This window comes from Clostridium fallax (assembly GCF_900129365.1).
Classification (GTDB): domain Bacteria; phylum Bacillota; class Clostridia; order Clostridiales; family Clostridiaceae; genus Clostridium_AH; species Clostridium_AH fallax.
Map to the genome: position 1 here is coordinate 57,672 of NZ_FQVM01000001.1, position 230,686 is coordinate 288,357.

Here is a 230,686-nt window from a genome sequence, read left to right on the forward strand (position 1 = left end):
TAAAAGAACCCCCTTTTTATAAAAATTTTATTTTGTAAAATATATTTTTTTAATTTTATATTATATCTAATTAAATTTATATTTATCTGCCTTTTATATTCTGTTTAATTGAACTAAAGCACAATTTTCTATTGCTTCTAAATCATTCTCTTTACAATAAGATATTATCTCATCACTTTCTGCCCCAGGTTGTATTAGTATATTCTTTATACCAAGCTCTTTAGCTTCTTTTATAATTTCTAATCCAACTTTAGGATTTATACAAAGATCTATACATTCTATCTTAAATGGCACATCCTTAAGTCTTAAATATACTTCATTACCACCTTTAGGATTAACACCTGCAACATTGTAATTTTTCTCTTTAAATTTTTCTAAAATTCTATAAGCATATTTTTTGTTGTTATTAACATCTCCTACAACAACCCAATTTTTAAAATTTGATACCATAGTCTTTCCATCCATATAATATTCCTCCTAAAATTAGTTATAGTAATTTTATAATCTTATTATAACCAATTGATCTTTTAAATAACAAAACACTAATACCAAAATTTTTAATATCAGTGTTTTGTTAAAGTATTAATTTTTTATAAAAATCAATAAAATATATTCTATTATGTATTTTTTTAATTATTCCAATAGTAAAAATGAGTAGTTGAATTACTATCATATTTTTCTTCATATCCAGTTATAAGTCTTGGATGTAGCACTGACCCAAAAGTTCTCTTTTGATTATCTACAATATAAGCATAATTATTATCAATCCATCCCATAAATATATATGTATGAGCTTGTCCACTAAATAATATATCTCCCGGTTTCATTTTTGTAAAATCTGTACATCTTACCCATCCTCTTGATGAAATATATTTTTCTAAATTTAATACAGAAGCCATACTTCTAGGCACATTCACTCCAACTCTTCTTAAAGCTTCTGATACAAAATAAGTACAGTTATTATAAATTATCCCTCCATGAAGTTTTATAGAAGTTGCATGAACATCTTCTTCGTTGTTAGCATTTGTCATATACTTAAATAAATTATATTGAAGATTAGAATGTGATATATAACTATTAGCATCAACTACCGATCCATTAGGTCTTGCATATTTTGCTCCAAACCAAGTATTAGTAGCCATTGCTCCATTATCATATAAATAATATGTGTTACCATCTATACTATAAAAGTCACTGTGAAGTATTTTTCCTGAATTATCTAAGTAATACCAATGTAAACCATCAGATATCCATCCTGTTTTCATAGTTCCATTATGATTTAAATAATACCAATCACCATCTAAAGACTTCCAACCAGTTGCCATTGAACCATCATTATTTAAATAATACCAATTTGACCCATCAGAATTCCATCCTGTTTTCATGTCTCCATTAATAGAATTCAAAAAATACCAATTACCATTAATTCCATTCCATCCTCTAGCCATTTCTCCATTTTCCAAAAAATAATACCACTTATATCCATATGAATACCATCCAATTACCATAGCCCCAGTATTTTTATTTAAGAAATACCAGTTATCATTTATACTTTTCCACCCGGTACTCATTCCTCCCCAATCCTCTAAATAATACCAATTATCTCCTTGAAAATACCATCCAGTTATCATAGCACCATTATTATCTAAAAGATACCATGTTTGATTTACTTTTTGCCATCCCTTCGCCATTTGTCCATTATTTAAAAAATAGTACCAAACTCCATTTATTTTTTGCCATTCTTTAAGCATTACACCTTTTTCATTTAAATAATACCAATTTCCATTATCCTCAATCCAATTAATTCTCATCTCATTAGTATTTTTATCAAAAAAGTACCAATTATTATCTATAAAGGTCCATCCCTTAACTAATAATCCATTATTATCATAATAATAATTTTTATTATCTTTTTTTATCCATTTATTTTTTAATAATTCTATTGCATATTTTTTTTCTATAGAATTTTTACTATTATTAATTTTTTCATCGTCGTTGTTTTTAAAAGCCTTTTTGTTTTCATTTCCTTCAATACTATTTTTAACATCTTCTTTTTTTATATCTTTATCAACTTTAATTTCTTCATTTTTTTCTTCTACCTTAGAATCGATTTCACTTTTTACAACTTTATTATTCTTTTCATCTAATGTTTGTTTTTTTCCTTCTATATTATTTTTATTATTATTTATAATATTTTCTTTTTTAATCTCTTCTTGTTTCTCAATATTTATTGCATTATTTATCTTGTTATTTTCTAAGGCATTAGCTTTAAAAGAACCTATGAAATTAAACTTGTACAAATCATTATAGACCATATTAATTTTTTTAATTTTAATCTTTTCACCTTTTCTAGTCACTCCTTATAATCCTTATTCTTTAATAATATCGTAATTTAAAATATACTTTTTTGCAATTTTTTACATTAAAGAATATATTTATATAATATGACTATTTTTTATATAAAATTATCTATCATTAAGATATTAAACTAATATCCTTCAAATTTTTCTAAAAATTTAAAATAAAAAAAATTTTTATTGACTTATTTATTATATTATCCTATAATAAAAACATAGCTTAACAAGCAACAAATTAATATCGCGGGATGGAGCAGTTGGTAGCTCGTCGGGCTCATAACCCGAAGGTCGTAGGTTCAAGTCCTGCTCCCGCAACCATAAGAAGTTTTCTTTTTAAGAAAACTTCTTTTTTATTTTTTCAAATATATTAAACATTAAAAATAAAATATAAAATTATATGATTTCTTTTCATATTCTAAATCTTTTTTCTCTTATTTTTCTAAAAATAAAATATAATAATCGCTAATACCAAAGTAAATTTAATGTTAATAAAAAAGTAACTAAAAATATGATTTTTATTAACCTATACTTAATTTTTATTTACCTTCTATTAGTATACAATTAATATTAAAGATAACTTTAATATTAAAATTTAAATATTACAAATATAATACTTTTAATTATGCAAAATATATTTTAAGGAGGTTTAAAAGATATGGTTGATAAATGCTTGTATTGTCATAAAACTTTAAATAAAGATAGCTATTATGAAAATAAGGTAGGTAAATTTTGTTCAGAAGATCATTGGAATAAATATTATAATTCTCTTAGCAAAGAGGATTTAATTGAACTTCAAAATTCTTTTTGTGTATGTAGTGATGATTAATTATTTTTTTAAGGGAATTATATATTTATAACTAGAAATAATTTCATTTAAAATTTCTAATATAAAATTTATCAAAAGAGGTATTTTTATGGATAAAATAAATATTATTCGTGAAGAATTAGAAAAAGTATATGGTGAAATAAGCCCCTTTGAATTTAAAAATCAGCTTATAAATTTAGCAAAAGGACAAAAAAGGAAAAGTTCCCGTACATTATTAGATGCAGGAAGAGGTAATCCTAATTGGACTGCAGCTACTCCTAGAGAAGCCTTTTTTACCTTTGGTCAATTTGCAATTTCAGAATGTCGTAGAGTATGGAGCAAAGATTCCTTAGCTGGAATGCCTCATAAAGGGGGCATAACTAATAGATTAGCTAAATACATAACAAAAAATAATGATGCTCCTGGTGTAGAACTTATAAGAAAACTAATTAACTATGCTGCTATAGAACTTTCTTTTAATGTAGATGACTTTGTTTATGAACTTACAGATGGAATTATTGGTGACAATTATCCTTTTCCAGATAGGATTCTTCCTCATGTAGAAAAAGTAATTCATGATTATCTTATTTCTATACTAAATTATAAGGAGCAAAATGGAAAATTTAATATATTTGCCGTAGAAGGTGCAACAGCTGCTATGTGTTACATATTTAATTCTCTAAAGGAAAACTATCTTTTAAATAAAGGAGATAAAATAGCTATAATGACTCCTGTTTTTACTCCTTATCTTGAAATTCCAATACTTCCTACTTACGACCTTCAGGTTATAAAAATAAATGCTAATGAATTATCTAAAGATGGTAAACATACTTGGCAATATCCAATCTCTGAACTTGAAAAACTTAAAGATAAATCTATTAAGGCTTTATTTGTAGTAAATCCTAGCAATCCACCTTCTGTTGCAATAAGTGACGAATGTACTAATGAATTAATTAATATAATAAATACTTATAATCCAAATTTAATGATAATTTCTGATGATGTTTATGGAACTTTTGTAGATAATTTTAAATCCTTAGTAGCTTCTTTTCCATATAACTCAATTGGGGTATATTCCTTCTCTAAATATTTTGGGGTAACTGGATGGCGTTTAGGAACTATTGCCATTAACGAGAATAATATATTTGATAAATTATTAAGGGATTTACCTTTAGATAAAAAGCAAAGTTTAGATAAAAGATATAGTGATTTATCTATAAACCCTTATAATATTCCTTTTATAGATAGGATTGTAGCAGACAGTAGGCAAGTAGCACTTAATCACACTGCTGGTTTATCTACTCCTCAGCAAATACAAATGGCTTTTTTTTCCATATTTGATTTAATAGATAAAAATAAAGATTATAGAAATTTAACAAAATCTATTTGCCGTCGTCGTCAAAAATTATTATTTAAAGGATTAGGATTAAAACTAGATAATAATCCTTATGATGCTTCATATTATACAGAATTTGATTTATTGGAATGGGCTAAAGATAATTACGGAAAAGATTTTGCTATTTATTTAGAAAAAAACTCTAAACCAGTAGATATTCTATTTAAATTAGCCAAGGAATCTTCTATAGTTTTATTAAGTGGAGGTGGCTTTTCTGGTCCGGAATGGTCTATTAGAATATCCTTAGCAAACCTTAATGATGATGCTTACTCTAAAATAGGAAGCATTCTTCGTAAAATATTAAATCAGTATTTTTTAAGTTGGAAAGAAATTAATCATATATAAATATTTTTAATTAAATTGTACTTTTTTTATAGATAATTTATAGTATATTAAAAAAGAAATATGTTTTTTATTTTACATTTTCCTTCAAAAAATAATTTAATAATGCTGGAACCCTATTTAGTATTTTAATTCTAAATAGGGTTTTAAAATTTTATAAAAATTTTTAGAACTTTTACCTAGTTTTATAAATATACTAATAAAAATTTTATCTAGTCTATATTAAATCTCCATTATATTAATATTAGTTAATGAAGATAGTTTTATTTTAATGATTATATTGTTTATAATATATTTAGCTAATAGATTAAATAATCTTATATTTAGGAGGTTTATTATGACTATAAATCATGGAGCTAATTTATTTGATTTGGCCAATAAGTTAGGCTTTAAAGAAACAGAATTTATGGACTTTAGCTCTAATATTAATCCCTTTGGTTCATCAATAAAAGCTAAGAAAGCTGTTATTAATAATATAAATATGGTCTCTATTTATCCAGATCCAGAATATAAAAAACTAAAGGCTTCAATATCAGAGTATTGTATTTGCAAAAAGGAAAATATTATTTTAGGTAGTGGTGCTACAGAACTTATTTCTTCCTTTATAAAAACTATAAATCCTAAAAAAACTTTATTACTTTCACCGGCATATTCTGAATATGAACATGAGCTTAAAAAAATAAATTCTACAATAACTAAATATTTTTCTAATGAATTTGATAATTTTAAGATTAATATAAATGATATAAAAACCATACTAAAAAATGAAAACTATGATTTAATAATAATTTGTAATCCAAATAACCCTACAGGTTTTGCTTTTACTAAAGAAGAAATAAAATATTTATTAAAAGATAGCAATGCTTTTGTTATGATTGATGAAACTTATATAGAATTTACAAAGACTTCTGAATTTTCATCTACATCTTTAGTAGATAATTTTGAAAATCTATTTGTAATAAGAGGCACTTCTAAATTCTTTTCAACACCTGGCATTAGATTAGGTTATGGATTAATTTCTAATAAAAATATATTAAATAAAATTTATGAACATCTTGATTTATGGAATATAAATATATTTGCTTCTATAATGGGAGAAATTATGTTTAAAGATAAAGATTACATAAATCTAATTCAAAATAACATGGAAACTGAAAGAGAATACTTATTAAAAGAATTAAATGAAGTAAAAGGTTTAAAAGTTTTTCATAGTAATGGAAATTTTATATTATGTAAAATAGATAATGAATTCCTAACTGCTAAAAACTTATATAATAAACTTTTACATAAAAAAATAATTATAAGAGACTGTACCTCTTTTGAAGGTCTTGATAAATACTTCTTTAGAGTTTGCATCTTAAAACCTAATGAAAATAAACTTCTTATAAAAGAATTAAAAAATATTTTTAATGAAAACAAATAAATTGTTTTTTGATATAAAATATATTTTATATATGATTTTTGTATCTAAGTATTTATAACATTTTAATATTATGATTTATATTATTACCTCATAATATAAAGCTGTATCAAAAATTTTTATAAAATTATAAAAATTTAATTTCGATACAGCTTTTTATCTAATTATTAAATTAAACTCTATTTAAAAAACTTTTTAATAAATCTTTTAAATTTTAAAATCCTTTTTTCTTCGCAATTATTCCACTTTCATTAATTCCAGGTTCTTCAACAGTTGTATTAAAACTACTTTTAGCATATTGATTTTGAGTTTTTGTACCATTTTTTAGATAATTATCTTTTGAATACTCTTTTTTATTCCTATATTTCATAAGTAAGCACTCCTTTATAAACATATTTATATGTTAGTATGTTTTAAAAAGATTTATATATGTAATAAAATATATCTCAAAAAAGATAAAATAATTAAATTTATTTTCTTTTTAGATAAGTATCTATAAATTTACTTGGAAAATAATAGGCGAATTTAGTCCAAATAAACATGCTTCTTCCATATCTAGTTGTATTGTACTTACAACCTTTCAAATATTTTTTTACTTTAGAATTCTTCAAAACTTTTTTAATTTGATTTTTATTGTTTTTGTTTATAGATCCAAAAATTTGATACATTATATGCTCTGGAATAAATTCTCTTTTTATTATATCTTCTAACTTAGAATCTAAAGAATTGTCTAAAATAAAATTACATACATCTTCCATAGAATCTATTACTGTAATATTTTTTGTTATATCTGGGTTATTAGTAAGAGAATCTTTTCTTTGAAAATAATAGGATAATACATCTTCAATTGCAAAAATATTTTTTGCCTTAATTAATGACTTAAATATAAAATTTAAATCCTCTGCTCCATAAGCTCCTACTAAATATTTTATATTATTATTCTTTATGAACTCTTTTTTATATATTAGACTGGATGTCCATAATCTAAATTCATTATTTTTGTAGCTATAAAATATTTCTATGCCATTATTTATTTTTTTTAAATAATCAAATGATAGTTTTTTATTATTTATTATCTCTCCATTTTCCCTTACTCTTTTATAATCAAAAAGTAATATATCTGGATTAATTTCTTTTGTTATTTCCTTTGTTTTTTCTACTAATTTTTCATTTATAAAATCATCAGAATCTAAAAATAATATATACTGTCCCTTGGCTAACTCTAATCCTTTATTTCTTGCAAAACTTTGCCCTAAATTTTCTTCTTTTATAATATTATAGTTTAAATCAGTACTGCTTAGATAATTTTTAGCTACTTCATAAGAATTATCTAAAGAACCATCATCTATTAAAATCACCTCAAAATCTTTGCATTTTTGATTATTTAAGCTTTCTAAAGATTTCTTTATATAATTTTTCACATTATACATAGGCATTATTATAGTTAAAAATATATTATTCATTTTATTCTCCATTTCATATTAATCTAACTTTAGCTTAATATAATATTTTTTTAAAGTAAATAAATAAAATTTATTGCCTCAAAAAATTTTTTTATCTTGCAAATTTTTTCAATTTATTATACAATTAAAAACCCAACTATTATTTGGGGTAATAGTTGGGTTTATTATAACTTTTTATTTATTATTCATTATAATATAAACTTGCTGAAGGGTATTCAGGGTCACAAGTTATATCTATACCAAGCTTTCTAAAAGTTTGTTCGTCACTTCTACTTATTATAGCAGTTGAATGAGCTTGAGCGCCCTTTAGCATTGATAATTTTTCCATAGCTACTTGAGCCATTGGATTTGTAGCAGCACATATGCTAAGAGCCATTAAAATTTCTTCACAATTTAATGATGCATTTTTGCTACCTAATGTTTTTGATTTTAAATTTATAATTGGCTCAAGTATAACTGGAGAAATAAGATGCATTTCATCTGCAATTTTTGCAAAGTGTTTTATAGCATTTAATACTACTGCAGCTGTTCCTTCCATTAAATCTGAGCTCTTACCTGTTAGTATTGTTCCATCATTAAGCTCCATTGCAACTACTGGGCAGATATCATTTTTATCTGAATTTTCCTTTAGTTTGATTGAATATTCCCTGGCTGGAACAACGACTTTTCTATCATCTTGCTTTAAATCAAGACTTTCCATTATTATTTTAACTCTTTCAAAGGTTTCTTTATCTACATAACCTTTTTTGTACTCACAACTTGTTTTAAAGTATCTTCTTATTATTTCTTGTTTAGATGCTTCCTTAACAACTTCATCATCTATTATTCCAAATCCAACTCTATTAACACCCATGTCTGTTGGTGATTTATATATTGAATCTGTACCTGTTATCTTCTCTATTATTCTTTTTATTACAGGAAACATTTCAAGATCACGGTTATAGTTTACTGCCATTTTTCCATAAGCATCAAGATGGAATGAATCTATCATATTAACATCTTTAAGGTCTGCTGTTGCAGCTTCATAAGCTATATTTAAAGGATGCTTTAATGGTACGTTCCAAACTGGAAAAGTTTCAAACTTTGAATATCCTGCAAGTTTTCCCTGTCTAAATTCATGATAAAGTTGACTAAGACAAGTTGCAAGCTTTCCACTTCCAGGTCCTGGAGCAGTTACAACAACTATTGGCTTTGTTGTTTCTATATATGGATTCTTACCATATCCTTCATCACTTACTATAGTATCTACATCTGTTGGGTAGCCTGCAGTTGGTCTATGTTTGTATACCTTTATTCCTCTACGCTCAAGCTTATTTATAAATACTGTTGCTGCTGGTTGGTCTTCATATCTTGTTATTAAAACACTATTTACATCAAGATCATAAGATCTTAAATCATCAATAAGTCTTAAAACATCCATATCATAAGTGATGCCATAATCACCTCTTATTTTATTTCTTTCAATGTCACCTGCATAAACACAAATTACTATCTCAACTTTTTCTCTTAGTTTATGTAATAATTTTATTTTTGCATCTTCATCAAATCCTGGTAACACTCTTTTTGCATGAAGATCCCCTATAAGCTTTCCACCAAATTCTAGATATAACTTATCAAAGTTATTAACTCTTTCCAAAATATATTTTGATTGCTCTTCTAGGTATTTTTTGTCGTCAAATCCTTTTTTCATCTTCCACCTCGCCAAATAAAATAATCATTAGACTATTTGGTAAACTCATATAGTTTAATGATTAATATTAATAAGTTATTTTTTATTTTTATATTATTGCATAAATTTAATTGTTAGTAAAACATTATTATAAGCTATCTTTAAATTTAATAATATTATTAGCAACATATTTCTTTACAATACTAACTTTTACTAATTAAAAAGCATTAAAATAAATATTTATATATTAATATTTTTTTATTCTTTAATTTAACATTCTGCCTAATCAATATTTATACAAAAAATATTTATATCTTTTAAAAACATTTAATATTATAATAAATATTTTTATATTTTTAAAGAGAATTTAGTATTTCTTCTTCAACAGATTTAAGACCTATTCTTTCTATAACATCTGCAAATCTTTCATTTTTATTAGCCTGACTTTCAAAATATTTTATTATTTTATCTACAGCATTTATAATCTCTTCTCTTTTAAAACTTTTATTTATAGGTGTAGCTAGTCTAGCTTTTCTTCCTAATCTTCCTCCTAAGAAAATTAAAAACTCTATTTCTTCACCTTCTATAGCTTTTGTCGGACAAACCTTTATACATTTACCACAACTAATACATTTTTCATTACTTATAACTATCTTATTATTTTCTTTTTTCATTCCATCATATTTACAAAACTTTACACACTTATCACAAAGAATACAATTTTCTTCTAATATATGTACTTTCTTTATAGGTAAAATTCCTATATCATTTACTTGAGCTTTTCCATAACTATTATTACATCCTAAAACTGCTATTTTAAATTTGTGAGGTAATTTCTTTCCAAAAAATCTTTCTTCTATCTCTAAGGCTATGTGGTTTGTATCTATAAGTCCATGAGTACAAACTGTTCCTTTGCAAGTTAAAATAGCTCTTACAGTTGGACCACCGCCTCCAACTACTAACCCATTGCTTTTTGCCTCTTTTAATACTTTTTCCAAATTTTCATATTTTATATATGGAATTTCAATAGTTAATCTACTAGTTAATCCTATATTTCCATTACCATATTCTTTTGCTATATTAGTTAAAGCTGTCATCTCATCTGTATTAAAATATCCTGCTTTACTTATAAATCTAATTGCAAAATATCCCTCTTGCTTTTGAGGCAATATACCTCTACCTTTAAGCTCTAATTTTTCTTTATCTAAAATACACTTATTCAAACTAAACTCCCCCAAAAAATTATAATTAATCTCTCATATAAATTATATCTTATTAATTAAATACTTTAAATACTAAATCACATATATCTATATTCATGAAATACTTATACTAAATTATATAAAAAATTTAATTTCACCTTATATTTCTTAATTATTTTTAGATTATCTAGAATTATAAGATTTATAAAACTTTTTAAAGTTTATAGTCTATGCTAAACTAATTTGGGGTGATTGTATTATGAAGAAAAATATAAGAGTAGTAGGAGCTATAATAGAAAATTCTAATAATGAAATTTTATGCGCTTTACGTTCTCCTAAAATGACTTTACCAAACTCTTGGGAATTTCCAGGTGGTAAAATGGAAGAAGGTGAGGACTTTAAAGCTACTATAGAGAGAGAAATTTTTGAAGAACTTAAGTGTTCTGTTGAATTTAAAAGTATATTTAATGATAACTCCTATGATTATGGAAATTTTATAGTAAACTTAGTAACAGTAAAATGTAATCTTATAGAAGGAACTCCTAAAGCTCATGAACATTCTAAATTACTGTGGCTAAAAAGAGAAAACCTTCCATCACTAAAATGGGCTCCAGCAGATATGGCTGCTGTAGAACAATTAGTTAATGAAAAAGTATAGCTAAAAAGCTATACTTTTTCATTAAATTCAATATATAAGTCTTTAGGGACTTTATATTTAAGATTAAATATTATAGTTATTGGTTTTTCACCTTGAAAAGTTATTGTGTTTCCTGTTCCTATATAAACATAGGGCTGAGATACTCTATCAATTTCTTTATATTTTCTTACAAATAGATGTAAATTTATTTTTCTTTTTTCATTGTATATTATATTTTTACCTCTATTTGAAGATTGAGAAGTTAAATTAGGACTTTGCCATTGAAATTTATCCCTGCTTAAAAACTTATCTTTATAATTTATACTTTCTTTTATATCTGTCTCTTTGTGTAAATCTATAAATAAAAAATATTCATTTCCATTAGTTAATAGACCGCTTCCCCTAAAAGAACTATGTGTTTTTTTATAATTAGAAAGTAATGCTATATCTTTCATCTTATATTGTTCATATAGCTTTAAAAAAGGTGTGCCATAATTATTTCTTCCAAATTCCTTTTTATATCTAATTAAACCATAGTTTATTATATCTTCAATATAGATTTTATATTGTTTGTCACTTAAAATATCATTAAAAATATTATTTTTATATAAAGTTTTTTCATTATATAAAAATAATTTTATATTACTTATTTTTTCACTAGAATCATAAAAATCTCCATTTAAGCATCTTAAAGCATGCTCAATAGATTCTTCATCTACTGAATCCATATATTTTAAAGTTTCTTTTTTAACCTCTTCTATATTTATACAGTTTTTATATAATAAATATTTTAATATTATAAATTCATAAGGCCTTTTTATAGGCAAATATTTTGTTAGTAATGTAATTATTTTTACAAAGTTATCATTACATAAGATTTTATTTAACTTACTATCTTTTTCTATTCTTTGAATAAAATTAAGATAAGTTTTTTCTTTTACTAAAAACTTAATAGGATCCGGAGCTCCATCATATTTTAAATAATCTAATAATAAATAAGGAATTTCTCCTCCATTCATTTTTTTAAATTCTAAATATTGTTCCTTTAAATATTTAAAAGAGTTAAATTTTTCATTGTTAATCTGTTCTAATATTCTTTCCTTAGCTATTCTATCCATCTCTATATTAGTACACCCTGGTATATCTGAAAAGTTATTTGCCACTGCAACCTTTAAACTATCTTTATCATAATATCTTGATCCTTTTAATGCCATAGCAATTAAAAAGGCTTTATTATAATTTCCTATAAAGTCTAATACCGTTAAAAAAGTTTTATCTTTATATTTTCTAAGTCCTCTTCCTAATTGTTGTATAAAAACAATTGGTGAGTTTGTTGGTCTTAACATAAGAATTAAATTAATAGCTGGTATATCTACACCTTCATTAAAAATATCAACTGTAAATATTACCTCTAAATCATTTTCATCTGATTCTAGTTTTTCTATAACTTCACTTCTAAATTTAGGAGAATCATTTCCTGTTAGACAAGCACTTTTTATTCCCCTTTTGTTAAATTCTTCAGCCATATATTTAGCATGTTCTATATTTGCACAAAATCCTATACATTTTCTTTTAATACCATCAAATCCATAAAAACTCATTTTCTCAATAATAAAATCTACTCTTTTATTTATACTTAAAATCTTTGCAACCTTTGAAAGATCATCAATATTAACATCACTTAAATCAATATCTTTAATATCTGTAATACCAAAGTAGTGAAATGGTATTACTAAATTTAAATCTAAAGCTTCATGAAGTCTTACTTCTAACGCAATATTATTATCAAAAGCTTCAAAAATACTATCGCCATCAGCTCTTTCTGGAGTTGCTGTCATTCCAAGTAAAAATTTAGGTTTAAAATAATTCATAACTTTTTTATAGCTACTACTAGTACAATGATGAGCTTCATCAACTATAATATAATCAAATTCTTTCTTACTAAATCTCTCTAAATTTATATTCATAGATTGTATGCTTGAAAATATATATTGCCTATCTATTTCTTTTCTAGTTGATGTAAGTAATCCCATAGTATAATTTTTATTTTTTGATAGTCTTTTAAATGTCTTTTCTGCACTCCTTAAAATCTCTTCTCTATGAACCAAAAAAAGCATTTTCTTAGGTTTAAAATTTAATACATCAAAAGCTGCCATAAAGGTCTTTCCTGTACCTGTAGAAGAAATAACTAAAGCTTTGTTCTCACCGGCTTCTCTTAATTTATTTAAGTTTTCTAACGCTCTTTTTTGCATATCATTAGGTTTTATAATCTCATAATCTTTAAAATATAATTTTGTATTTTTTTCTGCAACTCTTATTTTTTTTATAAATTCTTCATATTCTTTTATAAAATCATCATCTATTTCTTTTGTTGAATTCCATAAATTTATATACTCTTCTAATACATCTTTTATAAATGTATTATCTTCCTTTGAAACTATCTTAACATTCCACTCTATATTATTTTTTAATGCATTTTGAGTAATATTTGAAGATCCTATAATAACTTTAAATTCTTTTTTATTTTCAAAAATATAAACTTTAGTATGAAATCCCTTTTCCCTTGTTGCTAAAAATACTTTTAACTTTATATTATTAAAGTTTTTTATTTTTTCTAAAGCTTTAGGTTCCGTAAAGTTAAGGTACGTTGAAGTTATTATTTCTCCTCTAACTCCCTTTTCTTCTAATTCCTTAAATGTATCTAATAAAAGTTGTAATCCACTAAAATTAATAAAAGCTACACTAAAATAAAATTTTTCACATTCTAATAAACATTCCTTTAATGTATCTAAAAGTTTTTCTTCTTTAGAATTAACTATTAATTTATTATCTAATAAGTATCCAGTATTTATTATTTCTTTATTCTGCAAAACTTCACTAGTATCTATAATATTTTTTTCTAAAACTCCATCCATTAATTTACTCCCCTTAAATATTTCACTTTAAGTAAATAATTAGTTTTTTAACTATATTATACCTAGTGAATGTAATAAACTAAAGATGGATACTAAAATATTAATTCTATTACTATAACTTATAATTTTATAATAATTATCTATATTTTAAATAAATATTATAAAAGCTTATAAAAACTAATGTAATAAATATTAGCAATTATTATATATAAAATAAATTAAATCTATTAATATTAAGTTCATATATTATGTTATAATTAAAACAAAGTGAATTTATTGATTATATTAATCTTTTACTTTAATATTTATCTTATAATATTTATTTCAACTTAATTTTATTAAGTTTATTTATGCAAACGAGTCATGTAAATATTTACTATTTTGAAATTAATAAAATTTATTATATAGTATAAATAAGTTATTTCTTAATTTATATAATTTTTTTAGCTACAAAGGAGGATAAATGAGAAACTTTGAAAGAAAACTAAAAAAAGCATTATCATGTTATGAACAAAACGATTATGAAACTGCGTTAAATATATGTGAAAAGATTTTAGAAAAAGATTATAATAACGAAGAAGCTCTATCTCTTGAAGGAAAATTATTATATCTTAAAGGAGAGTTAGAAGCTGCTAAAATAAGTTGGAAAATAAATTCTGACTATAATAATAATGAAGAAGCTAAAAATTATTTAAATAATATTGATAAATATTATAAAGAAAAAGAATTGTATGAAGAAGCTTTAGTATATATAAAGAATAACAACAAAAAAAAGGCGTTAGAAAAATTATATTTATGTTCTAAAGATGGCTTTAATAAGATAAATGTAATTAAAGCATTAAAAGATTGCGATTTATTTGGTACTTCTGAAATAGCTAATGAAAATAAAGATTTACCCTCTAAAAATAATTTAAATTCTAAAAAAGAAATATATTCTAATGAAAATAAAAAGGAAGATAAATTAAATAATAACAATAATAAAGACCTAGAAAGTTCTTCTAAAAATACAAAAGGACAATCTTTTAAAGAAAATATTAAATCAAAAAATTTAAAAAATAATAAAAAAGAAAAATCTAATAAACAAGATAAAAATGTAGAATCTAATATTAAAGGTTCTAATTCAAATAATAAAATTAGTGTAGATGATTTAAAGTTTACTAAAGATACAAGTAGTATTAATAGTAAAAATAGTAGCTCAAAAAAATTAATGAGAACACCTATTATAGTTCTTCTAGCAATAGTTATTATAGGAACTATAGCTTATATTTCTACAAAAAGCTTTAAAGATTCTAACCAACATAAGGAAACTTCAGCTACTAATTCTGAATCTAATGAAAAGACAAAAGCAGCTGATTTAAATAAAGAATTTAGTTCTGCCTTAAAAGAAGAAAATTCAAATAGACTTTATGAATTAATACTTCAAAATCCTAAAGATAAAATACCATCTGAAGATGTTGATATTTATAATAAGGCTGAAGAATTTTTAAAAACTAAAGGTGTAGTAAAATTTTATGAAGATGGCCTTTCTTTATTTAAAGAAAAAAAATATGAAGAGGCTCTTGCTTATTTTAAAAAGGCATTAGATTTTTCTGAAGATAGCTATTTAAATCCACATATAATTTATTTTATAGCTACTTCTAACGATAATTTAAAAAATACTGATGAATCTATAAAATATTATAAAATGTATTTGGATAAATATAAAAAAGATACTTATACTGCAGAATGTATATATAAGCTAGCCTTATTATATAAAGATAAAGATAAAGAATTAGCTAAAAAATATGCATCAAAAATAGAGGACGATTATAGTGATTCTATCTATTACAATGATAAAATTAAAGATATAATCTATAGCTAATTAAACCTATAAATTATTATATTAAACTATAATCTTTAAAACTTTTTATATACTTTAAGGATATAGTCATAGATTAATTCTTAGAAATAAAAGACAGTTTTGCCTTTGAACAAAACTGTCTTTTATTTTATTATTTTAAATATAAATAAACTTTACTATATTTTATTAGACATACTAATTAAAAAAAGATACCTCATTAAAGTTTAAACTCTTTAAAAAAGTATCTTTCTTTTTTATATATAAGTTACGTACAAACAAACTTTTTAATTCTTATAAAATTTTATATTAATTATATTTTTATTTATTATAAGAAATTACTAAATTCATTATGAAATTAAACCAATTTTATTTTTTAGTCTTCATTTAATTTTTCTTTTAAACCATAAACAGCGCCTAACATTCCAGCAAAATTTGTACACTTTGCTGTGGATATTTTTAAATCTTTTAAAAAGGATGGCATTACCATAGTTTTTAATTTGTTTTCTATTTTATATATAAGATTATCTCCCTGTTCACATACTCCTCCACCAATTACTATTAATGGTGGATTAAAAATATGAATCAAGTTTTTTAATCCTAAAGATACATCTTCACACCAGTTATCAACTACAGTTTTATATGGTTCTATATTTTCATTAGCTCTATCAAAAATAATTTTACCATTTAATTTTTCCTTATAATTTATTTCTTTTTCTGATCTTCTAACTAATGCTAATGTTGATGCATATTGTTCATAACATCCTCTATGTCCACAGCTACATTTCTCACCATTTTCATATAAGGTTATGTGGCCAAACTCTCCAGCTATATAATTATTACCTGTAAATAGATTTCCATTTATAACTATAGCTCCACCTATACCAGTACCTAAAGTTAAACAAAGAAAATTCCTTTGATTCTTTGCTGCACCAACCCACATCTCTCCTAGTGCTGCACAATTTACATCATTATTAACATAACAAGGATAATTAAAAGTTTCTTCTATTATTCTCCTTAGCTTAACTCCGGTCCAACCTGGAAATGTTTCTGTTGCAAAAATTATTTCTCCTTCTTCACTGTTAACTTGTCCGGCAGTACTTATTCCTATGCCCTTAATGTTATCATATTCCTTAATTAAATTTTCTATTATCTTTTTTATTTTTTGTATAATATAATCTGCACCTTTATATGCTTCAGTATCAGTAGAATTAGAGTTTTCTACATTTCCAAGTTCATCTACAATACCATATTTTATTTTTGTACCACCAATATCCAAAGCTAAATATTTCAAAATAATAACCTCCTAGTCAGCCTTAATAGCTTCTACAAAAGATTTAGTTATAAGTTGAGGACGAGTTATAGCACCTCCTGTTACTACTGCTAAAGCTCCTAATCCTAAACAATATTTTGCTTTTTCAGGTTTATCAACTTTCCCCTCTGCAATTACTGGAATATTTACATTGTCTAAAACCTTTTGTAAAAATTCAAATCCATTTTCTTGAATATCCATACCTTCTGTGTATTTTGTATAACCATGTAGAGTTGTTCCTACGAAGTCAAAGCCATATTTTTCAGCATTTTTTGCTTCTTCTACAGTTGATATATCTGCCATTAAAAGTTGATCTGGATATTTTTGTTTTACTTCTTTAATAAAATCTTTAAGATTCTTTTTATCTGGTCTTTCCCTTTTAGTTGCATCTATTGCTATAACATCTACTCCTTCTTTGTATAAAGCATCTACTTCTTCCATAGTTGGAGTTATATATACAGGACAATCTTCATATACTTTTTTTATTATTCCTATTATAGGAAGATCTACTTCTTTTTTAATTTCATGAATATCAGAAACCGTATTAGCTCTAATTCCAACAGCACCACCAATCTTAGCAGCTAAAGCCATTTTAGACATTATAAATGAACTATGTAAAGGCTCATCTTCTAAAGCTTGACAAGAAACTATAAGCCCATCTTTTACTTTTTCTATAAAATTATTTTTCATAAAAACACTTCCTTTAACTATTCCACTTTATATCTTACAAAATAGTATATTTTTGCTATAAGATTACTATTATTATCTGATTATTTTACATTGGAATTTTAAATATAACTTTTCTTATTGAAATATTATTATTAACCTTTATTCCAGGCATATGAACATCTTGAGGATAACATAAAGCAAAACTTTCTTCTTTAACAATTACCTCTCCTTGTGATTCTCCATCTAAGATATAACAATCTCCTGTTTCATCATAATCTTTAAGAATCTTCATATCATCAAAATTTCCATAATAAATCTTTTCATCGCCTTTTTTCATGTAATGAACATCTATATATTTTTTATGAGATTCCCAGAATCCATCTTCTAAATTTTTTGTATCATATTCTGCAATTACATAAAAGAAATCTTCTCCTTCTATTTTATGAACACCAGTAGAATCCTTAGAAAAATCATGAGTTTTCATAAACTCACAAGCTTTCTTCATAACTTCATTAGTACAATACATATTAAAATTTTCTATTTTATCTATAACCATCTCTATACCTCCATTTTTAAAAGAGTCAGGTGAATTAATGCACCTAACTCTTTTTTACACTATATATTTTATTTAAGAACACTAATATGGATATCTATAAATTTTAAATTTAAATCTATTGAATAAATATTAAATTGCTTCTTCTGTATCACAATTTTCATTATATTTTTTTATACCGTACATTGTTAATTCATCAATATTATCTTTTACTTTTGTTTTAAATATTAAGCTGAATATATATCCAAATAATATACATGCAACTATACTTATTATTGAATAAGCCCAAAAGTTAATCTTAGTAAAATACTTTATACCAATTGATACAGCCACTGCAAAAGCAAATCCTACTAATGCTCCATTTGAATTACCTTTTTTAGTAAATATACCTAGTCCAAATAATCCACCAACTAATCCTAGAACCATTCCTATAAATCCGTTAAACCATGAGAAAGCTGATTTTAGATCTGAATGAGCTAAGATTATTGATACAACTATTGATACTATACCAACTAATAATGAAAGAATCTTTGCATACTTAGTTGCAGCTTCATTATCCATTCCGCCTTTTAACACTTTATGTATATCTAAAGTCCAGCTTGTAGCAACACTGTTTAATCCTGATGAAAGTGTTGATTGACCTGCTGCAAATATACCAGCTAAAAGTAATCCTGAAACACCTACTGGTAATTGACTTACTATGTAACTTGCAAAAATTTAATCTTCTGCATGTGTTAATAATAATGTTGGGTTTTGTTTATAGAAAACATACATTCCAGTTCCTATAAAAAAGAACACTGTAGCTATTCCTATTGATAAGAAACCGTTTAAATAAGTCATTTTTTTCATTTCTTTTATACTTCTTGTTGTTGTGTATCTTTGAACCATATCTTGGCTTGATACATAAGAAGATAAAGTTGAAAGTCCTGCTCCTATTAATACTATAAAGAAGCTCTCTTTATATATGTTTATATCTAGCATATTTGCTATATCTAAAAATTTATTCTCAGCAACACCTACACGGATTACCTCTCCTAATCCTCCATGTATTTGATATCCTAAGAAGAATACAATAAATACAGCGCCTAAAGATAATACCAATCCTTGAATAAAGTCTGTCCATAAAACTGATTTTATTCCACCTACATATGAATATATAATTGCAACTGCACCCATTAGTACTATTAAAATATTTATATCTATTTTAGTAACTATTGCTAATGCTAATGCTGGTAGATACATAACTATTGACATTCTTCCTATTTGGAATATTACAAACATTAAACTTCCTAGTAATCTTAATCTTTTGTCAAATCTTTTTTCTAAGTATTCATAAGCAGTATCTATGTTTAACTTCTTATAAACCGGTAAGAAAAACATTATTGTTAGAGGAACTGCTATGAAAATTCCTAATTGTCCAACCCATGATGACCAATTAGTTAAAAATGAACGTCCTGCTAATGTTAAAAATGAAATTGGGCTTAACATTGTAGCAAATAAACTTACTGCTGTAACCCACCAAGGAATAGTTCCGTCACCTCTAAAGTACTCTTTTCCCTTCATTTCTTTTTTAGCAACCATAATACCAACTAAAAGCACAAATAAGGAATATCCTATTAATACAACATAATCCCAAAATTCAAAACTTGTTTTCAAAGTTATCACCCCATGCTATTCTCAATTACTTTTTCAAAGAGGTGATTACATAAAATTTAAAATAACCACCTCTTTAATCTTTAAATTACCATAATGTTATTGATATTACTTATTGTTAAAAGAACTTTTTGTGTAATTCTTTAGCAACCTTTACCTTATCTTCTGATAATCTCTTCATAGGTTTTCTGCAGTATCCTGCATCAACACCTTCTTCTTTAAGAATTTCTTTTATAGTTTGGTATAACCCATTATTTAAGATGCCTTCTATTAAGTCATTTGTTACATGTTGAATTTCATAAGCTTCTTTAATTTTACCTTCTTTTCCTAATTCAAAAATTTCTTTAGCTCTTTTACCATTTACATTATATGTACTTCCTATAGCTCCATCAACACCACAAACTACTGCTGGTAAAAGCATCTCATCAAATCCTGAGAATATTAGCTTATCAGGGAAAGCCTTTCTTAATCTTTCTAATAAATAGAAATCTCCTTGAGTAAATTTAACTCCTATTATTTTTTCATTTTCAAACAATTCTCCAAATTGGTTTAATGTTATATTTACTCCAGTTAAAAATGGTATTGAATATATTATCATATTATTTCCAGTTGCTTCAATTATTGTATTATAATAATCCTTAATTTCTTCAAAATCAAATTTGTAATAAAATGGTGTTACTGCTGATAATGAATCATACCCAAGTTCTGTTGCATATTTTCCAAGTTCAACAGCCTCTTTTAAGTTTATTGACCCTACTTGAGCTATTAATTTAACATCATTTTTTGCTTCATCTTTTACTATTTTAAATATTTTTTTCTTTTCATCTGTTGAAAGCATAAAGTTTTCTCCTGTGCTTCCCCCAACATAAAGTCCATCTACACCACAGTTATCAATATTATGACGAACTAATTGTCTTAATCCCTCTTCTTTTATGTTTCCATTCTCATCATATGGTACTAGTAAAGCTGAAAATATTCCTCTCATTTTTAGTCCTCCTAATAAATAGTATTATGTTCTCGTGAACATTTTGTTGTAAAAAAATTTACGTTTAAATAATTGCTATCAAGTAAACATTTACATGAATTATTAAAAAAATATTTTAATTTATTTGATGATTTAATTATAAATGTTCTCGCAAACATTTTCAAGTGTATTTTTTGTTTTTTTTATAAATTCTTAAAATTCTAACAATATCATAAAATTAAAGGAGCTATTCTTATAATATTTAAATATATTTTAATTTATAGCTCCTTTTTACTTATTTTTATTTAAATTTCACATTTTTTCTTGAAATTACTTCCTTAAACAATGAATATAATCCTCTACTTTGTCAGCATCTACTGTATATGACTGTCCTTTCGAACAAAATATAGATTTTGATGTATATTCACTATCTTTATTTTTATCATAATTAAATCTTTCTATAATTTCAGATTCATTATGACAATACTCATATCCATCAAAATTCAAAGTTATAATACCTTTTCCCTTTGTAAAAGATATTAATTCTACACTATAGTTCATAAAAGTAGCTACTGGTCCTCTTCCAATTACAATACAATTGTTCTCATTAATTTGTGGTGGATTAAATGTTCCATTTAATTTTTGTATATCAGATAATACTCTTCCTATATAATCTGATTGCACTTCTATTTTAAAATTATAATAAGGTTCAAGAAGTTTATTTTTTACCTTTTCTAAACCTTGCCTTAAAGCTCTATATGTCGCTTCTCTAAAATCTCCGCCACTAGTATGCTTTTTATGGTACCTTCCATCTAATAATGTTATTTTTAAATCTGTTATAGGAGAACCAGTTAATATTCCTTTATGATCTTTCTCGAAAATATGAGTTTTTACTAAGTTTTGACTTCCTATATCTAAATTATCTACATGACATTTACTTTCAAAGGATATTCCACTATTTCTATCCCCTGGTTCTATCTTTAAAGACACTTCTCCATAATGACCTAAAGGCTCAAAATGACCATATCCTAAAACCGATTCATTTATAGTTTCCTTATAAAGTATTTCGCAAGGTCCAAATTCTATTATAACTTTAAATCTATCTTCTAATATTTTCTTTAAAACCTCTAATTGTATAGTTCCCATAATATTTATATTAATTTCTTTATGGTATTCATCCCAAACTACATTCAAAGTAGGATCTTCCTCTTCTAAAATTTTAAAATATTTTAAAACATCTTTATAGTTTACCTCCTTACCAAAAATAACTTTAGACTTTAAAGTTGGTGTAGTATTAAAGTTAACCCTATCTTTTAAAGTTCCAACACCATCTCCAGCTAATCCTTTAGAAATTCCAACTGCTGCAAAAACTTCTCCAGCAGAAACCTCATCAACAGTTTTAAATTTTTCACCATTATAAATTCTTATTTCATTTATTTTTTCACAAAAATCATTTGATTTATCTCCATAGGATAAATCATCTTTAACTTTTAATTTTCCTTTTAAAGCTTTTATATATGTTATTCTTTTACCTTTATCATCATATCGAACCTTATATATCCTCCCTGAAAAATTCTCCTCTTTTATATAATTTGTATATGTAATTATATCCAATTTATATAAAAATTCATCTATTCCATCATCATAAAGAGCAGAACCTTTAAATACAGGAAATATAACTCTATTTTTTATCATATTTTTTATAGATTGTATCCAAAGTTCTTTATTATAATTACCTTCTAAATATCTTTCAAGAAGTTTCTCATCCTTATCTGCTATAAATTCTATTAAATCTTCACTAATTTTATTTTCATCAAAGTTATCATCTAAAACAAAACTGTTGTTTTTTGTAAGTTTTAAAGAAATCTCATCAAAAACCTTATTTATATCGGCATTTTCTCTATCAGTTTTATTGATGAAAAATAATGTAGGTATATTATATTTTTTAAGTAATGTAAAAACTTTTTCTGTATGAGCTTGAACTCCATCAACAGCACTTACTATAATTACAGCATAATCTAAGATATTTATAGTTCTCTCCATTTCTTGTGAGAAATCAATATGTCCTGGAGTATCTATTAAATAATAAGTTGAATTATTATATTCAAATATTCCTTGATCTGAAAATATAGTAATTCCTCTTTCTCTTTCTATACTATGACAATCTAAAAAAGAATTTTTATGATCTACCCTTCCTCTAGATCTTATACTATTTGTATGATAAAGTAATTGTTCTGCAAAAGTAGTTTTTCCTGCATCTACATGTGCCAGTATTCCAATTGTCTTATACATATTTAACATCCACCTTTTTATAACACTATGGTCATATTATATCAAAGTAGAAAATTTATTAGAATAACATTTCCTAAGAACTATTTTGTATAAATATCCTTTAAATAAAAAAAAACCAAAAGACTAGAATTTTTCTAATCTTTTGGTCTTCTCATAAAAAATATTAAAATATGTAGGTACTATTTGCTTAAACTATCTATCCATTTATCTATAAGTTGTTCTTCTTTATCTTCTAATTTATCAATCTTTTTTAAATCCTTAATTGTTTTTGAAACCTTATTTTTTAATTCTTTTTTATTTAAATAATCATCACAACAATGACTATAAATCTTATCAAATTCTTTAAATATTTTTTTAACTTCTTTCATTGCTTTCTTTTGATCTCTTTCAGTTTTAATTTTATCTAAATAATTTCTAATTTTAGATTTTTTAGTATCCAATTCTTCTTTATTCTCTGATTTTTCACTAACTTCTTCTATATGATTTATTATATCCTCTAATCTCTTTTCAGTATGGTCTATAGTAGTTTGTTCAACAGGATCTAAAACTCCCCAATCAGTCATGATTACTTCTAATTCCTCCATAAAATCTCACCTCTAAAATATATTTTAAGACATTTAGCTATACTAAACATCTTTCTTTAATTTAATTATATCATTATTAATAGATAATGATTATTATCTTTCTATAAACTATTTTAATAAACTTTATAGTCTTTAAACAAATTTAAAAATTAAATTAAATTATAATAATAAAGGATCCTAATATATTTTAATTTTTATATAAAGAATTCTACTACAGCTCCATTTTCATTATTATATATATGTATCTTCCCTTTATGTTTTTCTATTATTATTTTGCATATATATAATCCTAATCCTGAATTCCCACTATTCTTTTGGCGAGATTTATCTCCTCTATAAAATTTATTTAAAGCTAAATTTAAATCTTCCTTTGTAAAGCCTTTTCCTTCATCGTATATTATAAAATTTAATTTATTTTCTTTTATTAAAACCTTTAAAGTTATATTTCCTCCCTCTTTAGTATATCTAAGAGAATTCATAAAAATATTATCTAAAACTCTAGATATATTAAATTTATCAAAATTATAACTAAAATCTTTAGATATATTTTCTGTTTTTAAATTAATTTCTATATTATTTTGGTCTCCTAAAATTCTATATTCATCTATTTTACTTTTTAAAAAATCTTTTAAATTTACCTTTTTTAAATTTAATTTAAAATGAGGATTTTCTAATTTATTTAAAGTATTTAAATCCTCAACAAGAAGAATTGCTCTATCTGTAGATTTATTAATTATATTTAAATATTTTAATAATCTTTCTTCATTTTTATAAGCTCCATCTTCTAATAATTGAGCATTTCCTTTTATTAAAGTTAAAGGACTTCTTAAATCATGAGATAATGATGAAATCATGTCCCTTTTTTCTTCTTCTACATTCCACTGATTTTTTAAAGTTATTTTTAATTGCTTTCTCATTTCCTCAAAAGAATCAATAACACTTCCAAGTTCATTATCATATGAATAATTTAATGTAAAATCTAAATCATTTTCTTTTATCTTTTTAGAAGCTTCAATTAGTTCCTTTAAAGGCTTATTTATATTTTTAGATAATTTGGAACCAAAAATTATAGTATATAAAATTATAAATAGAAAGGGACATATTATAATAATATTAGTTAAAACTTTAAAAATACTCTTTGGAATTTGATTGGGTGTAACCTTTAAAATATATCTAAGCATTACAACTCCGGTTATAGATGCATTTTTATCTATAACTGGCAAATAATAATTTACTACATTTTTAGAATCAATATCCGTGGTATTTAGCCTTCTTAATATTTCTCCTTTATCTATAGTTATATTTTCTTTTAAAGTACCATACTCACTATTATTTTTAAAATCTATGACTTTATATAAAAATCCCTCACTAGGTATAACATCATCTAATTTATCTTTATAATTTTCATCTAAAACTTTATCGCTATTTTTATCTACAAAGGATTTAATTTTAGGAACCATATTTTCATAATGATTAGCTGGATTTATAACCTTTATATTCATAAGAAAAAAGTATAAACTAGTTAATATCAAAACACTTAAAATACTACTAACTATAATCAATATAAAAGTTAATACAAATTGTTTTTTTAAAGAATATTTCTTAAACATTTCTATTTTCCTTCTTTAAATCTTTATTCCACTTATATCCTATCCCCCATATGGTTTCTATATAATGAAAATCCCTATTTACATTTTGAAACTTTGCTCTTATTTTTTTTATATGTTCTGCCACTGTAGAAGAATCACCTTCAGCATCATAGCCCCAAATATTTTCATACATTCTTTCTCTTGAAAATACTTGTCCTTCATTTAAAGCTAAAAGTTCTATAATATCAAATTCCTTTCTAGTTAAAGATATCGCTTCATCAAAATACAGAATCTGTCTACTATTTAAGTTAATCTTTAAATTATCAAAAATCATATAGCTCTTATCTTCTAAAGAAACTCTCTTATCTCTTCTTAAGTGAGCTTTAACCCTTGCCCTTATCTCCTTAATACTAAAAGGCTTTGTAATATAATCATCTCCACCTAAAGCTAAACCTTTTATTATATCCTTTTCTTCAACTTTAGCAGTTAAAAATATTATTGGGCAAGAAATAATATCTCTAATTTCTTTACAAAAAGTAAAGCCATCTTTTTCTGGCATCATTACATCTAATAACATTATGTCTGGAGATACCTTTAACTTTTCTAAAGCTTCATCTCCACAAGAAGCCTTATATACTAAATAATCTTCATCTGTGAATGTATCATATAATAAATCTAAAATTTCTAAATCATCATCTACAATTAAAATTTTTTCTTTCATGTTTATCACACCTAGCTTAATAATTTAAATATCTAAAAATAATAATTATAATCTATAAAGTTTATATTTAAAGATATTATTATACAAAATTATACATCAATAAAACTAATATAAATAATCTTTTCTTTTAAAAATAATAACAGATGCTATTAAGGTTATAACAGCAATTAAAGTGCAGCTAATAATAAGTGTTGTATTTTTATTATTTAAAACATCAAAAATAAATTGTGAACTGAAAGCCATAAACCTAAATATCTGGGATAAATAAACTAACCCAACACATAAAGATAAACTTCCTAAATAAGCTATAACAGAATTAGGAGATAAAATTCCCACAATAGAACTTATTCCTAATAATGATAATAATATTATAAATTCAACTCCATAAAACTTTAAGTTGTATAAAAAAGCTCCAACTAAATTATAATTATTACCATCAAAAAACACTGTACTGCTAGTTTTATCTAAGAATAAATATCCAAATAAAATCCCTAAAATAGCTATACTAAATACAAATAATCCAGTAAATATAATTGAAGTTATTATTCTACTTATTATGAAATCTATTTTTTTATATGGTCTTAACATTATTAATCTATAACTTCCAGATACATCTTCATGATTAAAAATATCACTAAAAACTATTGGACAAAATATAAAGAATAAAAATAAATGAAACTCTCTTAAAATAAATGGTGCTCCATTTAAAGAATTTAATTCTATTGTTGTTAATGGATCATAAAAACCTAAATTAAAAATTCTTATATAAAATCCATTTAAAATAAATACTATATATGCTATTAAAAGTAAAATCTTATACTTTTTACTATGAATCATTCTGTAAAATTCGCTTATAACTAAATTTTTCAAAGTTATCCTCTCCTTTAAACTAATTTATCTGACTTTTTATATATAAAATAATTAATACTAAAAAATATAAAAATGTAACCTAAAATAATTAGAGATATATACCAAAACAAATTATTGCCACTTGGTATCATAGCTTGTATACCATTAATTTGAACTTCAGTTAATGATAAAAGTTTTATTTTTAAAGTTTTCAAAGTATCTTCTCTAAAAAATACACCTATAACTGTTGGATACATTAAAGAAAATAATAAGAATCCAATGCTAATTCCTGTAGCAATTACTGTGGATTTACTTATAATTGCTATAAAAAATATAACTTGAGAAAATGCTATTAAAGTTAAAAATAAAATTAAATAATATTTTAAAGAATATAAAAGCATTTCTATTCCATTAAGTGTATTAACATAATATAATAAACTAATCTTATTTATTTTAGGAAAAATAAAATATCCTGCTAAATAACTTCCAATAAAACAAATCATCAAAAATAAAAACATAAATGCTGCTATAACTAAAAATTTAGATAAAAATATATTTGCCATTTTTATAGGTCTTATTAGAACCATTCTTATAGTTCTATTTCTAAATTCTTCTGTAACAGATAGTATAATCAAGAATATTAAAATAATATTAAATACTAAAATAAACTTTTTTTGTAGAACTTCTAATGGAAATTTATAAAGACTAATATATTGTGGATCTGCTATATTTAATGATTTATTAAATTTTATAGAATCTATAACTGAAACTACTATTACTACAATTGATAATAAAAAACAAAGAACTGTAGTTTTTCTCTTCCAAAACCTTTGCCATTCACATAAAAAAAGATTTTTCATTTTTCATTTCTCCTTATTTCATTAAGTTTACAAATACTTCTTCTAGATTATTAGAATCTTTCATAGTATTTAATAAATCATTTTTGCTTCCACTCCAAACTAATTTTCCTTCCTTTATCATAACTAAGTTATTACAGATTTTTTGAAGCTCGTCTAATAAATGACTAGATATAAAAAATGTAATTCCTCTTTCTTTATTAAGGTTTAGTATAAGCTCTCTAAGATCTACGATTCCAATAGGGTCTAACCCATTAGTAGGTTCATCTAAAATTATTACTTTAGGATTATTTAAAAGAGCTTGAGCTATACCTAATCTTTGCTTCATTCCTAAAGAATAAGTAGAAACCTTATCTCCCTCTCTTCCTTCAAGTCTTACTATTTTTATTACCTCTTTTACCTTTTCCTCTCTTTCTTCTTTGGTCATTCCTTCATTTAAAATTGATAGATTTAATAAAGCCTCTTCTCCTGTAAGGTAAGGAAAAAATATAGGTTCTTCAACAATAGCCCCTAAATTTTCTAATGCTTTTTTTCTATCTTTTGTAACATCAACACCATTTAAATAAACTTCTCCTGAGGTTTTACCTATAAGTCCAGTTAAAATCCTTATCATAGTAGTTTTTCCAGCACCATTAGGACCTATAAATCCACAAATCTCTCCTTCATTAACTTTAAAATTCAAATTATCAATTATAATTCTTCTTCTAATCTTTTTAGTAAGATTATTTACTGAAATCATTTCTCTTGACATTTTCTTTTATCAATCCTTTCCCTTATATAAATTTTATTTATTTTTATGATAGATTTAAAATTAGAAAAATTTAAAATTTATTTTTTCTTCTCTTAAAGAGTAACTTGAATTTTTAAAGAAACTTTAAAGATTTTAGATTATATAAAAATATTTTTAGATTTAACTAAACATCATTTATAAAAAATAAATTAACTTTCTAATTTATTTTTTATTAGATTTATTTAACTCTATTAAAGCAAAAAAAAGCTGTATCAAAAGTCAAATCGCATACAATCTAGTTTATATAAAATACTAAACTATAGATTGTTATTGATAAGCTTTATGATACAGCTCATTTTCTTTTATTATAAAATATATTATTCTAATTCTAAATCTTCTTTAGATACTTTAGGTTTTACTACACCTATTATTAATGCTGATATTACTGATCCTATAGCAACTGCTGCTAAATATAATAATGGATTTCCATTAACTATTGGGAATACAAATATTCCACCGTGAGGAGCTGGAAGACCTATATTAAATAGCATTGTTAATGCCCCTGCTGTAGCTGATCCAATAACACAAGCTGGTATTACTCTAAATGGATCTGCTGCTGCAAAAGGTATAGCTCCTTCTGTTATAAATGTTAATCCCATTATGTAGTTTGTAAATCCTGCATCTCTTTCATCCTTAGAAAATTTATTTCTAAAGAAAGTAGTTGCTAAAGCTATCGCTAATGGTGGAACCATTCCACCTGCCATAACAGCTGCATGTGGATAGAAGTTTCCAGCATCTATCATTGCAATTCCAAAAGTAAATGCTGCTTTATTTATAGGACCACCCATATCTATAGCCATCATTCCACCTAACACTATTCCAAGAATAACCTTGTTACCAGTTCCCATTCCTGATAACCATCCTTGTAAAGCTAGGTTAGCTGATTTTACAGGTCCTACAACTACAAGGTACATTATTACACCAGTTATTAATATACCAAATAAAGGATATAAAAGTACAGGTTTAATTCCTTCTAATGAATTTGGTAATTTACTAAATACTTTCTTAAGTAATACAACTACATATCCACCTAAGAATCCGGCAATTAATCCACCTAGGAATCCAGCTCCACTATTTGCTGCAATTAATCCACCTACCATAGCTGGTGCAAAACCTGGTCTATCTGCAATACTTGATCCAATAAATCCAGCAAGTACTGGTATCATTAGTTTAAAGGCATTATCCCCACCTATATCATTTAAAAGCTTAGCTATTGGGTTAAAAGAGGGATCTCCAACCTTAGCTGAATGTATACCAAACATAAAAGATATAGCTATTAATATACCTCCGCCAACAACAAATGGTAACATATTTGATACACCACTCATTAAGTGCTTATAAAATCCTCTTCTTTCAGTTTTGCCTGTTGAAGCCTTTACTCCACCAGAATGACTATATACTGGAGCCTCTCCACTTATTGCTTCATTTATAAGTTCCTTTGGTCTTTTCATAGCTTGAACCACTGGAACTATAACAACTTTTTTTCCATTAAATCTTGCCATTTCAACTTGTTTATCCGCTGCAACTATTATTCCATCAGCTTTTTCTATATCTTCGTCTGTTAAAGCATTCTTAACACCAGTTGAACCATTAGTTTCAACCTTTATCTTAACGCCCATTTCTTTACCTATTTTATTTAAAGAATCCGCTGCCATATAAGTATGAGCAATACCTGTTGGGCAAGCTGTAACTGCTATTACATATTTTTCATCCTTTGAATTTTCATCTGATGAAGCTTCTCTACTTTCCTCTTCTTCATCATCTTCAAATTTATCTAAAAGATTTAATACTTCATCTCCACTTTTTGCTTCTAATAATCCATTTTTAAATTCTGGATTCATAAGAAGAACTGATAATCTAGAAAGAGTTTCTAAATGCTCATTATTAGCTCCTTCTGGTGCTGCAATCATAAAAACTATATTTACAGGCTCACCATCTAATGAGTCAAAATCTATTCCGTCTTTAAATACCCCTAAAGCTAAAGCTGCTTCTTTAACTGCTGAAGTTTTACCATGAGGAATTCCTATTCCTTCTCCAATTCCTGTGGAAGATTGGCTTTCTCTTTTTAATATTGCCTCTTTATAACCAGCTTTATCATTTAATTTTCCAGCATTATCTAATAAATCAATCAATTCATTTAAAGCATGATTTTTATCACCAGCTTTTAAATCAAGCTTTATTGTATTTCTACTTAATAATTGAGAAATTTTCATATTATATTCCTCCTTAATAATCTTTTATATTTATTATAGGTAATAACTTTTCTACATCTTCTTTTGTACACAAATCCATAGAAAAAGCACTAGCACTACCAGATGCTATTCCATTTTTAAAGGATTTTATTATATCCTTTGTCTCACTATATTTAGCTAAAAATCCTCCAACTAAAGAATCCCCAGCACCTACTGAATTTTTAACTTCACCTTTTGGAGCATTTCCTATAAATACACCTTCTGATGTTATAAGAAGAGCACCATCTCCAGCCATAGATATAATTACATTTTCCGCTCCCATATCTACAAGCTTCTTACCATATTGAACAAGTTCATCTAAAGTATTAATCTTTACATTAAATACCTCTTCAATTTCATGATTGTTAGGCTTAATTAAAAATGGTTTATTTTTAATAGCTTCTATTAAAGCTTCTCCAGAAGTATCAACCACTACCTTAACACCTTTTTTAGATACTTGCTTTTGTATTTTAAGATATAAATCCTTTGGAAGAGTTTTTTGAATACTTCCTGCAAGAACTAATATATCTCCTTCTTTTAAGGAATCAAATTTTAATAGCAGTTTATTTAAATCTTCTTTTGCTATCTCAGGACCAGCTCCATTTATTTCAGTTTCTTCATTAGATTTTAGTTTTACATTTATTCTTGTGTCTTGAGAAACTTTAATAAAATCTGTATTTATCCCCAAGTTTTTCAATGTATTTTCTATGTAGTCTCCAGTAAATCCTCCTATAAATCCAAGGGAAACATTAGAAACACCAAGATTACTTAATACTCTTGAAACATTGATTCCTTTTCCTCCTGGGAATTTTTCATCATGAGAAGTTCTATTAACTTTTCCTAATTCTAAATTATCTACATGAACTATATAATCTATAGATGGATTTAAAGTTAAAGTATAAATCATTAAATATTCGCCACCTTTATTTCAGTTATTTTATCGTAAGATTTATTTCTTGGTTTTTCGTTAGTTATTATAGTACAGTCACTTATTTCACCAAATTTTATAGATGATACTTCTCCAAACTTTGAGTCATCTACTATTACATAAGATTGTTTTGATAATCTTATTGCATCATTTTTTAATATGGCCTCTTCTGTATCTGGAGTAGTTAAACCAAATTGATCATCAATTCCATTTGCACCTAAAAAGCATTTGTCAAATCTAAATTTATCAAGACACCTTAAAGCATCTCCACCTACTACAGCTTTAGTAGTAAGTTTAACCTTTCCACCAATCATATAGCATGGTATATTATTTTCTATTAAAGCATCTATATGATTTAATCCATTAGTTACAACGAAAATATTTTTCCCATTTAAATGAGGAATTATTTCGTAAGTTGTAGTTCCTGCATCAATAAAAATACATTCATCATCATTAACTAATGAAGCTGAAAATATGCCTAATTTTTGCTTTTTTTCGATGTTTTTAGATGATTTTTCTTTAAAACTCAATTCCTTTAATCTTGCTTCTAAAGGTTTCGCTCCTCCATGAAATCTTTTTAAAAGTTTCTGAGACTCTAGGTAACTTAAATCTCTTCTAATAGTTGATTCAGAGCTTTTAGTCGCTTCCATTAATTCATGAATCTGAACAACACCTTTATTTTTCAATAATTCTAAAATAATTTCATATCTCTTTTCTGTTACCATAGCATCCTCCTGTAACTGTTTACGAGTTTATTATAATATATATTTCATTCAAAATCAATCATTTTAATCCAAAAACATTTAAAATAATTTATTAACGATTAAATTCATTCAAATTAATTTTGAGATTACTTATTTATTATACAAATAAAAACAGCAATAATACTTTTAAATATTATTGCTGTTTTATGGTACTATATTATTTTTTTACTATTAAACTAATGTTATTAACTCCTTTATATTTATGCTTTAAATAATTAATCCAACAATAGTTGCTGTTAACATACTTACTAATGTTGCACCATATAATAATTTTAATCCAAAACGTGCAACTACGTTTCCTTGCTCTTGATGAAGTCCTTTTACTGCTCCTGAAATAATTCCAATTGATGAAAAGTTTGCAAAAGAAATTAAGAATACGGAAACAATACCAATTGATCTTTGAGATAAATGCATACCACCACTTGCTAATAAATTCATTGCAACAAATTCATTAGATACTAATTTAGTCGCCATTACACTTGCAACCTGTATAGATTCATTTAAAGGCACTCCCATTAAAAATGCAAATGGAGAAAATGCGTATCCAAGAATATCTTGAAAAGTTATTCCAAAAATTCCTTTGAATAATATATTAATCATAGAAATTATTGCAACAAAGCCTACTAACATAGCAGCTACTATAACAGCTACTTTAAATCCATCTAAAATATATTCCCCAAGAACCTCAAAAAATGTTTGTTTCTTTTCTTCACGAACTACTAATATATCTTCTTCTTCTGTTACAGTATATGGATTTATAATTGATGCTATAATAAATCCTCCAAACAAATTTAAAACAAGTGCTGTTACAACATATCTAGGTTGCAAAAGAACCATATAAGAACCAACTATAGACATAGATACCGTTGACATTGCTGATGCACAAAGAGTATATAATCTATGCTTAGGTAATAACCCAAGTTGTTTTTTTACTGAAATAAACACTTCGGATTGGCCAAGTATAGCTGATGCTACTGCATTATAAGACTCTAATTTACCCATACCGTTAATTTTACTTAAAACTATACCTATGTATTTTACTACTACAGGAAGTATCTTTAAATATTGTAATATACCAATTAAAGCGGAAATAAAGATTATTGGTAGAAGAACGCTAATGAAAAATGAAAACTGATTATCATTAACTAACCCACCAAAGGCAAAATTTACTCCATCTCCAGCACATTTAAGTAAAACCTCAAAACCATTCGCTATGCCACCTACTAAATAATTTCCAAGCCCTGTATTTAATAAACCAAAGCCAAGTATAAATTGCAGAATAAGCATTATAATTATAGGTTTATATTTTATATTTTTCTTATCACTACTTACAATCCAAGCAAGTGCTAAAATAATAATTAACCCTATTATTCCAACAATATATTTCATTCTTATCCTCCTTTTTTAAATATCATAAGTTCAGTATTATTATGTTTCGTATATTATCTACTAAATACACCTTACTTTTAGTAAAGTAATTTTTATTTTTAAGAAATTTGAAATTATATTTTATTATTTGAAAATAATAAAATCATAAATAGACATTTTTCGCCATGATTATAAACATACTTATTATAAGTTTCTCATGAATATTTGTAAAGCATTGATTGAAATTTTGTTCAAATAATATTAAATATTGCTTGTAAAATAGTTAAACATTACTATTTTAATAAAAATTACATAAATCGCCTTTTAAATATTAAAAGCACCCTTTCTTAATTGTTTATACTAAACAATTAAGAAAGGGTGCTTTTATTTTAAAACTTTACATAAAAATATATTTCTTTTTATTTTAAATTAAAGTTTAATATTAATTATAGATAAATTTTATTTATATTTATTGTAAAAGTCTTTTTGCAGTATATTGATCAGTAATAAAAACATTTGCTATTTTCCCCCTTAAAGCACCTTTTATTGCTTTTATTTTATGTTCTCCACCAGCAACTAAAATAGACTTCTCCTTTTCTTTAAGAGAATCTAATGATACTGCTACAATTCGATTGTCAATATATTCACTACAAATATGACCATTTTCATCAAAAAAACGGCAACAGATATCTCCAATACCTTTTTCTCTTAGAATTAATTTATCTATTTCACTTAAATAATCTAACGAAGAAAGCAATACTCCATCTTCAATATTACCAACAGTAAAAAGAGCTATGTTAGCTTTTATCCCCATTTCTAATATATTTTTAATATGACTATCTTTCTCTACTATTTGTTTTATATTATTATTATCAAAAATTACTGGTAGTGGTAAATATTTTGGAATAGTTCTAAAAGCTTTAGCGATCATAGAAACTATTTCTGATTCATATTTATCCACTTTTAAATTAATGATAGAACCTTGTAACTGAACTACTTCTATATCTTTAATATTTTGAGGTGTAAGTTTTTTAGCAACTTTATAGATAGTTGTTCCTGCACTCACTCCAATAATATCTCCACTTTTTATATTCTGCTCTAAGTATTCTGCTGCCTTTTTACCAATATAATCTACAATAGAATCATATTCATCTTTTGGCGAAAGAGCAATTTGAACATCACTTAAACCATATCTTTCTTTTAGTTCATATGCTAGTTTATCTAAGTCAGCAAATGGATCTATAATGTTAATTGTAATATAACCTTTTTCTTTAGCATATTTAAGCAGTCTTGATATAGTTGGTCTTGATATTCCAAGTCTTGATGAAATCTGTTGTTGACTATAATTTAACTGATAATAAAGTCTCGCTACTTCAACACTCAATTCTTGTTTTCTATTATCAACCGGTTTCACTTTCTTCCCTCTTCCCCTATATGAAAATACATAACTTTATAACAATTTAAAATAATCGTTTTCATAAATTGATAATAGGTAATGTATTTATTTCTTTAGTAAATATATATCTTAAAATTCTTAATATTTCAATTGTTGATTTTTATTCAATTATACTAAAAACAAATACTCTTTTCAATATTTTACATAACTACATAAATTGTTCTATATTTTCCACTCTCTTATTCCTATATTTAATAAAAAATAAACAAGTGTTTTATTAATAGTAAAAATTATAATTTGAATAATTACTTGTTACATCTTAACATATTTTTCAAAATGATTAATTTTATTAGTTTAATAAAATTATAATTCTATAAAACTATCTATTTTATCATTAAATTTCACTATTTTATTTCTTCATAAACCAAATTTTCTTTATACTTTAATAAATTATTACTATAAATCACTCTTACGACTACTTACTTCAATTAACACTTCGTTTTCCACCTTCTTCTGTCTTCGTTTAAATGGACTTAAATTGATAAATAAGTCCTCTATGTTCTCCATCTTTTCAAAACTACTTCCTAGTGCATTTAGGAGTTCTTCTTGACGTGGTTCTCCTAAAGTAAGTCTGTATAAAGATAAAACTCTAATTAATCTATTATATTTAACTTGATCTTTGCTCATAGGATACATTGGAACTATTCTTTCAATTTTAATTGTATCATTATTAGTATTAGGTAAACTCCAATAAGGTACCAAATCTGAGTTATTGCCCTTTTCTTTCTTACTAGCCTCATTAAACATCTCCTCCCATATATCCTTTTTAAATTTTATACCCCCATAATTTTTAGCAATATTTTGCCTTATAGCTAAGCATTTAAATCTATTAATTCTTCCCTCTCTTTGTTCTAAATCTATAGGATTAGATGGTAAATTCCAGTGTATTATTTTTCTACAATTCAAATGAAAATCTAGACCTTCTTGTCCTATAGATGTAGTTGCAAGTACAAAAGGTCTAAATGGTGAATTAAAAGCCGTTCTGATATTTTCGGTACGTTGAATATTATCATCATCACTTTTTGAATTATAATATCCCACTGCAAAATGAGCTCTAAGCCCTGATTTTTTTCTTTTACCTATAAAGGAATCATAAGTATCTATTTCTGAAGTAGAAGTTTTAAGATTCATTCCCTCTGATATTTGGTCTAATAAATCTTCCCCTTTTACTCCTAAGGTATGTGCATATTCATCTAAAACAGCTTGTATGTTTCCATCTACTAAATAAGCTAATACATTTTTGTAATAGGTTGTTTCACTTCTTTTTCCATAAAATAAATCAATTGCTGCAATTGATTCTGGCTTATTAAACAAACTTATAAATAATTCTCCTAATTTTTCAGCCATATCCTTATCATTAAAAAGTCTCATACCACACACTGCTGGAGAACCAATTATCATATTAGTTATAATCTTAGCCGCATCCTTTGGAATATCTCCATGATGCTTATCTAATTTTTCTCCCTCCCATAATAAAGGAGCGTCAGTATACCAAGATACATCTCCCCTTTGACTTTCACCGATACCATACTCAGTCTTAATTTCATTTAATTTCTCATTCACTTTTTTCTCTATTTTTAATCTAATATCTTCTATATTTTTACCTATGTATTCTAATGGATTAAACATATCAGCTAGAACCTTTGAAGCTAGAGTTAATGTTTTAGTCCTTTCTTCTATAAGTCTTGGTCTAAGAAACTTTCTTTTAGCCTCTTCTGTAAAATACCCTTTACCTAGCTTTTCTTTTTCTCTGTTATATAACTTTCCAACTGTAAGCCTTTCAGCCTCATAAGATATCATTCCTGCAATCATCCTTGGCACCATTTCCCATGAAGAAAAAACTAAAATCTTAGATTCATTAGCATTTTTATCAAAGATACTATTAGTTATATAATAAGGTTTTGAAGCCGGTATCCATAATAATTTTTCGAAACACTTTCTCCTATTTTTGAATAACATTTCCTTTAAATATTCTAATCTAGCATTATTCATTGGAACTTCCTTATAATTTTGAATCTCATTCCTATTTAAAAATAAATCCTTTCTTTTATTTAATAATCTATAGTCATTATTTCTATTAAAGTAATTTACTATTTCTCTTTTTTGTTTATATTCATTCATGAATGATAATAGATATGGACAAGATTTAACATAGTCTATTGGTATGCTACTAGCTCCAATATCCTTCAATAAACTTTGTATTTTAACATAGGATAATATATCTCCTAATTTAATTTCTATCCCCATAACCTGACTATCATCTATCATTCCATTTTTATTTACATTAAAGCGTTCAGTCCTACACACTCCTTTATACATTGCTTCTTCTGCTTCGTCTTTGCATAATCTTAAGGCTTTATAATCCTTATCCTTAAATTCAACTAACTTGTTAGAATAGCTTCTCCAAAGCTCTCTAAACTCATTTCTTCTAACTTTATCTGTAAAAAGAAAATCCATAACCTGCATAAATTCTACATAATGCTCTTCATCATTATTTTCATTAATCTCTTCTATGGTAGAGTATGGCTTATACGGTGTAGCTGATAAGAGTAACACCTTTGTATTGTCATGTTTTAAAAACTTATCAACAATCATTCCTGTTTCGCTTTCTGCATTTAAAAGTTGTCTAAAGTTTTGAAATTCATCCATTATTACTAAATCCGGCTGTAATTTATCAAGACTTATCTTTGCAAAAATAGTTCTTAATTCAGTTAAAATATCAGTATTTTTATAGATTTTATAAAACTTTGCTAAATTACTTCTCTTCCTTATTTTATTTATAAATTCAGGTGAAATTTTCTTGTTTAAAGCTTCAATCATTTCTGAAATGTATCTATGACCACATATGTTATCACATTTAATAACCTGTTCTTCATAATACTCCATTGCCCAATCATAAAATGCCTTAGTATTATTACTCATAAACTCTTTGAAACCATTAATATCTTTAAAGAAATCCATTCTTCTAAGTAAAGCATACATAAGTGCTCGTTCCGATGCATTCCCAGGACTTTTACTAGTTGCAAAAGATGTTATTGGAGTTAATGGTATTAGCTGCATATAATCATGTTCTTCTTTTTCCTCCATATATATTTTTATATGTTGCATGGATAATCTTCCTTGAGACACTTCTATACAATTTTTCTTTGATATTCCTAACTTTCTACAATTTTGTTTAGCTATATTAGCATTAGAACAAATATAAACTACTTTGAAAAAATCATCATTTAAATCATACTTATGCCAATGTGCCAATTTGTCAATAACGGTTTTTGCTATTATAGTTTTTCCTAATCCAACTTCATCAGCTAGCAGAACTCTATTTTGATCTTCCTTTTTAAATACCTCAAAAATTCTTTGAGCTGTAGCCTCTTGAAAGTCCTTTGCCTTCATACTTATTTCACCTTCTTTGTAGCTAAAATAAATGTATTATACATTTTCTTAAAATCATTAGATACTATATCATTATCTAAATGTTTCATAATAGATTCTATATCTCTTAACTTATTAGGATTATCCATAATTATTTGAAGCATTTTTTCATAAATAATTACTGAATAATTATTTAACTTATATTCATCCTGAGACAGACTACTACTTTCAATATATTTTCTTAGTTCATAAGCTGACTCTGTATAATTATCTCCTAGTAAAAAGGAAACATAAGCATAAAAATCATCCTTACTCCTAATAATTGATTGATATATTTTATCATCCCTATTTTTGGGTATATCCTTAGTTTTTATTTTTATAACAACCTCCTTCTCTTCTACTTTTATTACATAAAATTCTGAAATCTGTGTAACTGTTAACTTTTCTAAAATAGTTAACTCCTCTATATCCCTGTAAGTATTCTTTCTCATTAATGGAGCTATTTTCCCTCTTATATGAGGATTAAGTTTTTTAAAATTTACTTCAATATCATAGTTTGTACCATTACTTATAACTCTTGCATCTTTTATTGCCCAAATAATATCTTTTAGTTGTTTTAAAGATAAATCATTATATTCCTTTTTATTAAAGTCTACATTTTTTACTAATTCAAAAGGATTATCCTCCTCTGGCAACAAATCACCAATAAACCTTTGATAACTCATTGTTCTTGGTTTAAACTTTAACTTAATTAAAAATTCAACATTATTGTAAAAAGCATTATGAGAAGCATTAGCTGAACCTAAATATAGAAAGTTTCCATTATAACCACCTTCAAAATATAATTTGCTGTGAATATCTTGTTTTTGCCATTCCTCTATGCTTTCCTCATCTCCACCATCTACTATTATATCTTTCATAGCATAAACACCATTATTAAATACATCTAGTGTTTTCTTAGTAATAGAGCTTTTTCTTGTTATTATCTTTCTTTTATATCTTGTACTTTTATCAAATCTTTCAATAATATCATCACTTAAAAATGGAGATACAACTAAAAGTTCATTATTAGTATCAAATAAATCTAAATCCTTTCCCATATACCCTGGAATTCCAATTGGTATAAATTCATAGCTTTCAAAAGGTGATTCTAATTCAAATTCCTTAACATCCAATATATTTTCTTGAAGCTGTGATATTTTATCTTTCTTCTCCTTACTTGCATACATTTTTACATATTGAAGCATATCCCTTAATGGAATATTCTCGTTTTTAGTTCTGCTTCGATGCCTTCCAACTTTTCCAGAAAAGGCAAATGAAATATCCCAACTTCTATCAAAAGTTAAATTTCTACTTAAAACAATTATCTTAATATAGGCCTTACCATGATCATTTGAATATTTAATAAACCACATCTTTGGATGGAAATTACTGATTTTATTATCTTTAACCTCAAAAACACTATTCTCTAATAAAGAATAAACACTTTGTATCTTTTGAGGTAGCTTTATTCCTCCTAGATTACAAAAAATGGCAATTTTATCACTACTTTTTCGAATTCCCTCTAATAAAAACATTGGTACATCCTTTAAATTTGAATCCATATCTTCAAGTAATCCTAATGATATTGGTATTCCTAATAAAGCCTCTAAATCTAAAGAGTACGTTAATGCAACTGCAAATTCAACATCATAACCTAAATCTGGTTGAAGTAAATTACCATAATCTAAACGATTTTCTGAAGGACTTAATAATGTTTTAGTCAAACTACTCACCTAACCCTTCTAAAATATCATTAATTATAGTGCGTGCTGAATAGTATCTGTAATTAATCTTATAGTTATGAATGGCCGTAGTATATTGATACTCCATAGGCTTACAAAGTTTCGCACGTTCACCCTTAACATCTTTCTCTCTGTTTATAATACATCTATCAATCGCCTTAATATCTTTATTCATTACTTCCTTAAGAAACTTCTTTAGAAAATCCTTAGTAGCACCCTTACAATTTATTCTCATCATTATTTCTTCAAACCTTAGATTTTCTGAATGAAAATTATCAATCCAATTATTCCAAGCTTCTATTTGTTCAATATCTAGCTTTTGAGAATATATAACGTTATATCTTATATGGGCTCCATATATAAAATCCGCTAATTCCTTTGCCAGCCTATAGTCATTTTTCATATTACTTGGCATAGGTAATGATTCTAGATCATCAAAATAAAAATTACTAATATCTATCTTATTTTTTATAATAAATGCCAATAGAGAATCTCTTGAATATATAGATGTAATAATATGACTACTAATATATAGAGCCTCTTCATTAGTTAATCTAATATCTATCTGTTTTTCAAAATCATAATTCGGTTTGATAGGTGAGAAAATTAAAATTTCGTCATTTGTTGTAGCTTCATAACCATATGATTCCTCACCTCTAACTATTTCAATATTCCTTTTCTTGATTTCTTTATTATAAATTAATGTTGCTGCTTGCTCCATAGAAATACGATTATTAAGTAATATTCCATAGGTACGCATTCCATTCCAATAAATAGATGAAGGTTTTCTTCTTACATGTCTACCCTTTTTTAATGCTCTACTTCCTATAATACCAGCATTATCCTCTTCACTATTCTCTACTAAAGTTGGAATTAAGTTATCCTCTATTTTATTAATCCAAGGTATAATCTCCTTTGCTCTTTTAAATTTTTTTGATTTAGCTAAATCAAAAATATATGGAATAATAACAAAATACTTAGCTCTTGTTTGGATTGTTGATATACCTGGAAATAGAATATCAGCATATCTATCTCTTAAAGTTCCTATTCCTAATTCATCTAATGCCATTGTAGCTGACAACAAATCAAGCGTTGCCATAACCTTATTCCGTTCCTCTCTTGAAAAATCTATCCATCCTAATTGCATAATGTATTACCAGCTTTCTCATATTTAATTTATATTAAAGGTCTAACTCATATCTCATATTTTCATTCATAATTTAATTGTAATATATTTCCCTAAAATATTCATTATTAGATATACTTTTTATTTATGTAAAATATTTAAATATATAAGAGTTTCAAAGACTAAGATTAATCAACTATCTTGATATTACCAATATAACGCTTACCATAAAATATCAAAAACCACCGATTAAAATAACCGGTGGCTTATTAAAATTAATGTAACTCTGAATAATCTGCTTTAAGATATATCTTATATTCGCTTAATTTTATATTATATTTATTTAATATTTTAATTAATAAGTTTCTAATCCCATTAGCACTAAGATTTGTTTCAACATAGATATTAGTCGACTTTATCTCTCTTGCAGCTCTCATTGTTGGTAGCTTAACTCTTGAAAAATAAATTACTTTTTTACCATTCATCTTAAAATCATCAGCACCCCCTAACAATCCTTATATCTTTTTTAGCTAAGTAATTTATAGTTTGCACTAAAACCCCCTTCCAATCTTTTATTTCAACTTTTGTATCTTCAATTTTAAAAGCACATGGTCTCTTATATGTTAAGTCTTCATATAAGTTATATTCAAATAATTAAATTTAAAATAGCGTAAAAATCTATTTTTAATCATAAAATTTTTGAGCTCTTTTTAAAAATAAAATGTTACAGTTCACCCTATTCACCAAAAAAATATTAATAATATTTAAAAATCTTTAAATTGCGATGTTGAAATAAGTAATGATTTTTACAGAAACTATAATTAATTACAAACATATTGGTAATAATTATACTTTATAAAATTATTTTAATGCGTTCTTAAATTATCATTTTCTTACAATATTATCTTATCATTTACATACTAAAAAAATATAAATTTATTTGATTAATATTATTCATTCTAAAATTAAACCAATAATAAAAAACCTCGATAATACATTTCTATATTATCGAGGTTTTCATGGTGGAGGCGAGGGGTATCGAACCCCTGTCCGAAAGTAGACCAGCCTGACTTTCTCCGAGTGCAGTCTATATTTTAATCATTCCCTCCACAAGTCGCCCATAGACAGGCTACTTGCTTTAGTAGCTTCATTTATTCCGTTTCTTGCTCAAAGCTTTGCAAGACTCGGTTCCCTACTAATCGACGCCCTATCCTAAGCCGTAGGACTCTTAGGTAGAACGAGCTGCATTAAGCAGCTAATGCAAAATTATCTTCTGCGTTTATATTTAGTGCATACTTGATTAAGGAGTACCCATGCTTCACTCCACTCGCTTATCAAACCCATCTTACCCCCGTCGAAGCCATAACGCCCCCATGTGTGTAATTTGAATTTTTTTAATTAAACGCATTTCTATATTTAATTTTCACTAATTTAGTATATTATATTAATTAAATTTTGTCAATTTTATAAAACTCTTAAACTATTAATATACTTCCTTAGTACACTTATAATACTACACCTTTTAATATACTCTTTCAATATATATTCTATTAACATAAGAACTATTATTTTCTATTAAAAATAAAATTATACTTATTAAGATAATATTTATTTTGAATATTATCTTTAAATCAAAATTATTAAATTAATAAAATTTATTTTGATTTATTCTAACATATATTTATCGCAAAATACTAATACTACTCTTATTAATAAAGATTATAAATAGGAGTTAGTTTTATGAGAAGAAAAAAAATTTTTAAAAAAATTCTTTGGTTATTATGTTTTTTATTATGCTTTTCATGCATTTTACCACTTTTTAATGGAATTCAAGCTAAAGGAGAAGAATTAAATTCTTCTTTTAATTTTGAAGAATATATAAATACTATATTTAGTGAAAGAAATAAAAAATTTTTAGCTGGAGATGTTAAAGACTTATTTAAATTTTATGATACATCTACAAATGGTGGAAAATATTCTTTAAATCATGAAATTAAAAGAATTTATTATCTTAGAGATTGGGCTTTAGAAAGGGGAATCAAATTTACATCTATAACTTCAAATAATACCTTCAAAAAAATATCTACTTCTGGTAATCATGCAAAAATAAGAGTTGATGAAGAATATAAATTTGATTATATATATGAGGGAGATTCTAACCCTACTGTTAATTCCTTTGGTATTACATTATTTCATATAATTAATTTATCAAATAAAAATAATAATTGGATAATATCTCAAGATTGGTATTTAGATTGTTTTGAAGATGGCCTAAAAAAATATCAATTGGATTTAAATAACCTAGGAAATTATACTCCTAAAGAGAAAACCTTCAACTTTTTAAATTTTAATACATTGCCTAATCAAATTGAACTTTTAGATAACTACGAAAATAAAAATTATAATAGAAAAAAAGCAGTAGAATATGCTGATAAGTATTGTGGAGTTATTTGGGGTAGTAATAATCCTACTAAATATAATAAAAAATATAAAAATTATACTGGCGGTGGCGGTAATTGTACAAATTATATCTCTCAGTGTCTTGGTGATACTGAAGGAGGGAATCTTAAACAAGGTCATGGTTGGTACTGTGTTTATAAAAATGGATTTTGTACTGATTCTTCTCCTAGTTGGGTTAATGCTGATGCCTTTAAAAACTTCTTATTATATAGTGGTAAAGGAAAGGTTATAAAAGCTGCAAGTTTTAAAGATTTATTATCACCTTTAGATGATTCTCCTCAAGGTTATATTGGTAAAATAAAATTAGGTGATGTTATATCCTATGGTAAAGGACTTTATGATATAGATCACTCAGCAATTGTAACTTCTTTTGACTCACATGGTTATCCCCTAATAAATTCTCATACTGTTGATAGGTATCATGTTCCCTTTGACTTAGGTTGGAGTGATAATAATATTGTTTTTTATCTTATATCTATTAATTAAAGATTTTTTTAATTATAAAATTAATACTAAAATTATATAACATTTTATTTAACTAAAGTGTAAATTTATCTACCTTTAGTAACCAATTAAATAAATATCTACTATACTTTATATATAAGTATATTTTAGGAGATATTATTAATGAGTAATAAATTTTTAAAAAAGTTATATAGACTTTCTATAAATATATCTTTAGGCAATGGTAATAATAAAAAAGGTTTAGAAAAATTAGAAAAATATAAAGAGTTCTTGCCTGTAGATTACTACTTTACAGAAAAGATATATATATATGTGAACATAGGAAATCTTAAGGAGGCTTTAAAATGTTGTAATGAAGCTTTAAGTGAATGTCAATGTTCTTCTAGCCTTTTAAATAACATAGCCTGGGCATATTATGAAAGTGAATTCTATGATAATTGTATTTATTATGCTGATAAAGCTTTAGAAATATCTCCTAATGATGAATATCCTTTAGTAAACAAAGGAAATGCTTTATTAAAAAAAGAAAATTACAAAGAAGCCTTAGATTTATTTAATAAAGCTCTTAAAATAAAGCCTAAGTTTTCTACTGCTATTTCAAGTAAAGCCATTGCTTTATTCTTTTTAGAGGATTACAATAATGCATTAAAATATTTTAAATTAGCCATTAAGTACGAAGGAAATACTATTCCTCTTATAAATTATGTAGGACAATGCTATTATCATTTAAAAGATTATAAGTCGGCCTTAAAACATTATGAAGAAATATTAAGATATTGTGATAATGATAATGTATTTCTTTTAGATTTATGCCAAATATATATATGTGTTAATGATTATGAAAAAGCCTTAGATTGTATAAATAAAATCATAAATACAGATCCATACTTTGGGAAAAATTACTACAACAAGGCCAAAATATTATGTGCCTTAAGAGATTGTAATGAAGCCTTAGATTCCTTAGAAAAAGCTATTGATTTAGATCCATCACTAAAAAAAGTTGCTTTAGAAGATGATAGTTTAGATATTTTAAAGGTTTATCCTAGCTTTAAAAATCTAATAAATTAGATCTATTAATCTTTAAATATAAAAATATTATATTTAATTATTTATTTTAATTTAATGATTTTATAAAAAAAGATGAGAATTAATATCTCATCTTTTCTTTTAATGTTCTTTCAATTTCTCTTTTATGTGCCTTTTCAATCATGGCATCTCTCTTATCGTAATTTTTCTTACCTCTACAAAGTCCTAAATTAACCTTAACTCTTCCATCCTTTAGATAAAGAGATAGAGGAATTAATGTATATCCTTCTTGCATTGTTAATCCTATTAATCTTCTTATTTCAGATTTATGTAGAAGTAATTTTCTATCTCTTAATGGTTCTACATTAAAGATATTTCCCTGCTCATAAGGGCTTATATGCATATTTTTCACAAAAACTTCTCCATTATTGATTTCAGCATAACTATCTTTAAGATTTACTCTTCCATTTCTTATAGATTTAACCTCTGTTCCAACAAGAGCAATGCCAGCTTCCATTCCCTCTTCTACAAAGTAATCATGTCTTGCTTTTCTATTTTCTGTTAAAGTTTTATTGTTTTTTATTCTAGCCATAAAATCACCTACTTATGGTATTATTTCTAAATTAATTATATTATAAAAATTATATAAAGTGAAATAAATTCATTTTAACGTAAAATATTAAAGATAAAGTCAACCTGTAATTTTTATAAATACAAGTTAACTTTATTATTTAAATTATTCTATTTCTTCATTAATATCTTCTGATAATTTTTCATCTACTATTTCTTCTATAATTTTTTCCTTGTCTTCTCCATCTATTTCTTCTTTATCTTTAGAGTATTCATCTTGAACTATAGAAAAATAGATTTCTCTATTATCTATGTCAACTTTATCACATCTAACTTTAAGTGAATCTCCAAGTCTATATATCTTTTTGGTTCTTTCACCTACTAGACATAAATGATTTTCGTCATATACATAATAGTCGTCATCTAAATCACTTATATGAACTAATCCCTCTATAGTATTTGCAAGTTCTACGAATAGTCCAAAGGATGTAACTGAAGATATTATACCATCAAATTCTTCTCCGATTCTATCAGCCATATATTCAGCTTTCTTAAGATCATCTACTTCTCTTTCTGCCTCTTGAGCTAATCTTTCCATTTCTGATGATTGCTTAGATGCATTATCAACTATAGGCATAAGCTTTTTTGATCTTTCATCTGTTATTTTACCATTAATAAATTCTTTTATTATTCTGTGTATTTGAAGATCTGGATATCTTCTAATAGGAGATGTAAAGTGGCAATAGTATCTTGCAGCTAAACCAAAGTGTCCTGTGCATTCTGGTGCATATCTAGCCTGCATCATACTTCTTAAAAGAAGAGTACTAACTACAGTTTCTTCCTTCTTTCCTTTTACCGTATCTAAAACATCTTGAAGATTTTTTGGATGAACTTCTTGAGACCACTTTACTCTATAACCTAAGTTATAAATAAATTCTTTAAACTTTTCTAATTTTTCACCATCTGGCTCTTCATGAATTCTATAAACAAATGGTAATTTGGTCGAGAACATATGCTCAGCTATAGTTTCATTACATACAAGCATAAATTCTTCAATCATTCTATTTGCTATTTCTCTCTCATAAGGTTTTATATCTACTGGTTTACCTTTTTCATCTAAAATTATCTTTGATTCTTCAAATTCAAAGTCAATAGCACCTCTATTTAATCTCTTTTTATTTAGGATTTTGCAAAGCTCTTCCATAGCTTTAAAATCATCTACTAAATAATCATATTTTTTTATTAATTCTTCGTCTTTATCCTTAAGAATTTTTGTAACATCTGTATAAGTCATTCTTTCTGATGTTTTTATGACAGATTCCATTATTTCATGATTTATAACTTTTCCACTATGGTCTATTGTCATAAAACATGTCATAGCTAATCTGTCTACCTTAGGGTTTAATGAACATATACCATTAGAAAGTTTTTTTGGAAGCATTGGAATAACTCTATCTATTAGATAAACTGATGTTGCTCTTTTTAATGCTTCTTTATCTAAAGGATTCTTTTCTCTAACATAGTGAGATACGTCTGCAATATGAACTCCTAATTTATAATTTCCATCAGATAATCTTTCTATAGAAACAGCATCATCTAAGTCCTTTGCATCTTCTCCATCAATAGTTACCATTCTTATATTTCTTAAATCTTTTCTTCTTTTGTATTCACTTTCTGGAATTTCTTCTTCTATTTTTTCTGCAAATCCTAAAACCTTATCTGGAAATTCTTCTGGTAACCCAAACTTTTTAATTATTGTCAAAATATCTAATCCTTTTTCACCTTTTTTACCTAATACTTCAACTATCTTTCCCTCTGGCTTTCTTTTACCATCTGGCCATTTAGTTATTTCAACTACAACTATATCTCCAGTTTTAGCATTTTTCTTATCCCTTTTTGGTATGAATATATCCTTTTGAAATCTTTTATCATCTACAATAACAAATCCAAAATTTTTACTATCTTCATACTCTCCAATAGCAGTTTTATTAGCTCTCTCTACTACACTTACTATCTCGCCTTCGCACTTTTTAGCGCCTTTATCTTCTCTTACAATTCTTACTACAACTATATCTCCATTCATTCCATCATGTATATAATTTTTAGGTATAAAAATATCATCTTTATCTTCATCTTCTAAAATAACAAATCCGTATCCTTTTTGATGAAGTTGTAATTTCCCTTGAGCTAGTGAGACTCTTTCTGGTATTCCAAATTTATCATCCTCAGTTCTAATTATCATTCCATCTTTTTCCATAGATTTTAAAACACCTTTGAATTCTCTCCACTCATTTCTTTTTATATCAAAAATAGCTCCTAGCTCATCTATAGTCATAGGTCTATAACCAGGTTCTTTCATAAACCTTAATAAAGTTTGCTTTATTCCCATATTTTATCCTCCATATTCATTAAGAATATCCTTATTAATTTGCCCATTTTCCCTGCTATTTATTAGGTATTAACAGAGAATTTTCATCTCTTAGATATATTATATAACACTACTTTAAATAAATATCTAATTCTTTGTTAAATATTGCTTTTTATAAAAAATTTAAAATTTATTAAAATCTTTTAAAATTATATTTTAAATCTTTTATTAATTATTAAATTCTTTTTTAATATAATATTTTATGTGATTTTTAAAATAAAATTTGTAAAATTTTAGAAATAAAAGGATGACGGCTTATGCCATCACCCTTTTATATCTTCTTTACTATTAATATAACTAAAATATACTATTTTCATTATACTCTATAAAACAATTAATTTCAATGAATACTACATGAAAATGTTAACTAATATTCCACCATATGCAGCTATTAATCCTGCAAATACAACTGAAACTATAGTCATTAATTTAATTAGTATATTCATGGCTGGACCTGCAGTATCCTTAAATGGATCTCCTACTGTATCTCCAACTACTCCTGCCTTATGAGAAAAGCTTCCCTTTCCTCCATATACTCCAGATTCTATATATTTTTTTGCATTATCCCAAGCACCACCAGCATTAGCCATCATTACCGCTAATAGTACACCTGATGCAACAGCACCTGCTATAAGTCCTGCTAAAGCTTGTTTACCAAAAAACAATCCCATAAGTATAGGAATTACTACAGCTAGTATTCCTGGAAGAACCATCTCTCTTAATGCAGCTTCTGTTGATATACTAACACAGCTTTTATAATCTGGTTTTTCAGTTCCTTCCATTATTCCTGGTTTTTCTTTAAATTGTCTTCTAACATCCTCAACCATTTTATTTGCAGCTCTTCCTACTGCTTGCATTGTTAAAGCACCAAATAAGAATGGTATCATAGCTCCTATTAATAATCCTATTAATGTTAAGGGATTTAATAAGTCTATTGTCTGTAGGTTAACTACTTGTGCATAAGATGCAAATAAAGCTAAAGCTGTAAGAGCTGCTGATCCTATAGCAAATCCCTTACCTATAGCTGCTGTAGTATTTCCTACTGAGTCTAATTTATCTGTTATTTCCCTTACCTCATGAGGAAGTGCAGCCATTTCAGCTATTCCACCTGCATTATCAGCTACTGGGCCATAAGCATCTACTGCTACTGTTATACCAGTAGTTGCAAGCATTCCTACTGCTGAAAGAGAAATACCATAAAGTCCAAATGATGGAACTTGAGCTCCTCCACATATAAAATATGAAACCAATATACCTATTGCTATAAATATTATTGGAAGTACTGTAGATTTCATTCCTACTGCTAATCCTGAAATTATATTAGTTGCAGGGCCTGATTGAGATTCCTTTGCAATTTCTTTAACATGTTTGTAGTCTGATGATGTATATATCTCTGTTATCTTACCTATTGCAAGACCTACTAAAATACCGGCTAAAACAGGTCCAAAGAACACAAATGTTCCAAACATAATATAAGAGAATATTGCAGATGCTAAAATCATAACCACTCCTGCTGTATATGTACCAATATTTAATGATTTTTGAGGATCGTCTCCTTTAATTGATCTTACAGTTAATACTCCTATTATTGATGCAATAATTCCAACAGTTGATACTACCATTGGGAAAATACTTGGTGTATTATCACCTGTTATATTAATAAATGCACCTAAAGTAATAGCAGATATCATAGAGCCTACATATGATTCAAAAAGGTCTGCTCCCATTCCTGCAACGTCACCAACATTATCACCAACATTGTCTGCAATTACTGCTGGATTTCTTGGGTCATCTTCTGGTATTCCAGCTTCAACCTTTCCTACTAAGTCTGCTCCTACATCTGCTGCCTTTGTATATATTCCACCACCAACTCTTGCAAATAATGCTATTGATGATGCTCCTAGTCCAAATCCTGTTACGTATTCTACATTTAAATGGAATATCATAGTAAGAGATGCAAGTCCTACTATACCTAACCCAACAACACACATACCCATTACAGAACCACCTGAAAATGCCACATCTAAAGCACTTTTTATATTTTCAGTTGCTGCTTGTGCTGTTCTAACATTAGCTTTTACAGCTACTTTCATACCAAAGTATCCTGCTAATATAGAGAAAATTGCTCCTATTATAAAGCATATAGCAGTACCTACGTGTATAAATATAGCTATTACTATTGCTACTACAATAATAAAAATTGTTAGATACTTGTACTCCCTATTTAAGAAGGCCATAGCACCTTCTTCAATATGACCTGAAATTTCTTTCATCTTTTCATTGCCTGGATCTTTTTTAACTATGTTTTGCCTTAAGTAATATGCAAAGCATAGTGCAATTAGACCTACTACAACGGCTAAAATTAAATAACTCATAAATCCACCTCCAATATAATTATATATTATCGTGTAAACATATTCCATATATGTCATATGTTTAAAATAATTTTTACTTTTATTTCACATTTAAAATCCTATGAAAATTTAAATATATTTCTATTTTTAGTAAAAATATTTATAAATTTAAAAATAAAAAACAGGTAATACTTACAAAAAAGTAAATACTACCTATTTTAAAATAATCTATTTAATTACTTATTTATTACTAAATTTAATAATATTGTGTTTAAAGCAAATAATATTGATGTTATTACTGTTATTTTAACAAGTAAAGCTTCCTTAGTTCTACCTTTGTTTCTGCTAAAGAAAGATTCACTGTTACCACCTTGAATAAGTCCACTTAAAGCATCTGCTTTTGATGGTTGTAATAATATAGCAATAACAATTATAATTCCTAAAACCGCTTCTAGTATTAGTAAGGCTGTTTTCATGTCGAGCCACCTCCCGAATTTGATCTTTTCATCTTACATAGCTTTATAAAGTTATCATATCATATCAAATTTTCTTTTACAATAGTAAGCTTTTTTTTGCTATAAAAATAACAAATTATTAAAATAAAAACTAAAATATTAAATATTAAATAGGTTATTAAAGCCCACTCCATAGATATTTTTGATGCTATACTTATTATAAAATTAATAAGGGATGCTATAATATTTTCTATCATAGAATAAATAGATAATATTGTAGCTCTATTTAAGGATTCTATACTTTTATTCTTTATTGTTTCTGTGATTGGTTGTGTAAGTGCATATCCTCCTTCTATTAAAAATATAATAAGAATTGTTAAATATGCTTCTCCACTAACTATTAAAATTAAATTACATAATATAATAATAAAAATTGATATTTTATATAAATTTTTTACTCCTATTATCATCTTTATTTTATATGATTTTAAAGAAATAAATGTTGCAACCTGCATAAATGCTGTTAGTATTCCAAACCATTTTAAACTTACTCCATTTTTTATATAAAGAGGTTGATTTAAAAATACACATATAGAATGGGTAGTTTCATTTAAAATTCCAATTGCAACTATAAATAAAAGTATATTTTTATCTTTTAAAACTATTTTAAAAGTATCTTTTAAATTTTCTTTTTTATTATTTCCATCTTTTTTACTCTTATGATTTTTTACATCCCTTAAAAACATAGCAAGTAAAAATGCTAATGTATATGGAAATATAGTTATAAAAGCTAATAAATCTATAGATATTTTTACAATTATGGAACCTGTAAGAGCTGCAACTAGAAAGCCTAAAGTTCCACAAAAACCATATATACCAAAAACCTTGTCACTTTCCTTTTCATCTATGGACGAGTATATTATGGCACTATCACAGCCTGAGATTCCTGATATAGCTAAAGATGATAATAATGCTTCCATAAAAAACCTAAAAATGAATAAGAAAAATAAAAAATTGTTTTAGATACTAAAAACAATCCATAGGATATAACTAAAGTTTTTTTGTATCCTATTTTATCTCCTATTATTCCCCAAGGAATTTCAAAAATCATAATAAATATGACAAAAATACCTTCTAATAAAAAAATATCATTTAAGCCTAAGCCTCTATTTTCTCTAAAAACTACAGAAAAAGCTCCATAAAATACTAATCCTTGTAAAAAGGAAATACCATATAATATATATTTATTATTCTTCATAATGGCTACCCTCCAAATTAATTACAAAACAAATAAGCCTACTTTAGGCCGAAAATTTATTTTTTGTTGCATAATCAATCCTTAAGCGCTGCCATTAGGCATTCCCCTTTCTTACGCTAATTTTATTTATAACATAAATTTAACATACTTAAGTATAAATGTTAATTATTACTTTCATAAATAATATATATAGTAATTGCGTTAATAATATATATAATATTTAAGTTATATTTCTATTATAATTATAAATCATAAAAATTTTTAATTTAACTTAAATGGTAAACATTATCTAGTTTATTAATTACTAAAAAATTTATAATAACTCTATTTATATATAAATAACATTATATTATTAAAATAAAATCTGCCTTAAAGATTAATCTTTAAGGCAGATTTAGTTATATAAAATTAGTTAAAAACTTTTTAGTTAATTATTTTCTTATATTAAAGAATGCTTTTAATCCTCTGTATTCTGCTACATCAGCAAGCTCTTCTTCTATTCTTATAAGTTGATTATATTTTGCAACTCTTTCTGATCTTGCAGGTGCACCAGTTTTTATTTGACCTGCATTTGTAGCTACAACTAAATCAGCTATAGTTGTATCTTCTGTTTCTCCTGATCTATGAGATACTACTGCAGTATAACCAGCTCTATTAGCCATTTCTATAGCATTTAATGTTTCTGTTAATGTACCTATTTGATTAAGCTTTATAAGTATTGAATTTGCTACACATTTTTTGATACCATCAGCTAATCTATCAGTGTTAGTTACAAATAAATCGTCACCAACTAATTGAACTTTATGTCCTAGTTTTTCAGTTAGTATTTTCCATCCTTCCCAATCCTCTTCAGCCATACCGTCTTCTATTGAGATTATTGGATATTTATTAACCCAATCTACAAAGAAATCTGCCATTTCTGCTGCTGATAAAGTTTTACCTTCATGCTCTAATACATATTTACCATCTTTATAATATTCTGATGATGCTGCATCAATTGCAATAAACATATCCTTACCAGCTTCATATCCAGCTTTCTTTATTGCATCTAGTATAACTTGTATCGCTTCTTCATTTGATTTTAAGTTTGGAGCAAATCCACCTTCATCACCAACTCCAGTAGCATATCCTTTATCATTAAGTATTTTCTTTAATGAATGATATACCTCTGCACACATTTGTAATGCTTCACTAAATGATTTTGCTCCTGCTGGCATTATCATAAACTCTTGTAAATCAACTGAGTTGTCAGCATGCTTTCCACCATTAATTATGTTCATCATAGGTACTGGTAAAACTTTAGCATTAACTCCACCTATATATTGATAAAGTGGTAATCCTAAATAATTAGCTGCTGCTTTTGCTACTGCTAATGAAACACCAAGTATTGCATTAGCACCTAATTTACCTTTATTAGGTGTTCCATCTAAATCTATAAGTAGCTTATCTATATAGGTTTGATCTAATACGTTAGAACCAATTAATTCTTCAGCAATAATGTTATTTACATTATCTACTGCTTTTTCAACGCTCTTTCCTTGATATTTTGACTTATCTCCATCTCTAAGTTCTACGGCTTCGTATATTCCTGTTGATGCTCCTGAAGGAACTGCTGCTCTACCTATAGTTCCATCTTCTAATATTACCTCAACTTCTACTGTTGGGAAGCATCTTGAATCTATTATTTGTCTTGCTATAATGTCTACAATTTCAACATATTGTTTCATTTATATTTCCTCCTTATGTTTAAAAGGTATTCTTTTTTCATCTTAACTATTTAAAGTTTGCACATTATCATTAATTTTTATGCTATGAACCTAACAAAAGTAAATTTATAACTACTTAATTAGATTAAACTTTTTTTATTTTCATACTATTTATATTCTTCTAAATTCTCCAAAACCCTTTATATTTTTTGATTATTTACATAGAATTTAAAAATATCAATCTTTATATAAAATTTTAACTCTTATATTATAATTTATTTAAATAATTTTACTTTAATTTACATTTATTGTATTATTTTAAAATTAATTTATGTATTAAGAAAATAGAGTGTTAAAACACTCTATTTTCTTATCTATATCCTAAAGCAAAACCAACTTGATATACTATTGTGGCTATTATTAAAGCTACTATGAAAGTATAAACTGCAGTAAATATTGTCCACTTCCAAGAGTTTGTTTCTCTTTTTACAGCACCTAACGCTGCAACACATGGAGTATATAGAAGTGACATTACCATAAATGAAAGTGCTGTTAATGGAGTAAATACTCCCTGAATTGCACTAATTAAAGCATCTCCCTCATCAACGCCTGCATAAACCATTCCCATAGTTGCTACAACTGATTCCTTAGCTATAATTCCTGCAAATAAACTTACTGCAGCTTGCCAATTACCAAAACCTGCTGGTGCAAATATTGGTGCTAAGAAATTACCAACTTTACCTAGAATTGATTCATCAGAATATTGTTCTACTCCAGCTGGTAATACTGAAAGAACCCATATTACAACTACTAGTGGTAATATTACTACTCCAGCTTTCTTTAAGAATGCACCAGCCTTTTCCCAAGTAAGCATTAATACATTTTTAATTGATGGTATTCTATATGGTGGTAATTCCATAACAAAATATGATGTTTCACCTTTAAATAAAGTTTTACTAAATATCTTACCAGATATCAAAGCTATTATAATTCCTAAAGCATATAAAGAAAATAATATTATTCCTGCCTTATTTGGGAAAAACGCTGCTACAAAAACCATGTATACTGGTAATCTAGCTCCACAAGAAACAAATGGGTTAATTAAAATAGCTATCATTCTATCTTTTTTATTTTCTAGTGTTCTAGTTGACATTATTCCCGGAACATTACATCCTGATCCAACTATCATAGATACAAAAGTTTTTCCATGTAAGCCTAAGCTTCTCATTAATCTATCCATTACATAAGCAGATCTTGCCATGTATCCACTGTCCTCTAATAATCCTATTAAAAAGTACATAACCATAATTAATGGTAAGAATGAAATTACTGAACCAAGTCCAGCTATTAATCCATCACTTACAAATCCACTTAAAAATTCTGGTGCTCCTGATGATGCCAACTTATCTGATATGATTCCACCAAAATCCCCTATAGCACCATCTAACCAATCTTGCATTCCAGCGCCTATAGTGAATGTTATTTGATATAAAAGAAACATAATTACTGCAAAAATAGGAATTCCTAAAAACTTATTTGTAACTACTTTATCTATTTTATCTGTTAACGTTTCTTTTCTTGTATTTTGTCTTCTAATAGCACTAGATGTTATTGATGATATGTATGTATACCTTTTATCAACTATTGCCATTTCAGCTTCAAATCCTATTTTATCTGATATAGTATTATTACTCTTTTCAAGTTGATTTAAAACATCCACAGCTCCAACTTCTGTAACTAAATTTTTCATATAGTTATCATTTTCTAGAAGTTTTAAAGCTGTCCATTTTATCATATAGTTTAATTTATCTTTATATGCTGATAACACACTTTCTAAATTCTTAATCTCTTCTTTTAATTCCTCACCATAGTCTACTAAAGTACCCTTACTAGCATTTTTTGTGGATATCGCTGCTTTTATAAGCTCATCAATTCCTTCCCTTTTTAGTGCAACAGTAGGAATTATAGGAACTCCTAATTCCTTTGAAAGTTTCTTTACATCTATATCAATTCCTTTATCTTTTGCACTATCCATCATATTTAAAGCTACAACTACATTTGCTCCCATTTCAATTAGTTGAGTTGTTAAATATAAATTTCTTTCTATATTAGTAGCATCTACAACATTTATTACTACATCTGGTTTATCTTGTATTATATAGTTTCTTGCAACAATCTCATCTTCTGAATAAGCGCCTAAACTATAAGTACCAGGTAAGTCTACAATAGTAAATTCTTCACCATTATATTTTAATTTTCCTTCTTTCTTTTCAACTGTAACCCCCGGCCAGTTACCTACATGTTGTCTTGATTTTGTTAGTATATTGAATATACTGGTTTTACCACAATTAGGATTACCAGCTAATGCTATAGTATTCATTTCACTCCCCCTTAAAAATAATAATCATTATCAATTTATACTTAAAAAAATTTAATTCTGTTGAACCATTATTTTTCTAGCCATACTCATATCTAAAGCAAGTCTACTTCCACTTACTCCTAGTATAACTGATACACCATCATTTTTTATTATATCTATACTTGATCCGTGAGCAATTCCCATCTCTCTTAATTTTTTTCCCATAGCTTCACTCATAATTATGTTATTTACAATTACACTTTTTCCTTCTTCAATAAAAGCTACTGGCATTATCATATAATCACCTCTATACTATTATTGCTTTCGCTTCATCTCTTCTTAATGTTAACTTATATCCTCTAATTAAAACCTCTATAGGATCTCCTAAAGGTGCTTTTCCTGTAATTTCAACTTCTACTCCTGGAGTTATTCCCATATCTAAAAGTCTTCTTCTTACAGAACTATCCTTTTCGATACCCTTTACTTTTGCTTTATCACCAATTTCCAATTTCTCTAATGTATTCATTTATATTAAGCCTCCTATAAATTATTCTTTTTTAAAGCATTTTTACTCTTTTCTGTCAATTCCCATTTAATAATGTCATTTAATGCCTTATTAGAACATCCACAATTACACTTAGAACACATCTCAGGTTTACAACCTTCTTCTCTTTTTATGTATTCTTGTTTTATTAATTGTTCTCTAAGCTGCTCCGCCATTATTTCACTTATTCCAAGTTCCTTAGAAATTGCCTTAGATGAAAATTCGCCTCCATTATTTATAAAATTTAATATTCTTATAATCATCTTATTATCTCCCATTGATACCTATTATCATTGGTTAAAGTATAATTTATATGATAATGATTTTCAATATATATTTAATACTGTATGATGTAATTATCTTCTATTAATTGATAATAACTTTCATTTGCTTTGATTTACTAAATATTTAACAAAATATTATATTTTCCCTGCATATGTTAATGTAAATGTTTATATACAAACTTTTTATTTATTATTATAAAAATTAGTATTATTCATAATAATTTCTATATAAATAATACTAATTTAATAATAAAAAAAGATTATCTTAAGATATATTTTTATAAACCTTAAGATAATCTATATTTTTTATTTAGTAATTAATCTAATAATATATAAATTAAAAACACATATTAAAGTTAGACTATTTTATTAAACATTCTCCAGTCATTTCTTCTGGAATTTCTAGTCCCATAACCTTAAGCATTGTTGGGGCTATGTCAGCTAATTTTCCACCATCTTTTAATGATTTACCTTCGGCATCCTTTGAAATCCATAGGAATGGTACTGGATTTGTTGTGTGTGAAGTCATTGGCTTACCATTTGAGAAATCTATCATAGTTTCAGCATTTCCGTGGTCAGCAGTTATAAATACAGTACCTTCCTTTTCTAATACCTTATTTACAACTTTTCCAAGACATTCATCTACTGTTTCTACAGCTTTTACAGCTGCATCAACTATTCCAGTATGTCCAACCATATCTGGGTTTGCATAGTTAAGTATTATCATATCATACTTATCTTGATCTAATCTCTTTAATAATTCATCTGTTACTTCATATGCACTCATTTCTGGTTTAAGATCATATGTGGCAACCTTTGGTGATGGTATTAAAGCTCTTTCTTCACCTGCATTTGGAGCCTCTACTCCACCATTAAAGAAGAATGTAACATGAGCATATTTTTCAGTTTCAGCTATTCTTAATTGGTTTAAACCTTTTTTACTTACATACTCTCCTAAAGTATTTGTATAACTTTGAGGCTTATAAGCTACCTCTACTCCTTCAATAGTTTTATCATATTGAGTCATAGATACAAAAGTTAAGTTTAATTTTTCTCTTTGGAATCCAGTAAAGTTTGGATCAACTAAAGCTCTAGTTATCTCTCTTGCTCTATCTGGTCTAAAGTTGAAGAATATTACTGAGTCTCCATTGCTTATTTTACCTGTTGGATGTCCGTCTTCTAAAATAACACATGGTAAAACAAATTCGTCTGTTTTATTATCATTATATGAATTTTCCATACATTCTACAGCACTATTTGCAAATTCACCTTTAGCATTTACCATGGCATCGTAAGCTAATTGAACTCTTTCCCATCTATTATCTCTATCCATAGCATAATATCTACCACTTATAGTAGCTATTTTACCAACACCTAGTTCTTTCATATAACTTTGTAATTGTTCTATGAATTCTTTTCCTGATGAAGGAGCAACGTCTCTACCATCCATAAATGCATGAACATACACCTTTTGTAATCCACTTTCTTTTGCAAGCTTTAAAAGATCTTTTAAATGATCTATGTGTGAGTGAACTCCACCATCTGAAAGAAGTCCCATTAAGTGTAGAGCTGAATCATTTTTCTTAGCATTATTTACAGCTAAATTTAAAGCTTCATTCTTAAAGAAGTTTCCTTCTTGTATTTCTTTTGTTATTCTTGTTAATTCTTGATAAACTATTCTTCCTGCACCTATATTTAAGTGACCAACTTCTGAATTACCCATTTGACCTTGTGGAAGTCCTACTTGTAATCCACTTGCTTGTAATTCAGTATGTGGATATTCTTTAAATAATTTATCATAGTTTGGCTTCTTTGCTGCAGTTACAGCATTACCATCAGCTGCTGGTGCATCTCCAAATCCATCTAATATCATTAACATTACTGGTTTTTTAGTCATAGTACCCTCCAAAATAAAGAATTATATATCTAATTATATTATTAGTATAAATTCTTTTGTTACTCTTTAATAAATTACAAAATTATTATAATATGGTCATAATAAAAAAACAACAGCAACAAACAATTGGTATCAGTTGCCTATTGCTATTGTTTAATATAATTTATTTTAAATTCTAGTAATTAACTATACCAGAAAAATCTGCAGCTACTAAGCTAGCTCCACCAACTAAAGCTCCATCAATATCTGACTTTGACATTTGTTCTTTTATTGTAGCTGGTTTAACTGATCCACCATATTGAATTCTTACTTTTTCAGCAACTTCTGGTCCAAACATATCTGAAACTTTATTTCTAATTGCAGCTATTGTTTCATTAGCTTGATCTGATGTAGCAGTTTTTCCAGTTCCTATAGCCCAGATTGGCTCATAAGCTATAACTATTTTCTCAACTTGCTCTTTAGTTAATCCTTCTAAATCAAGTTTAACTTGAGCTCCAATTATATCATTAGTTCTTCCTGATTCTCTTTCTTGTAATGTTTCACCAACACAAAGAATTGGAATTATATTATGAGCAAAAGCAGCTTTTAACTTCTTATTAACAGTTTCATCTGTTTCATTGAAGTATTGTCTTCTTTCACTGTGTCCAATTATTACATAATCTATGTTTAATGCTTCTAACATTCTTGGAGCTATTTCTCCTGTGAAAGCACCTTTTTCTTCAAAGTGCATGTTTTGAGCACCAACTTTTATGTTTGAACCTTTTACAGCTTTAGTTACTGCATCTAGGCAAACAAATGTAGGACAAACTACAACTTCACATTTAGCATCCTTTACTAATGGTTTTAATTCTTCTACTAGTTTAACTGCTTCATCAACAGTATAGTGCATTTTCCAGTTTCCTGCGATTATTGGCATTCTCATTAAAATCACCTCATAAAATTTTTAATATTTTTTGCGAAAACAAGGTCTTGGACCATATTCCAAAACCCTGTATAATTTTTTAATTAATACTACTTATCATTTAAAGCAGCTATTCCAGGTAATACTTTTCCTTCTAAGAATTCTAATGAAGCTCCACCACCTGTTGAGATGTGAGTCATTTTATCACCAAATCCTAAAATATTAACAGCAGCAGCTGAGTCTCCTCCACCGATTACTGTTGTAGCAGCAGCGTCAGCCATAGCTTTAGCAACAGCTATTGTTCCCTTATTAAAGTTTTCAAATTCGAATACTCCCATTGGTCCGTTCCATATTACAGTTTTAGCAACCTTTATAGCATCAGCATATAAAGTTTCTGTCTTAGGTCCGATATCTAATCCCATAAATCCTGCTGGTATATTTTGATCTTCTGTAACAACTGGCTCAACATCCTTAAATTCAGCAGCAACTCTATGATCTACTGGTAATAAGAATTTAACTCCCTTAGCAGCAGCTTTTTCTATCATTTCCTTAGCATATTCAACTCTATCTTCTTCAACTAGTGAACTTCCGATTCCGTATCCTTGTGCTTTTAAGAATGTATAAGCCATTCCACCACCGATTATTAATGTATCAACCTTATCTAAAAGATTGTTTATAACGTTAATCTTATCTGAAACTTTAGCTCCACCTAAAATAGCTACGAATGGTCTTTCTGGTGTTTCTACAGCATCACCTAAGAATTTAAGCTCTTTTTGGATTAAGTATCCACATACTGCTGTATCAAGATATTCAGTAACACCAACTGTTGAGCAGTGTGCTCTGTGTGCAGTTCCAAAAGCATCGTTAACGAATATTTCAGCTAATGAAGCTAATTCTTTTGAGAATTCTTCACCATTCTTAGTTTCTTCTTTTCTGTATCTAGTGTTTTCTAATAAAACGACATCTCCATCTTTCATGTTAGCAACTGCTTTTTTAGCATTTTCTCCAACAACGTTGTCATCTGCTGCAAAAACAACTTCTTTACCTAACATTTCACCTAATCTCTTAGCTACTGGTGCTAATGAAAGTTCTGGCTTTGGTTCTCCCTTTGGTTTTCCCATGTGTGAGCAAAGTATAACTTTAGCTCCATTGTCTACTAAATATTTTATTGTAGGAAGTGCTCCATTTAATCTGTTTTCATCAGTTATAACACCATCTTTTAGTGGTACATTGAAGTCACATCTTACTAATACTTTTTTACCTTTAACTTGAATATCTTCTATAGTTTTCTTATTGAAGTTCATTTTATTCACCTCTACATAGAATATTTTTTCCGTATATTAAATTGGTCTGGCCTCATAGCCTTAACTATAAAACCAGACCATATATGATTCTCTTATTAAATCACCAATTAACAGTTAGTTTAAATTACTTTGAAACTTCAACGAAGTATTTTAAAGTTCTTACTAATTGTGAAGTGTATGACATTTCATTGTCGTACCATGAAGCAACTTTAACTAATTGTTGTCCGTTAACTTCCATAATCTTAGTTTGAGTTGCATCGAATAATGAACCGAAGTTAATTCCGATTACGTCTGCTGATACGATTGGATCTTCAGTGTATCCGAATGATTCATTAGCAGCAGCTTTCATTGCAGCATTTATTTCTTCAACTGTAGTGTTTTTACCTAAAACACAAACTAACTCAGTTAATGAACCAGTTATTACTGGAACTCTTTGAGCATTTCCGTCTAATTTTCCAGCTAATTCTGGAATAACTAATCCGATTGCTTTAGCAGCACCAGTTGAGTTAGGGATTATACTTCCAGCAGCAGCTCTAGCTCTTCTTAAGTCTCCCTTTCTGTGTGGGCCATCTAAAGTATTTTGGTCATTAGTGTAAGCGTGGATTGTAGTCATGAATCCTTCTTTTAATCCAAAGCTGTCATTTAATACTTTAGCCATTGGAGCTAAGCAGTTAGTAGTACATGAAGCACCTGATATAACTGTTTCATCTCCCTTTAATATATTTTGGTTTACGTTAAATACAACTGTTGGAAGGTCGTTTCCAGCAGGAGCTGATATAACAACTTTCTTAGCACCAGCTTTTATGTGAGCTGAAGCCTTTTCCTTTGATGCGAAGAATCCAGTACACTCAAGAACTACGTCTACGTTTAATTCTCCCCATGGTAAGTTTTCTGGATTTGCTTCTGCAGTAACTTTTATTTCTTTTCCGTTAACTACGAAAGCTCCTTCTTTAACTTCGATATCTCCATCGAATCTTCCTTGAGCTGAATCATATTTAAATAAATGAGCTAACATTTTAGCGTCTGTTAAGTCATTGATTGCAACAACTTCAAATTCTGGGTTGTTGATCATTAATCTTAATGCTAATCTTCCTATTCTTCCAAAACCATTAATAGCTACTCTTGCCATTAGAAATACCTCCTAGATATTATAAATTAAATATTTTAAAATATTTTACTTATTTATATGTAAATGCGGAATCTTTAACTGGTCAATTGATGTCCCAGTTATTTTTTTTGTGTCCCACAATACATTTACTATTATAAAACAATTATGATAATTTTTAAATAGCATTTTAAAGAAAAATATATTTTTTTTGAAAAATGCATTTTTTTGTCTTATTTTAATATGACCATTATACTATTTAAATATACTTATATAATTGCCCTTTTAATATATTTTTTACTTTGTTTATAAAAATAAAATTAATCTATAATTAATGTTAATATTTATTATCTTTTGTTCTTTAAAATTTCCTTTATCTTTTCAGCAGCACCCTCATCGGTAACTAAAACTTTATTTGATCCTCTTAAGTCTACTGATAGTATAGATTCTCCTTTGTTACTACCTCCAGCCACAGCAATAAGTTTTGTCTTTTTATCAATTTCTTCCAAATTAATTCCTATTGTAGGACTTATATATACAACATTAGAGTCACTATTAAAATATGATCCTAAAGCCTCACCTATAGCGCCTAATTTTATAAGCTTTTCTATTTGATTTTCAGAAAGACCTCTTTTTCTTGCCATTTTTTCTGCACTACCTATGCCATAAATTATAACATTAGATTTATTAATGGAATCAAGTACATCTTTTATATCTTTTTGTTGAGCTAATGTTTCTAAAATTTCTTCACTTAAATTTTCCGGTACATGAAGCATTTTATAATTTCCATTTAATTTAGATGCTAATTTAGCCGCTAATGTATTAGCTTGATTTTCCACTTTTTTACCCATTCCACCTCTTGCCGGAAGTACTAATATATTATTAAGGTTATGAATTGTTGGAAAATGTTCTACCATTTCTCTAATAGTTCCCCCGCCAGTTAAAGCAACAATATCATTGCTTTTTATTATATTTTTTGTATAATTGGCGGCTGCTTTACCAAGTTCTTTTAGTATTGTAGCATCATATTGAACATCTCCAGGAACAATTATAACTTTTCCTATACCTAACTTTTCTTCTATTTCTTTTTCTAAATCTGATAACCCTTTTATTTCATGAATAAATTCATTTAAGTTTTCAAGTATATTTTCTCCTTCTTTGGTTACAGACATACCTGGAGTATTTATCTCTATTAAATTTTGATTTTTTAAAAAATTTATTTCTGTTCTTACTATTCTCTCACCTAAATTTAACTGATTTGCTAATATTCTTCTTCCTATAGGTTGATTGTAGTAAATAGTTCTAAGTATGTTATATCTTTTTTCTAGAACTTCTAAAAGTTCTGGTACTATATTCTTTTGCAGTTTAAGAATTTTCTGCAATCTAAACACTCCCTTTGGCCATATAAAGTCCCAGCTAAAACAAAATTGTCCCGCCTTTAATATTATAATTCATATTTATAGTTTTTAAAAGTAATTTTCAAATACTAATTACTTAATAATTATAAAAATTATTTATTTTAAAAAGACTGAACTTTTTTATTTGTTCAGCCTTTCATTTAAAACCTCTTCCTCTTACTAGAGGATTTTATTCCTAGTTCTTCTCTATATTTTGCTACAGTTCTTCTTGAAATATTCATATTTTCTTTATTTAAAAAATTACAAATAACTTGATCTGATAATGGTTTCTTTTTGTCTTCTTTTTCTATAATCGTTTTTATCATATTTTTAATATTTATAACTGCTATATCTTCTCCTGACTTTTCACTATTCGATATACCAGATACAAACAAATCCTTAATTTTTACAGTACCTCTACTTGTTAATATGTATTTATCCTTTATTGCCCTGCTTACTGTAGATTCATGTATATTTAAGCTTTCTGCCACATCTTTTAAAGTCATAGGCTTTAAATATTTTAATCCATTATCAAAATACTCCCTCTGTTTATATAAAATATCTTCTAAAACTTTATACAAAGTATTTTTTCTTTGCTCTATGCTTTTTATAAGAAATATAGCATTTCCCATTTTGTCTTTTACATATTCTAAAGCTTTTTTATCTTTTTCTTCATTTAATATTTGTTTATAAATTGGATTTATAGATAATCTAGGTAAAACATCATCATTCATTATTATAAAATATTCATTGTTTATTTTCTTTATTTCAGCATCTGGAATAATAAACTTAACCTCATCTCCTGTATAAAATCCTCTTGAAGGTTTAGGTTCTAATCTTTTTATAATATCACCATATTCCTGTGATTTTTTAACAGATATTTTAAGATTCTTAGATATATTAGAATATTTATTATCTGCAATATCCTCCAAATAATTTTCTATAATCTCATATAATATTTCATCTATTATTCCTTTTTTACTAAGCTGTATTTTAAGGCACTCCCTTAAATCTCTAGCTCCAACATCATCTGGTTCTAAACATTGTACAATATTTAATGCCTTTTTACAATCTTCTAAAGGAATATTAATTTCTTTACATATCTCTTCTAATTTTATTGGTAAATATCCTCTACTATCTATATTCTCTATTAAGTAGCAACAAATACTTTTTATGTATTTATTCTCCTTTGATTCCCCAATTTGTTCATGAAGATATTCTTTTAACGTTTTTTTTGATGCTATAAAAGCAAAAGGTGATACCTCTTCCTCATAATTACTATAATTTTGAGAACTATAATTATCAAATTCAAAATATTTTATCATTTCTTTATAGTCATATTTATCTTGAACTTTAAGTTCCTCTTTTTTTTCAAAATTAGCATCTAAAACTGGGTTTTGAGCAAACTCATCATTTATATATTCTAATAAATCTACATTTGACATCTGAAGCAATTTTATGGACAATTGCATTTTTTGAGTCATTATTAACTTTTGTTCCTGTGATAACTGCAATGAAAAATCCATATTCATAAATATTACCTCTTGAAATTCCATATTGTAAACGATTTATAATTTTGTTGTTTCGATTACTTATACTATATATTATACATAATTTATGAATAATTAAAAATTATTTTGAAAATTTGTTCTTTATAATAAATTTATCTTATTATATTTATATAACATATTCCTCTTCCCTTTAAATTTTAATTTTTAAAATAATATTTTTTATAGATAAGAAAATCCTAATTTTTTAATACTATATATTAAAATTGCAACTTGTTACAACGAACCTTATAACCTATATTTTTAATTTATTAAATGAAAAAACTATGAAATTAGATTTAAAATCTTATTTCATAGTTTTTATTTTAATAAAACTTAATAAACTAACTTCATAAATAAATTTTAATATTTCTTTAATTTACACATATATAATGTTTAATATTATATAATATTAAACATTATATACTTTATTCTAATTGGAACATATACCATTGTGTTTCATCATTTTCTTTTTTACCTGTAGTAATTATTTTTCTATGATCTGGACTTATATAGAAGACAGGTATTTGTGAACATACCCTTTCTTTGCTATCATATAAACTACCTTTTACTATAAATTTATTATCCTTAAGCATACCATAAAAGATAAAACCTTCTTCTGCCTCTAATTTATCATCTCCAGCAGTATATAAAACTAAATTTGTGTTAGTATCTATTTTTGCGATATTTAATGGCTTATCATAATAAAATTCTTCACATTTTGTTATTTCTTTATTATCAAAATTTATACTATAAAAATTACTTTTAAAGTTTTCCTCTTCATCTTTTTCAATTACCTCTGTTATAATAGAGGACTTATCTAAAACACTTCTAATTACATTTGGTCTCCTATTACCAATGTGAATAATATCTTTAAAACCATTTTCTATATTAATTCTGAATATGCTATCTCCCTCACTGACATATCCATATTTATTAGTAAGATCTAATCCATAAATAGCCATACCCTTAAATTCTTTTTTACTGTTATTTTTATAATCTATAATATATGTAGTTTTATAATCTTCATTTTCCATTTCCTTATGAACTATAAGTTCAATTAATCCATCCTTTATAAAAATACATTCACTTCTATTTTCTAATAAACCTTCATCTATTCCTAATTTTTTTTCATCTAATAGTTTCGTAATATCCTCTGTTGTGTTAGTTTTTGCATTATATACATAAAATCCATATTTATCTTTTAATAAAATTATTCCTCCTGTAAATGCTTCTCCAAAAGTTTTAGTATCATCTTTTTTTAATAACTCCTCATACTTATCTCCCTTGATATTATATTTATAAAATATTAAAGAGTTATCCTTCTCTTTTACGGCTAATAAATTTTCATTATCTATCCAGCATAATAAATCAAGATCTTTTAACCTTTTTAATTCTCCCTTTAAAACAAGTTCATTTTTAGGATTACTTGTTCCATCTAACTCTATGGCATCTTTTTTAGCATTTTCAGAAACAACTATTTCTTTTTTATTACTGCATCCAACTACATTAAAAATTAAAGTAAAGATAACTAACAAGCTATAAATTAATTTTTTTCTCATATCTTCTCTCCTATTCTCTTACTTTTAAGCTAATAATATAATTAACTTATTACAAAACTTAATATAGTTGTTACAATAATATTAAATATAAATTAAGTGTTACTTCATTTTCTATAATATCCATCTCTATTTTGCCATCTATTTCTTCTATTATATATTTACATATATAAAGTCCTAATCCATTGCCCTTATTTCCTTTACTATTATTTCCTCTTAAAAAAGGCTCAAAGGCTTTATATTTAAATTTATAATCTAGATTATTAGTAGTATTTTTAATCTCTAATAAATACTTATCATTTTCTTTGCGTCCATAAACTTTTATAAAAGTATTATCTACTGAATATTTAAAAGCATTTTCTAAAAGATTGATTATTACGCTTTTAAATTCTTTTAAAGGAGCTGAAATTATACCCTCTTCTAATTGCCATATAATATCTATATTTTTTCTTTCAATTCTTATATTCATTTCATCTATGATATTTTTAACTAACTTTTCTATATTTATTTTTTCTCTTTCATTAGAGATTATTTGTCCCCTTGAAACTTCTAGTATATTACAAATCATTTCATTAAGCTTATTGCTTTCCTTTATTATTGAAGCTATAGCCTTATCTCTTAATTTTTCATTATTATAATTAGTAAGTAACAGTTCTCCATACCCAGTTATTGATGTTAGTGGAGTTTTAAGCTCATGGGTAACATTACAAAAGAATTCTCTTCTATTTTTTTCAAGACTATGTATATCTTCTATTTGCTTTTTTATTCTTTTTCTCATATTATTATACTCTTTTATTAAATCATCAATTTCATCATTTTTAATATTTTCTTCCATCTCATAGTTATAGTTACCTTTAGATATTTCTTTCACACCTTTTTGTAGATTTTCTAAAGATTTAGTTGATTTTAATACTATAAAATATATAATCACTAAAATTATAGAAAAAAATATTATTTCTACTAATGTAAATATTAAATATATATTTTCATTATTAACTATAAGTTCGTTATAATCTTTTATTATCTCTACTATCCCTAAAAACTGACTTTTATCATATAATTGATAAGCATAATATGCTGTTCTGTCTTTATTATTTTTTACTAAATATATATATGATTTGTTATTCTTTGCCTTTTCTATATGATCTTTTATATTATCATCCTTTTGATTTTTTATACACTGATTCCCATATTCTCCATTAGTATTATAAATACCTATTGTGCAGTTATAATATTTTGATAATTTATTTGTTAACTTATATGAATTTTTTAAAATATTTATTTCATCTATTTCCTCATTATTAATTAAAAAATATTGCTTTATAAATTCACTAGAATTATTTTTAATCATTATCATATCATTTTTTATACTTTTATTAGAGTTATAATAAATTATGTATTTAAAGGATATATTTAATAAAACCCCTCCAAGTATTAATAAAATAGCAACTCCAAAAGTTATTTTATTTTTAAGCTTTTTTAAAAACTTAAAATTAAATAATTTATAAGTCCTTTGATTTATGTTTATCTTTTGTTTATTTTCTTTTTTAAGCTTTATAATCATTTCAATTTATATCCTATACCAAAAATTGTTTCTATATATTTGTTCTTATCATCTTCAAGTTTAGCTCTAATTCTTCTAATATGTACATCTACCGTTCTAAGCTCACCAAAATAATCATAACCCCAAATTTTATTTAAAAGTTGCTCTCTTGAAAATACTCTACCTTTATTAACCGCTAGTAAATATAAAAGATCATACTCTTTAGGCCTAAAGCTTATCTCCTTATTAAATTTAATCACCATCCTTCCAGCAGTATCTATATAAGTTTCCTCTCCAATTTTAATAAAATTCTCTTTCTTATCTTCTTTTAAAGTTTTATTTTGAATTTTTTCAACTCTCTCTAAAGATTTATTTACTCTTGCTATTACTTCTTTAACATGAAATGGTTTAGTTATATAGTCATCTGCTCCTATCTCTAGGCCTAAAACTTTATCTACAACATCATTTTTTGCTGTAACCATTATTATAGGTATATCCTTTTCTTCATGAATTATCTTACAAACCTTAAATCCATTTATATCTGGAAGCATCAAATCTAATAAAATTAAATTTGGTTTAAAATCTCTAAACTTAATAATCCCCTTCTCACCACAATCTACTGACTGCACTTTAAATCCTTCAATTTCTAAAGCAAATGTTATCATCTCTCTTATACTTTCATCATCTTCTATAACTAAAATTCTTTTATTCAAAAAAAACACCTCATAATATTAAAATTTATTACCATTTTATCATCAAGTTGTTACAATGTTATTTCCTATAAAATACTTATATTTATTCAAATTCATCTTTAGCTTTTTTTAGTATCATAGTAATAAATTTATCTTTTTCTTTTGTATATGTATTCCTATCATCTTTATATTTTATAGCTAAAGCTTTTTTTAATTTTGAATACTCTAAAATATATTCAGTGTGTATTCTAAGATAATTTCTAAAGTAAATATGATTTTTCCATATATCAGAATTAAAAACCTCTATATGTAAATAGTGAGTCCTTAAGTTTTCACTCCCTTTTGCAAAAAATAATCTACCTAAAACTCCTGCATTTTCTCTAAAGCTATATCCTATTTCCTCTAATAAATACTTAAAATTTTCTACATTTTCTAATGACTTAACTGCTATTGCTATATCTATAATATGCTTTGCATCTAGTCCTTCTATAGATGTACTCCCTACATGCTGAATATCTAAAACATATTTTCCTACTAAAGAATATAATAATTTTTCTTCCTTTATATACTCTTCCTTCCACTGATTATTATAAGGAACTATTTTAACTTTCTTTCTAGATAGTCCAATCATTTAGTTACTACCTCACATTCTTCATTTTATATTGCCTTAAATTATATAAAATTTTCAATTTATTCCATAATAATAACTTTAAACTAACTAAAATAAAAATTCATTAACTTTCTAATAAATTTAATTTCAAAAATAAAAAAAAGCCGGTTAAACCGACTTTCTTTATTTATATTAATAGATTGAAAGAGCTATCTTTGACCTTTTTCATAAGGCACTCCATCAGCTGCTGGTGCTTGTGTTTTCTTAACAAATCCAGCTAAAGCAACTAATGTTAATACATATGGTAATGCATAGAAAAATTCATTTGGCATATTCCACCCAAAACTTTGTGCTATTATTTGAAATGCATCTGCAAAGGCAAATAGAAGACAAGCTCCAAAGGCTCCAAAAGGTTTCCAATTTCCAAATATCATTGCCGCTAAAGCTATATATCCTCTACCATTTACCATACCTTCTCTAAATAAATTTAAGAATCCTATAGATAATGATGCTCCTCCAAGTCCTGCTAAAACACCAGAAGATATTACACATAAATATCTTATTCTATAAACATTAATACCTAAAGTATCTGCTGCTCTTGGATGTTCTCCTACAGCTCTTATTCTTAATCCTAGTGGAGTTTTAAATAATAAATAGCTTATTATTATTACTAGTATTATTGCAATAAAAACAAACCAATTTAATTCTCCTAAAAGGTTTCCTATAACAGGAATTTTTTGCATCATCGCCTTAGGATATGGTACTGCTGTAACCCCATCTGTTTGTCCTTGTCTTCCAAAAAGCTCTACTATAAGATAACTTGTAAGAGCTCCTGCAAAAAGATTTATAGCAACACCAGAAACAACTTGATCTGCTCTTAAGTTTACACTTAAAAATGCATGAACTAAAGCCATTACTCCACCTGCAACTACTGCACAAAGTACTCCAATCCAAGGATTTCCTGTTCTATCTGATCCATATACAGCAAAAAAGGCCCCCATGATCATCATACCTTCAAGTCCAATATTTACAACACCAGACCTTTCAGACATTACTCCTCCTAACGCTGAAAATATAAGAGGTGTAGCCATTCTTAAAGTTGAAGCAATTAAAGCAACTACAATTGAAATACCTGCTACATTATTCATTTACCTTTACCTCCCTTCTCTTTTTCATCTTGTCTCCTATAATTTTATAAATTCCGTCTCCTGCAACAAATAAAATAATTATAGCTTGAACAAGATAAACAATATCCTTCGGAACTCCATTCATTTGTAAAGTTAATGAACTTGAATCTAATGCTCCAAATAATATTGATGAGAATATTACTCCTATAGGATTCGATTTTGCAAGTAATGCTACTGCTATACCTGTAAATCCAAAGTTTGGGAATCCAAAAAGTTGTATAGATTTATATTGTATTCCTGCAACGTGAGTTGCCCCTCCTATGCCTGCAATGGCTCCTGAAATAACCATAGCTAATATTATATTTTTCTTTATACTAATTCCACCATATTCTGCCGCCAATGGACTTAGACCTACAGCTCTAAGTTCATATCCTGAAGTAGTTTTCCACATAAAAAAGTACATTACAAATACCAAAATAAGACCTAATATTAATGCACTACTTGTTCTATTTGTTTGTCCTAAAATTCTTGCTAGTTTTGCACTTTCTTGAATTTCTAATGATTGAGCTTGTCCTGAATCGTTTAAAGGAAACATAGTTAAATAATTTAATAAATACATGGCTATAAAGTTCATCATTATTGTAGAAACTACTTCATTAGTTCCTGATTTAGCTTTTAAAAACCCTGGAATACCAGCCCAGATACCACCACAAATTATTCCGCCTAATATAATCAAAATAACATGCAGTACATGTGGTATTCCTGGTATTAAACCAATAATTGCAGCTCCAGTCATTCCTGATATAAATTGACCTTCAACACCTATATTAAATAACCCAGTTTTAAATGCTACTGCGTTTGCTAATCCTGTAAATAATAATGGTGTTACGAATACTAAAGTTTCTGCTAAAGTATCTTTATCGCCAAAACTCCCTTCCCAAATAGATGTAAATAGTATTTTTGCTGATTCAAAAAATCCTGTTTTAGTAGATATCATAACAAATATAACTGCAAATAAAAGAGCTAAAACTATAGATATTAATGAGAATAAAATGCTTTTCATTGTTCTTATATAGCTTGTTTTATTATTATCATTTTTATCACTCATAATTTAACCTCCCACATTTATTTTTTTAATTGTCCACCAGCCATTAATATTCCTAGCTCCTGTTCTGTAGCAGATTTTCCATCTAATAGCCCAACTATTTCTCCATCATATATAACTGCTATTCTATCCGCTAAATTCATAACTTCATCTAATTCAAGGGATACTAATAAAACTCCCTTACCCTTATCTCTTTCCTCTATTAATCTTTTATGGATATACTCTATGGCTCCAACATCTAATCCTCTAGTAGGTTGAGATGCTATTAATAAATCTGGATTTTTACTAATTTCTCTGGCAGCTATAAGTTTTTGTTGGTTACCTCCAGATAGTCCTACTGCTAAAGCATCTATTCCAGGACATCTTACATCAAAATCTTCAATAATAGTTTTAGCATGTTTTCTTATCTCTTTATAATTCATAACAGTATTTTTAGAAAAAGGTTCTTCATCTTGTATTCCTAAAATACTATTTTCTACTAAAGAAAAATTAAGTACTAATCCTCTTTTATGTCTATCTTCCGGTATATGTCCTACTCCCTCTTTTATAATCTTCTTTGTTGTATTATTAGTTATATCCTTATCCTTAAACTGAACTTTACCTTCTGTTGCTTTTCTAAGCCCTGTAATAACTTCTACTAACTCCTTTTGACCATTTCCATCAACTCCAGCTATTCCTAATATTTCTCCTGATTTGACCTCTAGATTAATACCTTTTAATATAGGTAACTTTCTATGATCCAAAGCCTTTATATTAGATAGCTTTAATATAGTTTTTCCTGGATTATATTGTGATTTTTCTATAACTAACTTTACCTTTCTGCCTACCATCATCTCAGCTAATTCATCTATATTTGTATCCTTAGTATTTACTGTATTTATAATCTTTCCTCTTCTTAATATAGTTACTCTATCACTCATAGCCATTATTTCTTTTAATTTATGTGTTATTAGTATTATAGATTTTCCTTCCTTAACTAGATTTCTCAATATTTGTCCTAATTCATCTATTTCCTGTGGTGTTAAAACTGCTGTAGGTTCATCTAGTATTAAGATATTTGCACCTCTATATAAGGATTTTAATATTTCTACTTTTTGTTGTTGACCTACTGTAATATCTTCTATTACATCATTGGGACTTATTTTAAATCCATATTTTTTAGCTAAGTCATCAACATCTTTTATTGCTTTTGCCATATCTATGTTTATACCTTTTTTAGGTTCAGCTCCTAAAACTATGTTTTCAGCTATGGTAAAATTATTAACTAACATAAAGTGTTGATGCACCATTCCAATACCAAGTTTTATTGCATCTGATGGAGATTTTATATTAGAAATCTTCCCATCAATTAAAATTTCACCTTTTTCTGGTTGATATAGACCATATAAAACATTCATAAGAGTAGTTTTTCCTGCCCCATTTTCCCCTAAAAGAACATGTATTTCTCCTTTTTTTAAAGTGAAGTTAACGTCTTCATTAGCTATAACTCCAGGAAAAACTTTTGTTACACCCTTCATCTCCACAACATTTGGCATATTTTTTCCTCCCTTCTAGTAAAAAAAGCTAGATGAAATACCATCTAGCTTTTATATTTAAATTAAATTTGTGGTGCCTTAAATTCCTTAACTTCTTCAGGAGTATCTGGAACTTTTATTTTCCCGTCAATTATTGCTTGTTTATACTTTTCAGCTAGTTTAATCACATCTTCTGGAGTGTTATTTTTAGTTGTAAGAGCCATATCTACTCCGCCTTCTTTAAGTCCAAGAACCATCTCATTACCTTTTCCAGCCTTAAAAGTTCCTTCTATAACTTCTTTAGTTGCATCATAAGTTGCAACATCAACTTTTTTAATCATTGATGAAAGTATTACATCTTTATATTCTGGAACACTCTCTGCTTGATCTTGGTCAACTCCAATAGCCCAGTTTCCTGTTTCCTTTGCAGCTTTAAACATACCTAATCCAACTGCTCCTGCAGCATGGAAAATAACATCACAACCATCATTATATAAAGCCTTTGCTAATTCATAACCTTTGTTTGAATCTGTAAAGTTACCTGCATATTTAACTGTTGTGTCATTGATTAATCCCTCTGCTGCTGCTGGATTTACTGCCTTTACTCCTGCTGCATATCCTGCTTCAAATCTTTGAATAGTTGGTATATCCATTCCACCTATAAAACCTACTTTATTGGTTTTAGTCATACTACCTGCAATTACTCCCATTAAAAATGATCCTTCTTGCTCTTTAAATGTAAGAGATTTTATATTAGGTAAATCTGATACTTCATCTATTAAAGCAAAGTTTTTATCTGGCATATCCTTTGCAACCTTCTCGGCTGAGTCTTTCATCATAGCTCCAACTGCAAAAGTTATATCACAATCCTTCCCTAAATTCTTTAAATTAGGTTCATAATTTTCTTGTTGCTTTGATTGAAGTACTGTTGGTTTTATACCATACTCTTTTTGTATTTCTTGTAATCCCTCATAAGCTGAATCATTGAATGACTTATCACCTAAACCACCTTGGTCTGTAGCCATCCCAACTTTAATATCACTTGCCTTCTTATTACTGTCTTGCTTTTTATCCCCACTATCGCTGCTTCCTGTACATCCTGCAAACAATGTAGCAATAACTGCAACAGCTGATAATGCTGCTATAAGTCTTTTTTTATTCATGTAAGAATCCCCCTTAAAGATATTTAAAACATCTAGGATATATTTAATTGCCTAAAAGCAATATCCATCAAATTAAATTAATTAAACTTATAAATAGCAACATTTAATAACAATATCTTATTTTAAGACAACAGTTATATTTTTCTTCAGTTTTATGATATTGATTTATTAATTATTTGTAAAATATACGCTAAAAAGTAATTATTTTCTTAATAATTATAACATATATCAAATTTATTGCAATATATTGAATATTCTTATTTTTAAATAATTTTATATTTTTACCATTTTTTCATTATTTTACAGATATTTTTTTAAATTATATGTAATTTTTCTTTAAAATTTTTTAATCTTATAACAAAATTCTTCTTACTTTATATTAAAACCTTCATAATACTATGATTATTCCTATTATATTAATAAAAATACTAATATTGTTTAAGTCGAAAAAACACTTTATTTTGTTGTTAAAAAATAAAAAAACAGATGAATAATAATAATTCATCTGTCTTTTCTTAAAAGAAATATAAAATTATTTATAGCCTTCAGCTACTAATACTTTCATAGCTTCATCAATATCATCCTTAGAAACAAGTACTACAGGTCCTGTACATCCCATACCACTTTCAGAATAAATTGATTTCTTCCAAAGAGCCTTGCAAGCATCTTCAAGTTCTAATATATCTATACCTGCAATAGCCTCTGTTACCACTTTTTTAGGTGGCATTACTACCTCTTCATTATCTTTTTTCTTTTCAGTAGTAGCTTTTGCAATTATCTCTTCTAATTTAGCCTTTTTAGCTTTTTCAAATTCTATATTTGCTTTTTCTAAAACTTTATTTTGAGCACAGGTTGCACAATATCTTAAAGCTTCGCATATTAATGGAGCTCCGGATGCTCTTGAAACTATATTTACAAGATAATTATAATTTTCTCCTATACCAGGACCATATCCAGCTCCCATAGTTTCGTAATATCCACCAGTAGTAAATGATGAGAACATCTTTATTAATAAGTTTCCTGTTAAAGAATCACATATCATAACATCTGGTGTTCCTGCAAGTAAATCATTACCTCTCATAACAGCTCCACCATCTGCTCTTCCTGATTTTGCAAATTCTATATCATAACCATTATCTTTTAAATCATTTAAAAGATTTTCTACTTTTCTTGCACCTTCTATGTTAAGGATTCCAACCTTTGGATTTTCAATTCCTAAACTCTTTGCAACACTAATTCCACCAATAGTATTTAAAATCATACCTTCAACTCTATGTGGTGATGTAGTACCTGTTGTTGTTGCAATTAACATTTCTTTTCCTCTTCCAGGAGTTATAACCTTACCTATAGTTGAAACACCTATTGGAAAATCAAAATGTTGAGTTACACAACCACTTATATATCCACTTTCTAAAAGTTCAGTCATTTTTTTATGTCCTTCTTCAGGATCATTAGCTTCCACTACTTCAAAACCATCTATTTTATTTCCACCAATTAAAACTATATCAAAGTCTTTATATTTATCCCTTGCTAATTTAGCAGCTGTTACCATTTCTTCTAGACCATGCTCACTACCTAAAACAGTTAATCCAATTTTAACTTTGGGTCCAAAACTACCTGTAGCTATTCCATCAGCTATTTCATTGAATATCTCTCCGATAAGCTTTTTTGCATTATTATTTTCCATGATATCACGCTCCTTAATTTTCTTGCATTAAGTAAGCAGCAAAATCCTTCATAGCTTCTGCTACCATGGTCTTAACTTCTTCCTTAGTAACTTGACTTCCTTCATTTTTTAGACCTTCATTCTTCTCTACAACAATTGATACCCCATCAAATAGATTGGTCATTCTTCCTAAGAATAAGCTACCTTTACCTATTATCATGAAGTTATTTAATTCTCCACTTAATATCTTATCTCTTCCATGTCCAATTATTGGAACACCTGATGGAATATGTCCTTGTGTTGGTGCAAATCCTGGATATCCTTTTTCTTTTACAAAGCTAGGTAATCCTTTTCTATCTAATTGACCTTTTTTAACTGCTAATGCACCTATCATTTTATAGTTTTGAGTTGGAACATCTCCAGCACCAGCTGGTTCAGTTATATCTGGAGTTTGCATTTCTGGAGCGAACTTATCTATATCAGTTATTTTAAGTCCAGCACCATCTAATGGTTCTAAAACTAAAGCCTCTAATACAGCTTGTGGTGAAGCTCCATGTCCTATGGTATGTCTTCCTATTATATCTGTTCTAAGAACTGGATTTACTCCATCATTTTCACTTACTAAAACTGCAAATCCACCTATACAATCTTCTAATATTTTAATTCCTTTTTTAATGTGATCTTTACCATTCATTCCTAATTTTGCTGTACATCCACCAGCAACTACTGCTACATTTTTATATATACCTGATTTTACAAGAGCTGAAGCTGCTATTAACGCATGGCTTGGACCTGCACAGAATCCTCTCATATCTGTTCCTGTAGCATTCTTACAGCCTACTACTTCACCAACAGCTTTAGCAACATTACCTCCACCTCTTTGGTTCATATCTCCAATAGCTTCTTCTGAACATTCAATTATATATTCAATGTCATCTGGATTTGCTCCATTACCATCACATAGATGCATTAAAGCTAATGCTCCAGATGCTTTAACTACTAAGTTTTCTAATAATGTATGTGCATCAAGATTTTTATCAAATTCATGAGCTCTCTTAACGCAGCCTACTAATTTTCCATCTATATATAATCCTTCTGCAGTATGAGCCTCCACTAATTTTTCTATTTCTGCAATATCATCGCCTTCTTTAAGAAGATCTACTTTGTCCTTTAACATTGGATGATTAGAAAGTTTTGCTTTTATTTCTTCTACAAAAGATTTTTCTAATTTGATTAAATCAAAAGAATCTGATAACTTCATTAATCCATAGAATTCATCCTCCGGCATTATTTCGCCATATTTACCATACCTATTAGCTCCTTCTACTGGCTCATTATACCAAGGTCTCTTTCTTTCTGCTAATTGATCTGGAGTCATGTTTCCTATATATGTTTGGTTAGGAGCATACTCTACAACCTCTTTAAAAGTTCTTAAATGATTTTTAATTTCTTTTAAGTATTCTGAATCAGGGTTTGATTCCCTTTCTACAGTTTGAGTTGTACCATTATGAATAACCATATCTGGTGTATCAACTAAAATATAAGAACCTTTTTTTATTACTGGAAAATCCATTCTCATTCCCCCCTATATTTTTAAAAAAGGTGCCAGGAACCTCTCCTGGCACCTTCAAAATTTTACTCAAATAATGTTTGATCTTCTATCTCTGTTTGAAGTGCTTCTAAAGCCTTTTCTGTTAATTTATATCTTAACTCATACTCATCTTCCTTTGATAATGCTGGGTTACCAAGTGGATGAGGTATTGCTATTGTTGGAACTATTCTGTTAGCTCCAACAGTAAGTGAAATAGGAGTTACTGTACACATATGAACTACAGGTAATCCTGTTCTTTCAATTTCTTTAACAAGTGTTGCACCGCAACGTGTACAAGTTCCTCAAGTAGACGTTAATATAACTGCGTCCACTCCAGCATCAACTAACTTTTTACCTATTTCCTCACCAAATTTTTTTGATGATGCAACAGCTGTACCATTACCTACTGTTGAATAAAAATATCTATAAAGTGAACCTATTTTACCCTGTTTTTCCATGTCTCTTAAGACATCTACTGGAATTACTCTATCTGCATCTTGATTTGCATAAGTTGGATCATATCCACCATGAGCTGTTTCATAAGTTTCTTCTGTTAAATCATATACGCCTTCAATATCATATTCTCCATATTTTGAAGCTGATGATGATTCTATATGATCTGGGTTACCCTTTGGTACTATACCACCAGATGTAACTATTGCTATTTTAGCTTTAGTTATATCTTTAATAGCTGCACTTGGATCTACCCTATCAAAGTTTGGCATCTTAAACTCTGTTTGGAATTCTTCGCCATTTATCTTTTTAACAAGCATTTCAACAGCTCTCTTTGATCCTCTTTCCTTTGCAAAGTAATTTTTTCTTATTCCTCTTTCAATATAACCTTCTTCAGCTGGAGTTCCTATTTCTTCTCCCTTAGCTATGTTTAATGCAAGCTTAGCCATCTTAGGAAGAGCCTGTCTCATACCAACTGCACTATTTTTTGTTTCAACAATATATAAATATTTTTTGAACATATCTGCTCCAGGATTTTCTGGATACATTGCTGTCATTACCGGAATTCCTAATTTATCTTGTACTTCTTTACAAATACTACCACAAGCAACTCCATATCTACCAGCATTGAAAGCAGGTCCTGCTATAAATAAGTCTGCATCACATTTTTTAACCATATCTATGATTTCAGCCTTAGCTTCATCCATATTTTCATTAAAATATGAGTCACCACAAATAATCGTATTTACTATTTGAGCTTCTCCTTTAAATTGACCATTTAATCCCATTCCTGGGCCTACAAAACCTTCTCTTAGTTCTGGTTTATATTCTGCCTTCTCTTCGCCACCAATACCAGCATAGAATTGGTTTATATAGTGAACCACTCTAATCATTCATCTTCCCCCCTTGGTGATTATCACAATCTAATTATTTATTATATTGTGAAAATTCATCTCTTACTGTTTTAACTTCCTCACGAATTGCATCTACATCTAGAACCATTTCCATCATTCCACATTGTTCATCATAAACAGCTGCATCGCATTCATCTTTGATTTCTGGTTCTATAATATGATAAACACCTAATCCTAATGCAATTCCTGCTAAAGGACCTGCAAAAGTTGGGTCTCCTGCACAAACTGTTTCAGCTGAAAGTCCTGCTGATTCGGCCTCTGCTCCACCTAATATAACAATTACATTTTCTGCACCATATTTTTCAGTTAAATCTTTTACTCTTTGTTGGATCTCCAGATCCATAGCTCCTGCGGCTGTTCAAACAAAGCATTCTGTTGATGCAAAAATTACTTCAGCTCCAGCACTTTTAACACATTCTTCTATAGCTGGACCTGGAATACCATCTCTATCTCCAATAGCTATAATTTTTTTTCCTTCTAGCATTTTTCAATCTCCTTTCAATAAAAACAAATCTCAGTTAAATAAAATCATTTTTCATACTGTTTTATAAATTAATATCCTTTAGCTGATAAGTAGTTAAATCCAACTTCTGAAGTTGCTCCAGTAATAACTTGAATTTCTGCATTAATTGAGCCATCTTCTCTTAAACTTCCTACATAACCACCTGCTATGATGTTAGCAGCTTCTGGATGTCCTATTACTTTTTTCATTGGAGGTAATGTTATAACTTGGTTTGCATTTCCTCCTGTTACAACAGCATCACCCTTTGGAGTTGAGTCTGCTAAAGATTGTGATGAACCATCTTGTCCTGCATACTCATCTGTAACTAATACAGTTTTAACTCCCTTGTCTGTAATCTTATTACAGTTCATAACTAGGTCAGCATCTGGGTTACCAAATCCCTCTTCAGAAATTATAACTGCATCTGCTCCTAAGAACTCAACTAGTTTAGCTGTCATATCTGAACTTCTTTGCTTGTCTGCTAAATAAACATTTTCGTTTGTTATAACACAACCTAAGAAGTTTATATCTTTACCATGTCTTTCATATAAATCTTCAATAATTGGATGATTTAAATGAACATAACTTGGGTTTTTATCGCAAGCAGAAACACAGTTACCACTTACTATTGCTCCATCAAACACCTCTGTTGGGTAAATGAATGTTGGTATTATCTTTTTAGCATCTACTCCATATACATAAGTATCATGAAGTAATCCTTGAGTTTGTAGCATATATACATATACTACCTTTGGTAAATTTGGGTATTCTGCAACTTGCTCTAATAATGGCTTAGTTTCAAATGTTTTTATTTCATCTGGTTCTAGATCTTTAGCACATTTTCCTAAATAAGTTGCTGTTCTTAAGCCTATCATTCTTAAAGTTTCTTCATGATGGTGTTTTTCTAAACCATCAGTAACTTCACAAATTGCAACTAAGTTTACTGTCTTTGAAAATGGTGTATATTTTGCACCTTCTCCAGACATATCAATTATACCTTCTTGGAATCCAACTACGCTTCCTGTTGTTACAACAGCAGCACCCTTTAATACGTTTGTTCTTCCTGAACCTACAGTATCTACTTTGCTAATGAATCCTGGGAATATTCCCCCATTTCCACTAACCTTTACTCTTGGTTCTATTACGTCTTTTACAGGTATAATTCTTGTTTCATCACCTGGTCTTACAATATCATAATCAAGTGATTTAATTCTTTCATCTACATTAACTTCTTCTAGTAATTCTTTCTTATTTACATAAAGAACACCTTCTTTAACCTCTGTCTTCTCTCCAAATTGAATGTCCTTAATGAAAATATTACCTAATTCTAGACGCATTTTTTCACCCCCATATAATTTCTCAACTTATAAATTTATTGTAAAATTAAATTGTTAACTGCAAATTAAATAATTATAAAGTTTCATAGTATGATTTTATAAAGTTTTCTACATCATCTAATGAACTTATTTTATCTGGAGTAATAGTTTGTACTTTTTCTCCTCCATTGTAAATAATCATTGTAGGTAAACCTAAAACTTTTTGAGCTATAGCAAGTCTTCTAGCTGATGATATATTTAAGCTTGAAAACTTAATTTTGTCACCATACTTGTCTTCTAATCCATGAACTCCTGGCATTAATTCTTTACAAATTTCACATTTGTCTCCCCAGAAATCAACAAATACTGGTTTTTCTGATTTAATTACCTCTTGTTCAAAATTTTCTTTATTTAATTCTATCATGTTAAAATCTCCCTTCTATACTAATATGTTTTATTTTTTATTCACTTAAGTATGCTTCAGCAGCTGTAGCAGCTTGTGCTCCATCAGATGCAGCAGTAACTACTTGTCTTAATGTTTTTTTTCTAACATCACCGGCTGCAAATACTCCTGGAATATTTGTTCTCATATCTTCGTCAGTTACTATATCTCCTCTTTCAGTCATATCTATTTTTCCTTTAAATAATTCTGAAATTGGAAGGTATCCAACAAAAACGAAGCAACCATTTACTTCTAATTCACTTAATTCATTTGTTTTAACATTTTTTATAATTAATTTTTCTAAGATTTCATCTCCTACAGCTTCTTCTACTACAGAATCTAATATTAATTTAATCTTAGGATTTTCTTTTACTCTTTCTACTAATGATTTAGCACCTCTAAATTCATCTCTTCTATGAATTATAGTTACACTTTCACCGAATTTAGTTAGATATAAAGCTTCTGTTAATGCTGAATCTCCACCACCTACTACAGCAATGTCTAAATCAGTAAAGAAATCTGCATCACAAGTAGCACAATATGAAATTCCTTTTCCTCTTAATTCAATTTCATTCTTAAATCCGCCTAATCTTGGATATGCACCAGTAGCTATAATTACAGTTTTAGCTTGATACTCTCCCTTTTTGCCCTTAATTGTCTTTATTTCTCCTTCTAATTGGACATCTGTTATTTCATCTTTTTCAAATTTAGTACCAAAATCTTCTGCTTGTTCCTTCATTCTTGCTATTAATGCTGGTCCTGTACAATCAGTTATTGATCCTGGATAATTTTCTAAATCTGCTGTTGTTGCAACTTGTCCACCAAATTTAGCTCTTTCAATTAATAGAGTATCTAATTTTCCTCTTGATGCATATAGTGCTGCTGAAAGGCCAGCAGGACCTCCACCAATTATAACGGTATCGTATACATGACTCATATCCAATCCCCCTTATATCCTTTTATACTTTTATTTATTTATGACGTTATTAATAAGGTCATAATCAATAATCATAAAATCTTTTTTTATCCTTTCATTCCAATCTGGACAATTAAACATCTTCATAAACTTTAATAATGAAGCTATAGAATCTTCAATTATTTGTAATGATTCAAAGTCTACATTTTCATTTTTCTTATTTGATATTAAAATAGTCCTATATGGAGTTTCATTAGGTTTTACACTACTCATTAAAGGATGAGTTAGTAAAGTATGTCCTTTATGTACATAGTCCCTAACCCTTTTAAATACTTCCTCAACATCTCCGTCAATATATTCCAATTCAAAATATTCTGGAATTTTTTCTTTCGTCATAGGATTATTAGTTATTACTTTAACATCACTTAACATGTTTACCTCTCCTTTTAATAATAAAAAAAGGACAAAAATAAATAGCATAATTGTAGCCATTTACTCTGTCCTTAATACCTGAGAGATTTACTCCTTCGGTGCTTTCGCTTTCCAGAGGTGTGTCATTAATAGGTTCTTTCGCCTGAGAAATTCGCAATGAAAGGCATTCTTCATTGTTTATACCTTCGGCCATCATAAAAAAACACTTTTATAATAGTCTCCCTATTAAATCATCCACATTTATTATCTTTGATTTTATTATATCAAATTAATATAACAAAATCTATATTTTTACAATAATAGTTAATTTTAAATTTATAATATCATTTATAAGATTTTTCAATAGAGATTTATATACTTCTTATTAATAATTAATGATTGCTGATAAAAAATAATCCACAGGCTTTTGGTCCTGAATGTACCCCTACAGTACATCCTACCTCTGCATCTATATATTTAATGTTGTTATTTTCTAAATATTCCTTTAAAGGTTCATATATATCTTTATTTTCAATATGAAGAAGAACTACAGCTTCATCCTCTTTATGTCCCATTTTCTCAAAGTTTTCAATTATTTCCTTGACAGCTTTTTTACTACCTCTAACTTTTTCCTTAACTGCCATCTGTCCATCTTTAACTTCTAATATTAATCTAATTCCTAAAACACTTCCAATAACTCCAACAGTTTTTGAAAGTCTTCCACCTCTGATTAAGTGTTCTAAACTCTCAAAGCCTAAAGCACTTTTTACATAAGGTATAGATTCTAATATTTGTTTTTCTATTTCTTTTATAGATAATCCTTCATCTCTAAGTTTAATTGCCTTTAATACTAAAACTCCCAATCCTGAAGTTACATTTTGAGAATCTATTACTACAATATCTTCACTTTCCACCATTTTCTTTGCAATACATGCTGATTGATAAGTTCCACTCATCTTTGATGAAAGTGTTAAAACCAATATCTTATATCCCTCTTTTAAATATTTATCATAGCATTCACAGAATCTATTAGGAATTATTTGAGCCGTATTTGGTAACATATCTAGCTCTTGTACTTTATCTAACATTTCCTTTGTTGTAATATCTACTCCATCTAAATAACTTTCCTCCCCAAAATTAATTAGAAGTGGTAGTACCTCAACATCATGCTTTTTTAATATTTCCATAGGGATATCCACAGTACTATCTGTTACTATTTTTATTTTTTCCATAAGCCTACGTTCCCCTTTACTTCATATTTGGAAATCCTATTTGTCTTAATGCCTCATAAGCTACTATTGCAACTGTATTAGAAAGATTCAATGATCTTGTACTTGAACTTATCATAGGTATTCTAATTCCTTTTAAGTCTTTATGAACTGATTCTGGAACTCCTGCTGACTCTCTTCCAAACATTATAAAGTCGCCTTCTTTAAACTCAACTTCATCATAATATTTTTCAGCATGGGTTGATGATAAAAATATTCTTTTATCTCCATACTTTTTTATAAAGTCTTCATAGCTTTCATGAATTTCAATATCAAGATACTTCCAGTAATCTAAACCTGCTCTCTTTAAGTGTTTTTCATCAAGACTAAACCCTAAAGGTTTTATTAAATGTAGTTTACTATTTGTTAATACACAAGTTCTCGCTATATTTCCTGTATTTTGTGGTATTTCTGGTTGATATAAAACTATATTAATATTCACTTTTATTTTCCTCCGAAGCAAAGTAAAAAAATTAAGAAGGTGATTCATTTTAAATCACCTTTCTTTTTATATTACAATAATTTAATTTTTTAGTCAAAATCTTTAATGAAAGTATTTATAATTTTTAACATATTTTGTCATTTTTTTCATTGTGTTATATACTTTTAAATTTATATAACTATATTTACCTACATACTTAAGGTTTTTCTATTATTATAAAAATATTTAAATAATAAGTATAATGTTTGTAATTAATATTAGCTATTTAAAATAAACTTTTCAATTACCTTTGATACTCCATTTCTATTATTAGAATCTGTTATATAATCTGCTTTCTCCTTAAGCTCTTTTATTCCATTTCCCATAGCTACTCCAAGTCCTGCATATTCTATCATTGAAATATCATTTTCATTATCACCAATTGCAATTACTTCTTCTCTTTTTATTCCATAATATTCTGCTAAATATTTTACAGCCTTCCCCTTTGATATCCCTTTTTTATTTACTTCCAAATTATACCATCCAGAGCTTAAAACTTCTAAGTCATTAAGTTTTTCTAGATCCTTTCTTACTTTTTTTAATTTACTTTTATTTAAATCAACTATTATTGCTTTAATAATATCATCTTTATATTTTGTAAAAATTTCTTCCCATTGTTTTTTTGAATTTACTTTTACTATTTTTACTTTTCTATTTCGTGGTTTTCCAAAGGTCATAACTAATCTAAATAGTAAACTTTGAAGAAAGCTATTGTTAAATATATAATTTGCAGTATGAAAATGTATGCTTACTTTATTTTTCAAAGCTATTTCTAGTATATTTTTACATATATCTTCTGATATTTGATTTTTATAAATAACTTTATCATTATCTTTTTCCTTTATTATTCCACCATTAGCAGCGATAACTGCTGATTTAGCTCCTATTAAATCTGAATAATATGCTGCATTATTAAAAATTCTTCCTGTAGTTATAACTATTTTTACTCCTTTATCAAAAGCTTTTTTTAAGGCAACTTTATTTCCTTTTGAAACTCTCTTACTGCTATTAAGCAAAGTTCCATCTATATCTATACAGACTAGTTTATATTTCATATAGAATCTCCTTTCTTAAATTATAATAAATAGACTATCTTAAAATTTAAGATAGTCTATTTATTAATTGTCATTTAATTACTTTTTATCTTTTTGTTTAGGATTTTGATTATTACCAACACTTGGCTGTTGTTGATTTTCATTGTTTCCTTGAGTTTTATCTCCACCCTGATCATTATTAGAAGGTGGATTATTTGGTTTTTGATTATTTTCGTTATTGTTTTGTCCTTGATTTTGATCAACTGGCTGCTGTGGTGCTTGTGGTTGTTCTGGAGTTTGTGGTTGTTCTGGAGCTTGTGGCTGTTCTACTGGTGGTGCTTGTGGTTCTTCTTTCTTGGCTCCAACAAGCTTAACTCCATCTACCTTTCTATATATATCGGTAGCTATTGGCTCTTTAGATATCTCATTACCATTTTCATAAGTAATTAAATAAGATTGAGCTTTATATCCTTTAACCGGTGTTTTATCCCACTTCCATTGACCTTCCTTTAAACTTTGATCTGAAACTTCTTTTACAGCCGGTTCATAAGTTTCAACTACATTTCCAACAAGCTCATATGTCTTATCACCTTTATCATTTTTATTTCCATATATATTAAATATTATATTTTTATCTCCAGTTATTATCCCCTCTATATAAATTGGAGATTCATAAGGATTTTTAAATTTATAATCTAAAGATCCCCAAGCAACTGTTGCATCTAATCCTAAAGGTGAATAACTAGTAGGCATTGAATGGTTATGTCTTTCAGTGGATCTAATTCCAGCTCTCATTGCAGCTCTATATAAAGCAGTAGAAACTTGACATATTCCTCCACCTAATCCATCTTGTACTTCATCATTTACAAATATAGCAGCATCCTTAAATCCTCTTTCTCTAGTTCTTTCTCCGACTGTATCGTTATAACTAAATTCCTCACCAGGCATTAAAATGGTTCCATTAACTGCATTGGTAGCTAAAGAAATATTTTTTGATCTTCCTGGATTTGAAGAAGAGAAATCCGATTTAAAAGTACCTAAAACAGAATTTATATCTTTTAATTTATCTTTAGTAACTTTAGGTTCTATATCCTGAACAGCTATCTCTACTTCATTATTGTTATTTAAATCTCCATTTATATTTTCCTTTATAGCTTTAGTTAATTCTTCTTCATTTATTTTCTTTCCTGCTTGTCCATCAACAATAGAAACTGTTCCATTATCTACTGTAACTTTAGCATTTACTGGTTCCTTATTTACAGATTTTTTTATAGTATCTTCAAAGTTACTTATTTTACTATCATCATAGCTAAAGACTAAATCTATATTTTCATTGCAACCATTTTTTATTAAATTGTTTTCTTTAAATATACTTCCACTTTTACCTATTTTTAAAGCTTTATTTGCTGTTTCTTCAACATTTAATTTAGGATTTAAATCCTCATATTTAAGTTGAAATTTTTGATCTTCTACTTTAATAGTTAAGACCTTGTTTTGAACTGGATTATTAAAAGACTCCTGTAAAATCTTCATAGCTTCATCTTTTGTTTTTCCAGATAAATCTATACCATGAACTTTAACTCCTGGATAAACCTTGTTCCCCCAAAGACTTACTGTTTTTTTTGCTGAGGTTATATAAATACCTGAAAAAACAGCTATAGCAATTATAACTGCAGAAGTTCCAAGAATTATAGCTTTAGTCTTTTTATTTAACATTTTACTATTTTCCTTCATTTATTAAATTCCCCTCTCTTAACACTGCAAATTAATTATACTACATTAATATATAGATATAAATAAATTAAAATTTTAATTTATTTAATAAATGTTTCCTAACCCAACTATTTATTTAAACCCAATTATGTTAAAATTAGTATATAAATATAATGATTTTGGGGTGATAAAATGAATTATGATTTAAAAAAAATCGAAAAATACCTTAAAGATATTTTAACTATTCCTAGTGTTACAGGTTCTACTGAAAAAATAACTAAATATATACTATCAGAGTTAGATAAAAAAAAGGTTACATATTCATTAACAAATAAAGGAAATATATTAGTAACCTTACCTGGTGAAAATTCTAACTGCAATTATGAAAGAGTTTTTTCAGGACACGTTGATACCTTAGGTGCTATGGTAAAAGAAATTAAACCTTCTGGCACATTAGCATTAACACCTGTAGGCGGATTTATGATGAACTCTATAGAAGGTGAAAACTGTATTGTTGAAACATTAGATGAAAAAACTTATACTGGAACAATTCAAACTATAAAACCATCTGTACACATTAGTGGCGATGATGCAAAAACATTAAAAAGAGATCCTGAAAATATGGAAGTTGTTTTAGATGAAAAGGTATTCTCTAAAGAAGATGTTGAGAAGTTAGGTGTTAATGTAGGTGATTTTATATCCTTTGATACAAGGACATTAATTACAGAAAAAGGATTTGTTAAATCAAGACACTTAGATGATAAAGCTAGCGTTTCTGTTTTATTAGGATTTATAGATTACGTTGTAACTAATAACATTAAACTTCCTTATACAACTCATATCTATATAACTACTTACGAGGAAGTTGGACATGGTGCTAAAGCTTCTATTCCTGTTAATACAAAAGAATTTATTGCTGTAGATATGGGAGCCCCTGGTCCTGGACAAAATTCTTCTGAATACGCTGTTTGTATATGTGCTAAAGATTCATCTGGTCCATATGACCTATCTCTTAGAAAAAAACTAATAAATTTATGTAAAGAAAAAGATATTAATTATAGAATAGATATTTATCCTCATTACGGTTCTGATGCTTCTGCAGCCTTAGCTGCCGGTTGGGATTTAAAAACTGCATTAATTGGACCTGGAGTTTTTGCTTCTCATGCTTATGAGAGAACACATTTAGATGCTTTAGAAGCTACATTTAAATTAGTTTCAGAATATGCTCAATGTAAATAATAATAAAAAATGTGATATGACTTACAAAGCCATATCACATTTTTTATTATTATAAACTCTTCTTATAAATTACAAGATATTATTTTGTCTTTTAGGATTACTATTAAAATATACTATACAAAAAAATATTTTTATTATCTAACATTAAACTAATTATTATTTATTATATATAATAATTTAAAAATTTAAATAAATTCTACTAAATATATTTAACCCTTATTTTAGCTAAGTTCTAATTATTATATCACCTTTAATATAAAATTTATCTTCTTCTAATATAGGCTCTCCTCTACTTTGAGTTAAAGTAACTTTTGATCTATTTTTAGAAAATTCTCCTGAACTATCAAAAGCTTCAACACCTATTTCTATAGGTCTATTTATTGGAACAGAAATTGTACTTCTTGGTATTCTATAATAATTAACTCCTTTACCTAATGTTTTTATATAATTAGAATTTACATATATATTATATCCCATTAAATCCTTATCTCTATTTGCATTCCATGTTACATAAATATAATTTTTATCCATACTAGCAGATAAGCCGCTAACATTTGAAGGTGGTTTTAATTCATCTATACTATTTGGTCCCCAGTTTAAATCTACAGGTGGATCTACACCTTTAATATTTCCTTGTTCTGTAAATTGCCAAATAGTCCATCTTTTCCATCCACCTATATCTGGTGGGTATGGAGGATTACCTGGTATCTCTTTATACATAGCAATCCATAAAGGCATATTACTAAGTGGATAAGAATTATTTACTTTAAAATCATCATAGATTTTAATAAAAAATAATCCTGTATAAAGCATTAATCTTCTTCTTGTCTTTTGTTCAAATCTTTTTCTAAATCTATCTATCCATCTTACTAATTCTGCTGTAGTTATAGTTTTCTCTATAGGTGATTCTATATCTAAAGTAGGAAATATATCTCCATAGTCTCCCTGTCCAAATCCTTGCTGAAGTACATTTATAAAATCATCACATTGAGAATCCGCTGTACTTAAATCACTAGAAGGTACACCAAAATGATATGCCCCAACTGGAATACCATAGTTTCTACAGCCTCTAGCGTATTCAATAAATTTTTTATCCACTCTAAAACTCCCAGTACCAGAGCCGGATGATCTTAAGTAAATAAAGTCTACAGTGCTAGCTAAAACCCTAAAATCCACATTTTCTTTAAATTCATTTAAATCAGGACCAAAAGTACTTGAAGAGGTTTTATTTTGCATAAGTCCTCCATAATATAGTAATCTATTAATAGAATATTATATTCTTTGTAATTTGTTCCTTATTTTATTTCTTTTTTAATTTTACAAAAAATGAAATTGTATTTTCATGACATTCACCCCATATAGTACCACCATGAAGTTCTACAATATTTTTACATATTGCTAATCCTAAGCCTGTGCCCTGTGATTTTTGAGAACTTCTTGATTCATCCATCCTATAAAATCTATCAAAAAGCTTAGACATTTTTTCATTAGGAATATTATCTCCTTGGTTTTCCACTATAATTGTTATGAAGTCTTCTTCATTAACTAAAGAAATCTTTATTTCACTTGGTCTATATGCATACTTTATTGCATTTCCTAACAAATTTTCAAAAACTCTTAACATTTTTGAAGAGTCTAAATTTATTTCTATTTTATCTGTAGGAATATCTGTAGCTATACTTAAACTATTTTCATCAAAAACTGGCATAAGTTCTTCTATTAATTGATATAAAAATTCTCCTATATCTATATAAGATTTTTTTAAAATTATATTTCCATTAGAAAGTTTAGTATACTCAAATAAATCATCTATTAAACTTTTAAGTTTTTCTGACTTATTAAAGGCTATATTTAAATATTCTTTCATCTGCTCTTCACTTTCATATTTTCCTTCTTTAACCAGGCCTATATAACCCATAATTGAAGTTAATGGGGTTCTTAAATCATGTGATACATTAGTTATAAGCTCATTTTTTGTTCTTTCTGATTTTCTTTCTGCTTCGATTTTATTATTTATCTCCCATGCCATAAAATTAATATTTCCAGCCAAGTTTTTAAGTTCATCCTTTCCCTTTTCTGCTATTCTAAAAGATAAATCTCCTGATGCTATTCTTCTTAATCCATTAGATATAGTCTCTAAATATTTCATTTTTTGATTTGTTATATATAAAAAACTTACTATAAATATAAATATTGAAAAAAGAATTGCTAAAAATGAATTGTGAGTAGTAAATTGTTGATTTACTATCATTGATTTTGGTGTATCTAATATAAATAAATAACTTAATTTATCGCTTAAGTTCACAGGGAAAAAGTATATTATTTCCCTTCCTTCCTCTTCATTCATTCTATTATTATTCATATCTTCTATTATTTCGATAGAGTTTTCTATCATTGCTTGTAAATCTACTTTTCCTTGAATAAAATTATCTGTTTTATAAATAACATTACCATCTAAATCTGTAATAAATACTTTAGCTTTAGTATCTTTATTATATATACTTTTAACTATATCATTAAAGTTATTTATATTATTTATATTTATTTTTCCTTCTTTATTTTTAAGTCTATTTAACAACTCTGTCTTTCTCTCATTTGCTCCATAATAATCATATTTTATTTTTGAGTAGGAATGAGTCTTTGTTAAAGAACTATTTGATATTCCATAAGCCATTAACGCTATAACAAAACATATTCCAAAAACCACCACAAGTTCAAACCTTATACTTTTCTCCATTTTACTTAAAAATAATTTCCATAATGATTTTATAGGCCTAAATAGTTTCATATTACCTATTTTTTTTAAAGCCCTTATTAAAAAATTATTTTTCAATTTTATAACCAACTCCCCACACTGTTTTTATATATTTAGGCTTTCTTGGATTATCCTCTATCTTTTCTCTAATTTTTCTTATATGAACCATTACAGTATTATCTGAATGAATAAAAGATTCTCCCCATACACTTTCATAAATATTTTCTATAGAAAATACCTTTCCTTTATTTTTTGCTAATAATACTAATATATCAAACTCTATAGGAGTTAATTTGATTTCATTATCATTTAAAAATACTTGATGATTATCAATATCAATTTTCAACTCTTCTATTTCCATTACATTATTACTTATATTTTTAATATTTTTACAGTTGTTATTTAATTTTAAATATCTTCTAAGTTGAGATTTAACTCTAGCAATAAGTTCTAATGGATTAAATGGTTTAGTTAAATAATCATCTGCTCCTGTTGTAAGTCCTAAAATTTTATCCATATCCTCACTTTTTGCTGAAAGCATAATAATTGGAGTATTTTTTTCTTCCCTTATTTTCATACAAGCATCAATACCATTTAAATTTGGCATCATAATATCTAGTATTATTAAATCTACATTATTATCTTCTAGTAATTTTAAAGCTTCTACTCCATCACAAGCTTTTAAAGTTTTATATCCTTCATTTTTCAAGTAAATTTCTATTAAATCTCTTATTTCTTTCTCATCATCTACTATAAGTATATTTTCCTTTTCCAAAACCTTCCCTCATTTCTAAAATAATTAAATATAAGTTTTAAAACCTCTCTACTTAAACTATTACCATAATTTTAATATATTGTCATTAAGAAAAACTTCAATATATTCTTAATATATTCTTAATATTAAAAATAAAAAGACTCTATAAAGATTTATTTTTAGTATAAATCCTTTATAGAGTCTTTTATTATCCTCTTACCTTAAGTGAATTTTCTATAATTAAATCTAAAAGTTTTGTAAAGCTTATTCCTACACCAATTGCACTTCTTGGGAATAAGCTATTTTTTGTCATTCCTGATAAAGTATTAACTTCTAATACATAAGGAACTCCATTGCTTACTATCATATCTACTCTACCATATACACTACACTTTAAAGCCTTATAAGTTCTTATAGCTAAATCTTCAACTTCTTTATGAAGGTTTTCTTCTAATTCTACTATAAACTCATCTGCTCCTCCATCAGCATACTTTGAAGTATAATCAAAAAAGTCTGACTTTGGTTTTATAGCTAAAACTGGTAGCATTTTTCCATCTAAAATAGGGCAAGTTATTTCATCACCTTTTACATATTCTTCGATCATAACTTCATTATCCCATTTTAATCCCTCTGCTACAGCATTTTTTACTTCTTCTTTGTTTTTAATAATAAAAGTAGCAACACTTGATCCACCACTATTAGGCTTAATTACTACTGGATATCCTATTTCATCTATTTTTTCATAGTCTATTTCATCAACTGATGTTACATTATACCATTTAGCTGTTCTTATATCACAACTTTTTAATACCTTTTTTGTCATATCCTTATCCATGCATATTGCACTACTTAAAATACCACAACCAGAATAAGGAATGTCCATTGTTTGTAATACTGCTTGAACTGTTCCATCTTCTCCAAACTTACCATGTAATGCTAATAATGCAAAATCTATACCTTTTGCTTTTTCAATAATATCTTCTTTTTTATCAATTACTATAGGAATAACTTCATATTTTTCCTTATCTAATAGTTCTACTATAGACTGACCACTTTTTATAGATACTTCTCTTTCTGAAGATATTCCGCCCATTATTACTCCAACCTTCATGTTTATACCTCCAAGTTATACGTAATATTTAATTTTAGAACTTATAATATTCTTATTTTTTAATAAAATTATGCTTTAAAAACATTTGACTTTCTAAGTATATCACTTTAAATAAAAGTTTTAAAGTTCACTTTAATTTATTAACATATTAATAAATATTTTTAATATATATCTGATAATTCAATAAATATTTTTTCTTCACTTGTTTTTTTAGTCTCAGTTTCATCTATTTTATCTATTTTTTCTGGCTTAATATTAGGCATATAGATTGTAAATTCACTTCCTTTATTAAGCTCACTTTGAACTCTTATGCTTCCTCCATAAAATTCAATTAAAGATTTTACTAAAGATAGTCCTATTCCACTACCTTCATGATTTCTTGTAAAAGATTTATCAACCTGCCTAAATCTTTCAAATATAATTTTTTGGTTTTCTTTTGAAATACCTATACCTGTATCTTTTATTTTTATATATATTCCTTTATTATTGACTATTAAATCCACTAAAATTTCTCCCCCTCTAGGAGTAAATTTTATTGAATTAGATAATAAATTAAGAATTATTCTCTCCATACTATTTCTATCTACATACATGTAGTATTCTTCTTCATTAGTATCAAAGGTAAGAATTAATCCCTTATTTTCTGCATAAGGAACTACAGATAATGTAAGGTTTTCTATTATAGATACTACATTTTCATAGCTATAACTTTTATTTAAAAATCCTGCTTCTATTTTTGTTAAATCTATAATATTATTTATAAGTCTCACTAATCTATAACAATTACTTTTTATAACATTTAAATAATATGAACTTTTTTCATCCTTAAAATCATTTTTTAGCTCCATAAGTTGTATAGCAGAAAATACAACATTTACCGGTGTTTTAAGTTCATGAGATATGTTTGCAAAAAATTCTGTTTTTAATTTATCATAGGCTTTTGCATCTAATAGCTCTTGTTCCTTTTTTTCATTTTTTAAACTTAATTCTTTTATTTGCTTATTTATATTTAGATTTTTTGCTAAACATAATGCCATATTTAACTTCTTATCTTCATCATAAATAGGAACATAATGTGCTTCTAAATCAATATGCTCCCCTAAATAATTTGTAATTTGAAACTTTGCAGTTACCTTTTCTCCTCTAAGTAATTTTTTAGTAATATCTTTATGAAGTTTCTTTCCTTCTTCATCTAAAAAATTATATATTGTATATTTTTTTAATTGATCTATATTCATTTTAAAGGCATCAATCATAGCTGGATTTGCATCTATTAACTTCCTTGGCTTTAATCTTATAATATAAGTAAAATCAGAACACATATTAAAAAAGTTTCTATATTTTTTTTCACTAACTTTTAGTTCTTCTTCTGCTTTTATTCTTTTTGTTACATCTCTTCTATTTATTACCGCCCCAACTACCTTATCATCTTCAAATATAATACTCACTAAAGATTCAACCCAAATACTACATCCATTTTTATTTATAGCCTTATATTCTGTAGAAAAATTAGTCCCATTTTCTAAAGCTTTCTGTACTTTTTCTTTTATTTTTTCTCTATATTCTAGATGTATAACATCGAAGGGAGATTGCCCTATATGCTCTTCCTTAGTTCCTCCAAAAATATTGCAATAAGATGTTGTAACATAGTTTATTTTAAGTTCTTTATCTATAGATAAAACTGTATCTTCCATATTGTCTGTAATCTCTCTTAATTTCTTCTGTAATTTTTTAACTTCATTAACTTTATCATTTGCAAGTCTTAATTTAGCTAAAAATTCACTAAATATCCCTATAACAGGCATTATAAACATTAATATAGTAAGAAGACTAATGGCTGCAAAATATTCTTGCCTAGTTAATACATCTATTATAATAAAAACCTGTTTATATACACAAAAGAAGCAAGTACCTAATATATATTTAAAAAATGATTTATATTTTCCAAAATACTTTTTTAATATAAGTATTAATACTATAAGTTGTAATATTAATACTATAAGATTAATAAAAAACATATATGAATTGTGATCAATCTTATGATTTATAAATAAAGCATCTATTATCCCTATAAAAACCCCAAAGAAAAAATACATTAATGAATAAAAAATCAACTTTTTTCTTGATAAATTATAATATTTACTTTTACTTTTATATGTTATAAAAATCATAATAAATACTGTTATTGTTTTCGTTAAATTAATGTTATGATTCAAAAATCTGTACACTATAAATTGATTATTAGTTATTCTCTCCATTAAGTATACACATTCAAAAGTCTTCCACCCTACAAACATTGCTGAAAGCATAGATATTATAAATAATATATAATCCTTAACTCCTAAATAAAAATAAAAAACCGCTATGGCCGCCAATACCACAAAAAACCATTCAACACCTTCTTCAAGTACTCTAAAGCTCATACTACCGTCATTTAAATAGCACTTTTTTAAATAAGAGCTTAAAAATATTGCACTTATTCCTATAAAAAAATAAATTAATAATGTTTTCCATAATTGTTCATTACTTTCTTCCAAAGTTTTATTACACATAACTAATCATATCCTTTGCTTTATAAATACATCTTTAATTCATAACATCATAAATATCTGAAAATTCAATATTAATCTTCTCAATATTAGCTTGACTTCTATCTTGAAAGTTATTTTTATCTATTTCACAATCATTATTTAAGGGAAGACCTAAAGTAAACTTACTACCTCTTCCTAATGAACTTTTTATAGATATAGAACCTCCATGAAGTTCTGTTAATGATTTTACTAATGATAATCCTATTCCACTGCCTTCATTTTCTCTTGTAAAAGACTTGTCTACTTGTCTAAATCTTTCAAAAATTGAGTCTAATTTTTCTTCTGGAATACCTTTTCCATTATCCTCTACTACAACTAAAACTTTGTCTTCTTCTCTTTTTATATTTACTAATATTTTTCCTTTAGGATTAGTAAATTTTATAGAATTAGATAATAAATTTAATATTATCCTTTCTATTTTATCTGGATCACAATGAGTAAATATCTCCTCATCTTCTGTATCAAAAATCACAGTTATATTTTTATTTTCAGCATAGGTTACTACTGATTGAGTTATCTCTTCAATTACTTTTACTATATTATATTTTCCCATAGAAAGTTTGAAAAAACCTGCATCTATTTTAGTTATATCTATTAAATTACTTATAAGTCTTAATAGTCTATAACAATTTTGCCTCATAACTCTACTATACTTTTCATAAGGCATATTTTCTAAATTATTTTTATATAAATCTAAAAACTGTAATGCTGAAAATATAACATTTATAGGAGTCCTAAGTTCATGGGATATATTCGCAAAAAATTCTGTCTTTATCTTATCATATTCTAATGCCTCATTTAATTTTCTTCTATTTTTTTCATGTTCTTTTTTTAGCTTAATTAAATTTACTTTTTCTGTTATATCCCTAGAAAGACAAAGAACTCTTTTCAAAGTTCCTCCTTCTATTATAGGAGAATAATCAATTTCTAAATATTTTTTCTCACCATTATAAATAAAACTTATAGGATGATCTTTAACAATATATCCCTTACTTAAATATTCTAAAACAATATTTAATGATTGAGCTATATTTCCATCGATTAAATTATAGTAAGACTTTCCTATTAAAGATTCTCTATTTTCACTTATAAATTCGCAAGCAGCAGGATTTAAATCTAATATTGACTTATCATTAACATCTATTAAATAAATACTATCTGGACATATGTTAAAAATGTCACTATATTTCTTTTCACTTTTTATTAGATCTATTTCTATTTGTTTTTTAAATGTAATATCTTTAGAGCTAATTATAGCTCCTATAATGGTTTCATTCTCCACTAAAGGATTAATATAATACTCAACTATTATCTCTAGATTATTTTCTATTTTCATTAAACATTCATTAGAAACAACATCTTTATTAGAAAACGCTTCTTTTATATCATTTTTTACTTTTTCAACATCTTCACTGCAAATATTATGAGTCCACGGCTTTCCTTTATATTCTGTATATTTTCCACCTAAAGCATCTACATAAGATTTAGAGCAGTAGGTTATTTCTCCATTAACATCTATTTGACATATAAACTCACAAACATTTTCTATAACTTGTCTAAATTTTCTTTCACTTTTTTCTGCACTTTTTGTTGCTCTAATATTTTTAGTCTCATCTATAATTAAAATATTAAAATTATAATTGTTATTTACCTCTTCTTCGGTTTTTATAATGTACATTTTTATAAAAACATCTTCTTTATAAATATTTTTAAAAGAAAGATTTTCTTCTAAAATATTATTATCATTAAAATTATTTACTGAACTATAAATCTTATCTAATATATTATTAAAATCATAATTATAATCCGTTAAAAAATTTCCTGCTTCTATATCAATATTAAAATTATTTAAGAGAAAACTTTTAATTGATTTATTTATAAATTCAATTTTTAAATTATTATCTAAAATTAATATACTATTTGGATTTTCATTAGCTAAAGTAAAGAATTTTAAAAGCTTACTTTTTAATTTATTTGCTTCTTCACTTCTTTTATTAGCAAATTCCATAGCCTTTGTAAATTCAAGACAAATACCTATAAGTGGTAACATGCAGTATATTAAATTAAATATTTTTAATGTATGAAACTGAATATCACTTTTTAAGTAGAACAAAAAAAACAATTTACATATAAAATACATTAAATAGTTAATCATAATTGATAATGTAAAGATATCTTTATTTTCACAATATTTATTCCAAACAAAAATTGTTATTATGAAATCAACTAAAATATTTATTACATTTAATATATATATTAATTTTGTATTGAAACTACCATTTAAAATATTATATAAATATAAATTTATAAAACTATTTATAAATGCTAAAATAATTATTAACAAACAAATTTTTTTTATATATTTCTTCTTTAATATTTTATTATTAAACTTTTTTAGGCAACTTACTATTATAACTATAGATATAATAACGTCTGGTATTATACTTATACTTGTTAAAAAATTCATATAAACATCTTCGATTATATAATAATTTTTCAAACCTAAAATAGCATTAAATAAATGTAAAATTGTTAAGTAAAAATATCCAAAGGCAATTGTCCATAAATATAAATTATTTTTAATTTTTGCATATAAAAATGTTCCTAAGGTTAAAATTAAACCAAGTATTAAATCGACAGCAAAAATATTAAGTTGTCTTTGTCCATTAATAAAATACATTCTTTGAATTTCTAATAAAAATAAGGTTAAAAACAATAAAATTGCTCCACAAATTATAAATTCTTTATATTGTCTCACAACTTTTCCCACATTAATTCTCCTTTTTCTATAATTAGTGTAAAATACTCACTATTATATTTTACCTCATTTTTGGTTTTTTTACACTATTTAACATATATATTTTTTATCTTTATTGACCTTTTTTTATTTAATGTCTACAATTGTAGAGTATAAACAATTTAATTTAATAAAATATAAGGAGGTTTTCATGAACAACAAAACCAAAGCGATAATTTTTATAATAATTTCAGCCTTCGGCTTTGCAATTATGAGTACTTTTGTAAAACTATCAGGTAACCTACCTTCTATAGAAAAAAGTTTCTTTAGAAATTCTGTAAGTTGTGTTGTAGCATTTTATCTTATAAAGAAAAGTGGTGCTCCTCTTTTTGGTAAAAAAGAAAATAGAGTTCCTCTGCTTTTAAGATCCTTGTTTGGAACTCTTGGAATTATTGCTAACTACTATGCAATAGATCACTTAATTTTATCCGATGCATCTATGCTTAATAAATTAAGTCCTTTCTTTGTTATTATATTTTCATTTATATTTTTAAAGGAAGATTTAAAACTAATACAAGGAATTGCTTTAGTTGTAGCATTTTTAGGTAGTGTATTTATAATAAAACCATCTTTTAACTCAAATCTACTTCCTGCCCTAATTGGGGTTTTATCCGCTACCTGTGCTGGTGGTGCATATACTTTTGTAAGATATTTAGGTGGTAAAGAGAAAGGGCAAACTATTGTATTCTTTTTCTCCTTTTTCTCTATAGTTACTACATTACCTTTTGTAATATTACAATTTAAGCTATTTACACTTAATCAATTTATTTGTCTTCTAGGCGCTGGTGTCTTTGCCTCAGTAGCTCAATTTGCACTTACTGCTGCATATAAATATGCACCTGCAAGAGAAATTTCCATATATGACTATACCCAAATACTATTTACAGCATTAATTGCCTTTGTTATTTGGGGAGACATTCCAGATTACTTAAGTATTATAGGATATGTTTTAATTCTTTCCGCTTCAATAATTGTATTTATCTATAATAATAAAAAGGATGCACAAGCTTAAGCTTGTGCATCTTTAAATTCTATAATTTTAAGTTCTCCATTATCTAAAGTTATCATTCCCTTATTATACTCTCCGACTAAAACTCCCTTATATGGTATCTCTTCTTTAGTTTTTAAGTTAATAAGTTTATTTTGTGATTTATCATTTAAAAATATATTTCCATTAATATTAAAAACTATTTCTTTAATATCACATGGTTTTGGCATATCTAAAGTACTAAAAGTAATAGAATTTTGTTTTAATGATCCATATAATATTTTAACTACATTATCGCCATTTCTTTCTGCTAAATAAAGATTATCCTCTTTATCAATTCCTATTATATTTATATTTTTAGGGTTTTGTACCTTTATAATCTTGTCATCATCATTGTTTAGAATTTTTATATTATCTCTACTTTTATAAACTAGAGAAGTTCCATTTGGAGGTACTGCAATATTTCCTTTACATGATAAGTTAGACTTAACTAAAGATAGTTGATTCATAACATTAGACATATAAATATCACTTAAGTTATTTCCCCTACATACTTTAATATACATTATATTAGTATCAGAGCAAACTATATCTTCTATTTTATCTTCACTACTTTTAGCATCAATTTGGAACTTATTCATATTAAAATCTAATAATTCTCTTTTTTCGTCTTTTTTAGCATCATAAGAATAGAAAATAAATTGATCTTTTTTCTTTTCTACTAATATAAAAGATGTCTCATTTCCAACCCACTTATAAAATACAACTTTTGCATTTTCCTCTGATTTTATATCCTTAGTATCTCCATTTTCTACATTACATAATTTCAAGTCTCCACTTTCCATATAAGTCATAAATTTACCATTATAGGAGAACTTTAAATCCTCTGCATCATTACTTACTTTTATTTTAGGAGTTGGCCTATTCTTTTCTTTATCTTCTATCTTAACAGCAGTAACTTTAAGTTCATTTTTCTGATATTTCTTTTCAAAAAATACAAAAATACCATTCTGTATAACCAAAGCAACAACCACCCAAATAACTAGGTTTTTTAAAGCTTTCTTATCTATCTTCATATGTTGTTTCCTACCTTTCTACATAAAAGGCTGTGGCAACAGCTCTTTCACCGTTCCATGAATTAGGAGAATTTATAACCTCTCCATTATAATACATAGTTGATGAGTATCCTCCATCTAAATTACCTGCATTAACAGCTCCATAATCTAAAAGAACCTCTTGAACATCATAAAGAGTTGCTCCCATTTTAGTTATACTCTTTCTACCATCAATAACTAAAAATAAAACTGTTCCATCCTCTTTTTGTCCTATTGCTGTACGAGGATTTAATCCACCTTCGTACCTATCTTTAATTAAGCCTTTTCCATTCATAATTAAAGTTGGAGGTCTAAAACACATCGCTTCTTTAACATTTAGTTTTTCTAATTCACTTATACTTCTATCACCAACTATAAGTTTTCCTTCTTTAGTAAATGCTACTACATTTTCCTTTTCTTTTTTATCTATATTATCCTTAGGATAAACTACCTTTCCATCAGATATTACAAATCCTCCTGGCAAAGCACCAGTTCCAGCATACATTGTTCCATCTGAAGACTTGTCTACAAAAGCTCCTCCATTAATAGCTGCAACTGCATCTCTTTCTTCTGCCATTTCACTAGTTTTTTGTCCATTTTTTCCTAAATATTTTGTCATTGCTACTTTTATTTTTGTTGGATCCTTTATTTCTAATAAATATCCATCAAAAGTATCTGTTTGTATATTATATCTAGTAATTTCATTATCATTTTTATATTTAATTTGTACATTAGGGCCACTTCCTGTAACCTCTGTAGTATCTGTTTCCTTTTTTACGCCTAAAGCTTTATCTACCACACTTTGTGGTATATATTTATCAACTAAATATTTATGCCTTGTTTCTAATACCGTTGATATTGCCATTTTTCTTACATTTTCATAAGGTCCATATAAAAATAATATGGGTGTTGTTATTCCCAAAAATAATATTTCAAAAAGTATGAAAAATAGAAATGTTTTTATATGTTTTTTATTCAATTTCATAAAGTCTGCCTATATAATCTGGCAGTCGCCCCCTTTCAGACTTTTTTATTTTATTAGTGTACTTTCCCATAGATAATAAATAGTAAAATCTTTATAATTATATCAAAATTTCTTATTTTATGGTATAAAATTATATTTTCTTAACAAAAAAATATCCATATTACATTTTAATTATATTTATATAATTGTACAATATGAAAATTTCAATTTATAAGTAATAATTTAACTATTTTTGTATAAATAAGCAATACATTTTACAACTTATTTTTAATTATTCAGCTAATAACTTAGCAAATTTTATACATTGTAAATTTTCAGGTCATAAATTTAATAACTTTTATATATCACAAATTTTTTCTAGTTATCATATTTAAAATTATAGAACTCATATTAACATAAAAAGATACATGATTAAAATATAATCTTTTAATCATGTATCTTTTTTATAAAAAATATTTTATATTTTATTCTTATTTTCTTTAAAATAATCACAATAATCTCTTATAATACACTGACCACATTTGGGGTTTCTTGCTATGCAGCATCTTCTTCCATGAAAAATTATAAGGTGATGTGCTAAAGACCACTGATTTTTTGGTATAACTTTTTGCAGTTGCTTTTCTACATCTAAAACATTATCTCCCTTTGCTAAACCAATTCTATTTGCTACTCTAAAAACATGTGTATCCACTGCAATGGCAGGAATACCAAAAGCATTAGACATTACAACATTAGCTGTTTTTCTTCCTGCCCCTGCTAAAGATGTTATTCCTTCCATAGTCTTTGGAACTTCTCCATTAAAATTTTCTTTAAGTTGTCTACACATTAATAATAAATTTTTAGATTTATTTCTATATAATCCAATAGTTTTTATTTTATTTTCTAATTCCTCTTGAGATAATTTTAAAAAATCATCTACTGTTGGATATTCTTTAAATAATGTTTTTGTAACCTCATTTACTTTCTTATCTGTAGTTTGTGCTGATAAAATAGTAGCTACTAAAAGCTGAAAAGGAGATTCATAATTTAATTCACATTTAGCATCTGGATACTGTTTTTTTAATAATTCTAATACTTTTTCTGTTTTTTTATTCATAATTACCTCCCTTATTTATAATATCCTCTATATTGTTCTGGTAATAATTTGGCTATACTATACATTATGTAATTCATAGTTCTATCTTCATATTTATGTTTATCTTCTAACTTTTCCTTTTTTTCAATAGTTATTGGTTCTCCAAAGACTACGTTAACTTTAGCATTATGCCATTTTTCCGCGTCCATATTTCCTTCTAAATTTATAGGAAGTAATTCTTCTGTTCCCCAAATTCCTATTGGAATTATAGTTGCCCTTGTAAGCTTTGCAATTAGCAAAACTCCTTTTTTTCCTTGAAGCATTTCCTTTTTTCTACTTCTCGTTCCCTCTGGAAATATTACAAGATTTTCACCACTTTTAACGATTTTAATTATCTTTGATATAGCATCTTTATCTGCTGAATTAGGCTTTATTGGTATTGTCTTTACTATTTTAGTTCCTAACTTTGTTACTGGATCATTTGATAATTTTACTCCTGCAACAAAATAAGGATCGTATTTCCTAAGCACCTTATTTAAAACAAGACCATCTGAATTACTTAGATGATTTGATACAAATATTTTAGGACCTTTAACATTATCTATTCTTTCTATTCCTGTAATTTTTATATCTGCATATTTTTTTAAATCTTTTTTTACAAGCATATAACTTATTTCTCTTACCCACTTTTCAGGTAATTTATCAATTAAATAAGCTACCCATGATGGAATCATAACTATCACCCTTCCCTTTTTACCAAATAATAAAATTTTACTCTGTCTTAGATAAATCTAAAATCCTATTTTTATACTCCTCTAAATAAGATGATTGGAATTTCATATTATATATACCTTCTTCTATTTCTTCTTTACTTAAAGCATATTTTCTTATTATAGAATTTCTACTTAAAACATTTTTTCCTCTCCATCCACAAGAAGTTAATTTTATACTTTTATTAAAATCTCCCTTAGTTATGGTTATTAGTTTATCTGTAAGATTTTCATTCATAAAATCTAATGGATAAAATTCTTTTATACCACTATACTTTATATATTTATTAAAAGGACAAACTTTTTGACAAGTATCACATCCAAATATTCTCCCATTTAATATATTAAACCATTTATCATCTATATCCTTTTTTTGAGTTATAAAAGATAAGCATATATTACTATTTTTTTTGTTTTTATTTATTGATTTAGTTGGACAATTTTTATAGCATAAATCACAAATACCACATTCCTTAAATTTTAGTAAATCTTCTAAATGTTTTCCGTCATCATCATAACTTTCCATAACTAAATCAGTAATTATTTCTCCTAAAAATACATAAGAACCATATTGCTTAGTTATTAACATGTTGTTTTTACCAATAAATCCTATTCCAGATAAATAAGCTATATATCTTTCTGGTAAGGGATTACTATCTACAAATCTTTCTGCCTTTCCTCCTAGAGTTTCTATAAAACCACATATTTTTTCTAAGTAAGAATTTACTACCTTATGGTAATCTTCTCCTCTAGTATATACTGAAAAACCATTTTCTTTATATTCATAATTATGTAGATAAGGGAAAGCTATAGATATTATAGTTTTCCCTTCATTTAAATACTGTAACGGATTTATTCTTTTTTCTAAAATTTCTTCTTCAAAAGGATTTTCTAAATTTAATTTTTTTCTATCTAATAGAAAATCCCTTAGCTCAATAAATTCTCTACATCTTACAAAACCTATTAAATCTAATCCTAAGCCTCTGCAAAAATTTTCTATATTATTTCTAATCATTTTTATCTACCTTTATTTATATAATCATATTATTATATATTGTCTTCTTTTCACCAATATAATTCTCTATTTCAATTATAACAGAAGATTCTTTTCTTTCTATATTTTTTGCCGGAATTCCAACTGCTGTTGAATAGGCTGGTACATCTTTTACAACAACTGCATTAGCTCCAATTTTTGAATTATTCCCTATATTTATAGGACCTAATACTTTAGCACCAGAACCTATTATAACATTATCGCCTACTGTTGGATGTCTTTTTCCCTTATCTTTCCCTGTACCTCCTAAAGTCACTCCATGATAAATAGTTACATTATCTCCAACCTCTGCTGTTTCTCCAATTACTATTCCCATACCATGATCCATAAATAGTCCTCTTCCTATTTTTGCTCCAGGGTGAATCTCTATTCCAGTAAAAAATCTTCCTAATTGAGAAATAAGCCTTGCCATAAAAAACATCCTTTTACTATAAAACCAATGAGATAATCTATAGAAAATTAATGCATGAATAGAAGGATATAAGAAAAAAACTTCTAAAAAACTTCTGGCTGCCGGATCGTTTTTCATAATATTTTTTACATCATATTTTAAATTTTTAAACATAAAATCTCCCTTCCTTATCTTGATTACAGTAATAAAAATTCCTTTCATTCACTAATCATAAAGTCCCATAGATAAATACTTTTCTCCTCCATCTGGTGATATTGCTAATATTTTTTTATTAGGGCCTAATTCTTTTGCAACAGTTAAAGCTCCAAAAAGTGAAGCACCAGAAGATATTCCAATTAATATTCCTTCTTTTTCACTATATGATTTAGATATCTTAAAAGCATCTTCATCCCTTACTTTAATAATTCTATCTACTACGCTTTCATTATAAATATCAGGTATAAATCCAGCTCCTATGCCCTGAATTTTATGAGGACCTGCCTCTCCTCCTGATAGAACTGGTGAATTAAAAGGCTCAACAGCAATTATTAATATATCCTTTTTCTTTTCTTTAAGCTTTTTACCTATTCCAGATATAGTTCCACCAGTACCTACTCCAGCTATAAAAACATCAAGGTCAGGTATATCTTTTAATATTTCCTCTGCTGTAGTTTCATAATGCTTTTCTGCATTTGCTAAATTGTTAAATTGCTGCGGCATAAAGTATCCCCTGTTTTTTACTAATTCTTTCGCCTTTTCAATAGCGCCTTGCATTCCTTTGCTTCCATCTGTTAGTATAAGCTCTGCGCCATATGCCTTTATTATATCTCTTCTTTCTTTACTCATAGTTTCTGGCATAGTTATTATAACCTTATATCCCTTTAATCTTCCTATCATAGCTATACCAATACCAGTATTTCCACTTGTAGGCTCTACAATAATATCCCCTTTTTTAATTATCCCCATTTTCTCAGCTTTTTCTATCATTCCTAAAGCAGCTCTATCTTTTATACTCCCACCTGGATTAAATTTTTCAAGCTTTAAATAAACTTCTGAATCATTATTTCCTACTAAATTATTTACTTTAACTATAGGTGTATTTCCCACTAAATCTAAAACATTATTAACTAACATATTAAAACCTCCAAAAATATTATTATAAAATAATCTATATTAAATTTTACGTAAAATTTTTTATTTTAAATTTGTATACAAAAAAAGCCTCATCTCTATCTCTAGAGACGAAGCTATAACTCCGCGGTTCCACTCTAATTAACTTAAAAGTCCTCTTAAATCAAGCACAAATATGCTCTATTACTATAACGGGTAATCCCGGGATACCATACTAAAGTTTCAGGTTCCAACTCTATAGTGCACTTCACATAAATTCTAAGTAGAAGGCTTTCACCGTTCCTTCCTCTCTGTAACTATCCTCTACGCTACTTTACTACTTCATAGTCTTTTCCGAGTAATCTGATAAGAATTATATATTTTATTATATGCTAAAATTGTTAAATGTCAACCAACAATTTTATACATTTATTTTTCCTTTTTCTCTCTTTTCTTTTTCCAAGCTGGAAGAAGTATTTCATCTATTATATCATGCATTAAAACTACCCCTACAAGCTTATCTTCATTATCTAATACTGGTATAGAAAATAAATCATATTTAGTAATTAGCTCTACTGCTTCATCTATTTCTAAGTTATCCTTTAATACCGCATCAGATTTTTTCATAATTTCTTTCATATTTACATTATTATTAGCCATTACTAAATCTCTAATATCTACAACTCCCTGAAGTCTCTCTTCTTCATCTGTTATATAAATATAATACATAACTTCTTCTTCTGGTTCTGTTTCCTTTAATAAAGCTACAGTATCTCCTACTGTTAAATCCATATTAAAGGAAATAAAGTCCTTATTCATTATACTTCCAACAGACTCATCTCCATACCTTAAAAGCTCTTTGATTTCTTCAACGTCTTCATTTTCTAGATTAAATAAAATTCTTTCTCTTTCGTCCTCATCTAATTCCTCTAAAAACTCTGCAATTTCATCATTAGGCATGTTTTCTAAAACTTCTAAAGCCTTACTATCACTTAATTCTTTTATAAATTCACCTTTATATTCTGGCTCTATTTCCTCTAATGCATCAGCTACTAAGTCATCATCTAAAACTTCAAATATTCTTTTTCTTTGCTTATCATCAAGTTCTTCTAATATATCTGCAAGATCTGCTGGGTGAAGAGTTGATAACTTTTTATAAGGAACCTGAATTTGAAGAGCATCATTAACCATTTCTAATGATTCAACATCATCCCACATAAGAACTCTATCTTCAGTATCTTTTCCTAAAAGTTTAAGAATTATCTTTCCAAGTCTTTCTATTCCCTTTCTTCTAAATTTAACAAGATTACCTGTCTCAACAGCTACAACTCTATATTCACCAGCAATTTCTGCTATTCTTAAATCATTAACTCTAACTACTTTTTTACCATTTATATCAACTATTTTTTTATCTAACAAATGATGAGATAGAAGATAGCTATAATTTCTCGGAAGAATTTCTTTTCCTCCCTTACTCTGTATTCTTATTTTTCCATTTTCCTTCATATAAAATCCAATATACCTAAATTCATAATCAAATATAGAATTATCTATTTTTACCCTATATCCAATTATCCTAGGATATCCATCCTCTGTAGTAACATAAACGTCTTTTAATATTCCAAGCACATCATCAAATTCGTCATATATTTTTTTATTTAATATGTTACTAAATAGAAATACCGATAACTTCTTCATGTCCTCACCTCTTACCTATATAATTCTGTACTATTTTATATTATAACACTTATACTTTGCAACAATAGTAGTTATTAAATTAGTGTTTTGTTATTTTTTTATTTATAAATATCTATTTTATTGTAAAACTTACTAATCTCCTCTTACTTTATTTTTTATAATCCTTATGCTAATATTATTTAGTAATTTATAAAAGGAGTTTTGTATATGAAACTAGCAAAAAAATTTTTACCTATTTGCAAAGAAGATTTAAAAAAAGCTAATATAGATACACTAGATTTTATTATTGTAACAGGAGATGCTTATGTAGACCATCCATCTTTTGGTACTGCCATAATCGGAAGGACCTTAGAAGCTTGTGGATTTACAGTTGGAATAATAGCACAACCTAATTGGCATGATGCAGAAGATTTTAAAAAACTGGGAAAACCTAAATATGGATTTTTAGTTAACTCTGGAAATATAGACTCAATGGTAAATCATTATACTGCTGCCAAAAGAAGAAGACATGATGATTTATACTCCCCCGGTGGTAAATCAGGATTTAGACCAGATAGAGCAGTAATTGTATACTGTAATAGAGTACGTGAAGCTTTTAAAGATGTTCCTATTATAATTGGTGGAATTGAAGCTTCACTTAGAAGATTTGCCCATTATGATTATTGGGACAACAAAGTTAGAAGAAGTATTTTAGTAGACTCAAAAGCTGATTTGCTTATATATGGTATGGGTGAAAAAACAGTTACTCAGATAGCTAATCTTGTAACCTATGGAATGGACATAAAAAAAATAAATGATGTTAGAGGAACTTGTTATATGACAAATGATATTTCATCATTAAAAGATTATATAGAAGTTCCATCCTTTGAAGAGGTTTCAGAAAATAAAAAATCTTATGGAGAAGCGTATAAATTAGAATATTATGAACAAGATTCCGTTAGAGGAAAAACAATTGTACAAAAGCATGGAGACAGATATTTAGTTCAAAATTCTCCTCAACTTCCATTAACTGAAGAAGAGATGGACTTTACATACAATCTTCCATACATGAGAAGACCTCATACAATTTATGATTCTCAAGGAGGAATCCCTGCAATAAATGAAGTTAAATTTTCTATTACTAGCCATAGAGGTTGTTTTGGGTCCTGTTCTTTCTGTGCATTAACTTTTCATCAAGGAAGAATGATCCAAAACAGAAGTAGTGACTCTATTGTTGATGAAGCTAAACTTCTAACAACCTTTGATGATTTTAAGGGATACATTCATGATATAGGTGGTCCTACAGCAAACTTTAGACATAAAAGCTGTAAAAAGCAAGAAACCTATGGAACTTGTAAAACAAAGCAATGTATGTTCCCAAAACCATGTAAAAACTTAATTATAGATCATAAAGAATATTTAAGTGTTTTAAGAAAAGTTAGAAGTCTTCCTGGAATAAAAAAAGTATTTATTCGTTCTGGAATAAGATATGATTATTTAATTCATGATAAAAATAATGAATTCTTCACAGATTTATGTAAGTATCACATAAGTGGTCAATTAAAGGTAGCACCAGAACATGTAAGTGATAAGGTTCTTTCTCAAATGGGAAAACCTAATAGAGAAGTTTATGATAGATTTGTAAAAAAATATTTTGAAATAAATAAAAAAATAAATAAAAAGCAATTTCTTGTACCTTATTTAATGAGTTCTCACCCTGGAAGTGATTTAGATGCAGCTATAGAACTAGCATTATATATAAAAGAAATGGGTTATACCCCTGAACAGGTTCAAGATTTTTATCCTACACCTGGAAGTCTTTCTACCACTATATATTATACTGGAATAAATCCTTTAACAGGAGAGAAGGTATATACACCAAAAACTCAAGAGGAAAAAGACATGCAAAGAGCCTTAATGCAATTTACAGTTCCTAAAAACTACAATACTGTAAAGAAAGCATTAATAAAAGCAGGAAGAGAAGATTTAATAGGAAAAGGACCAAACTGTTTAATTGATTGGAACGGCCCTAAACATAACAGTAAACAAAATCAAAGAAAACATAAAAGCTCACAAAAAAATAATGATAAACCTTCTTTAAAAGGTAATAAAAGTTTTAAAAAATCAAAAAGAGATTTTCATTCTAATAAAAATAGAAATTAAATATTTTACACTAAACAATTTTTATAAAAATAACAGCTACAAGATAAAGTTTAACTTTTATCTTGTAGTTTTTTGTTAAATAGGATTAATATTTTAATAAAACTTATAAACTAATTTCAATATAAACTTTTCTAATTATTTTTTTTAAAACTATCATAAGAATATATAGATAACCATAATACAACTACAGTTCCTATAAGAGAATATGGAAATATTTCCACTTTTAAAATTTTTAAAATCATCTCAAAAATTATTATCATTATAGTTCCCATAGTATAGTTCATTCCTATTTTATTTATATAATTTTTATTGAAGTTAATTTTACAAACTAATAATAAAAATACTAATATTCCTATATAAATTAAATCCATTATTAATTGGTTATTCAATGATATTGAATAACCTATAACTTCAGATAAATTAATTTTTGTATCTGTTATTTTTAGTATTATAATATAAATTGTCCATATAACAGCCATTATCACATAACTAAAATTAAAGTTTACCTTAAAATTTCTCCAAAAAATATAAAAACAATTCCAAATCATTAAGGGAATATATATAAATCTTAAAAATACTAAATTTTTAAAATATATAACATTTATTTGTTTGCTTATTAAAGTTAATATTATCAATGAAATAGTCTCTATTATTATTAATGATATAATAATTTCAGTAAAAATTTTTATTTTTTTAGGAGCTTTTTTTAATGTTATCAATAATAAATTTAAGGATAAAAATAAAATAAGTAACAACATAAGAAAGTATAGAAAAATCCTTAGCATATTTCTCCTTCTCTTAAAGTATTGTTACTTATATTTATTAAAATATGTTTTATTTTATTCCTAAAACTTTTATGCCAGCTTTATGACACTTTATTTCTATTGGAAAATCCGGTCCCTTTTCTCCATCAATATCTGTTACTATGTCTTCATTAGATTCTATTTTTATTTCACTAGTTTTAAAATATAAAACTTTATCCTTTTCTTCTAAATGTTCTCCTTTTAAAACCTTTATAAATAACGGTAATAATTCTTTTATAGGAACTGCTTTAAATACAATAACATCTAATTTACCATCCATTGCATCTGCTTCCGTAGCAAGTTTAAAATTTCCAGCTGTTTGGCCATTAAATACAAGCATTAAATACATATATCCATCGAAGTTAACTTCTTTTGAAGTTATTTTAACTTTAAGACTTCTAAAATTAGGTAACTGTTCTATCCCTTTTAAATAATAAGCTAATTTTCCTATAGTGTTTTTTAAGTGATCATCAGTTTTTTGAGAAACATCTGTAAATAATCCAGTACTTGCTACATTAATAAAGTATTTATCATTAATACTACTTACATCTACACCTTTAGGTTCACTTTCTAAAATTTGTATACATGCCTTCTCTACATTATTAGGTATTCCTAAAAATTTAGAAAAATCATTAGCTGTTCCTACTGGTAAAATTCCTATAGGTATATCTAAATTTCTTTCTTTCATTTTGTTAACAACTGTATCTACTGTTCCATCTCCACCTGCAACAAGTACATAATCTACATGGATATTGTCATCAAAGGCTTCTCCTAAATCTTTTCCTCTTTCTATTCTATAAACTATAACTTGATATCCATATTTTTGATGAACTCTTATTACTGTGTCAATTTCATTTAGTATAAGATTTTCACCTGAATATGGATTATATATAAATTTCACCTTTTTCATACAAAATTACCTCCGTGAATCTAAAACCTAGTTGAATCTAAAAAACTTATTATGTATGTTAAAATTATGTAAATATCTCTATTAATTTATATAAAATTATACCATCTAAGATAAACACTGTCGAGTTAACAAAAATATACAAATTCATTGTAAACTTATTTAAAATCTTTTGTTAAGTAATTATTAAGTAATTGTTAAGCTAATATTAAGTAAATATTTCTCAAATTCCCCTTATACTTTTTATTTAATATGTTATAATTATAAATGGAATTATATTTAATTTTACTAGGAGTGATTTTATGAGGAAAAGTTGTTTACCAAATGTATTTACCTTTGCCAATTTATCTTGCGGTGTATTTTCACTATTATGTACAATACAAAAAAACTATCTTTGGGCATCTATATTTATAATTTTAGCTGCTCTTGTTGATAGATATGATGGAAGAATCGCTCGTTTCTTTCAAGTTTCTAGTGAACTTGGAAAAGAATTAGATTCTTTAGCTGATTTAGTATCCTTTGGTGTTGCTCCATCAATATTAATGTTTACTTTATATAGTTTAAATAATTTTGGTCCATATGGTATTTTAGGCTACATATTAGTTATAGCTTATCCTATATGTGGAGCATTTAGACTTGCAAGATATAATGTATCAAGTTTTGATGGTGTATTTACCGGAGTTCCTATAACTATAGCTGGTAGCATAATAGCTATTTTTGCTCTACTAACATTTAATAGAGTAAGTACTATGACTATGGTATTAGGAATAATATTTATTATTGCTTTCTCTTATTTAATGGTAAGTAATTTTAAATTAAAAAAAGTTTAATTTAAATTTAAGAGGATATCCAAAAAGGATATCCTTTTTATATTATTTAATCTATATCCTTTTTATTTATAAATTCATCAAGAGGTTCTTCCTGATAAGGCGGATCTACCGGCTCATTATCATTACATTCTCCATCACAAACATCACAATCTTTACATTCTTTATTAAACTCTTTTTCAAAATCCTTTTTAGTCTTTCTTCTTTTTCTCTTCTTTTTTTCTCTCTCATCATTATTCTTTTTAGCATTAAATTCTTCTCTTTTAGAGTTTTGAAATAGTAATTCATTATCTATTTCAGTAAGAATAAGCTTTTTTTCTGTTTTTAAAGCTATAATATCAGACTTTAATCTAATATAGTCTAAATAAGCACACTCTACACTCTCTAAAACATCTAATAAAACATCTATTATTTCACCTAATTGGTTTGCTCTCTCTATTGCATTTCTTACATCTTTTTTTCTAGCTAAAGCAATATTATTTAGCTCACCTGCTCCACCTATTAATAATCTATATGCATTAACATATTTAGCTAAAAGTTCAGTTAAATTATTTACTTCACAAAAATATGCATCAAACAATTCTTTATAGCTATCCATTTTATCACCTTTGCTTTGATTGCTATTACAATAAATATATTAGATTTACTTTACATTATTCTTTAAGTAAAAAATTTAAATTTATTTATGTATGAATAAATCTAAAAGAAAAAGCCTGCATTATATTATATGCAAGCTTTTTTTAATAATTAATAAAATCTATATTATTCTTATACCTAAATTTTCTACAAACTCCTCATCAATATCGTCAAAAATATTATTAAATGAAATATTTTCATCATACCGTCTTAAAAGATCAAAATCATGTAATATTTCACCATTTATATTAAAGTCTTCAGTATTTTTAATTAAAACAGGGAAAAAATATTCTTTAGGATATGAAAAATACATTTTTTATCCTCCTACTTTTTTTCACACTTACAATAAAGTTTAAAATATCCCCTTGGAAACTTGCATAAAGGACAAATTTCTGGAGCATTTTTTCCTATGTGTATATACCCACAATTTAAACACTTCCACATAGTATCTTCTTTATTAGAATTATAAAGATTTTTGTTTTTTAACCCTTCATATAGCATCATAAATCTTTCTTTATGACTTTCTTCAACTTCTCTTAATTCTTTAAAGAAGTCAGCAATATCATTAAACCCTTCCATTCTCGCTGTATTTTCAAAATCTTTATATATACTTTCTGCCTCTTCGTTTTCTCCCATTGCTGCACTTAAAAGATTTTGTTCTGTGGAATTTATCATTTTTAAGTATCTTTTAAAAACTTCTCTAGCATGAGCAAATTCATTTAAAGCAGTCTCATTAAAAACCTTTGCTATCCAATAATATCCTTCCTGATTTGCTTTTTCACTGTATAAATCATATCTATTTCTCGCTCTAGATTCCCCAGCAAAAGTTTTTAACAAATTTTTTTCTGTTTTTGTTCCACTTATATCCATTTAACTCTCCTAAGGATTGCTTACTGTATTAATTTATGCTATAAATTACTTTTTGTTACTTATCTAATTAATTAAAATCCTATTCTTATCATCGCAGGTAATATATATTTTTTCTCCATTTAAATTTTTTGTTATAAGTCTTACTTTATTCCCCCATAATCTTTGTATATATTTTAAAGTTTCTTTACAATAATTTATTTCTAGCTCTCGCCCATCAAATATATGCTCTAAAGTTAAAGTATTATTTTTTATATTTAAGTTTTCTACTCTAATATACGGAACAGCACTTATTCCACATTGTAAAATTAAATTATCTCTAATTTTTTTCCAACCAATTTCGTCAGCAATTTCTGCTACAACATAGTCATAAGTTTTTTTACCATATTGAAATAAATTTAATTCCCTACAAAGTTCTTCCGTTAAATATTTTCTAAGAAAAGAACTGTCTCTTTCCAGTGCTCTAACCTCTAGTGCTTTTTCTAATCCATATTTTTCATGAATATTTTCAAATATTTTAAATCCTAAATAATATGGATTTAAAGAACCTATTACCGGTGCTATTACATCATTGTGTCTTTTTAAAAACTCAAAATAAAGACCTTGAGAAAGCTCTAATTTTTTAAGTATATTATAATGACAGAAACTAGCCCATCCTTCATTCATAATCTTAGTTTCAATCTGCGGAATAAAATATAAGCTCTCTCTTCTAACTATTTTTAATACACTTTTTTCCCATTCTTCTAGATTTCCATAATCTATTAAAAATTGCATTAAATCATCATCAGGTTCTAGAGGAACCTTAGATAAATCTGGCTCTTTAATCAAATTTCCATAATCTAATATTCCTTTATTTTCTATAGATTTATTATAATCTTCTAAAATATTTTTTTTAATCTCTTCTTGAGATATTTTCTTCTCTCCTACAACCCTTGGTATCTGGAACCTAATTGTATGAGCTGCATCTAAAATCTTCTCTACTTTTTTATAACCTATATTAGGATCATTAATATATCCCTTTATAATTTCTCCATCTAATTTAAACATCTCTAATACCGTATCAGCTCTTGTTCCTTCTTTAAAAAGTCTATTATTTTTAAAGAAATCATTATGTCCATAAACATGGGCCATAGTTAAAATTTGTAATAAATCAGTGTTGTCCTTCATCAAATAAGCAATACAGGGATTTGAATTTATAACCATTTCATAAGGAAGTCCCGTTAAATTAACTGAATATAAAGCTCTATTTTTTTCATAAGCTTTTCCAAAACTCCAATGTGAATACCGAGAAGGCATTCCCAAATATGCTTCATATGCTAACATATCTTTATATGTTATAATTTCAAATTCTTGAGGATAATAGTCTAATCCAAAATCTTTAGCTACTTTTTCTATCTTATTATTCCATCTTTCTAAATCCTTTAAATTAAAATCCATTATTCCTCCTCCTTAAGTTCATAACTAAGCATATTTTTTATTGCTTTAAATAATTCTTTCTTATCCTCTATTGTTACTGATATAAAATTACTCTTTTTGATTTCCTTTTGAAATTTTTCATACATAGTAGAAGAATAAGTTGAAGGTAAAAGTTCTGCATATCCAAACATATTGCATATATCACAAAGTTTATTTACAGCATCTATTGCATTTTCATTATCCTCACTCCAGTTATCCCCATCAGATCCATACATAGGATATATATTCCAAAGTTTCGGTGGGTATTTACTATTTATTAAATCCAATGCTTTATTTAATCCTGAAGAAATATAAGTTCCTCCTGATTCTCCCTTATGAAAAAATTCATCTTCACTAACGATTTTTGCAGTAGTTGTATGAGATATAAACTCAAAGGCTATATTACTATATTTTCTTCTTAAAAATTTAGACATTATAAAAAAGAAAGATCTTGCTAAAAACTTTTTTGTATTATCCATAGAACCTGAAACATCCATTATAAATATCATTACAGCATTGCTTTCTCTTTTAGGTTTCTTTTTCACCTTATAATATCTTAAATCCTCTTCTCTAAAAGGAAATCTTTCAAAAGAATCCTTAATTCCTAATTCCCTTAAAGCTCTTTTTTTACACTGTTTTCTTGCAATCTTAGCCATAACTGTTTTTTTCTTTGCAAGTCTTGGCTTTATACCATATCTTTGATATCCTCTTTTTCTACTTGTAGATTCTACTAGTATATCTGAAAATTTCTTCTTATCTAAATTAGGAAGGTTTAATTCATCAACTATATACTCTAATAGCTCCTCTAGAGTTATTTCAGTTTCATAAATATCTTCTCCTTCTTTATTTCCAGCCTTACCCTTTGCTATTTCTTTATAAGATCCATCAATTAATCTATCATCTCTTTTTTCATCTCCTGTACCAGTTACAACACCTTTATTATTCTTTCCAAAAATAAATTGATATTCTTTTATGCCTCTTATTGGAATTTTAAATTTTTTATTTTTACTTTCTCCAACAATGCTTTCTTCTGATAAAATATCACCTAAATTTTCCTTTATAGAATCTTCTACTAATTGTCTATGTCTTCTTCTATCTTCTATTGTTCTATCATATTCTATAGGATTGTCGCTACTATCTCTAAAAAGTGCCATTTTATCAATCCTTCCAAAGATTATTAGCAGCATACTTTAATATAACATCACAGCAATGATTACAATATCCATTTTTCTTCATCTCATAAACCATTGCATTATATTTTTCTGCCTGCTCTTTATCTCTAACTCTAGATTTAGTTATTATTCTAGATAAATCTTTAACTGATGCTGTTAATTTCTTTTCTATAGCTTCTTTAAGAGGTTCATAAGAAGTATAGTCTACCTTTCCTCCATTTCTTATAATATAGAACATATATGAATTAACATCTGACCTAAAGCCTTTAGCGGAAGATTCTGATACTCCTATTTGTTCCTCTATACTTCTCATAAATTCTTCATCAGCATTAAGTTCTTCCCCTGTAGATTGATCCTTAAGTTTTGTTTTATTAACATAGGCTTCTGCATTGTCTAAATAATTATTAAAAAGACTTTCCGCCTGTTCCCTAAAAGAATGTATAAAGGCTTTAGTTATTTCCTTTTCTAAAATTTTGTTATATTCTTTTCTTATAACATCTTGAATATATGCTAAATACTTTTTCTTCTCTTCCTTTGCTATATCTAAATCTTTAATTGACTTAATTATACTTTCCATAATACTAAGTGGATTTATACAATTATATTCTGAATTGGATAATGCATTATCAATAGCTTTAACTATGAATCTTGTAGAAATACCTTTCATTCCCTCTGATGGACCAGCTTCCTCTTTAAGTTCCATAATATCAATTTTTTTAGTAGTTCCTTGATCTACAATATCCTCTCCATTATATATTTTAAGCTTAGTAATAGGATCAACCTTACTTGATGGCACTAGCCTTGAAAGTATTGCAAACATAGCAGCAATTTCCATAGTATGTGGACCTATGTGTGCTTTAAAGTTACTTTTATTTAATATTTTTTCATAGATTTTCTTTTCTTCATTTAATTCTAGACAGTATGGAACTTCTATTTTTACTATTCTATCTAGTATTGCTTCATTGGTATGATCTGATTTAAACTTATCCCACTCTGCTTCATTAGAATGAGCTATTATTAATCCATCAAAATAAATCATAGAACCTTTTCCTGGAGATGGAATAGATTTTTCTTGAGTAGCAGTTATTATAGTATGAAGATACTCAACATCATTTTTAAAAACCTCTATAAATTCTACTAACCCCCTATTTCCAATATTAAATGCTCCGTTTAAAGAAAAAATTCTAGGATCATCTTCAGAGTACATATCCATTTTTGATATATCAACAGATCCTGTTAAAATTGATGTATCTTGATTATTAGGGTCTACTGGTGGTACTACACCTATTCCTTTTCTTGATCTAATAGAAAAATTCTTAGTTTCTACCATCATGTCTTCATATCTACCATTATATTCATTTAATAATCTATACTTGCATATAGGACAAAGATCCCCTTCTATCTGAACTCCTAAAGCCTTCTCAAAATCTTTTCTTAGATGCTTAGGTATTAAATGTAATGGCTCTTCATGCATAGGACACCCTTTTATACAATAAATAGGTTCAGACTCTTCTAGTAAATTTTTTAATGATTCTACTAAAGAAGATTTTCCTGCCCCTACTGGTCCTACTAAATAAAGTACTTGTCTTGCTTCCTCACCTTTCATAGATGCTGAATAAAAATAATTAACAAGTTTCATCAAAACTTTATCTATTCCAAAAAAATCTTTTTCAAAAATCTTATATTTTTTTATAGATTCATTCCCAAATATCTTTTTTATTCTTGGATTTTCTTCTGGTTTTAAAACCTCAAAACCTTTTTCAAAAATAATATCATAAATTCTTTTATGAGATAATTTAGCTATATTAGGATTTTCTTTAACTATTTCTAAATATTCTAAAAAAGTTCCTTGAAACTTTTTATTTCCAATATTTTCTCTATCATTCTCAATAAACTCTTTAAAATTCATTTAAATCCCTCCTTTTCTTTAAATATATTCATTAAGATAAAGATTCTATGACAAGTTTTAAGTTGTAAAAATCATATATTTTATATGTTGTTTTTTAATTTAAAATAAAAAAATAGGATATAAATTTATATCCTATTTTGAAAATTATTTTGTTTGTTTTTTTATCATAATAAATTATTTACTTTTCTTTTTACTAATAATATAAAATATTATAGCAACTATTAAAGTTAATATTTCAGATATTGGAATTGTAAGCCATATTCCATCTATCCCCAAAAATTTTGGAAGTATAAATACTCCAATCATAACTAGTATAATCCCTCTTAAAAATGATAATGTAGTAGAAAATCTAGTTTTTTCAGTACATTGAAAATATGTTATTGCAACAATATTTAATCCTGAAAATATAAATGTCATAAAGTATAATTTTATTCCTGTAATAGTAAGTTTTAAAAGCTCTCCTCTATCATTTGTAAATATTGAAGTCAATTGCTTTGGAAAAATTAATCCTAATAAGAAACATAATACTCCAATTGCCAGAGCTATTTTATTTGCAAATTTGAAAGCTTTTAATACTCTTTTTTTGTTATCTGCTCCATAATTTATACTTATAATAGGTTGTATTGCCTGAGATACACCATAATAAATTGCTGTTACAATCATAGAAAGATTAGCTATAATGCTATAAGCTGCAATACCTAAATCTCCTTTTAATTTGAATACACTTAAATTAAATGTAAAAATTATAAGTCCTGCTGAAAGCTCCATTACTAAACTTGATGCACCATTTTTAAATATTTTAGGAGAATGTTCGAAGGTTAAATTTGTAAAGTTAATATGTATGCTATTATGGCTTCTTATAAAGTGTAAGCTTAATACTATTATAGAAATAGTAGGGGCAGTTATTGTAGCAATTGCTGCTCCTTTCATCCCTAAGTCTAACGGAAATATTAATATATAGTCTAAAATTATATTAGAAAAATTTCCTAATATAACAGCCCACATAGCTAATTTAGGAGCTTTATCATTCCTTACAAAAACGTTTAAAGTAATTGAAAGTATAAATAATATAGAAGCATATAATATTATACTTAGATAGTCAGTAACTAATGGTAATAATTCTTCTGAAGCTCCAAAAAATCTAGCTATAGGATTTATAAAAAATATTCCTCCTAAAGTAAATATTAAACCAATTATAAGAGAAAAAATTATAGAAACTGTAAATATAGAATGGGCCTTTTTGTGTTGCTTTCTTCCAATTGCAATAGACATTGTAGTAGCACCACCTACTCCTAAAAGATAACCAATACTATTATAAAAATTAAATATAGGTACCGCTATATTTAAAGCAGCTAATCCATTATCTCCAATACCTTTTCCAACAAATAAGGTATCAAAAAATATACAAGCAGATAATCCTAACATTCCAGCAACACTTGGAATCATATACTTTAATACTAGTGATTCTACATTATCATTTAATAAATCTGGTCTTTTCTTCATCTAATCACCTCTCATTATTAAATAATTATGAAATCTATATTTTAAGAATAATAAAGCTTCTTAAATTTTTAGGACACATAATATAATTGTAAAATATTATTAATTTATTAACAACCTTAGTATTTTACAAATATAACTAATTTATTTATGTTTTTATAATAACTTATATTAATAAAATAAGATTTGATGTTAAGTATATAATAATTAACATCAAATCTTATAGATTATAAAGAAAGCTCTATTTCTTTTATTAATTCATCCATTAACTCTTTTACAGTAATTATTTTATCTATTTTATATGCATTAGATCCACAAAAAATTAATCCTTCATTTATATTTCCTTTAACTGCATTTAAAAGTGCTTTACTTATGCAGTAAGGAGTTTCTTTAGGATTACAAGGTTCTAAGCAATTATAGCACTTTAAGATGTTTTCTCTATTATCTGTAATTCTCTTTACAAAAGGATTCATAATGGCTCTTCCTGGCATTCCTACTGGACTTTGTACAATTACTATATCTTCCTCTTTTGCATTAATATAAGCTTTTTTAAACTCTTCTGATGCATCACATTCCTCTGTTGCCACAAACCTTGTAGCCATTTGCACACCATCAGCGCCTAGCTTTAGATATTTTGCAATATCATTTCCATCAAATACTCCGCCAGCAACTACTACTGGTATATCTTTATTATATTTTTCTTCATATACTTTTACTTCTTTTATTATATTTAAAATTTCCTTATCAAAGTCTTTTATAGACTCTTCTATATTTTCTTTTTTAAATCCTAAATGTCCACCAGCTTTTGGACCTTCAATAACAATCATATCAGCAGTCCTTTTATGATGCCTATCCCAAAGTTTTAATAACACCTTTGCTCCTTTTGATGAAGATATTATAGGAGCTATTTTTATCTTACTTTTACCTATTAAGCTTGGTAAATTAGTTGGCATACCTGCTCCAGATATTATAATATCAGCCCCAGCTTCTATAGATGCCTTAACAAATTCACCATAATTTTTCATAGCCACCATTATGTTAACTCCAATAATTCCTAATTGAGCTTTTTCTTTTGCTTTTTTAATATGTTTTTTTAAGCCTCTTATATTAGCCTTTAATGTATTAGTTTCAAAATCTTCTTCTTCATAACCAATATTAGCAGCAGATATAACTCCTATTCCACCTTCTTTTGCTACTGCTGAAGCTAAATTTGATGATGAAACCCCTATACCCATACCACCTTGTATTATAGGCAACTTAGCCTCTAAATCTCCAATTTTTAATGGTTTTATATTCATTTAACAATTCACATCCTTTGATAATAAAATATTTTGAATATCAAAATAACTTGTTGTATAGTATTATAATTTAAAGTTTATAACTTAACAACTGATTTTTAAATTTCTTAACTATTTATTAATTTTTATCTAATAAAAAATCCCTATATAACTCTAATATGTTGATTAATTTTCTAAGTATTTTTAAAGTATAAAGTTTTATATCTAAGATATTAAGGGATTTATTTTAAAATAATTTCTTAATAAAAAAGCTATAAATCTAATTTAGACTTATAGCTTTTTACTTTTAACTTAAAATAATCTAAAAGGTTACTTGTATACTATTTTAATAGCTTATAACTTTTAGTTTATAAATTAAAATCCATTATTTCTAGTTACTTCTTTAAACCATTTACCACTTTTTTTAATAGTTCTTTCTTCTGTTTTAAGATTTAATGAATAAAATCCATATCTATTTTTATAAGCATTTAACCATGACCAATTATCTATAAAGGTCCATAAATGGTATCCTCTACAATTAGCACCTTCGCTTATTGCTTTGTAAAGCCATTTTAAATGATCTTTTATAAAGTCTATTCTATAATCATCTTGAATTATTCCATCTTTAATAAATCTTTCTTCACTTTCTACTCCCATGCCATTTTCAGAAATATAACTTTTTATATTTCCATAGTTTTCTTTAAGATTAATCATTATATCGTATATACCTTTTTCGTATATTTCCCATCCTCTATAAGGATTCATCTTTTTACCAGGCATATCATAGTTATCAAAAAAATCTGTTGGTAATATTTTATCTTTATTTTTCTTAGGTGTTTCCTTTGCTTTCACTCTTCTTGGTTGATAATAGTTAACACCTAATAAATCTACAGTATTTTTCTTTATAAGGTTTAAATCTCCTTCATAAGTTTCTGGCATTAAATTATTTTCTTTTATAAATTCAATTAATTCTTTTGGAAATTCTCCCTTAACAGAAGTATCTAAAAAACTTCTATTAAACATTAAATCACAAAGATTTGAAGCCTTCATATCCTCTTTACTATTACTTCTTGGATATGAAGGAGTTAAATTTAATATTATTCCTATTTCACTTTTTTTGCTTTTACTTTGTAATGTCTTAAATCTCTCTATAGCCTTACTACTAGCTATTACAGAGTTATAAGCCACCTGTACTGCCCTTTTCATATCTATTACACAGGGATAATGATATACATCTAAGTATCCAAATTCTACAGGTACTATAGGCTCATTGAAGGTAAACCACTTTTTCACTCTATCTCCAAATAACTTAAAACATATTTCTGCATAATCAGCATAAGCTTCTACAACTTCTCTATTTTCAAATCCACCTATTTTTTGAAGCTCCATTGGCATATCAAAATGATATAAATTATAAAAAGGCTCTATACCATTTTCTATCATTTCATCTATAACTGAATTATAATATTTAACAGCCTCTTCATTAACCTTACCTTTTCCCTTTGGTATTAATCTTGACCATGAAATAGAGGTTCTAAAACTATTAAAACCTAAGTTTTTCATTCTCTTTATATCTTCTTTATATTTATGATAAAAATCAGTAGTCTTTTCTGGGCCTACTTTATTAAAAAACTTTTCTGGCTCAATACTATACCAATAATCCCATATATTTTGTCCTTTACCATCTTCCTTAGATGCACCTTCCATTTGAGTTGCTGATGAAGCTGCTCCCCACCAAAAACCCCTAGGAAATTTATACTCTATACCCATCTATTTACTCCCCCTATGTAATAAAATTTAATTTATAAAGATTATTTTTGTTCATAACTTTTAAAAATTTATACACAGAATTACTTTTTCTTTTTAAATTTAGTCACAAAATTCACTTTAATTGTAAACATATTCACCGCCATATTCAACTAAATCTATTATTAACTATAAAAAGAGCAATTAAATCTATAATTTTTTCATTTTATTATTTTTTCCCCTTACATGATTATCAATTATTTTTAAACATAAAGATCCGTATTTATTCCACTTCTTTTCTCCTACTCCTTTTATGTTTAAAAATTCATCTTTATTTTTAGGTTTAATATTTGCCATCTCTATTAAACTAGAATCTGAAAATATTATATAAGGTTTAACATTTTCCCTTTGAGATATATCCTTTCTTAATATCCTTAACTTTTTAAATAATTCCTCATCTAAAATTTCATACTCTTGATTAGTCTTTAGTAATGTTATTACTTTTTCTTTTCCTTTTAATATATTTATGGATTTAGAATTCAATTTAACCATAGAGTAGGTTCCTTCTTTTCTATCTAAAAGCTTTTCTTCTATTAATGTATAAATTATATCCTTTATGAATCTTCCACTGTGATTTTTCATAATTCCAAAGGTAGATAAGCTATCATATTTATTAGCTATTATTTTAGGGCCTTTAAATCCTCTTAAAATATCTACTAAAACAGAAATACCTACTTTTTCTTTAGTTCTATAAATACAAGATAATATCTTTTGAGCATCTATAGTTATATCTATTAGATTGTCATTTTTTAAGCAATTAGAACAGCTATTACAATAGTTTTTGCTGTCCTTATCTCCAAAATAATTCAATATAAAACTTTTATAACATCCATGGTATTCACAATATTCAATCATACTTTGAAGCTTTCTAATTTCCAATTCTCTTCTAGAAATTTTTGAAGTAGTATTTATTATATATTCTTGTAATCTTATATCTTCCCTATTATATAATAAATGACAACTACATCTTTCTCCGTCTCTACCGCCTCTACCTATTTCTTGATAATAACTTTCTAGATTCTTAGGAATAGAAAAATGTATTATAGATCTTACATTAGATTTATCTATTCCCATTCCAAAAGCATTAGTTGCTATCATTACATTTATATTTTCTAGTAAAAATTCTTCTTGAAAATTTTTCTTTTCATAATCACTTAAACCACCATGATATTTAGCTAAAGAAAATCCTCTCTCTTTTAAATATTCATAAAGACCTTCAACCTCTCTCTTTGTTGAACAGTATATTATTAAAGATTCATCATTATCCCTTATATAATCTTTTATAAATTCTAATTTATCTATTTCTTTATGAATACTTAAATATAAATTATCTCTATTAATAGAACCAAAATAAACATATGGCTCTTTAAGCCCTAATAAATTTATAATATCTTTTTTTACAATTTCAGTTGCTGTTGCTGTAAAAGCTGTTACAACTGGCCTTTTTTCTAAACCATTTATAAAAGATTTAATATATTTATAACTAGGTCTAAAATCATGTCCCCATTGAGACACACAATGAGCTTCATCTATAGCTATTTGACTTATATTTAACCTTTTTAAAAAACTTTTAAAATAATCTAATTCAAGTCTTTCTGGTGCTATATATAAAAGTTTATACTCGCCTATAGCTATATCTTTTAATATTTCTATTATTTCATCTTTTTTTAAAGTGCTATTTATATATGCAGCTTTAATTCCTACATCATTAATATTATCTACCTGATCCTTCATAAGTGATATAAGAGGAGATATGACTAAAGTTACTCCTGAAAACAAAATAGAAGGTATTTGATAGCATATAGATTTTCCTCCACCAGTAGGCAAAATAGCAAAAGTATCTCTTTTAGATAAAATATTTCTTATTATTTCATATTGTCCTTCTTTAAAGTTTTTATATCCAAAATATTTATTTAAAATTCTATATGCTCTATCCATAAATACCTTCCTTTCTTAATGTTTTCTCATAATAAAATCTTACTTGAAATTATATCATATTAGATTATTATCTATAAAAAAACTTATTATAATTAATTTATAAATAAAAAAAACTATTTCAAGGAAAGAATTTATAAATTCAGCCTTAAAATAGTTTTTGTAGTGTTAGGAGTAATTATGAAATCTTTTCAGATACATAATTATAGTGTTTATATATATTTTTTATTTCATTTATAATTAATGAAATACTTTTATCTTCTAATACAGCTTTTGCTACTAATTCCTTACTTTTGTCATAAAGCTCAAATATTGACCTTGCCCTCTCATAATTTGAATATACTTTCCAGTATCCACAAAACAATATCTCCTTTTCCTTTTCCATAAAAGCAATTACATCTTCTAAAGGGATTCCTAAAAATATACCACTTTCATGAGGAAAAGATATATGTTCAAATTTATTTTTTAAACAACTTAAACAATGTTTAAGAGTTAATTTATTACCATAGCCTAAATTACATAGAAACTCTTTATTCTTATCGGCTAAAAGATGTTTTTCTAATATTTCTTCATTATATATTAATATAATTAATCCATTAGATAACTCTTTTAAAATCTCATATTTAAGACCTAATTTTTTTATAAAATTTTCTCCATATGAATTCCAAGAATCAAGTAAGTTATTATTATTATTTGTAAAAGTTATGGTAGAAGAAGGTTTTATCCCTGATAAAACTGGGGCTATTAAATAGGTAATAAAATGTTCCATATAGTTTTTCTTATTCATATTTTCAATTTTATAAAAAAAATCTAAAGCCTCTTTATTCATACTTCTACCACTCCTTGAAAAAATAATATTATTCTACTAATTTTTTACCATATTCAACACACGCATCTGCTTCTGGACCTTCTGGAAGTCCATTAGCTATTAAGCCTTCCTCTAAAACATCTGCTCCACAGCTCTCCATTCTTTCAACCCAATTTTCCATCCATTCTCCAGTTCCCCAACCATAAGAACCAAATAAACCTATCTTCTTACCATTTACAATTCCTTCTATTGATGAAACAAAAGGTTCCATTTCACATTCTTCAATAACTTCAACTCCCATTGAAGGTGAACCTAATGCTAATATCTCTGCATCTTTAACATCGTCTTCTGTAGCTTCGCAAACATTTAATAGTTTTACATCAGCACCAGATTCCTTAGCTCCACTTTCTATAAGTCTTGCCATAGTTTCAGTATTTCCTGTTCCACTCCAATATATGATTGTTAATTTTTTCATTTTTCCTTCCACCCTTCTTTATTTAATTCTTTAAAAATATTTTCATTTATGTTATTATAATCTTAATTGAAATTGATTATCATTTATAAATTAATTATATATTTTATTTCTTATTATTTTATAAATTTTTATCTACAAATTTATAAAATCTACTTATTGCGGAGGTATTTATGGAGATAGCAAATAAATATTTATATGAAGATAAAATAAAAACAAAAATATTATCTGATAGATTAGAAGATGTGATAAATGAATATAAAATCTTTTCGTCTTCATTTATACAAAACAATAATAATAATTTAAGGGTTAAAAAAAATCATTTAATAATTCTATTAGTTTCTTTAAGTAGAACTCTATGCTCTCAAGAATCTAATTGTATATGCCTTAAGACTATTTGTGATGAATTTATAGACAAAATAGAAAATTGTAATGGTATAAAAGAAATCACCCATTTAGGGGAAGAAGCAATTAAAAGCTATTATAAGTTTATAATTAATTGTTCTACTCGTAGAGAAAATATAATAATAAAAAACGCTATAAGATTTATAGAAAATAACTTATTTGAAAATTTAAGTTTAGAGCTTATAAGTAAAAATATTCATATATCAAAAAATTATTTATCAATTCTATTTAAACAAAATACAAACTATAAAATTTCTGAATTTATTAATATAAAAAGAATTGATAAAGCAAAGGAACTTTTAATTTGTTCTGATTTGCCTTTAAGTTATATTTCAGATGTATGCGGTTTTAAAAATCAAAGTTATTTTTCTACAGTATTTAGAAAAGTTGTTAAAGTCTCCCCATTTCACTATAGACATACCTACAAAAAATATTAAATTACTTTAACTAACATATAATCTATATTAACCAATTTTTAATCATCAATAAATAAAACTTTACATTAATTTATAAATTCCTTTTATTACCTATATTGATTTTTATTATGATAAAGATCATCTTAAAGTATTAATTTAACATTTCTATTAATAATACTTTATACTATAATATTCAAACTTAATATCAAATGACAGTTACTAAAAATACATAAAATAAACCTATTAGCTTTTTTATTAAAAGCTAATAGGTTTATTTTATTTAAGTTAATTTATATATTTTTTAATTTCTAGTTTACCTTTTAAAATATGATTTTAATTTAGTAACTGTAGCATTTATATCTAATGATTTTAAAATAACTGATACTACTGCTACCCCGTCTATATTATTTATTATATCTTTTGTTAAGTTACTATCTGTAATTCCACCTATTCCATAGACAGGTATATTTACAGATTTCTTAATTTCTCCTAACATTTCAGCTGTTACATAGTCTGCATCTTTTTTGGTGTTAGTTTCAAATAAAGCTCCCACCCCTAAATAATCTGCTCCTTCATTTACCGCTATTTTTGCCTCTTCTACATTTTTAGTACTTGCACCTATTATCTTATTTTCTCCTAATATTTTTCTTGCATCCTTAACTTTCATATCTTTTTGTCCTAGATGAACGCCATCAGCATCTACTACTAAAGCAATATCTACTCTATCATTTATTATAAAAATACAATTATATTTTTCACATATTTCCTTTAAAATCATAGCTTCATCACAAAGCTCCCTAGTATCTTTATTTTTTGCCCTATATTGGAGTATTGTAGTTCCACTTTTTAAAGCTTCTTCAACTTTTTCACATAATTCAGAAAAATTCATCTCATAATCAGAAACAAGATAAACCTCTTTATTTTTAAAATTCTTCACTTATCTTCTCTCCTTTTTTTATATTTTCTTCTGTTATAAGAGAAATATTGTCTAGCAATCTATGTTTAAAGGAAAATATTCCTTCATTTTTTTCTAAATTGCTTTCTGCTACTTCACCACAAAGTCCCCAAAATACCACAGAAGATAAGGAGGCATATAGCTGCTCTTCTTTATTTACCTTTTCTCTTTCACTAACCGATGCAACAAAAGCTGCTAATAATGCACCTAAAAAACATCCACTACCTGTAACCTTTCCCATTAAAGAAGATCCATTATCTACTACAAAAGTTTTTTCTCCTAATATAACTAAATCTCTTTTTCCAGAAACAACTATTATGATATTTCTTTCTTTTGAAAAATCCTTTGTTTTCTCTATTACATCACTACTTAAGCCTTCTTCTCCCTCTAAGCAATCTATGCCTTTGAAAGAACTATTCATTTTAACTATTGATTTTATTTCAGAAAGATTTCCTTTTATTACTGTAGGATTTCCTATAGATAATAATTCTTTTAAAAACTCTTTTCTATATTCTGTAGCATGAACTCCTACTGGATCTATAACTACAGGAATATTATTTTTTAATGCTGCCTTAAAAGCAGCTATCATTCCATCTTTTTGTAAGTCATCTAATGTTCCTATATTTAAAACTAATCCATCACTTATAGAAGTTATATCTCCAGATTCTTTAGAGCTATGAGCCATAAGAGGTCTAGCTCCTGCTGTTGTAAGTACCTGTGCCATATCACTAATAGTAACTAAATTTGTAATGCAATGTATTAAAGGTTCCTTATTTTCTAGGTTTTTTTTATATTTATAAACATTATAAAACTTCATAAAATTCCTCCTAAAATATTATGTAATTATAAAAATAAAGTCTTCTAATAACATCTTCTATACTGAAATATAACGTATTATTCTATTACTCCAGCATCCTTATAAAGTTTATAAAAATGATTTGTTGGTCCTACTCCTTTACCTAGTTTGAAACCATTTTTAATAGCAATAGTTATATAGTCTTTAGCCTTCTTTACAGCTATCTCTACAGAATCTCCCTTAGCTAAATTAGCAGCTATAGCTGATGATAAAGTACATCCTGTACCATGAGTATGTATTGTATTTATTCTTTCTCCAGTAAGTTCTATAAAGTTTTCTCCATCATATAATATATCCATTGCATCTTTTTCTAAATGTCCACCTTTTATAAGTACATATTTAGGTCCTAATTTTATTAATTTTTTAGCACTTTCTCTCATATCTTCTAAGGTTTCAATTTTTCTTTGTAATATTTCTTCTGCCTCTGGTAAATTTGGAGTTATAATTAGTGCTAAAGGAAACAACTCCTTTATAAGAGTATCTTTTGCATCTTTAGATAATAAATTAAATCCACTTTTAGAAACCATAACTGGATCTAACACTATAGGTGGTAATTTCTTTATTTTTCTAAGACTTTCTCCTATAGCTTTTATTGATTCTATTTTAGATACCATTCCAATTTTAATAGCATTTACATGTATATCATCAAAGATTACATTTATTTGTTTCTTTATTATTTCCGGTGAAATATCTTCAATTCCGAAAACTCCCTGTGTATTTTGAGCAGTAATTGCTGTAATCACACTCATTCCATAAACTCCATTTGCTGAAAAGGATTTCAAATCTGCTTGTATTCCAGCTCCTCCACAAGAATCTGATCCTGCTATTGTTAATGCATTTTTCATATTAACTAACCTCCATATTTTTTATTAATTCTTTTATCTGTGGTATATTTAAAAATAAAATGGCAAAGGCTGCTCCTCCTATACAACTTAATGAAAAGGGAAAAATAAAAGCAAATAAAGCTACTTCTTTTCCCATTACCATTTTTGCAATAGGATAAGCTACTAAAGCTCCTATAATGCCAGTTCCTATTACTTCTCCTAAAGCTGTCATATAAATCTTTTTAGATCTTTTATATATAATTCCAGCTACTAAAGCTCCTATCATACTTCCTGGAAAAGCGAGTAAAGAGCCTGTCCCTAATATATTTCTAATTAATGAAACACAAAAAGCATTTAAAACTGCATAAAATGGACCTAAAATAATTGCAGAAACTACATTTATAAAATGCTGTATTGGAAACATTTTTCCTCCAAGAATAGGAATATAAAATATAGATCCAAAAATTACTCCTAAGGCTATTAATATTCCACTAATTACAACCTTATAGGTTTTAATTTGATAAAAATTTTTTTGTGAAATTCTCTTTTTTCCCATAATAGTCCCTCCTCCAAAAAAAAATATATGTAGAGGAATATTAAAAATATATAATCTAAATCCTTAAGCTATTAATTAAAAAATTCAAATTTACTTTTAAAATTATCTTAAAAAATAATTAAAATATTTTTTTATTTAATATAATTTGAAAATAAAAAAAGTGTAGCCTAAGGCTACACTAATATTTCATAAATTAATGCTTCCCTACGCTGGTATTAACCAGATCAGGTGTTAAGAGTCAGAAAATATTGTTTTCAATCTCAGCTAGCATATACTAGCCCCTCTAGCACACAATACTATTATTTTTTATTCTTATTATATGTTAATTTAATAAAATTGTCATCTACTATAATTATTCTTTATCTTTACCAAAAACTTTTTTTCTAAGTTCCAATCCTGTTTTAGTTGTAGCAATTCCTCCCATTGCAGTTTCTCTTAGTGCAGAAGGTAAATTTCTTCCAACTCTATACATTGCTTCTACTGCATCATCAAAAGGAATTTTACTTTCAACTCCAGCCATAACTAAATCCGCAGTAGTTAAAGCACTAACTGCCCCTGCAAAATTTCTTTTCGCACAAGGAATTTCTACTAACCCAGCTACAGGATCACAGACTAATCCTAAAATATTTTGAAGAACAATAGCGCCTGCATCTAAACTCATTCTAGGAGTTCCACCCATCATTTCAACAACTGCAGCGGCACTCATAGCTGCTGCTGAACCACATTCTGCCTGACATCCACCTTCTGCTCCAGCTAAGGTAGCATTTTGCGCTATTATGATTCCAACTGCTGCTGCTGCAAATAATCCTTCAATTATTTCATCTTCAGTTTTATCTAAAGCTTCTCCAGCAGTAGTAATTACAGCCGGTAATATACCACAAGAACCTGCTGTAGGACAAGCAACTATTCTTCCCATTGAAGCATTTACTTCTGAACAAGATAACGCTCTTCCCATAGCCTTAACCATTACATCTCCAGTTAGTGACTTACCTTTCTTTAAATAATTATTAACCTTATATCCATCTCCACCAATAAGTCCACTGACAGAAAAAACTTCTTTTTCCGATCCTTCTTTTACTTCTTCTTTCATAACATAAAAGGTTTTTCTCATAGTTTCAAAAACTTCATCTTTAGAGCAACCTTTTTGCTCCATTTCACTTAAGATTGCAAATTCACTTAACTTTATTCCTTTTGAACTACATATGTAAAGAAGATCCTCACCATTTTTTGCAAACATAACCTTAAACTCCTTCCTTAACTGGATTAATTGTTATAACTTTTTTTACTGCACTAACCAGCTTTATTTTTTCCCTTATATCTGAAGGAAGTGTTGAATCTACTTCAAAAACCATAGTAGCTTCCTTTCCCTTTTCCTCTCTAAAAACTTTCATAAAAGCTATATTTATATTTATTTCAAATAGTATAGTAGTCACCATAGATACTGCTCCAGGAACATCTCTATGAGAAATTATTATTGTCGGATACTCTCCTGTAAATTCAACTTCTTGACCATTAACCTCTGTAATTATAATACTTCCTCCACCTATTGAACTTCCCATTACCTCACAAACTTCATCTTTAGAATTAGTTATTAAAAACTTAACAGTATTAGGATGCTGATCCCCTAGATCTGTTTCCTTAAAATTTATAATAATCCCCATTTCCTTAGCTATTTCTAAGGATTTTCTTAATCTAACATCACTAGGCTCCATTCCTAAAATTCCAGCCACTAAAGCTCTATCAGTTCCGTGACCTTTATATGTTTTTGCAAAAGATCCATGAAGCAAAAATTCAACTTTAACAATATCTTCTCCAGCAATAGCTCTAGCTACTTTTCCTAGCCTAGCTGCCCCTGCAGTATGAGAACTTGATGGGCCTATCATAACTGGTCCAATTAAATCAAAAACTCCGTACTTTTTCATCATACCTCTCCTTTTATATCATTAAATAAATTTGAAGGTTAAAATTATTTAGCTTACAGTATTATTATGCACTTTAAAGCATAAATCCTTCAAGAAAAATATTAATATTTAAAGTATAGGCCTAGAAATTTAACAAATAAGCCAAATCCTAGACTTATACTTTTTCACTTAAAGTTTATAAAATTATTTATATTTACCATAATAATTTTTTTATAAATAATATACATCTATTTAATACTTATAAAAACAACTACCACCTATAAATTCTCTTAATATAGAGTTTTCTGGTACCATATCTTTATTTACTTCCTCAAATAAATTTAAAAATGATTTTAACCTAAGAGCTTCATAATAAACATCGCTTGTTTTCTTTATTTTAGATAATTCTTTTATTGCATATTTTTTTAAAATAGCAAGTTCATAAACTAAAGTAGAGTTAAACATTACATCTGCCTGCTCTTGATAAACAAATATATTTTTTTCCTCACCTTTTTTAATATCTGGCCACATTCTTAATGTATCTTCTGCATCATATCCTCTAGATAAAGAATCTCTTACTATTCTCCTTATTTTTCTAACATCTGTAGTTGCTATTCTATTATGATTATCTACATTAAGTTGAGTTAAAGCACTTATATATATTTTAAATTTATTATATGCTGGTATTGATGATGTTAATTTATCATTTAATCCATGTATTCCTTCAATTATCAATACTCCATTTTGTGGTAACCTTATTATATTATTTTTCCATTCTCTTTTACCAGTTATAAAATTATATATAGGAATTTCTACATATTTTCCTTTTAATAGCTTACTCAGATGTTCATTAAAAAGATCTAAATCTAATGCATTTATAGATTCAAAGTCAGGTTTTCCATTTTCATCTAAAGGCGTTTTATTTCTATCAATAAAATAATCATCTAATGATATAGGAATAGGTATTAATCCATTTACTCTTAATTGTATTCCTAATCTTTTTGCAAAAGTTGTTTTACCAGAAGATGATGGTCCTGCAATTAAAACTATTTTTACCTCATTCTTTTCATTTACCATATCTGCTATATTTGCTATCTTCTTTTCATGTAAAGCTTCTGAAACTCTTATTACATCTCCAATATCTCCATTTTCTATTTTCTCATTTAAAAATCCTAAATTAGGCACCTCTAATATATTAAGCCAATTTTCAGTTTCATAAAATATTTCATTTAATTTAGGTTGTTCTATAAATTTAGGTATAACCTTAGGATTACTTGCATCTGGATATCTTATTATAAATCCTGGTTCATTATATTTTAATTCAAAATATTTTAATATTCCTGTAGAATATCCCATTGAGCCATAAAAGTAATCATATCTTCCATCTAACTCATAAAGTTTTATTTCATCACTTTTCACATACTTTAATAACTTAACTTTGTCATCCATTCCATAAGAAGCAAAAATTTCAATAGCTTTTAACCTACTCATTGAAACTTTTTTTATTTTTAAATCTTTTCTTATAATTTCATCCATTCTATTCTTTATAAGTTTAACTTCCTCTTCATCCAAGGCTGTTTCTTTATGAATTTCTCCGAAAATTCCCTTACTTATAGCATGTTCTATAGTTATCTTACTATCAGGAAATATATCTAAAACTGCCTTTATAAGAACGAATTGTAATGTTCTTATATAAGTTTTCATTCCCATTATACAATCTATTCTTACATCTTCAAGTACTCCATCTTCTTCTATTGGAGCTGTTAATTCATAATATTCATCATTTAGCTTTGCTAAAACTAAAGGTAATTCGTCTAAATAATAATCATCTTTAAGTAGTGAATAGAACTCAATACCCTTTTGGACATAAACTTCCTTTCCATTATTTAATTGAATTTTTATTTTTGTCACAACAATCACCTCTTATAAATAATTATACAACCTTTACATTTAAAATTATCATAATTTTTTGAATAATTTATACTTTCAAAAGTAATCATATTAAATAGAGGTGTTAATATGATTATTGTAATAATAAGAACTGTGCTTCTTTACTTTCTTGTTGTTTTAATTATGAGACTTATGGGGAAAAGGCAAATTGGAGAATTGCAGCCTTATGAACTAGTAATAACTATGATGATTTCCGATTTAGCTTCTTTACCTATGCAAGATACAAGACTTCCTCTTTTATTAGGAGTAATACCTATTGTTACATTACTAATATTAAAAACTGTGCTATCTGAACTTCAACTTAAAAGTTACTTTGCAAGAAAAGTTTTAGATGGAACTCCTTGTATCATTATAAAAAATGGAGAAATTAACTTTTCTGCTTTAAAAGACCAAAGAATAAATATTGACGATTTAATGGAAGGGTTAAGATTAAATGGATTTTTCGATGTCACTGATATACAATATGCTATTTTAGAAAATAATGGTCAATTATCTATAATTCCTAAAAATGATTCTTCTCCAGTTACTAAAGCTGATTTAAAAATTAAAGAAAAAGATGCCGAACTTCCTTTAGTTTTATTAATAGATGGAAGATTAAGTGAAACAGCATTAAAAAGTCTTGGTAAAAATCATAATTGGTTTAATAAACAGCTAAAGAAAAATAATATAAAAAGTAAAGATGATTTATTTATAGCTATGATAAATTCTAAAGGAGAATTTTATTTTCAAAAAAAAAATAATAAAAATTCTCAAAATAGCTAATACTTTAGGAGGTGATTATTTATAAAAAATCTAATAGTTTCTTTCATTATATTTTTTTCATTGTTAGGATTTATAATTTATTCACATATTAATTTAACTAATACTTGCAACAAAATAATAAATATATGTGATAATATAGAGGATGATATTCAACAAAATAAAAAATCAGATGGTATAAAAAATTCTATAGCCTTAAAAGATTATATTCAAAATTCTTATTCATTATTAACAGCATATTTAAATCATGCAGATTTAGATAATATTTTAATAGAAACAATAAAACTTTCAGAGTATATAGAATATGATAATGAATCAGATATCTTTGCAACTTTACATGCTATTAAGCATTCTACTTCAACTATAAGAAAACTACAAAAACCTACTTTAAATAACATTTTTTAAAAAACAATAAAAATATAATAGGTTTTATGTAGAAAATCTTTTAATATTAGTTTATAATGTGTACATAGGGATTAGTCCCAGCGGGACTAAATTAGACCCTTTACATAAGGTTAGTAGCTTTATTGAAAAATATGAAAGGTGGTATAAACATGGCATTAGTAACTACTAAAGAAATGTTTAAAAAAGCTTATGAAGGTGGATACTCAATAGGAGCCTTCAACATTAATAATATGGAAATAATCCAAGGAGTAATAGAAGGAGCAAAGGCTAAAAATTCACCTGTAATTCTTCAATGCTCAACTGGAGCTATAAAATATGCAGGAGCAAACTACTTAAAAGCAATGGTTGATGCTGCTGTAGCTGAATCAGGATTAGATGTAGCTCTTCACTTAGACCACGGTCCAAGTTTTGAAGCTGTTAAAGAAGTTATAGATGCTGGATTTACTTCAGTAATGTTCGATGGATCACACTTTGATTATGAAGAAAATGTAAAGAGAACTAAAGAAATAGTTGACTACGCTCACGCTAGAGGAGTTGTTGTTGAAGCTGAATTAGGAGTTCTAGCTGGAGTTGAAGATGACGTTGTTGCTGACGCTCACATCTACACTGATCCAGATCAAGCTGTTGACTTTGTTAACAGAACTGGTGTTGACTCATTAGCTATAGCTATAGGAACTTCACACGGAGCAGTTAAGTTCCCACCAGATGCTAAACCTGAATTAAGATTTGACATCTTAGAAGAAATCCAAAAGAAATTACCAGGATTCCCAATAGTTCTTCATGGAGCTTCAGCTGTAGATCCTGCAACTGTTGCAACTTGCAATGAGTTTGGTGGAAAAATAGCTAACGCTAAAGGAATTCCAGTAGATATGCTAAGAAAAGCATCATCAATGGCTGTATGTAAAATAAACATGGATACTGATATAAGATTAGCAATGACTGCTGCTATCAGAAAAACTTTTGGAGAACAACCAGAAGTATTTGATCCAAGAAAATATTTAGGAAATGCTAGAACTGCTATCAAAGACGTTGTTATAAGCAAAATAGACAACATCTTAGGTTCAGCTGATGCAATGAACAAATAGTATTTAAAATAATAAAGAGAATCTCAAAATGAATTTTCATTAAGAGATTCTCTCTTTTTATATCTATAAATATATATTTTTTTATAAAACTATGTAATATAATATTTATTTTTTATCAAAATAATCATCTATAATTTTTTCTGATATTCTTTTATATCCATTAGCCATATCTACAATTTCTAAAACAGAGACTAATTTCTCCTCATAGTTTAATTTTTTGTCACTTATTCTCTCTTTTATATCTTTTTTTATTTTTTCTTCATTATATTTTTTTCTTTTTAAAAACAAACTATATATTTTTTCTAAATCTATTTCCTTTCCTTCTTCTATTTTATTTACTATTGGATTTAATAATATTTTTATATCTCCTATACTCATAGATTGTTTTAAAAAATATATTAAAATCATAAGTAATATATGATTTTTAGTATACTTCTTTTTTAAAGCATTCATTAATAATTTATCTTTAGTATAATTATTTATCATAGTTTTAGTTAATAACTTATCATTTTCATTTCTTCTTGTATATCCTAAATTATCTTCAAATAGAGTAATAACTTGATCCATATAAAGATCTAAATTAGGTATTTGCTCTAATGTAACACTATTTCCTAAATTTACATAATTAAAGATTGAATCTATATCTATTATTATATCTGTATCATTTTTTGATTCTATTTTAATATCTTCCTTATTCAAATTTCTCCCTACTTTCTATTAATATTAATACATGTAGTTTCAAAAACTATATATATTAATATTAATAGAAATACTTAGTAAAATCAAGAAATTTATAGTTATTTCCTGTTTTTATTTATTTTTTAATTCTTTTTAAAACTTGTATAAATTAATAAACTAATCATATAATATAGCTATAACATAATGTAGTTTATATAACTACTTATCATTATCAGGAGGCGACGATATGATTAAACATTTCAGGGAACCAATAAATACCTTAACTCACCTAATAGGTGTCATTGCATCTTTAATAGGATTAATATTTATGATAACAAAGGTTTATACTGGCGAAAATTTCTTTACTCCTAAGATGGCTGGAGCTATTATTTTTGGACTATCTCTTATATTTTTGTATGCAGCCAGCTCTCTATATCACTTAGTTAAAGTTTCTGATAAAGCACTAACTATATTTAGAAAAGTGGACCATTCAATGATATTTATTCTAATAGCAGGTACTTATACGCCTATTTGCTTAATGATATTAAGTAACCCTATTAAAACAATTGTATTATCCATAGTTTGGTCATTAACAATTCTAGGTATACTATTAAAAGTATTTTGGTTTAATTGTCCAAGAGCTCTTTATACTTCTTTTTATATAATAATGGGTTGGATGGCTTTATTTTTAATTATTCCTATATATAAAACCTTACTTCTTAAAGGGTTATTATGGCTAATTGCAGGAGGAGTCCTATACACTATAGGTGGAATAATTTATGCTAAAAAGTCTCCTAATATATGCAGTAAATTTGGATTTCATGAATTATTCCATGTATTTGTTTTGTTAGGTAGTTGTGCTCATTTTTATTTAATTTATAATTTTGTTTTATAACCTATTTTATTTATAGTTTTATTCTATAACTTATTTAATTTATAAATTTTATAACTTTTTAATAGATTATTTTAAATACTATTATATATATTAAAATATTATTATATATTCTTTTCACTGTTATTGGTCCTATAAGTTTTAAAATTATAAACCTTTTAATAAATAAAAGTGGATGCATTAAAGTTTAATTTATACAATATATATACTTTAAGTAATAAAAATACTTAAATATATATTGCAATAATAACTTTTTTGTACATCCACTCTAATTATTTTCCCTATAAGAAATAATTATTTTTTAGTAATTTATAACTAAATCTATTTATAATTATTTTTCTATATAATTCATAATATGTTTTATAACCATATTAATACTTCCATCACCATTTCTTTGAATTTCAAATCTTAACGGATCATCATAAGCATCCTCTGTTATATATAAATCTATATCTTTATCTATTTTTAATCTAACTCTTTTTAATTTTTTTTCTACCCATTGCTTATCTACCATAAATTCTTCTTCTAATCCTTGAGAAGATGTAAACTCTTTAAAATTCTCTACTATATGAGGTTCTTCTTTAAATAGTTCCTCTGAAAGCTCATTTATATTTATTGTTTCATCTTCTTTTAATTTACTTTTTATTTTACTTCTTATTTGTTCTGCCTTATCTGCATCTTCACTTATGTTGTTTCTAGTCCAAGTTTCCGCAGCTTTTAAAAATGTTTTTGTCATATCTCTTTCATTGTTTATAATTGTACAACCTAAGAAATTATTTATAAAATAGTTAGCTCCATATTCATCTTCATCTTTTGATTTTTTTTGCTTATCGATAACCATAAGATCTATTCCATTATCTTCTCTTATAGGCTTTATAAAAGCACACTTTTGTATCCTTTGACTAGAAGCTGGAAGCCCTGCACTTTGAGGTACTATTCCTATACCTATTTTATCTTGTACAAAATCTACTTTATGAGTAAAATTTTTAACATAATCCATTTTTAAAATTCCAAGCATAGGACCTTGGTCTGTTGATAAAGAAAGAATTATAAGATCACAAGAAGGTATATTTCCATTTCCATTCATAACAGCAAACATTTGTCTTGCTAATTCCTTAGATACCTCTACTATATCGTTATTTATTCCATTTAAAAATTCCTGTGAAACCTCTTTAACTATATGTCTTTCTGGATTAAAAACTGCATACTTTAGTTCTTCATCTTTTAAAACTCTTTCAACATGTTTATATAAAAATTTATAGACATCCTCATTTAGATCCATTTTATATTCGTTTAATATAGGTTCATCGCTATTATTATCTAAAATATGAATGACACCTTCTAAGATATTTATATCATTTACGTATTCCATTAACTACTCACCATCCTGGATATAATAAAAATTAAAATTCCTTGAAATTTAAATTTCAAGGAACACTTAATATTATATATTACAAAATATATTTCTTAAACATTTATCTTTAATTTATACTATAAATTTTTCTTTATTGCTTTAGGATTAAATATAAAACATGCATCTATAAAAGCTTTATTGGGAACAAATTCTATTTGAGCTCTTGTCAATCCTTCCGTTAAAATAGCTACATAAACCCTTTCAGTGTTTCCTGTTGGAATCGATTTAATAATTTTTGTTGGTTTATTGGAAAAATCTCTATATGCATCACTATCTTTAGGTGCTAATAAAGCAACTTCTTTTAAATTAAAGGTAACTTGTCTCTTTCTTTTCTTCATTTCATATATGGCATCTATATCGATTTCTCCATTAGTTAAGGCATATTCATATTCAACATAAAAGTATCTTTTTAAATACCAAATCGCTCCAGACACCACAAAAAATACAATACTAAAAACAGCTCCTCCTAATACCAAAAAAAACATTGCTATAACAAAAAACACCATCATTAATGCTTTAGCCATATTGTATGGTGTCTTATTGCTTACTAAAACTAGTTGCTCCTTAAATTGATCCATTTTAGCCCTCCTCCTATTCTCTCATTATAACAAATTATACCATAACTCCTTAATAAATTCTTTAATTTAGGTTCCTTTTAGACTAAAATATATATGTAACTTTATAAAAACTTTTTAATAAAAATTTATAATTTATCACAAATATAGAAAGGAAGATTACATGACTGAACTAGAAACTAGAATAATAAATATAGATGTAGAGTTTATTAGAAATAAGATGAAAGAAATTAATGCTATTAATGTAAAAAAAGAAAATCAAATAAATAATATTTTTGATTTTGAAGACAGAAGACTATTAAATAATAAAGGATATGCTAGAATTAGAACTGTTGATGATTTAATTAATAATAAAACTATATATTTTATGACTACAAAAAAAATGCTTTCACAAGAAAAATTCAAAGTAATGGATGAAAAGGAAGTTATAATAAGTGATAGTAAAATTGGTGAAGGAATATTTAAATCTTTAGGATTAGTTTTAGTTGAATCCATAAAAAAGTATAGAGAAAGCTATAAATATAAAAATTCTCTTATAGAAATAGATATAAATGATCCTAGTTTTTGCCCTTTTCCATATATAGAAATTGAAACTACAAATGAAAATGAATTAGAAGAAATAGTAAATCTATTAGGATATGAAATGAAAGATACTACTTCTAAAACTATATATCAATTAATAGCTGAAAATAATCAAAAAGATATAGAAAATTACTCTAATTTAAAAGGAATTTAATCTACATAATAGTTTTTAATAATAACTTATCCCGTTAAATAGATTTTATAACTGTATCTACTTAACGGGACTTACTTTAAATTAACTTATAGTTTTTTATTTTAACTCTTCCAACTCTTTTTCAACATCTTCTTTACTTATAAATGTTATATAAGTAAACTTACATTCTAAGGCCTCTTTAAATTTTTCTTTAGCCTCTTCTATTTTCCCTAACTTTTTTAGCACTATTCCATAATTATAATATGCCTCAGGATAAGTAGGTTTTAAAGGCATTAGTTTTTCATAAAGTTCCTGACTTTTTTCTAAGTCGCCTTTATAATAATAGCTAAGTGCTAAATTATCAATTATTCCTCTATCATCTTTGCTATAATCATAAGCTTCTAAATTAAATTTTAATGCCTTATCATAATCTTCATCAAGTATATAAAAATATCCTAAATTTTGATATATTATAGTATTTTTATATTTATTATAAGTCTCTTCTAAAATTTCTATAGCATCTTTTATTTGTCCTTCTTTAACAAAAATAACCGCTTTTACATTTCCATAAGTTATTTTTTCATGATCCTTTAATTTTGATGTATTAACTGAATTTAAGATTTCTTTGCTCTTTTCTATTTGTTCCTCTTTTAATAAAAGAAATGAATAAGTAAGTTTAAGCCCATCATCTTTATTTCCTTTTATTAATTTGTCATATATTTCAAAGGACTCCTTTATATTTCCTTCATTATATAATTTAGCAGCCTTTACTTTACTAAAAAAAGAAAATATCATTTTAACTCCTCCTACTGCTGTATAATAAATAATTTATATCTAAAAAGTATTATATCACATAAAAAATATAAATTAATTATTCTTCTATAATTAATTCTTTACTCTTTTTCTTTAGAAAACTTAATTTAGTTTCTGATATTAAAATTGCTAAAAATATAAGTAGGCAACCTATTATTAGTTTAAAAGTTAATTGTTCATTCAGTATTATTATAGAAAATATACTGCCAAAAACTGCTTCCGTAGATAATATAATAGCAGCTTTAGTTTCTGTTGTATATTTTTGAGCTAAAGTTTGAATAAAAAAAGCTATTGTTGTACTAAAAATTCCAAGATATATAGCAGGCATAATAGCATTTATAGTAAAAGTAAAAGTATATTCTCTTCTAAAAATTAAAAATATTATCGAAAGTATACCTGCTGTTATCATTTCAATAGAGGTTATAAGACTTGGATCTTCTTTCTTAACAAATTCTCCTGTAAAGAATATATGAAAGGCAAAACATATAGAACAAGATAATGTTAAAACATCACCTTTATTAATATTAAATTCACTATCAAGGGTTAAAAAAGCTGCTCCTGTTAAAGCTATTATAGCCCCACATACCCCATACTTATCTACAGCTTTTTTAAATAGTAGTCCAATAAAAGGTACTATTACTACATTTGTGGCAGTTAAAAAAGCATTTTTTGATGCAGTTGTATATTGTAAGGCTACTGTTTGAAGTGTAAATGCAAAAAATAATAACACACCAAGTAAAAGTCCTCGATTAAAAGTTTTTCTTTTTATCTTTTTAAACTTCTTCATAAAGATAATTCCCATAATAATTGCAGCAATAGAAAACCTAAAAGTCATAACTTGTATAGGAGTCATATTGTTTAATGCTAAATCACTAGCTACAAAACCACTACCCCAAATTATTGCTACAATTATAAGCCCCAATTCACCTAAATATTTCTTCATAATAACCCCCTTTATATGTTTAAATAGTTTAAAATATATAAACTTAAATGTATTTTCCTAAATTAAATTATATTAAACAAAAACCATATATATACTATTTAAAATAAATATTTAGTTATATTTTTAAATTGACAGTATATTTAAATTTTTCTCCTTTTACAATAGCTGTTGTGTACTCTATTATTCTATTTCCTTCATAACTTATTCTTTCTACTTTCATACAAGCTACTTCCTCACTTAAATTTAATGATAAAAGTTTTTTTATTTTATCATTAGGTAAAATTGGATAAAAACTCTGCTCTGCATTAGAAAAAATAATATTATAATCCTCCTGAAAAATATCATATAAAGCTCTCTCATTTAAATCATAACGTTGAAAATTAAAAAATCTATCACTAGGTAAAAATGTGGTTTCAAATAAAATAGGTTCATTTTCAATTTTTCTTATTATTTCTATTTTATATACCATTAAAGAATCTTCTAATTTCATAATTTCTTTTATTTCTTTTGAAGGATAAATTTTTTTTAAACTTAACAATCTATACTTTGGTATTCTTCCAGATTTTTTTAGTTCACTTGAAAAACTATAAAATTTATTTAAATATTGATTAAGAGGTCTAATAGAAACAAAACTTCCTTTTCCCTTTTCTTTATATATAAGTCTATGCTTTTCTAACTCACCTAAAGCTTGCCTTATAGTTGATCTACTTACTTTAAAACTTCTACTCAATTCATTTTCAGATGGTAATTTACTGCCTTCTTGTAATATATTTTTTTCTATTTTTTCTTTTAAATAAGAATATATTTTTATATATAGTGGTTCAATTAAATTCCCTTGTAACATCTGAATCCTCCAATTATGTTATTTAATTTAATATAAATTATATAAATATTATTTGTTCTATATTAACAATTTAATAATAGTATAACAAAAAATATCCATTTATTAAAATAAAATGTAATTTATTACTAACAAGTTAATAATTAAAGATATTTCATTCTAATTAGGATTTATTGCAATTAACTTGGCATAAATCCTAAATTTAACTATTGACATATATACAAAATTAGGAGTAAGTTATAATAAAGTGGTAATTACAAGTTAATAGCAAAAATCTTTACTTTTAATAAATTTATTAAAGTTTCAGTTTGTTTTTATTTAAATATTATTTTATTTATTCTATATTTTTTTATAGAATTTTTTATAAAAACTTGTACGTACAGGATAAAAGAAAACGTTTAATACTGCATAATTTCAAAGGAGGACAAAAAATGGTATTAACTATTATTTCGTTTTTATTTTTTACTATCTTAGTAGCAGTAATATCTTATATTAAAACTAAGGGAACAGATACTTCTGCTAAAGGTTATTTTTTAGCAGGAAGGGGTTTATCTGCTTTTGTAATAGCCAGTTCCATGGTACTTACCAGTTTATCTACTGAACAACTAGTTGGTGTAAACGGTGCATCCTATGAATCTAACTTTTCAATAATGGCTTGGACAGTTACATCTATTGTTCCATTAATAGTTTTAGCAGTCTATTTACTTCCAAGATACTTAAAAGGTGGGTTTACAACTGTGCCCGAATTTTTCGAAGAAAGATACGATTCGGCAACAAGAAGATTAATGTCACTTTTATTCTTAGTTGGATATGCTTTCGTTTTAATTCCAGGTTCTTTATACTCTGGAGCAGTTGCATTTACACAAATTTTTGATATTCCAAATACATTCCACATAAGTTTTAACGCGTCCTTATGGATAATCATTTGGGCCACAGGAATCATAGGTGGCATTTATGCTATTTTTGGTGGATTAAAAGCCGTTGCCGTATCTGATACATTAATGGGTATTGGATTATTTGTTGGTGGTTCTTTAATACCTATATTTGGTTTAATAGCTTTAGGTCATGGAAACTTTATGAGTGGAGTTAATACAATAATAACTAATTATCCAGAAAAGCTAAATGCAATAGGTTCTGCCTCATCTTCTACTCCATGGCAAACAATTTTTACAGGTATTCTTATAATAAATTTCTTCTATTGGAGTACTAACCAAGCAATAGTTCAAAGATCCTTAGGAGCTAAAAATTTAGCAGAGGGTCAAAAAGGTATATTGATAGCAGGAGTTATGTTATTGCTACTTCCACTAATCCTAAACTTACCAGGTACTATTTCTTATGCAATGTTTGGAGATACTTTAAAAAAAGCAGATTTTGCCTATCCAGTTTTAGTTGCAAAGGTATTACCAAAACCTTTACTTGGATTTTTTACCGCAGCAGTTTTAGGGGCAATACTTAGTACCTTTAATGGATTTATAAATAGTGCTATAACACTTTTTTGTGTAGATATATACAAACCCAAATTTAGACCTAATGCATCTGATAAAGAAATTTTAAAGGTTGCTAAAATAACAGGAATAATTATTGCAATTACATCTATGTGTATAGCTCCATTAATTCAATATGGTTCAGAAGGAGTATTCTTACTTTTAAGAAGATTTGCCGGTTTCTTTAATATTCCAATTGTTGCCCTTGTCTGTATAGGATTTTTAAATAAAAGAGTTTCAGGAAAAGCGGCAAGAATAACTGTTTATGCCCATGTAGTTTTATATTTCTTACTGATTTGGATATTTAAAATAAATACAAACTTTGCAAATGTAATGGGGGGCTTATTTGTTTTTGATATATTATTAATGCTAATTTTAGGACTAAAACTTAAAAGGGATGTCCCTTATTCAATGAATAGTGAAAATAAATCTAATGTTAACTTATGTTATTGGAAATACTCCGCTTTAACAAGTTCATTATTAATAGCCTCATTAATATATTTATACGGCTTATTATCTCCTATAGGGATAGCAACTAAAAATAGTAATCCTAACTTCTTATTATACTCAATAATTTATTGGATTATATCTATAGTTATATCACTATTCTTACATAGCATTTTTATGAAAAAAGTTTTTAACAAAAACACTATTTTAATTGAAGAAACAAATTGCTAAAAATATAAAAAGGGGTATGAGAATATGAAAAAGAAAAATGTTCTTTTAATAACCAGTGATCAGCAACACTGGAATACAATAGGAGCCTTTAATAAAGAAATAAAAACTCCAAATCTTGATAGATTAGTTAAAGAAGGTACTACATTTTCTAGAGCTTATTGCCCTAATCCAACTTGTACACCAACTAGATGTAGCATGATAACAGGACTTTACCCTAGTCAACATGGAGGATGGTCTTTAGGTACAAAGATGCCTGAAGATGTTTTAACTATTGGAGATATTCTTCATGAAAACGATTATAAAGTTTCCCTTATAGGTAAAGCTCATTTTCAACATAATTTACAAAATGATAAATATTCTTCACTAGAAGCTATGCCTATTCTTCAAGACTTTGAATTTTGGAAAAACTTCAATGGTCCATTTTATGGATTTGACCATATAGAACTTACAAGAAATCACACTGTAGAATTTCTAGTAGGTCAGCATTATGTTCTTTGGATGGAAGAAAAGGGATTTAAAAATTGGAGAGATTTTTATCAGAAACCAATAGGTACTTTAGATTCTAATGAAAAAAGAGTCTGGCATATTCCAGAAGAGTATCATTATGATACATGGATTGCAGAAAGAACTAATGCCATGTTAGATGAATATAAAAAAAAGGATGAGAGTTTCTTCCTTTGGGCTAGTTTCTTTGATCCTCATCCACCATATTTTGTACCGGAACCTTGGGCCTCAATGTATGATCCAAAAGATATAAAGTTGCCTCATTTTAAAAAAGATGAACATCAAAATACTTCTCCATTATTAAAGAAAACTCAAGAAATAAATCCGGATTTTTCTGAATATTTTGAGCCAAAAGACAAAAACTGGTTACATGGTTGTCACTCTCATGTTCATACAGAAGAAGAATTAAGAAAAGATATTGCAATATACTATGGAATGATTAGTATGATGGATCATTATATAGGAAAAATTTTAGATAAATTAGATAGCCTTAGATTATACAATGACACAATGGTAATTTTCACAAGTGATCATGGTCACTTCTTTGGTCAACATGGCCTTATAGCTAAGGGTCCATTTCATTATGAAGATATGATTAAAGTACCTATGATAGTTAGAGATCCAGGCTCTGTTCCTTCAGGAAAAGTTAATAATTCTCTTCAATCATTGGTAGACTTAACTCCAACAATATTATCAAAACTTAATATTGAAGTTCCGAGAACTATGTCTGGTAAAGATGAAAGTAAAGTTTGGGATGGCAAAAAAGATAAGTTAAGAACTTACATTACTTGTGAAAATCAACATACAGAAAAAACCGTAAATTTAAGAACATTAGTTACTGATAGATATAAAATTACTGTTTATTATAATAGAAATCACGGAGAAATGTACGATCTTATAAAAGACCCTAAAGAATTTAATAATCTATGGGATAATCCAGATTATGCTGAACTTAAAACAAAATTACTTCTAGATTTTATGTCTGCTGAAATGGATAAGGTTCCACTTTGGATGCCAAGAGTAAGTTTAGCATAAAATCTATAATTAAATATTATAAATATGTTATAAAGTATTTTTAAGGAGGCATTATGTATTATTTAGGAGTTGATGGAGGAGGTACAAAAACAGCTTTCTCTTTAATAGATAATAAAGGAAATATAATAAAAACATTAGAAAAAGGAACTTGTCACTATATGCAAATAGGTTTAGATGGATTTAAAGATGTTATCGAAAATGGAATTAATGAAATTTGTACAAGTTCTAATATATCTATAAAAGATATTAAACATACTTTCTTAGGAATTCCAGGTTATGGCGAAGTGGAAAAATATAATGAAATTTCTCATGGAATACTTCTTGAAATATTTAAAAATTCCAATTTTACATTAGGAAATGATGTAGTTGCTGGCTGGGCTGGAAGTTTGGCCTGTAAATCTGGAATAAATTTAGTTGCTGGAACTGGAGCTATTGCCTTTGGTGTAAATGAAAATTTAAAAGATGCAAGAACCAGTGGTTGGGGCTGTTTCTGTGGTGATGAGGGCTCTGCTTATTGGATAGGAAAAAAAGCAATCGAACTATTTACTAAAGAATCTGATCATAGAATAGATAAAAGCATTATTTATAATATATTTAAGGAAGATTTAAATTTAAAAGAAGACTTTGATTTATTAACTATAATACAAGAAAAATATAAATATTCCAGAACAGAAATTGCTAAATTATCTATGATTGTTTATAAAGCTGCTAAAAATGGAGATGAAAAAGCTATAAAAATATTTGAAGATGCAGCTGAAGAGCTCTACTTAATGGTAAGGGGGATTATAAATCAATTAGAGTTTAAAAATACTACTTTAATTTCTTATAGCGGCGGTGTTTTTAAATCTGGTGATTTAATCTTAAATCCTTTAAAAGAAAAAATTAAAAATTTAAATTGTAAGTTAATAGAGCCTAAGTTATCCCCTGTTACAGGTTCTGCGCTTTACGCTTATAAACTTTCTGGAAATACTATTACTGAAGAAATAATAAATAATTTGATATCTCAAGAAAGCAAGTTAATTTAAATTATAATAGCTTTTTATGTAAACAACTTAATTTATAAAAAGTATACACAAAAGGACTTTTCAAAATAGAAAAGTCCTTTTGTAATCACTTAAATTCTTATATTTATTAATTTTAATTGATTTTATATTTTTCTTTTATTGTTTTTATTTGCTTTAAATTTTTTCCTATCTTTATTGAAACTCTAAATCCATGAATTCCAATAACTATTCCTAAAATTATAAGAAAAATTCCAGCACATAATAGTATTATACTAGATGAAAGTTTTATAATAGTACATCCTGCTATAACTAAACTAATAAAAGTCCTAAGATAAGATAAAAAAGTTCTTTCATTAGCTAATATAGTTCTATCTGCAGCTAAAAGATCTCTAAGAATCAAATCCTCTTTATCAAACTCATAGATTTTTTCAATCTTTTGCTTTTCTCTTTTTAAAAATTTCTCTTTGTTAATTTCTTTTTTATTTTCCAAAATAACTCCCCCTAAATTCTCTTTATACTATTAAATTTTTAAAATTTATTTTTATATCTATATAAAAATAAAGAATATTATTTTATTATTTATCTTATAAATAAATTGACAGTAAAAATCTATAATGATAAAATTTAATTAGTGGTACGTACAAGTTATTTTGCTATTTTATTTTTAAATTTATTCTTATATACATATCAGCTAATAATCAGCTTTTATATATATAAGTATTTTAAGTTTATTTTAAAACAAAACTATTTATTTTTCAACTGGTAATTACAACATTATATGTTTATGTAAAATTTGAAAGTAGGTGTTTTCATTGATAGGTGTAATTACATTAAACCCTTCAGTAGACAGGCGATATTTAATTGATAATTTAAAAGAAGGTACTGCTTATAGATGTGAAGATTATTCATTTACTGCTGGTGGTAAAGGTCTTAACGTAGCTAGAGTTATAAATCAATTAGGTGAAAAAGTTAAATGCCTAGGTTTTTTAGGAGGCTTTTCAGGAAAATTTATAAAATCTAAATTAGATTCTTTAAACATAGAAAATGATTTCTCTTTTATAAAGGAAGAAACTCGTACATGCTTAAGTTTACTATCAAAAGATGGCAATCAAACAGAAATATTAGAAAAAGGCCCTACTATTAGTTTAGATGAAATAAAAGATTTTAAAGAAAAATATATAAAACTTTTAGATCAAGTTGATGTTATAGTAGCCTCCGGTAGTTTACCTCAAGGATTAAATAAAGATTTTTATAAAGAATTAATAACATTAGCTAATAATAAACATATTAAATTTATTTTAGATACAAGTGGTTCTTCTTTAATTGAAGGCATAAAAGCTAAACCTTTTTTAATAAAACCAAATCAAGACGAACTTTCAGCTATAACAAGAAAACCTATTAATAATATAGATGAAATAATAGCTGCTAGTTCTCATTTAATAAATTTAGGTGCTAAAAATATAGCTGTATCATTAGGTAAAGATGGAATGATTTTTATTTCTGGGGAAAAAATCTATAAGGTATCTGTTCCAAAAATTCAAGCTGTAAATGCTGTAGGTTCAGGTGATAGCACTGTTGCAGGATTTAGTTTTGGTATCTCTAAAAAATATAATATTTTTGATGTATTAAGATTATCCAATGGCTGTGGAGTTTCTAATACTCTTCAAAAAGAAACAGGTTTTATATCTTTAAATGATTTAAATAATATAATCAATAGTATTACCATTAAATATATAAAATAGCTATTTATAAAAGTTTATTTATTAGTCATAATAATATTATAAAACTTTAAAATAAAATGGACTTTTAAGAGGTGAAAAAATGATAACAACTATACAAAATGAGTTTTTATCTGCATCAATAAAAAGCTTTGGCGCTGAATTGTGCAGCTTAAAGCTCTTAGAAAACAATAAAGAATTTATATGGCAAGGTGATCCAAAATACTGGGCAAAGCACTCTCCTATATTATTCCCTATATTAGGAGGTACTAATAGCAATAATTTTATTTATGAAAACTTTGAATTTTCTTTAAGTAAACATGGTTTCGCTAGGGATTTAGATTTTGAAATTGTAAATAAGCAATCAGATTCTATAAAATATTTACTTAAGTATAACCCTAAGACTTTAAGATTATATCCATTTAAATTTGAATTATATATAACTTACAAATTAACAGGAAAATCCTTAAATATTTCTTATGAAGTAAAAAATATTGATAATAAAAAAATTTATTTTTCAATAGGTGGACATCCTGCTTTTAATTGTCCAATTGACTTAGAAAATGAATTTATTGAATTTGAGAAAGCCGAAAGCTTAGAAACATTTTCATTAGATTTAGATAAAGGATTATTAAAAAATAGTAAGGACATCATAAAAAATAATTGTAAAGAGCTTAATTTAGATTATAATTTATTTTCTCCACAAGATACTCTAATATTTGAAAATTTAAATTCTAAGTTTTTAGTATTAGGAAATAAAAATGAAAATGAGAAAATTAAAATTTCTTTTGGTGATTTTCCTTACCTAGCACTATGGTTTAAAAAAGCCCCTTTTATTTGTATAGAACCATGGTTTGGACTACCTGATTTTATAGATTCAAATAAAGTTTTTAAAGATAAAATAGGCTTAACTATCTTAGATGCTAAAAATACTTTTAATTGTTCTTACGATATAGAAATTATATAAATCCTTCCACACTTTATTTAAATTATATAAAAACTCTATAATTTATTATATTAAAATTAGAAAATAAAAAAGCTAGTCTAAAAAATTTTTAGACTAGCTACTTTTCTATTTATTTTTGAAAATGTCTATCTAATAATCCTTTAAATGCTTTTCCATGTCTAGCTTCATCTTTACACATTTCATGAACTGTATCATGGATTGCATCTAAGTTTAATTGTTTTGCAAGTGTTGCTAATTCTTTCTTACCCTTACAAGCACCATATTCTGCATCTACTCTCTTTTGTAGATTCATCTTAGTATCAGAATCTACAACTTCTCCTAACATTTCAGCAAATTTAGCTGCATGCTCTGCTTCTTCAAAAGCTATTCTTTTGTAAGCTTCAGCTACTTCTGGATATCCTTCTCTATCAGCTTGTCTTGACATTGCAAGATACATTCCAACTTCTGTACATTCTCCATTAAAGTTAGCTCTTAAACCTTCTATTACTCTTTCATCAATTCCCTTGGCAACGCCTATTCTGTGTTCATCAGCCCATTGCACTTCACCTTTTTGCTCTACAAACTTATCCGCTGGAGCTCCACAGATTGGACATTTTTCTGGAGGAGTCTCTCCTTCATAAACATAACCACATACTGAACAAACAAATTTCTTCATTTTTAATACCTCCCATAAAAAAAGAATTATATATCAATTAAAAAAACTTTTATGTACTAGTTTATAAAATTTAAAGTTTTTCTAATTAATTGCAACACTAAAATCTAAACTTATTATTTAATCTCCATTGGAAATCACCATCAGTAAAACTTTGTGGGACAACAGATCTTCTTAATTCAAAGAAATTATCTAAATTAGGACTAGTCCATCCTTGTACAGTTGTTACTGCTGTTTTAAATCCTAATTCCCTTAATGAATCTATAGAATCTTGATTATAATCTCCATAAGGATAACAAAAATGCTCTACAGGCTTTCCAGTTATCTTCTCTAGCATATCTTTAGACTCTAACATTTCATTCCTTTGTTCCTCTTTACTTAGTTTAGATAAATGAGGATGAGTTACTGTATGAGATCCTATAAGTATTCCATAATCACTCATTTCTTTTATTTGCTCTGAGTTTAAATATGCTGGATTTTTATCTACATGTGATGTAGCAACATATATAGTAGCTGTAAAATTATACTTTTTAAGTAATGGAAATAAATTAGTATAGTTATTAGAGTATCCGTCATCAAAAGTTAACATAACAGATTTCTTTGGAAGAGGCTTATTACTTTTAACATAATTATAATACTCCTCCATAGTTAATGTATTATATCCATGCTTTTTAAGATATAAGAATTGTTTATCTAATTTTTTTGGTGGCATAGAACCATCATTTTTTCCATCTTCTACTGAGTGATAAAATAAGATTAAAACCTCTTTTTCACTTAATTCATTTCCAAAATTTAATGGCATTTCAGCTTTCTTGTCATTGGTGTCTTTACTTTCATCATTTACTTTTGCTACTACTCTTTCAGTTTTATTTTTAATACGATGTGAAACTATTTTAGTTCCTACCAAAACTACTATTAGTATACAAAATAGCAAAAATATTATAGTTTTTTTCCTCAAAGTTTTATCCCCCTAAAGATTTATTAAATTTTTAAATTACATCCTTACCAAAAGGCATTAGTGATAGTTTAGCCATTTTAATGCATTGTCCTGCAAAAGGTATTCCTACTATAGTAATAGCTAATAAAAGAGCACTAAGTAAGTTAGATAATGCCAAAGCAAATCCTCCAAATATTAACCATAAGATATTTAAAATGAAACTTACTCCATTATCATTAGTTGTTACAATTTCCTTGCCAAAAGGAGCTAACTGTAATCTTGCCATTTTAAAGCATTGTGTTCCTATAGGTATACCTATTATAGTTATACACCAAACAATACCTATAAAAAACCAACCCAAAGCATTAAAAAAGCCTCCAAATATAAACCAAAGAATATTACCTAAACAAGACATATATTAACTGCCTCCTTCTATCATCTTTTTTTATAATAACACATATAATAAACATATTTATTAAAAATTAGTAAACTTACTTTTAATTAAGTTTATTGTAATATTTTATTAAGGTAAATTTTATATATTTGATATAAATCTCTTATAACTATATTGAAGTTTTTGTAAAAGTTATTAATCTATTGCTTTTATATATGTTCTATTATATAATAAGTACTAAAATCGATAATTAAAAAAGCAGTGATTAGGAGTAGTAATATAACTAATAGTCTTAAGAGAGCTACTGGTTGGTGTAAAGTAGTGATATTAAATATGAACTTACCTATAAGCTTACTTGATAAAAGCAAGTACGTATTTCTACGTTACAGATTAAAGTGAAAATAATTTTAATTATTTTAACAAGAGTGGTACCGCGGAATTTACCTTTCGTCTCTTTATTTATAGAGATGGAGGGTTTTTTTATTGTAAATTTATTCATAATAAAACTATATAAAGTATATTAAAATTTTATATTTTTATTATAAGGAGGATGTAAAATGAGTAAATATGGAACTGCCATAGATAAAAAGTGGCAAAAAATCTGGGAAGAAAATGAATTATATAAGTTTGACAATAAAAATTTAGATAAAAAACTATATGTTTTAGAAATGTTTTCATATCCTTCCGGAGCAAAACTTCACGCTGGACATTGGTTTAACTATGGTCCTGTAGATTCTTGGGCAAGATTTAAGAGAATGCAAGGTTATAATGTATTTCAACCTATGGGTTTTGATGCTTTTGGATTACCAGCTGAAAACTATGCTATAAAAACTGGAATACACCCTCAAGATTCTACAGAGAAAAACATTGAAACTATGGAAGAACAGCTAAAAGCTATGGGTGCAATGTTTAATTGGGAAAATGAAATTGTAACTTGTAGACCTGATTACTATAAATGGACTCAATGGCTATTCTTAAAATTATATGAAAAAGGATTAGCATATAGAAAAAAAGCTCCAGTAAACTGGTGTCCATCATGTAATACTGTACTTGCTAATGAGCAAGTATTAGATGGCGAATGTGAAAGATGTGGAACAGAGGTTATTAAGAAAGATCTTACTCAATGGTTCTTAAAAATCACTGATTATGCTGATGAATTACTTGAAAAACTTGATACATTAGACTGGCCAGAAAAAACTGTATCAATGCAAAAGCATTGGATAGGAAAATCATCTGGAGCAGAAGTTACTTTTAAAGTTAAAGATCAAGATATAACTTTTGATGTATTTACTACAAGGGTTGATACGTTATTTGGAGTAAGCTATGTTGTGTTAGCTCCTGAAAATCCTTTAGTTGATAAATTAACTAAGGATCAATATAAAGATCAAATAGAAAACTATAAATCAGATACTCAAAAACAATCTGATATTGAAAGACAATCAATAACTAGAGAAAAAACTGGAGTGTTTACTGGTAGCTATGCAATAAATCCTATAAACGGAAGAGAGGTTCCTATTTGGATAGGTGATTATGTTCTTGCGAGTTATGGAACTGGTGCTGTTATGGCTGTTCCAGCTCATGATGAAAGAGACTTTGCTTTTGCAACAAAATACAATCTTCCAATAGAGAGAGTAATCAAGGCTAAAAACAATAAAGAAACTGAACTTCCATTCTGTGAATATGGCATTATGATAAATAGTGGTGAATTTGATGGATTAACTTCTGAAGAAGGAAGAAAGAAAGTCGCTGAAAAATTAGCATCAATGAATCTTGGAGATGAAAAAGTAAACTTTAGACTAAGAGATTGGTTGGTTTCAAGACAAAGATACTGGGGTGCCCCAATTCCAATAGTATACTGTGAAAAATGTGGAACAGTAGCTGTACCTGAAGAACAACTTCCAGTTAAACTTCCATACAATGTAGAATTTACTCCAGATGGAAAATCTCCACTTGCAAAATGTGACGATTTTATAAATACTACATGCCCTCATTGCGGCGGCCCAGCTAAGAGAGAAGCTGATACACTAGATACTTTTGTTTGTTCATCATGGTATTATTTAAGATACCCAGATGCTCATGATTCTGAAAAACCATTTGATAGTAAATTAATAAATAAAATGCTTCCTGTTGATAAATATGTAGGAGGTCCTGAACATGCTTGTATGCACCTTCTATATGCTAGATTTATAACTAAAGCACTAAGAGATATGGGATATTTAAACTTTGATGAACCATTTAAATCTCTTACTCACCAAGGATTAATTCTTGGTCCAGATGGATTAAAAATGAGTAAATCAAAAGGAAATACTATAGCTCCAGATGATTATATATCACAATATGGTGCTGATGTGTTTAGAATGTACTTAATGTTTGGATTTGCATACACTGAAGGTGGTGCTTGGAGTGATGACGGAATAAAATCTGTATCTAGATTTGTTGAAAGAATAGAAAGAATTATAGATTCATCTAGAGAAGCTATTAAAAAAGGTGAAAATAATAAAACTTCTATAGATAAAGCTGAAAAAGAATTAAACTTCTGGAGACATAATAGCATTAAGAGTGTAACAGAAGATACTGATAAACTTCAATTTAATACTGCCATTGCTAGAATGATGGAATTTATAAATGCTTTATCAAAGTATACTCAAGAAAAGACTATGAATCTTTCATTCTTAAAAGAAGCTATCGAAGATTATTTAAGATTATTATCACCTTTTGCTCCTCACTTTAGTGAAGAACAATGGAACTTATTAGGCCATAGCACATCTATCTTTAATGAATCATGGCCAACATTTGATCCAAAAGCATTAGTTAAAGATGAAATAGAAATTGCTATTCAAGTTAACGGAAAAATAAAGGCTAAAATAAATGTTCCATCAGACTTAGATGAAGAAGGAATAAAATCTTTAGCTTTAGAAAATGAATCAATTAAATCTGCTACAGATGGTAAAAATATAGTTAAGGTAATAGTTATAAAAGGAAGACTTGTTAATATAGTTGCAAAATAATCTGTACTATAAATTTTTAAAAATATAGTTAAATATTTATGATTATATAAAAAGGTATGAAGAAATTATTCTTCATACCTTTTATTTTATATAAATAAAAATTACTATATATATCTAGCACCTTCGCCTTAAGATATTTTAGTTAAAAAGTTTAACTATTATAGAAAAAGCTATATAAATTATAATAATTTATATAGCAAAATATATTATTCATTATTTAATACTTTTTTAAACATTAATAAAATATCTCTGACCTCATTTTCATCTAATCTTACAAAATCATCTATTTTATTATGATCACTTAATCTGTTAAATAAATCTTGAGCCATATGAATCCAATTTTCTGGTATATATATCATCAATAAGTCTTCTATTGCACAACTTAATAAAAAATGTTCCATTCCCCAAAAACTATATTCATCAATACTATGAATTTTATTGAATTTTATATAATCTTCCACTACATTTTTTGTTAATTTATATTGATATATATCTGAATAAAAGCAATTAAAACTTTCTCTTTTAGCTTTAAAAGCATCTCCTTTTATTATCCTAAGCTTGTTATTTTTAGAGAAGTTTTCCCTGTATAAGTTTATTATATCTTCACTTATTTCATAAACTACAACTTCTTCCACATCATCTTTTTTTAATATTTCTTGAACAACATACCCAAGTCCTAAGCCAACTATACCAACTTTTCCATAAGCCCACTTTATAGCTTCAAAACTTCCTTGAATTTCATAAGGAGATATACTCATCATTATATTTTCATTTTCTCTTAATTCTATAATACTAACCTTTGAATCATTTAAATCTTTATATAAATATTTCTTTGGATTTTTAATATTTGTTTTTAGAATTGAATATTTATTTAATTTTTTTTCTTTTATTTTATTTTCATAATCTTTTATCTTTTGTATATAATAACTCTTCTCAAAAGGTATCATAAAAATTCCTCTCTTTAAATATAATAGCTTTTTATCAATTCTTAAATATTTAATATGGTAACTCCTTAATATGGTAATTGCTCTCTTTAAAATTTTCAATATATTTATTTATTATATCTTTTTTTAGCTTTAAAAATTCCTCATAATTATCTTCTGTTATTTCTTCTCCTATTTTTTCAAAAGCATCCTTTGTAGCTAATTTATCTGAAAGTTCATTCCAAAACATATTTTCATTATAACTTTCAATATATTCCTCTTTAAGATCTATGTCTCTTAAAAGGATATTATTTATCTCATTAAAAGTTATATAACAATTATCTTTATAATCTGAATTACTCCTCTTATCAGATAATATATACTTTAGCACTTTAAAATATTTATCTTTCTCCTCGCAATCTGATTTTTCAATTATATAAGCCCCTAATAATAATAATTCTAGCCATAATTTATACTCTTTGCTTGTTAAAGAAATATTCATAATCTCCCCACCTTGTATCATACAATGCTATTTTATCATTTTTGTATATTTTTGGAAACTACTAATTTCTTTTATTATTGATTTAATCTATAGATAATAGTATTATTATTATTAAAGTGAATAAACTAATATAAAATAAACCCTTAAGGAGGAAAATTTGATGTCAGCAGTAAAGATGAGTGACGCTGCTTATAAAGAATTTAAGCAGTTTTTAGATGAAAATGATATAAAAGACTTTAACATCAGAATTAATTTAGCAGGTATGGGCTGAGGCGGTCCAATGTTTAATATTGTTCTGGATGAACAAAGAGAAAATGATGTTGTAAGTAAAATAAATGAAGTAAACTTTTATGTAGATAAAGATTTAGTTTCTGATTATGAAGGATTTGTCATACTATCTACTGAAGAGAATGATGGTAGAGGTCTTTCTTTAAAACCTTTAGTTCAATCTGAAGGTGGATGCTCAACTTGTTCAAGTTGTCATTAACAGAATTTAAATTTTATATTTAAAATGATAAATAAAATTTTAATATATTACTTATAAAGCTAAAGCATTGTTGTTAAAAAATATCAACAATGCTTTTATTTTTGAATTACTAAATTTTTTATTTGTTTTTAAATCTAATTAATTATATTAACTATCTGAAAAATCTAGATTTTTATATTTATCATTTATTTTATTTATTGATTGCAAAACATCTACCCAAAAATCATCTTTTAAAACCTTTTTCCTAAACTCTTCATAATCATTATCTTTAGATGTGCTTCCTATAATTTCATCAAAATAATTTTTCACATTATTAGATATAGTTAGCATTATTTTTAAATTATTTTTATCACTTTCTTTAAGTTCTAAGTATTCTCCACATTCATAAAGACCTTTTTGTATTATTTGATCCATATAACTTAATATTTGATTATATATATCATTTTCAACTATTTCTCCCGTATCAACTTTTTTACTTAAGAAAACTATATTAGAACTTTGATAAAAATTATATTCATCTAACAATTGAAGAATATTATCATGAAGTTCTTCATAATTATAGTTCATCTCTATTAATTCCTTTTTGTTTATTTTATTATCACCATTCCAAAGTTCTAAGGATTTTAATATTTTTTCATTGTTATTTTTGGCTAATAAAATTTCATTATATATTTTTTTACCTGTTCTATTTTTATAAACTTCTTTTAAAGTTAGCAAATAAATATTTAGGCAAAAACTTACAAATAATATAATTACTATAGCTAGCACATATATATTTTTGCTACCTTTCTTCATAATACATCCCCCTATAATGTTTATGTAATTAATTAATTTTATCACAAAAATACTTGTTAAATCCACCAGCCTTTAAAACATTATATTATAATATCTAAAGTTTATTCTCTTAATTTACATTTTATCTTGCCCAATCATGAATAGCTTGTCTTATAGCTTCTAATCCATAGGTATTACCATAATTTTCTTTTTTTATTCTTTCTAATCTTTTCACTTCTCCATAAGGATTTTTTAAAGATAATTCATTATTATCATCAGTTAAAACCCATAATATTCTTTTATTTATAGGTCTTATTGGTAATTCTTTTTCTCCTAACCCATCTGTAAAATAAACTAATATATTATTTTTTAAATTATTTTCATTTATATATTTAAAAACAGGAGTAAACTCAGTAGCTCCATTTTTTTTACTTCTTGGTTTTATATCCTTTATAGATTTTAGTTTATATACTCTTCTTATTTCATTATCACACTCTATGACTGATATTTTAGCTTCTTTTTGCTTACATATTGCAACTATCTCTATCATTATTTTATTAAATTCATCATCACTCATAGATGCACTTATATCAATTGCTACAATTATATTAGAAACTGTTAAAGGTAGTTTTCCCATTAATTCTAATCTGTTAGGTTGTCTTCTATCTCTTCTAGTTATTGTTCTTCTATACCCATTTCTTACAGAAGGTATAAGTCTTTTTAAGTACTCATTCCATTTTATTTGAGGTCTATCACTTAAATCTTTTAAAATATTATCTATTACATTAGGTGCTTTCCCTTTATAAGCATTAAAAGCAGCTTTCTTTTTTATCTCTTTTAAACTTTCTAAAGATATATTTTCACTCTCCCACATTTCATGACAATTATCATAGTCTATTTCTTTTACTATGGAATTTTTATCTTTAATATCTTTAACTTCTTTCTTTTTTAATCCATAACTTATTTCTTCTGTATATTTTTCTAAGGTCATATCCGCCTTTAAATCAATGTTAAACTCTCTTGAAACACCATCTAATCTTTTGCACCAAGAAGGTAAAACCTTTATATATTGATTTACCACTATATCCATAGCTATATTTACTGCCATAGAAGGATATTTCATTTTTAATGCCTTTTCTCTTTCATAGTGTCCAAGAATTATATGATATATTTCATGCTTTAAGAGGCCTTCCATTTCTTTTCTGTTACATTCTAAAAATATCAATGGATTAAAAGACATTCTAAATCCCTCTATATTTATTATTGTCACTATAGGCCAAGTTATATTAAGCTTTATATCTCTTTTTACTTGAATCATAAAGCTTCCAAAAAATTCTTCATCTTTTTCTAGCATATTAACTATAACTTTTTCTATAAGATTAAAGAATTTTCTTTTATAATCTTCAGTTATATCATTTTCTTTTTGCCAAGTTAAAGCTTCCTTTAAAAGATTTTTTCTATCATCTTCAAAACTCATTTTTTTCTCCTAAACATATATTTCAAAGAAAGTCTCTATAAACTCATCATTATTTAACATAAAATCATATAATCTTTTACTATGTTCTGCTTTTATTTCCTTCATTATTGATAAAGCTAAATCCTTTGGATAATCTCTAAGTAATGTGGCAAATATATTTATATCATTTTCCTTTATTTCCTTCTCTTCTTCTAAATAATTCAAAGCACTTTTTGCAGTAATATACAAACGAGAATGACTTTCTTTTCTTATTTTTTCTCTTATATCATAAGATATAATCTCATCCTTAAATAAGTCTTTACCCTTTATTATAGGATTCTTTAAACTCTTTAAAAATCCTATAAAGTCTTGAGCAATATTGCTTCCCACATTCCCCTTTACCAAATTATAAAATATATCCAAAGAAAATTTATCTTTATTGTTTTTATAAACTTTAAATCCCTTAGATATTCTCTCCCAACTTCTTGGTGTAGCTTTTATAGTTTCTAAAGAATTAGGTGTATGAAGATGCTCTGGAAATGTAGATATAAATTCTATAACCTCTTCTGCAACTTCTCCTTTTGTCATAGCCCATCTAATCCATTCCTTAACATCTGAATCTAACTCTATCCAAATAAATCTATCTTCTTGGGCAGGATCCATATCAATTACTTCATAATTACTTTGTTCAAAATTATCATATTTATTTGATGGATTCATAGCCGCAATAATTTTTACCTTTTCGGATAATTTGTATCCATTTATCTCCCTATTTAAAATCAAATTCATAAGTTCTTGCTGAACTGCATGTTCGCATCTATTTAACTCATCAATAAAAAGCAATACTTCTTTTCCCTGAGATATAGCCTCATCTATTTCTACTAATTTACTATGAGTTGCATATATTGTTGCTCTACTTTTAAATTTTTTTCCTTCTCTCTCATAAGTTCTATCCTCTATAGTTGGAAGACCTCCTATTTCTCCTTCTTTTAAAAGATTTCCATCTATAGTTACTAAATAATAATTTTTTTCTTCACTTAATTCCTTTGCTAAAGACGTCTTACCTATTCCACTTTCTCCTATTATTAAAGGAACTGCTCCTGATAAAAGGACTAGTTCTGTTGTCTTTATACATTTATCAAAATTCACTTTTATATTCCTCCAATATTATTAACTATAGACTTAACTTATAATCTATAGTAAACTTTTTAGCTTTCTTACTTCCATATTCCTTTATAAAAGCCATCTTATCCATCTCTAAAATTTCTAACTCTAGATAATCCTTAACGTATTTATAATCTATATTTTCATTGCTTAACTTTTCCTTTAAAATATCTAAGACCATATCTATATTAATTTCTTCATAAACATATTTAATAATATTTATATTATCCTTTATAAATAATCCTAAATCATCATAGCTATAATTATTCATATAATTTATACTTTCCTCATTCTCATTTATAGCTAATCTTTTACTTTTTATAGTAGGATTTTTGATAAACTTTATAGCTCCCCAGTAATTTTTTATAGCCTTTATTTGAACCTTCTCTGATGGATCCTTTATATATTTTATTGCATCAAAATCTTTTTCTACTGCTAAAAGCTGTAATTCTTCTGATGGATTTTCTACATATTGAATTGCCCAACCTTTAGTTTTTATAGCCTCCTTAACTATTTTTTCTGTTTTATTTTCTATAAGTTTTAATACATTCCACTGACTTTTTACTGCTAATATACAAAGTTCTTCTGAAGGATCTTTTATGTATTCAATTGCTAAAACATTAGATTTTATTGCTTCAAGTTTAACTTCATCACTTGGATTTTCTATATATTGTATAACAAAGCCATTTTTCTTTACAGCTTCTAATTCCATCTCTAAAGTTTTATTTTTTATATTTTTTATAAATAAAGGATTTTCCTTTATCATATTTAATTCTCTATTTTCCATTATATTTTTACCTCTCGTTAAAATAGAATAAAATCACCATTTCAATTTTATATTACTTAATAATTATTATCAATATAAATGATAATTTATTTTATTCTTCTTAAAATAATTATAAAAGGTGTAATATACCTTTATGAAAAGTTCTATTACACCTTTTATTATAAACTTTAAAATTAAATTTTTAATTTAAACCTTTAATTAAATTTTATAGCTCTAGCTATATTTTTCAATCTCTCTTTGTATTGAATGAAGAAGGTTATTAAATTCCCAAACTTCTCCCTCCTCAATTAACTTATTTAAAGAAATTTGATATCTTGAAGCCTCTGCTATCCTACCTAAAGATATTAAAGTTATTATATTATTCATTATAGTTGATATTACATCTGATTTTACTTCAAATAATTTTTGAGCATCTTTTATCTCATCTTTTATTTCAAGCATCTCTCTATCTAGATTAAAAGCTGCATCTGCTGCATTTTTAAGCTTTTGCTTTATTTCCTTAGGAATTTTTTGCTTATACTTATAATTAAGAGAATGCTCTGCTGTAGCCCAAAAATTCATAGCTAAAGTCCTTATTTGAAATTCTGCTAATATTTCCTTTTGCTCTTCCGCCATATTAACTGGATACTTAATTATTATATGATAACTTCTATAACCACTTTCCTTAACATTATTAACATAATCTTTTTCATAAAGTATTTGCATATCTTTACGTTCTCTTAATATTTCAACAACTCTTTGTATGTCATCAACAAATTGACACATAACCCTTATGCCTGCTATATCCTCCATTTCATATTGTAGTCTATCTATTGGTATTTCAAATTTATTAGCTTTTTCTAATATGCTAGCAACTTCTTTAACCCTTCCAGTAACAAATTCTATTGGAGAATATTCATTTTTTCGTCTATATTCTTTTCTTATACTTCTTAATTTTACCTTTAGCTCTTCAACAGCCTGTTCATAAGGCATCAGAAAAGTCTTCCATTCTTTTATTGCCATACCTTATCACCTTTAATTGTTTTGTACAAAATAATTATATCAAAAAAGCAATACAAAAGGTAATATAATTTACCATTACATTTTTCTGTCATAATGTGCTATAATATTCTAAAAATATAAATTGGAGGCAATATGTTATGGGACTTTTCTTTAACAAAAATAAATATCCATCTTCTAACGAAGAAATAATTGTAGAAAAAGATGAAAATTTATCTGATATACCACCTAAAGTAAGCTCTGAAAAAATTAATAATCTAAAAGATGTAGTAGAAACTCTTTATACTGATTTTGATAACACTTCAAATAACTTTGAATATTTAAATAATACAATTTCTTCTATATCATCTACATTTGAAAATGAAAATAATGAGTTAACTTCCGCTAATAATCTACTTAAAGATTTTAGAAATACTATGGAAGATTTAGCCTTAAACATAACTAACGTTCATATAAATATGTTAGATACAGATAAAGTAGTAAATAATGGAATAAGCACTATAAACTCTTTAGATAAATCATTAAGTGAACTTAATGAAGCATTTAAAACTTCTTATTCTACTGTAAACGAATTAGTTGAAAAGTTAGAATCTGTAAACCTAATCACCTCTGCTATAAGCGAAATAGCATCACAAACTAACCTTTTAGCTTTAAACGCTGCTATAGAAGCTGCAAGAGCTGGCGAAGCAGGAAAAGGATTTTCAGTTGTTGCTGGTGAAGTAAAAAAACTTGCAGAAAACTCAAAATCCGCAGTACAAAGCATAACAAATATACTTGATGAGATAAAAAAGGATATTCTAAAGGCTTCTTCTGCTATGAAAGATGGAAATACCGCTCTTACAACTCAACACTCTTCCATAACTGATACTAAAGAAACTTTTAATGATATTAAATCCTACATAGATGCAGGAACTGATGAAATAAATAATTCTATTATTAATTTAACATCTGCATCACAACATAAAGATAACGTACTAAATTTTGTTGAACATGCTAAGGAATTATCTTTAGAAAAATCTTCATTAATAGACGAATTCTCTATGGACTTTAAAAATAATTATTCTAAAATATCTTCATTTAATAATTCAGTTAAAAATTTAAAAGATTCTATTTCTGATTTATAAAATAATTTATTTTAAATGATAAATTAAAAGAATCCTCTTATATTAATATTAAAAAGAGGATTCTTTTAATTTTTCAATAAAATATTTTTTATTAAAAAATCATATTTTAATTAGCCTTATCTTCTAAGTACTTTTCCTTTATTTTATTATTAATTTTCTTATTATTTATCTGTTTTTCATAACATATACTATTTTTTATTTCACTGTTATATAACTCTTTTCTAAAGGCTATCATTGTAAATAACATTATTACACCAAAAGGTAAAGCCATAAGTATAGATGCATTTTGTACCATAGATAAACCTCCTGCAAAAAGTAAAGCTAATGTTAATGCTGATTGTATTATACCTAATATTATTTTTCTTGAATTTTTAGGATTATTATTTCCATTAGATGCTATCATAGCTAAAACATATGTTGCTGAATCTGCACTAGTTATAAAGAATGTAAATAATAATATTATTGCTAATATTGAAATTGCTAATCCCATTGGATAATTTTCAAATATAACAAAAAATGTGGTTTCAACTTTTTCTATGGCTTTTTCAGCTACATTATGAGGTACATTCATTCCTATTGTTCCAAATACAGCAAACCAAATTAAACAAAATCCTGCTGGAACACATAAAACTCCACCAATAAATTCTTTGATAGTTCTTCCTTTTGAGACTCTTGCTATAAATATAGCCACAAATGGAGCCCAAGCAATCCACCATCCCCAATAAAATAAAGTCCATTGTTTATACCAATTTCCACTTTGAAATATATTATTATTTTCTCCAACTAAAGCTATAGCATAATGTTTTATTCCTACAAATAGATTATATACCATCTCATTAAAAGGTCCCACAATCATAGCTGCTATTAAAAGCATTACAGCTAAAAGCATATTTAAATTAGATAAATATTTAATTCCCTTTTTTACACCTGTACAAGCTGATATTAAAAATAGGCAGGTTATTATTACTATTATTGAGGTTTGAATTAATTTATTTTCTGGTATACCAAATAAATAATTTAATCCACTATTTATCTGTAAGGTTCCCATACCTAGTGAAGTTACTATTCCTGCAATAGTTGCAAAGATAGTTAATATATCAACTGTTTTACCAATAGCTCCTGTAGCTCCCTTATCTCCTATTAAAGGTATAAGTAAGCTACTTATAAGGGCAGGTTTCTTCTTTCTAAAATGCATATAAGCTAAAGCTAAAGCTAATATTGAATAACAAGCCCATGCTGATATTCCCCAATGTAAAAATACTTTCTTAAATGCAAATACTTTAGCTCCTTCTGTCAACCCTTCCATACCTTCTGGCTTAATATAATGTGTTAATGGTTCTGCAACTCCCCAAAATACTAATCCAATTCCTATTCCAGCACTAAATAGCATAGCAAACCATGTTATGTTCGAAAATTCTGGTTTAGAATCATCATCTCCAAGTTTTATATTTCTAAACTTACTAAAAGCAAGCCATATACAAAATATAAAGAAAGATATCATCAATGCTGAATAAAACCAAGAAACATTATTAGAAATCCACTCTAAAAAATTATTCACCATAAACTCAAAACCCTCTTTAAAAAATACAGCCCAAATAAATATAAGAAGTGATGCTATTAAACAACTTTTATAAATAAAATTATCTTTACCTTTTTTCAAAAAAATTCCTCCTTTTTAACTACTTGTAATTGTTAACAAGTTGTCAGTTTGTATTTTAAAAAAATAGCAACTTTTAAACTAATATAAGTTGCTAGTTATAACAACTTAATTTTAACATACAAGTTGTCACTTTTCAAATTATTGGATATAAAGGGCAATTTTAAAGGCTTTAATATGTTTTACATTTTATTAATACAGTGATAAAATCTTATTGTTAAAGGAGTGTTATTTAATATGCTAAAAAAATCTAAAACCCCAAATTATATAAAAATAGCTGTGGATATTGCACACAGGATTATAAATAATGAGTTTATAGAAGGTAGTAAAATCACCGGTAGAACAACCTTAGTAAGTATATATAAGGTTTCTCCAGAAACAATAAGAAGATCAATTGCTTTACTAACAGATATGAATGTAGTTAAAGTAAATGATAAAAGCGGCATAATAATAAACAGCAGAGATTCTGCTAAAGTATTTTTAAATAAATTTAAAACTCAATCTGACTTTTCATCAATAAATAATGAAACTTATCAATTACTAGCTCAAAAAAAGATAATTGATGAAAAAATAGATAATAATATAAAATCTATTATTCAATTTGCAACTCAACTTAGAAATGTGGGAACTATAATTCCCTTTGAAAGTGTAGTAGAAAAAAATAGTATAGCTGTTGGTAAAAGTATTGGTGAATTAAATTTTTGGCATAATACCAAAGCTACCATAGTAGGAGTTAAAAGAAATGGAGAAATATTTTTGTCTCCAGGACCATACTTTACCCTTTTAGAAAATGATATATTAGTATATGTTGGTGAAGATGAAGTTTTTCAAAATATAATTAATTATATAAAAGCTCCTAAATAAAACTATAAAATAAAAATTATTATTTTATTACCATATTGCAAAAAAACTCCTTCTTGTTAAATATAATCCTAATTATTTTTACAAGGGAGTTTATTTTTTCAGTTTACAAAAGTTTTTAAAAAAAACTTTATTTTAACTTCCATAGAAAAAAATAAGAAATATCTTTTGATATTTCTTATTTTTTCTTTTGCTTTTTGTAAATTAAATTTAATCTAATATTTTTAATGGATTAAAATTTAAATAATCAGAGGATGTGATTATATATTCAACATTGTTTTTAGTTCCATTTACAACCTTACTAAGTCCGTGACCATGCAAATGTCCATATATAACTTTTTTTACACCATAACTTTCAAATATTTCTGTAAAAGCTGAATCTCCAAGGGATTCATTGCTTGGTGGATAATGTATCATACATATTATATTTTTATATCCAGCCTTTTTTGCCTCATCTAAAGATAACTTTAATCTTATTTGTTCTCTATCATAAATTTTTTTATCTTTCTCTGTGAATTTATCATTTTCAGGACAAATCCATCCCCTAGTACCGCAAATGGCCCAATCTTTATAAGAAAAAAAATTATTTTGTATAAATTTCATGTTATCATACATTTTATTTAGTTTTGATATACTCCCCCACCAATAATCATGGTTTCCTCTTATAAGAAACTTTGTTCCTGGTAATTTATGAATCCACTCTAAATCATCTTTGCTATCTTGAGCTTTCATTCCCCAAGAAATATCTCCACCTATAAGAACATAATCCTCTTCTTTTATTTTATTTATCCAATTTTCTTTTATCTTTGCATCATGATTAGCCCAATTATCTCCAAAAATATCCATAGGCTTATTAGTATTTAAAGATAAATGAAGATCTGAAATAGCGTATAATGCCATATAAAAATTCACCTTTCATCAAATAGTTTATCTACATCTGTAATGTAGGCTATTATATGTGCCACTCCTTCATATAATTCCGGTGGAATCGCATCTCCTACATCCACATTACATAGTAAATCTGCTAATTCTTTATTATACACTACTGGAACATTATTTTCCTCTGCTTTTTCAATAATTTTATCAGCTATAACTCCCATGCCTGCTGCTGTTACCGTTGGTGCATCAAAGTTTTGTTCATATTTTAAAGCTGCCGCTTTACTTCTATCTTTCATATTTACCTCCTAAACCCTAATGTCAATAGCTGAAATACTTCCATCATTAAAAAATTCTCTACAGTTAGTTAAAGTAGCATCTTCCATTCTTCTACTAACTATTACATTAACATTATAACCTATATCTTTTAATAGATTGCATAATTTTTCTTTTCCTAAATCTAAAGGTTTTACCCAATATTCATCACACTTTAAATCTACATTAAAGTTTTTATCTTTTATTTTTATATATCCATCTATAGTCCCCATATTTATAGTTTTTACTGTAACTACTAACTTAACATCCTTAGAATCTATTTTTTTGCCACTTTTTCTATCATCTTTTATCATAAGTTTACATTCATATTCTTTTTCCTTAAAATTTATAGGAACATCTAACATGTAATAATTATCACTTAAGCTATTAAAAATTTTTAAACTATTTATCATATCCTTAGATAAATTTAAGGTGTTTAATCCATCTTTATGTGCAATATCTTCAATTATTTTTTTTATTAACTGACCCTTTTCCTTAAGCTCTTGTTCTATAATATTAGAAGATTTACTAGTTACTCCATCCTCTAATATCTTTCCATCTCTTAAAGGCTTAATGTCTTTTAATAAATTTTTAAGTTCTTCCTCTTTTATTGAATTTACTAAGCTCTCCTTATTTCCCTCTATACCTATATTATTTTCACTTAATATACTTTGTAATTCTTTTCCTACAGAACTATCTTCTAAAATAAATTTATTTAATATACTATTAAGCTCATTATTTTCTTTTCCATTATTTCTTATAATATTTATTATACTTTGCTTAGTGGCTTCTTTTATTGAATTTAACTCACTTTTATTTATATCTATATTTTTATTTGTTAAATCTTTTATTATTTCCTTAAAGTCTTTATCATTAAGTTTGCTTAATGTTGTATTACTTTCCTTTGCTTTAGTTAATATATTTTTTACTATATCTTCTTCTGATAAATTCTTAATAGTTGAAATTAAACTATTACTTTCCTCTTTTCCTAAAGATTCCACAGTTTTATTTAAAATTATATTCTTTAATGTATTTTTAACTCCACTATTATCATCTTTAATTAATGTTTTAAGTATGTTTAGTACATCTATCTTACTATTTTTGTTTTCATAAGCTTTTTTCAATGCATCATTTAAATTGATATCTTTATCCCCATTAGAAAGATTTAACCCTTTATTATTTTCTTTAATTAATTTTTCTAAATCTAAATTATTAGGATTTTTATTTCCATTAGCTTTCATATCTTTATCAAAAGAAGATTCTAATTCTTTATCTATATTCTTTAAAAACTCTAAATCTTCATCATTTATAAAACTATTTATATTTTCACCCTTCAATTCACCATCTTCTAAATTTTCGCTAATCTTTTCTAAAAGATTGAATATATCCTCTCTACTTTTAGATAATTTAAGAAAACTTTTTATATTATCACTTGTAAGATCTATATTATTTTCTAACATCATAAATAAGTCTTCATTAGATAGATTTTCTAAGGAAGAAAAGAAATTTTTTAATATATTAATTACTTTTTGTCCTTCTACAGATGCCTTTTCTATTCCTTTACTAGCTAAAAAGGAATTAATAAACTTTTCTATTTCCTCAGGATTTTCCTTTATATCAGCCTTAAACTTCATTAAAGTTTTAGCCTTTATTACATTCTCTTTAGAAATATTCATATTATGTTTTATCATCATTTTTATTACTTCTGTATCATCATCTTTAAGTCCTTCACTTTTTAATAAAGAATCAATCATTTTATCCTCTTTATTATCTTGTGATTCACTTTCTTTTATAACTTTAAGTTTTAATTTTCCATTTTCAAATCCATCAACCTCAAATTTAACTATTCCTTCTTGATAACTCTTTGAATCTCCTTCTATCTCTGCAGCAAACTGCCACCCATCAAGAAGTTTTACCACTGATTCTTCTCCATTTTTTCCTTTAACAATTCTGCCTGAAAATTTTTCTCCTACTTCAAAAGTTAATTTACTAGAAATCTTTTTATTATTTGAGACAACTGCATTTGAAACGTTTATAATTGATGGCATTTGCTTCCCTCCAAATCTTAAAATTTATATTAAACCTTTTACTTATCTTTATTATCGAAGTTTTTTATTTTTTATTCAGAAAAAAATAACTTGCATAAATTAAGGAAAATCCATTAATATTATGCAAGTTAATATTACATACTCTATAAAAATAATCTAAAAGTTTTTAATTAATATATTATTGATTACTGAACAACTATTTTATTATAATTTTTCTTTCCTCTTTTAACCAAAGCACTACCATCTTCAATGTCACTTTCTTCTAAAGTCTTTTTAAAATCAGTAACCTTTTCTCCATTTAATGATAATCCACCCTGTTGAATTAATCTCTTAGCCTCTGCTTTTGATGGCATAATTTTAGTTTCTACTATTATATCTATTAAATTATTTCCTAACATATCTTTTGAGATAGTTACAGTAGGTACATTAGTCATATCATTACCACCTGCAAAAAGAGCCTCTGCAGCTTTTTGAGCTTTTTCAGCTTCTTCTTCACCATGAACAAGCTTAGTTACCTCAAAGGCAAGAACCTTCTTAGCTTCATTTATTGCGGCTCCTTCTAAAGCTCCAAGTCTTCTTACTTCATCCATTGGAAGGAATGTTAATAGAGCTAAACATTTTTGAACATCTGCATCATTAACATTTCTCCAGTATTGGTAGAATTCATATGGTGTAGTTTTTTCAGGATTTAACCATAATGCACCATTTACTGTCTTACCCATTTTTTGTCCCTCACTATTTGTAAGTAAAGTACAAGTCATGGCATAAGCTTCTCCTTGAGTTTTTCTTCTTATAAGCTCAACACCTGCAATCATATTTGACCATTGGTCATCTCCACCTAATTCCATTTTACAATTATATTTTTGATTTAATAAGTAAAAATCATATGCTTGCATTAACATATAGTTAAACTCAAGGAAAGATAATCCTTTTTCTAATCTTTGCTTAAAACATTCAGCTGTAAGCATTCTATTTACTGAAAAATGAGTTCCTACTTCTCTTAAAAATTCTACGTAGTTTTGATTTAAAAGCCAATCTCCGTTATTTACAAGTATAGCTTTATCATCAGAAAAATCTATAAATTTTTCCATTTGTTTTTTTATTGATGCAACATTATGCTCGATTTGCTCTTTAGTTAACATCTTTCTCATATCAGTTTTACCGCTTGGATCTCCTATCATAGCAGTACCCCCACCAAGTAAAGCTATTGGTCTATGTCCTGCTCTTTGCATATGAGCCATAAACATCATAGCTATAAAGTGTCCTACGTGTAAACTATCTGCAGTTGGATCAAAACCTATATAAAAAGTTACTTTTTCCTTTTCTAATAATTCCCTTGTTTCATTTTCATGAGTAAATTGTTTTATATACCCACGTTCAATTAATTCGTCTAATACATTTGCCATACCTTTTTCCTCCTATACAAAAATTCAAATTTTTATATTTAGATTTTAATTTTTATAATTTTATTTTTAAGATAATTTATTTAAATATATAAAAAAACTCTCGTTCTCTGAAAATATTCAGAGGACGAGAGATTAATCACGTGGTACCACCTCAATTTATCTCACATAAATTATGTAAGACCTTAAAAGATGCATCTTAACATCTTTGTTCTTTTAACGGGAACTTCCGATATCAGCCTACTAACTACTAAATAGCTTTCGGTGAATGACTCTAAGATGTATTCAAAGTATTTATCTTTGCACCTCTCACCAACCGGTAACTCTCTGTTAAGTATCAATACCTTTACTCCTTCTTTTCATAGTCTTTTCTTATTCATTAATTTATTAACTAGTATAGTTAAACTTTAATGAAATTATACTTAATTTTAAATATTATGTCAAACTAATATATTAAATATGAGCTATAACTTCTATTTCTAAAACTGCATCCTTTGGAAGTTTTCCTACTTGGAAACAAGATCTAGCTGGTGGTAATTCCTTAAAGTACTCACCATAAACTTCATTTACAGCTGCAAAATCATTTAAATCCTTTAAGAATACTGTTGTTTTTACAACTTTGTCTAAAGATGATCCCACATCTTCTAAAATTGCTTTAACGTTTTCTAAAGAAGTTTTTGTAGCTTCTTTAACATCACTTATAAGTTCCCCCGTTTTTGGATTTATTGGTAATTGACCTGATGTAAAAATAAAATCTCCAATTTTTATTCCTTGTGAATATGGACCTATTGCACCTGGTGCATCTTTTGTTGATATAACTTCTCTATTCATTAATAACGCCTCCTAAATTCTTCGATTTGATTTTATTTTACCTCCTTTTATTATTTTTTTCCACCTTTAAATTTAATTAACATAAAAGAGCCACTAAAAACTAGTAGCTCTCATTATATTAATTTATATATTTTCTATTTTATTTTTTATGAAGCGTATTTTTTTATAAACTCAGGAATTTCATTCTCTCCATTCACATTTATATAAACGTTTACTCCAAATTTTTCTGTTAAATCATCTAGCTTAAAAAATAAATGTGCCGCATTTTCTATATCTGATTCTACAATATTAGAAAGTCCATCAATATAGATATTCTCAATATCATAATCTCTAGATATTATGCCACACAAAAGTCCATATAATGACTCAAAGTCACTTAACGAAAAGTCATTTGTAGATATAAATCTAATATTTCTATTAAGTTCAATTCTTGGTCTTGAATCATCGTCAATATATACAGCGTTTCCTTTTTGACTTAAAATATTTGAGTTAGCCAAATTAATAAGTTCTTTTGTTTTACCTGAACCTCTTTCATTGCAAAACACCTGAATCATCAGAACCACCCCTCACAAATTATATTTGCTTAAATATATAAATATATTTCTTTACTAATAGTATATAATATTCTGAAAATTTATTCAATTATTCCTTATTTTTAATTATTAACAATTAGTTAACAATTTAAGATAACTTTATAAACTTATAATTTTAAAATAAAATATTATTTTTTAACAAAAAATACACTATTACAAGCATATTATTTTATAATGCTTTAATAGTGTATTTTATTTATAGTAAATTTTTTTATTAATAAACTTATAAAAATTTTTATTGAGTCTTTTATCTTTAATAATTATTTTAATTATTTTTTTATTTTACTATTTAATAACTGTCTCTCATTTCACTAGATCCTTCTATATTAACATCAACAGTTAATATTAAATCTGTTTTTCCAATTATACTACCTTCTATTGATTCTTTAGGATAATACATATTAAAGTATCTTCCTGCTTCAAATATATCTACTTCTTTTTTTCTAAAGAAATCAAATGTGCTAGATATATATTGACTTATATCTTTCTTTTCAGTTTCTTCAAGTTTTTTTAATGATGTATCATTAATTATAAATCTATCCTGGACCTCTGCTATAGAACAATTTATAGTAATATATTTATATAGTTTTATTCTATCTCCATCATATTTTATTTTTGTTTCTGTTTTACTATTATTTATTTCTAAGGTAATATACGTTTTTGGATCTTGTGGATTACTTACCTCTAAAACACCATTATCTACATTATCATTTAAAAAGCTATACGCTAGAGTTTGCTTTTCTGTAAGTCTTTCTACTAAAATATCATTATTTAAAATAGCTCCTCCGCTTAAAGAAAGCTTATTATCCTCAGAATTATTAACTATTTCTAGTGCTGATATAACCGTATTAGTTCTTCCAGATGATCTTTCTGTAAAGAAATCATTTATATTTGTGGAGATAACCTTAGGATTTTCCTTAACTTTTATAGCTAAATCATTTAAAAATATTCCTAAGTATTCTTCATTCTCATTAGCAGTTTCAAATAATTTTTTTACATCTCCAAAATATACAAAAAGATATGGCTTAACTAATAATTCTTGGTCTCTTCTTAATAGATCTAAATATTTTTCTAATCCTGATTTAGCAGCATTCTCTGAAAAAATATAAGCTTTACATTGAGTAAAATTTATTTTGTATGAAGATGCTAAATTTATATCTCTTATTCCTTCTAAAATAGTTTTAGACTTTCCTTTATAAAGTATCCTTTTACCTTTATCGGAACTATCATTTGCATCTCTAAAAGGTTTTACACAATCTAAATATATAGCCACATCTCCATCTTCATTGTCAAAAAAGCAAGTAGTTACAAAAACTACTTTGTTTATATCCTTGTAATTATAACAGCCTATAAATGTAGTTAAGATTATAATTCCTAATATTAATGATATAACTCTCTTATAATTTCTTCTCATCAATATCATCCTCTTCTATAACTTTTTTAGATATATTATCTAGATTCCCTCTAAATACCAAGTCCTTAAATTTATATTCTTTTGCTGTTCCAATAGGAAATAAATAAGAATATCCAGATGATTTTAAGTTAGCTAAATGAGTTACTAATAAAAGTGTTGCTGCAAAAAATCCTGGAAGTCCTAAAAATGCTGAAAATAATACAATTATTATAGACCATATAGACATAGCACCATAAGATTTTGGTATTAAAAAGTAAGATAATGCACTTATGGCTATTACCAATATTGTTATTCTAGAGGCTAATCCAGCTCCTACTGCAGCATCTCCTAAAATAAGAGCTGCTACAATAGACATTGCGGTTCCTATTGGTTGTGGAAGCCTTAGTCCAGCCTCCTTTATAAGTTGGAAAAAAGTCATCATTATAAGAACTTCAATTATAGTTGGAAAAGGTACTCCTGCCCTAGATACAGCCAATCTAAAAACAAAAAGAGATGGTATCATTGAGTAATGATAGCATATAGTTGCAACATAAATTCCTGGCATAAATGTAGCTATAAAAAAAGCAATCCATCTTAAAGTTCTTGTAAAATTAACAAAATACTTATTTAAATAATAATCATCTGGCATATGAAAGTTTTCTAAGAAGAAAAAGGGTGTTGTAATTACAAAAGGAGTTCCATCAACAATAACTCCAACTCTTCCTTCCATAAGCTTTGCTACTGTTTCATCAGGTTTTTCAGTATATCCTACTGTATCAAAAACTGTATTTTTATATCGTAACTTATCTTCTATGTAATTAGTATCAAGAATAAATTGATAATCTAATTCTTTAATTTTACTTCTAACATAATCAATAAGTTCTTTAGGTGCTAAACCTTGTATATAAGTTACACAAACTACAGTTTTAGATTTTTCGCCTACATAAATAGCTTCAAATTTTAAATCAGAATTTTTTACCCTCTTTCTAATTAAAGCTACATTATCTACAAAAAGTTCTGTAAACCCTTCTCTTGGTCCTTTAAGAACTGATTCAGTAACAGGTATTCCTACTCCTCTACTTGCAATATTTTTTGCTTCACAATAAATCATACCTTTTTCATTTTCAAAAATAATAATAACATCACCAGATAAAATATGAAGAAGTGCATCTTCATCATCCTTTGGATACCCTACTGTATTGATACTTAAAACCTTGCAGCATATATCCTTTAAAGTAAATACATGTTCCTTTTCTAAAACCAAAGGTTTAACTATATACTCACTTACAAAAGATGTTCCGCATAGTACATCAATAAAAATACAAGTAGCTTTTCCTAATGCAGTATCTACTTCTCTGTACTTAACATCAAAGCTGTCTTTTAATCTGTCTTTAAAAAACTTTAATTTTTTTTCCATAATCATCACCTAGAAATATTGTTTTCATAAAAAATGTTTAATATTCATTTTTTAGAGAATACTAACTAAAGGATTTTTTAGGTAATTTATTATTTTAAATATAGGAATTTTATTATTTATAAGAAAGGTAGGTGAAAACCGTTATATTATTTCCTATAACGGTAACAATATTGGAAAAATTAACTTCTAAACATTTTTTATTTTTTATAGTCCCTATTGTAATGATGTCTATACAAGCATATACTTCTCTTTTTATTAGAGAGAGCAGAACAGATACATGGATATGTACAATAGCTGCCGCTTTAATTTTTTTAATATTTATATTTTATATATTTAATATTTGTGAAAAAACAAATGGCTATGATTTTAAAGATGTAATATTAAAAGCTTTAGGAAAACCTTTAGGAAATGCTTATATTTTTCTATTTGGATTAGCTTTAATATTATCAATAATAGAAAGTGCCATAATCGAAAGTGGTTCTATTCATCATACTTTTTTCTTAGAAACACCTACTTGGTATTTAATTTTATTTTTTATATTACCAGCTATATATTGTATAAATAAGCCTCTAGATACAATAATTATTGTAGTATTAGTATTTGTACCATTAATAATTCTTACAGAAACTACCTTAGAAATATTGGTACATAAGTATAAAGATTTTAGGTATTTATTTCCCGTTTTGCAATTTGGAGTCACAAAGCAAATGATTTTATCAACTTTAAAGCAAATAGGATCTTTAAGTAATTTTATATTACTATTCCCATTGCTTTATAAAATCTCAGATAAAACAAATATAAAAAAACGCTCTATAATAACTTTATCTCTAGTATGCTTATCCTTAATATTTTTAATGATAGGTACTATTTCATTTTTTGGAACTACTAGAGCTTCAAACATATACTTCACTAGATTTTTAAAATCTCAAAGAATATATTATGGAGGTTTCATAGAGAATGGAGAGGCCCATGCACTTTTACAAGTAGTTTTAGGTTGGTTTTTAAAGTATATAATATGTTTCTATGTTCTTTTAGATGTTTTTAAGGAAAAAATTAAAAATCGAAAAATTTTTATAATAGCTTTAACTACTATTATTTTTATTTTTTCTTACTTTTTATCAAGTAGTATATTTAGACTTTTTGAATTCTTAAAATACTTTCAGTACTTTAATTTTATAGTTTTATTTATTTTTCCTTTAATAATATATGCTATATATTCAATAAAATATAAGAAAAATAAATCTAACTTTCCTTCCCCAAATTAAATTTAATCATAATTATGATTAAATTTAATAAATTTAAAATTTTTTTAATTTAATCACAATTTTATATTGTTTTACATAGTATATATGATATAATTATTAATGAAAATCATATTAAATTTTATAGGTCACTTTAGTTAGATAATTTTTCTTCCTTTAATACTCATTCCAAAAATTGACGGTTAATTAGGAAGTATAAATATCACCTAATAACCTATGAATTTAGAGGAGGTCTATTAAATGGAAGATAAAAAAATAACATGTAAAGATTGTGGTAAAGAGTTCATCTTTACAGTAGGAGAACAAGAATTTTTTAAAGAAAAAGGATTCGAAAATGATTCTGTAAGATGCCCTGATTGCAGAAGAGCTAGAAAAGCTCAAAAAATGAATAGATAATATTTGTTTTTTTAATTGAAATTAAACCCTGTATATACAGGGTTTTTTATTTTATAACTTTAATTTTATTAGTTTTTCATTTTATAATCTACTAATTATTCCTTAATAGAATTAATTTTAGAAGCTTCAATCATAACAAATATTGCCGTAAGTATATGCATTATCCAACCAAATAAAGGAATCCATCCTAAGGCAGATCCTACTATACCTAATATATTTCCTGCAATAGGAAGTTTCTCATTCCTACTCATAACAAGTATAGTTATATGAAACATAAGCATGATAAGAAGAGGAATCCACAAAAGTCTTAGTATAAAAAGCCCACCAAAAATAGGAACAGCTAAAAAGGCTTCAATACCTCCTGCGAACCATTTAAGAATTTTAATATTCTCTCTCATACATTAACCTCTAAAAAGTATTTTTAATATAATATGCATAGAAATAATAAAATATTAAACTTCTTAAAAAATAAAACTCCAATTTTTTATCTAAGTAATAATTAGATAAACGCTGCCTAATATAGTAATTAAATCTCCATTTTAAAAATATTATCTTTTATAAAAAATAAATATAATATATAATTACATGAAAAAAGAAATTTTTTAAAACTCGTTTCAAAAAATTTCTTTTATTAGAATATTTTATTTTTAAACTAATTAAATACTTTTTTTCTTGCTCTAAGCATAACATTTGCCAATGGTAAGGCTATAACTATTCCTGTTACTACTTGTATTATATTGCCTGGTATATCTTTAGCAGCATAAACTAAAGCTGCAGTTATCCCATTTACTTTTCCTGTTAATAAAGATGCCATTAAAGCTCCAGCGAATAAGTATCCAATGACCATAAATACTCCAGCTGTAATAAAACTTATAAGATATGTTTTAAATGTTTTTTCTTTAAATTTTTCTAAAATATCGCCTGCTATATAAGCCATAACTCCTTTAATTATAAAAGTAAAAGGTGCCCACAAAAAATACCCCCCATAAATATCTACTAGTGCCATACCTACCGCGGCTGCTAAGGCCCCTCTTTTTTTTCCTAATAGTACTGCTGATAAAAGAACCATACAATCTCCAACATGCACAAATCCCCCTATTGTAGGAATTTTTATTACATTGCCAGCTAAAAATACTAAAGCTATCATAAGTGCTGTTAAAATCCAATTAAGCAGACTATAAGACTCATTTCTCTCCATATAATCCTCTCCTTCATTTTTATTAAAAAGCACATTTTCACTTTAAAAGAAATTATATAATTATTATAATATTGCAGTTTATAAAAAGCATCAAATGTATGGGTACAATTATTTTAAACTTTATCTAAATAAATTATTAATGATTAATATAAATTTATGTATTTCATATACCTTTACCGGTATGATTTTTTATTTTAATAATTAAATTTTTGTTGACAAAAATAATATAGAAGAATAATATAGTTAGTAAGAATTTTATTAATATTATAACCTTTGATAAGAAGTAGTAGGCTTAAACCCAAATTTACAGCGAGTTGTATAAGGTGAGAGTACAACAATTATGATTAAGTTAAATGGATCTTTGAGGTTCTTAAAGGAAATTATAGTATTTTAAGACGTAATTCCTACGTTATAGGGATAGGATATAATTGTATCTGAAAAAGATGAGATTTTTCTCTAAAACTTAGGTGGCACCGCGTAATATCGCCCTATGAATTAATTCATAGGGTTTTTTTGTATACTTTTATATATAAGTAAATTATAAAAACAAATTTTAAGTTTTTATTTATCATAGAAAGGAGCTTATTTATGGAAAATAAAAAAGAAATAATTTTTAGTGGAATTAAACCTTCTGGAGATTTAACTTTAGGCAACTACTTAGGAGCTATAAAAAACTGGGTTAAATTACAGGATGAATATGATTGCTTGTTTTGCGTAGTAGATTTACATGCAATAACAGTTAAACAAATTCCTGCTGATTTAAGAAGGAGAACTCTTGAAGTTCTATCTATTTATATAGCTTCTGGTATTGATCCAGAAAAAAATACATTATTTATTCAATCACATGTGCCTGCGCATTCTGAAGCATCATGGTTATTAACATGTAACTCATATATGGGTGAATTAAGCAGAATGACTCAATATAAAGATAAATCACAAAAAATGGGTGAATCAATAGGAGCCGGTTTATTTAATTATCCTATATTAATGGCTGCAGATATACTTATATATAATACTAACTTAGTTCCTGTAGGAACAGATCAAAAGCAGCATCTTGAACTTGCAAGAGATTTAGGAATTAGATTTAATAATACTTATAGTGAAACCTTTGTAATCCCAGAAGCCTATATTCCAAAGGCTGGAGCAAAAATTATGGATCTTCAAGATTCTTCAAAGAAAATGTCTAAATCAGATACTAATCCTAATGGATTTATATTAATAATGGATCCGCCGGAAGTAATAAGAAAAAAAATTAGTAGGGCTGTAACAGATAATATAGGGGTTGTAAATTATTCAGATGATCAGCCTGGAGTTAAAAATCTTATAAATATTCTATGTGCAATTAAAGGCATAACTCCTGAAGAAGTTGTTAAAAACTTTGAAGGAAAAGGATATGCTGAATTTAAAAATGTAGTTGCAGATGCCATAGTAGAAGAACTTACTCCAGTTCAAGAAAAGGTTAAATCTCTACTTAAGGATAAAACTTATCTTGAAAGTATCTATGGAAAGGGCGCCGAAAAAGCAAGTTATTTAGCAAACAAAACATTAAGAAAAATGAAAAAGAAAATAGGATTAATTCCTGAAGCAAAAAAATAATTATATAAAAAGCAGATAAATTATTTTTAATTTATCTGCTAATATTTTTATTATTTACTTTTATAAAAATCTAATGTTTCTTTTAATCCTTTTTCTAATGAGTATTCTGGTTTCCATCCACAAGCATTTTTAATCTTATCGTAAGTCATATAACTATATTTTATATCTCCAGGTCTTTCTTCTTTATAAACTGGAGTTAAGTTATTATCTGTTAAATCATTGAAAGTTTTAAATAAATCATTAACTGAAATTTCATAGTCTGTTGCAACATTAAATAATTCATTATCTAAGTCATTTAATGCTATAGCATTTGCTTTTGCTACATCTTTAACATAAACGAAATCTCTTGTTTGCTTTCCATCACCAAATATACATGGCGCTTTACCTTCTAAGAACATTTCACTAAATATAGCTACAACTCCACCTTCTCCTGTTGAGTCCTGTCTAGGTCCATAAACATTAGAATATCTAAATGAAGTATATTTCATTCCGTATAATTTATAATAAACATATAAATAATGCTCTATTGTATGTTTAGTTACACCATATCCACATTGCATATTTAATGGATGATTTTCATCTACTGGTAGATAAACTGGCTCTCCGAAAATAGCTGCTGAAGCTGGATATATTATCTTTTTAACTCCATGCTTTCTTGCACATTCTAATATATTTAAACTTCCATTTATATTTATATCTGCATCCTCAAAAGGATTTTCTACAGAATTTGGTACACTAATTTGAGCTGCATGATGTGAAACTACATCAAATTTTTCCTTTTGAAAGACTTCTTCTACTTTTTTATCTCTTATATCCATTTTATATAATTTAGCTTTTTTATTTACATTCTCTTCTTTACCATGAGTCATATTGTCAATTATGCAAACATCATGGCCAAGTTTTATATATTCATCAACAATATGTGATCCAATAAAACCTGCACCGCCTGTAACTAAAATTTTCATAGTTTTGCACCTCTTACTTTAATAAATTTATAACCAATTGTATATATAACTATTATAAATTTATTAATTAATTATTCAATAGTATTTTGTTATTAAAATCAAATTTAACATATGTATTTAATAATTTTTAAGGTTTAAATCTAAATATTACTAAAAATTTAAAAGTTATTTTATATTTTTCCAAGGTTCTGTTTTTAAATACTTTATGAATGGTTCTCTAAGATCATTCTTTCTTAAAGCATATTCTACAGTAGCTTGAAGAAATCCAAGTTTATCTCCTACATCATATCTTCTACCTTCAAAACTATAAGCATACATAGCTTCTTCTTGAATTAATGTTTTTAAGGCATCTGTAAGCTGAATTTCTCCACCCTTTCCTGGCTTTGTATTTTCAAGAATTTCAAAAATTCTTGGTGTTATTATATATCTACCTAATATGGCAACATTACTTGGAGCCTCTTCTAATGATGGCTTCTCAACTAAATCCTTTACTTTATATACTCTATCTTCTATATATATTCCATTAACTATACCATATTTACTAACATCTTCTTTAGGAACTTCTTGAACTCCTAAGATTGTAGTTTTATACTCATCATAACAATCCAATAATTGTTTTAAGCATGGTTCATCACTATGAACAACATCATCACCAAGTAAAACAGCAAAAGGCTCATTTCCAACAAAAGTCTTAGCACAATATATTGCATGACCTAATCCTCTTGGCTCCTTTTGTCTTACATAATGTATATCTACTAAATCTGTAATATCTCTTACTAATTCTAAAAGTTCACTTTTCCCACTTTTTTCTAATTCTATTTCTAATTCTACTGATTTATCAAAATGATCCTCTATACATTTTTTATTTCTTCCGGTTATTATTAGTATTTCTTCTATTCCTGAGTTTACTGCTTCTTCTATTATATATTGTATAGTTGGTTTATCTACTATTGGTAACATTTCCTTTGGCTGAGCTTTAGTGGCTGGTAAAAATCTTGTACCTAGTCCAGCTGCTGGAATTATGGCTTTTTTTACCTTCATTATATAATCCCCCGTTCATTTACATCTAATTTTACATTTAATTTTACCATAATTATTATCTTAAATAAATATATTTAAAGAAACCGTTTCCAGATTCTCTATAATTTTAACTTATTTAAATATAATTAAAGAATTTTTTCAGTAAATAAAAAATTTATTAATTTTACTTTTATTTCTTTAGGCTATACAATTAACTTATAATTATAATTTTTATTGTATATATATTTTATATAGAGAATTTAATTATATATAATATTAATAAAAAATTTTTAATGTTTCTTCTTTATTTCAACCATCTATAACTTAGTTATTAATCCTTTCCTTTATGGAATTTTATTATTGATATCTTCAATATAATTGTTTTCTTCTTAATTTTACTTAAATAATAAAAACAACTAAATAATAATTTCTTATATATAAATTTTAATATTTAAAGGAGGCTATATTATGTTAAATTTTACTTATTGTAATCCTACTAAAATTATTTTTGGTAAAGGTACAATAGAAAAATTGGGTATGGAATTAAAAAATAATTCAATAAAAAAAGTTCTTTTTCTTTATGGCAAATCATCAATTTTAAGAAATGGAGTACATGAACAAGTAGTAAATTCTTTAAAAGAAAATAATATAGAATTTATAGAATTATCTGGTGTAAAGCCAAATCCTGTACTATCAAAGGTAAGAGAAGGCATAGAAATAGTAAAGAAAAATCAAATTGATGGTATTGTTGCTGTAGGTGGCGGAAGTGTTATAGATTCTGCTAAAGCTATCTCTGCTGGTTCTCTTTATAATGGAGATGTTTGGAACTTCTTTGAAGATACAGATGAAGTAACTAATGCATTACCAATATTCACTGTACTTACAATATCCGCAACTGGTTCAGAGATGAATTGTGGTGGAGTTATAACTAATGAGAAGGAATGTAAAAAATGGTCATTTGGCTCTCCTTTACTTTATCCTAAAGTTTCTATATTAGATCCATCAGTTCAAAGTACCTTACCTCCTATACAAACTGTAAATGGTGCCATCGATGCTATAAGTCATGTTTTTGAACTTTACTTTGGAGGAACTAAAAATACAGATATGCTAGACGAACTTTCTGAAGGTATTATAAGAAATATAATGAAGCATACAAAAATTTTATTAAGAGATAACTCAAACTATGAATCAAGATGCGAATTAGTATGGTCTGCTACCCTAGCTCTTAATGGAATTAATGGTACTGGAAGGGCTGGAGATTGGTCTAGTCATCAAATAGAACATTCTCTTAGTGTATTTAATGATATTTCTCATGGTTCTGGTTTAGCTATTATAATGCCAGCTTGGATGGAATATGTAAAAAATAAAGCTATAAATAAATTTGCTAGATTAGGTGAAAAAGTTTTTAATATTACAGAAGGTTCTAATGAAGAAAAAGCATCTGAAGCTATAAATTCTTTAAGATTATTTTATAAAGAAATTGGAGCTCCTACTACTCTAAAGGAGATCGGAATAACTAAAGAAGATTTAATAACAATTGCAGTAAATGCTGGAAGACTTGCACCAATTGGTACATTAACTCCTTTAAAAGAAGATGATATCCTTAAAATATTAGAATTAGCCTTTGAATAAATTTATTAGTTTTAAATTTAAAGTAATATTCTAATTAATTTTTTAATATTACTGGAAATAAAAATTCCAGTAATATTTTTTTACCCATGGAATTATAACTCTCCTCTTAATCTAATTGTATTTCCATTTAAAAATTTAGCTTCTTCTTCATCATGAGTTACCATGATTACTGTTTTTTTCTCTTCTTTCCAAAGGGTTAAAAAATCCCTCATAATATCATATTTTAATTCCTTATCTAATCCCTTAAAAGGCTCATCCATAAGAAGTAAATTAGAATCATAAGAAAAAGCTCTAGCCAGTGCCACCCTCCTTCTCATTCCCCCACTTAATTCCTTTGGAAATTTATACTTTACATCTTGAAGTTTAACTAAACCTAAATATTTGTTTATTTTATCTTCAATACTCTTTTTGTCTAAGTATGATTTTAAAACAAAAGATATATTATCATATATATTAAACCAAGGAATTAATCTATCCTCTTGAAAAACATAAGATATAAGATTTTCCTCCACAGTAATAAATCCCCTATCTGGATTCATATCTCCACTTATTAAGTTAAGCAAAGTAGTTTTCCCTATACCTGATGGTCCTAAAATACAAGTAATTTTATTTTTTTCAAAGTTTAAAGTTAAATCCTTAAAAACTATTTTGTCCTTAAATCTTTTTTGTAAATTTCTAATTTTTACTCCATAGCTTACTTCACCATTCATAAAGCACCTCAAAATACCTTTATAATTTTTGATATTATATTTGAAATGAAAAATTATATTAATCAACTAATTAAATATATAAATAAAATAACTATAAAATCATTATTAATTTTATAGTTATTTTACTTTAACTTTTTCCATTTAAAAAGATAAGTTTTAAATAATATTTCAAATATATAACTTAATATTATTACTACAATAGTCCAAGCAAATAAATCATTAGTTTCTATTAAAGATTTAGCATTTAAAAGATTTATTCCTATAGAGTACTTTGGAGTACTTAAGACCTCAGATGCTACAGCAACTTTCCATCCTAATCCTAAACACATTAATATTCCAGATACTATATAAGATTTTATCCATGGAATATATATATCTTTTAAAACATATATCTTTTTTACCTTAAACACCCTAGCCATATCTAATAAATCTTTATCTACAGTTTTAATTCCCTCTAAAACATTAGTATATATTATAGGAAAACAAACTAATATAGTTGTAAAAATTGATACATTTCCCGACTTAAACCAAAGAAGGGCTATTATTATTATAGACATAACAGGTGTAGCTTTTACTATCACTATAAAGGGAGATAAAATCTCTTCTATAATTTTATTTAATCCACTTAATACACCTATACTAACTCCTAAAATAATAGAGAAAAGAATAGCTATTATAACTCTCATTATACTTGCCATTACACTTTGCCAAAAGTACATACTAAAAGATAAATTAATTAGTGACTTAAATACTCCAAAAGGTGTTGGAAACAATAAATTATTATTAATAAAAAGGGAGCTTAGCTCCCACATAAAAATCCAAAATATTAAAATAAAAATTTTTTTACTTGCCTTCATAATAGAAGTCTTCATTTGGTAAAGCTCCTCCAATAGATTTAGGATTACTTTCTTCTAATACCTTTAAGAATCCTTCCATTGCTTCCTTTCCTTCTTTTCCATCAATAAATACTATATTACATTTTGGAATGGCTTTCTCTGCAATTTTAGCATTAGGTATTATTCCATTTTCTTCTGCAATTTGACCTGTCTCTTCTAAATTATTATTAACAAAATTTATTGATTCCTCATATTTTTTTAGGAAAGTATGTAAATCATTCTTTCTATTTTCTATAAAGTCTTTTCTAAATATCAAAGTACCCATAACTAGTTTACTTTCACCATTTGAAACCTTATCCCACTCTTCAGTTAAATTTATAGGTATATTTAAATCCTTATCCTTTGACTGAACTATTGTAACAAAAGGTTGTGGAAGCATTGCAAGATTAACTTCTTTTGAAGCTATTGCTGTAGCAAGATCTTGATGTGACATTTTATAATCAATAGTTAAATCTTTTTCAGGATTTAGTCCATTTTTGTTTAATATATAATTTAAAGCATATTCTGGCACAGCACCCTTTCCTGTAGCATATAAAGTTTTTCCTTTTAAGTCTTTTATAGACTTAATTGTATCTCCATTTTCTACTATATACAAAACACCTAATGTATTAATAGCTACAAACTCTACTTTTCCTTTTGTTTTGTTATATAAAATTGATGCCATATTTGATGGAACCATAGCTCCATCTACTTCTCCATTAACAATTTTACCAATCAATTGATCTGGTGAATCATATATAGATATATCATATTCTTTTTTATCATCCTTTAATAATTTTAAGGCACCTAAAGCTGTAGGTCCCTTTAAAGCAGCTATTTTTATTGGCTCACTATTTTTAGTTTCTTTAGGTGATTCATTCTTAGAACTTCCACCACATCCTATTGTAAAAATCGACATAGTTAAAACAATAAATGTTATTAATAAAGCATTAAACTTTTTACCCACATAATCACTCCTTAATTTTAATATATAATTGATAATTATTTTCCATTACCTATTATATAGCAAATTATTACTTTTTTCATTATCTAAGCATAACTTTTTATTTTATAAAAATCTAAATATTACTCAATGACTTATATTTTAAGTTTATTTAATACTTTTTATCTCTTAATATAATAAAAACTCCCTCTATAGTATCAGGTTTTATTATATTAACCTTATACTATAAATGGAGTATGTTATTTTAAGATAAAAATTGTTATATTAATTTAATTAATCACTATGTTTTTAATAAGATATTTTAATAAACCATTTATGATTTTTCAGTTACACTTTTTATATATTCTAAATCTATATTTTTTCCTGGGCATGATGTTTGATAAACATCATTATGTCCTATAATATCGTTTATATTATATTTTTTAGTAAGATATTTTAATAAATTTATTAATGAGTTCTGTTGATCATTACTTATTGTTTCATTTTGAAAATTTCCTTCTAAACATATTCCTAAAGAAATAGCATTATATCCTATTGTGTGAGCTCCTATAGCTTTTTCAGGCCTTCCCCTATGAATTGTTCCATCTTTATTTATAAAGAAGTGATATCCGATTCCACTCCACCCTTTTCTTATATGTCCTTCATGTATAGCCTCGCAATCAGCTTCTGTAGTAGATGAATGATGTATTATTATACTTTTAACATTTAAATTATAATTTAATTCTTCTTTCCATTCATATTGTTCATCTACTATATTTAAATCTTCCTTTAAAATTTCTAATTTTTTATTTTTACCTAATAATTTATAAAAAATATTTGATTCATTACCTAATGTGTTATTTTTTATATGTATTTCTCTACTTATATTAGAAATATATATAAAAAAACTTATTAATATTAAAACAAGGCAATATCTTAAATAAAATTTTCTATATATAATTAATATTTTTCTTATAGTAACTCTCTTTTTATCTTCTTTATTCAATTTAGAGAATCACCTCTCTATAATAAATTAATCTAGCTTACCAACTATTTTAGTTCCATGAAACTCCTCAGCTCCAACATATTTACCAAAAGCCTCATAATTATTTTTAGTTATATCTCCTCCAGGTAATATTATTATTTTCCCATTAGATTTTTTTATTAAATTCTTTATTATCTCTTTTCCATCTGTAGCGCTAGCAGCTCCCCCTTTAGTAAGAACTCTATCTACACCAATTTTTATAAGTTGTTCTAAAGCTTTTTCTTTATCATAAACTTCATCAAATGCCATATTAAATGTAACCTGCATTGGCTTGGCTAGATCTACAAGATCTTTTGTCCTTTTAACATCTATGTTTTTATCCTCATTTAATATTCCAAAAACAACTCCATATATACCTAGACTTTTACATAACTCAATTTCCTTTTTCATTATTTCAAATTCTACATCTGAATAAAGGAAATCTCCTCCCCTAGGTCTTACTATAACCATAATAGGAATATTTAATTTTTGCTTTGCCATTATAATAGTTCCATAGCTAGGGGTTGTCCCACCTTCTGATAAGTTATCGCAAAGTTCAATTCTATTGGCTCCAAGCTTCTCAGCCTTTAATGCTTCCTTTAAATTTTTAACACAAGCTTCAAATGTAAACATTTTAACACTGCTCCTTCAACCTTTAATTAATTATATATTACCATTATTTAACATTTTTTAACAGATAATATTTTTATTTTTATATAAAAATTTAAAAAATTTTTACGTATTTATATATAAATATGGTAAAATAATTTTTATTTATAATACACTTATATTTTAATCTAAAGAAGTAAAAAACTATCCTAAAGTTTAATTTTAATACTTTAGGATAGCCTATATATAAATCCATAACATACAATTTTATTTGGATAAATTCTCATATCCATAATTCATGTAATTTATTTACCTAAACAACATTTCTTATACTTTTTACCACTTCCACATGGACAAAGATCATTTCTTCCAACCTTTTTGTTATTTTCTTTATCTTTATTTTTTCTTGATAAAGCATTCATAATCATTCTCATATTTTCTACTTTTTGCATTTCATTTATTTGATTTGTAATATTTATTAATTCTTTATCAATCTCTAATTGTTCATCAGCTTTTACTTCTTCATTAGTTACTATACTTGAATCTTTTTTACACTCTTCATTACATTCTACTAATAAACCTACTAAAATATTTTTTACCTCTTCTGTAATGATTAAAGTCTCTTTATTTTCTATTTTTCCTGTAAATAAAATTGCCTTATTTCTTAACTCTATAACATCATCTATATTTATATTTTCATTAAAATCTAAAATTCCTGATGCATTTATGATGTTTTTAATTAAGTTTTTATTGTCATCACTTATAGTTTCTAAAGTAGTAGATATTTTATTAAGTATATTTACTATTATAGTTTCTATTAGTTCATCCTTTTTTAACTTACTAACTCCCTTTATTTCATAAGATTTTACTATTTCTTTTAAATCATCTTTAGTTAATCTTCCTAATTGATATCTTAAAGAAAAATCCTTATCCATATCCTTCCACATCTTTACTGTTTGTCCCTTTATTTCATTAGCCATTCATTTTTCTCCTTTCTTACTCCCTAAATAATACAATAATTTCTCCGACCATCTCTACACTTAAAATCCTCAATTACAAATTTACCCATAAACTATTTCACGCAAAAAGAAACTCAACTTTTTAGTTAAGTTTCTTAAGACTTCCTATTGTAATCTTTAAAAGCTAGAAATCACTAATCCACTATAATATATTATAATAAAATCAAAAATTTTGCACCTAATACTGTTTTTTTACTTAATTTAAACTATAATTACTTAAAGCAAAATAGTATACTCTATAAAAATTCCGCTATATATGAATAAAATATTTTCTAAAAATATTAAATAATTAATAACTTCTTTTCACTTTATTTATACTAAATCATAGAAAGTCAATTATTTTCTCTCATAAACATACCATATTTATTGAAATCCTTCAATTTTTCTATTTATAAGATTAATATTTTTTCATTTTCTATAAATTTAAATTAATTAAATTTTAAACTTTTACTCGGAAGATTATATACAAGTTATAATATACGCTTTTTATTTTCTCTTAATAATGTAATTAAGTCAATATATTATATTAAACCTTTAAATTTCTTGATGTAATTGATATTTTAAATAATAATTTATAAAAATAGGTATTTTTATTAGAATCATCTTTGTTATTTTTAGGTTTTTTTAATTATTTTTAAATCTTTTATAGTTTTCTATAAATACCTTTAACGCTTCTTGCCATTCTCTCATATTATCTCCAATTGTACATCTTAACATCATATTATCTAAAGATGAAAACTCAGGTCTTTTTGCTGGTCTTTTAAATTCATCAGAACTACATGGTGAAACCTTACAATCTATTTTTGCATATTCTATTATCTTACAAGCAAAATCATACCAAGTACACTCTCCATTTCCTGTACAATGATATATACCATATTCTTCAGTATTAGCAAGTTTTAAGATATGATAAGCTAAATCTTCTGCATTAGTAGGATTTCCTTTTTGATCATCTACAACTTTAAGTTTTCCCTTTTCTTCTCCTGCTTTCATTATAGTATATACAAAATTATTTCCATAATATCCATAAAGCCAAGCTGTTCTAACTATAAAATATTTTGTACTAAAATCTCTAATAAAATCTTCTCCCATAAGTTTAGTTTTTCCATATACACTTACAGGACCAGTTAAATCATATTCTTTTAAAGGCTTGTCTCCCATACCTTTAAAAATTTCTCCTTCTCCATTAAAAACATAGTCTGTTGAAATATGTATTATCTTAGCCCCTATTTTTTCTGCTGCCTTAGCTAAGTTTCTAGCTCCTAAGGCATTAACTTTAAAAGCTATATCTTCATTTGATTCACATTTATCTACATTAGTATATGCAGCACAATTTATAACTACATCCGGTTTTATTTCATTAAAAGTCTTTATAACATTATCCATTATAGAAATATCAAGTTCCTTAGATGAAAGTCCTACAGTATCTTCAATTTTAATTTCACTAGGTATATTACCAAGATCACATTTTCTATTTTCAATTATTTTCATTATAGCAGTACCAAGCTGTCCATTAGCTCCTGTAATTAATATTTTCATAACACATCCACCTTTCTTAAATTTTAACTTTTACCTATATTCTATAAATTACTTAGTTATACTAATTGTATACTTTCATACAAGTTTTAATCAACTTATTAAGAGTGAATTTAAGGATTAGGCAAAAATGTTTACTTAATTTTATATTAAATACATTTATTGCAAAAACACTCCCTTTAAATTAACGAATTTAATATCTTCGTAAAAATTTAAAAGGAGTGTTATTAACTATCTTATTAAATTTAATTCTTAAATTATAAAATACTCATTAATCTAAATATAGATACTAAGTTTTAAAACTAAAACATATTTTGCACTTCATTTGCAATTATTTTAGCTTTTTTACTTTGATCTCCACTATCTGAACATTCTATAGCTTCTTCTGAGTTTGTGATAAATCCTAACTCTATTAAAACTGAAGGCATCTTTGTTTTTGCTGTAACTGATAAACTTCTATCATGGAAACCTCTATTAAAAAGACCTGTTCCTCTTGATAATGAATTTATAACATTTTGTGCAAATCTTTCACTCTTTGTTCCTGCCTCTGTTTTAACATCTGGTAACATAACATCATACCATTCATATCCATGAGGGTCTTTTCCCCAATGATAGCCATTTCCTGTTGGATCTAATGGAATTTTATATGAACTATAATATGATGTAGTTCCATGAGCACTAGGCGTTCCACTATCATGGTGTAAACTTATAAATAAATCTGCATTTAAATTATTTGCTAAGTCTGCTCTTCTTTGAAGAGAAGTTTTTGAATCTTCATATAACATATCCCAAGGTTGTCTTGTCATAGCAACTTTATAACCTTTGTTTAAAAGTTCTGTTTGAAGCTTTACAGCAACTTGCATATTTAAATCTCTTTCAGAATATCTTACTCCATTAATATTTGAATACGCACCATCATCTCCACCATGATTATGGCCTGCATCAACTACTATAAGTTTTTGATTCTTTGTAGCTACTCCATTTTCATCTATATTCCATCCATCAACAGTATCATTAGTTACCATTGATCCATTACTTCTAAAATAGTACCAATTAGAACCTATAAATAGCCATCCTCTAGTCATTTGTCCATTAGAATTTAAATAATATTTAATTCCACCATCTACAAGCCATCCTGTTTGCATAATTCCATCAGAATTCATATAGTACCAATATCCATCAATTGATTGCCATCCTGTAGTCTTAACTCCTTGTTCATTATAATAATATAAATTATTATTTTCTTTTACCCATCCATTTTTAACAGATGGTTTTTCTAACGTTGCCACACCATTAGTTGCTATTGTCCAACCATCTATTACAGTATCTCTAGCCATAGATCCATTGCTATATAAATAGTATCTCTGATTATTATCTGTTATCCAACCAGTTTGCATTGCACCATTAGAGTTCATATAATACCAATATCCGTCTATTGACTGCCAACCAGTTTGCATAATTCCATCAGAATTCATATAGTACCAAGCACCACCTACAAATTGCCATCCAGTAGTCTTAGAACCATTTTCATTATAGTAATACCATTTATCATTATCTTTTATCCAACCGCTTTTAGGTTGTTCTACTTTTTTAGGTGTTGCTATTCCATTGTTATCTATACTCCAGCCATCTACTACAGTATTTGTAGCCATAGCACCATTACTTTGGAAGTAATACCAATTATTATCGATAAATAACCATCCTATAGTCATTTGGCCATTATAATTTAAGTAATATTTGTTTCCTTGATCTAAAAGCCATCCTGTTTCCATAACTCCATTTGAGTTCATGTAATACCAGTATCTTCCTATAGATTGCCATCCTGTAGTTTTGTTTCCATTATTGAAATAATACCAATTGTTATTTTCTCTTATCCAACCATTCTTTGATGGATCTATTATTTCAGGAGTAGCAATTCCATTGCTATCTATTTTCCATCCATCTACTACAGTATTAGTTGCCATAGAGCCATTACTATTTAGGTAGTACCATTGGTTATTATAAGAAAGCCAACCTATTTTCATAGCACCATTTTGCTCTAAATAATATTTATTTCCTTGATCTAAAAGCCATCCTGTTTGCATGATTCCATTAGAATCTAAGTAATACCAATGTCCACCATTTGATAACCATCCTGTAGCTTTTGATCCATCATTATTTATATAATACCAATGTCCATCTTTTGATAACCATCCTTCTTTAACAGTATTAATAGTATTATTAGAAGATGAATTAGTATTTGTTATAGATGTACCATTGATTCTATCATACATTTCTAAAACTTCAATTCCATACTTAGGATTCGGTGCCCATTTTCCACCTAAAGCACTAACTGTTTTTGCCACTCCAGCTATAGTAGAAAAATGTCTTGGATCTAGTGTATTTTGTCTTGGATATCCTTTAGCTCCAGCATATAAAGCTAAATGATCTAAGTGAGCTTGTACACCCTCATCCCAAGTTTTAAATCTGTGGTGAGCATTAGGGTCGGTATCATCTCCACCTGATGTATTTTTTAACCCACAAGGATTATGATAAGATTCATCTAATACTCCTCCAAATCTTCCATAACCAGTTTCTTTTGCTGCTTGTACATATGCAATTGCTGGGTTAACATTTCCATGATCTTTAGAATATTTCCAGTATAAATCCGCTAAAGATATAAAAGTATCAGTAGCTCCATACTTTTTTGCCCATTGTTTAATTTTTTCCTTTGTTATTGATGTAGAGGAAATTATATTTATATCTCCATCTACATAATTAGCATTCTGTACCTTTAATGTATCTAGTCCTACACTAGTATCAATCATTTCCGTAATTCCATTAGCTGCTTTTATATTATCTTGATATTTACCATTATTTTGACCATTTACAGTTACTGCATTAGCTGTTGTACCAAAATAAAAAGTACAATTTGCAGAAAGCACAAAGGCTATGCTCATTGACAGTGCCTTTCTTTTATTTCCCAACATTGTATCTCCTCTCCGTTTTATAAACTAATTCTATGTATAATTTTACTATATTTTTAACTAATTTGTAAACTAAAAACAAGCAATCTATTATATTATTAAATTATCGTTATGTACTATTTTTTATTTATTATAAAACAAAAAATTTACAGTCTAATAACTATATTATTTATAATAAAAATATAAAATATTTTATACTTTTATTACTTAACATTATAAATAATATAGTTATTATAAAAATTAGATTATTATTTTGATAAATAAATTTAATAACATATTATTTAAATAATATCATCTTGGTATAAATCAATAGATATTATTTTTATATTATGAACTACTCTTTCTTCTTCTGGCGGTAACTCCATATAGTTTTCTCCATAAAGATTAATAAGATAATCCCTATAAAGATTAGGAACATTAACTACTATATCTTCAAAAACTCTTTTCTTTAAAGGAAAGACTTCATCATATTTAAATTTATTATCCCAAAATAAAACTTCTTGTCCATACCCTAATATGTTACTAGTATTTTTCAACTTTTTGATTTTTCTTCCTTTTACAATTCTTTTATCTGTAGATAATATGTTGCCTCTGTCTAACCCCTTTAATATTTTTCTTATAATATCTTTTTTAAATCCTTTTTTTTTACACTCTTCTTTAAAACAAGAAAGCTTAAAAAGTTTTTGATTTTTCATCTGAATGAATTCTCTTTTAAAATAATTTTCACTATAATAATCTATAGGAAATATATCGATAAAAGCGCCCTGATGATATTCAGCATCTTCATTCTCAACTAAAATAAATTTCTTACTTCTAAGTTTTACCCAATTATATTTTACTTCTTCTTCTGTTTTATAGGACTGAACAAATATATTTCCATTAAATTCCTTGTTTGCAATTTCTAAGAATTTATTGTAATCTTCTCTTACCATACAAACATCAATATCATCATCCCAAGGAATAAAACCCTTATGCCTTATTGTTCCAAGTAAAGTACCACCTTCTACCCAATAATTTAAATTATACTTTTCACATACCTTTATAAACTCAGAAAGTATGTTCTTTAGTACTTTTTGAACTTGTCCTAACTCATTACTACAATTCATATATTCCCCCCGAAAATTAACGTACTTAACAAGTTTTTATAAATTTATAACTTTTATCAGTTAAAGTGTTACTTTATTTTAAAAAATTATCACAAGAAGATATTTAAAATATATTCTTGTGATAAAGCTTAGAAAAATATAAACTTAAATTTCATACATCTTTTCATAATATTTTTTATATTCACCAGAAGTTATATTTTCCATCCACTTTTTATTATCTAAATACCATTTTATAGTCTTTTTTATTCCAAATTCAAAAGAAGTTTCAGGATACCATCCAAGTTCATCTTTTATTTTACTTGGATCTATTCCATATCTCCTATCATGACCTTTTCTATCTTCAACAAATTTAATTAGATTTTCAGTTACTTCTTTATCTACATTTTCCTGTATATAACTTATAACTGTTTTAACTATTTGAATATTAGTTCTTTCATTATGTCCACCTATATTATAAACTTCACCAACTCTACCATTTGTAATTACCATATCTATTGCCTTACAATGATCTTCTACAAAAAGCCAATCCCTAACATTTAATCCATCACCATATATAGGTAAGTTTTTATGATTTAAACAATTATTTATTAAAAGTGGTATAAGTTTTTCTGGAAATTGATATGGTCCATAATTATTTGAACATCTAGTTATATTTATTGGCATTTTATATGTATCTCCATAAGATTTAACTAAAAAATCTGCTGAAGCCTTACTTGCTGAATATGGACTATGAGGATCTAATGGAGTTGTTTCCATAAAGAAGCCTGTATCACCTAATGATCCATAAACCTCATCTGTAGATACTTGTAAAAATTTAACTCCATCTTTCCATCCATCTTCTTTTTGCCAAGCATTTTTAGCACAATTAAGCATATTAACTGTACCTAAAATATTAGTTTTAACAAATATTTCTGGGTCTTTTATACTTCTATCTACATGAGACTCTGCTGCAAAGTTAACTACATAATCTATATCAAATTTTTTAAATAATCCATCAACTAATTCTTGGTCACATATGTCCCCTTGAATAAATACGTGATTTTTATTATTCTCAAGACTCTTTAAGTTCTCTAAATTACCTGCATATGTTAATTTATCTAAATTAATTATTCTTATATCATCATACTTATTAAGCATATACAAAACAAAATTTGAACCTATAAACCCTGCTCCACCAGTTACTAAATAAGTTTTCATATAAAATCTCCTTTATTATAAAATATTTTCTTTATTTATACACAAAAGGAATATTTAATTCTTTTAATGTTTTTTGGTTTTTATCCTTTTCAGATAAAAGTATTTCTTCTATTCCATCTATTGGCCATTCAATACCTATATCTGGATCATTCCATAAAACACCACCATCATATTCTGGTGCATAAAAATCAGTACATTTATAATTAAATATAGCCTCTTCAGATAATACTAAAAATCCATGAGCAAATCCTTCTGGTACATAGAATTGTCTTTTATTTTCCTCTGAAAGCAAAACACCTTCCCACATTCCAAAAGTTTCTGATCCTTTTCTTAAATCTACAGCTACATCATAAACAGACCCTTTTACTACCCTTACTAGTTTTCCTTGAGTATGCTTACTTTGAAAGTGAAGTCCTCTTAAAACTCCCTTTCTTGATTTTGATTCATTATCTTGTACAAATTCCATAGTTAAACCTGCATCAAAAAAATCTTTTTTGCTGTAAGTTTCCATAAAATATCCTCTTTCATCTCCAAAAACTGTAGGCTCTATTATGTATAAATCTTTTATTTTCGTTTCTATAAACTTAAATTTACTCATTACAAATCACCTTTCTTATGAAATAATTGATTAATGTGATTTTAATTAATGTTTAATATTAAGTTAAAGTCTATTAATGTAAAACTTTAAACAACCATTAATAATAAGTAAACTATAATCTTGTTACAGCTACTTCTTTATTTAATCTTTTCATTTCTTTTTCTTCAAATTCATTAACTATATCTACTAAATATTTTCCATAGCCTGTTTTCATTAATGGTGCTGCAAGTTCTCTAACCTTGTCAGCAGATATCCATCCCTTTCTAAAGGCTATTTCTTCTAAACAAGCTATATATGTACCTTGAGTGTTTTGAACAGCTTCAACAAAATTAGATGCCTGTAACATTGAAGCATGAGTACCTGTATCAAGCCAAGCCATTCCTCTTCCTAAAAGATTAACACTTAAAGTTTTTTCCTTCATATAAAGTTTATTTAAGTCAGTTATTTCAAGCTCACCTCTTTTTGAAGGTTTTAAACTTTTTGCTTTTTCTATAACAGTATTATCATAAAAATATAGTCCTGGAACTGCATATCTTGATTTTGGTACTTCTGGCTTTTCCTCTAATGATAATACCTTTCCATCATCGTCAAATTCTACAACTCCAAAAGCTTTAGGATTTTGTACATAATATCCAAATATACAAGCTCCCTTATCCAATTTAGCTGCATTTTGTAGGTGATTTGAGAAGCTTTGACCATAAAATATATTATCTCCTAATATCATGGCAACTTTATCATCACCTATAAAATCTTCTCCTATTATAAATGCTTCTGCAAGACCATTAGGATTTTCTTGTATTGCATATTCTATATTTAATCCTAAATCAGTACCTTTTCCAAATAACTCTTTAAAATTCACAATATCTCTAGGTGTTGAAATTATAAGTATATCTTTAATACCAGCTAACATAAGAACTGACATTGGATAATATATCATTGGTTTATCGTAAATAGGAACCATTTGTTTTGACATTGCCTTTGTTACTGGGTATAGTCTAGTACCTGATCCACCTGCTAGTATAATTCCTTTCATAATTGCCCATTCTCCTTTAAAATAAAAAAATTAGCTTGCATGCTCATCTCCAAATAAAACAAAAAAGGTTTTAAAGATAAGTTTTATATCAAGCCACGTACTTCTATCTTCTACATACTTAACGTCTAACTTCATCCATTCCTCGAAATCTATATCATTTCTTCCTTCAACTTGCCAATAACAAGTTAATCCTGGCTTCACTTCTAATCGTTTATTCATCCAATCTTCAAATTGTGCCACTTCTTTTTCTAAGCTTGGTCTAGGTCCTACTAAACTCATTTCACCTTTCAAAACATTTACAAGTTGTGGTAATTCATCTATGCTAGTTTTTCTTATGAACTTTCCTATCTTAGTAACTCTAGGATCATCTTTAATCTTAAACATAGGTCCTGACATTTCATTTTTATCTTCAAGTTTTGATTTTAGTTCTTCAGCGTTATTAACCATTGATCTAAACTTGTACATTTTAAAAGTTTTGCCATTTTTCCCAACTCTGACTTGTTTAAATATTATAGGTCCTTTAGATTCTGTTTTTATTAATATTGATATTATTATCATTAAAGGACTTAATAGTAATAAACCCACAAAGGATCCCATAATATCTATAATTCTCTTAGTAAAATTATAAAAAAACCTAGTATCTTTTCCTCGTTCCTTTTTAAGGTCTTCTACATGACCTTTTACTATATTAGTATTATTCATACTCTACCAACTTACCCCCTACGATATTATTCCATACATAGCAAATAAATTATATCATACATATTCAAATTTAGACAACTTATTCCAAAACCTTCTAAATTACTATTTTACTATTAAATTAAAGGACAATTTAATCACTTTAACTCGAAAATTTATCTTAAAGGAGATTTATTAAATTATACTTATATTTTATCTTAAATTTTTATAATTTTATAGTCCCTATTATACTAACTATAGAAAAGTTTAATCTATATTCTTGTAAATTTATGTTTAAATTAGGATAATATAAAATAAAGCTTAGTAAATCGACCTTAATGTCAGATTTACTAAGCTTTTTATATTTTTTCTCTTTATTTTTATATACTCTTAAAAATTTAAAACTGATTTTAATTTATTTTAAAGTTTAAAATAATAAATATCTTTTTAAAAATTTTTATATTAATAATATTAATTGCTAACTATAAATTTTCCTCTTTCCCTCTGATAAAACCAATGCTAATGTAATATAGAATATATATAAGAATTCACAATCCATCACATTGTCAAACATAGCGCCTAATATTATTGCAATAAATCCAAATAAATAAATCTTATCCTTTTTCTTTCCTAAAAGTATTAAGAAATAAATAAGTACTATTCCATATAGTATAGCTCCTGCAACTCCATTTAAAATAGCTTCATTAAAGAATATATTATGTCCATTCGTAAATTTAACATAATCTTGAAACTTTTCAGTTCTAATCCAAGGATCATCTGGCATTTTTATTATTCCTTCTGGATGTTTACCAATTTCTCTTAAAGTTGCCTTCCATATATCTGTTCTATGTCCTATTGTTAAAACATCTCTTTTTTCTCCTAGATATTTTACAAATCCAAAGGATCCTAAAGCTATTATTCCACAGACAATTATAGCTAAAATTATCTTAGATATAGGGTTCTTAAATATATAAGAAAATCTTTCTTTTATATTTTCCCTTTTACTATATATTAAATATAATACTGTCATAACTACAAACACTGCTAAATATGTCATTGAATTAGCTAAATATAGATCTATAAGATTTATAATAATTCCAAAATACTTTATTATATTTGGCATTAACTTATCTTTATAAATTATAATAATTCCTATAATACAAAATGCTGCATATCTTGATTTATGTGTAAGTATCCAAAATAATCTCTTTTCTCCAAAAGAGTTTAAAGTTTCTTGTTTTGAAACTAATCTAACTACAGTATGTAAACTTAAACCTGCTCCACAATATCCTAAAGCATACATTATAAAAGCTAATATACCAGCTATTACAAAAATATATGCTATAAAATTTAAAACCTTATCTAAGTAATCACATTCCATAAGATATGGATATAAAAATATAAATAATATTAAAGGTAATATTTTCATAAATGTTTGAAAAGCAAAATCAGGATTAATAACAAACGGTAATATCATAGAATACACAATATATATAAAGATTATTAAAAATCCTATCTTTCTATCCATCCAAAATTCAATATAATTTCTTAAATATCTTATATTAAAAATTATAAAAACCAATAAAAACACACCTGTCGCAAGCATAGGAGTATTTATTTGGTAGATAGCTCCTTTAATATGTACAGTCTTTGCAAATATAAGACCATATGTAAAAAACATTAGAAACATAACTAAATAATAATTTAATTTTTCTTTTCTCACTTAAACTCCTCCAATCTTATCTTCAAATAAATTTTTCCATATTCCAGCTATATTTCCTAGGGAATATTTTTCAACATTTTTCTTCGCATTTAAAGAGAATTCTTTTAGTTTATTTTCATCATTAATAATTTTCTCTAATGATTCTACATATTTTTCTTCATTAAAAGGCTCTATTAAAAATCCATTTTCATTGTTTTTTATCATATCTTCAAAACAATCCTTTATATTAAAAGCTATACAAGGTAGCCCCTCTGCCATAGCTTCTAATAATACCATAGGAAACCCTTCTGAAATTGATGACATTGCAAATATAGACGCTCTTTTATAATACTTTTTAATATTAGTATCAAAAGGTACTAATTTAACTCTATCTTCTAATCCGTAGTCTTTCACCATTTTAGATATATCTGCTTTTAATTCACCATCTCCAACAATTTTTAAAGTCCAATGTGAATTTCTTTTTGATAATTTATAAAATATATCTATAAGCTTATGAAAGGCTTTTTCTTCACAATATCTACCTACAGAAATAATTTCTTTTTCTCTTTTAATATCCTCTTTAAAATCATTATCTATTTCAATTCCATTAGGAATTGAAATTACATTTTTCAAATTACTATTTTCCTTAAAAAGTTTAACCTCTTCATTGGATAAAAAAACTGTTTTATAAGCCCTTTTATAAAAATACTTAGTTAACTTTCTCCAAAAGTTTTTTATGCTATCATATTTTCCATGTTCGCATGCAATAACCTTTGAATTTATATATTTATCATTCTTTAAAATATATATATTGAAAAAAGGATTCGTACTTATTATATAATCATAATCTTTATTCTCAAAAAGCTCTCTAACTTTTTTTATTCTTTTAGTATGAAGAGTTATCTTATTACAATTTTCATCTTTATAATTACAATATATTAATTTTACTTTGTCATTAAACTTAAAGGCAGGAGTTTCTCTCTCACAAGGAAAAAAAGAAATAACATCTACATCATAATTATAAACATCACAAAAGTAATTAGATAAATTGCAAATTACTCTTTCAACTCCACCGATTTCGTTAATATGATTTGTGAAAAAAGCTATTTTCATATTATCTCCTCAATCTTATTTATTTTTAATCTCTTTTATTCTTATAAGTAATGGTAAAATTTTAAATTTTAATAAAAGAAACTTAATCTTTTCTCCATTGCCACTACATTTATTAGATAAAGCTGCTAAAAGACCTAATTTGTTATATAAGGTAAAGATATTATTATCCCTTAAATTATAAAAACTCTTTTTTAAGTATTTAGTATATAAAAAATAACTATAGTTACAAGCAAAGATATTATAAGAATCTATCTCTTCTTTAAAAGCTTGTACCTTTTCTTTTTCATCTATAAATTCATTAACTTTAATCACTGTATCATTAAAGTCATCTATCATTTTTTTATTATAAACCTTTGTAATAGCTCCTGCTCTTTGTCTATAATAATAAAACTCACTATTTAAAGTAGTAATTTTATTTGCATAAAATAATAATCTTACTGTAGCTTCCATATCTTCATAATATTTTCCCTCAGGGTATCTTATATTATTATCTATGAATAAACTTTTTTTATATATTTTATCTACTGCAAATCCTTCTATAATCTTCTTTTGAAGAAATAATTTTAAAGCTTCCTCACTGTTATAAACCTTATACTCCTTAGAAGTTTTTGATTTTATTATATCTCCATCATAAAATCTTATATTTCCACAAGTAACTATATCAGAACTTTCCCTTTTGGCTAAATTATACATATCTTTAAACATATTAATATTTACAAAATCATCACTATCAATAAAAGCAACATATTCTCCAGTAGCATAATTTAATCCTGTATTTCTTGCAGCACCTAATCCTTCATTTTCTTTATTTATAAGTTTAACATTACTTTTATTTTTTATTAAATCTTCTATAATGGTTAAACTATTATCTTTAGATCCATCATTTACAATTATTATTTCTAGTTCCTCTAAAGTTTGAGAAAATAAACTATCCAAACATTCTTTTATATAATTCTCAACATTATAAACTGGAACTATTACTGAAATCTTATAGTTCATCTGTTCCTCCTACTAAAATACCTCTTTTCTTTCTTATAACTAGTACTTTTAAACTTATAACCATAATAGCTTGTATTGCTATTGCAAGTATAACACCAGTTAAGCCTAAATATTTAACTAAAGCAAAGAAATATAAAAGGTATAATATATTGCTAATAGCAATTATAGGTACATTGTACTTTATAAATCCTAAAGATATAAAAAGAGGATGTAATCCCATAAAGGAATGTATTATAACATTAATTCCTAAATAAAATATAAGAAGTCCTACATATCCTTTAGGATCAGGTATAAGTAGCCATAACCATAATTTATTTGTAAATAGTACAAATACTATTGTTGCAATGCCTATACTAAATATATAAATAAACATCTTCTTGCATAATTTTATTGCACCTTTATAGTTTTTCTTTGAAGTCATTTTACAAAACTCTGGATAAACTACTTGAGTTATAGGTGCAGAAATTTTTTGAAGTATTCCACCAATCTTTTGGAATACCTTATAAATTGAGTTATCTGCAAATCCTAAGTATCTATTAATTAAGAATGTAGTAATATGATTTACTGGTAAATCTAATGTTACTATAATATTATTATAAAAATTAAATACAAAAAACTCTTTGTCTAAAGTGAATTTTTCTTTATAGAATTTATGCACATTATAAGATTTTAATATTCTATATGCTGCTATAAGATTAAATACATTTCTAAGCACTTCCCCTAAAGTTTCTATAATTAGAAAATCAAATAAAGGACTTTTTTTAAAGAAACAAATACAATAGAAAATAAATTTAATAAATCCAATTGCAACATTTATATATGAAACTAAATTAAACCTACCATATATTCTTAAAATTCCTATGGCTGTTCCTTGTAAATTCATAAGGACAGTTATAAGATAAATTCTAATATACAAAATAATAGAAGAATCCCAATGCATAAATTTAGCTACAAAGGGCAAACAAATCCATCCCATTAAAGTAGCAATAATTGCCGTTACTACATCTAAGGAGAAGGATTGATATATATACTCTTTTATTTTTTTTAAATCATTATTATCTATTGCATAAGGTAAATATTTAATAATCGCATTAAAGGATTGAAAATTAAATATATCATTAAATAATAAACAATATGTTTGTACCATAATAAGTACACCATTTTGGTCTAATCCTACTGTACGAATAAGCATAGATAAACATACTAAAGTTAACACAGTGGATACTGAATCTCCAGACAAAATAACAATAATATTTTTAAATATATTATTTTTAAACATATTCTTTAGGAACGACAACTTATCACCTCATCTATAAATAAAAAATATAAATGAATACTATCTTAGTTATCTAGAAATAATTTTTCATATTTCTTAACTATATAATCCCAAGAATATTCCTTATTTATTCTATCTTTTGCTTTTTCAGATAGCTCTTTTATCTGAGCTTGAGAATAACCTTCAACGTCAAATATTAAGTTTTTTAAGCTATTTTCTGTTTTGTCAAAGTAAACAGCACCATCTTTTCCTACTTCTTTATTAAAAACTACATTTAATAATATATTAAGTCTTGTAGTTGCTAGAGCTTCTAAAAGTGATGGATTAGTACCACCAACTTCATGACCATGAAGATAAGCAAATGCATTTCTTCTGATTTCTACTAACATTTCTTGATCATAAACTGTTCCTACAAACTTTATTCTTCTATCCTTTTCAAAGCCACTTTCTTTAAGCTTATCATAGAAGCTATTTTGCTCTACATTAGTTATAATAACTAAGTCTTCTTTAGAATCAGATTTCATAAATTCTTTAATCATAAGTTCATAGTTATTCTCTGGAACAAATCTTCCCACTATTAGATAGTAACCATTTTTACTTATATTAAACTTTTTATACCAAGCTTCTAGCTTTTCATAAGCTTCATTTGAAATAGCATTTTCATTCACATCTGCTCCATAAGCTATAAAAGTAGTTTTTGGTGAGTATATTTTATACTCATCATTTATATATTTTTCTATACCTATAGAATCACAAACTATGTAATCACCATTTTTTATCATTAATTTCTCTGAATACTTCCAATAAGCTTTAATAGCATCATTCCATTTGCTTCTTTTCCATTCATGACCATCTGGATTTATAAAAACTTTAATTCCTAACTTTTTTAACTTGTTTTTATATATATTTAAAAATGGTCCTATTCTACAAGCTAAAATATACAAAATACTATCTTGTATATTATTTTTCTTAACATATTTCATAACTTTTTTCATAGCTGCTATATCATAATAAACAGCTTTTGCAGGACCTATATTGGGAGTTTTAACATTAAAACAACGAGCTCCATTAAATTCAAATTCATTATCATTGTCGCTCATACAAGCTACATGGTATTTTATATCATCACTTTTTTTATATTCAGTAAGCTTATGAACAAAAGTTTCAAAGCCACCATAATTTGCAGGTATCCCCTTTGATCCTATAATAAAAACGTTCTTCATAAAATCTTCTCCCTATTTTTTGTCATATAATTTTTCAAAATTTTTAACATAACTTACTAAAGAAAAATCTTTTCTTTGTCTTGAAGCAGAATTTTTTCCCATCTTTTTTCTAAGATCAGAGTCTTTAAGTAACACTTCTATTTGAGAAGCTAAGTCCTCTGGATTATTAACATCTGCAAAAAAACCATTAAAGTTTTCTTTAACCATTTCTGTAACTCCACCATGTTTGTATCCAACTACTGGTTTTCCTGACGCCATAGCTTCTAAGACAACTGTAGGAAGAGGATCTGGTGATGTAGATGGTAATACAAATACATCAAATAAACAATGAAGATTTTTACTATCTTTTCTATAATCATCTACTATAATTCTATCTTTACAAGGACTTTCATTAACAGCTTTTTTAAGATTTTCCATTCTCCACTCTTCACCTTCAAAGACTCCACCTACCATCATAGCTTTAACCTTTGGATATTTAGGGAGAATCTTATTTACAGCTTCTAAAAAACTTCCTTGACCTTTCCATGAATTAACTCTTCCAATCATTCCAACAACTATTTCATCATCTTTTATATTATAATATTCTCTAAGATACTCTGTTTCATTATTCTCATTAAAAACAGTATTATCTACTCCGTTATATATAACATCTACTGGAGTTTTTTTAAAATAGCCTGTATTTAATAAGTGATTTCTAACAGCATTAGAAACTGCAACTACTCTATCAGCTCTTTTAGAAATTATATTGCATAAAACCTTATTTACAAATTTAGGCTTTGTAATTATTTCATGTATATGCCAAACGTTAAATATATTTAATTTCTTTTTTAAATATCCACCTTCTAAAACCGCCATAGTATTAGAATGTATTATTTCTATATTATTATCCCTACAGTATTTCAATAGTATTTTATTTTTTTCTCTATATTCTTTAGCATATTGAAAAATACCTTTAGGATTAAAATACTTTCTTCTTAATATAGGATAAGGAAGAACCTTAACCTTTGCTCCTATTTCTTTCATCTTATCTACTAAAGGTCCATCACAAGGAAGAATTATATGAAGTTTGTATTTAGATTTATCTAAATTTTTCATAAGTTGTAAAAGCACTATATCAGCTCCATACAGTTCCGCACCTGCATGTAAATATAAAATATTTTTCATCACAAAAAACTCCTTCAATTTAAAATTAAAATTCTATACTGTGAAACTACTCATTTTTAATTCTAATATTAGAAAAATATTTTACTATATCAAACTTAATATTATCTATAGTTTCAAAGAAAAGCTCTGACCCTTCTAATTGATAAGAACTAACAGGATCTTGTTGTTTGTAGCTTCTTAAAACAATATATTGTTTTAAATTTTCCATTCTATCTAAATGATTTATCCAATTACTATCAACAACTTTAAGCATTACGTTCTTAACTAAATCATTAAATCCTTCTCCTAAAATTTCTTTCTTCTCATCTACACTTTTTAGGAATTCCTTTTTATATTCTTCTATGACATCTTCTCTTGCCATATTTTTTAAATCCTTTATATCAACATCTAAATTTAATAAGAACATATTTTGGAAATACTCTATCATTTTATTTAAAACTTTAGTGTATTCTTCTTCATTATAATCATAAACTGAATCATCTAAATGCTTAATAACAGAAGTTTCTATTACACCATCTGCCATTTGAATTAGTTGATCATAACCATCTATTCCCTCTAATATTCTGTCTCTTTGGCTATAAATTACTTCCCTTTGCCTATTTATTACATTATCAAATTTTATAAGATTTTTTCTTGCTTCAAGATTATCTACCTCTACATTACTCTGTGCAATTCTTGCAACCTTTTTTGCAAAGTTTTCATTTACAGGTTTATCTTCTTCACCTTCATATTTTTCAATTAAATTCTTATATTTTTCTGGTGCATGAAGCTGAACTATCTCATCTTCTAATGAAACATAAAAAACAGACTCGCCTACATCCCCTTGACGTCCTGAACGACCTCTTAACTGATTATCAATTCTTACAGAGTCATGTCTATCAGTACCTATAACTTTAAGTCCACCTAGCTTTTTAACTCCTTCACCTAAAATTATATCTGTACCTCTACCTGCCATATTAGTAGCTATTGTAACTGCACCTTTTTGTCCTGCCCTAGCAACAATTTCAGCTTCCTTTGCATGATGCTTAGCATTTAATACTTGGTGAGTTATTCCTTCCCTTTTTAACATAAATGATAATGTTTCTGATTTTTCTACTGAAGATGTACCTACTAAAACTGGTTGTCCTTTTTTATTTGTTTCTATTATATCTTTAACTACTGCATTAAACTTTTCATATTCTGTTTGATAAACTATATCATCTCTATCTATTCTTGCAATAGGTTTATTTGTTGGAATTACCACAACATCTACATCATAAATATCTCTAAATTCTTTTTCTTCTGAATAACCAGTACCAGTCATTCCAGACATCTTATTATACATTTTAAAGAAATTTTGATAAGTTATAGTTGCCATAGTTTGGTTTTGACCTTCAATTTTAACTCCTTCTTTAGCTTCAATAGCTTCATGAAGTCCATCTGAAAATCTTCTACCATCCATTACTCTACCAGTAAACTCGTCAACTATAAAAACTTTACCTTCCTTTATTATATAATCTTTTTCACGTCTCATTACATAATTAGCCTTAAGGGCTTGGAAAGTATAATGCTGTATATCAAAGTTTTCTAAGTCAGAATAATTTTCTATTTTATAATATTTTTCTGCTTTCTCAACGCCTTGTTCTGTTAACAGACAAACCTTAGCCTTTTCATCAATTGTAAAATCCTCTTCTTCCCTTAATCCTTTTACAAAATAATCTGCTATATTATAAAGCTTTGAAACTTGCTTTCCAGCACCTGATATTATAAGAGGAGTTCTAGCTTCATCTATAAGTATTGAATCAACTTCATCTATAACACAAAAATTAAGTCCCCTTTGGACTTTTTCTTCCATACTTTGAACCATATTATCTCTTAAATAGTCAAATCCGAATTCTGAATTAGTTCCGTAAGTTATATCACAATTATAATTATCTCTTCTTTCACCAGGCTCCATACCTTGAAGTATAACACCAGAAGTTAATCCTAAAAATTCATATACTTTATTCATTTGATTTCTATCTCTTTCAGCTAGATAGTCATTAACAGTTATTACATGTGAACCCTTTCCTGTTAATCCATTTAAATATGTTGGTAATGTAGCTACTAAAGTTTTTCCCTCACCAGTTTTCATTTCCGCTATTCTTCCTTGGTGAAGTACAATCCCTCCTATTAGCTGAACCTTATAATGTTTCATTCCTAATACTCTAAAAGAAGCTTCTCTTAAAACCGCATAAGCTTCAACTAAAATATCTTCTAAAGTTTCTCCATTTTTAAGTCTATTTTTAAATTCATCAGTTTTACCTCTAAGTTCCTCATCAGATAAAACAGAAATCTTTTCATCTAAGGCTATTATTTTGTCTGCTATTTTTTCTACTTTTTTAACTTCTTTCTTACTGTAGTCTCCAAAAATCTTATCTACTAGACTCACTCTTTTCACTCCTACTCATTAATTTATAATAAAAATCGTGTATTCTTTCTTTAAATATTTGTGAAGTAAAATTGTCAGTTACAACCTTATAAGCCGCTTCACCCATATTTTTTCGAAGATCATCATTAGTTACTAACTTATATATATAATTTGCAAGGTCATCTTTATCTCCAAACTCTGCAAAGTATCCAGTTTTACCATGAGTTATCATCTCTGTAACTCCTCCGCTTTTAAAGGATACCACAGGATTTTTAGAAGCCATTGCTTCTAAAACTACTGTAGGAAAAGAATCATAAGATATAGATGAAAGTACAAATACATCTAAAAGACAATGAATATTTGCATTATCTGTTCTAAAAGACGAATAAATAAATCTATCTTTAAATTCGCTATTATTTATCTTTTCTTTTAAATCCTTAACTCTCCATTCTTGCCCTTCAAAAGCATCCCCTACAATTAATGCTTTTACATTATATGTATTTCTCATAACCTCTTCCATTGCTTTAAAGAAAACCTCTTGACCCTTTATAGCATTTATCCTACCTATAAATCCTACAACTTTTTCATTATCCTTTATTTTAAATTCTTTTTTTAGATAATTGATATCGTTATTAGGATTAAATTTATTTAAATCAATTCCGTTATGTATAACTTCAAAAATTTCGTCTTTAAAATATCCTGTCTTTTCCCAATGATTTTTAACTGCATTGGATACTACCAACACCTTATCACATCTTTTTGACATTATCTTGCCTAAAGCTTTATATATAATTTTAGGTTTATCTAACATTTCATGAACATGCCAAATATGTTTTATTTTTAACTTTTTCCATAAAGAAGCTCCTTCAAGTACAGCAACAGTATTGCTATGAATTAAATTTATATTCTTTTCCTTGCAAAATTTTTCTAGCTTCTTTATAGAAGACCTAAACTCTCTCATATACTGAAATATACCCTTTAAGTTAAAATATTGCCTTCTTAATATAGGATAATTAATAATAGAAACATCTATCCCATTTTCTCTCATTTTAACAGCTAAAGGGCCATCACAAGGAAGTACTACATAAGGTTTATATTTAGTTTTGTCTAGATTCTTAACAAGCTCTAAAAGAATAACATCAGCACCATATAATTCAGCGCCTACATGTAGATATAATATGTTAATCAAAATTTACCTTCCTTCCTTAACCTTTGTGAATAGATTTATGTAACTATTTTTAACTATATTCCAGTCGTATTTTTTACCAGCCTTTAAACATTCATTAATCATTATACTATATTTATCTTTATTTCTGTATATTTCTTGTAATAAATTTATAATATCTACAAAGTTTTCAGAAGTAATATCTGAAGATTTTAATATACAACCTAAATTATTATCTTTTATAACATCGCAAGCTCCAATATTGTCAGAAATAATTACTGGTGTTCCAGAAGATACACTCTCTAAAACAGTCATATTATAACTATCAAAGTTGGATAAAGCCACTAAAAAATCATAATCTTTATATAAGGAATTAATTATCTCTTTAGGTACCTCTCCTTTATAGTTTATATAACTATTTTTATCTATAGAGTTTAATATATCTTTATAGTAAGCCTCATCATCATATCCACCATAAATATCTAATATAGCTATAAATTCATTTTGAGAAGAATTTATAGCTTTTATCATATTTATAGCTTTATCTATTCCTTTTACCTTTTTTATTCCACCAGAAATTATAAATTTAAATTCTTTAGTTAATTTAATATCATGATTATCCTCTAAAGATTTTTTATCTATAGAACTATAATTTACTCCACTATTTATTACATATGTCTTCTTACTTCTTTTGCATCTTGAAATAATTAAATTCCTTAAGAATGAAGACACACAAATAATATTTGGAAAATTTTTCAATATATTTCTTTCTAAATAATAATATTTAGGTGATGATATACCACTATATTTATCCTCTTCCTCCCTTAGTCCATGATACATTAAGAAGTATTCATGTTTTCTAAAAATTTTAGAAAATAAAAGCATAAAAAAAGGCAATTTTAAACCTTCTCCATTTACCACAAAAATAGATTTATCTTTTTTAGGTAAATATTTAAAAAATATCTCCTTAATCAAGTCATTAAAACTACCATTAAAAGTTTCAGGACAAAGAATTTCTATATCTTTGTCCTTTTCTAAATTCTTAGTTAAATTATTAAAAATTTGAGTAGGGCCATAATTTCCTTTGTGATTATTATGCCAATTTAAAAAATATATCTTACTCATTAAAACACCCCGTTTGCTCTATTAAAAAATATGTAATCCAAAACATAAGTGCAATTTTAGGATACTCCATATAATTATCTAAGCTTAAAGTTATAGCAAAATAAATTAATGTTAGTCCGTTATATCTATTACTCTTAAATAAAAGTAATATTAAAGCTACTGCAAAAAGTATAACTCCTATATATCCAAACTCTCCCATAATAGATATATACTGAGAAGTTGGTTGATCTACTATAGAAAGTCCCATTCTTTGATATATTCTAGGTCTTATATATTTTCTAGCATATTTATTAACGTATGTAGGAAACCTGTCCTTATTATACCAAGTAGTGTAATATCCACTAACTGTTAATGCAGATCTTGATGAATAATATCCTGCTCCAACTCCTATAGCTGCTGCCTTTAGGTCTTTTTGAGGAAGCTTAATATATGTATCTTCATAAGTTTTTAATTTCTTTATTCTTTCATTTCTAAATTCTGAATTAAAAAGTGTGTCTTTCATCTGTTCTCTAACCCAAGGGTGAGAAGTAAACCAAAAGGTTCCAACTAATGCTACTATTATTCCTAAAAATAAAATTTTAAATTTAGGTGATGAAATAAATAATATAACATATATACCTAAAGCTAAAAAGAATAACATAGTATTAGCTAAAGTTACTGTACTTAAAGAAAAAAGTACACAGATTATAAACCCTCCAAGATATTTTTTTTCTTTAGTTTTATTAAAATATGCAAAAAACTTAATAGATCCAAAAATAAATAAATTGAAAAGTTGAACTCCTTGGCTAACTCCTAAAGTTCCTATAGACCAATCTCCGAAGAGATTAGATAAAACTACACCAAAATTTAAAATTACAACTAAAACTACTGCTATCATTTGAGAAATTAGTGCTGTATTAATAGTTTTATCTATTGTTTTATAACAGTCTACATCTAAAAATTTAAACATTACTGGTATAGCCATAAAAACTATATTATACATAAAAAATAAAATTACATTAGGAAGAGGAACTCTGTTAACTATAATATTAAAAACCAAATAAATTCCTAATATAATTATCATTCTAGTAAAGGTTTTATCTTTAAAATCTAATTTTCTCTTTTTCAATATTATTTGTATAAAATAATAAATTCCTAAAAGTCCTACAAAACCAATTATAATAAAGTTGTCACTTATAAGTATAGAATAAATAGCCATAACTATTAAAAGTTCCTCTATACTTATAGACTTTTTATAACAAAGATATATGTTCTTTAAAAGTATTATAAAAAAGGGTATGTAAAAAAACTTATAGTTTTCCATTAAAGTTAAAGGAAACAAAAAAGGAATCATAATAAGTAAATCCCACTTATTAAACTTCATAATTACTCTCCTTATTATTTGTATTTTCTTTATATTTTTATAAAAAATCTATATTTATTTTATCATATATTGTTTTTTTTTAGAAATAATATTAATTTAATCTATAAGTAAATTTATAAAATCCATATTTTTTAAACTATATAAGCAAAAATTAAAGATAATAGTCTTTTATAGATATAAAGGTTATATTATGATAAAATCAGAAGTATTTGAAGAAAAGGAGTGATTTTATTGACTTTAAACTCTATGATGTTTTTTACTATATTCTTCACGTTTTTTCCTTTATATTATATAAGTAAAAAATGGAAATGGGTATTATTACTTTTATTTAACTATTATTTTTATATAATTGCTATGCCAAGTCATGTGTTAACAATACTTATTACATCTATTAGTACATATATAGCAGCAATAATTATAGAAAAAATCAAAAATCCTAAATATAAAAAAATATTTACTGGTATAAGTATTTTATCATTTTTATTTGTTCTTATTTATTTTAAATACTCAAACTTTCTTTTAAAAAGCTTAGGATTTACTATAGATAATAAAATAAAAACATTAATAGCACCTATAGGTATAAGTTTTTATACTCTTCAAGTTATATCTTATTTGGTAGATGTTTATAAGGGGAAATTAAAGGCCGAAAAGCACCTAGGCCATCTTCTTATTTTCGTAAGCTTTTTTGGAACTATTCTTTCTGGTCCTATAGAAAGAGCTATAGATTTTCTTCCCCAATTAAAAAAGAAAATCACTTTAAATTTTGATTTAGTTTTTGATGGGCTAAAGCTAGTTATAGAAGGTTTATTTTTAAAAGTTGCAGTAGCAGATAAATTTGGCGTTTTTGTAGATGCTATTTATAATAATCCTTCCCAATATAAAGGTTATCCATTAATCTTGGCTACATTATTATTTGGACTTCAGCTTTATACAGATTTTAATGGATATAGCTTAATGGCAAAGGGCTTCTCTCAAATGCTTGGATTAAAAATTATGGACAACTTTAATAATCCTTATTTTTCAAAAAGCATAAGAGAATTTTGGAGAAGATGGCATATATCTTTATCCTTTTGGTTTAGAGATTATGTATATATTCCTTTAGGAGGAAAAAAAGTTTCTACTTTAAGAGGATGTTTTAATAGACTTGTTGTATTTACCGTTAGTGGTCTATGGCACGGAGCCAACTGGACCTTTATTCTTTGGGGATTTTTACATGGATTTTATCAAAGCTTTTCTTTAGTGATTCATAAACTTTTTCCGAATAAAAAATCAGCTCCAAAATTAATACAAATAATAATTACTTATTTATTAGCAAACTTTGCATGGATTTTCTTTAGAGCAAATACTATGAGTGATGGTTTATATATTTGTAAAAATCTTTTTAGACATATAAAACCATTAAATTTACATTACTTATTAAATATAATAACTTCAAAACAACTGATAACATTTTTTATACTTATAATATTTATATTTATACTTGATTATATAAAAGAAAAATCTATAAAGCTTCCACTAATAGTAAATATAATTATTTATACAATTATGTTATTAGGAATATTATGTTTAGGAAATCCAAGTGAAAGTAGCTTTATATACTTTAACTTCTAAGGAGGGGAAAAAATGAAAAGTATATTAAAAAAATTAATAATTTCCTCATTAGTAGTTGTATTTTCATTCATATTTATATGTGTTCATTTTAAAGATTTTGGAAGGCACTTTCTAAGTGCATCTTTTTCAAACTACTATCATGGAGATTTATATGGATTTAGTAAATTGGATAATTTTAAAGAAAATATCTCCCTTACACCTATAAAACCAGAAACAAACTCCTTAGGAGATGCAAAACTTATAACAATGGGTGATTCTTTCTTTACAGCTAATTATGATAGCCCTATATTTCCAGACCTTTTAGAGGAAAAATCAAAAGAGAGTCTATATAATTTAAATAGACAAGTTTTTCAAACTTATAATGATAATCCACTTCAATATTTTGAAGAAACAAATTACATAAAAGGGAAAGAAAAAATACTAATCTTAGAATCTGTAGAAAGATATGTTATAGAAAGAAGTGTTCGTTATACTGAAGACTTTACAAATGTTAAAGAAAAAATTGTTCCTAATGATACTAATATACCAATAAATAAAGAAGATCCTTTAAATATAAAATTAGCAAAATTTTTAAATCCAGTAAGAGAATTTTTACCTCAAAGTAATTTAGAGTACTTTGCATATAATTCTGTTTTCACTGAGCCATTTTATAAATTAGGAAAAACTTTTAGATTTTCTTTATACGATGAATTAGATTCAAGAATAGGTACATATTCAAATAATCCAAAAAATCTTTACTATTATGAAGAAACTAATTTTGCAAAAAAGCAAAAAGATGATGCTCTTATAAATGAAGTAGCAAATAATATAAATTACTTAAAAAATCAATTAAAAGAAAAATATAATATAGATTTAATTTTCTTAATAATTCCAAATAAATATTCTTTATATTGTGAAAATGCTATGTATCCTATGCAATATGATAATTTTATTCCAAGGCTTACCAAGGCTTTAAATGAAAAAGGGGTAAAAGCTCCTGATATATATAGCCTATATAAAGAAGAATTAAAGAAAAATCCAAGTGCTAAGTTATATTATTCTTCTGATACTCACTATGCTCCTTTAGCTAAGGATATAGCTGTTAATGCTACATTAAGGGAACTTATTAAAAATTAAATTTTAAATAAAAAGAGTTATCTCAAAGTTGAGATAACTCCTTTTTTTAATTAGAATTTAAAGCTATATTGTGCATATTTACCATCATTCATTGACTTTATTCCTAATGATACTCTTAAATTTAATTCTCTTGCAATTTTACCTGATTCATTAATAAGTTCTTGTTGACTCATATTCATTCCTACTTGTTTAATACTTAAAGTCCCTTTTCTAGAATTTAAAGCTTCTCTTAAAAGATTGTCTAGTTCTTCTAAAGATTTTACAGCTTTAAATACATTTCCCTCATCATCTTTTTCTTCTATATTTTCTATCATATTTGTAAATGAATATTTAGTTCCTGTAGCACTTGGATATGTAACTCCAGGTTCTGCTTCTATTCTATGATCTTTTCCCATTTCTGCATCTGTTAAGTTAAAGTATTTATGTGATATTGGTAACATTGGTTTTGTATGACCTGAGTAAATTGGATCATCCCAAGTAACATCTACACAGTACCATTCACCATCAAGTTTAACCATTGACCATCCATGTCTTTCTCCTGTACCATCACCATGAGATCCATATCCTGTAACATATTTATTTTCTATTCTTGCTTTATTTAATAATAAAGAAAATGCTTTTGCATAACTTTCACATACACCAGTTTTTTCTACCAAAATTCCATATGGATTATGATCTTCTGGACGAACTGGCTTATCATTTACATGAGCTGTATCATATTCTGCACTTTCAACTAAATAATCGTGTAATGCTAATTCCTTTTGAAAATCATTCATACCTGGCTTTATTACTTTTGCAATAACTCTATCCGCTTCTGCCTCTGCCTCTCTTTTATGTCTAATCATTGTATCTTTATCTTTAGCATATTTTACACTTATAGTTAATGTTTGTTCTGCGCTACCTGGATAACCTTGTATACTAGCACTACATCCATTGTATCCATAAGATATTGTTGGATTTTCTATAAGTATCTTATTTATAATATTTAAATCGTATGTTTTAGAATTATAATTAGTAACTTTTAATATTATTTTATCATCAAATCTTTCTAATCCTTCTTTTAAAGCATTATAAAATTCTGATTCTGAATTTATAACTATAGGTCCATTTGGAGTTTTAGCTTTTACTGTAACTTTTATTTCTTTTGTTACTATTGCTCCCTTGCTATCCTTTACTTCATAAACGACCTTATAAACTCCAGCTTTTTTTGCATTTACTGTATTTTCTTTAACTGTTACTTTAGATGTTAGGTCCTTATCTTCTTTATCTGTTGCACTTATTAGTCCAGCCTTTTCATCAAAAGCATCTCCTTCTTTTATTTCTACATCTTTAGCCTCAATCACTGGAACTTCATTTTTTGCATTTACTGTAACTTTTATTTCCTTTGTCACTGTTGCTCCATTACTATCTTTTACTTCGTAAACAACCTTATAAACTCCAGCCTCTTTTGAATTTACTGTATTTTCTTTAACTGTTACTTTAGATGTTAAGTCCTTATCTTCTTTATCTGTTGCACTTATTAGTCCAGATTTTTCATTGAAGTTATCTCCTTGTTCTATTTCTACATCCTTAGCTTCAATTACTGGCACTTCATTTAATAATGTTGGTTTTACTACAGCCTTTACTGTAACCTTTATTTCCTTTGTTACTGCTGCTCCTTTGCTATCTTTTACTTCGTAAACAACCTTATAAACTCCAGCTTTTTTTGCATTTACTGTGTTTTCTTTAACTGTTACTTTAGATGTTAAATCCTTATCTTCTTTATCTGTAGCTTTTATTAATCCAGACTTTTCATCAAAAGTATCTCCTTCTTTTATTTCTACATCTTTAGCTTCAATTACTGGAACTTCATTTAATACTGAAGGAATTACTTCATCCTTTTTAGGTTCTACAGTATCTGGCTTTTCTTCCTTTTTATCTTCTATACTAGTATCCTTACCATCTTCAGTTTTTATCTTATCTTTGTCTGAAGGAGTTGAAGAAACATCTTCTTTTTCTTTATCCTTTTCTGGTGATACTGGATTAGTTTCAGAAGAAACCTTATCCTTTTCTTTAACTGAATCTTCTGGCTCTACTGATGGCTTAGTTTTATTTAAATCATCTTCTTTTGAAGTATCACTATCTTTTTTATCAGTTATATCTAATGAAGTATCTTTATCTTCTTTTTTAGGAGCTTCTTTTACTGTAACTTTTATTTCTTTGGTTACTGCTGCTCCCTTGCTATCTTTTACTTCATAAACAACTTTATAAACTCCAGCTTTTTTTGCATTTACTGTATTTTCTTTAACTGTTACCTTAGATGTTAAATCCTTATCTTCTTTATCTATAGCTTTTATTAATCCAGACTTTTCGTTAAATATATCGCCTTCATTTATTTCCACATCTTTAGCTTCAATTACAGGCACTTCATTTAATACTGATGGTTCTGTATTCTTCTTTTCACCTTCAGATTCTTGTGGTTTTTCTGATGGCTTAGGTTTATTTGAGTCTACCTTTTCATCTTCCTTTGTTTTTGGATTTTCTGGTTTTACCACAGGATCTTCTTTTGGTTTAACTTCTTCAGGCTTTACAACTGGTTTAGGTTCATCTTTTGGTTTTACTACTGGATTTTCCTTTGGTTTTTCGTCCTTTTTAACTTCATCCTTCTTTTCTTCAACTTTTTCTGGATTTGGCTTAGGTTCTACTTTGTCTTTTGATGAACTACCATTATGTTTCCTATTAGGTTCAACTTTTGACGGTTCTTTTTTATTTTCTTCCTTTTTAGCATCTTCTAATTTTTTTATTTCTTTAGCTTGTTCGTTATTAACTCCTTCTTTTACTGTAACCTTATCAATAACTTTTGCTAAATCTTTAGTATTATTAGAATCTCCAGTTTTTAATTTCACATCATTATTATTTATAACTAAATCTTTAACTTTAGATGTTTTTTGTATATTAACTATAGTTTCACTATTAACTTCTACATAATTGAAATTTCCATTTATATTTAAAGAACTTGCATTAATTATAGTAACTTTAGTTAGTGAAAAGTTACCATACATATCTACAGATTTTTTGATTGAAGTTGTTTCTCTTATATTAACATTTAAATTTTTTATATTTACAGTTTCGTTCACAATACTTGTCTTAATTCTAGTAGCACTACTAATATCAACTATATCAATAGCAGTTCTAGTTCCCTCAAAAGAAACTGTTGGTTCATATTTTATGTAATCTATATTTAAATATTTTATTATGTTATTACTTAAGTATATTTCTGGTTCTATATTTAAGAAATTTCCACGAACTAAAGGATATTTACCATTCTCCTTATCACCAGACACTTTATCTGTTAATGTAACATTTCCTAAATTACAGTTAGATATTTTAAAACTTTTACCACAATTCTTTATTAAAACATCGCCCTTTACAGTTACACCATCTAAGTTGACTTCTTTTTCTGCACCAGTACCTTCAATTATTAAATTTCCATCTACATTTGTTCCATTTAAATGAACATCGTGACCTTTAGTATATATAATAAGATCTTTTTTATATGTATTCTTTCCTAAAGTTACATCTTTTTCATCTATGTTATCTATATTTTCAGTTTCTTCTACAACTTGTACTTCTTTTTCACTATCAGACTCTTTAATAGTCTTAATTTTTTCTAATTCCCCTTGTAGATATTCTTTATTTAAAGGATTCTTTATCATTTCTATAAGATCACTTGTAGCTTTTATATCCTTTTCTGATTTGCTTTTCCATGTAACAAGTAATGAGTCTAGGGCAATTCTATAATCCTCTGTCCAAATAAGCTTTCTTCCCCAAGTACAAAGCTCATTTAGAAGATATTGCTTATCTACATTATTTAATGATGAGTTATTTATTTTTGCTTCTAATTCATCATAAAGCTTAGCACTTTTATTTTTGCTTAATTTATCTAGTTCACTTACAAAATATCCTATTTCATCAGACCATACATCCTTTACTGCTGGAGCTAACTCACAAAGATACTTGTCCCTTTCACTGATATTATCAACTTTTAATATAGCAGCATAAGCCATATTATAATGATAAAAAGTCTTTTGCGTTAATGCAGAATGAATCCAATCCTCTACATTATTTTTACTTGCAGCTTTTACTGTAGGTGTACTTATTAAAAAGTTTGCCGCTATGGAAAAGGCTGTAATCATAGTTATTAATTTTCTAGCACTTTTACTCATTTTAATCCTCCTTAAATTTATATTAAATATCCTAAAAACTATAAAAAATAATCTTTAATTGATATTTTTATACTATTATCCAATATATTATTTTTCTAAATTTTATATAATTTTTTTAAAATTCAATTTAATTTATTTGAAGTTTACTATGTTAATGTTAAGATTACCTATGTTATTTTTTAAATTCGATTTCTCATTACTTATCGTAAATAAATACATATTTCTTCAATTATTTTTGTTATATTTAAATAAATATTACTTGTTAAATTCTATATAAAATAAAAAACTATCTTTAATTACAGAAATTATTTCTATAGTTAAAGATAGCCTTATTATTTAATAGTTTATTATTTATTTAGTCTTCATCATAATGACGATTGTTTTCTAAAATATTTTTAGCTTGAGATGCAGAATCATTTACAATTCCTTCTTTAATGAAAATATCTTTAACATTATTTGTTAAAAAGCTTACTATATCTCCATTATCTGATTTTAAATCTACACCTTCACTGTCTATATCTAAGATATCAAAAGAAGAAGGTGATTTTATATCTACTATAGTCTTTTCAGATACTTTTAGTATTCCAAAAATACCTTCTAAGGATAATTTATCTACTCTATATGTTTGAAGCATTGAATGATTAACATCCCCTTTTATCTCTACATTTTTTTCTCTTTTTACATTTTTATTTATATCAACTTGTATCTCTCTTATAAAGCCTTCATTAATATTTGATTGTATTTTAGCTGGACTAAATATACCTAAAGCTTCAATATCATTATTATCTCCTCCAAGGGTAACATTAGGTTGTCCATCTTCAAATATTAATTCTAAAGTTCTACAATAAATATTATTTATATTTATATTAGAATCTATATTAGTACTTCTATTACTTAAAATTAAGCTACTTACTTCTAAATTTTCACCATTAAAACTAGCGCCACAATTTCTAACACGAACACATCCATTGCTTTTTATATTAGATAATGTTATTTGTTCATTTCCTCCGTTAGCTTCTATAATAAGATCGCCATTTACCCTAACTCCATCTAAATTGACATTATGTCCTTTAGAATGTATAGTAAGACTTCCTTTATAATCTTTTTTATTTATGGTTATATCTTGATTTTCATCATTAACTATAAAAGTATCTTCACCTTTTTTATTGCCATAATAATAGTCTTCGAAACGCTCTTCATTAACTTCTTTTTCTTCCTCTAATTCATCATCTTGAGCTTTGTGTTCTTCTTCTATTTGGGCTTTATCATCAATTGGATTTTCTATATTTCTTTCATCCTCTACTTGATTGTCTTTTACCTTCTCTACTTCCTTTTCCTCTTCTTTTTCTTTCTTTTCTAAAACATCTATAGGTTCTTTATCTTCATTAGAATCATGTTTATCTTCATGTATTCTATTTTCATTTATGTTATTTTCTTTTTTTATTTCTTTTTTAGGTTCTTCTTTTTTGTCTTGTAAACCTATTTGTGACCCTTTATTATTTTCTACTATACCTTTGTTTAAGTCTTTTCTTTTTGATTCTTCTTTATCCTGTTTATCTTTATTTAAATCTTTTTCTTTTATTTCTTCTTTCTTCTCTACTAAATCTTTTTTATTATTCTCTTCTATTAAATCTAAATTTTCTTTAGGTTTAACTTTATTTTCTTCAACTTCTTTAGCATCTACATATGCTATATTCTTTATTTTTTGTAGCTCATCTTTTAAGTATTCCTTATTTAAAGGATTTTCTATATTTTCTATAAGTTTATCAGCATTTTCTATATCAATATTTGATTTACTTTGCCAAGCTAAAAGTAATGAATCTAATGCTAATCTATAATCATCACTCCAAATAAGTTTTCTTCCCCATGTACAAAGTTCATTTAAAAGATATTGTTTATCTACATTATTTAATGTAGACTTATTCATTCTCGCTTCTAAATCATCATAAAGTCTTGCACTTTTACTCTTTGTAAGCTCTTCTAAATCCTTAACAAAAACCCCAATTTCATTATTCCATACATCATTAACAACTGGAATAAGTTTGTTTAAATATTGATCCCTCTTATATGGATCTTCAATTTTTAGTGCCTTAGCATAAGCCATATTATAATGGTAAAAAGTCTTCTGAGTTACTGCAGAGTTTATCCAATCCTCCACATCATTACTTGCTGCTTTAGCAATAGAAGAACCTACCAAAAAATTAGCTACTATAGCAAAAGCCGATACCATCGTTATAATTTTTTTTACTTTTTTACTCATGTTTCCCCCTAATAATATGTAATTTTAAAAATGTACTATAAAATTACAAAAATGATAACATTCGATTCATTATTACATTTTAATGTAATTTATTTTGAATTTTTTAAGTACATTGCATAATTTTATTATAATTATATACTTTTTTTAGTAATTTGTACACAGTTAAATATATTTTTATAATATTTTCGACATAAATTTTAAGTTATTATTATTTTAATATCTTTTTGCAATTAGATTTTTAAAATATTAAGGATTTTTTTAGATTTAATACTATTTTTGTAAAAAAAATTATAATTAAGGATATAAGAAAACATAAAATAAATCTAAAAGATATGTTAAAAAATATATTATTTATAATTATGTATTTATCTATCACATATAAAATAAGTGGATGTATTAAATATATACCAAAAGATTCCTTAGATATAAAATTAATAAACTTATTATATTTAATATTTACATCTTTAAAAGTAATATAAAATAAAATAGATGCTAATATAGTAAAAGGACTTAAGTAATTAAAAAAGCATAACTTATAATTTGTATTGCAAGTTTTATATGTTAAATAAGCAGTAACTATAGATAGTAAAAAGTATCCTAAAAAGCATATATATCTTTTTAATTTTATTATTTTAATATCTTTAAGAGTATAGCCTAATATATAATATCCAATATAATAACTAAACTGAAAACACCATAAAACTTCTATCTTTAAAAAACATTGTATAATTCCAATTGATAAAGAAATAATACTAATTATATTTAGATACCTCTTTCCCTTATCTCTAAAAAACCATATAGCTGGAGTAACTAAATACAAAACAGTTATCATATATAGATACCACATTTGATAATAGGTATCCCCTTTAAAAATATCCTTAATCAATCTATTAATATCTCTAAACATATAGTAATTAAGAAAAGCATATATTATAGTAAAAAATATAAAAGCTGGACCAATCCTTTTCATTCTCTTTTTATAAAAATCTTTTATCCTTTCCTTCTTTCCTACTAAGTATCTTCCACTTATAAATAAAAATATAGGGACAGATACTCTTGAAAAGCTATCCAATATATCAACTAATATAAATCTATTACCTAATATATTGATATTTTTATAAAATATAGGAGCAGCTACATGTATAACAACTACCATAATTATAGAAATAACTCTTAAAAACTCCATATTATCCTCCTAAATAGATATTTAAGTAATTTTGAATATTTATATAAATAGTATAAACAAAGCTAATATCTAAAGCCAAATATAATTTATCTTTAAATGTTCTTATATTTAAGAACACTTTTAACTAAATAGAAACATACAAAATATTAACAATAAATTATTATTAAAATTATTTATTTTATAAAAGGCAAATTAATTATTCTTTTAAAATATTATCAAATCAAAAGATTTTTCTTTAATATTAGAAATTTAATAGCTTTATGATATAATAATCATTATAAAAGTGAAACTGAAAGGAGTTTAGTTATGAGTCATAAATTTAATTTACATATAAGTGATGAATTTAAATTTAGTAAGATGCAAGCTAAAATAATAGAAAAAGAACTTAAAAAACTTCCTGATATGAAACCAAATACATTAAAAATAAATCCTATATATTTATATAAACATGAAGACTGTTATGAAGCTTGTGTTATTATAAGAAGTACAGTTAAATTACCAGTAAACCTAACAAATATACCAATAGCCTTAACTTCTAAGGGAGAAGTTAAATCAAAAATTCAACCTGATTTAAATAAGTTAGGATTAATAAAAGATCATGAAGCTATTCCAATAATATTAAAGTTTCCAATGACAGAAGAATTAGCAAAAGAAACTATAAGAGGATATAGCATAATCTTCTTAGATAACATAAAAGCTATAGAAACTTCAAAACCATCTTTGAAAAAAGTAGATAATTCCTTTAATGATTTTGAAAGAAAAGTTATTGAAGAATATGTAGAAAAAACATCTCCTTTAGAAAAAGATACCTTCACTATAGAGGCTGGAAATTTGTTTGAAAGAGAAGACAAAGGAATTATTCCAATGTACATATTCAACACAACAAGTAAGCCAAGAGAATTAAATAAAATAGAGCTTGTTATGACACCTCAAGGAATCGGAGCTGCAAGACTTGTCAAAATGATAGACAAGATTCAAGGAGAAGAAAATGGAGTAACAGTAGTTCCTATAGAAATAACTAAAAAAGATACTCCAGCTACTTTAGAAGAACTTAGAAATTGTAAAATAACAATTAGCTTAAAAGATCAACAATAATATTATTTAATATAAAAATAAATTACAATATATTTTAATGAATATGTAATATTATATAATAAAATTAGAATTTAAAGATGATAAATAATTCTATTTTAGATTAAACATTAAAAGAAAATTTTAATAATATAATATCTTATTATCTATATAAATAAAGTGCAGATAACCTTAAATTTAATAGAAGTTATCTGCACTTTTTAATTTATAAAATTAATTTTTTAAAACCTTTCCTTCTAACTTTCCTGAAGTTATAGCTGCTATATTTCCAGCTCTATCTTTTATATATATTTCTTCATTTTTATTACCTATAGGCACAATAGATACTATTCCATTTTGATTTACAGAAATATTTTCATTAAGAGTGATTTCTAAAAAATTATCACCTATAATTTCATCATCAATACTATTAATAGTAAGATTAGAACCATTAATTTGAACATTTAAATCATCTTTTAAACTATTTTGCAAATTCTCTAGGTAATTGTTATCTTTATTATTCATAGAATTTATATTATTAGTTAAATCTTTAAGATTTTCATCAAATTCTACTTTAATTTTATTAGAGGTTTTATCATTTAAATTATTAACTAAATACTTAGCAGAAACTATTGAAGGTTTTTTATTGTCTGTTAAAGTTATTACCTTAGTATAATTTCTGTTGTCACTTAAAGCACCAACCACTGAACTTCCATCTTTAGTTTTTACTTTATCATTTATTTCTAAAAGATAAGAACCAGTATTTTTTATAAAACCTTCTGGAACAGTTATTATAACTTTTTTATCATAATTATCCATAGATATAGTAGTTCCTTCTGGAAAACTATTTCCTTCTAAACTATAATTAAATAAGTCACAGGCTGATTTATCCATCTCATATTTGTAATCTATAGTTATCTTATTAACCACACTACCGTTTATTATACTAGGTTTTTCATAATCAGTATAAATATCAGAAACTCCAAGTACCACTGGAGATATATACTTATACTTATCTATTATAATTGTTTCTTCATTATTTAAAATATGTTCTATAAAACTAGAAGCCTTAACTGCACCTCTTTTAAAAATAATCTTATAAGGAGCCTTATCTTGATATTCTTTAAAGATACTTTTACCTTCAAAACCCTCAAGATTAATAAATAAAGATCTGTTTTTTTCATAACCTTTGTTATCATATGAATCATCTATTATTTTAGTGTTTTTATAATCTATAGCCCTATGTATACCATCTTTATCTGTGACCATAATTTTAGAAGGATCTAAATCCTTTATATCTTTATTAAACTCTATTATTATACCTTCATCACACAACCCACAATTTTTAAAATTTATCCTTGGAGTTGCGGTATTTTTTGATAAAGTTACTTCTCCTTCATAATATCTTCCTAAAACCCCTTCTATATTATAATAATTTCCTAATTTTACTGAAAGTTTTATAGTATTTTCATAATCATCAAAAAGCTTATATGGAAGATTATAATCACTTAAAAATTCTACAGTAAATTCTTTAGAATAATCCTTATTATACCCATTAATATCTTCATCTAAATCTCTTACTGAGGTTATAGTAAATTTAGGTGTACCATTTTCTCCATCAAGTTTTAAATAATTCTTCTCTATCTTTAAATTATTCTTAATAGTATTTATATCTATATTATCACTAAATATTATATTAAATGCTCTCTCATTATCATTTGAAGGTTTTAATTCTTTAACAAAGGGGATTTCATCATTTTTAATTTCATATTCTACATTTAAAATATTAGATATATTAGCTAATGGGTAGACCTCATCAGAAACCTTATAAAGAGTTACGTTATGAATTCCCTTTTTTATTAAATCATATATAAGCTTTCCTTCCTTAAAAGCATCATTATCTGTAGATCCATATTGAACTATTACAGAATAATCTCCTGCTTTTTCTATATATTTAAGCTTTGTATCTATATTTTTATTAGAAGAATCATATAAGGTAATTCCATCTACTTTTATAGCATCAATAGATTTAATAGGTTTATTAAATGAAATCTTAAGCTCTTTATCTCTATTAGCATTATAACTTGTGGTAAGTTTTGAAGATAATACCTTTGGTTTTTCAGTATCTATAAACTGCTGCTCTTCCCCCTTATACATATTAACTCTTTTACTTTTATCTAAAGAATAAATTCCATTTTTTACATCTACAATATATTTTGAACCATTACGTAGCATACTATTAGAATTTTTATCTTTATATAAAGGAAATATTATATAATTATCATCATTATTAAAGGTTATATTATTGTAATCTATTAAATCTTCTATATTTCCATTTTCACTACTATATGTATTACCATCTATTGTAAATATATAGTTAGTTAAATCTAAGGCAGATTCTTTATCCACTGAATCATCAAAAGATACTTTTATCTCTCTAGAATTTAAAGCTTTTATTTCAATAACTTCTAAAGGAGTAATTTTTTCTACTTCATTTATTTTACTCTCTATTGGAAATAAGGTATCTTTTTTTAAATATTCTCTATTTAAATAATTTAAGTTATTTTCTCCATATAAAAGATCATGAGCTTTATTTATAAGTTTTCTTGCTTCCCTAACTTTTCCTTCCTCTAAAAATGATGAAGCCTCCATTGCCCAATCTATAATTAATGGCAAATGAGATTGCTTTTGAAATATAGGAGATCTTGTCCAATAGTCAAGCTCAGCATCTAAATATTCTTTATCTACCATAGAAATTTTATCTTCGTTATAAAGTGCCCTAACCTTTAAAACCACAGAATTATACTGCTCTATAGATTCATTTTTTTGAACCACATCTTGAATCTCCGCTATAATATCCATCATTGAAGAAAATCCTAAAATCTCATCTCTTAAAGGAGCAAGAAGGGAAAGCCTTTCATAATACTTAGGATTATTAGGCTCCGCCATAATAGAAGCATAAGCCTTATTATAATGATATAAATCCTTAGAATTTCTTGCAAATTCTATAAGCTCCTCTGGAGAAAAGTTCTCCTTTTCTAAAGCAAAGACTAAAGGGGATGGAAAACATAGAGTAATTGCAGACATAGAAATTAAAGTATTTTTAAATTTTCTTTTGTACATAAAAAAATCCTCCTAAAATATACTACCAAAATTATTTTTATACTTGGTTATTATTTTAGAGGAATTTTTTAATTATGAAAATATAAATTATAAAAAGAGAAGAATACATATGTATTCTTCTCTTATAAATTCAATCTAATTTAATTTTACAAACTAACTAGCTACAGTTACTGGTACTTTAGCTATAGTTGTAGTTCCTTCTGTCTTATCTGCACCCTTTGTTAATGTTACTTTATAATTGTTATCATCAACTTTTTCAGCTTTTACTGTTATATCTTTATCAGTAAGTTTTGCTTTAATAGCATTTTCAACATCTGTCTTTTTATCTTCAGTTAACTTAGAACCTTTTGTTAATTCTATATTTTTAACTTCACTTTTTGCATCATCTACAGACTTTTGATTTGCTTTTTTAGCAGCTTCTTGTTTTGCAGCTTCCTCTTTTGCTGCTGCTTTTGCTTGTGATGCAGGAACCTCAACTGTTATTTCTTGAGTATCAGCTTCAGCCTTTGTAGCAGTATTAGTAACTGTAAATACTAATTTTACTGAAGTTGCATCATCTGGTGGAGTTATTGTTCCATTTTTAGCTATAACACCCTCATTACTTGATGATTTTATTGCTATTGTATATCCATCTGGAACATTTGGCATTTTTAGCTTATTTGCATCAACAGCTGGAGCGTCCACTTTAGTTATAGCACTTGCTATAGCATTAACTTTCACTTGAGCTGCTGCTTTAGCTTCTACTTCTTGTTGTGCTTTTATTGCTGCAATTTCAGAAGCATTTCCTTGTTCAGTTCCTGAAACTTTTACATCATCTCCATTTTGTGCTAATGTATTTCCAGCTTCATCTGAGATAAACATAGCAGCATTATCATCAGTACCTACAGGTACTACTGATATTACTGAATTTGAATCTATTTTTACTTCATTAGATAATACTATATCTAATGTATTAGCATTATTATCAAATCTACCTATTGTAGCTATTGTTTGATCATTATTATTTACCTTTATTTTGAAATTAGTTATAGCTTTAGCAATGTTCGCCTTAGCTGCTTCTGCTGTAACATTTTTACCATCTAATTCTTTTCCGTTTTCTTGTAAGTTATTTAGTAAGTTTTCACTAAATTTAACTCTAATCATATTTGTAGCTTTATCATTTGCATTATCAATAAGAACATATTCTGCACTCTCTAAAGTTGGTTTTACACTATCTTTAAGCTCTATTGCTTTATTGAATGCTTGATGATTAGTTAGTTTTCCAACAACTACGCTTCCTTCTACAGTTTTAACATTCTTGCTTATAACAAACATATTAGTTGCATTTTCGCTTATGCTACCTTCTGGAAGAGTTATTGTAACAGTTTTATTGTCAGCTCCCATTGAAATTTTAGTTCCTTTTGGTAAAGCTTGACCATCTAATGTATAGTTATTTAAGTCAACAGCTGTTGCTGACATTTCTTTTCTGTAGTTAATTGTTATAATATTAGTTACTATACCATCAACTGTATTTATGTGAGAATCTACATCATTTTCATTTAAAAGTAATTCTGGAGTAACAGTGCTCTCATCATATACTGTTACTTGTTGCTCTGAATTGTATACTGGTGATTCTACTGCACCTGCTACATACTTTTGAACAGCTCCATCTTCAAATGTAACTGTGAATGGTGCTTTATTAGAATAATCATTTGATGTAAAATCAGCTAATTTAATTGTAACAGTATCTGTATTATTAGATGTAGCAGTTTTAACTGTTCTTGTTATACCATTTTTATCTGTAACATTGATTTTTGATGGTTGAACATTAGTAACAGCCTTATTAAATACTACATTTATTCCTTCATATTTAGCTGCTTCATTTGGCTTAGCTGTATTATTTAATTCACATTGGTCAAGTTTAATTTGTGGACCTGCTGCATCTTTTGATAAAGTAACATTTCCTTTAAACTTGTCTCCTATATATCCTGCTGATGTTTTATAATTTTCTAATTTTACTGAAAGATTTACTGATTTTTCATCATCTTTATAAAGTTTATAATCATCAGTATCTGCACCAATTGTAACTTTTATAGCTTTTACATTTGTTTTACCAACAGCAGTAGCTACATTGTTATCCATATCCCATCCTTCAACAGTTATTGTTGGAGTTGTAGCTTGATTATACTTAACATCTCCCTTTTTAACAGTTAAATTTCCTGGTTGAACAGTATTTATATCTATATCTTTATTAAATTCAATATAGAACTCTCTATCATTATCTTCATCAGCTTTTACATTTGTAACTTCTGGAGTTAATGCATTAACTGTTACATCATATTGTGTAGTTAATGTAACTGCTGTATTTTGCATTGATGCACATGTATCTGCTACATTATAAGCAATAACATTATGATTTCCTAATGCAGTTATTTTATTTATTGTATCTTTACTCATAGTTTCTGGTAAAGTTACTTTTACTTTATAATTTCCTGCTTCATTTGTTATTGTAACATTATCAACTGCTCCATCTTCATTTGTTATAGTGTTATCTTTATAATTTATATTTATTGCTTTTTTAATAACTGTTTTTCCATCTATTTTAAGTCCGCCTATTGAACTAACTGGTTCATTAAATACAAGATCTATAGTGTTATCTTTTTCTACATCTTGATTAGCTGAAACTAATGTTGGAGCTTGAGTATCATTAAATTGTTGCTCAGTTCCTTGTGTTAAAGCAACCTTTTTATCTTTAGCCACTGAATAAATTCCATTGCTAATACTTATAGAATATTTAGTTCCATTTGACATTGCTTGATTTAAACGGAATATAACAGCTGTTCCATCAGCATTTAATTTTGTATTTATTATTTTATAATCAGCTGTTTTATCTGTAACTGAATTTCCATTAATTGATATTTGATAATTACTTTAATCTATAGCTGTATCTCTATCAACTGGAGCATCAAATTTAACTTCAAATTCCATTGGATTTATAGCTGTAGCTGAAACTAATTCTATTGGTAATTTAGCAACTGCATCAGCAACATTTTGTGCTACTGGAGCTACTGTATTATTTTGTAAATAAGTTTCATTAGCTTGATTTATGTTATTTTGTCCTGCTAATACAGCTTGTGCAGCTTCTATAGCTGTTTGAGCTTCTCTAGCTTTTCCATCTGCTAATAACTTTGCAGCTTCATTTGTTTTATCTATAACTGTTTTAAGATCTGATTGAGTTGTGAATATTGGTGTTCTTGTCCAATAAACTAATTCAGCATCTAAATATTCTTTATCTGTTTTGCATATTGAACCATTATCAAATAATGATTGAACTTTTGCAACTACTGCGTTGTATTGTTCAATGCTTTGGTTCTTTTGAACTTCATCTTGGATTTCAGCAATGATTTTCATCATTTCATCGTATCCTTTTATTTCTTTAGCTACTGGAGCTAATTCACCTAACCAAGTATTGAAATTTGCATTATCCTTGTCTGCCATTATTGCAGCATATGCTTGGTTATAGTGGTAAAGATCCTTTGCGTTTTTAGCATATGTAATAAGATCTTCTACTGTGTTCTTATTTTCTTCTGCAGCAAATGCTGTCATTGATGGTGCCATAACACCAGCCATTGAGCTCATTGCTAAGAATGCACTTAATGCTTTTTTATTCATATTAATTCCTCCTGATAAAAAAATATTTAATTTAAATAATACTTTTAAACCTTTATTTTAAGTGATTTCTCACTGGTTCACTTTTTAAATCTCTATTAATTTCTAATATAATTTCATATAATCATTTATTTGTAATTTTATACATATTTCATAAGTTTATATAAAAACAAAAAATTACAAATATTTCTATCCATCTATATGTATTTTTGTATTTTATAAAAATACAAAATTGTAAACTGTTTCTTTAAATCTTATTTAACAATTAGTAAATTTGTTGAAATTAATAGTATCATTAGTTTAATTAGAATATTTTGTTTTATTTACTAAGTTATATTATAGTCTTCTTGTCCAATTTTTTCAACTATAAATAAAGTTTATATTCTAATTTACAGAAGTTTTAACATATTTTATTTAAAAAATTTGTCTATACATACTTTACATGTATATATTTTGCATTAATTAGTACAAACTGTCAAGATGATTAACTATAATTTTTAATTGGTTATTAGTGATGATTTTACCACTATATATCTCATATTCCTTTATTTATTTTATATTTTTAAATTTGTTTCATTTTTTTACCATGAGATTGTTAATTATTAAATTAATGTTTTTTTATATCCTTAATCTGTAAAGCTACTGTTTTTCTATATTACTTTATAATTTGTAATATTTTAGTTTTATTAATAACCTT

General features: G+C 26.4%; 191 protein-coding genes, 1 tRNA gene, 1 other RNA gene, 2 pseudogenes, 2 riboswitches and 4 other annotated features (1 of these 201 running past the window's edge). Of the genes and pseudogenes, 34 read left to right on the forward strand and 161 right to left on the reverse strand.

The genetic code is table 11. The features are described 5' to 3' along the window. The 3 genes from BUA70_RS00260 to BUA70_RS00270 form a co-directional block, all read right to left on the reverse strand. Nucleotide 1 carries a 1-nt sliver of a M42 family metallopeptidase gene (locus BUA70_RS00260; protein WP_072892226.1) on the reverse strand. 1,040 nt of this gene lie to the left of the window's left edge, so a 1-nt sliver of its 1,041-nt coding sequence is all that appears in the window; only part of the start codon is in view: it crosses the left edge, with 1 base visible at nt 1; the stop codon falls past the left edge of the window. Nucleotides 2-93: 92 nt separating this feature from the next. Beyond that, a complete protein-coding gene (locus tag BUA70_RS00265) occupies nt 94-465 on the reverse strand; it encodes a CoA-binding protein (protein WP_111944842.1) in 372 nt (123 codons plus the stop codon). A gap of 164 nt (nt 466-629) precedes the next feature. Then, entirely contained in the window at nt 630-2,357 is a 1,728-nt protein-coding gene (locus BUA70_RS00270) for a hypothetical protein (RefSeq protein ID WP_072892227.1), read from the reverse strand. Between the two features lie 242 nt (nt 2,358-2,599). Between BUA70_RS00270 and BUA70_RS00275 the strand changes: the two genes are divergently transcribed. The 4 genes from BUA70_RS00275 (at nt 2,600) to BUA70_RS00285 (ending at nt 6,323) form a co-directional block, all read left to right on the forward strand. After that, nucleotides 2,600-2,675: transfer RNA gene (locus tag BUA70_RS00275), tRNA-Met, on the forward strand. 337 nt (nt 2,676-3,012) lie between these two features. Further along, complete coding sequence (locus BUA70_RS13105) at nt 3,013-3,183, forward strand: hypothetical protein (RefSeq protein WP_172607487.1); 171 nt, start codon at nt 3,013-3,015, stop codon at nt 3,181-3,183. 88 nt (nt 3,184-3,271) lie between these two features. Further along, nucleotides 3,272-4,903: an aspartate 4-decarboxylase gene (gene aspD / locus BUA70_RS00280; RefSeq protein ID WP_072892228.1), complete on the forward strand. Its 1,632-nt coding sequence runs from the start codon at nt 3,272-3,274 to the stop codon at nt 4,901-4,903. A gap of 334 nt (nt 4,904-5,237) precedes the next feature. Beyond that, entirely contained in the window at nt 5,238-6,323 is a 1,086-nt protein-coding gene (locus BUA70_RS00285) for a pyridoxal phosphate-dependent aminotransferase (protein ID WP_072892229.1), read from the forward strand. Nucleotides 6,324-6,534: 211 nt separating this feature from the next. Here the strand turns inward: BUA70_RS00285 and BUA70_RS13110 are convergent, their stop codons facing one another. From BUA70_RS13110 to BUA70_RS00300, 4 genes are all read right to left on the reverse strand, one after another. Beyond that, nucleotides 6,535-6,690: a hypothetical protein gene (locus BUA70_RS13110; RefSeq protein ID WP_172607488.1), complete on the reverse strand. Its 156-nt coding sequence runs from the start codon at nt 6,688-6,690 to the stop codon at nt 6,535-6,537. Between the two features lie 100 nt (nt 6,691-6,790). Continuing rightward, entirely contained in the window at nt 6,791-7,783 is a 993-nt protein-coding gene (locus BUA70_RS00290; RefSeq protein ID WP_072892230.1) for a glycosyltransferase family 2 protein, read from the reverse strand. A 181-nt stretch (nt 7,784-7,964) separates the two neighbouring features. Then, nucleotides 7,965-9,473, reverse strand: a complete 1,509-nt coding sequence (locus BUA70_RS00295) for a DUF1846 domain-containing protein (protein ID WP_072892231.1) — start codon at nt 9,471-9,473, stop codon at nt 7,965-7,967. A 335-nt stretch (nt 9,474-9,808) separates the two neighbouring features. Next, a complete protein-coding gene (locus BUA70_RS00300) occupies nt 9,809-10,675 on the reverse strand; it encodes a 4Fe-4S binding protein (protein WP_083573407.1) in 867 nt (288 codons plus the stop codon). 238 nt (nt 10,676-10,913) lie between these two features. Between BUA70_RS00300 and BUA70_RS00305 the strand changes: the two genes are divergently transcribed. Beyond that, nucleotides 10,914-11,312: a (deoxy)nucleoside triphosphate pyrophosphohydrolase gene (locus BUA70_RS00305; RefSeq protein ID WP_072892232.1), complete on the forward strand. Its 399-nt coding sequence runs from the start codon at nt 10,914-10,916 to the stop codon at nt 11,310-11,312. 8 nt (nt 11,313-11,320) lie between these two features. Here the strand turns inward: BUA70_RS00305 and BUA70_RS00310 are convergent, their stop codons facing one another. Beyond that, nucleotides 11,321-14,206 carry a DEAD/DEAH box helicase gene (locus BUA70_RS00310; protein ID WP_072892233.1) on the reverse strand — a complete coding sequence of 962 codons (2,886 nt, stop codon included), beginning with the start codon at nt 14,204-14,206 and terminating at the stop codon, nt 11,321-11,323. A 463-nt stretch (nt 14,207-14,669) separates the two neighbouring features. Here BUA70_RS00310 and BUA70_RS00315 point away from each other — a divergent pair, with 463 nt between their 5' ends. Further along, nucleotides 14,670-16,067 carry a tetratricopeptide repeat protein gene (locus BUA70_RS00315; RefSeq protein ID WP_072892234.1) on the forward strand — a complete coding sequence of 466 codons (1,398 nt, stop codon included), beginning with the start codon at nt 14,670-14,672 and terminating at the stop codon, nt 16,065-16,067. A 352-nt stretch (nt 16,068-16,419) separates the two neighbouring features. Here BUA70_RS00315 and BUA70_RS00320 read toward each other — a convergent pair whose 3' ends face one another. The 22 genes and pseudogenes from BUA70_RS00320 to ssrA all read right to left on the reverse strand — a co-directional run bounded on the left by BUA70_RS00320 (nt 16,420) and on the right by ssrA (nt 43,278). Continuing rightward, a complete protein-coding gene (locus tag BUA70_RS00320; RefSeq protein ID WP_072892235.1) occupies nt 16,420-17,337 on the reverse strand; it encodes an ROK family protein in 918 nt (305 codons plus the stop codon). Between the two features lie 12 nt (nt 17,338-17,349). Next, complete coding sequence (locus BUA70_RS00325; RefSeq protein ID WP_072892236.1) at nt 17,350-18,045, reverse strand: N-acetylmannosamine-6-phosphate 2-epimerase; 696 nt, start codon at nt 18,043-18,045, stop codon at nt 17,350-17,352. An 85-nt stretch (nt 18,046-18,130) separates the two neighbouring features. After that, complete coding sequence (locus tag BUA70_RS00330) at nt 18,131-18,580, reverse strand: NanQ anomerase/TabA/YiaL family protein (protein ID WP_072892237.1); 450 nt, start codon at nt 18,578-18,580, stop codon at nt 18,131-18,133. 129 nt (nt 18,581-18,709) lie between these two features. Continuing rightward, nucleotides 18,710-20,233: pseudogene (locus tag BUA70_RS00335) on the reverse strand (sodium:solute symporter family protein). Between the two features lie 115 nt (nt 20,234-20,348). After that, nucleotides 20,349-21,215: an N-acetylneuraminate lyase gene (locus BUA70_RS00340; RefSeq protein WP_072892238.1), complete on the reverse strand. Its 867-nt coding sequence runs from the start codon at nt 21,213-21,215 to the stop codon at nt 20,349-20,351. A 309-nt stretch (nt 21,216-21,524) separates the two neighbouring features. Next, nucleotides 21,525-23,486, reverse strand: a complete 1,962-nt coding sequence (locus tag BUA70_RS00345; protein WP_072892239.1) for a GTP-binding protein — start codon at nt 23,484-23,486, stop codon at nt 21,525-21,527. A gap of 179 nt (nt 23,487-23,665) precedes the next feature. After that, nucleotides 23,666-24,070: a hypothetical protein gene (locus tag BUA70_RS00350; protein WP_072892240.1), complete on the reverse strand. Its 405-nt coding sequence runs from the start codon at nt 24,068-24,070 to the stop codon at nt 23,666-23,668. A 194-nt stretch (nt 24,071-24,264) separates the two neighbouring features. Further along, entirely contained in the window at nt 24,265-25,680 is a 1,416-nt protein-coding gene (locus BUA70_RS00355) for a HAMP domain-containing sensor histidine kinase (protein WP_083573408.1), read from the reverse strand. Further along, on the reverse strand, nt 25,673-26,380 hold the full coding sequence (locus tag BUA70_RS00360) for a response regulator transcription factor (RefSeq protein ID WP_072892241.1): 708 nt from the start codon (nt 26,378-26,380) through the stop codon (nt 25,673-25,675). Before BUA70_RS00360 ends, BUA70_RS00355 begins: the two co-directional genes overlap by 8 nt. Before the next feature lie 105 nt (nt 26,381-26,485). Beyond that, nucleotides 26,486-27,250: a hypothetical protein gene (locus BUA70_RS00365; RefSeq protein ID WP_072892242.1), complete on the reverse strand. Its 765-nt coding sequence runs from the start codon at nt 27,248-27,250 to the stop codon at nt 26,486-26,488. A gap of 14 nt (nt 27,251-27,264) precedes the next feature. Continuing rightward, complete coding sequence (locus BUA70_RS00370) at nt 27,265-28,089, reverse strand: ABC transporter permease (RefSeq protein WP_072892243.1); 825 nt, start codon at nt 28,087-28,089, stop codon at nt 27,265-27,267. Nucleotides 28,090-28,102: 13 nt separating this feature from the next. Further along, on the reverse strand, nt 28,103-28,837 hold the full coding sequence (locus tag BUA70_RS00375) for an ABC transporter ATP-binding protein (protein WP_072892244.1): 735 nt from the start codon (nt 28,835-28,837) through the stop codon (nt 28,103-28,105). A gap of 356 nt (nt 28,838-29,193) precedes the next feature. After that, nucleotides 29,194-31,089, reverse strand: a complete 1,896-nt coding sequence (locus BUA70_RS00380) for a PTS fructose transporter subunit IIABC (RefSeq protein ID WP_072892245.1) — start codon at nt 31,087-31,089, stop codon at nt 29,194-29,196. A gap of 13 nt (nt 31,090-31,102) precedes the next feature. Beyond that, nucleotides 31,103-32,014, reverse strand: a complete 912-nt coding sequence (gene pfkB / locus BUA70_RS00385) for a 1-phosphofructokinase (RefSeq protein WP_072892246.1) — start codon at nt 32,012-32,014, stop codon at nt 31,103-31,105. Continuing rightward, the gene (locus tag BUA70_RS00390) at nt 32,014-32,760 is read right to left on the reverse strand and encodes a DeoR/GlpR family DNA-binding transcription regulator (RefSeq protein ID WP_072892247.1); all 747 of its coding nucleotides are present in this window, start codon (nt 32,758-32,760) and stop codon (nt 32,014-32,016) included. The genes pfkB (BUA70_RS00385) and BUA70_RS00390 overlap by 1 nt, the downstream gene beginning before the upstream one ends. A gap of 246 nt (nt 32,761-33,006) precedes the next feature. Continuing rightward, the gene (locus BUA70_RS00395; RefSeq protein WP_072892248.1) at nt 33,007-34,188 is read right to left on the reverse strand and encodes a NupC/NupG family nucleoside CNT transporter; all 1,182 of its coding nucleotides are present in this window, start codon (nt 34,186-34,188) and stop codon (nt 33,007-33,009) included. 448 nt (nt 34,189-34,636) lie between these two features. After that, nucleotides 34,637-35,581: a DNA-binding transcriptional repressor DeoR gene (locus BUA70_RS00400; protein ID WP_072892249.1), complete on the reverse strand. Its 945-nt coding sequence runs from the start codon at nt 35,579-35,581 to the stop codon at nt 34,637-34,639. A 438-nt stretch (nt 35,582-36,019) separates the two neighbouring features. Beyond that, on the reverse strand, nt 36,020-39,016 hold the full coding sequence (locus BUA70_RS00405; protein WP_083573409.1) for a DEAD/DEAH box helicase: 2,997 nt from the start codon (nt 39,014-39,016) through the stop codon (nt 36,020-36,022). Between the two features lie 2 nt (nt 39,017-39,018). After that, nucleotides 39,019-40,761: a phospholipase D-like domain-containing protein gene (locus BUA70_RS00410; RefSeq protein ID WP_072892251.1), complete on the reverse strand. Its 1,743-nt coding sequence runs from the start codon at nt 40,759-40,761 to the stop codon at nt 39,019-39,021. A gap of 1 nt (nt 40,762) precedes the next feature. After that, nucleotides 40,763-41,926: a DUF6361 family protein gene (locus BUA70_RS00415; RefSeq protein WP_072892252.1), complete on the reverse strand. Its 1,164-nt coding sequence runs from the start codon at nt 41,924-41,926 to the stop codon at nt 40,763-40,765. Between the two features lie 254 nt (nt 41,927-42,180). Beyond that, nucleotides 42,181-42,390, reverse strand: coding sequence for a hypothetical protein (locus BUA70_RS13115; protein ID WP_072892253.1), 210 nt, complete (start codon nt 42,388-42,390; stop codon nt 42,181-42,183). A gap of 535 nt (nt 42,391-42,925) precedes the next feature. Then, nucleotides 42,926-43,278, reverse strand: a transfer-messenger RNA (tmRNA) gene (ssrA, locus tag BUA70_RS00425). Between the two features lie 367 nt (nt 43,279-43,645). Between ssrA and BUA70_RS00430 the strand changes: the two genes are divergently transcribed. Then, the gene (locus BUA70_RS00430) at nt 43,646-44,851 is read left to right on the forward strand and encodes an amidase domain-containing protein (protein WP_072892254.1); all 1,206 of its coding nucleotides are present in this window, start codon (nt 43,646-43,648) and stop codon (nt 44,849-44,851) included. Nucleotides 44,852-44,992: 141 nt separating this feature from the next. Then, nucleotides 44,993-45,898: a tetratricopeptide repeat protein gene (locus BUA70_RS00435; protein WP_072892255.1), complete on the forward strand. Its 906-nt coding sequence runs from the start codon at nt 44,993-44,995 to the stop codon at nt 45,896-45,898. Between the two features lie 79 nt (nt 45,899-45,977). On the opposite strand, the gene smpB is transcribed toward BUA70_RS00435, so the two are convergent. The 37 genes from smpB to BUA70_RS00630 all read right to left on the reverse strand — a co-directional run bounded on the left by smpB (nt 45,978) and on the right by BUA70_RS00630 (nt 88,006). After that, complete coding sequence (gene smpB / locus BUA70_RS00440; RefSeq protein WP_072892256.1) at nt 45,978-46,448, reverse strand: SsrA-binding protein SmpB; 471 nt, start codon at nt 46,446-46,448, stop codon at nt 45,978-45,980. Between the two features lie 144 nt (nt 46,449-46,592). Then, the gene (gene rnr, locus BUA70_RS00445) at nt 46,593-48,815 is read right to left on the reverse strand and encodes a ribonuclease R (protein WP_072892257.1); all 2,223 of its coding nucleotides are present in this window, start codon (nt 48,813-48,815) and stop codon (nt 46,593-46,595) included. 389 nt (nt 48,816-49,204) lie between these two features. Continuing rightward, on the reverse strand, nt 49,205-51,229 hold the full coding sequence (locus BUA70_RS00450) for a sodium-translocating pyrophosphatase (protein ID WP_072892258.1): 2,025 nt from the start codon (nt 51,227-51,229) through the stop codon (nt 49,205-49,207). A 215-nt stretch (nt 51,230-51,444) separates the two neighbouring features. Next, the gene (gene secG / locus BUA70_RS00455; protein ID WP_072892259.1) at nt 51,445-51,684 is read right to left on the reverse strand and encodes a preprotein translocase subunit SecG; all 240 of its coding nucleotides are present in this window, start codon (nt 51,682-51,684) and stop codon (nt 51,445-51,447) included. A 59-nt stretch (nt 51,685-51,743) separates the two neighbouring features. After that, on the reverse strand, nt 51,744-52,643 hold the full coding sequence (locus tag BUA70_RS00460) for an MFS transporter (RefSeq protein ID WP_072892260.1): 900 nt from the start codon (nt 52,641-52,643) through the stop codon (nt 51,744-51,746). Then, the gene (locus BUA70_RS00465; protein WP_072892261.1) at nt 52,619-52,921 is read right to left on the reverse strand and encodes an MFS transporter; all 303 of its coding nucleotides are present in this window, start codon (nt 52,919-52,921) and stop codon (nt 52,619-52,621) included. Before BUA70_RS00465 ends, BUA70_RS00460 begins: the two co-directional genes overlap by 25 nt. A 431-nt stretch (nt 52,922-53,352) precedes the next feature. Beyond that, complete coding sequence (gene eno, locus BUA70_RS00470; RefSeq protein ID WP_072892262.1) at nt 53,353-54,648, reverse strand: phosphopyruvate hydratase; 1,296 nt, start codon at nt 54,646-54,648, stop codon at nt 53,353-53,355. A 349-nt stretch (nt 54,649-54,997) separates the two neighbouring features. Further along, nucleotides 54,998-57,007 (reverse strand): ferrous iron transport protein B, encoded by a 2,010-nt coding sequence (gene feoB / locus BUA70_RS00475; RefSeq protein ID WP_072892263.1) that lies wholly within the window; start codon nt 57,005-57,007, stop codon nt 54,998-55,000. A gap of 51 nt (nt 57,008-57,058) precedes the next feature. After that, nucleotides 57,059-57,283 (reverse strand): FeoA family protein, encoded by a 225-nt coding sequence (locus tag BUA70_RS00480; protein WP_072892264.1) that lies wholly within the window; start codon nt 57,281-57,283, stop codon nt 57,059-57,061. Between the two features lie 10 nt (nt 57,284-57,293). Beyond that, entirely contained in the window at nt 57,294-57,512 is a 219-nt protein-coding gene (locus BUA70_RS00485; RefSeq protein WP_072892265.1) for a FeoA family protein, read from the reverse strand. Nucleotides 57,513-57,526: 14 nt separating this feature from the next. Beyond that, nucleotides 57,527-57,793, reverse strand: coding sequence for a hypothetical protein (locus tag BUA70_RS00490; protein ID WP_072892266.1), 267 nt, complete (start codon nt 57,791-57,793; stop codon nt 57,527-57,529). Nucleotides 57,794-58,175: 382 nt separating this feature from the next. Then, nucleotides 58,176-59,711 carry a 2,3-bisphosphoglycerate-independent phosphoglycerate mutase gene (gene gpmI / locus BUA70_RS00495; protein WP_072892267.1) on the reverse strand — a complete coding sequence of 512 codons (1,536 nt, stop codon included), beginning with the start codon at nt 59,709-59,711 and terminating at the stop codon, nt 58,176-58,178. A 175-nt stretch (nt 59,712-59,886) separates the two neighbouring features. Beyond that, a complete protein-coding gene (gene tpiA, locus BUA70_RS00500; protein WP_072892268.1) occupies nt 59,887-60,633 on the reverse strand; it encodes a triose-phosphate isomerase in 747 nt (248 codons plus the stop codon). Nucleotides 60,634-60,722: 89 nt separating this feature from the next. Beyond that, nucleotides 60,723-61,916, reverse strand: a complete 1,194-nt coding sequence (locus BUA70_RS00505; RefSeq protein ID WP_072892269.1) for a phosphoglycerate kinase — start codon at nt 61,914-61,916, stop codon at nt 60,723-60,725. 124 nt (nt 61,917-62,040) lie between these two features. Next, a complete protein-coding gene (gene gap / locus BUA70_RS00510; RefSeq protein ID WP_072892270.1) occupies nt 62,041-63,045 on the reverse strand; it encodes a type I glyceraldehyde-3-phosphate dehydrogenase in 1,005 nt (334 codons plus the stop codon). 323 nt (nt 63,046-63,368) lie between these two features. After that, the gene (locus BUA70_RS00515) at nt 63,369-64,403 is read right to left on the reverse strand and encodes a sugar-binding transcriptional regulator (RefSeq protein ID WP_072892271.1); all 1,035 of its coding nucleotides are present in this window, start codon (nt 64,401-64,403) and stop codon (nt 63,369-63,371) included. A 176-nt stretch (nt 64,404-64,579) separates the two neighbouring features. Beyond that, nucleotides 64,580-65,944: an RNA polymerase factor sigma-54 gene (rpoN, locus tag BUA70_RS00520; protein WP_479723256.1), complete on the reverse strand. Its 1,365-nt coding sequence runs from the start codon at nt 65,942-65,944 to the stop codon at nt 64,580-64,582. Nucleotides 65,945-66,393: 449 nt separating this feature from the next. Then, nucleotides 66,394-67,527, reverse strand: a complete 1,134-nt coding sequence (locus tag BUA70_RS00525; protein ID WP_072892273.1) for a hypothetical protein — start codon at nt 67,525-67,527, stop codon at nt 66,394-66,396. 70 nt (nt 67,528-67,597) lie between these two features. Next, nucleotides 67,598-69,088, reverse strand: coding sequence for a sensor histidine kinase (locus BUA70_RS00530; protein WP_083573410.1), 1,491 nt, complete (start codon nt 69,086-69,088; stop codon nt 67,598-67,600). Then, a complete protein-coding gene (locus BUA70_RS00535; protein WP_072892274.1) occupies nt 69,085-69,780 on the reverse strand; it encodes a response regulator transcription factor in 696 nt (231 codons plus the stop codon). Before BUA70_RS00535 ends, BUA70_RS00530 begins: the two co-directional genes overlap by 4 nt. A gap of 82 nt (nt 69,781-69,862) precedes the next feature. Continuing rightward, the gene (locus BUA70_RS00540; protein ID WP_072892275.1) at nt 69,863-70,390 is read right to left on the reverse strand and encodes a GrpB family protein; all 528 of its coding nucleotides are present in this window, start codon (nt 70,388-70,390) and stop codon (nt 69,863-69,865) included. 188 nt (nt 70,391-70,578) lie between these two features. Continuing rightward, complete coding sequence (locus BUA70_RS00545; RefSeq protein ID WP_072892276.1) at nt 70,579-71,517, reverse strand: ABC transporter permease; 939 nt, start codon at nt 71,515-71,517, stop codon at nt 70,579-70,581. Continuing rightward, nucleotides 71,510-72,604 carry an ABC transporter permease gene (locus tag BUA70_RS00550; protein ID WP_072892277.1) on the reverse strand — a complete coding sequence of 365 codons (1,095 nt, stop codon included), beginning with the start codon at nt 72,602-72,604 and terminating at the stop codon, nt 71,510-71,512. Before BUA70_RS00550 ends, BUA70_RS00545 begins: the two co-directional genes overlap by 8 nt. Before the next feature lie 17 nt (nt 72,605-72,621). After that, nucleotides 72,622-74,136: an ABC transporter ATP-binding protein gene (locus BUA70_RS00555; protein ID WP_072892278.1), complete on the reverse strand. Its 1,515-nt coding sequence runs from the start codon at nt 74,134-74,136 to the stop codon at nt 72,622-72,624. Nucleotides 74,137-74,198: 62 nt separating this feature from the next. After that, nucleotides 74,199-75,278: a BMP family lipoprotein gene (locus BUA70_RS00560; RefSeq protein WP_072892279.1), complete on the reverse strand. Its 1,080-nt coding sequence runs from the start codon at nt 75,276-75,278 to the stop codon at nt 74,199-74,201. A gap of 532 nt (nt 75,279-75,810) precedes the next feature. Then, nucleotides 75,811-76,965: a glycine/sarcosine/betaine reductase complex component C subunit alpha gene (gene grdD, locus BUA70_RS00565; RefSeq protein ID WP_072892280.1), complete on the reverse strand. Its 1,155-nt coding sequence runs from the start codon at nt 76,963-76,965 to the stop codon at nt 75,811-75,813. A gap of 13 nt (nt 76,966-76,978) precedes the next feature. Further along, entirely contained in the window at nt 76,979-78,517 is a 1,539-nt protein-coding gene (gene grdC / locus BUA70_RS00570; RefSeq protein WP_072892281.1) for a glycine/sarcosine/betaine reductase complex component C subunit beta, read from the reverse strand. Between the two features lie 62 nt (nt 78,518-78,579). Then, nucleotides 78,580-79,881: a glycine reductase complex selenoprotein B gene (gene grdB, locus BUA70_RS00580; protein WP_083573411.1), complete on the reverse strand. Its 1,302-nt coding sequence runs from the start codon at nt 79,879-79,881 to the stop codon at nt 78,580-78,582. Nucleotides 79,882-79,915: 34 nt separating this feature from the next. Continuing rightward, the gene (gene grdA / locus BUA70_RS00585) at nt 79,916-80,386 is read right to left on the reverse strand and encodes a glycine/sarcosine/betaine reductase complex selenoprotein A (protein ID WP_083573412.1); all 471 of its coding nucleotides are present in this window, start codon (nt 80,384-80,386) and stop codon (nt 79,916-79,918) included. A gap of 68 nt (nt 80,387-80,454) precedes the next feature. After that, the gene (locus BUA70_RS00595) at nt 80,455-81,741 is read right to left on the reverse strand and encodes a glycine/sarcosine/betaine reductase component B subunit (RefSeq protein ID WP_072892286.1); all 1,287 of its coding nucleotides are present in this window, start codon (nt 81,739-81,741) and stop codon (nt 80,455-80,457) included. Nucleotides 81,742-81,814: 73 nt separating this feature from the next. Then, nucleotides 81,815-82,144 carry a thioredoxin TrxA gene (gene trxA / locus BUA70_RS00600; protein WP_072892287.1) on the reverse strand — a complete coding sequence of 110 codons (330 nt, stop codon included), beginning with the start codon at nt 82,142-82,144 and terminating at the stop codon, nt 81,815-81,817. A 37-nt stretch (nt 82,145-82,181) separates the two neighbouring features. Next, nucleotides 82,182-83,099 (reverse strand): thioredoxin-disulfide reductase, encoded by a 918-nt coding sequence (trxB, locus tag BUA70_RS00605; RefSeq protein ID WP_072892288.1) that lies wholly within the window; start codon nt 83,097-83,099, stop codon nt 82,182-82,184. Nucleotides 83,100-83,129: 30 nt separating this feature from the next. Beyond that, nucleotides 83,130-83,510 (reverse strand): GrdX family protein, encoded by a 381-nt coding sequence (locus tag BUA70_RS00610; protein WP_072892289.1) that lies wholly within the window; start codon nt 83,508-83,510, stop codon nt 83,130-83,132. A 120-nt stretch (nt 83,511-83,630) separates the two neighbouring features. Further along, nucleotides 83,631-83,744: riboswitch (glycine riboswitch) on the reverse strand. Nucleotides 83,745-83,881: 137 nt separating this feature from the next. Then, nucleotides 83,882-84,721, reverse strand: coding sequence for a DegV family protein (locus BUA70_RS00615; protein WP_072892290.1), 840 nt, complete (start codon nt 84,719-84,721; stop codon nt 83,882-83,884). 16 nt (nt 84,722-84,737) lie between these two features. Beyond that, nucleotides 84,738-85,199 carry a tRNA (cytidine(34)-2'-O)-methyltransferase gene (locus tag BUA70_RS00620; protein ID WP_072892291.1) on the reverse strand — a complete coding sequence of 154 codons (462 nt, stop codon included), beginning with the start codon at nt 85,197-85,199 and terminating at the stop codon, nt 84,738-84,740. A gap of 257 nt (nt 85,200-85,456) precedes the next feature. Continuing rightward, entirely contained in the window at nt 85,457-86,293 is an 837-nt protein-coding gene (locus BUA70_RS00625) for a Cof-type HAD-IIB family hydrolase (protein WP_072892292.1), read from the reverse strand. Nucleotides 86,294-86,371: 78 nt separating this feature from the next. Beyond that, nucleotides 86,372-88,006: a VanW family protein gene (locus BUA70_RS00630; protein ID WP_072892293.1), complete on the reverse strand. Its 1,635-nt coding sequence runs from the start codon at nt 88,004-88,006 to the stop codon at nt 86,372-86,374. Between the two features lie 171 nt (nt 88,007-88,177). Here BUA70_RS00630 and BUA70_RS00635 point away from each other — a divergent pair, with 171 nt between their 5' ends. Beyond that, nucleotides 88,178-89,224 carry a M42 family metallopeptidase gene (locus BUA70_RS00635; RefSeq protein ID WP_072892294.1) on the forward strand — a complete coding sequence of 349 codons (1,047 nt, stop codon included), beginning with the start codon at nt 88,178-88,180 and terminating at the stop codon, nt 89,222-89,224. Nucleotides 89,225-89,449: 225 nt separating this feature from the next. Here BUA70_RS00635 and BUA70_RS00640 read toward each other — a convergent pair whose 3' ends face one another. From BUA70_RS00640 to BUA70_RS00665, 6 genes are all read right to left on the reverse strand, one after another. Beyond that, the gene (locus tag BUA70_RS00640) at nt 89,450-90,460 is read right to left on the reverse strand and encodes a glycoside hydrolase family 25 protein (RefSeq protein WP_072892295.1); all 1,011 of its coding nucleotides are present in this window, start codon (nt 90,458-90,460) and stop codon (nt 89,450-89,452) included. A 64-nt stretch (nt 90,461-90,524) separates the two neighbouring features. Beyond that, entirely contained in the window at nt 90,525-92,057 is a 1,533-nt protein-coding gene (locus BUA70_RS00645) for a sensor histidine kinase (protein ID WP_083573413.1), read from the reverse strand. After that, nucleotides 92,047-92,754: a response regulator transcription factor gene (locus tag BUA70_RS00650; protein ID WP_072892296.1), complete on the reverse strand. Its 708-nt coding sequence runs from the start codon at nt 92,752-92,754 to the stop codon at nt 92,047-92,049. Before BUA70_RS00650 ends, BUA70_RS00645 begins: the two co-directional genes overlap by 11 nt. A gap of 187 nt (nt 92,755-92,941) precedes the next feature. Further along, nucleotides 92,942-93,844 (reverse strand): D-alanine--D-alanine ligase, encoded by a 903-nt coding sequence (locus tag BUA70_RS00655; RefSeq protein WP_072892297.1) that lies wholly within the window; start codon nt 93,842-93,844, stop codon nt 92,942-92,944. Nucleotides 93,845-94,005: 161 nt separating this feature from the next. Further along, a complete protein-coding gene (locus tag BUA70_RS00660; RefSeq protein ID WP_072892298.1) occupies nt 94,006-96,396 on the reverse strand; it encodes a sensor histidine kinase in 2,391 nt (796 codons plus the stop codon). A 34-nt stretch (nt 96,397-96,430) separates the two neighbouring features. Further along, nucleotides 96,431-99,205, reverse strand: coding sequence for a PAS domain-containing sensor histidine kinase (locus BUA70_RS00665; RefSeq protein ID WP_072892299.1), 2,775 nt, complete (start codon nt 99,203-99,205; stop codon nt 96,431-96,433). A 178-nt stretch (nt 99,206-99,383) separates the two neighbouring features. On the opposite strand from BUA70_RS00665, the gene BUA70_RS00670 reads away from it, so the two are divergent. Then, on the forward strand, nt 99,384-100,244 hold the full coding sequence (locus BUA70_RS00670) for a DMT family transporter (protein ID WP_072892300.1): 861 nt from the start codon (nt 99,384-99,386) through the stop codon (nt 100,242-100,244). Here BUA70_RS00670 and BUA70_RS00675 read toward each other — a convergent pair. The 8 genes from BUA70_RS00675 to BUA70_RS00710 form a co-directional block, all read right to left on the reverse strand. Continuing rightward, on the reverse strand, nt 100,241-101,296 hold the full coding sequence (locus BUA70_RS00675) for a hypothetical protein (RefSeq protein WP_072892301.1): 1,056 nt from the start codon (nt 101,294-101,296) through the stop codon (nt 100,241-100,243). The genes BUA70_RS00670 and BUA70_RS00675 overlap by 4 nt on opposite strands. A 10-nt stretch (nt 101,297-101,306) precedes the next feature. Next, nucleotides 101,307-102,299, reverse strand: a complete 993-nt coding sequence (locus tag BUA70_RS00680; protein WP_072892302.1) for a phosphodiester glycosidase family protein — start codon at nt 102,297-102,299, stop codon at nt 101,307-101,309. A gap of 457 nt (nt 102,300-102,756) precedes the next feature. Further along, entirely contained in the window at nt 102,757-103,395 is a 639-nt protein-coding gene (gene nth, locus BUA70_RS00685; protein ID WP_072892303.1) for an endonuclease III, read from the reverse strand. A gap of 11 nt (nt 103,396-103,406) precedes the next feature. Beyond that, nucleotides 103,407-104,108, reverse strand: coding sequence for a lysophospholipid acyltransferase family protein (locus BUA70_RS00690; protein ID WP_072892304.1), 702 nt, complete (start codon nt 104,106-104,108; stop codon nt 103,407-103,409). Between the two features lie 37 nt (nt 104,109-104,145). After that, nucleotides 104,146-105,159 (reverse strand): tRNA epoxyqueuosine(34) reductase QueG, encoded by a 1,014-nt coding sequence (gene queG, locus BUA70_RS00695; protein WP_072892305.1) that lies wholly within the window; start codon nt 105,157-105,159, stop codon nt 104,146-104,148. 16 nt (nt 105,160-105,175) lie between these two features. Next, complete coding sequence (gene epsC / locus BUA70_RS00700) at nt 105,176-105,763, reverse strand: serine O-acetyltransferase EpsC (RefSeq protein ID WP_072892421.1); 588 nt, start codon at nt 105,761-105,763, stop codon at nt 105,176-105,178. Between the two features lie 51 nt (nt 105,764-105,814). Continuing rightward, nucleotides 105,815-106,723 (reverse strand): cysteine synthase A, encoded by a 909-nt coding sequence (gene cysK, locus BUA70_RS00705; RefSeq protein ID WP_072892306.1) that lies wholly within the window; start codon nt 106,721-106,723, stop codon nt 105,815-105,817. 100 nt (nt 106,724-106,823) lie between these two features. Next, nucleotides 106,824-107,054 (reverse strand) — a binding site (T-box leader). Nucleotides 107,055-107,128: 74 nt separating this feature from the next. Continuing rightward, on the reverse strand, nt 107,129-108,397 hold the full coding sequence (locus BUA70_RS00710; RefSeq protein ID WP_072892307.1) for a magnesium transporter MgtE N-terminal domain-containing protein: 1,269 nt from the start codon (nt 108,395-108,397) through the stop codon (nt 107,129-107,131). Nucleotides 108,398-108,604: 207 nt separating this feature from the next. Here BUA70_RS00710 and BUA70_RS00715 point away from each other — a divergent pair, with 207 nt between their 5' ends. Continuing rightward, entirely contained in the window at nt 108,605-110,539 is a 1,935-nt protein-coding gene (locus BUA70_RS00715) for a YgiQ family radical SAM protein (protein ID WP_072892308.1), read from the forward strand. 131 nt (nt 110,540-110,670) lie between these two features. Here BUA70_RS00715 and BUA70_RS12940 read toward each other — a convergent pair whose 3' ends face one another. Continuing rightward, nucleotides 110,671-111,018 carry a hypothetical protein gene (locus BUA70_RS12940; RefSeq protein ID WP_143762329.1) on the reverse strand — a complete coding sequence of 116 codons (348 nt, stop codon included), beginning with the start codon at nt 111,016-111,018 and terminating at the stop codon, nt 110,671-110,673. Between the two features lie 355 nt (nt 111,019-111,373). Next, on the reverse strand, nt 111,374-112,252 hold the full coding sequence (locus BUA70_RS00725) for a YegS/Rv2252/BmrU family lipid kinase (RefSeq protein WP_072892310.1): 879 nt from the start codon (nt 112,250-112,252) through the stop codon (nt 111,374-111,376). Nucleotides 112,253-112,551: 299 nt separating this feature from the next. On the opposite strand from BUA70_RS00725, the gene pssA reads away from it, so the two are divergent. Further along, on the forward strand, nt 112,552-113,079 hold the full coding sequence (gene pssA / locus BUA70_RS00730) for a CDP-diacylglycerol--serine O-phosphatidyltransferase (RefSeq protein ID WP_072892311.1): 528 nt from the start codon (nt 112,552-112,554) through the stop codon (nt 113,077-113,079). A 46-nt stretch (nt 113,080-113,125) separates the two neighbouring features. Here pssA and BUA70_RS13190 read toward each other — a convergent pair whose 3' ends face one another. The 12 genes from BUA70_RS13190 to BUA70_RS00790 all read right to left on the reverse strand — a co-directional run bounded on the left by BUA70_RS13190 (nt 113,126) and on the right by BUA70_RS00790 (nt 126,916). After that, nucleotides 113,126-113,674, reverse strand: coding sequence for a hypothetical protein (locus BUA70_RS13190; RefSeq protein ID WP_072892312.1), 549 nt, complete (start codon nt 113,672-113,674; stop codon nt 113,126-113,128). A gap of 159 nt (nt 113,675-113,833) precedes the next feature. Further along, nucleotides 113,834-114,025 carry a hypothetical protein gene (locus BUA70_RS00740; RefSeq protein ID WP_072892313.1) on the reverse strand — a complete coding sequence of 64 codons (192 nt, stop codon included), beginning with the start codon at nt 114,023-114,025 and terminating at the stop codon, nt 113,834-113,836. A gap of 11 nt (nt 114,026-114,036) precedes the next feature. Beyond that, on the reverse strand, nt 114,037-114,582 hold the full coding sequence (locus BUA70_RS00745; RefSeq protein ID WP_072892314.1) for a rubrerythrin family protein: 546 nt from the start codon (nt 114,580-114,582) through the stop codon (nt 114,037-114,039). A 63-nt stretch (nt 114,583-114,645) separates the two neighbouring features. Next, complete coding sequence (locus BUA70_RS00750) at nt 114,646-116,016, reverse strand: SpoVR family protein (protein WP_072892315.1); 1,371 nt, start codon at nt 116,014-116,016, stop codon at nt 114,646-114,648. Further along, nucleotides 116,016-117,188: a sporulation protein YhbH gene (gene yhbH / locus BUA70_RS00755; protein WP_072892316.1), complete on the reverse strand. Its 1,173-nt coding sequence runs from the start codon at nt 117,186-117,188 to the stop codon at nt 116,016-116,018. Before yhbH ends, BUA70_RS00750 begins: the two co-directional genes overlap by 1 nt. A 4-nt stretch (nt 117,189-117,192) precedes the next feature. After that, the gene (locus tag BUA70_RS00760) at nt 117,193-119,115 is read right to left on the reverse strand and encodes a PrkA family serine protein kinase (protein WP_072892317.1); all 1,923 of its coding nucleotides are present in this window, start codon (nt 119,113-119,115) and stop codon (nt 117,193-117,195) included. Between the two features lie 174 nt (nt 119,116-119,289). Continuing rightward, nucleotides 119,290-120,618: an MATE family efflux transporter gene (locus BUA70_RS00765; protein ID WP_072892318.1), complete on the reverse strand. Its 1,329-nt coding sequence runs from the start codon at nt 120,616-120,618 to the stop codon at nt 119,290-119,292. A gap of 224 nt (nt 120,619-120,842) precedes the next feature. Further along, nucleotides 120,843-121,913, reverse strand: a complete 1,071-nt coding sequence (locus tag BUA70_RS00770; RefSeq protein ID WP_072892319.1) for an NAD(P)H-dependent flavin oxidoreductase — start codon at nt 121,911-121,913, stop codon at nt 120,843-120,845. A gap of 354 nt (nt 121,914-122,267) precedes the next feature. Then, nucleotides 122,268-123,662, reverse strand: coding sequence for a glycoside hydrolase family 1 protein (locus BUA70_RS00775; protein ID WP_072892320.1), 1,395 nt, complete (start codon nt 123,660-123,662; stop codon nt 122,268-122,270). A 186-nt stretch (nt 123,663-123,848) separates the two neighbouring features. Next, nucleotides 123,849-125,636: a DNA helicase RecQ gene (recQ, locus tag BUA70_RS00780; protein WP_072892321.1), complete on the reverse strand. Its 1,788-nt coding sequence runs from the start codon at nt 125,634-125,636 to the stop codon at nt 123,849-123,851. A gap of 175 nt (nt 125,637-125,811) precedes the next feature. Continuing rightward, nucleotides 125,812-126,462: a DUF3793 family protein gene (locus tag BUA70_RS00785; RefSeq protein WP_072892322.1), complete on the reverse strand. Its 651-nt coding sequence runs from the start codon at nt 126,460-126,462 to the stop codon at nt 125,812-125,814. 28 nt (nt 126,463-126,490) lie between these two features. Continuing rightward, the gene (locus BUA70_RS00790) at nt 126,491-126,916 is read right to left on the reverse strand and encodes a flavodoxin (protein WP_072892323.1); all 426 of its coding nucleotides are present in this window, start codon (nt 126,914-126,916) and stop codon (nt 126,491-126,493) included. Nucleotides 126,917-127,086: 170 nt separating this feature from the next. Between BUA70_RS00790 and BUA70_RS00795 the strand changes: the two genes are divergently transcribed. Beyond that, nucleotides 127,087-127,755 carry a helix-turn-helix domain-containing protein gene (locus BUA70_RS00795; RefSeq protein ID WP_072892324.1) on the forward strand — a complete coding sequence of 223 codons (669 nt, stop codon included), beginning with the start codon at nt 127,087-127,089 and terminating at the stop codon, nt 127,753-127,755. Between the two features lie 292 nt (nt 127,756-128,047). Here BUA70_RS00795 and thiE read toward each other — a convergent pair whose 3' ends face one another. The 7 genes from thiE to BUA70_RS00830 form a co-directional block, all read right to left on the reverse strand. Continuing rightward, nucleotides 128,048-128,671: a thiamine phosphate synthase gene (gene thiE / locus BUA70_RS00800; protein WP_072892325.1), complete on the reverse strand. Its 624-nt coding sequence runs from the start codon at nt 128,669-128,671 to the stop codon at nt 128,048-128,050. Then, complete coding sequence (gene thiM / locus BUA70_RS00805) at nt 128,658-129,506, reverse strand: hydroxyethylthiazole kinase (RefSeq protein WP_072892326.1); 849 nt, start codon at nt 129,504-129,506, stop codon at nt 128,658-128,660. Before thiM ends, thiE begins: the two co-directional genes overlap by 14 nt. A 77-nt stretch (nt 129,507-129,583) precedes the next feature. Continuing rightward, nucleotides 129,584-130,390 carry a bifunctional hydroxymethylpyrimidine kinase/phosphomethylpyrimidine kinase gene (thiD, locus tag BUA70_RS00810; RefSeq protein ID WP_072892327.1) on the reverse strand — a complete coding sequence of 269 codons (807 nt, stop codon included), beginning with the start codon at nt 130,388-130,390 and terminating at the stop codon, nt 129,584-129,586. A gap of 1 nt (nt 130,391) precedes the next feature. Continuing rightward, a complete protein-coding gene (gene thiW / locus BUA70_RS00815; protein ID WP_072892328.1) occupies nt 130,392-130,925 on the reverse strand; it encodes an energy coupling factor transporter S component ThiW in 534 nt (177 codons plus the stop codon). Nucleotides 130,926-131,109: 184 nt separating this feature from the next. Beyond that, a riboswitch (TPP riboswitch) is annotated at nt 131,110-131,220 on the reverse strand. A 57-nt stretch (nt 131,221-131,277) separates the two neighbouring features. Next, entirely contained in the window at nt 131,278-132,162 is an 885-nt protein-coding gene (gene sdaAA, locus BUA70_RS00820; protein ID WP_072892329.1) for an L-serine ammonia-lyase, iron-sulfur-dependent, subunit alpha, read from the reverse strand. A gap of 4 nt (nt 132,163-132,166) precedes the next feature. Beyond that, nucleotides 132,167-132,847 carry an L-serine ammonia-lyase, iron-sulfur-dependent subunit beta gene (gene sdaAB / locus BUA70_RS00825; protein ID WP_072892330.1) on the reverse strand — a complete coding sequence of 227 codons (681 nt, stop codon included), beginning with the start codon at nt 132,845-132,847 and terminating at the stop codon, nt 132,167-132,169. A gap of 231 nt (nt 132,848-133,078) precedes the next feature. Continuing rightward, nucleotides 133,079-134,737 carry a nucleoside kinase gene (locus tag BUA70_RS00830; RefSeq protein WP_072892331.1) on the reverse strand — a complete coding sequence of 553 codons (1,659 nt, stop codon included), beginning with the start codon at nt 134,735-134,737 and terminating at the stop codon, nt 133,079-133,081. 108 nt (nt 134,738-134,845) lie between these two features. Here BUA70_RS00830 and BUA70_RS00835 point away from each other — a divergent pair, with 108 nt between their 5' ends. The 3 genes from BUA70_RS00835 (at nt 134,846) to fba (ending at nt 137,025) form a co-directional block, all read left to right on the forward strand. Beyond that, nucleotides 134,846-135,538, forward strand: a complete 693-nt coding sequence (locus BUA70_RS00835; protein ID WP_072892332.1) for a DUF421 domain-containing protein — start codon at nt 134,846-134,848, stop codon at nt 135,536-135,538. 60 nt (nt 135,539-135,598) lie between these two features. Further along, nucleotides 135,599-135,940 carry a DUF4363 family protein gene (locus BUA70_RS00840; RefSeq protein WP_072892333.1) on the forward strand — a complete coding sequence of 114 codons (342 nt, stop codon included), beginning with the start codon at nt 135,599-135,601 and terminating at the stop codon, nt 135,938-135,940. 149 nt (nt 135,941-136,089) lie between these two features. Then, on the forward strand, nt 136,090-137,025 hold the full coding sequence (gene fba / locus BUA70_RS00845) for a class II fructose-1,6-bisphosphate aldolase (protein ID WP_072892334.1): 936 nt from the start codon (nt 136,090-136,092) through the stop codon (nt 137,023-137,025). A 105-nt stretch (nt 137,026-137,130) separates the two neighbouring features. On the opposite strand, the gene BUA70_RS00850 is transcribed toward fba, so the two are convergent. Continuing rightward, nucleotides 137,131-137,724, reverse strand: coding sequence for a DUF1836 domain-containing protein (locus BUA70_RS00850; protein ID WP_083573415.1), 594 nt, complete (start codon nt 137,722-137,724; stop codon nt 137,131-137,133). Nucleotides 137,725-137,950: 226 nt separating this feature from the next. Between BUA70_RS00850 and trhA the strand changes: the two genes are divergently transcribed. Beyond that, entirely contained in the window at nt 137,951-138,598 is a 648-nt protein-coding gene (trhA, locus tag BUA70_RS00855; RefSeq protein ID WP_072892335.1) for a PAQR family membrane homeostasis protein TrhA, read from the forward strand. Between the two features lie 328 nt (nt 138,599-138,926). Here trhA and BUA70_RS00860 read toward each other — a convergent pair whose 3' ends face one another. Further along, entirely contained in the window at nt 138,927-139,967 is a 1,041-nt protein-coding gene (locus tag BUA70_RS00860; RefSeq protein WP_072892336.1) for a nucleoid-associated protein, read from the reverse strand. 119 nt (nt 139,968-140,086) lie between these two features. Next, nucleotides 140,087-140,587 (reverse strand): hypothetical protein, encoded by a 501-nt coding sequence (locus BUA70_RS00865; RefSeq protein WP_072892337.1) that lies wholly within the window; start codon nt 140,585-140,587, stop codon nt 140,087-140,089. 160 nt (nt 140,588-140,747) lie between these two features. Here BUA70_RS00865 and BUA70_RS00870 point away from each other — a divergent pair, with 160 nt between their 5' ends. Further along, a complete protein-coding gene (locus BUA70_RS00870; protein ID WP_072892338.1) occupies nt 140,748-141,320 on the forward strand; it encodes a class IV adenylate cyclase in 573 nt (190 codons plus the stop codon). A gap of 96 nt (nt 141,321-141,416) precedes the next feature. Here BUA70_RS00870 and BUA70_RS00875 read toward each other — a convergent pair whose 3' ends face one another. The 3 genes from BUA70_RS00875 to BUA70_RS00885 form a co-directional block, all read right to left on the reverse strand. Further along, nucleotides 141,417-142,094, reverse strand: coding sequence for a tetratricopeptide repeat protein (locus tag BUA70_RS00875; protein ID WP_072892339.1), 678 nt, complete (start codon nt 142,092-142,094; stop codon nt 141,417-141,419). A gap of 76 nt (nt 142,095-142,170) precedes the next feature. Further along, nucleotides 142,171-143,055, reverse strand: a complete 885-nt coding sequence (locus BUA70_RS00880; protein ID WP_072892340.1) for a DMT family transporter — start codon at nt 143,053-143,055, stop codon at nt 142,171-142,173. Nucleotides 143,056-143,170: 115 nt separating this feature from the next. Next, nucleotides 143,171-143,899 (reverse strand): GntR family transcriptional regulator, encoded by a 729-nt coding sequence (locus BUA70_RS00885; RefSeq protein ID WP_072892341.1) that lies wholly within the window; start codon nt 143,897-143,899, stop codon nt 143,171-143,173. 428 nt (nt 143,900-144,327) lie between these two features. On the opposite strand from BUA70_RS00885, the gene BUA70_RS00890 reads away from it, so the two are divergent. From BUA70_RS00890 to BUA70_RS00900, 3 genes are read left to right on the forward strand one after another with little or no spacing between them, the layout of a single operon-like run. Continuing rightward, nucleotides 144,328-146,058 (forward strand): solute:sodium symporter family transporter, encoded by a 1,731-nt coding sequence (locus tag BUA70_RS00890; RefSeq protein ID WP_072892342.1) that lies wholly within the window; start codon nt 144,328-144,330, stop codon nt 146,056-146,058. A 24-nt stretch (nt 146,059-146,082) separates the two neighbouring features. Then, on the forward strand, nt 146,083-147,597 hold the full coding sequence (locus BUA70_RS00895) for a sulfatase-like hydrolase/transferase (protein WP_072892343.1): 1,515 nt from the start codon (nt 146,083-146,085) through the stop codon (nt 147,595-147,597). A gap of 53 nt (nt 147,598-147,650) precedes the next feature. After that, the gene (locus tag BUA70_RS00900) at nt 147,651-148,622 is read left to right on the forward strand and encodes an N-acetylglucosamine kinase (protein WP_072892344.1); all 972 of its coding nucleotides are present in this window, start codon (nt 147,651-147,653) and stop codon (nt 148,620-148,622) included. A gap of 112 nt (nt 148,623-148,734) precedes the next feature. Here the strand turns inward: BUA70_RS00900 and BUA70_RS00905 are convergent, their stop codons facing one another. Then, nucleotides 148,735-149,091, reverse strand: a complete 357-nt coding sequence (locus BUA70_RS00905) for a DUF202 domain-containing protein (RefSeq protein ID WP_242977331.1) — start codon at nt 149,089-149,091, stop codon at nt 148,735-148,737. Nucleotides 149,092-149,413: 322 nt separating this feature from the next. Between BUA70_RS00905 and pfkB (BUA70_RS00910) the strand changes: the two genes are divergently transcribed. Further along, nucleotides 149,414-150,343: a 1-phosphofructokinase gene (pfkB, locus tag BUA70_RS00910; RefSeq protein ID WP_072892345.1), complete on the forward strand. Its 930-nt coding sequence runs from the start codon at nt 149,414-149,416 to the stop codon at nt 150,341-150,343. 79 nt (nt 150,344-150,422) lie between these two features. Then, entirely contained in the window at nt 150,423-151,286 is an 864-nt protein-coding gene (locus tag BUA70_RS00915; protein WP_072892346.1) for an aldose 1-epimerase family protein, read from the forward strand. A gap of 109 nt (nt 151,287-151,395) precedes the next feature. On the opposite strand, the gene BUA70_RS00920 is transcribed toward BUA70_RS00915, so the two are convergent. From BUA70_RS00920 to BUA70_RS00930, 3 genes are all read right to left on the reverse strand, one after another. Beyond that, a complete protein-coding gene (locus BUA70_RS00920) occupies nt 151,396-151,941 on the reverse strand; it encodes an NADH peroxidase (protein ID WP_072892347.1) in 546 nt (181 codons plus the stop codon). Nucleotides 151,942-152,038: 97 nt separating this feature from the next. Further along, a complete protein-coding gene (locus BUA70_RS00925; RefSeq protein ID WP_072892348.1) occupies nt 152,039-152,896 on the reverse strand; it encodes a polysaccharide deacetylase family protein in 858 nt (285 codons plus the stop codon). A gap of 31 nt (nt 152,897-152,927) precedes the next feature. Continuing rightward, nucleotides 152,928-153,290 carry a YccF domain-containing protein gene (locus BUA70_RS00930; RefSeq protein ID WP_072892349.1) on the reverse strand — a complete coding sequence of 121 codons (363 nt, stop codon included), beginning with the start codon at nt 153,288-153,290 and terminating at the stop codon, nt 152,928-152,930. A 231-nt stretch (nt 153,291-153,521) separates the two neighbouring features. Continuing rightward, nucleotides 153,522-153,727 (forward strand) — a binding site (T-box leader). Nucleotides 153,728-153,826: 99 nt separating this feature from the next. Between BUA70_RS00930 and leuS the strand changes: the two genes are divergently transcribed. Then, nucleotides 153,827-156,277 (forward strand): leucine--tRNA ligase, encoded by a 2,451-nt coding sequence (gene leuS, locus BUA70_RS00935; protein WP_072892350.1) that lies wholly within the window; start codon nt 153,827-153,829, stop codon nt 156,275-156,277. Between the two features lie 206 nt (nt 156,278-156,483). Here the strand turns inward: leuS and BUA70_RS00940 are convergent, their stop codons facing one another. Together BUA70_RS00940 and BUA70_RS00945 are read right to left on the reverse strand one after the other, a co-directional pair. Then, on the reverse strand, nt 156,484-157,224 hold the full coding sequence (locus BUA70_RS00940; protein ID WP_072892351.1) for a hypothetical protein: 741 nt from the start codon (nt 157,222-157,224) through the stop codon (nt 156,484-156,486). Between the two features lie 49 nt (nt 157,225-157,273). Further along, on the reverse strand, nt 157,274-157,702 hold the full coding sequence (locus tag BUA70_RS00945) for a hypothetical protein (RefSeq protein ID WP_072892352.1): 429 nt from the start codon (nt 157,700-157,702) through the stop codon (nt 157,274-157,276). A gap of 160 nt (nt 157,703-157,862) precedes the next feature. On the opposite strand from BUA70_RS00945, the gene BUA70_RS00950 reads away from it, so the two are divergent. After that, nucleotides 157,863-158,189 (forward strand): HesB-like protein, encoded by a 327-nt coding sequence (locus tag BUA70_RS00950; protein WP_083573416.1) that lies wholly within the window; start codon nt 157,863-157,865, stop codon nt 158,187-158,189. Nucleotides 158,190-158,336: 147 nt separating this feature from the next. Here the strand turns inward: BUA70_RS00950 and BUA70_RS00955 are convergent, their stop codons facing one another. The 5 genes from BUA70_RS00955 to yjbM form a co-directional block, all read right to left on the reverse strand. Further along, the gene (locus BUA70_RS00955) at nt 158,337-158,984 is read right to left on the reverse strand and encodes a protein kinase family protein (RefSeq protein WP_072892353.1); all 648 of its coding nucleotides are present in this window, start codon (nt 158,982-158,984) and stop codon (nt 158,337-158,339) included. 121 nt (nt 158,985-159,105) lie between these two features. After that, nucleotides 159,106-160,440, reverse strand: a complete 1,335-nt coding sequence (locus tag BUA70_RS00960) for a vWA domain-containing protein (RefSeq protein ID WP_072892354.1) — start codon at nt 160,438-160,440, stop codon at nt 159,106-159,108. Nucleotides 160,441-160,449: 9 nt separating this feature from the next. Further along, the gene (locus BUA70_RS00965; RefSeq protein WP_072892355.1) at nt 160,450-161,568 is read right to left on the reverse strand and encodes an AAA family ATPase; all 1,119 of its coding nucleotides are present in this window, start codon (nt 161,566-161,568) and stop codon (nt 160,450-160,452) included. Between the two features lie 25 nt (nt 161,569-161,593). Beyond that, a complete protein-coding gene (locus tag BUA70_RS00970; RefSeq protein ID WP_072892356.1) occupies nt 161,594-162,370 on the reverse strand; it encodes a hypothetical protein in 777 nt (258 codons plus the stop codon). A gap of 213 nt (nt 162,371-162,583) precedes the next feature. Then, nucleotides 162,584-163,372 carry a GTP diphosphokinase gene (gene yjbM, locus BUA70_RS00975; protein WP_072892357.1) on the reverse strand — a complete coding sequence of 263 codons (789 nt, stop codon included), beginning with the start codon at nt 163,370-163,372 and terminating at the stop codon, nt 162,584-162,586. A gap of 137 nt (nt 163,373-163,509) precedes the next feature. Between yjbM and BUA70_RS00980 the strand changes: the two genes are divergently transcribed. Then, nucleotides 163,510-164,493, forward strand: coding sequence for a methyl-accepting chemotaxis protein (locus tag BUA70_RS00980; RefSeq protein ID WP_072892358.1), 984 nt, complete (start codon nt 163,510-163,512; stop codon nt 164,491-164,493). 106 nt (nt 164,494-164,599) lie between these two features. On the opposite strand, the gene BUA70_RS00985 is transcribed toward BUA70_RS00980, so the two are convergent. After that, nucleotides 164,600-166,153 carry a BCCT family transporter gene (locus tag BUA70_RS00985; RefSeq protein WP_072892359.1) on the reverse strand — a complete coding sequence of 518 codons (1,554 nt, stop codon included), beginning with the start codon at nt 166,151-166,153 and terminating at the stop codon, nt 164,600-164,602. 234 nt (nt 166,154-166,387) lie between these two features. Here BUA70_RS00985 and BUA70_RS00990 point away from each other — a divergent pair, with 234 nt between their 5' ends. Next, complete coding sequence (locus BUA70_RS00990) at nt 166,388-167,014, forward strand: GntR family transcriptional regulator (protein ID WP_072892360.1); 627 nt, start codon at nt 166,388-166,390, stop codon at nt 167,012-167,014. A 207-nt stretch (nt 167,015-167,221) separates the two neighbouring features. Here the strand turns inward: BUA70_RS00990 and BUA70_RS00995 are convergent, their stop codons facing one another. The 8 genes from BUA70_RS00995 to BUA70_RS01030 all read right to left on the reverse strand — a co-directional run bounded on the left by BUA70_RS00995 (nt 167,222) and on the right by BUA70_RS01030 (nt 175,887). Next, nucleotides 167,222-167,911: a metallophosphoesterase gene (locus BUA70_RS00995; protein ID WP_072892361.1), complete on the reverse strand. Its 690-nt coding sequence runs from the start codon at nt 167,909-167,911 to the stop codon at nt 167,222-167,224. An 8-nt stretch (nt 167,912-167,919) separates the two neighbouring features. Next, a complete protein-coding gene (locus BUA70_RS01000) occupies nt 167,920-168,186 on the reverse strand; it encodes an EscU/YscU/HrcU family type III secretion system export apparatus switch protein (RefSeq protein WP_072892362.1) in 267 nt (88 codons plus the stop codon). Nucleotides 168,187-168,195: 9 nt separating this feature from the next. Then, nucleotides 168,196-170,250, reverse strand: a complete 2,055-nt coding sequence (locus BUA70_RS01005; RefSeq protein ID WP_072892363.1) for a transcriptional regulator — start codon at nt 170,248-170,250, stop codon at nt 168,196-168,198. Nucleotides 170,251-170,435: 185 nt separating this feature from the next. Continuing rightward, the gene (gene tyrS / locus BUA70_RS01010) at nt 170,436-171,656 is read right to left on the reverse strand and encodes a tyrosine--tRNA ligase (RefSeq protein WP_072892364.1); all 1,221 of its coding nucleotides are present in this window, start codon (nt 171,654-171,656) and stop codon (nt 170,436-170,438) included. Between the two features lie 117 nt (nt 171,657-171,773). Beyond that, nucleotides 171,774-172,025 (reverse strand) — a binding site (T-box leader). A gap of 81 nt (nt 172,026-172,106) precedes the next feature. Continuing rightward, the gene (locus BUA70_RS01015) at nt 172,107-172,484 is read right to left on the reverse strand and encodes a RidA family protein (protein WP_072892365.1); all 378 of its coding nucleotides are present in this window, start codon (nt 172,482-172,484) and stop codon (nt 172,107-172,109) included. Between the two features lie 146 nt (nt 172,485-172,630). Next, the gene (locus BUA70_RS01020) at nt 172,631-173,038 is read right to left on the reverse strand and encodes a hypothetical protein (protein WP_072892366.1); all 408 of its coding nucleotides are present in this window, start codon (nt 173,036-173,038) and stop codon (nt 172,631-172,633) included. A gap of 328 nt (nt 173,039-173,366) precedes the next feature. Then, nucleotides 173,367-174,491 (reverse strand): Ger(x)C family spore germination protein, encoded by a 1,125-nt coding sequence (locus tag BUA70_RS01025; RefSeq protein WP_072892367.1) that lies wholly within the window; start codon nt 174,489-174,491, stop codon nt 173,367-173,369. Then, nucleotides 174,475-175,887: a spore germination protein gene (locus tag BUA70_RS01030; RefSeq protein ID WP_072892368.1), complete on the reverse strand. Its 1,413-nt coding sequence runs from the start codon at nt 175,885-175,887 to the stop codon at nt 174,475-174,477. The genes BUA70_RS01025 and BUA70_RS01030 overlap by 17 nt, the downstream gene beginning before the upstream one ends. Before the next feature lie 131 nt (nt 175,888-176,018). Here BUA70_RS01030 and BUA70_RS01035 point away from each other — a divergent pair, with 131 nt between their 5' ends. Together BUA70_RS01035 and BUA70_RS01040 are read left to right on the forward strand one after the other, a co-directional pair. Further along, nucleotides 176,019-177,152 carry a GerAB/ArcD/ProY family transporter gene (locus BUA70_RS01035; protein ID WP_072892369.1) on the forward strand — a complete coding sequence of 378 codons (1,134 nt, stop codon included), beginning with the start codon at nt 176,019-176,021 and terminating at the stop codon, nt 177,150-177,152. A gap of 237 nt (nt 177,153-177,389) precedes the next feature. After that, nucleotides 177,390-177,545 (forward strand): zinc-ribbon domain-containing protein, encoded by a 156-nt coding sequence (locus BUA70_RS01040; RefSeq protein ID WP_072892370.1) that lies wholly within the window; start codon nt 177,390-177,392, stop codon nt 177,543-177,545. A 95-nt stretch (nt 177,546-177,640) separates the two neighbouring features. On the opposite strand, the gene BUA70_RS01045 is transcribed toward BUA70_RS01040, so the two are convergent. Together BUA70_RS01045 and BUA70_RS01050 are read right to left on the reverse strand one after the other, a co-directional pair. Continuing rightward, on the reverse strand, nt 177,641-177,943 hold the full coding sequence (locus tag BUA70_RS01045; protein WP_072892371.1) for a hypothetical protein: 303 nt from the start codon (nt 177,941-177,943) through the stop codon (nt 177,641-177,643). Nucleotides 177,944-178,197: 254 nt separating this feature from the next. Then, on the reverse strand, nt 178,198-178,743 hold the full coding sequence (locus tag BUA70_RS01050) for an ECF transporter S component (RefSeq protein ID WP_072892372.1): 546 nt from the start codon (nt 178,741-178,743) through the stop codon (nt 178,198-178,200). Between the two features lie 264 nt (nt 178,744-179,007). Beyond that, nucleotides 179,008-179,237: a binding site (T-box leader), on the forward strand. 94 nt (nt 179,238-179,331) lie between these two features. On the opposite strand from BUA70_RS01050, the gene trpS reads away from it, so the two are divergent. Next, nucleotides 179,332-180,339: a tryptophan--tRNA ligase gene (gene trpS, locus BUA70_RS01055; protein WP_072892373.1), complete on the forward strand. Its 1,008-nt coding sequence runs from the start codon at nt 179,332-179,334 to the stop codon at nt 180,337-180,339. A gap of 50 nt (nt 180,340-180,389) precedes the next feature. Here trpS and BUA70_RS01060 read toward each other — a convergent pair whose 3' ends face one another. Then, a complete protein-coding gene (locus BUA70_RS01060; RefSeq protein WP_072892374.1) occupies nt 180,390-181,304 on the reverse strand; it encodes an NAD-dependent epimerase/dehydratase family protein in 915 nt (304 codons plus the stop codon). 165 nt (nt 181,305-181,469) lie between these two features. Continuing rightward, nucleotides 181,470-182,345 (reverse strand): UTP--glucose-1-phosphate uridylyltransferase GalU, encoded by an 876-nt coding sequence (gene galU, locus BUA70_RS01065; RefSeq protein ID WP_072892375.1) that lies wholly within the window; start codon nt 182,343-182,345, stop codon nt 181,470-181,472. A gap of 447 nt (nt 182,346-182,792) precedes the next feature. Here galU and BUA70_RS01070 point away from each other — a divergent pair, with 447 nt between their 5' ends. Next, the gene (locus BUA70_RS01070; protein ID WP_072892376.1) at nt 182,793-183,956 is read left to right on the forward strand and encodes an iron-containing alcohol dehydrogenase; all 1,164 of its coding nucleotides are present in this window, start codon (nt 182,793-182,795) and stop codon (nt 183,954-183,956) included. A 92-nt stretch (nt 183,957-184,048) separates the two neighbouring features. Here the strand turns inward: BUA70_RS01070 and BUA70_RS01075 are convergent, their stop codons facing one another. The 23 genes and pseudogenes from BUA70_RS01075 to BUA70_RS01185 all read right to left on the reverse strand — a co-directional run bounded on the left by BUA70_RS01075 (nt 184,049) and on the right by BUA70_RS01185 (nt 211,769). Beyond that, on the reverse strand, nt 184,049-184,666 hold the full coding sequence (locus BUA70_RS01075) for an ABC transporter ATP-binding protein (RefSeq protein WP_072892377.1): 618 nt from the start codon (nt 184,664-184,666) through the stop codon (nt 184,049-184,051). Between the two features lie 122 nt (nt 184,667-184,788). Then, a complete protein-coding gene (locus tag BUA70_RS01080; protein WP_072892378.1) occupies nt 184,789-185,538 on the reverse strand; it encodes an ABC transporter permease in 750 nt (249 codons plus the stop codon). After that, the gene (locus tag BUA70_RS01085; protein ID WP_072892379.1) at nt 185,510-186,508 is read right to left on the reverse strand and encodes an ABC transporter substrate-binding protein; all 999 of its coding nucleotides are present in this window, start codon (nt 186,506-186,508) and stop codon (nt 185,510-185,512) included. Before BUA70_RS01085 ends, BUA70_RS01080 begins: the two co-directional genes overlap by 29 nt. A gap of 310 nt (nt 186,509-186,818) precedes the next feature. Next, nucleotides 186,819-187,490, reverse strand: a complete 672-nt coding sequence (locus tag BUA70_RS01090; protein ID WP_083573418.1) for a peptidoglycan recognition protein family protein — start codon at nt 187,488-187,490, stop codon at nt 186,819-186,821. Between the two features lie 27 nt (nt 187,491-187,517). Next, the gene (locus tag BUA70_RS01095) at nt 187,518-188,141 is read right to left on the reverse strand and encodes a copper homeostasis protein CutC (RefSeq protein ID WP_072892380.1); all 624 of its coding nucleotides are present in this window, start codon (nt 188,139-188,141) and stop codon (nt 187,518-187,520) included. Nucleotides 188,142-188,422: 281 nt separating this feature from the next. Continuing rightward, nucleotides 188,423-189,097, reverse strand: coding sequence for an SEC-C metal-binding domain-containing protein (locus BUA70_RS13195; protein WP_072892381.1), 675 nt, complete (start codon nt 189,095-189,097; stop codon nt 188,423-188,425). Nucleotides 189,098-189,760: 663 nt separating this feature from the next. Then, on the reverse strand, nt 189,761-190,675 hold the full coding sequence (rfbD, locus tag BUA70_RS01105; RefSeq protein WP_072892382.1) for a dTDP-4-dehydrorhamnose reductase: 915 nt from the start codon (nt 190,673-190,675) through the stop codon (nt 189,761-189,763). A gap of 299 nt (nt 190,676-190,974) precedes the next feature. After that, nucleotides 190,975-193,638, reverse strand: a complete 2,664-nt coding sequence (locus BUA70_RS01110) for an N-acetylmuramoyl-L-alanine amidase (protein WP_072892383.1) — start codon at nt 193,636-193,638, stop codon at nt 190,975-190,977. A 281-nt stretch (nt 193,639-193,919) separates the two neighbouring features. Then, nucleotides 193,920-194,744: a LicD family protein gene (locus tag BUA70_RS01115; RefSeq protein ID WP_072892384.1), complete on the reverse strand. Its 825-nt coding sequence runs from the start codon at nt 194,742-194,744 to the stop codon at nt 193,920-193,922. A gap of 144 nt (nt 194,745-194,888) precedes the next feature. After that, nucleotides 194,889-195,941, reverse strand: coding sequence for a dTDP-glucose 4,6-dehydratase (gene rfbB, locus BUA70_RS01120; protein ID WP_072892385.1), 1,053 nt, complete (start codon nt 195,939-195,941; stop codon nt 194,889-194,891). A gap of 31 nt (nt 195,942-195,972) precedes the next feature. Next, complete coding sequence (rfbC, locus tag BUA70_RS01125) at nt 195,973-196,539, reverse strand: dTDP-4-dehydrorhamnose 3,5-epimerase (RefSeq protein ID WP_072892386.1); 567 nt, start codon at nt 196,537-196,539, stop codon at nt 195,973-195,975. 112 nt (nt 196,540-196,651) lie between these two features. Further along, complete coding sequence (gene rfbA, locus BUA70_RS01130; protein ID WP_072892387.1) at nt 196,652-197,572, reverse strand: glucose-1-phosphate thymidylyltransferase RfbA; 921 nt, start codon at nt 197,570-197,572, stop codon at nt 196,652-196,654. 30 nt (nt 197,573-197,602) lie between these two features. Beyond that, nucleotides 197,603-198,274 carry a sugar transferase gene (locus BUA70_RS01135; RefSeq protein ID WP_072892388.1) on the reverse strand — a complete coding sequence of 224 codons (672 nt, stop codon included), beginning with the start codon at nt 198,272-198,274 and terminating at the stop codon, nt 197,603-197,605. A 454-nt stretch (nt 198,275-198,728) separates the two neighbouring features. Continuing rightward, nucleotides 198,729-199,973 (reverse strand): O-antigen ligase family protein, encoded by a 1,245-nt coding sequence (locus BUA70_RS01140; RefSeq protein ID WP_072892389.1) that lies wholly within the window; start codon nt 199,971-199,973, stop codon nt 198,729-198,731. Then, the gene (locus BUA70_RS01145; protein ID WP_072892390.1) at nt 199,974-201,065 is read right to left on the reverse strand and encodes a glycosyltransferase family 4 protein; all 1,092 of its coding nucleotides are present in this window, start codon (nt 201,063-201,065) and stop codon (nt 199,974-199,976) included. A 15-nt stretch (nt 201,066-201,080) separates the two neighbouring features. Beyond that, on the reverse strand, nt 201,081-202,064 hold the full coding sequence (locus BUA70_RS01150) for a glycosyltransferase family 2 protein (protein ID WP_072892391.1): 984 nt from the start codon (nt 202,062-202,064) through the stop codon (nt 201,081-201,083). Next, nucleotides 202,054-203,343 (reverse strand): lipopolysaccharide biosynthesis protein, encoded by a 1,290-nt coding sequence (locus BUA70_RS01155; protein ID WP_072892392.1) that lies wholly within the window; start codon nt 203,341-203,343, stop codon nt 202,054-202,056. Before BUA70_RS01155 ends, BUA70_RS01150 begins: the two co-directional genes overlap by 11 nt. A 62-nt stretch (nt 203,344-203,405) precedes the next feature. After that, nucleotides 203,406-204,563: a beta 1-4 rhamnosyltransferase Cps2T gene (gene cps2T, locus BUA70_RS01160; RefSeq protein WP_072892393.1), complete on the reverse strand. Its 1,158-nt coding sequence runs from the start codon at nt 204,561-204,563 to the stop codon at nt 203,406-203,408. Nucleotides 204,564-204,575: 12 nt separating this feature from the next. Then, a complete protein-coding gene (locus tag BUA70_RS01165) occupies nt 204,576-205,727 on the reverse strand; it encodes a glycosyltransferase family 4 protein (RefSeq protein ID WP_072892394.1) in 1,152 nt (383 codons plus the stop codon). A gap of 76 nt (nt 205,728-205,803) precedes the next feature. After that, nucleotides 205,804-208,137 (reverse strand): annotated as a pseudogene (gene secA, locus BUA70_RS01170) (preprotein translocase subunit SecA); the annotation flags it as partial. Further along, nucleotides 208,121-209,305, reverse strand: a complete 1,185-nt coding sequence (locus tag BUA70_RS01175) for a glycosyltransferase family 4 protein (RefSeq protein ID WP_072892396.1) — start codon at nt 209,303-209,305, stop codon at nt 208,121-208,123. The gene BUA70_RS01175 and the pseudogene secA, both read right to left, overlap by 17 nt. A gap of 3 nt (nt 209,306-209,308) precedes the next feature. Next, on the reverse strand, nt 209,309-210,406 hold the full coding sequence (locus BUA70_RS01180; RefSeq protein ID WP_072892397.1) for a glycosyltransferase family 4 protein: 1,098 nt from the start codon (nt 210,404-210,406) through the stop codon (nt 209,309-209,311). Continuing rightward, nucleotides 210,399-211,769, reverse strand: a complete 1,371-nt coding sequence (locus tag BUA70_RS01185) for a hypothetical protein (RefSeq protein WP_072892398.1) — start codon at nt 211,767-211,769, stop codon at nt 210,399-210,401. Before BUA70_RS01185 ends, BUA70_RS01180 begins: the two co-directional genes overlap by 8 nt. A gap of 231 nt (nt 211,770-212,000) precedes the next feature. On the opposite strand from BUA70_RS01185, the gene BUA70_RS01190 reads away from it, so the two are divergent. Together BUA70_RS01190 and BUA70_RS01195 are read left to right on the forward strand one after the other, a co-directional pair. Beyond that, nucleotides 212,001-213,380: an MBOAT family O-acyltransferase gene (locus BUA70_RS01190; protein WP_083573419.1), complete on the forward strand. Its 1,380-nt coding sequence runs from the start codon at nt 212,001-212,003 to the stop codon at nt 213,378-213,380. Between the two features lie 12 nt (nt 213,381-213,392). Then, nucleotides 213,393-214,496, forward strand: coding sequence for an alginate O-acetyltransferase AlgX-related protein (locus tag BUA70_RS01195; protein WP_072892399.1), 1,104 nt, complete (start codon nt 213,393-213,395; stop codon nt 214,494-214,496). Nucleotides 214,497-214,546: 50 nt separating this feature from the next. Here BUA70_RS01195 and BUA70_RS12890 read toward each other — a convergent pair whose 3' ends face one another. From BUA70_RS12890 to BUA70_RS01235, 3 genes are all read right to left on the reverse strand, one after another. Continuing rightward, nucleotides 214,547-218,701 (reverse strand): immunoglobulin-like domain-containing protein, encoded by a 4,155-nt coding sequence (locus BUA70_RS12890; protein WP_083573420.1) that lies wholly within the window; start codon nt 218,699-218,701, stop codon nt 214,547-214,549. A 355-nt stretch (nt 218,702-219,056) separates the two neighbouring features. Beyond that, nucleotides 219,057-220,961, reverse strand: coding sequence for a hypothetical protein (locus BUA70_RS01230; RefSeq protein WP_072892400.1), 1,905 nt, complete (start codon nt 220,959-220,961; stop codon nt 219,057-219,059). Nucleotides 220,962-221,199: 238 nt separating this feature from the next. Beyond that, nucleotides 221,200-222,147, reverse strand: a complete 948-nt coding sequence (locus tag BUA70_RS01235; protein ID WP_072892401.1) for an acyltransferase — start codon at nt 222,145-222,147, stop codon at nt 221,200-221,202. Nucleotides 222,148-222,453: 306 nt separating this feature from the next. On the opposite strand from BUA70_RS01235, the gene BUA70_RS01240 reads away from it, so the two are divergent. Further along, a complete protein-coding gene (locus BUA70_RS01240) occupies nt 222,454-223,242 on the forward strand; it encodes an SLAP domain-containing protein (protein ID WP_072892402.1) in 789 nt (262 codons plus the stop codon). 210 nt (nt 223,243-223,452) lie between these two features. Here BUA70_RS01240 and BUA70_RS01245 read toward each other — a convergent pair whose 3' ends face one another. The 3 genes from BUA70_RS01245 to BUA70_RS01255 all read right to left on the reverse strand — a co-directional run bounded on the left by BUA70_RS01245 (nt 223,453) and on the right by BUA70_RS01255 (nt 229,992). Further along, nucleotides 223,453-226,341, reverse strand: coding sequence for a hypothetical protein (locus tag BUA70_RS01245; RefSeq protein ID WP_072892403.1), 2,889 nt, complete (start codon nt 226,339-226,341; stop codon nt 223,453-223,455). 153 nt (nt 226,342-226,494) lie between these two features. Next, nucleotides 226,495-229,131 carry a hypothetical protein gene (locus BUA70_RS01250; RefSeq protein ID WP_072892404.1) on the reverse strand — a complete coding sequence of 879 codons (2,637 nt, stop codon included), beginning with the start codon at nt 229,129-229,131 and terminating at the stop codon, nt 226,495-226,497. 120 nt (nt 229,132-229,251) lie between these two features. Continuing rightward, the gene (locus BUA70_RS01255; protein WP_072892405.1) at nt 229,252-229,992 is read right to left on the reverse strand and encodes a hypothetical protein; all 741 of its coding nucleotides are present in this window, start codon (nt 229,990-229,992) and stop codon (nt 229,252-229,254) included. Nucleotides 229,993-230,686: the final 694 nt, after the last annotated feature.

What these genes read in the sequence shown, in the direction of transcription:
- BUA70_RS00465 (WP_072892261.1), bottom strand. Translation starts at nt 52,921, where the DNA reads ATGAAGAATAATAAATATATATTATATGGTATTTCCTTTTTACAAGGA.
- thiD (WP_072892327.1), bottom strand. Translation starts at nt 130,390, where the DNA reads ATGAAAAATGCATTAACAATAGCAGGATCAGATTCTTGTGGAGGAGCT.
- BUA70_RS00765 (WP_072892318.1), bottom strand. Translation starts at nt 120,618, where the DNA reads ATGAAGAAAAGACCAGATTTATTAAATGATAATGTAGAATCACTAGTA.
- BUA70_RS00485 (WP_072892265.1), bottom strand. Translation starts at nt 57,512, where the DNA reads ATGAATACATTAGAGAAATTGGAAATTGGTGATAAAGCAAAAGTAAAG.
- thiM (WP_072892326.1), bottom strand. Translation starts at nt 129,506, where the DNA reads ATGAAGTTTTATAATGTTTATAAATATAAAAAAAACCTAGAAAATAAG.
- cps2T (WP_072892393.1), bottom strand. Translation starts at nt 204,563, where the DNA reads ATGAAGAACGTTTTTATTATAGGATCAAAGGGGATACCTGCAAATTAT.
- BUA70_RS00865 (WP_072892337.1), bottom strand. Translation starts at nt 140,587, where the DNA reads ATGGATCAATTTAAGGAGCAACTAGTTTTAGTAAGCAATAAGACACCA.
- BUA70_RS01250 (WP_072892404.1), bottom strand. Translation starts at nt 229,131, where the DNA reads ATGTCAAATGGAACTAAATATTCTATAAGTATTAGCAATGGAATTTAT.
- rpoN (WP_479723256.1), bottom strand. Translation starts at nt 65,944, where the DNA reads ATGGATTTTTCATTGCAGTTATCACAGGAACAAAAGTTAATAATGACT.
- trpS (WP_072892373.1), top strand. Translation starts at nt 179,332, where the DNA reads ATGGAAAATAAAAAAGAAATAATTTTTAGTGGAATTAAACCTTCTGGA.
- BUA70_RS13190 (WP_072892312.1), bottom strand. Translation starts at nt 113,674, where the DNA reads ATGGATAGCTATAAAGAATTGTTTGATGCATATTTTTGTGAAGTAAAT.
- BUA70_RS01150 (WP_072892391.1), bottom strand. Translation starts at nt 202,064, where the DNA reads ATGAACTATAAGATTTCAGTAATAGTTCCAGTTTATAATGTTGAGAAT.
- BUA70_RS01015 (WP_072892365.1), bottom strand. Translation starts at nt 172,484, where the DNA reads ATGAATAGAGAAGTTATATCAACAAAAGATGCACCAGGTGCAATAGGT.
- BUA70_RS00915 (WP_072892346.1), top strand. Translation starts at nt 150,423, where the DNA reads ATGATAACAACTATACAAAATGAGTTTTTATCTGCATCAATAAAAAGC.
- BUA70_RS00415 (WP_072892252.1), bottom strand. Translation starts at nt 41,926, where the DNA reads ATGCAATTAGGATGGATAGATTTTTCAAGAGAGGAACGGAATAAGGTT.
- BUA70_RS00990 (WP_072892360.1), top strand. Translation starts at nt 166,388, where the DNA reads ATGCTAAAAAAATCTAAAACCCCAAATTATATAAAAATAGCTGTGGAT.
- smpB (WP_072892256.1), bottom strand. Translation starts at nt 46,448, where the DNA reads ATGGCTAGAATAAAAAACAATAAAACTTTAACAGAAAATAGAAAAGCA.
- BUA70_RS00315 (WP_072892234.1), top strand. Translation starts at nt 14,670, where the DNA reads ATGAGAAACTTTGAAAGAAAACTAAAAAAAGCATTATCATGTTATGAA.
- BUA70_RS00340 (WP_072892238.1), bottom strand. Translation starts at nt 21,215, where the DNA reads ATGAGAGGAATATTTTCAGCTTTACTAGTACCATATGATGAGAATGGA.
- BUA70_RS00290 (WP_072892230.1), bottom strand. Translation starts at nt 7,783, where the DNA reads ATGAATAATATATTTTTAACTATAATAATGCCTATGTATAATGTGAAA.
- BUA70_RS12940 (WP_143762329.1), bottom strand. Translation starts at nt 111,018, where the DNA reads ATGGCTGTTATATGGACAATTTATATTATAATACTAAAAATAACAGAT.
- BUA70_RS01020 (WP_072892366.1), bottom strand. Translation starts at nt 173,038, where the DNA reads ATGATTCAGGTGTTTTGCAATGAAAGAGGTTCAGGTAAAACAAAAGAA.
- epsC (WP_072892421.1), bottom strand. Translation starts at nt 105,763, where the DNA reads ATGTTTAAAAATTTAAAATATGATGTAAAAAATATTATGAAAAACGAT.
- BUA70_RS00480 (WP_072892264.1), bottom strand. Translation starts at nt 57,283, where the DNA reads ATGATAATGCCAGTAGCTTTTATTGAAGAAGGAAAAAGTGTAATTGTA.
- BUA70_RS01145 (WP_072892390.1), bottom strand. Translation starts at nt 201,065, where the DNA reads ATGAAAATAGCTTTTTTCACAAATCATATTAACGAAATCGGTGGAGTT.
- rfbC (WP_072892386.1), bottom strand. Translation starts at nt 196,539, where the DNA reads ATGAGTAAATTTAAGTTTATAGAAACGAAAATAAAAGATTTATACATA.
- BUA70_RS00615 (WP_072892290.1), bottom strand. Translation starts at nt 84,721, where the DNA reads ATGGAAAAAATAAAAATAGTAACAGATAGTACTGTGGATATCCCTATG.
- BUA70_RS00430 (WP_072892254.1), top strand. Translation starts at nt 43,646, where the DNA reads ATGAGAAGAAAAAAAATTTTTAAAAAAATTCTTTGGTTATTATGTTTT.
- sdaAA (WP_072892329.1), bottom strand. Translation starts at nt 132,162, where the DNA reads ATGTTTGCAAAAAATGGTGAGGATCTTCTTTACATATGTAGTTCAAAA.
- secG (WP_072892259.1), bottom strand. Translation starts at nt 51,684, where the DNA reads ATGAAAACAGCCTTACTAATACTAGAAGCGGTTTTAGGAATTATAATT.
- BUA70_RS01240 (WP_072892402.1), top strand. Translation starts at nt 222,454, where the DNA reads ATGAGTCATAAATTTAATTTACATATAAGTGATGAATTTAAATTTAGT.
- leuS (WP_072892350.1), top strand. Translation starts at nt 153,827, where the DNA reads ATGAGTAAATATGGAACTGCCATAGATAAAAAGTGGCAAAAAATCTGG.
- BUA70_RS00690 (WP_072892304.1), bottom strand. Translation starts at nt 104,108, where the DNA reads ATGATTCCATCATGGGTAGCTTATTTAATTGATAAATTACCTGAAAAG.
- BUA70_RS00785 (WP_072892322.1), bottom strand. Translation starts at nt 126,462, where the DNA reads ATGAATAAAGAGGCTTTAGATTTTTTTTATAAAATTGAAAATATGAAT.
- BUA70_RS01245 (WP_072892403.1), bottom strand. Translation starts at nt 226,341, where the DNA reads ATGTACAAAAGAAAATTTAAAAATACTTTAATTTCTATGTCTGCAATT.
- BUA70_RS00940 (WP_072892351.1), bottom strand. Translation starts at nt 157,224, where the DNA reads ATGATACCTTTTGAGAAGAGTTATTATATACAAAAGATAAAAGATTAT.
- fba (WP_072892334.1), top strand. Translation starts at nt 136,090, where the DNA reads ATGGCATTAGTAACTACTAAAGAAATGTTTAAAAAAGCTTATGAAGGT.
- BUA70_RS00750 (WP_072892315.1), bottom strand. Translation starts at nt 116,016, where the DNA reads ATGGATTTTAATTTAAAGGATTTAGAAAGATGGAATAATAAGATAGAA.
- BUA70_RS00680 (WP_072892302.1), bottom strand. Translation starts at nt 102,299, where the DNA reads ATGAAATTGAATAAAAAACATATAAAAACATTTCTATTTTTCATACTT.
- BUA70_RS00330 (WP_072892237.1), bottom strand. Translation starts at nt 18,580, where the DNA reads ATGGTTATAGATAAAATAGAAAATTTTAATATGTATTGTACTAATGAA.
- feoB (WP_072892263.1), bottom strand. Translation starts at nt 57,007, where the DNA reads ATGAATACTATAGCATTAGCTGGTAATCCTAATTGTGGTAAAACCAGT.
- BUA70_RS01030 (WP_072892368.1), bottom strand. Translation starts at nt 175,887, where the DNA reads ATGGAAAAAAAATTAAAGTTTTTTAAAGACAGATTAAAAGACAGCTTT.
- BUA70_RS01045 (WP_072892371.1), bottom strand. Translation starts at nt 177,943, where the DNA reads ATGAGAGAGAATATTAAAATTCTTAAATGGTTCGCAGGAGGTATTGAA.
- BUA70_RS00760 (WP_072892317.1), bottom strand. Translation starts at nt 119,115, where the DNA reads ATGAATTTTAAAGAGTTTATTGAGAATGATAGAGAAAATATTGGAAAT.
- BUA70_RS00345 (WP_072892239.1), bottom strand. Translation starts at nt 23,486, where the DNA reads ATGTATAAGACAATTGGAATACTGGCACATGTAGATGCAGGAAAAACT.
- BUA70_RS00370 (WP_072892243.1), bottom strand. Translation starts at nt 28,089, where the DNA reads ATGAAAAATCTTTTTTTATGTGAATGGCAAAGGTTTTGGAAGAGAAAA.
- BUA70_RS00530 (WP_083573410.1), bottom strand. Translation starts at nt 69,088, where the DNA reads ATGATTATAAAGCTTAAAAAAGAAAATAAACAAAAGATAAACATAAAT.
- BUA70_RS00355 (WP_083573408.1), bottom strand. Translation starts at nt 25,680, where the DNA reads ATGTTTAAGAAATATTCTTTAAAAAAACAATTTGTATTAACTTTTATA.
- BUA70_RS01060 (WP_072892374.1), bottom strand. Translation starts at nt 181,304, where the DNA reads ATGAAAATTTTAGTTACAGGCGGTGCAGGTTTTATTGGATCACATATT.
- BUA70_RS00980 (WP_072892358.1), top strand. Translation starts at nt 163,510, where the DNA reads ATGGGACTTTTCTTTAACAAAAATAAATATCCATCTTCTAACGAAGAA.
- BUA70_RS00560 (WP_072892279.1), bottom strand. Translation starts at nt 75,278, where the DNA reads ATGAATAAAAAAAGACTTATAGCAGCATTATCAGCTGTTGCAGTTATT.
- BUA70_RS00870 (WP_072892338.1), top strand. Translation starts at nt 140,748, where the DNA reads ATGACTGAACTAGAAACTAGAATAATAAATATAGATGTAGAGTTTATT.
- BUA70_RS00460 (WP_072892260.1), bottom strand. Translation starts at nt 52,643, where the DNA reads ATGGAAGCATTATTATCATCTTTAGCTATATCAGGAATCTCAGGCTGT.
- BUA70_RS00595 (WP_072892286.1), bottom strand. Translation starts at nt 81,741, where the DNA reads ATGCGTCTAGAATTAGGTAATATTTTCATTAAGGACATTCAATTTGGA.
- BUA70_RS00875 (WP_072892339.1), bottom strand. Translation starts at nt 142,094, where the DNA reads ATGATATTTTCTTTTTTTAGTAAAGTAAAGGCTGCTAAATTATATAAT.
- BUA70_RS00490 (WP_072892266.1), bottom strand. Translation starts at nt 57,793, where the DNA reads ATGATTATAAGAATATTAAATTTTATAAATAATGGAGGCGAATTTTCA.
- BUA70_RS00625 (WP_072892292.1), bottom strand. Translation starts at nt 86,293, where the DNA reads ATGAAATATAAACTAGTCTGTATAGATATAGATGGAACTTTGCTTAAT.
- BUA70_RS00740 (WP_072892313.1), bottom strand. Translation starts at nt 114,025, where the DNA reads ATGTATTTTTCATATCCTAAAGAATATTTTTTCCCTGTTTTAATTAAA.
- cysK (WP_072892306.1), bottom strand. Translation starts at nt 106,723, where the DNA reads ATGTTAGTTAATAATGTTTTAGATTTAGTGGGAAATACACCTATAGTT.
- BUA70_RS01070 (WP_072892376.1), top strand. Translation starts at nt 182,793, where the DNA reads ATGTTAAATTTTACTTATTGTAATCCTACTAAAATTATTTTTGGTAAA.
- BUA70_RS13110 (WP_172607488.1), bottom strand. Translation starts at nt 6,690, where the DNA reads ATGAAATATAGGAATAAAAAAGAGTATTCAAAAGATAATTATCTAAAA.
- pssA (WP_072892311.1), top strand. Translation starts at nt 112,552, where the DNA reads ATGAGGAAAAGTTGTTTACCAAATGTATTTACCTTTGCCAATTTATCT.
- aspD (WP_072892228.1), top strand. Translation starts at nt 3,272, where the DNA reads ATGGATAAAATAAATATTATTCGTGAAGAATTAGAAAAAGTATATGGT.
- BUA70_RS01180 (WP_072892397.1), bottom strand. Translation starts at nt 210,406, where the DNA reads ATGAGTAAGATATATTTTTTAAATTGGCATAATAATCACAAAGGAAAT.
- BUA70_RS01235 (WP_072892401.1), bottom strand. Translation starts at nt 222,147, where the DNA reads ATGGAGTTTTTAAGAGTTATTTCTATAATTATGGTAGTTGTTATACAT.
- BUA70_RS00545 (WP_072892276.1), bottom strand. Translation starts at nt 71,517, where the DNA reads ATGAATAATGTAGCAGGTATTTCAATTGTAGTTGCTTTAATTGCTTCA.
- BUA70_RS00435 (WP_072892255.1), top strand. Translation starts at nt 44,993, where the DNA reads ATGAGTAATAAATTTTTAAAAAAGTTATATAGACTTTCTATAAATATA.
- BUA70_RS12890 (WP_083573420.1), bottom strand. Translation starts at nt 218,701, where the DNA reads ATGAGTAAAAGTGCTAGAAAATTAATAACTATGATTACAGCCTTTTCC.
- rnr (WP_072892257.1), bottom strand. Translation starts at nt 48,815, where the DNA reads ATGGGAATAAAGCAAACTTTATTAAGGTTTATGAAAGAACCTGGTTAT.
- BUA70_RS00715 (WP_072892308.1), top strand. Translation starts at nt 108,605, where the DNA reads ATGAAACTAGCAAAAAAATTTTTACCTATTTGCAAAGAAGATTTAAAA.
- BUA70_RS00540 (WP_072892275.1), bottom strand. Translation starts at nt 70,390, where the DNA reads ATGATTGGACTATCTAGAAAGAAAGTTAAAATAGTTCCTTATAATAAT.
- BUA70_RS00360 (WP_072892241.1), bottom strand. Translation starts at nt 26,380, where the DNA reads ATGAAAGAAAAAATTTTAATTGTAGATGATGATTTAGAAATTTTAGAT.
- BUA70_RS00860 (WP_072892336.1), bottom strand. Translation starts at nt 139,967, where the DNA reads ATGGAATACGTAAATGATATAAATATCTTAGAAGGTGTCATTCATATT.
- BUA70_RS00655 (WP_072892297.1), bottom strand. Translation starts at nt 93,844, where the DNA reads ATGAAGGTTGGAGTAATAATGGGCGGAATATCTTCAGAAAGAGAAGTA.
- thiW (WP_072892328.1), bottom strand. Translation starts at nt 130,925, where the DNA reads ATGGGAAAAAAGAGAATTTCACAAAAAAATTTTTATCAAATTAAAACC.
- BUA70_RS01005 (WP_072892363.1), bottom strand. Translation starts at nt 170,250, where the DNA reads ATGCCATCAATTATAAACGTTTCAAATGCAGTTGTCTCAAATAATAAA.
- rfbB (WP_072892385.1), bottom strand. Translation starts at nt 195,941, where the DNA reads ATGAAAACTTATTTAGTAACTGGTGGAGCAGGGTTTATAGGTTCAAAT.
- BUA70_RS00770 (WP_072892319.1), bottom strand. Translation starts at nt 121,913, where the DNA reads ATGAATATAAAACCATTAAAAATTGGAGATTTAGAGGCTAAGTTGCCT.
- BUA70_RS00390 (WP_072892247.1), bottom strand. Translation starts at nt 32,760, where the DNA reads ATGGTAACAGAAAAGAGATATGAAATTATTTTAGAATTATTGAAAAAT.
- BUA70_RS00295 (WP_072892231.1), bottom strand. Translation starts at nt 9,473, where the DNA reads ATGAAAAAAGGATTTGACGACAAAAAATACCTAGAAGAGCAATCAAAA.
- BUA70_RS00325 (WP_072892236.1), bottom strand. Translation starts at nt 18,045, where the DNA reads ATGAAAAATAATTTTATAGAAAAAGTAAAAGATGGGCTTATAGTTTCT.
- BUA70_RS01040 (WP_072892370.1), top strand. Translation starts at nt 177,390, where the DNA reads ATGGAAGATAAAAAAATAACATGTAAAGATTGTGGTAAAGAGTTCATC.
- BUA70_RS00970 (WP_072892356.1), bottom strand. Translation starts at nt 162,370, where the DNA reads ATGGAAAATAGAGAATTAAATATGATAAAGGAAAATCCTTTATTTATA.
- BUA70_RS00795 (WP_072892324.1), top strand. Translation starts at nt 127,087, where the DNA reads ATGGAGATAGCAAATAAATATTTATATGAAGATAAAATAAAAACAAAA.
- BUA70_RS00525 (WP_072892273.1), bottom strand. Translation starts at nt 67,527, where the DNA reads ATGAGAAAAAAATTAATTTATAGCTTGTTAGTTATCTTTACTTTAATT.
- BUA70_RS00790 (WP_072892323.1), bottom strand. Translation starts at nt 126,916, where the DNA reads ATGAAAAAATTAACAATCATATATTGGAGTGGAACAGGAAATACTGAA.
- BUA70_RS01230 (WP_072892400.1), bottom strand. Translation starts at nt 220,961, where the DNA reads ATGAGTAAAAAAGTAAAAAAAATTATAACGATGGTATCGGCTTTTGCT.
- trxA (WP_072892287.1), bottom strand. Translation starts at nt 82,144, where the DNA reads ATGATAGAATTAAATAAAGAAAATTTTGAACAAGAGGTAATTAAATCA.
- BUA70_RS00895 (WP_072892343.1), top strand. Translation starts at nt 146,083, where the DNA reads ATGAAAAAGAAAAATGTTCTTTTAATAACCAGTGATCAGCAACACTGG.
- BUA70_RS00310 (WP_072892233.1), bottom strand. Translation starts at nt 14,206, where the DNA reads ATGGATGGAGTTTTAGAAAAAAATATTATAGATACTAGTGAAGTTTTG.
- BUA70_RS00675 (WP_072892301.1), bottom strand. Translation starts at nt 101,296, where the DNA reads ATGAAGATAGATAAGAAAGCTTTAAAAAACCTAGTTATTTGGGTGGTT.
- BUA70_RS00395 (WP_072892248.1), bottom strand. Translation starts at nt 34,188, where the DNA reads ATGAAATATATTGTTGGAATAATAGGGTTAATTATTATTTTAGCACTT.
- BUA70_RS01000 (WP_072892362.1), bottom strand. Translation starts at nt 168,186, where the DNA reads ATGAAAGATAGAAGTAAAGCGGCAGCTTTAAAATATGAACAAAACTTT.
- BUA70_RS00450 (WP_072892258.1), bottom strand. Translation starts at nt 51,229, where the DNA reads ATGAGTTATTTAATTTTAGCCGTTGTAGTAGGTCTAATTGCACTATGC.
- BUA70_RS00900 (WP_072892344.1), top strand. Translation starts at nt 147,651, where the DNA reads ATGTATTATTTAGGAGTTGATGGAGGAGGTACAAAAACAGCTTTCTCT.
- BUA70_RS01050 (WP_072892372.1), bottom strand. Translation starts at nt 178,743, where the DNA reads ATGGAGAGAAATGAGTCTTATAGTCTGCTTAATTGGATTTTAACAGCA.
- tpiA (WP_072892268.1), bottom strand. Translation starts at nt 60,633, where the DNA reads ATGAGAATGCCAATAATCGCAGGAAACTGGAAAATGCACTATACTGTT.
- recQ (WP_072892321.1), bottom strand. Translation starts at nt 125,636, where the DNA reads ATGGATAGAGCATATAGAATTTTAAATAAATATTTTGGATATAAAAAC.
- trhA (WP_072892335.1), top strand. Translation starts at nt 137,951, where the DNA reads ATGATTAAACATTTCAGGGAACCAATAAATACCTTAACTCACCTAATA.
- BUA70_RS00745 (WP_072892314.1), bottom strand. Translation starts at nt 114,582, where the DNA reads ATGGATATAAGTGGAACAAAAACAGAAAAAAATTTGTTAAAAACTTTT.
- BUA70_RS01255 (WP_072892405.1), bottom strand. Translation starts at nt 229,992, where the DNA reads ATGAATAAAAAAGCATTAAGTGCATTCTTAGCAATGAGCTCAATGGCT.
- BUA70_RS00960 (WP_072892354.1), bottom strand. Translation starts at nt 160,440, where the DNA reads ATGAGTTTTGAAGATGATAGAAAAAATCTTTTAAAGGAAGCTTTAACT.
- BUA70_RS00405 (WP_083573409.1), bottom strand. Translation starts at nt 39,016, where the DNA reads ATGAAGGCAAAGGACTTTCAAGAGGCTACAGCTCAAAGAATTTTTGAG.
- BUA70_RS00995 (WP_072892361.1), bottom strand. Translation starts at nt 167,911, where the DNA reads ATGGCATTATACGCTATTTCAGATCTTCATTTATCTTTAAATACTAAT.
- BUA70_RS00350 (WP_072892240.1), bottom strand. Translation starts at nt 24,070, where the DNA reads ATGGAGGAATTAGAAGTAATCATGACTGATTGGGGAGTTTTAGATCCT.
- BUA70_RS00635 (WP_072892294.1), top strand. Translation starts at nt 88,178, where the DNA reads ATGAATTATGATTTAAAAAAAATCGAAAAATACCTTAAAGATATTTTA.
- BUA70_RS00880 (WP_072892340.1), bottom strand. Translation starts at nt 143,055, where the DNA reads ATGAAGAAATATTTAGGTGAATTGGGGCTTATAATTGTAGCAATAATT.
- BUA70_RS01080 (WP_072892378.1), bottom strand. Translation starts at nt 185,538, where the DNA reads ATGAAGACTTCTATTATGAAGGCAAGTAAAAAAATTTTTATTTTAATA.
- gpmI (WP_072892267.1), bottom strand. Translation starts at nt 59,711, where the DNA reads ATGACTAAAAAACCAGTAATGTTAATGATATTAGATGGATTTGGAGAT.
- BUA70_RS00640 (WP_072892295.1), bottom strand. Translation starts at nt 90,460, where the DNA reads ATGCAAAATAAAACCTCTTCAAGTACTTTTGGTCCTGATTTAAATGAA.
- sdaAB (WP_072892330.1), bottom strand. Translation starts at nt 132,847, where the DNA reads ATGAAAAAGTACGGAGTTTTTGATTTAATTGGACCAGTTATGATAGGC.
- BUA70_RS00375 (WP_072892244.1), bottom strand. Translation starts at nt 28,837, where the DNA reads ATGTCAAGAGAAATGATTTCAGTAAATAATCTTACTAAAAAGATTAGA.
- BUA70_RS00775 (WP_072892320.1), bottom strand. Translation starts at nt 123,662, where the DNA reads ATGGGTATAGAGTATAAATTTCCTAGGGGTTTTTGGTGGGGAGCAGCT.
- BUA70_RS00305 (WP_072892232.1), top strand. Translation starts at nt 10,914, where the DNA reads ATGAAGAAAAATATAAGAGTAGTAGGAGCTATAATAGAAAATTCTAAT.
- BUA70_RS00610 (WP_072892289.1), bottom strand. Translation starts at nt 83,510, where the DNA reads ATGTTAAGTGATGTTAAAGTAATAACTAATAATCCTATGACGAAAGAA.
- BUA70_RS13195 (WP_072892381.1), bottom strand. Translation starts at nt 189,097, where the DNA reads ATGGCTAATGAAATAAAGGGACAAACAGTAAAGATGTGGAAGGATATG.
- BUA70_RS01115 (WP_072892384.1), bottom strand. Translation starts at nt 194,744, where the DNA reads ATGAATTGTAGTAATGAGTTAGGACAAGTTCAAAAAGTACTAAAGAAC.
- BUA70_RS00670 (WP_072892300.1), top strand. Translation starts at nt 99,384, where the DNA reads ATGAACAACAAAACCAAAGCGATAATTTTTATAATAATTTCAGCCTTC.
- BUA70_RS00660 (WP_072892298.1), bottom strand. Translation starts at nt 96,396, where the DNA reads ATGTGTAATAAAACTTTGGAAGAAAGTAATGAACAATTATGGAAAACA.
- yhbH (WP_072892316.1), bottom strand. Translation starts at nt 117,188, where the DNA reads ATGGCACTTTTTAGAGATAGTAGCGACAATCCTATAGAATATGATAGA.
- grdD (WP_072892280.1), bottom strand. Translation starts at nt 76,965, where the DNA reads ATGGAAAATAATAATGCAAAAAAGCTTATCGGAGAGATATTCAATGAA.
- BUA70_RS00380 (WP_072892245.1), bottom strand. Translation starts at nt 31,089, where the DNA reads ATGAAAATTTCTCAATTATTAAGTAGAAATACAATAAAGCTTGATTTA.
- BUA70_RS00710 (WP_072892307.1), bottom strand. Translation starts at nt 108,397, where the DNA reads ATGAAGAAGTTATCGGTATTTCTATTTAGTAACATATTAAATAAAAAA.
- BUA70_RS00945 (WP_072892352.1), bottom strand. Translation starts at nt 157,702, where the DNA reads ATGAATATTTCTTTAACAAGCAAAGAGTATAAATTATGGCTAGAATTA.
- BUA70_RS01095 (WP_072892380.1), bottom strand. Translation starts at nt 188,141, where the DNA reads ATGTTTACATTTGAAGCTTGTGTTAAAAATTTAAAGGAAGCATTAAAG.
- BUA70_RS00920 (WP_072892347.1), bottom strand. Translation starts at nt 151,941, where the DNA reads ATGAAGAAATTTGTTTGTTCAGTATGTGGTTATGTTTATGAAGGAGAG.
- eno (WP_072892262.1), bottom strand. Translation starts at nt 54,648, where the DNA reads ATGAAACAATATGTTGAAATTGTAGACATTATAGCAAGACAAATAATA.
- BUA70_RS00630 (WP_072892293.1), bottom strand. Translation starts at nt 88,006, where the DNA reads ATGAAGGAAAATAGTAAAATGTTAAATAAAAAGACTAAAGCTATAATT.
- BUA70_RS00835 (WP_072892332.1), top strand. Translation starts at nt 134,846, where the DNA reads ATGATTATTGTAATAATAAGAACTGTGCTTCTTTACTTTCTTGTTGTT.
- BUA70_RS00555 (WP_072892278.1), bottom strand. Translation starts at nt 74,136, where the DNA reads ATGCCAAATGTTGTGGAGATGAAGGGTGTAACAAAAGTTTTTCCTGGA.
- BUA70_RS00955 (WP_072892353.1), bottom strand. Translation starts at nt 158,984, where the DNA reads ATGAAGAAAGGTAGCAAAAATATATATGTGCTAGCTATAGTAATTATA.
- pfkB (WP_072892246.1), bottom strand. Translation starts at nt 32,014, where the DNA reads ATGATTTATACTTTAACTTTAAATCCATCTATAGATTATATAGTTCAT.
- BUA70_RS01135 (WP_072892388.1), bottom strand. Translation starts at nt 198,274, where the DNA reads ATGAATAATACTAATATAGTAAAAGGTCATGTAGAAGACCTTAAAAAG.
- BUA70_RS00930 (WP_072892349.1), bottom strand. Translation starts at nt 153,290, where the DNA reads ATGTCTTGTTTAGGTAATATTCTTTGGTTTATATTTGGAGGCTTTTTT.
- queG (WP_072892305.1), bottom strand. Translation starts at nt 105,159, where the DNA reads ATGATTAGAAATAATATAGAAAATTTTTGCAGAGGCTTAGGATTAGAT.
- tyrS (WP_072892364.1), bottom strand. Translation starts at nt 171,656, where the DNA reads ATGGCAAATGTATTAGACGAATTAATTGAACGTGGGTATATAAAACAA.
- galU (WP_072892375.1), bottom strand. Translation starts at nt 182,345, where the DNA reads ATGAAGGTAAAAAAAGCCATAATTCCAGCAGCTGGACTAGGTACAAGA.
- BUA70_RS00285 (WP_072892229.1), top strand. Translation starts at nt 5,238, where the DNA reads ATGACTATAAATCATGGAGCTAATTTATTTGATTTGGCCAATAAGTTA.
- BUA70_RS01185 (WP_072892398.1), bottom strand. Translation starts at nt 211,769, where the DNA reads ATGAAGTTTAATAAGTGGGATTTACTTATTATGATTCCTTTTTTGTTT.
- BUA70_RS00890 (WP_072892342.1), top strand. Translation starts at nt 144,328, where the DNA reads ATGGTATTAACTATTATTTCGTTTTTATTTTTTACTATCTTAGTAGCA.
- BUA70_RS01165 (WP_072892394.1), bottom strand. Translation starts at nt 205,727, where the DNA reads ATGAAAAATATTTTATATTTACATGCAGGTGCGGAACTGTATGGAGCT.
- trxB (WP_072892288.1), bottom strand. Translation starts at nt 83,099, where the DNA reads ATGAGTCATGTATACGATACCGTTATAATTGGTGGAGGTCCTGCTGGC.
- BUA70_RS01155 (WP_072892392.1), bottom strand. Translation starts at nt 203,343, where the DNA reads ATGTTTAAAAATAATATATTTAAAAATATTATTGTTATTTTGTCTGGA.
- grdC (WP_072892281.1), bottom strand. Translation starts at nt 78,517, where the DNA reads ATGGATTTTCCAGTAATAAAAAAAGGTTCTTATATTTTAGTTGATACA.
- BUA70_RS01075 (WP_072892377.1), bottom strand. Translation starts at nt 184,666, where the DNA reads ATGAATGGTGAAGTAAGCTATGGAGTAAAAATTAGAAATTTACAAAAA.
- BUA70_RS13115 (WP_072892253.1), bottom strand. Translation starts at nt 42,390, where the DNA reads ATGAATGGTAAAAAAGTAATTTATTTTTCAAGAGTTAAGCTACCAACA.
- BUA70_RS00725 (WP_072892310.1), bottom strand. Translation starts at nt 112,252, where the DNA reads ATGAAAAAGGTGAAATTTATATATAATCCATATTCAGGTGAAAATCTT.
- BUA70_RS00550 (WP_072892277.1), bottom strand. Translation starts at nt 72,604, where the DNA reads ATGAGTGATAAAAATGATAATAATAAAACAAGCTATATAAGAACAATG.
- nth (WP_072892303.1), bottom strand. Translation starts at nt 103,395, where the DNA reads ATGAATAAAAAAACAGAAAAAGTATTAGAATTATTAAAAAAACAGTAT.
- rfbA (WP_072892387.1), bottom strand. Translation starts at nt 197,572, where the DNA reads ATGAAAGGAATTATACTAGCAGGTGGATCAGGTACTAGACTATACCCA.
- BUA70_RS00885 (WP_072892341.1), bottom strand. Translation starts at nt 143,899, where the DNA reads ATGTTACAAGGGAATTTAATTGAACCACTATATATAAAAATATATTCT.
- BUA70_RS01025 (WP_072892367.1), bottom strand. Translation starts at nt 174,491, where the DNA reads ATGAGAAGAAATTATAAGAGAGTTATATCATTAATATTAGGAATTATA.
- rfbD (WP_072892382.1), bottom strand. Translation starts at nt 190,675, where the DNA reads ATGAAAATATTAATTACAGGAGCTAATGGACAGCTTGGTACTGCTATA.
- BUA70_RS00505 (WP_072892269.1), bottom strand. Translation starts at nt 61,916, where the DNA reads ATGAACTTCAATAAGAAAACTATAGAAGATATTCAAGTTAAAGGTAAA.
- BUA70_RS13105 (WP_172607487.1), top strand. Translation starts at nt 3,013, where the DNA reads ATGGTTGATAAATGCTTGTATTGTCATAAAACTTTAAATAAAGATAGC.
- BUA70_RS01195 (WP_072892399.1), top strand. Translation starts at nt 213,393, where the DNA reads ATGAAAAGTATATTAAAAAAATTAATAATTTCCTCATTAGTAGTTGTA.
- BUA70_RS00265 (WP_111944842.1), bottom strand. Translation starts at nt 465, where the DNA reads ATGGATGGAAAGACTATGGTATCAAATTTTAAAAATTGGGTTGTTGTA.
- yjbM (WP_072892357.1), bottom strand. Translation starts at nt 163,372, where the DNA reads ATGGCAATAAAAGAATGGAAGACTTTTCTGATGCCTTATGAACAGGCT.
- gap (WP_072892270.1), bottom strand. Translation starts at nt 63,045, where the DNA reads ATGGCAAGAGTAGCTATTAATGGTTTTGGAAGAATAGGAAGATTAGCA.